Here is a 206095-nt window from a genome sequence, read left to right as displayed (position 1 = left end):
TAATTTCCGTCTGTTAGACGTTACTTCCATAAAGACCCCCTGGGCTGGGTGTCCAAATCAAATCGGGGTCAGGAACATGACTTTATCGCTGGTAATTACGCCACGATAGGGAGGTTTTATGAGTCAGAGCGAGAGCAATCTAGATACTGAGGGGCAAGAGACGGTTTTAGAGACATATGCGGATGAAGACGAAAATCCGATTGTAGGTTCAGAGAAAGGTACAGCGCAATCAGCTGAAGAACAAACACCAAGCCACTCAAAAAAGAAGAAAAAGTTTGGTCCTCTTGATGAGGTCCGAATCTATATGCAACTTGACCAGGTTAAATTCGAAAATGGAATGATAAAGTGTCGAGGGTCATTCATATCATTAGATGACTTGGTTCGAGAATATTACTTGGTCCTTAAAAAGAAATACCACAACGTCAATAAGGGAGACATCCATGATGTTATTATTCATGCACAGTACGAACTCAAAGCTAAACGTCTAAAGGACTTCCGTGAAGATCTGAAGTTCAGAGGGAATAATCAGATTTTGGAAAAGTGGCTTCGAGCAGTTGTTGGTGAAAGTCAGCGTTCATCCATCTATTTGGCGGTCATGGGACATTTTCTTTGGCAAGTTAAACGGAAGGTGTTTGAGCTTCCGGTGGAGCATCATCTGATGCCTGTCATTACTGGCAAGCAAGGTTCCGGAAAGTCTACAGCCATAATGAAGCTGCTTGGACCAATCTCTGATTATAGTGTCACACTTGACGTATCATCGGCCAATGACAACAGAGAATACTTCAACTTTCATAAAAACTATGTCTGTTTCTTTGATGAGCTAGCTAAAGCTGATAAGGCGGATGTTAACTCACTAAAGAAGCTTATCACGGCACCCAAAATTACCTATCGAATCTTGGGAAGACACGAGAATGGAGAGGCGCCAAATATCTGTACATTCATCGGAGCGACCAATAGTCGGATAGAAGATATGATTTATGACCCAACTGGAATGCGTCGATTTTTTGAGATCCCAGGAAAAGAAAAGTTGGACTGGTCAATCATTAACACAACGAAGTATTTAGATCTTTGGCAAGGAATTGACGAAGAAAGTGAATCTCCAATTTTATCATATCTTGAGCAGATTCGAGATCTACAAGAGGAAATTCGAGCGCTTGATTCAGTCGAAGAGTGGTTAAGTGAAAAAGGAATTGAGTTTGTAAGTGGTGATGCGCTTTCGATTGGCGAAGCCCGAAAGACCCCCATGGATCTTTACAAGAGTTATGTCGAGTGGCTTGAAATGCAAAAGCGTAAACCTGTATCACAGAAGAAGTTTAGTCTTCGTATTCAGGAGCAGGGAGCAGTTCAATCACGGTCACCAAATGGTCAGCGTATCTACCGGTATACTGAGAGGACTTGCAAGTTTGAACAAGAATTGGATAACGAGAAGTTTTTGGCCAGCATAGGGGCAGTATAATCAGCGATATCAATCCCGCCAGGAGAATAAGAAGCTCCTGGCTTTACGAATTATCCGACCGATCTGACAGTCTCAAATCCGGACAAAAATACTTCATTGATCTCAAGTGGCGTCCAAGTTCTTCGGACGCCAGACCTCCAGAATGGAATCAAGCGAGGCAGCTATGCCAAGCGAAACCAGGGAGGCTCAGATGGATACCAAACAAGTGAAAATCGAATCAGTTCAAGAATTTTTGGCTCGTGGTGGTCAGGTAAAGGTGTTGACTCCTTCACGCCGCCGCAATCGCACTTGGCGGTAATTTTTTGAGCATTTTTGGTCGAAGCTGGTGATTATTCACTGAGGCCTCGGTGGACGAGGCCTTTACAGGTAAGGAGCATGTCATGCGATGGGAGAAACGGAAGGATAGATACGGGAAATCGTACTATAGCTTTCTCCAGTGGAACCCCGTAGTACGAAAGAACGTGCGTCTGAAGCGCTCTGAGGTCCCTGCTAACATCGTAACGGATTCGCAAGCCGACGAGTTTTGTCGTTTGCGCGAGGCTGAGCACGAGGCAGCCAAGTTTCGCATTGAACGTAAACTTGCATGGAAAAAGAAGTTCTACGATTTCGAAAAGTTGCTCGAAATTTTTGAGATCGAGGCGAAGATCCGGGCGCCCAATTCGTGGACATCTCCATCCTACTATCTTCGCCAGTATGTATTCGATTTCTTCCTAAACCATAAGCAGTGCAACAACCTAAACAACTGGCCTCTGTTCTTTGATGATTTTCGTGATTGGCTGATGACCGCGAATACCGGGAAGCGCACCAAGAATGGCGGTTTGGCGTACAATACCCGTAATAATATAATCGGAGCGCTGAATTTGTTTTTAGAAGTGATGTCCAGGAAGGGGAAGTGTGAGCAGGCCCCTAGGTGTCGTAAGTTTCCTCAGCACTTGGCTAATCATCGCACCGCTGAGGATGTGATTTCAGATGACGAGGCTAAGATCATTCAGCAGCGCCTCAAAGACTTGGACTCCACAGGGCTTGCCGCAGATTTCTTCACGGTCTTGTTGCACAGCGGACTCCGTCTTGGGGAAGGTCTCGGGCTTTCCTTGGCGGATTTTTCTCCAGGGGAGCCGGAGATAGTCCTTGTCAAGGGTGCCATCCAAAGACATGGCCTCAGCTGCTTTGGTTATATTTCTCTTGAGTCACAGCTGTCGGACGCGACTCGTCCTAGGAGCGGTGATGGCACAGTTGGTAGGAAGCCTTTGAAGGGGCGCAAGCTCATCGACGCTAAGGGAGGAAGAACCATACCGATTTTTGACAAGCAGGCTTTCAATGCGCTTGCTCGTCGATTCAACGAGCAGGTCAATATGTTGGAGCAAAAAAGGTTTGGGTCTTCAAAAAACGATTATCTGCTTTTTGATGGTATAGAGAAGAATCTCTTTTCGCGGTTGCTTCGGGAGGCCTACGAGGGGACCAGCTTCAAGCATAAGTCGCCTCATTGTGCACGACACACTTTTGCGACCAATCTGGCGGGTATCACGCAGGCGGACACGGGGTTCTGTCGCTTGGTTCTGGGGCATAGGGACGAGGAGACTACTTTGGGCTATGTCCATCTTTTCGAGCAGATCAATCGCCAGGCTCGCTCAAAGGTATTAGTGAAGTCGAAGATTGAGTTGGTCGAGTAGGTATGGCGAGGATATCTTTTGATGTTTTGATTTTTGAAGTATTTTGTAATGTCAGACCTTGCTACTTCCGCGAAAGAGTCGGGTAGTTGGATTGGTCTACTGTCTAAACCATCCATAGGGGACTTTTTCTCGTAATGCTTTTTCTCTCAATGGGCCTCTAACATTGAATGTGACTCTTTTTCCGCCTATTTTACCTGAAATTGATTTTAACTTGAACGCGTCGTCAAGGTATCCATTTTCAAAGCCGTCTTGATCAGAACGATATGTAGCCATTAGGAAAGCAACTTCTAGTCCTTGTTCCCAAGTTGCCATATGGAATGTTTCTTCGTGTTCAAAAACCAGGTCATTGGTGAGAAGATAGTTACTTGGATCTCCTTTTGTCTTGAATGCTTCCACAATGTCATTCCAGGGCCAGCGGTATGGAGTTTGAACTTGTGGAAGAGTTTCTGAAACACTTGCGACCAAGAACTTAACTTCAACATCTGTCAGTATATAAGAGCTATCATTTCTTAAGTTCATAAACAGGAAGCCTACGTCATTCAGCATTGCGCCGACTCCGAATCTTTCTTGATCGTAGTTGCGTTCTATACTGGGGCGTTCAATATCGCCACTTTGGTCAACATAGTTGTCCTCGATCCAATTATCGATCGCAACGAGATCTGCCGGTTTTGCAAGGAAGTCTAGCCTGCGCCCTTCATCTCGCTTGCCACAATACTTTTGCCAGAGCCAGCGATTGGCTGTAATGAATTTACGTTTATGAGTGATCACGCAATATGAAGCCCAAAAGTTCCATTCTACTGCGTCTCTTCCCCTCGGCATCGCAATATATACGTGATAAGAATCCCGTTCGATAACTGCAGGATCATATTGAAGTAGTTCCATCATTCTGGGAACTGACGGACCAAATAAACGCCAGTATTCAATATTCATCTCATTCGAGGAGTGGCCGTTCATTTTACGTATTCCAAGTGTAGCGCTCTTTTTTAACGTCACCCAGAAAGTTGCTATAATTGCGGTTAATGCGGCAAGTGCACTAAGTATTTGTTCGTGGTTCTTTAAAAGATCATAAATTTTCGAAAGCAAAGATGTACCTCGTAGAGTCAGACGTAGAGTCATATCTTTGGTTTTTTGGATCGTCACGCACCAACGCACCTGGAGTGCATCGATTTGAAATTTTACTTTTGTATTTTATTTGTGATTTCAGCGGCTTGCTGAAATTTTCTAGGTTCAAAATTGGTCGGGGAGATAGGATTCGAACCTACGACCCTCTGGTCCCAAACCAGATGCGCTACCAGACTGCGCTACTCCCCGACAGAGTCAGAAAACTACATAATCCCTAGGCCAGTTGTCAAACTACTAGATTCTAACGCGTAATATTAGTACCCTTTTTTTCATGGAAAACTTTCTGAACTCTTTGCCGAAGCCTGTTCTTGCCATTTTGGTCCTGGTGGTTGCCATCATCGCCTTCATGATCATGAGCCCGCCTCATTCGGTCTGCGACACTCAAGCCGACGCGTTCAAGGAGTTGCAAAAAGGCAACATCTTCCCAACAGACTACAAGAAATCCAAAATTCCGCCGACCGTCGTGCGCGCCAAAGAGGCTTGTCAGCTGGGGAACAGTGCGGGGTCCTGCTATGAGTACTTCACCATTCTGCGCGAGGTGGCTGAAGGTGTCGGCAAAGCCTCTGCCGAATGTACCTCCCAGTTGTATGGGATTAACGAAGTTCGTTCCAACTTGAATGATGGGATTGAATTGATGGCGCGTTTGGCCTGGGGAACCAAGCCTCCGGAAATGGGGCTTGAGCGTTTTGGATGGATGCAAGATGCCGAGATCGCGATCTTCTGTCGTTTGAAGAACATCTATACTCGGGCTAACGGGGAAGAGGCGTGGACGAACTTCCGTAAAAAAGTTTATGAAAAATTCCCGGGCGAAGAACTGCCGCCGTCCGCGGATCCGGCTCTTGTTGCTGTCGAGCCTCGTAAGGCCACGCAGGTTCTTTCAGAGCAGGATATCTGGAATCGCAGTTTGTTCTCGGTCCGTTGCGAGGTCTATTAAAGCGACACCACCTCCAGGGACTTCCAGCGAGGTTTTTTGTCGCGGTATTCAAGTTGTCCATACATAGCGAACTGTTCGTCCTGGGTGTTCTGAAGCAGGTAACCCAGGGCCTGGATCTTTTGCAGGCTCCATTCGGCCGGATTCAGGCCAAAAGATTTCAGTTCAGTTTGCAGTTTCAAAAGTTTCAATTCGTTGGTTTCCATTTAAGCCCCCTTAAAAGGTTTCGTTGTTCGGATAACCCCTATTGCAAGGCAGTTGCCGGACAGTTCGGCCTTCAAATCAAAATAAACGGGTACTGGGCATGCTTCCCCCTTGAGTTGTCTGCGGGGGTGGACTAGCTTCTTGGATATGAGACGAAATGCTTTTCTAGGATATTTGATAGCAGAAGTGATTGTGATCCTGGCAGTAATGGCCTTGTTCAGGGGGATCCCGGATCGTCAGATTGCGGCGACCCTGGCGGGGATTCTTTTTGTGATGCTGCCAGTCATTTTAATGGTGATGGAGTACCGTCGGGGGGAGCTGGGTCAGTTTGTTTGGTTCGTGGTCGTTATGCAGTTCTGGACCCTGTTTGCGTTACCTATATTAGGTATCAGGTTGATGAACTGGGGCGTGCCGTTTGAGCAGCTGTCATTTATAGGTATTCCGGGGCCGGTGCTGCATCAGTGGTCGAGTAAAAGTTACATGCTGATGATGGCGGCGACGGTCTGGAGCTGGTGGAAAGTCAGCCGGGAGAAGGCTTAAAACGCAAAAAAGCCGGTTTTCACACCGGCTTTTTTGTCTTCCCAATCAGGAAATCAGTACTCTTATTCGTTTCGGATTAGATCTCGAAAGGAACTGGAGAGATTGCTTCTGCTCTATGGAATGTATCGAAAGAGTCAGAACCAGATGGCAATAGAGCCAAGTTACGAGATTTCTTAACTGCTGCTGCTACTCTTTTTTGTTGAGCAACGGACAATTTAGAGATTCTGGATGGAGTGATTTTACCACCGTCACCAATGAAACGAGTCAAAGATGCTGGATCTTTGTAATCGAATACGTGGTCACCAGAGAATTCCTGACGGTATTTGCTACGTGTTGTCTTTTTCATTACTATCCTACTTTCGATTTCCTGTTGGTTAGCGAGTTCTTGTGTATACGAGAAAAAACAGTTGCCATCAAGTGTCTTTTTACTTTATATGGTTGTTTCTTGTTTTTCGCGCCAATAGGCGCCAACCCAGACTTGTAGCTAGTTTTAAGGCATCCGAAGGGGTGCCCTATGTAAGAGAGCCAGAGGAGCTTAGAATGAGCAAATGTGAAGTAACCGGAAAAGGTCCAGTTGTTAAAAACTTGGTATCCCACTCCAACATTAAAACAAAATCAACTGCTCTACCAAATGTTCAGAAAAAACGCATCTTTAGCCGCGTTTTGAACCAAATGGTAAGACTTTCAATCGCAGCTAGTGCTATCCGTGATATGGAGCACGTAGGTGGTTTTGATAATTTCATCCTTAATCAAGACGATTCCAAGCTTTCTAAAAGAGCTTTGACCGTTAAGATGAGAATCAAAAAGAAAATTTCTTCTAAGAACTAATTAAGGTTGGCCACAATGAAATTGAAAATCAAAAAAGGCGCGACAGTACAAGTTATCACAGGCTCTGACAAAGGTAAGAAGGGCACTGTTATCGCTGTAGACGCTACTGCAATGAAAATCCAAGTTCAAGGTGTGAAAGTACAAACACACTACGATAAAAAAGACGGTCTTTTGAAAAAAGAAGGCTTCATCGACTACTCCAACGTGAAGTTGGTAGAAGCTGCTTCTAAAGAGAAGAAGACTTCCAAAAAGGCTACTAAGTCTAAGTCCGCTTAGTCTTAAAGTCCGGTCCGTCGCATAGATTGACCGGGCAAAGTTTGCCTAAGACAAAGTCTAAATTTGGTCCTTAAGGCGATCTCTTCGTTTTAGTCTCTTACATAGCTGCGTAAAATCTAAGTTGGGTTTAGAAACATTAATTTCGCCCCACTTGTTAAAAGAGGAGAGCAGCTTGAAACAGGACCAAATCTCTAAAGCAAAAAACATAAAAGCACTGTTGTCGGCGACGATCACGGTGCTTTTTTTTTCGTCTTTCAGTCACGCGGCTGAGCTAGGGGAGTCTCTTGTTCTTTGCAAAAGCAACAAGACGGTTCGCACTCTGCGTGTTGAAATTGGCACTGATCAGATCTGCCGCGCGATCTACACAAAACAAGGTGTAGATGAAACCATCGGCTCTGGACAAAATCATCAGTCCTGCCATGACTTCGTAACAAATGTCCGAAAAAATCTGGAAGAAGCCAAATGGAACTGCCGCGAAGTCAAAGAGGCGCGCACTTCCAATGTTTTGTTAAACGCTGAAGAGTAAGAGGTCCTTGATGAGTTCAGAGTTGGTTGTCGCAGCAGTGCAAATGACTTCGGTCGATGATGTAACAACCAACGTGGCTCAGATGGAAGAGCTCTTAAAAGAAGCCTTCAAAACCGCGCAACCGCGCTTTGTTTCCTTCCCTGAAAACTGCCTGTATTTGCGTCTGAAAGAAGGCGAAAAGATCGAGGGGCTTACTCTCAGTCATCCGGCCTTTGCGCGTCTTTCCGAGCTGGCAAAACACTACAATACTTATCTGCACCTGGGTTCGATTCCTCTGTATCTTGAGGGGCATCTTTACAATTCCTCGACGCTGATCACTCCGGAAGGGGAGGTTCAGCCCACGTATCAGAAAATGCACTTGTTCGACATCCAGCTGGAAGGTCAGGAACCCATCCGTGAATCCGACGTGTTTCGCCATGGTCAGACTCCGCATGTGATCGAAATCGACGGCTGGAAGGTTGGCGAGGCGATCTGTTATGACGTGCGTTTTGCTGAGCTGTTTTCCCAGTACGCCCGTCGTGAAGTGGATGTGATTTTGCTGCCGGCGGCGTTCCTGGTAAAAACCGGCGAAGCGCACTGGGAAATTCTGCTGCGCGCCCGTGCGATTGAGAATCAATCTTATGTGATTGCTGCTGCTCAAGGGGGTACCCACACGGGGCTTCGTGGTGGCACCCGGGAAACCTATGGTCACAGCCTGATTATCGATCCTTGGGGGGCTGTTGTGGGCCAGGTTGAAAAGCGCCAGCCCGGGGTGACGATCTCTAAATTCACACGTGAGCGGATCGATTCTGTTCGACGCCAAATACCGATGAAGTTCCATCGCCGCCTTCCCGTAGGTTAGGTGTTTACCCCCTCGAAAAACATGGGCTGGGCCGCGCCAGAGTTCTGGACTGAAAACCAGAATTCCTGCACTATTTCTAATGACAACTTTCTCAGTTAGCTTTTAATATGCGCGCGAAGCGCGGAAGACAGGAGCGGGTTATGATCCGAGTTTTCTTATGTTTGTTTCTGCTATCCTCAGTAGGTGTTCAATTTGCGCATGCGCAAGACGCCACGGGAATTCAGACGGAGCCTCAGTACGATGAGGCTCGTGAAGCAGAGATTGCGATGAAGGCCAAGAAGCGCCTTTATCCCGGGGGACGGGATGAAGAAGAGCTGAAGGTTCAGTCCCAGCTGGCCACTCCGGCGCGCAAGCTGGCTCCGCAGGCGGAAGTCAAAGACGAGCCGATGGAAGAATAGGGCAAGCCAGCCCCGGGTTTCGAGTTTTTGTATTGAATTGAATGGAGAGAATATGTCTGTATACGATCAACTGCCAGAAGGTGTAACACGCGAAACGATGGACGTGGATGTCCTGATCGTCGGTGGTGGTTCCGCGGGTATGTCCTGCGCATTGCACCTGCAAAATCAAATTCAAAAACACAACGAAGACGTTGCTGCCGGTAAAAAGCAGGGCGAGCAAATCCCGGAACAGATGATCGTTGTTCTGGAAAAAGCTTCGGAAGTGGGCGCGCACAGTTTCTCGGGTGCGGTTTTGAATCCGAAGGCTTTGACTGAGCTTATTCCAAACTTCAAAGAAGAAGGCTGCCCGATTGATTCCGAAGTCAAAAAAGACGCGGTTTATTATCTGGGTTCTGACTTCTCTTTCAAACTGCCAATCACTCCGCCGCCGTTCCATAACGAAGGCAATTACATTATCTCTCTTTCCAAGTTCAACCGCTGGTTGGGCACAAAGTGTGAAGAAAAAGGCATCAACATCTTTCCGGGCTTTGCGGCGGTGGAAGCATTGTATGAAGGCGACAAGATCGTCGGCATTCGCACCGGCGACAAGGGTCGCGACAAACACGGCAATCCAAAGGCGAACTTTGAGCCGGGTCTGATTCTGAAATCCAAAGTTGTGATCTTCGCTGAAGGCACGCGTGGTTCCCTGTTCCAGAAGGTTGAAAAGAAGTTGAATCTGCGCGCAGGTAAAAACAAAGAAGTCTTCGAAGAAGGCGTGAAAGAAATCATCCAGATGCCAGCGGGCACGGTGGAAGCAGGCCAGGTTATCCATACCATGGGCTTCCCGCTGTCCAAATCCATCGGCGGTACTTTCATCTACACCCTTCCAGGGGACAAGATCATCGTGGGCCTGGTTGCTTACCTTGATACCCAGGATCCGTTGCTGGATCCACATCGTGAACTGCAAAAACTGAAAACCCATCCGTTCCTGCAAAGCATGCTTAAGGGCGGTAAAGTCATCGCTTACGGCGGTAAGACCCTGCCTGCGGGCGGCTGGTATTCCATGCCGAAACTGTACGGCAACGGCTTTATGGTCTGCGGTGACTCTGCCAGCATGGTGGACGTGCAGAAGCTTAAGGGTCTCCACTTGGCGATGAAATCCGGCATGCAGGCGGCGGAAGCCGTTATTGACGGGTTGATCAAGGGTGGCGATTTCTCTGAGGAAGTGACCAAGGGTTATTCCGACCGTATTGAAGCCGGCTTCGTAAAAGAAGAGCTTTACCGCGTTCGTAACTTCCACCAGGCGCTAAGCAAGGGGATCGTGGAAAGCATGCCTCTGTTGGCCCTGCAAGAGCTGACTGGCGGCCGTGGTCTGCAGGATCCAATGCCGATTGACCATATCGACGCTGAAACCACTGAAAAAGTCCTGGATATCTGGGGCCCTTACGGCTTGGATCACGAGGATAACAAGCTTCCAAAACCGGACGGCGAGCTGTTCTTTGATAAGCTGTCCAGTGTTTACCTGACCGGGACCATGCACGACGAAGATTCCCCAAACCACCTTATTTTGAAGGACGGGGATATCTGCCGTACCGTATGTGAGCCTCAGTACAAATCACCATGTAATCATTTCTGCCCGGCGGCGGTTTATGAGATGGTGCCGTCTACAAAAGAGGCAGGTAAGAAGGACTTACAAATCAATTATACCAACTGTATTCACTGCAAAACTTGTGATATTAAGTGCCCATTCGAAAATATCGAGTGGACCGTTCCTGAAGGGGGCGGTGGACCACAATACCGCGAAACATAGGAAGCCTGGCGTTCGGACTGGGCTTTCTTAACAAAGGAAAGGCTCAGTCCCATGCCTCAGTTTTTTGCCTCCACAGCCCGTGGACTTGTTGAACCCCTGGAACTTGAATTGAAAGAGCTTGGCCTGAAGGTCACAGACCGTTACATCGGTGGTGTGTTCTTCGAAAGCAACTGGGAAGGCTGCTATAAAGCGAACCTTCATTCCCGTTTGGCCAGCCGTATTCTGAAGCCTGTACTGGATTTCACGGCGTATCAGCCGGAAGAACTGTACAGCCAGATTCTTCGTCACGATTTCACCAAATACATCAAACCGAATCAGACGATCTCCATCGACGCCAGCGTCAATGAATCCAAAATGCGTGACCAGCGTTTTGTGGCGATGAAAGTCAAAGACGCTATCGTCGATCAGTTCCGCGAAAAATTCGGCGTGCGCCCGGATGTTGATAACACCAACCCGGATCTGCGCATTCACGTGCGCGCGATCAAAAATCAGTTCAACATCGCGATCGACACTTCCGGTGACAGCTTGTTCAAGCGTGGTTACCGCAAAGAAGTCGGCGAAGCTCCATTGAAAGAAAACCTGGCAGCGGGTCTGCTGCGTTTGTCCGAGTGGGACCGTCAAAGCCCGCTGGTGGATTTCATGTGCGGTTCCGGGACATTCCTGATTGAAGCTGCGATGATGTCCATGAATATTGCTCCTGGTATCAACCGCAAAGGTTTTGGTTTCCAGAACTGGTTGAACTATGAAGAAGAAACCTGGGAAAAAGTGATCCAGGAGGCTATGGACGCTGAAAAAGAAGAACTTGATTTCAAGTTCTATGGCTTTGATATCGACAAGCGCGTTTTGATGAATGCGAAAGACAACGCCAAGCGTGCCGGTGTTGATGAAGTTATCGAATTCAAAAAAGAATCCGTGGCGACTGTGGAGCCACCGGTTGAAAAAGGTCTGATCATCGTGAATCCGCCGTATGGCGCGCGTATCGGTGATGAAGACAACCTGCGTGACGTGTACCGTGATCTGAGTTTCACCATGAAGCACAGATTCAAGGGCTGGGACGCATGGATCCTTTCCGGCAACAAAGAGCTGATCGCGGATTTGAAACTGAAATCCACGCGCAAGCACTTCGTGTTCAACGGCAATATCGAATGCCGTTTCCTTAAATACTCCATGTTCTAAGGAATAAAGGGGGGGATATGAAACTGCTTTTGGCTTTGTTGCTGCTTGTGCCGGTTTCGGCGATGGCGGGACTGACTTCCAAGGATGTGTATCAGAAAATCGACTGCCGTCTGTTGAATGACGGCGTGTTGCTGAAAATACATTCGGAATACATGATGAATGTTAAAACCGATATTGGTTATGCGAAATTTTCGCAGATCCAATTCGGCGATGAAGCGCTGAAGATTCAGTATCAGCTGTTCATCGAGGATGACATTAATGGGGCGATCCCGGAATCGTTGATCTTTTTGCAGAACCTGATGATCGGCGAAACAGAGTCTTCTGTTGAGATTTCCGGTCAGAAGGTCAGTTGGGTCAAGTCGACATTGAAGGGTTTCACCGTTCAGTGTGAGTTGGCTGAACCGATCCAGTAATTGATTTATTTTTTTTGCAGTACGTTTATTTGGAGTAAAAGATGAAAAAGTTGATGTTGGCGTTGGCAGCACCCTTGTTGTTCTCTGTACCTTCCTTGGCGGCTAAGAAGTTTTCCTGTCAGGGCCTGACGGAAGAACAGGTTCCGGTGTCTATCACGGTTTCTGTTGATGTGAATGACTATGCTGAAGTGAATTTTTCCAGTGCAGACTTTGAAAACAGCTGGGTGGGTGAGCACACACGCCTGTACCGCACTATCGGTGGCATGACCAAGCTGACAACAGCTTTGGGTGATCGCACAGAGTACTTTGTGAAACTGGAAGTGGCTGACAACGGTCAGGGCACTTTGGAGTATGAAGAGAACGATTCCGGCTGGGAATATTTCGCTTCAGCCCGCGTTCAGTGCACCCGTCAATAGACAATAAAAAAAACCGAGGCTTGTAACCTCGGTTTTTTGTTTTTTAAGTCGTGTGATTTAATTAGAACGGTTTGTTGATCGCAAAGATCGCTGCCGTGGTTCCCAGAACCAAAAGCAGGATGGCAATCGGCCATCCGATATAGCCTTTTCTTTTCACCAAAGAAACCGCCAGACCCAAAAGCATCCAGATGATCAGCTTGCCGTACAACCAGCCCGGCATTGCGCCCATGATGCCGAGTTTCGCCATCATTCCGAAGCCGCCGATCAAAAGCAGCATCAAGCCCAGGCCATGAGTCACAAATGTCATGATGCGAGCTTGTTTGGTCAAAGTCACTTTGGCATAGTTCGCCACCAGCAGGCCGCCCAATCCGAAGAACAGGGTCATCAAACCCAGGAAGTGCATGATTTTATAAAACTGATATGTCATTGAGGGGTCTCCTTGTTATTCGTCTTTCAGGCCCAGGTGTTTGATCACGCGGGATACGTCTTTGCGCATTCGCGTGAGGTGGGTTTTGTTAGTCAGGGTTTTCAGGGCGTCACGCAGTGGCTCCAGCGGGTAGCCGCCGTATTGACCAGGCTCGGTCAGGTTGTAAGTCACTGCGCCGCGGCCTGCGATAACAATGCGGTCGCCGACAGTGATGTGGTCTGAAACGGCCACTTCGCCACCGAACATGCAGTTGTTACCGATTTTGCTGGATCCTGCGATGCTGAACTTGGCAGCCATCACGTTGTTTTCGCCGATAATCACATTGTGGGCAATGTGACAGAAGTTATCCATCTTGGTGCCGTTACCGATGCGGGTTTCAGTCAAAGCAGCGCGGTCAATGGCGCAGTTCGCACCCAGCTCCACGTTGTTGCCGATAACCACGCGGCCGATCTGCGGGATCTTTTTCTGGGTGCCGTCTTTTTGCATGGCAAAGGCGAATCCGTCCGAACCAATGGTGGTGTGCGGATGGATTTCACAATGAGATCCCAAAACGCAGTGGGAGCCGACAAAGACATGGGGATGCAACAGGGTGTGATCGCCGATTTCCGCGTGAGATTCCACCACGGTGTGAGCACCGATGGTTGCGCCGTCGCCGATCTTGGCATGTTCGCCGATGACCACATAAGGACCCAGGCCGACATTTTTACCCAAGTGGGCCGTTTCGTGAACGATCGCCGTCGGGTGGATTTTCGTCGCCTGATTGAAACGGTTCATCTTGCCGTCAAACAGCGGAAGAATCGCGGCCATGCCCAGCTGAACAGAACCCGCCGTGAAGAAGGCGGCCGTGCTGTCCGTCGGAACGGTCAGGGATTTGTGAGCCACGATAATCGGGGCCTGGGCTTTCAGTGCCAGAGCCAGTTGATCCGGCTTGGACACAAAAACCAGGCTTTCAGAATCGCACTGTTCAGGGGGAAGAACCTTCGATGCTACGGCGGAAAGTGGGCCGGAGACGAAGTTCAAATCGGAAGAATTTAACTCTTTAATGACTTCTGCTGTGATCATAGTGATGCCTCGCGCTAACACTTTACTATTATTTTTTTGATGTCAAGACACTGGGTGATAGTATAAAGCTGCTTATATAGACACTTTTTGATTCTTTCTCACCTTTAATTTTGGAGAGGAAACGCGATGGCGAAAAAGGCAGCAAAAAAGGAAGCACCTGCGGCAAAGAAAACGGCGAAGCCTGTGGCGAAAAAAGCCCCGGCGAAGGCAGCCCCTGTGAAGGCGGCAAAACCTGCCAAGCCGGCTGCGAAACCTGCTGCTAAGCCTGTGGCAAAAGCTGCTCCGAAGCCAGTTGCAAAACCGGTAAAAGAAGTTAAAGCGGCCAAAGCTCCGGTAAAAAAAGAAGCTGCGGCTCCGGTAAAGCCAGTCAAAGCTGAAAAAGCTCCGAAGGCAGAAAAGCCAGAGAGAAAATTGAAGCTGGTTGAAGATGCTCCGGCGGTTGTTGCTGAAGCTCCGAAAAAAGAAAAAAAGGTCAAAATCGACAAAACCGGAATGTCTGATGATCAGGTGAAATGGCACGAACTTCACGAGAAGTACAAAGTCATGAAAGCCCCGAACTATAGCATTTCTGGCCAATTCGAGGCGAAAACTCCACTGCAGCACAAAATCTTCGGCTGGGGTTTCATCCTTTCCAATGAATACGATCGCTTGGAAGTCCTTTTTGAGGACGGAAAACGCATGCTGATCAGCAATAGAAAGCTGTCTTAAGTAAGTCCAAAACTCATGTTTCGGGGTGCGATGGGCAGAAAACTATTGCAAGGCCCCGGAAACTGACCTAGAAATTTATCTGCATGGCAAAAGACGATTTGGTACAAATTGACGGAAAAGTGATCGACGCCCTAGCGGGTGGTCTATACAAAATTGAACTTGATAATAAAGTTATCATTAACGCAAAACTTTGCGGAAAAATGAGACGCTTTAATATCCGCGTGGTTGTTGGTGACCGTGTGAGCGTAGGGGTTTCTCCTTACGACCCATCTCACGGCTTGATCCAATTCCGTCATAAATAATACCGATTTAATTCCTTCTAACATTTCCAATTAAATCTAGAGGTTCTATGGATCAGGCTCTTCAGAGTTATTTGGCTCGTATTGCTCCAACCGTTACCGCAAAGTCAGCACAGGCTGTGATCGAACTTGCGGCAGAAGGGGCAACCGTTCCGTTCATCGCACGTTACCGTAAAGAGAAAACCGGCAATTTGGACGAGGTTCAAATTCGCGCGGTTATCGAAGGTCACGAAACTTTCAACGAAATCGTCAAGCGTAAGGCGTTCCTGATTAAAGAAATCGGCGAACAAAACAACCTGACGGCAGAAATCCAGAAGCGTATCGAGCTTTCCTGGGATCTGGGCGAGTTGGAAGAAATCTACAAACCATTCAAAAAGAAAAAGAAAACCAAAGCGACCATCGCACGCGAAGCGGGCCTGGAACCTTTGGCAAACTGGATCTGGGATATGGGTCATGGCACGATCAAAGACGATCAGACCATGGAGATGAAGGCGAAAAACTTCCTCAATCCAACTGCAAAAATCGCGACTTACGAAGAAGCGCTTAAAGGCGCTCAGGACATCATCGTTGAGAGAATCGCCAATGATGCCGAGCTTCGTGCCATGGTGGCGAAAAACTACAACGACAGCGGTCGTGTGGTTGCCAAAGCGGCCAAAGGCTACAAAGCAAACTCCAAGTACGAAATGTACAAGGAATTTGAAGAGCCGGTTAAGAACCTTCTGGATGCAAAAAACAATCACCGCTATCTGGCGATGAGACGTGGCTGGCAGGAAGAAGAGCTGACCGTTGACGTTAAAGGCGACGACGAAGCTATCTTGAAATCCTATGAAAACTTCGCGACATCCACTCCGGACAATGCGATCGGCGATTACCTGAAGCAGTGTGCTCGTCTGGCATTGAACGTTTACGTTCTTCCTTCTGTTGTGAACGAAGTTCACCGTCAGTTGAAAGAAAAAGCGGACCAGGATGCGATCACAGTATTTGCTGAAAACGTGCGTAAGCTTTTGCTGGCTTCCCCGTACGGACCAAAATGTGTATTGGGCGTGGATCCTGGTTTAAGAACGGGCTGTAAAGTGGCTCTGATCGACAAATCCGGTGCATTCATTTCTCACACGGTTCTTTACACTTTGGGTGATGATGCTGACAGAAAAGCAAAAGTTCTGTTCGGCGACGTGATGAAGCAGATTCAGATCGAAGCTATCGCCGTGGGTAACGGAACTGCCGGTCGTGAGACTGAAGCCTTCCTGAAGAAAGTCCTGAAAGACCTGGGTAAAAACATTCCGGTTGTGATGGTTTCTGAGTCGGGCGCGTCCGTGTATTCGGCTTCTGAAGTGGCTCGTGAAGAGTTCCCGGATCTGGATGTGACTGTAAAAGGTGCGATCTCTATCGCGCGTCGTTTGCAGGATCCGTTGGCAGAGCTGGTTAAAGTTGATCCTAAATCCATCGGCGTTGGTCAGTACCAGCACGACGTGAATCAGTCCCAGTTGAAAAAATCCCTGGAAGCAGTGGTTGAGTCCTGCGTGAATAACGTGGGTGTTGACGTGAACACGGCTTCCGCAGCGCTTCTTTCCCACGTGGCGGGTATCGGCCCGGCATTGGCGAAAGGCATCGTTGAGGCTCGTAAGAAGACCCTGTTCAACGACCGTACTGAGCTTTTGAAAGTTCCAAAATTCTCTGCAAAAGTTTTCGAACAAGCTGCAGGTTTCTTGAGAATCCCACAAAGCAAACAGGTTCTGGATTCCACCGGTATTCACCCTGAGCGTTACCAGGCGGTGACGGACATGGCGAAAGACCTGGGTGTGTCTTTGTCTGATGTTATCGGTGAAGGTGCAAAAAAACTTGTTTCCCAAAGAACCAAATGGGCTCAATTGGTGGGTGAATTCACCTTTGATGACATCGTAAAAGAGCTTGAAAAACCAGGCCGTGATCCGCGTGATCCGTTCAAGGTGTTCCAGTTCCGTGATGACATCATGGAAGTGAAGGATCTGACTGAAGGCATGATCTGCCCGGGTATCGTGACTAACGTGACTAACTTTGGTGCGTTTGTGGATATCGGTGTTCACCAGGATGGTCTGGTGCATATCTCTGCATTGTCTCACAAGTTCGTGGATGATCCTCGTAAAGTGGTGAACCCTGGTGACCATGTGACAGTAAAGGTTCTGAAAGTGGATGTGGTTAAAAACCAGATCTCTTTGACGATGAAGATGGACGATGCTCCGGAAGCTTCCGCACCTCGTGGTGAAAGACGTCCGGAAAACCGTGGTGCTTCCCGCCCAATGGGTCAGGGTCAGCGTCCACCGGCTGGTAAGCCAGCTCAGGCTCCAATGAAACCTGCAAACCCGTTTAACAACCCGTTTGCAGCTTTGATGAATGTTCCGACTAATAAGAAATAACAAGGAGAACTAAAATGGCAGCTAAAGGTAAATCCAAAAAAGGTATCCGCCACAGAAAAAAACGCATCTTGACCAAGAAGCGTATGTACAAAGCGAAAATCCGCAAGTAATTCGCTTTCAAGTTTGAAAATAAAAAACCCACAACTTTAACCGGTTGTGGGTTTTGTTTTTTTAGGAAAGAGTGAAACTCAAACCTTTAAGGCTTTGTGGTCTGAGCCGCTTCCTGAAGCAGCAGCAGATCCCTGTATGTGAAGATGCGGTCTTCACGGGTTGTTTTCAAGTCATGGTCCGTGACGTTCGCGTAAGACGCGGCAAAGATGCTGGCACCCAGATCCTTGCCCTTCATTTCAATCGTGCGCGAAGCAAAGCGGATGCTGCCTTCACGAAGCGCAGTCAGGCTGGTAAAGCGAGCCGCTGCCACCGTCGGCAGATTCGAAAGGGTCGCGACCAGACTGGTTTCAATCGCCAGCAACGTGTTGCCCACGCTCTGTCCGGCAAAGAACAACGCCAAAGTCGAATACATCACGCGGGCCTCGGACGTCTTCAAAGCCGTGTGGCTTTGTGCTCCGGTCAACCAAAGGGCAAAGTTGTCGCGCATGCGGTGATAGTCATCATACAGCTGTTTGCCAGTGATGGCGGCGGCCGTGCCTCCGCAAGCCAAAGATACCGGCCATGCCTGAAGGACTGCTGCCACCAATGAACAGGTGGAAAGAGCGGCCAGTTTGATGCTTGGCGAGTTTCTTTCAATCCACGCTTTCAGGCCCACAGCGTGTTTTTGCTGGCGCAGCAGGTTTTCGATGATGGCTTTGTTCTGCGGACTTTCTTCCACAATACTTTTTACGATCGGCTCATACACCAGGAAGCTTTCCAGAGGGTTTTTCTGGGTGTCGTAAAGCTCGCCCAGGGCCTTGTTCACGCGCTCGATGTATTTACCCAGGGCCACGGCGATTTCCTGGTCCGGAGCCTTGTCCGTTTTCATGTAAATCACGAAGGGCACCTGATGAATGATCAGCAGGGCTTGCATGTTATAAAACTGCCTCGCGGTGGAAAGTTCGTTTTGGATGATATAGCCTTCCATGTTCACGTAAGGACTTTTTGGTTTGTCCTTGAACATCTCAGCGGCTTTATCGGCCATCGCGCGGTAGTCCTCCTGATACAGACGACGGATCAGTTTCATTTCCGTCTGATCCTTGTCGAATCTTGTTTCATACTGCACAAATGGCAGGGTCATTCCGATGCGGGCCGCGGAACCTGAATTCATCAGGCTTTGCGCGTTCGCAAGGCCCACCAGCAGGCGGTATTCCTCGGATTTTTGTTTGATGGCGTTGCGGATCAGCGGCAGTTTTTCTTTCACGTCCGGATCACACAAGGTGATGAAGGCAAAGCAGCGGCGCAGTTTTTCTGCTTCCAGCTTTTGTCTTTCAACCAGTTCGATGGTTTTGGTTTTAATGTCGATCAGGACGGCTTCTTCCGCCGCCGTGAAGGACGGGGAGGTGGCGGCATGGGCCGAGGACGAAGTGACCAGTAGCAGGCTTAGCAGTACAGCAGAAACGTTCATGACTTAAATTTCCTCAAAGAAAGGAAGCGGAAGGCTGTCTTTGCCCTCTGTGGTTCCCATCAGTTTTAGTTTTGGTATATTAATTTTATTGCGATCCTTAATTGTGACCTTCAGGAAGGTCCATTCGCCACCCGTCCAGTGGTAACCACCACGGAATAAGCTGGTGTTCACACCCGGAATCTGGCGCAACCACTGGCGAAGCGGCATTTGCGTTCCATCTTTGCGCATGACCATGCTGTCAGAACCAAAGCCGCCGTATTCTTTGCCGGTGTACAGATAGATCTCGCCCTTGTTGGACAGGGACTGCAGATAACGGCCAAGCACGATGTCTGGAGCAAACGACGACATAAAGTCCCCGTGATAGTCGGTGATCAGCTTCACGTCGCGCACGTCTTTCAGCAGGGCTGAATCGGACACGGGGGTGTAGTTGATTTTGTCGGTGTTGATGCGTGAAGCTCTCCAGCGGATGAACTTTTGTGAAAGACCCACGAACACCGACGTGTCGCTGTAGTCATAGTCTTTCGACTTCATCCCTGCGAACACTTGGGCACCGACTTCGGATGAATTCACCCAGCGGTCTTCGCGTTTCAGGCCTTTGATGCTGGCAATCAGCGGGTGGCGCAGTTCACCGCCGCGGAAGGCATCCAGGAATTCGGTGGCGGTGATGTTTTTGCTTCTTTCGCGGAAGGTGGCGCGGGCCTTTTCCTGCAGCGAAGCGTGGTTGGTGAGGCCCTGATTGGCGATCTCTTTAAAGGACATCACTGGTGGGGCGCCTTCTTTGAAATGAATCATTTCAACTGCAGGCACCTGTGCATTTTCATCGGTCTTGGTGATTTTGATGGACCACATTTCATATCGGGTGCCGTCGTCCTCTTTCGGGGTTTTCACCAGTTCAGCGCGAATGCCGGGAATGGTTTCCAGCCACTGACCCAGATTTAAAACTTCGCCCTTGGCGGTGATCACTTTGTTGAATTCGCCGTAAAGCTCGTGGCGAGCGCCCAGGAAGATGAAGATTTCTCCGTCGGTTTTCAGGTTGTTCAGGTACTTTTGCATCACCTGATGGGGTTGGCCGGAATAGGCCAGGGGGCCGAAGACATCGGTGATCAGATCGCTTTTGGCGATTTCTTTGTCGCCAATGGTTTCAAGGAAACGGCCGGAAATCACATTCAGGCGTTCGGCAGATTTGGCCGAGGTTTCATAGGCCACAACCGTGGACTTCAGGTTTTGACCTTGGGGGGATTGCAGGGCTTGGCGTACCGCAAAGGCGTGGCCGGCGCCGGAATCAAACCAGTGGCCGTCTTGTTTTTGCAGGACGCGGGAAAGCGACTGGGCAAAGTCATTACCAAGCACAACCTTGTAAGTTTCAAGACCACGACCTTTGGTAAAAAGCTGCTCGTATTTCGTCAGGTTTTCAAAGGCACGGGGATCGCTTTTTTCGACCTTGGCAAAAGTGAATATGCCTTCACAACGGGCCGCAATGGACGCCTGTGCCGCAAAAGGCAGCGCCGTTGTCAAAATGCTCGACAAGCTCAAGACGGCTAGCGTTGTTTTAATGCCCATAATCACTCCTGCGTCAGGGGTATTTCAAGCATCGTTCCATTTGGCCCCATAATATCGAAGGGATCATAAGATGATACCGGATCAGTACTTCTGGGCCCTGACGCGACCTCCGGGGATTTCCCCTTGGGAGGGGGCAAGACTTGAGCTATCCTTTGAAGACCTTAAGGAGGCCCTATGATTATTCAACCTCACATTCTGTCCAAGGCTCTGGATGCGGCTCTGAGCACGGGTGCTGATTTTGCGGATATCTTTGTTGAAGACACTTATTCTTCCCAACTGACAGTTCTAAATTCCAAAGCGGACCAGGCCATTGTGGGCCAGCTGTACGGCGCAGGGATTCGTTTGTTCTTCGGCCATGAGATTGTTTATGTGACGACGAATGATCTTTCTGAAGCAGGCCTGGTGAAGGCAGCGTTGAACGCGGCTCAAAGCCGTGGCACCGGGGCGGCTTCCAAATCCATGCCCTTGATGCAGGTGCCTTTTGATTCTGTTCACACCTTTGGTGAAAAGCCTTGGGAGATGAACCGCGACCGCAAGTTCAAATGGTTGAACGGCATTGATCAGCACGCTCGTGCCCGCAACTCTGCGGTGACGCAAGTGGAAGCGGGTTTGAATGAAAAGTTCCAGCGTGTGCAAATCGCCAACTCTCGCGGTTTGATGGCGTACGATGAACGTGCTTATTCCCGTATCCGCATGCAGACTTTCGTTGAAAGCAACGGCGTGAAAGAAAGCTCTGCGGATGACGAAGGCCATATGGGGACTTCGGAAGTTTATGATCAGATTGATCTGAAATCTTTGGCAGAAGGTGCGGTGGACCGCGCGATGCTGTTGACCAAAGCGGCTTATGCGCCAGCAGGTGACATGCCGGTATTGATCGACAATGCCTTCGGAGGTGTCTTGTTCCACGAAGCCTGCGGTCACGGTCTGGAAACAACAGGTGTTGCCAAGGATTCTTCCGTGTTCTGCGGCAAGATGAATCAGAAGATTGCGCACGAATGTGTGACGGCCATTGATGATGGCACCATCGAAAACGGATGGGGCTCTTTGAACATGGATGATGAAGGCAACAAAACCAAGAAGACAACGTTGATTGAAAACGGTGTTTTAAAATCTTATATCGTCGATGAAATGGGTTCCCGCCAGACCGGTTATGAAATCACTGGCAGCGGTCGTCGTCAGTCTTACAAATATGCTCCGGCTTCGCGCATGAGAAACACTTTCATCGCGGCTGGTAAAGACAAGTTTGAAGACATGGTTCGCGATGTGGACTATGGCCTTTATGCAAAACGCATGGGTGGTGGTTCTGTGAATCCGGGCACCGGGGATTATAACTTCCAGGTGGCTGAAGGTTACATCATCCGCAATGGTCGCATCGAAGAAGCGGTGAAGGGGGCCTGCCTGATCGGTCGTGGTATCGATACGCTGGGTAAGATCACCCGAGTTTCTGATGATCTGAAACTGGCGCGCGGTATGTGCGGATCTGTCAGCGGGACGATTCCAGCAGCTGTGGGTCAGCCTCAAGTTCTGGTTTCCAGCCTGATGGTTGGTGGGAGAGCAAAATAATGGACACTATTAAAACGAACTTCCAAAAGTTGACTGAACAGGCCCGTAAAGACGGTGCCAAAATTGAAATGCTGGTGACCGGGGGCGAAGCCCTGAGCATCGGTTATTCCAAACGCAAGCTGGAATCGTTTGAGTCCACACAGACTCAGATGGCAGGCTTGCGTGTGATCCTGGGTGCGAATCAGGGTTATGCTTACACCGAAAATCTTTCTGAAGAATCCCTGCTGCGCACTTACGGGGAAGCATTGAACAACGCCAAGACCGTGCAGACGGGTGAAACAAAACCAGTTGAACTGGTGAAGCCTCAGGCCGTGAAAGCGATGCCGGAACTATTTAAGCCAGAGGAAATCGCCATGGAAAAAAAGCTGGAAGTGGCAAGACTTCTGGAAGAGCTTTGTCTGGCAAAAGATTCCCGTGTGACGAATGTGCCTTATTCCGGATTCAATGAATCCGTGGTGTTCAAGCGCATTTTGAATTCAGAAGGCCTGGATCAGGAGTTCAAACAGAACTACTACAGTGGTTACACTTATCCTCTGGCCAAAGACGGTGAAAATTCAAAAATGGACGGCGAAGGTTTCTTTGCCCGCAAGTTTGATGACATCAACACCGAAGAAGTGACGGGCGAAGGTGTACGTAAAGCCTTGGCTCGTTTGGGAGCGACTCAGCTTCCGACGGGTAATTATGCAGTGGTGATCGACCGCGAGCAGTTCCCGACGGTTTTGCAGATGATTCATGATTATTTCTCTGCGAAAGAAGTCCACGAAGGTAAATCCCTGTTCAAAGGCAAGCTGGGTCAGAAGATCGCCAGCGACAAATTTGAGCTGTTGGACGATCCGTTTGAAACTCGGGGGACGTCAGTACGTCCGTTTGATGATGAAGGTGCGCCTTCTCAGAAGACCGTGCTGTTTGATAAGGGTGTATTGAAAAACTATCTGTCCAATCTTGAGTATGCCAACAAGATGAATCTGCCGCACACAGCTCATGCCAGCCGCGGTCCTGCTTCCCAGCAGGCGATTGCGCCGACAAATTTGGTTGTGGCAAACGGAGAGAAGTCTTTGCAGGATCTGCTGACATCTTATGACAAGGTCATCCATCTGGCAGGATTCGAGGGTGGTTTGCACGCGGGCTTTAAACAGTCCACGGGTGATTTCTCGATGCCGGCGTCTGGTTTCTTGTATGAAAAAGGCCAGAACATGGGTCCGATTGAACAGTTTGTGATGTCTGGAAACGTGCTTGAACTGCTTCGTGATATCGAGGCGGTGGGCCGTGACTACAACAAACCAGGCAATTCCTTTATCTGTCCTGATGTTCTGATCAAGTCTTTGAGTTTCGCAGGAGCATAATCATGAAGAAGTTCGCACTTGTTACATTGTTGTTGTTTCAGATGGTGGTAAGTGCGGGCTGCTCCAGCTTGTTTGGTTATGCCGAGGAACCGAAGGTTCAGTTGAATCAGGTGTATGTGCGTGATGCGGACTTCACCGGGGCGACCTTGATCTTTGTGGTGAATGTGCAAAACCCGAACAAGAGCGATATCAAAGTCAAAGAGATCGCCTACAAGGTCTTTATTTCTGGGAAAGAGCTGACCGAGGCCAAGACGGAAAAGCCCATTCTGGTTCCGGCCAACGCTGCCACTGACATCGAAGTTCCACTGCCGGTCAAATACACGGCGATCCTTGGTAATCTCGGGGACATCCTGACGGCTCGTGAGGTTGCCTATCGTATTGATGGCAGCGCCAAGACGGGCTTCTTTAGCATTCCGTTTTCCAAAGAAGGAAAAGTCGAACTTCGCTAAATTCCTGATGGCTAGTTTTTCTGTGGTGAATTGAAGTCCACTTGCCGCAACTTCTTCAGAGTCCTATGCTTTTTCACAAAGTAAGAGGGCTTATGAAGTTCATTTCTGTTTTGATTTTCCTGTTCACATCCATTTCATTCGCACAAACAGTGTCTCGTATTCAAGGGACCGAGGCGACCATCAATCTGGAAGGTCACGAAGGACTGATTGTGGGCGATCGTGTGCATTTCCTGAATTCACAGCTAAGCACGGCGGGCGAGGGCGAAGTTTCGCGCGTTTCTGCTGGTGGCAAAAAGGCCTTGGTGAAAATCCTTTCCGGTAAAGTGAAGACGGGAATGACGCTAGAGAAAATTTCATCCTCTGTGAATGCACCTAAAGAAACTGCGGCGCAAAGTTCTGCCGGAACGGCTATGCGTGCCGATGGTATTTCTTATGCTTCTTTGAGTGAAAGCGACCGTGCGATTCTGGAGCGTGGTGAGATTTCTCAGACTCGTTATGTGGTGGGTGGTATCTTGGCGACGTATCCATTGGGTCTTGGAATCGGTCATGCCGTTCAAGGACGCTATATGGAAAAGGGCTGGATCTTTACAGTCGGTGAGCTGGCATCCCTGATGGTGTTCATGGCGGGAGTGGGTGATTGCGTGGACGATGCCTGGAGTTCCAATAGCAACTGCAGTAATAGAGGTGGGCTGTTGTTCGCCGGGGCGTTTGGTTTTGTCGGCTTCCGCATCTGGGAAGCGGTGGATGCGTGGGCGACTCCGCCCGAACAAAACCGCCGTTATCGTGAATTGAAATCCCGTTTGCCGGCCAGCGAAGACACGATCACCTTTGAACCAGGGTTCATGCCTTTGGCTGGCGGAGGCGCATTAGGCCTTCGTGTGACTTTTTAAGATCGCCGCTGCAATTTCAGTGAAACCCAACCCACCTCGGTCTTTAGAGACATAGGTGGGTTTGTTTTTTATCTGATCGATAAAGTTCTGAATGTTCGCCACCGCAAAGCTGTGCGGGAAGTAAGCAAACATCGGTTCGTCATTCGGGGAATCCCCACTGAAGGCACAGACTTTTTTCGCCTCTTCCGCGCTGACACCGAATTCCTTTTCCAAAAATCTTAGTGACATGGTCAGTTTGTCATAGCTTCCGAACCAGCCGTTGACGTGGATCGAGCTGACTTTGGCCTGCGCCCCTACGGCGTGGAACAGGTCCACGATCTTTTGCACGTCGGATTTAGGCAGGGCAGGAACATCTTCGCAGAAGTCGATGGCCAGGTCCATCAGGCGACAGAACTGGTCGCTGGCCAATGCCGAGCCCGGGACTTTTTGCAGAATCTCTTTTTCAAGTTGCTGAAGTTTTGTGCGATTTTCTTTCTGAATCTTTTCATCAAAGAAGAAATGACGGTGCATGGTTTTATTGTGATAGCGGAAATAGAAGCCACCGTTTTCACCCACGATGCCGCTGACGGGCCAGACGCGGGCGATCATTTCGCACCAGCCAGCAGGGCGGCCTGTGACCGGAATCACATGGATTCCGGCATTGTGCAGATTCCACAAAGCTTGATAAGCCTCCGGACCCAAATGTCCTTCGTCAGTCAAAGTGTCGTCGATATCAGTCAGAAGAAAGCGCAAGGGACTTGAGAATTCAGAGGCATTTTTCATTTCTGCAGTATATCTGCTGATCTTGCGAAGGTCTAAGTTGATATGGCTCGTCAAAATTTAGACTTGCACGGGCGGGCATTCGCCTTCATGTTTTGTCTATTATATAGGGGTCGCTACAGATATCCTCTGGAAGGTGACACCTAGACGAAGGACTTAGCATGGCCAAAAAAAGTGACGCAACAGATGGTATCAAGCTTGTCATCGTGGAGTCTCCCACGAAGGCAAAGACCATTCGCAAGTTCCTGGGAAGAGATTATGTGGTGGAGTCCTGCATGGGCCACATCCGTGACCTTCCTCAGTCCGCAAAAGACATCCCGGAAAAGGTGAAAAAAGAAAAGTGGGCGCAACTCGGCGTGAACGTCGATAAAAACTTCGAGCCCCTTTACTGCGTTCCCAAGGATAAAACCAAGGTCGTCAAAAACCTGAAAGACAAACTTGAAGAAGCCTCAGAGCTGTACCTCGCGACGGATGAAGACCGCGAAGGGGAATCTATCAGCTGGCACTTGCTGGAAGTTTTGAAGCCGAAAGTTCCAACCAAGCGCATGGTATTCCATGAGATCACCAAAGACGCGATTCAAAAAGCTTTGAAAGACACCCGTGAAATCGACTTCAACCTGGTGCGTGCCCAAGAAGCCCGCCGTGTTCTGGATCGTTTGGTGGGTTACACGATTTCTCCGCTGCTTTGGAAAAAAGTAGCTTACGGTCTTTCTGCGGGCCGTGTTCAGTCCGTGGCGGTTCGCCTGATTGTGGAAAGAGAACTTGAGCGCGTGCGCTTTAAAAAGTCCTCTTACTGGGGCGTGCTTGCGGAGCTGAGCAAAGACGGTGTGGCTTTTGAATCCCGTCTGCAACAATACAAAAATCAACGGGTAGCAACCGGTAAGGACTTTGATGGTCTGACGGGTCAGCTGACGGCAGGTAAAGACGTTCTGGTTCTGGATGAAACGACCGCGGGCAAACTGTCCATGGATTTGAAATCCGGCAACTGGCAGGTGACGGATGTCGAGGAAAAACCGACCTTCCGTAAGCCAGCGCCTCCGTTTATCACGTCCACTTTACAGCAGGAATCCAATAGAAAATTGGGTCTCAGCTCGCGTGAAACCATGCAAGTGGCGCAGAAGCTGTACGAACAAGGTTTCATCACCTATATGCGTACGGATTCCACATTCCTTTCCAATGAAGCTATCACTGCTTCCCGTGATTGCATCGAAAGCAAGTACGGAAAAGACTATCTGACACCTCAGCCGCGCAATTACGCTGCTAAGAAAGTCAAAGGCGCTCAAGAGGCCCACGAAGCGATCCGTCCTGCCGGGAACCAGTTTATGGATCCGGATGAAACGGGTCTGACGGGGACTCAGTTCCGTCTTTATGATCTGATCTGGAAACGTACGATTGCGTCCCAGATGGTGGATGCCCGTCAGAAACAAGTCAGCGCAAAAATCACCGTGGGTGATGCGTTGTTTGGTGCTTCCGGCATGACCATTGAATTCCCGGGCTTCTTGCGAGCTTACGTGGAAGGCAGTGATGATCCAGAAGCGGATCTGGCTGAACGTGAAGTGCGTCTGCCGGCTTTGAAAGTCAAAGACGGTGTGAAGTGCGCGAAACTGGATCCAACGTCCCACGAAACCAAACCACCAGCTCGTTATACAGAGGCAAGCCTTGTTCAAACGATGGAAAAAGAGGGCATCGGCCGTCCTTCCACGTACGCTTCTGTTATCGGAACCATCATTGACCGTGGCTACGTTCGTAAGAACGGAACGGCGTTGGTGCCGACCTTCACGGCGATGATTGTTTCAAAACTTCTAAGTCAGCATTTGTCCCAGTATGTGGATTTGGGCTTCACTTCCGAAATGGAACAAAGCCTGGATAATATCGCTGACGGGGAACTGGATTGGGAAAGCTACCTTGCGTCCGTGTACAAAGGCCCTAAGGGCTTGCGTGCGATGGTCGACAATCAAGGTGACAAGATTGATCCAAACGAAGCCCGTACAATGACCTTGGAAGGCATGGACAAATACAAATTCCATGTCGGCCGTTACGGTGCTTATGTGACCACTCAGCGTGATGGTGAAGATGTCAGTGCCTCTTTGCCTGACAATGAATCTCCGGCGGATATCACTCCGGAAATCGCTGAAAAACTGATTGATCAGAAAATCAACGGTGCTGATTCTTTGGGTAATGACCCGGAAACAGATCTGCCGGTTTATGTTCTGAACGGCCGTTATGGTCCGTATGTTCAATTGGGTGATGTGACTCCGGAAGACGACAAGCCGAAACGTGCGTCGCTTCCTCCGGGCACGCAGCCTGAACAGGTGGATCTGGCGATGGCGCTCAGCCTGCTGCAATTGCCAAAAACCTTGGGCACTCACCCGGGCACCGGCAAGGATATCAAAGCGGGCTTGGGTCGTTTTGGTCCGTTCGTGGTTCATGACGGCGACTATCGTTCGATTCCAAAAGGTGAAAGCATTTTTAATATCACCTTTGAAAAAGCCATGGAAATGCTGGCTCAGCCTAAAAAGGGACGCGGTCGTGCGGCTCCGTTGAAAGAGCTGGGCGCGCATCCGGATTCAGGTGATGCGATTCAGGTCTTCAATGGTCCTTACGGTCCGTACATCAAGTGCGGCAAGGTCAATGCGTCTTTGCCCGAGGGTGCGACTCCGGACACTGTGACCCTGGAACAGGCTGTTGCTTTGATCAATGAAAAGGGCCCGGCAAAAGGCAAAGGTAAAGCTAAAGGAAAGGCGAAAGCTGCTCCGAAAGCCAAAGCCGCGAAAGCTGATGGCGAAAAGGCCGCTGCTAAAAAGCCCGCTGTGAAGAAAGCCGCCAACGCCAAAGAAAAGGCCGAGGCTTTGGGTGTCAAAAAAGTAGTCACTCGCAAGGCCAAGAAGTAATTTGTTCACCCCCCTTTTCCGAGGGGGGAATCTCTGATAAATTCGTTCCGCATAGTTACAGATCCCACCATTGGGCATCGAAAGGTGTGTTATGAGCGAAAGTCCCCCGAAGGGACAATTGGAGTTAGGAATCAACCGTTCCAAGGAGAAGGATAGAAACTTCCACCTTGGCGGTCGCAGTTTCTATTTCTTCGATTTCGACGACAACATCGCCTTTTTGACGACGCCGCTGATTCTTTTTAACAAGAACGACAAATCTGAAATTCAGATCTCCAGCGGGGACTTTGCCCAGCACCACCAAACCATCGGCAGCAGTGGTCCGTTTGCGGACTATAACATCGACTATTGCGATATGACCGGCACCTTCCGTAATTTCCGTGACCACCATGTGGACGAACTGGAAAAACTGGAAGGCAAAAAGCAGATTTTCGTGCAGGACGTGGCTGCCGCTTTGGGGTACCCGGACTTCCAGTGGAAGGGTCCTTCCTGGGAATGTTTCTATCATGCGGCCTTCAATCAGCGTCCATTGTCTGTGATCACGGCCCGTGGTCATCATCCAGAGACTTTGAAAGACGGAATCCGTGTCTTCGTTCAGAAAAAAGTTCTGCCATTGGAACCCAACTATCTCAGTGTGTATCCGGTGAGTCATAAAGAGACGCGTCAGCTTCTGGGTGATTCGGACTTCAAAGAAGGCACTGCAGAATTAAAACAAAGAGCCATCCGCGCCAGCGTGGAGCAGGCAATTGATCTTTATGGTTACAATCCGCATCACCGCTTCGGGATGTCGGATGATGATCCTAAGAATATCCAGCTGATCGTGGAGGAAATGACTCGACTAAAGGCGAGATTCCCCGAAATGTCGTTCTTTATGATCGAGACTCAGCATGGCAGTTTCATCAAGCATGAGGTCAAATTGAGCGGCCTTCGTGGCGACAAAGTGGAGAACCTCTCCCAGCTATCCTTCTTCGAAGAAGATCGACGAAAGTCTTAAGAATCCTTTCTACGTCCTAATTTATGACGTGCTTCATAAATTGAATGCTCTCAGCTAATTATTTGATAATCTAATGCAATTAGGACTGCTCCCGTTCGGGGAGCCATGGAAGGATCAGCATGAGTTCATTCTCAAAAGGCGTTAGAGGTTTCATCATTGCCGGATCATTGGCAGTTTCATCTTTGGCATCGGCCCAACTGAAAGAAGGCCTTGAGTGCCGTTACCTGACAGTGATTGAACAGGGCTTCCTTGCCAACCACGTGAAGTATTCCAACCGCGACACTGACTTGCAAAATCGTGTGATCGAGCAGTATCTGAAAAGACTGGATCCTTCCAAAATCTATCTGACTCAAGGTGATGTTGATTCCATCCGCAAGGCTGCAGGCAACGTTTTTGATAAAACCAAAAACCGTGACTGTTCATTCCTGGATGCAGCTCAGAAGATCGTTCTGGAGCGCGTGAAAGACCGCTCTGAATTTGCAAAAAAATATCTGGGCAAAGACTTCAAATTTGAATCCGCAACTGAATTCACGTTCGATCCAGAAAAGAAAACCTGGCCGAAAGATTCCGCTGAAGCGAATGAATACCTGAAAAAATACATTCAGTTCCAGATCGGGAACTACATGGCGACAGACATGAAGATGGATGAAGCCAAAAAGAACGTGATCAAAAACTATGAGCGTGCAGTGAAAAGAACCGCTGACACAACTCAGGATGATCTGTTCTCCGGTTACCTGGATTCCTTTGCTCGTGCGTTGGATCCGCATTCCAGCTTCTTCTCTCGTGATGTGCTTGAAGATTTCGAAATCCAGATGCGTTTGTCCCTGGAAGGTATCGGCGCGACACTTTCTTCCCAGGACGGTTTCACAGTTGTTGAACAACTGGTTCCGGGTGGGGCAGCGGCTAAATCCGGTCTGATCGAACCACAGGATAAAATCGTGGCTGTCGGTCAGGAAAAAGGCCAGATGGAAAACGTGATCGACATGGATTTGAAGGACGTTGTCAAAAAAATCCGTGGTAACAAGGGCACGAAAGTGCGCCTGACGATCTTAAGAAAATCCGGTGAAGGCAAAAAACGTTTTGATGTCACTTTGACCCGTGAAAAGGTGAATCTGGAGGACGAAGCAGCGTCCATCATCTATCAGGATCGTGAAATCAACGGTCAGAAAAAGAAAATCGGCGTTATCAATTTCCCATCCTTCTATGCGGATTCCCGTCGTGGCGGCAGATCTTCTGCGGCTGACATGAAAAAGCTGATCAAGGAAGCCAACGAAAAGAAAGTCGACGGCCTGGTGCTGGATCTTTCCAACAACGGTGGTGGTTCCCTTGAAGACGCGGTGAAAATCGCGGGTCTGTTCTTCCAGACCGGGAACGTGGTGAAGCAGTCCTCTAAAAATGAAGGCCGTGCAGAATCCGCACTTCGTGACACAGATCCAATGGTGGACTGGGCAGGTCCGCTGGTTGTATTGACCAGCCGTATTTCTGCTTCCGCTTCCGAGATCGTGTCCGGCACTTTGCAGGACTATAAACGTGCTGTCGTAATCGGTGGTGATCACACTTACGGTAAAGGCTCTGTTCAGTCTGTTCTTCCAATCCCGAACAATCTGGGAGCTATCAAGGTGACTGTGGGCATGTTCTTCGTGCCAGGTGGTAAATCCACTCAGCACCGTGGTGTGGATGCGGATATCGTGTTGCCAGGTCCATTCAGCACTGATGACATCGGTGAGAAATACATGGATTACTCTTTGCCGCCAAAAACGATTGAATCCTTCCTGTCCCCGGATGCCTACGTGAAAGAAGGCCCGGGCGCCTGGAAAGAAATCAAACCAGAGTGGTTGAAGTCCCTGCGTGAAAGATCCGGCGAACGAGTTGGCAAAAACGATGAATTCAAGAAAATCGTGGAAGAGCTGAACAAAGCCAAAGCCCGCGGTAAAGTGATCCGCGTGAGCGAAGTTCTTAAAGACAAGAACGAAAAAGAAAAGAAAGACAAAGCTAAAAAGACCGCTACCAAGGCCAAGAAAAACGAAGAGTATCTGAAGCGTCCTGATGTTCAGGAAGCTGAAAATGTTCTTCTGGATCTGATTCAGCTTGAGGACGGGAAATCCCTGGTGCCTCAGCAGAAGCAGGCTAACGCCAAGTAGTGTTCCAATAGAAAAACGTGTTGTTGTTAAAGCCCGGAGGCCGCCAGCCCCCGGGCTTTTTTTATGGGGCGGTGAAAAAGGCGCATCTGACTGCGTTGTCGGCCGACCTTCTCGCTCCGACGTGCATTGAGCACGCCTGCGCTGCGAGGGCCGCCCTCCGCCTTGCATCTGCACCTTTTTGACCGCCCCTGTTGTGCGGGGGAGCTTAAAAATTAAGCAATATTGGGGCGGTTTTACAGGGTTTGGGGGTTTTTTAGGGGTTTAATGGCAGGTGGTTTGCGGGGGATTGAATGGACGTGACAAAGGGTTGTGTTTTCGCTTAGATAGACGCGAATATGGAGGCCCTGAACATGTCTAAAAAGACCACTGTGAAAGCAGGGGGTAAGGCGGCTGCTGGTAAGACTACCAAGAAGGCTGCAAAACCTGCTGCAAAGTCCACTGTGAAAGCTTCTAAAAAAGTTGCTGCGCCTGTTAAAAAAGAACAGACCAAGAAGAAGCAGAACTTTGGTGGATTGTCTGAAGAAATTTTGCTTCGCATGCATAACCTGATGGTTAAATCCCGCGTGCTTGAAGAACGTCTGATCAAAATTTATAAAGCCGGCGAGGCTTACTTCTGGATTGGTGGCCCGGGCGAGGAAGCCTGGGGTGTTGCTTTGGGTATGCTTGCGCGCAAGGGCGCAGGTCCTGAGAACGACTGGTTGCACCTGCACTATCGCTGTACTCCGACGATGGTGGCTTTGGGCATGGACATGATTGATTCCATCCGCTTGATGATGAATCGTGCGACGGATCCGTCCACTGGTGGTCGTAACTTCTCCAGCCACTATTGCTTCCCGCAATGGAACGTGGCTCCGGTGACTTCTCCTTTGGAAGTTCAGTATCCGATCGCGTGCGGCACTGCTCACGTGCAAAAGCGTGTGGGTAAAGGTGCGATTTCCATCGTGACTGGTGGTGACGCTGGTACGGCAGAAGGTGACTTCGCGTCCTGCTTGATTCTTGCGTCCCGTAAGGGCCAGGAACTTCCAATGCTGATCACTGTTCAGAACAATGGTTACGGTATTTCGACTCCGTATGAAGGTCAGCACGGTGAAACAAACATCGCAGACCGCGCTGCTGCGTTCAACATCCGTTCCCGCGTGATCAACGGCAATGACCCGATTGAAACTTATCTGGCTCTGAAAGAAGAGATGGAATACATCCGTAAAACCGGCAAACCATCCTTCATCGAAGCAAAGGTGACTCGTTTGTACGGTCACTCTTCCGCGGACGGCGCCAATAAAAAACCACACTTGTTGGACCCGGTTCATACTTTCGAGAAAAATCTGATCGACGCTGGCATTCTTGATGCGAAAGCGGCGAAGAAGATCTGGGAAAATTATGAGGCCGAAGGCGTCAGCGCCCAGGAACAAGCCCGTCAGGAACCGGTACCGACTCCGGAATCTGTTTGGGATCATGTTTACGTTAACAGCGAAAATGCAGATTGGAGAAAATTCTAATGGCAAGTATTGCTCAGGCCATCAGAATGGCCCTTCACTATGGTGAAGCCAACATGGGAGTTAAAGACATCTTTGGTCAGGACGTGGGCGCACCACTGGGTGGCGTGTTCACAGCGACTCAAGGCTTGGAAACTGCTTGGAACTCCACACTGGATGAACGTGGTATCATCAGCATGGCGATGGGTATTGCTATGGGTGGTGACCGCTGCGTGGCTGAAATCCAGTTTGCGGATTATATCTTCAACACCATCGATCTTTTGAAAATCGCCGGCAACACCTTGTGGTGCACGAACGGTCAGATTCAATTGCCAATGGTTGTGATGACTCCGGTGGGTGCGGGGATCTTTGGTTCCGTTTACCACTCTCACTCCTTCGATGCATGGGCATCCCGTCTGCAAGGCTGGAAGATCGTTATGCCGTCCAATCCGTTGGATGCTTACGGTTTGATGCTTTCTGCGATCGATGATCCCAATCCGGTTCTTTATTTGAAATCCAAGGCGTTGATGCGCCATAAAGGCGATGAGCTGATCCCGGGTGAGCCTGCGGATGAAAAAGAGCTTAAAGCCATGATCGACAAACCAGTTCAGAATTCTGAAGGCTGGAAACCTCGCTGGCCGGAACTTGAAAAATACATGGTTCCAATCGGCAAGGGCAAGATCACTCACGCGGGTGAACATATCACGGTTGTTACTTACAGCCGCATGGTGCACCTGTGTGACGAAGTGGCGGTGAAATTGGCAGAAGAAGGTATCTCTGTTGAGGTGATCGATCTTCGTTCCATCTATCCGTATGACTGGCCAATGATCAAAGAATCCATCGAGAAGACCGGCCGCGTGCTGTTCGTGAACGAGGACACAGAAGTGACCAACTTCGGCGAACACCTGGCGTACCGTGCAACTCAAGAGTGCTTCTATCACCTGATGGCGCGTCCGCGCGTTCTGGCTGGTAAAAACCTGCCAGGCATCGGTCTGCACCCGAATCTTGAAAAGAACTCTGTGCCACAGATCCATGACATTGAACTTGCGATTCGTGAAGTCGTAGCGGAAGTGCCGTAAATGAAAAAAGAAATGTCCCACAGAAAAAAAGTCCGCCGTCGTGTGAATAAAAAAAGCACGGCTTTGGTATTCGATAAATACGAACTGTATCGCAAAGCGGTTCAGTCGGCGGAAAACGATGTGGTCTTTATCTGGAACACGTTCCGCGAGCTGAAAGGCAAGCAGCCCCGTGTATTCCGTGAAGACTTCTGCGGGACGTTTGCTCTTTCTACCGAATGGATCAAACTGCACCCTCGTCATGAAGCGGTGGGTGTGGATCTGGATCCGGAACCGATGGCGTACGGCAAGGCCAACTATCTGACCAAGCTGAAGCCGGAACAGCAAAAACGCATGAAGCTGGTTGAAGGCAACGTGCTGGATCCGAATCTGGCCAAAGCCGACATCGTGGCGGCGATGAATTTTTCTTATTTCTGCTTTAAAAAACGTGAGGTTTTGAAGAAGTACTTCGCCAATGTGCTGAAGACTTTGAACAAAGACGGCATGTTCCTGGTGGACATCTTCGGCGGCAGTCAGTGCTACGAAGCCATCGAGGACGCGATTAAACACGAAGGCTTCACTTATTACTGGGATCAGACAAACTTCGATCCTGTGACCAATGAGGCCCTTTTCCACATCCACTTTAAAGTGGGCGGGAAGAAGATCGAGCAGGTCTTCACATATGACTGGCGTATGTGGTCTATCTCTGAGATCCGCGACATCATGGAAGAAGTGGGCTTTAAAAAGACCCACGTGTACTGGGAAGGGACAGCTCCGGATGGTTCTGGAGACGGTAACTTCACCCGTGTGGATCACGGTGAAGCCTGTCAGTCCTGGATCGCCTACGTGGTCGGCGAAAAATAGGCGGTCGGTGAAAAGGCCCATCTGACTGCGTTGTCGGGCCTTTTGCTTCTCTTCGACGTGCTTGAAGCACGCCTGCGTTTCGCAAAAAGCCCTCCGCCTCGGATCTGAACCTTTTTGACCAACCTTGGTTGGGTGGGTCGCCGGGGGATGCTCAGATTTTCTTTAAAGGTTTTCGCTGATGCGGTTTAGGATTTCTTCCAAACCCAGTTGTTCTTGGTCTTTGCGGAGCACTTTCCAGAGATCTTCGATTTCTTTGTACATTTTGTGGGCTTGTTTGGTTTTGTCCTGCTTTTCCAGACGCAGGTGCGTGACGATCAGGTCTTCGATTTCGCCGTAGCGGCTGACCAGTTCTTCCACGGTCGTCAGGTCTTCTTCGGTCCCGGAATAGATTTCTGGCGTTGTGCGGATGATGCGCGCGATAGAGCGCAGACGTTTTCTGAGATCATGGAATTCGATTTCGACTTCCGGGGTTTTTGCCGGATTTTTGATGGAACGAACAGTGTCCCAGTTAGAAAGAGCGGATTGCAGCAAGTCCTGGGATAATGCCGCCAGGTTTTCAAATCCTCCTTGATTCAGGTCTGGAACCAGATCGGAAGTGCCCCAGTAGAAACGGGACAGATCCTTCTTTTTTCTTTCGTGGATGTTCTTATTGTCGGGATTTAGCATGTAGCGAACATACAGCTCGCTGGTGGCGTCCCATTTTTGTTTCCATTTCAGGACTTCCTTGCGCACTTGGCGCACTTCTTTAGCGTCATAGCGGGCGTCTTCCGGGGTTTCCACGTGTTGAGTGTCGTACAGGTCCTTGAAGCTGCCGATGGTCTCATAGCCTTCGTCCAGCAGGTCGCGGATTTCGAACCACAGGTCTTCTTTTTTTGAATGCGGGTAAGCATAGACGAACAGATCCAGCTGTTCTCTCACGGCCACGATCAGTTTGCGCAGATTCTTGGTTTCATGCGGAGCCACGTCTTCGTCCAAGACGGTGATTTCCGAATACATGGTTTTCAAAGTGCTTTTGACTTTAACTTTGGCTAAAGCGCCATAAGAAAGATCCTGAGCCAGGGCTGGGTTTGCAGCGACAAATGCAGAGAATAGAAGGGCGATCAGACGCATGAGGACCTCACAGTGAATGGCGTCTTTTAAGGGACACCCTATGTGAGGTCAAATCAGGGTTTTCTAAATGAAAAAAGTCGCTGTTAGAAACCCAGCAGGGGGTTCAGGGCTTTCAGTAGATTCAAACTGATCAGCTGTACTTTCTGACGGTCCGGGGTCAGCTCTTCTGGAGTGATGCCTTGTTTGCGCATAAAGGCGCAGATGAAGTCGCCGAAGCCCTGCTTGTTGGCGGCGTCTTCCGTCTGGAACTCGATTTCGAATTTGCGCTGAATCTTAGTGGATCCCACATAATCCGTGGCATCGGTGATGGACACTTCGATGTCGCCAGTGGGGGATGGCAGGACAACCTTGTATTTGATCTTCTTGGTAAGGTGGCTTGCCAGGAAATACCAAGGCTGGTTCTGATTGGGAACTGCGAGTAGCTGGTCTAACAGCGGCACATTCAGGGTCGTCAGGAAGGCATGCAGATCTTGGATGCTCTTCACTGCCTGATCGGGATGAGTTCCTTGAATGGCGTCCAACTGATGCACAATGGATTTCGCGATATAGTCGCGATCTTTACCCTTCAGCTTTAGTTCGCCCACGGCCTTGTCTTTGACGTTAAAGCTCCAGCCCTCGGTGCAAGTCATGCGCTCCATGTATTCTTTGGTGTTGGCCTGAATAACGGCTTTGTCGGTGACCTTCATGCGGAACTTGTATTTGTCCACGTGAGGGATCAGCAAAAAGGCGCTGCCGTCATAGATGTCGGCATAATAGTCGGTGCGGTCTTCCGAAGTGAAAGGATACTGAGCCAGGATTCTTTGGGCGGCGGCATCGGTCAGGTTGAAGCCGGCTTCGGTTTGGTTCTGGATGCGGGTGTCCCAAGCGTGAGCTTGAGTGAAGGAAAGGCCCAGAACTAAAACTGCCAATAGCGTCGTGAAACTATTTCTTTTCATCTTTTGCACCCATCACAAAAAGATAGCTTGGAGTGGATTTGTTGTCATGCACTCCGAAATCATTATCGTTCACTACGAAAACTTGTGTTCCGTGAACAGCAAGGCCTTCTAGTTTTTCGAAATCGCCCAAACCAGCTTCGGTGAGGTTCAGTACTTCGGTTTTCGCGAAGGCCTTCGGATTTTTAGGCAGGGTGAAGGTGGCAGCATGTGCAGACTTCAGCAGGTTTTCTGCTTTGGCAGAATCCAGGGCGAAAATACGCTGCCAGGCTTTTTTACCGGTCTTGCCACTTTGTTCAAGCACCCAGATTTTGCCATCGGTCGCAAGTGTGGCGGCTCCGATTTTTCCACCTTCTTTGCTAAGCGGGTACAGGAAAAGACCTGTGACCGTGTCTGTGACCGGATCCACTTCAATCACCGGGGCAAAGTCTTTGCTGATGGATTCAACACCACTTTGCAGGAAGAACCAGATGCGGTTGTTGGCAGTCACGGTGGCTGCTTCAAAGCCGCGGTTCAAACGACGCTGGGTCAGGAACTCGGGCAGTGCGGGCTCGCCCCCACGCAAAGGGGTGCTGCCTTTGGGAACAAAGCGTTTTAGGATCTCGCCGTTTTTAGCGACCTTCAGGATGGATGGGCCGTATTCTTCTGCAATCCAGAAGTTGCCTTGGCTGTCGAAGGCCAAAGCTTCGGGATCAATACCCCACGCATCCAGCGCCAGCTCTTTACCGGCATTGTCGTAAGGGACTTCGTCAAAGAAGGTTTTGGATTTACGTGGGTCCACGTTCGGCAGGCCGGAAGCGGATTTCTTGTCGGACTTGGACAGCGGGAAAGTCTGTGTGACCTTCGCACCGTCCTTACTCAGTTCGATTTTTAGAATCTGCGGAACAAACTGTGGTTGCAGAAAGCTTCGCTCGGGTGTTTCTTTGCTTCCGCGAGATTTGCCGTTGGGACCACGGTCGGTGATGGAATAAAAGATTTTTGTGTTGGAGGTGGAATCCTTGGCGGAATAAACCAGGTCTGACAATCCACCCAGCTCTACGCGCCCACTCGTGCCTTCAAACAAGGGTTTGAGCGCTTTGACTTCATGTTTTTCTGCCGGGGCAGATACAGCCATTGAACAAGTGAAGGACAGGGCCATCAGGATCACGTTTTTAATCATGTCTTTGATATATGTTGAAGGCCTTGGGTTCTCAATCAAATCCGCTCTTGGGTCTTAAGCTTAACGCAATCCTGACAATGCTTTGGCCCGGAAATTCTTTATAAAAGGGCATGGCCCTTAAGTTGGTTTTTCTATTCATGCTGTTCCCCATAAGGCTGATGGCGGAGGCTTCTGTCGTTAATGTGACTGAAGGGAAAGCGTCAGATTCCGGCAAGTCACCTTTCAGTGTGAAAGTGGAGGCCGAGCTTCGTTCTGTGCACGAAGATGAAGAACCTCAAACCATCAACGGGATGACTTCGGACTTTGACCTGCAATTGCGCTATCGCCTGAATCATACTTTTGCTTTGACCGTGGGTGGGGAGGTCCGTCATCTGTCCGTTCAGGGTGAAAGCGAAACCGAAGTGGATTCTGCAGATGCCGGTGTGATCACCCACTGGCAGATGGGCGATCAAAAGTGGTCCTTGAAAACAACCTACAGTCATTCTTTGAAACGTGAATTCGATACCGATCCATTGGGCAGTGTGAATCTGGATTTGAAATCCCATCTGCCGCTAGCGAAGGATTTCATGCAAAGCCGGATGCGCTTTCGTTTGCGGCACAAGGAGTTTGTTCATCAGTCAATGGCGGATGGCTCGGAGCTGCGCCAAAGTCGGCTGGAGCTTTCACCAACGCTGTATCACGGGCAGGTCGCATTTGGTGTGAAGACCCAGTGGGGGTATTTGACCCGGACTGATGCTGCTTTTCACAGTCTGGAAACTTCGCCCTTTGTGAAGTACCAGGGGGAACATTTTGAGCCGATGCTGAAGGTGATCTATCGCCCGATTCACAAGTCAGAAACCGCCACCGAAACTCCGCAATGGCAGTCCCATCCGGTTTATGCTCTAGAGATGGAAATCACGTACTAGTTCTGGTCCGCCTCTTGCTCCTTAAGGGGTTGATGACATTTAAAACCAATTTAACCCTATTCAAGCTCAGCAAGGGACACTGGGTGTCGCTTGCTGTCTATTTCCTGGTCACTTTGGTGGCCGGGCAGGGTTTTTGGGAAATATTAAACAGGAGACGTCCATGAGAAAATACATCGCTTTACTTGCCGGATTGATGTTGTCAGCCTTTGCCGAAGCCAAGGTGCTTGTGGTGTCTGATATTGATGACACGCTGAAAGTATCCCATGTGCTGTCCAAAAAAGGGGCTGCGACTTCCTTTGCCGATGATGACAGCCGTTTCGTGGGCATGTCGGAAATCTTCCAGATGCTGAATTTGCAGCATGAAGATATTGAATTCCATTATGTGTCCCTGGCGCCGAAGCTTTTGATGAACGAGCAGCACACTGACTTCCTGGAGGAAAACGGTTTCCCGATCACAAAACTGCACATGAATTCCGGCATCAAGCAGGACCCTGAGCTGAAGCAAAAGGTCATTCGCAAGGTGCTGGCTGAAACCAACCCGGAAGTGGTGATCTATTTCGGCGACAACGGTCAGTTCGATGCCGTTGTTTACGATCAGATGGTGAAAGAGTTCCCGCAGATCCCGGCGGTCAGCTATATCCGCGAGGCGTATTCAAGACTTGATCGTTCCAAGTTCCCAACAATGGAAGGTCAGATTGGCTTTGTGACCAGTGTGGAAGTGGCGATTGATCTGATTTCCAAAGGTCTTTTGATGAAGAAGGCTTATGGCCCGATCGAGCAGATCGTTTACAAGCGTATGAAGAAAGACGACAAAGACGAAAAGTTCGGCCCAATGGTCTTCCCATGGTGGCAGGACTGCCGCGACTTCAAATGGCAGTGGAACGTCGTGAATCCATCCGAGAAGCTGCAAAAGATCCAGTCGACGATTGCTGAAAGATGTGGATAAGACCATGAAAAAGTCTTCTTTGTTCATTCTTGCTTTGAGTGCCTCCACAATGTTGGGGGCGTGCTCGTTTCAGAAGGAGCCTAACAAGCCTGCGAAGGTGATTGAGACTCCAAAAGAAGTAAAAGTGGGGATGACTAGGGAGGAAGTTAGGGAGCATCTTTCCAAAGCAGAGGCAGGAACTCTCCCTGATAGGATTCAATTTGCACTGAAAAATGAAGATATGGGATTAGCCTTAAAGATTGTTACGGAAGCCGACAGCTCAAGTCTGGAAGAGTATGGATCCGATGGAATTACTGCCTTGGATTTTGCGCTAAAGTCGAATGCGGAAGAGCTTGTGCTGCTGCTGCTTGAAAAAGGTGCTTCGCCCTATCGGTTCAGAAAGGGATCAACAACACGAATCATTGAAGCAAACGCAAGAAAGATTCAGGAACATGTCAACATCCGAGCGTTGGTAGATCAGGCTGGCAAGAGTTTGTATGAAGAAGGACTTCAATTTGCTGCTGCCTCCGTTGGTGGGCTCTTGGATTTTTCTTTGAGAACAGGGTATCCATTGACATCCAGAGAGTTCGGTCCAGTTTCAATATTGGAAACTTTTGGTAGAGAAATTGGAAAAGAGACTTTCTTTAAATTTAGAAGTGAGAAGGCCCGGAACGGGGACTGTAGTTCAGCGATCGAAGAAATTTTGGAGTATGTCAGTAAAACTGAGGCCTCAGAAAATATACCTTGGAATACTTTTTTTGATGCTTCAATTAGCATGAATAGTTTGCTTCTTGCTGACTATACGGGTCCTAAATCTGAGAAAAAGCCAACAGATTATATAGCCTTTCTTAGAAATGTAGAGAAAGAGGGCTATAAAAGACTAAGGGACGTCCAAAAGTTCTTTGGAGCTGAATTGATTTCAAATGCAATGTTGGAGGATAGTCTTATTCGATATATTCAAACAGCTGGAGAGACTGAGTTAGTTGCCCTTATTTATGATGAGACTTTTAGGAAAGAGATCTATGATCGTTTTCCAAATGCGTACCGAGAGCTTTACGAAAAGGTAGGACATATTCAGGTTGACGAAGAAGCAGAGGAAGTATTTGGCGAGGGAGAATTGCCTGGTGGAAAGATAGGTGCCGCCAGAGACATATTCGATCTTCAAATGAAAGGCGAAGATGTTGAGCTTCGCTGCGAATAAAAAAGGGGCTTCAAAGCCCCTTTTTTTATTTCTGTCCGCTGCCGGATCTGGATGGCATTGGAGGAGGTGGAGGTTGCGGTCTGTAGCCGCCGCCACCATCGCCGCTGAATACCGGCGGCTGACTGATTGGGGAGGATGCTGGTTTCAGCGCCATTCCTTTTAAAATACAAAAGTCTTTTTGAGAGTCCAAGTTCACTCGAGCGATATCGCAGGAGTTTGCCATAACGCCACAGAAGGCATGGGTCTCTTTATCGCCCATCGGCTTCTTCATAAACTTGTTGTTTAAGTCAGCCAGACAACGAGTCAGGCCTTGGTCTTTGTCACCTTTGGCAATGAACTCTTTGGACTTTTCCTTCTTTTCACCTGAAACGGTATAGTCTGACTCAAGTGCCTCTCTTAGCTTCTCTTTAAAGATCGCACGTTTTTCGTCTAGGCTGCGATTTTCAAACATCCCTTCAAACAAGTAGTTCATGTTTTCAAGTGCTGGTGTACTGGAAGTCCAACCAGTTTTGAAGCCCAGCTTTTCAGCTGCGTCGGCCATTTGCTTTTCCGATGGTCTTGCATCGCGATTTAGTAATTGGTTGAAGTAAGTCCAGTCAGCGTGGCTCATATCTTTGTACTCTCTCGAACGACCCACTTTTTTAGTATCTTTGCCCAGATACTCTGCGCAAAAACCATAGGTTTGAATGCGGCGGATGACCTCTTTTTGGAAGTTTTCTTTATCAACGTCGGAACGAACCGTATTGTAGCCGTATTCCTTTTGGACATTTAGTGCAATCATCGCCAACCATTTATCAGAAACATCTACAGGAGTATCCTTGTCGGCATAGTACTTTTGAATTCCGCAAGTGATGCACTCAAGGCCAGCATTTTTCATCTGGTTGTTTGTGCGGCAATCAAACTCATCATAGCCCGCAAGTGCGGGTAGGGCGGAAAAAGCAATGGCTGTAGCCAGTAACGCTTTAGAGAACTGTTTCATCCTGTCTTCCTCTCGATAAGATAAACCAGTTCTCTTTATCGGTTAGAAATCGGATTTCTTGAACAATGGACGAAGGTCCAGTCCGATCTCGGTCAGCTTGGGTTCCGGGAAGTGGGGCCCGCGGTGGATCACACACAGAACTGTGGAAATCTCAGCTCCGATAGAGCGTAAATCGGCGGAGGAAAGTACCACCTGGCCACCAGTGGTGACGACGTCTTCGATCACGCAGACCTTCTTGCCTTTGATTTCAAGGCCTTCTGCGAACTTGCAGGTACCGTATTCTTTGGCCTCTTTACGAACGAACACGCAAGGGATCCCGGTTTCCAGGGACAAGGCGGTGGCGATCGGGATGCCGCCCATTTCAAGGCCGGCCAGAACTTCGGTGCCCGCGGGAATCAATGGAACCATTTGTTTGGCGATTTCACGCAGCAAAGCGGGCTGTGCCTCAAAACGATACTTGTCGAAGTATTCGTTCGAGATCTGGCCTGAGCGCAATTTGAATTCACCCGTCAGGTGAGCGATGTCGTAAATGTTCTTGGCAAGTTCTTGTCTGGTCATGGCGATAGCTCCTTCGCTTTTCAAAGCTAGGGCTATCTTTGACTTTCTTCAAGCCAGTTCTTGAAAGCGGGATTGATTCCCAGGACGGGGAGAGTCATGACGCAAGGAACGTCATAGGGATGAAGCTCTTCCACCTTTTTTGTGATTCTGCTCTGTGCATCAGGGGTGTTCAAAGCCTTCAGGATCAGGATATGCTCGGAGCTTGTTTCTAATTTTCCCTCCCACCAGTACATCGATTCCATGCCTGGAATGATGTTGGCGCAACCGACAAGTTTTTCCTGCAACAGAGTTCTTGCGATACTCTGTGCGGAAGTTTTGTCAGGGCAGGGGATATAGAAAATGATCACAGCTTAGCTCCGGCGCAGTTTCTGTTTGCGCATCTGCCACTGTTCAAGAGCGAACTTGCGCATGTCTTCAACGCTGTCCAGTTCGTCGACGATCTCAACGCCCAGAAGGGTTTCAACCGCGTCTTCCAAGCTGACCAGACCAGCCACGATACCGTATTCGTCAACGGCCAAAGCCACGTGCTCTTTTTCCTTGATAAAGAAATCCAGAACCTGGGACACAGTCATGCGTTCCGGGATGCTGGAAATCGGAGTCACGATTTCGCCGACGGTTTTGTCGTGCAAGTCGTTGGACAGCGTTTCGTGAATTTTATAGCGATAGGTCATGCCGATGATGTTATCAAGGCTGCCATCGTAAACCGGGATGCGCGAGAAGCGCAGTGGACGGTATTTGTTGAAGACCTCTTCCACAGTCAGGTCTTTGTCCAAAGCAAAGAACACGGATCTTGGGGTCATGATGTCGGAAACATAGATCTTGTCCAGCATCAGCAGGTTTTTGATGATGTTGGATTCTTTGCCTTTCAAAGTTCCTTCTTCCACGCCGATTTCGGCAGTCATCAGGATCTCTTCGCGGGTCACTTCCGGATCTTCAGAGTTTTTTGCAAACAAACGGCCCAGCCACTCGGACATGATCACCAGTGGATACAGCAGAAGAATCATCAGCTGGATGGTGTAAGCCGAAAAAGGAATCAGGGCTTTCCAGTGAGCAGCGCCGATGGATTTTGGAATGATCTCGGACAGGATCAGAATCAGGAAGGTCAGGGCGAAAGAGGCCGCGGTGACAGCTTCATGTCCGTAGTGAATCTGGATCTGGTAGGCGATGGCGGCAGAGCCAAGGGTGTGGGAAACGGTGTTCAGGGTCAGGATGGCAGAGATAGGGCGGTCGATGTTTTCTTTCAGATGTTCAAGAAGCTTGCCGCTTCTTTTATTCTCTTTGACCAGCACCCCGATGTACGCGGAGGTCGAGGTCAAAAGAACAGCTTCCAGCATGGAGCATAAGAAAGAGATACCGATGGTACTGAAGAACAGAACAATAATAATCGTCATAGAGTGATGCTTAAATCTGAGAAGTTAAATGTGACGGGCAGACGCCTGTGATATTCCATAGAGACTAGAGTGTATCACATCCGGGAAGGGACCTGTCTATAACGCGACTTGCAAGAAGTCCTGATATAATAGAGATAAAACAGGAATTTGTGACTCGTCAGGACTGGGAACAGGGTTTTTTGACCTTTTGCCGGGTCCTTCTTAGACTTTGGTAAAGCTTAAAAGGAGTACTTAAGATGGTGAAGAAATTGGCAGCAGCCGTGTTGGCGTTCGGAGCATTCATGCAAGCTCATGCTGAAGTAAAGACTGAAATGGTTGAGTACAAAGACGGCAAGACCGTTTTGGAAGGCTTCCTGGCCCAGGATGATTCTGCCAAAGGACCGCGTCCGGCGATCATCATTGTTCATCAGTGGATGGGATTGGGTGACCATGAAAAAGCCAGCGCCCAGCGTTTGGCAGAAAAAGGTTATGTGGTTCTGGCGGCTGATATCTATGGAAAGGGTGTGCGTCCCGGATCTCCGGCAGAGGCCGGTAAACTTGCGGGTTCGTTCAAAGAGGACGTGAAGCTTTTGCGCGCACGTGAAAAAGCCGCCTTTGATTATCTGAAGAAGAATAAAAATGTGGATGCCAAGCAGATCGTCATCATGGGCTACTGCTTCGGCGGGACTGGCGCTTTGGAGGCGGCTCGTGCAGGCTTGCCGGTTGTTGGTGCGGTCAGCATTCATGGCGGCCTTGCCAGTAAGAATCCCAAAGATGTTAAAAACATCAAAACCAAGGTTCTGGTTTTGCACGGAGCGATTGACCCTTATGTGCCACCAGCAGAAGTCGATGGTTTCCTGAAAGAGATGAACGAAGCCAAAGTTGACTATCAGTTCGTGGCGTACTCTGGAGCAGTTCATGCTTTCACGCAAAAAGATGCGGGCAGTGATCCTTCCAAGGGACATGCTTACAACGCGACCGCCGAAAAGCGCTCTTGGGAAGCTTTGACTTCCTTCTTGAATGAAGTCGCACCCATGAAGTAGCAGACCACTGTTCGGTGACACCGGACCCGGGTCAGTTTGCTCAAAAGTAACTATCACTGCTTTCCGCATCCATGCTGCGATGAAGACACTCTCAACAAAGGAAGTCTTCATGAAAGCAGTGATAGCAGCTTTAATTTCCACCGTCTTCCTGGCAGCTTGTGCCTCGAAGGAAAAGCACCCACCACAACAGACTCAGGCACCTCCGCAGGCGGAAGCTTCCGTTGCACAATCCGGCCCGTTCATGAGCAAAGAGCCCGCAACTCCACAGGATGAACTTGATGCCCTGGTGGAAGGCAACCGACGTTTTGTTCAGAACGAAATGCGCGGCCATGATTTTGAATATCAGATCAACAAAACCAAAGATGGGCAGAAACCCTACGCGGTGATCTTAAGCTGCCTGGATTCACGGGTCCCGGTTGAGGTCGTGTTTGATCAGGGGATCGGCGAACTCTTTGTCGCCCGTGTTGCCGGGAACATTGAAAACGATGACATCCTTGGCAGTATGGAATTTGGAACTGCCGCGATGGGGGCAAAACTGATTGTGGTCTTAGGGCACACCAAGTGCGGGGCGGTCAAAGGGGCCTGCAACAACGTGAAGCTGGGGCATTTGACCGGAACACTGAAGAAAATCGAACCGGCAGTGAAGCAGGCCCGACGTGATATTCCAAACTTTGACCCGGAAAATTATGACCATGTTGACCATGCTTCCGAGCTGAATGTGAAGCTCACGGTCGATCGTATTCGTCAGAAAAGTCAGATCGTCCGCGATCTGGAGGCTCAGGGCAAAGTGCGCCTCATAGGGGCGATGTATGATATTTCCACGGGCAAGGTGGGCTTCCTTCCAGACAAGGTCTTGGATACCCAGAAGCTGTCTAAATACTGAACAATCGTGAAATTATGGCAAGGGTGGTGACGGGGAATGGCCCTTTCACCACCCTTTGTGTTAAAGACTTCGCTTTGAATACAAAAGGAGTCTTCATATGAAAACAATCTTGCTGGCGGCCCTGCTTTCTCTTTCTTTCGCGGCGCCAACCTTTGCCAATATCTCTGACAATTCCCAGGACGTGGTTTCTGCTAAAAAGGGAAAAGGCAAATCCGAGCCGGCTCCGAAAGAAGACGACGGTGGTCGTGGTGAAGAAAAAGACCCTCGTGAAGAAACCTATGAAGGCAATGACCGTAACAGCGGTGGTTCCTTTGATGGTGGCGGTTATGGCAACGGCGGATTCGATGGCGGCGGCTATGGCGGTGGTGACGGTGGCGGCATGATCGGTGAGATCTTCTCTGTTCCGGGTAAAGGCAAAACCTATCCCGTGACTTCCAACACCACAGTTGAAGATCGTGGCGATGTTCTGGTTTACACAACACGCACTCAGGAAGACATCAGTTATGATGAAACCTGCACAACGATTTCTGTTTTGGTTGTGGCGAAATCCACAGGCAAAGTGATTTCTTCTGACAGCAACGAATATTGCAATCGCTGGCCTCAATAGTCTTCAGATCTGAAATCTGAAAACGAAAAGAGCTGACCCCAAAAGGTCAGCTCTTTTTTTATTCCCAGGGCCTGTCCGCCGAAGCCTTGGCGAAAGAGGAAATTATTTTTTGTCCGTAGCCTCATCGACTTTGTCTTTCACATAGTCGGCGCCTTCTTCAGCGCGGTTCTGGCCTTTTTTCGCCAGACACTTCACATCGCCTTCCATGCACACGGCTTCTTCAGCACGGTTCATGGCTTTTTTTGCACCACGTTTCACGTCATTGGCAGTTGATTTTGCTTTTTCAGAGACAGTCTCTTCCGCGTGAGCGACAGACATAAAACCAAACAAAGCCAATACCACGATAATGTGTTTCATTTCAGATTCCTTTCGTGAATCAAGTGTTGCACCTAAACAAAGCAACCTGGATGCCACGATGAGATCCCGTTAAATTGAATTTGAAGGGGGAGAAAAAGGCAGATGGGACAAAAATCCCCGCAGGTGCGGGGATTCGTGGGACGGCTCTAGCTGGCTTCAGAAGTTTTTGCGCGTTTGCTTTGGCGTTCTTCCACGTAGTCCATCACCAGCAAGGCCACGGCATTTTCCAGGGCGCCGGATTGTTTGGCAGCCGCAGGTTTTTCAACGAAACCCAAAGCTTTCAGCCACGTCTTTTTGTTCAGACTGTAAATCAATACACCGGCAGAAACCACGGTCATTACAAGGTACACAATCATGCCGCCAGTGATCTGAAACTCTTCCCCCTTGTCCAGCTGGCCGGCAAGGCTTGCGATGAACAGCGAGATCCCCACGCAGCTTAAAGCGAGTGATCCGATGGTGGATACCAGAACGAACGTCAGCGCGCGCAGATGCAACACCAGTTGCTGGGTGAAGGCGATGCCGGGTTCTTTGAACAGGCTTTTGGCGTTACCGATAAAGAAAGAAATGATGGGCAGAAGGAAGTTCATTTAGTCATCCTTTCTTTTGTACAGCATGCGCGCGATCACAAAGCCTGCAAGCGCCGCGATGCCGACAGAGGCCCATGGGTTTTCTTTCATGGTTTGAGTCAGGCCGTCTTTCAGGTCTTTGATTTGTTCACGTTGCTCGCCGGGAATTTTGTTTTTGATGGTGTCAGTCTGAGCTTTCAGTTCTTCCTGAAGCTGCTTTTTAATTTCGGCAATAAGCTGATCGCGATCCATGGCTGTCGTCCTTGGCTGATAAGATGATTTTACGAATCTCTTTTCGGCACAAACAGCAGGGATGTTAAGTTTTTCCGGATGAAGGTCGGGGCGGGGAAATAAAAAAAGCCCGGTGTTTCCACCGGGCTTTGAAGTTTGAAGATCAAACTTTGAAGACTACTTTTGCTCAGCTGCGCGCTTAGCTTGGTATTTCTTCGCAAGCTCTTCCTGGATGTTACGAGGTACTGGAGCGTACTTCGCGAATTCCATGGAGAACTCACCTTTACCTTTGGTCGCAGAACGAAGGTCTGTAGAGTAACCGAACATTTCTGTCAGTGGTACTTCAGCTTCGATCACGCAGTTACCTTCGAATGCAGTAGTTGCAACGATGGAACCACGGCGTTGGTTGATTTGACCAACAGCGGAACCTTGGTATTCGTCTGGAACTGTCGTCTCAAGCTTCATGATCGGCTCAAGAACAGTTGGTTTAGCGGAAGCGTAAACTTCACGAAGAGCCGCCATACCAGCGATTTTGAACGCCATGTATGAGGAGTCGACATCGTGGTACGCGCCGTCTTCCAGAACAACTTCAACGCCAACGATCGGGAAGCCAATCAGAGGACCTTTAACAGTCTGCTCTTTGAAGCCTTCTTCAACCGCAGGGATGAATTCCTTAGGAATACGACCACCGACAACTTTGTTTTCAAATTTGAATACAGCGCCGTCTTCTTGTGGAGGAAGAGGTTGGATTTTACCAACGATCTTCGCGTATTGACCGGAACCACCAGTTTGTTTTTTGTGAGTGTAGTCGTACGGAGCTTCAACGGAGATAGTCTCACGGTAAGCAACCTGAGGTTGACCCACGATAACTTCACAGTTGAATTCACGTTTCATACGCTCAACGTAGATTTCCAAGTGCAACTCACCCATACCAGAGATGATAGTCTCGTTGGATTCCTCGTCACGGTGTACGCGGAATGTAGGGTCTTCCTTACGGAATTTCTGAAGAGCTTTGGAGAAATTGTTCGCCGCAGTTTTATCTTTAGGCGCAATTGCCAAGCTGATAACGGAATCAGGTACGTGCATGGATTGCATGGACGCCTGGATGTTCTCGTCACAGAAAGTGTCACCGGAAGCACAGTCGATACCGAACAATGCTACGATGTCACCAGCGTAGGATACGTCGATATCTTCCATTTTGTCAGAGTGCATACGAACCAAGCGAGGAATCTTAACAGATTTCTTGTTCACTTGATTGACGATGAAATCGCCTTTGCCCATTTTACCTTGGTAAACGCGCATGTAAGTTAGCTGACCGAATGGAGTCTCTTGAAGTTTGAACGCAAGAGCAACCAATGGCTTCGTGGAGTCTGGGAACAGGTCGAACTTCTCTTCGTTCTTGGTGATATCAAGAGCTTGCTCTTTTTTCTCAGCAGGAGACGGAAGATAGTAAGTAACCGCGTCCATCAGACGCTGAACACCTTTATTTTTGAAAGCAGAACCGCAAAGAACCGGAACAATTTTCAAGCTGATGGTGCCCTTACGGATAGCCGCACGGATCTCTTCAGTTGTTGGCTCTTCTTCCATCAAGAATTTCTCTTCGATAGCAGAGTCAACGTCAGCCAATTTACCGATCATGATCTGACGGTATTTTTGTGCAGTTTCAACCAGATCAGCCGGGATTTCTTCAACTAGAACGTTTTCGCCGGAGTCACCTTGGTTGATGTAAGCTTTCATGTCAGTCAGGTCAACGTGACCTCTGTGCTGATCTTCCAAACCGATTGGGATCTGGATCATAACTGCGTTCAAACGCAATTTTTCGATCAAAGCATCAGTAACACGGTATGGGTTGGCACCTTGACGGTCCAATTTGTTCACGAATGCCAAACGAGGAACGTTGTAACGTTTCATCTGACGGTCAACAGTGATGGACTGAGATTGAACGCCGGCAACACCGCAAAGCAACAGGATCGCACCGTCAAGAACGCGAAGAGAACGTTCAACTTCAACTGTGAAGTCCACGTGCCCCGGTGTATCGATCAAATTGATTGTGTAATCCTTCCACTGAACCTGAGTTGCAGCAGACTGGATGGTGATCCCTTTTTCTCTCTCTAGATCCATGGAGTCCATTGTTGCACCAACGCCGTCTTTTCCACGAACTTCGTGGATGGCGTGGATTCTTCCTCCATAGAACAGAATACGTTCAGAAGTTGTGGTTTTCCCGGAGTCGATGTGCGCCGAGATACCAATGTTTCTGACCATATCAATATTCCACTTTTTGGACATATCTTTACCCTTCGTTTATATGGTTTTAATCGCTGTTATTATTAGCAAAAATTAAACAAATTTTATGAAAGTACTCGAATTATCATCAAATACTACTAAGTGCAAAAAAAGATTCTAGGCCAGAATCCCAACGCACCGCATCCTCGAGGCGGTTGGCTAGTCGGGCCCCTCTCAGTAGCGTAGACTGATCGGCACTATGACCGATCTTCTTCAGCTTTTAAAAGCGAACTTTCCTTTTACTTCTTTCCGGGGCGAGCAAGAGCAAATCCTGCATAAAGTTTGGGCAAACCAGAACCTGCTGGCTTTAATGCCCACGGGAATGGGAAAAAGCCTCTGCTTTCAGTTTCCGGCAAAGACCCGCGAGGGCCTGGTTGTCGTCATTTCCCCCTTGATCGCCCTGATGCAGGATCAGGTTTTCAAGGCCCAGGAACTGGGGATCAGCGCCACGTTTTTAAGTTCCACTTTGAGCCGGGACGAACGGGAGTCCCGGCAGAACCGCCTGGCCAAGGGCGACTTCAAACTGATCTATGTGACTCCGGAGCGGTTCCGTAAACCTGAGTTTCTTCAAGCTATTGAAAAACGGGCGATCCAGCTTTTGGCCGTGGATGAGGCCCATTGTATTTCCCAGTGGGGGCATGACTTCCGCCCGGACTATTCCCGGGTCGGAGAGTTTCGCGCCCTTTTGGGCAATCCGCCGACTTTGGCGCTGACGGCAACGGCGACGCCCGAGGTTCAAAAAGACATCCTGAAAAAACTGAACATGGAAGATGCCCTGATCATTTCTGCCGGGATTGAGCGTCCGAACCTGGCTTTGAATGTTCACGACATCTATGGAATCGATGAAAAGATCCGCGCCATCGTGGGTCTTCGTCATCTGACGCCAGGAACGGCGATCATCTATTGTTCGCTGATTCAAACTCTGAAGAAAGTGTCTTCCGCCCTGAACCGCCTGGGGATGGCGCATCTGGTGTATCACGGCGATTTGCCGCCACAGGATCGCAAGCGCAATCAGAAAGCTTTCCAGACCGAAGAAGCTCCGCTGATGATTGCGACACCTGCTTTCGGTTTGGGTATTGATAAAAGCAACGTGCGTCTGTTGATTCATGCCGAAACTCCGAATTCATTGGAATCGTATTTTCAGGAAGTCGGTCGTGCCGGTCGTGACGGGGCCGAGTCGTCTTGTCATCTGCTGTATGACCAGGACGATGTCAGCATTCAGATGGAGTTTTTGAAATGGTCTCACCCCGAGCCTGATTTCATCCGCAAAATCTACCAACTGATAGAAGACAAAAGAATGCAGGTGGATCAGGGCGGGTTTGACTTCCTTCGCGAACAAATGAATTTTAGAAATCGCCGGGACTTCAGATCTGAAGCCGCGGTCAGTATTCTGGAGCGCTGGGGCTGTCTGCAGAAATCTGACGATCCGTTTCCGTATGCTTGTGTGCATGAACCCACGGACGAACAGTTTCTGGCGGAAAACGGCGAAGCTATTTTGCGCGCTCAGAACACCAAGCTTTTGCAGATGGTTCAGTGGGCGAATCAGGACAGCGAGTGCCGCATGAATCGAATCTATGCGTATTTTGGGCATGAGCACGCGGAACCGTGCGGGAAATGCGATATTTGCAAACGATAGAACTTAAGGAGGTTGTGATGAGAGCTGGATGGATTGTTTCTTTTGTGCTTTTGATTTCGCTTTCTGCGGTGGCGAAGCAACTTCCTTTGGAAAAACTGAAAATGCCTGCGGGGTTTCAGATTTCGGTGTGGGCCCAGGTGCCGGGGGCTCGGTCTTTGGCGCAGGCTCCGGATGGCCGGATTTTTGTGGGTTCTCGTTCGGGCGACAAGGTTTATGTGGTGAAGGATGGCAAGACCAGCATCTTCGCGCAGGGCCTGGATACTCCAAATGGGGTCGCCTATAAAGATGGAAAACTTTATGTGGCCGAGATCGCGCGCATTCACGAATTTGATGCCAGCCCCAATGTGAAGCTGCCGGCAAAACCACTGCGTGCTTTGCCGCAGAGCTTTCCTTCGGACACTCACCATGGCTGGAAGTTCATCCGCTTTGGCCCGGATGGGAAGCTGTATGTGCCGGTGGGCGCTAACTGCAACATCTGTGATCCGGGGACGGATTATGCACGTATCTATCGCATCGACGTGAACGGCACCAGCAAAGAGGAAGTCGCTTCCGGCGTGCGCAACACTGTCGGTTTTGATTTTCATCCGCAATCAAAAGAACTGTGGTTCACCGATAACGGTCGCGACTGGATGGGGGATGATCGTCCCCCATGTGAAGTGAACCGTTTGACCAAAACAGGTCAGAACTTCGGATTCCCGTTTTGTCATGGTAAGGACACGCTGGATCCTGACTTCGGCAAAGGCAAAAAGTGTTCAGACTATGTGGCTCCGGTCGTGGAGCTTCGTGCGCACGTGGCGCCTCTGGGTATGCGCTTTTACACCGGTTCTCAGTTCCCGGCACCATACAAAGACAGCATCATTCTGGCTGAACACGGTTCCTGGAATCGTTCCACCCCGCAAGGGTATCGCCTGACGTTTGTGAAACTGAATGGTTCCAATGTTGAAAAAACCGAATCTTTCATCGAGGGCTGGTTGCAGGGTGATTCGTCCTGGGGGCGTCCGGTTGACGTGGAAGTTTTGCCCGACGGGTCCATGTTGATTTCTGATGACAAAGCGGGCGTGATTTATCGTCTGATTTACAAGGTAAAATAATGCAGGGGAAGTTGCGATCTTCAGTGGACTTTCCCGATCCGCGCGAAACTTTGGCCGAAGGAATTCTGGCCATCGGCGGATCTTTGGATGTGGGCACGCTTTACTCGGCCTACAGCAAAGGGATTTTTCCGTGGCCTCAGCCAGGTCTGCCGATGCTGTGGTTTTCTCCGGAAGAACGGGGCGTGCTGGAGTTTCGTGATTTCCACGTGCCTGAAAGTCTGCGCCGTTTTCGCAAGCGTCATCCCGAAATTCACTTTTCAGTGAATCAGGATTTTCACCACGTGCTGGAGGAATGTTCCAAACAGCCTCGTCCTGGTCAGGATGGTACCTGGATCACGGGGCAGATGAAACGCGCCTACCTGGAATTCTTCAAGGCCGGTTATTGCATGTCGGTGGAGGTTCGTGAAAACAACGTTTTGATCGGCGGCATATACGGTGTGCTGGTCGAAGGCGTGTTCAGCGGTGAAAGCATGTTCTATCGAAAGCCCAATGCTTCAAAATTGGCACTGTGGAGACTGGTGGAAGTTCTGTCAGAGCAGGGGCACGAATGGATCGATGTGCAGATGGTGACGCCCGTGGTGGCCAGTATGGGCGGGAAGCTGATCGATCGCGAACAATATCTGGAAATGTTGGAACAAAGACACTTCCAGTTCGAAACAACATAAAAGGTTTCTGGTTCTTTTTTTATTCCAGAGTTACTTTGTTGGCTTTACCGTCTTTGATTTCGTAAACGGTTGCCGGGCCGAGATATCTTTCCACCTGAATGCCGACTTTTTTACCCAGCTTCTTGGCGTGTTCGTCCTCCGCGGGCAGAACATACAGTGGGATGCCGGTTTCTTTGGTTTTATCCTCTTTTTTCAAGACGGTTTTTTTGATGTCTTTTATATTCCAGGACTGGATTTCGACAGCTTTCCACTGACCTTCTTTTTTGGTCAATGCCACCGCGTACTGGCGGTGCAGATCACTTCCCAAAAGCACGATGTCTTTGTCGCCGTTGTTATCGAGGTCGGCGATAAAAGCCATGGGGACACCGTTGGGTTCGACTTCTTTGATCAGGCTTAAAATCGATTCTGGATAATCTTTCAGATCGAAAGTCAGAAACTCTGGATTCCAGTCGATCAGGGCTTTTTTGGCTTCAGCGGGCAAGGTGACCTTCACGGCCCCGTCCTGCACGGTGATTTCCGCTGTATCGGACGCCGATGTGGCGACCGGGGCGGCTGTGCTGCAAACACTGTAAAGAAGAGTTGCGATCAATGCTTTCATCATTTTGCACCTGTGCTTTTCTTGGTTTGGCTGCTGCTGCCAGAAGAGGAGTATTTGCCGATCACGCCCAGTTTTTTTGGACAGGATTCACCGCGCGGAACCAGGAAGGTGTGATTGCCGACCTTTCCACAGTGGGTCATGCGGCGAGCCCAGTAGGGACGGGCAATGCTGGGATTATAGTAATAGATGACGTCATTGGGGCCTTCCTTTACGGAAAGATTCACGGCCTTTTTACACATATCCAATGCTTCTTTGTCTTCATCTTTGGTGGCGTTGATATTGTTGCCGATGCGATCCTGAGTCCAGCTGAACTGGGCATCGTCATAAACGACGCCGCAGATGGAGCTTGGGTAAGCGTCATCTTCAGAGCGGGACAGAACCACTTTATTCACGGCCACCATGCCTTCGAAGGATTCTCCGCGGGTTTCATGGTAGCAGTTGCAAATCATGCAGTTGGTGGCGGATTGTCTTTTATTGCAGGTCATGGAAGCTGCAAATGCAGACGAGTTTATAAGGGACACACAGGCAATTATGAAAAGGGCAACGATCTGTATTTTCATTATTCTCATTTTATATGGGAAGTATTGAATTTGAAGAATTCTTTGTTTTTCTCCTCGACCTTCAGTGAATATGTGTTCCGAATCTTGGCCCAAAGTCCTGCTCATGACGTGTCTTATACTGAGACACTGATCGCCGTTAATTGTTCCTCGTTCAATCTTTGGACACCTTTTAGGGCCCAAACCCCGTGATTTCACGGGCATAGCCGTTGCAATCACCCTTATTGAATATTAAAAACAATACGGAGGATTCCATGTCCAAAAGAAAACTGATCGCAAAGGGCCTTGTGACTTTGTCTTTGTTCACTCAGCATTTTGCCTGGGCGCAAACAACCACCACAGTTAAAAGACCACCACAATTTGTGATGTTCGCTTTTGATGGATCCTATAATAATGAAGTCTGGCAGTATTCGCGTGACTACACGAAACTTAGAAAAGATGCGGGCGTGGACACACGTTTCACATTCTTTATCAATCCGGTTTATTTCCTAAGCCCTGACAATAAAACCTTCTATCAACCACCGGGTCAGCGTTTGATCCTGGATGGCGCTGGTAACGAAATGGCCACCAAAAACCGTGGTTCCGCTATCGGTTGGGGTGATGACAAACGTGATATCTCGGATCGTATTGACCAGATGAATGCGGCTTACCGTGAAGGCCATGAAATCGGTTCCCACGCCGTGGGTCACTTTGATGGTGGCTTCCGCAATAAAAAATGGGACCTGCGCTGGAGCGAGGCTGACTGGAAGTCCGAATTCACGCAATTCTATGCGATCCTGGATCGCGTGTTTGACCTGAATGGTATCACTAAAAAAGAATCCAAAGGTTTGTTGTTCAGAAACGAAATTACGGGTTTCCGTGCCCCGGTTCTGGGTGTCAGCCCGGGCTTGTGGCCGAACCTGCCTAAGTTTGGTATTCAATACGACACTTCCAAATTGAACTTCGTAAACTACTGGCCACAGAAAAACGAATTTGGCACATGGAACTTCCCGCTGGCTGAAGTGCCAGAACCAGGTGGCGCGCGCAAATGGATCTCTATGGATTACAACTTCTGCGTTCGTGACTCTGCCCGGGTGTTGAAGGAAGAACCTCAATCCATGCAGATCATGAAACGTGATAAAAGCGGCAACACGGTTAAAGCCAACAAGGCCCGTGACTGCTTGAACGAAGTTTCCACTGCGCAAAAAGCACAGGTGAAAGCCAACATGCTTTCAATCTATCGCAGCTACTTCAACAACAACTACTATGGCAACCGTGCTCCGGTTCACATTGGTCACCACTTCTCCAAATGGATGAGCGGTGCATACATGGAAGCTTTCTTCGAATTTGCGAACGAAGTGTGCTCCAAGCCAGAAGTGAAATGCGGTACTTACAATGAGCTTCAGGCCTTCATGGAGAAATCTTCTGCCTCTGAAGTTGAAGCATACAAAAAAGGCACTTTCGCGAAACTGCCGCGTCCTAAGTCCGCAAGCGTGGCTCGCCACCTGGATCTGAAGATCGACATGACCTCTGACCGTGACTTCATGAACATCTCCCTTGCGGGTCGTGATGCTCAGATGGCGGGTCTTAAGAAGTTCGTGACTGTGGGCGATGTGACTAAAGAAATCGACGGCATTATCGACCTGAAAGACATCCGTGAAGTGAGCGAGGCGGGTCAAGACGCTTTGGTTCGTATCTCGGTTGAAAACCGCATGAACAAAGAGATCGCCACCGCGACTTACACTGTGAAAGCGGTAGGCACTCAGAACGAAGTTGTGGACTCTGAGAACGTGGAAGGTCGCTGGGAACAAGGCCACATGGCTGAAGCTCACCGCGATGACGTGGACTTCACTAAAGGACACTAATGAATGTGTGGAAGGCCGCCCTTGCCGGGGCCCTTATCATGAATCTTGTCGGGTGCGGAGGAGGCTCTGCACCTTCGGCATTTGTAAACACTGATGGGACACTGACCCAGGGTGTGATTTATGGCGAGGATTCCATTCAGGAGGTTTCCACTCACACCCGCAACACCCGGGCCAACGTGGCTCTGGTTCATTCTGACAAATGGAACGAGATTATGAAGGGTGATGCTGCGTGGACCGTGGATGAAATCTACGGAACCGGTCAGCAGCTTCCCTGGAGTGATCAGGAATCCAAGGCCTTTTGTTCCGGAACTTTGGTGGCGCCGAAGATGGTCCTGACTGCAGGACATTGCTTCACTGAAGATCATACCTGTGAAAACACCGTATTTGTATTTAATGACGAGCAAAAGATGGAAGGGGCCACCGCCCGCAAGGGCTGGCAGTGCAAGCAGATCGTAGCGCAGAAAAATGACTTCCAGAGCGGCTTGGACTATGCCCTGGTTGAAGTGTCCATGCCCAAGGACGAAGTTGAACCCGTCGTCATGTCGACTATTGCGTCGGTCGTCGGCGATTCTGTTTACTCTATCGGTTATCCACTGGGCAGCCTTAAAAAAACCGCGCAGGGCAAAGTGCGCAGCGTGAATGAAATGGGATCTTTAGAGACCAATCTGGATGTTTTCGTCGGAAACTCGGGTTCTCCGGTGTTTGACAGCAAAACTCATGATTTGATCGGAATCCTGCACGGTGGTGAAGATGACTTCCAGCCGGAGAGCGAAGATGGCTCTGTTCAGATCATGAAATGCGCAGAGGACGGCTGTAAGGGCGAATTCGTCATTCCTATTCAGAAAATTGTGGCCGATATTGAGAAACAGAAGTAAGTTGGGGCCATGCTTCTCATCAATACACATAAGCTCGAAAAATCCTTTGCGGGGAAAACCCTGTTTAAAAACGTCTCTTTGGGCATTGAAGAGGGCGAACGCGTGGGCCTGGTCGGTCCTAATGGGGCCGGCAAATCCACTTTGCTGAAAATTCTGGCGGGCACCATGACTCCGGATTCCGGGGACGTGACTGCGAAAAAGGGTTTGCGTCTGGGGTATCTGGAACAAACGCCCACTTTCAAAAAAGATGAAACCATTCTGGATGCGGTGTTAAGCAAGGCGGAGGATCCTCACGAAGCCATTGGTTCGGCTTACGAGTGGATCGCTCGTCTGGAGCTGACTCAGTTCGGAGAAAACTTTCTGGTCAGCGAACTTTCCGGGGGCTGGAAAAAACGCGTGGCTTTGGCGCGTGAACTGGTGCGCGATCCTGAATTGTTGTTGCTGGATGAGCCGACGAATCACCTGGACGTGTCCAGTATCATGTGGCTGGAGGATTTCCTTAGCCGTGCGCCGTTTGCGACTTTGATCATCACGCACGACCGTTTGTTCCTGCAAAGAACTGTGAACAAGATTTTTGACCTTGATCCGAAAAATCCCAACTATCTGATTTCCACCACGGGTGGCTATCTGGAATATCTTGAGGAAAAGGCGATCTTGCTGGCCGGGCAGGAGCAGAAAGAGCTTGCGATGAAGAACACTCTTCGTCGTGAAACGGAATGGCTGCGTCGGGGAGCGAAAGCCCGTCTGACCAAACAGAAGGCCCGTATTGATCGTGCCGGCACTTTGAAAGAAGACGTCGAAGAGCTTTCTGCGAAGAATGCCGCCCGCAAAGTAAAAATTGAATTCAAAGAAACCGATCGCAATCCGCAGAAGCTGATTGAAGTCGATCATGTCACGAAAGCTTATGATGGCCGTGTGTTGTTCACTGATTTCAGTTATCTGGTGACGCCGAAAACACGTTTGGCATTGCTGGGGGACAACGGTTCGGGCAAGTCCACGCTGATCCGCATGCTGCTTCAGCAGGAAGCGCCGACCTCGGGTCGTGTGGTTCAGGCAGACAAGCTGAAGATTGCCTATTTTGAGCAAAACCGTGAAACGCTGAAGCCGAAAGAATCCGTTCTGAAAAACATCTGTCCTGACGGGGATTACGTCCACTATCAGGGCCAGTATGTATTTGCGCGCAGTTATCTGGAAAGATTCCTGTTCAACCGCCAGCAAATGGATCTGCCGGTGGAAAAACTGTCAGGTGGCGAGCAAAGCCGTCTGCGTTTGGCGCAGCTGATGCTGAACGAAGCCCAAGTGCTGATTCTGGATGAACCGACCAATGACCTGGACGTGGCAACCCTGACCGTGTTGGAGGATTCTTTAAAAGAATTCACCGGCGCTGTGATTCTGGTCACGCACGATCGTTTCTTTATGGATCAGGTGGCTTCCGACATTCTGGCATTGCACAAGAATCTGGATGGTTCCACTTCGATGGAACGTTTTGCCGGTTATCTGCAATGGGAAGAATGGTTCGAGGAACAAAAAGAACTGCAGGCTCAGGAACTAAAAAAAGAAAAGAAAGCTGAAAAGTCGGCGGGCAAACCCGTGAAGCTTTCCTTCAAGGAAAAGTTCGAGCTGGAAAACATGGAAGCCAACATTTTTGAAATGGAAGAAAAGTTGTCAAATCTGCAGATCGAAGCGGGCAAGCCCGAAGTGGTCAGCCAGGCTTCCAAGGTGCAGGAACTTTTCGCCGAGATTTCATCTTTGCAAAGCAAAGTCGAAGCCGCTTATGCCCGCTGGGCTGAGCTGGAAAAAAAGTCCAAAGGCCAAGCTTAACAGTCTAGCCTGGTGCATTCTTACATATTGCTGATCTTCAGAGCGCCTTCAATCATAAGTTGTTGAGCAAGGAGGCTCTCATGAAGATCCAATTCGTCAATCTGGCCGTTGCTCTGACGGCCGGGATGCTGGTGGCATCCTGCAGTTCGTCCGAGAAAAAAAGCACAGCATCGGTCAAGACCACGGCCAGCCCCGCTGAAATTCAAAAACTGGCGGAAGAAGTTTATATTTACGGTTATCCCATGGTTCTAGTGGAAACCAGCCGCGAGATTCTGACCAATGTTTCCCGCGTGACTGCGGATGCGGCCCCTGTGAATCAATTCCTGCATAAAGACCGCTTCCCGGATGCCAGCTTCACTCAAGTGGTCAGCCCCAATGCTGACACATTATATAGCTCCGCATTTTTGGATCTGTCGCGAGAACCCGTCATCCTCAGCGTTCCGGAGATGGGGAAGCGCTATTATCTGATGCAGATGATGAGTGCCTGGACGGATGTGTTTGCCTCGCCGGGAACCAGAACTACAGGTTCACATAAGGGGGACTTTGCGATCACGGGCCCTGGCTGGACCGGGGATCTTCCTACCGGGGTCACCGAGATCAAATCACCGACTAACACCGTGTGGATCATCGGACGCACGCAAACCAACGGACCGAAGGACTTTGCCGCCGTTCGTGAAATTCAGAAAAAATATCGTCTGACCACGCTCAGTTCCTGGCAGCAGTCTGACACCGAAGTTATTGCCACTCCCGCTCGTCAGGTCAGTTCCACGGTGGATATGAAAACTCCGCCGGTGGCGCAGGTGGAATCCATGGATGGGGTTGAGTTCATGGAAAAGTTCGCAGGATACCTGAAGCAGAATCCGCCGAAGGTCGAAGATTCGGCCATGGTTGAAAAGATGGCTCGTTTGGGAATTTCTGAAACCGGGCAGTTTGATGGGCGTGCATTGAGTGATGCTCAGCGGGTGGCGTTCAATCGCGGGGCGAAAATGGCCCTGGAAAAAATCGTAGCCATGAACCAGGCACCTCCTGGTGTGGAGGTCAGTGCGGGCTGGGTGTATTCCTATCACATGGGGGCTTATGGGGCTGACTATGAAAACAGATCCTATGTCGCCAAGTACTTCCTTGGGGCCAACCTTCCTCAGGATGCGGTTTATCCGCGCGCTTCGGTTGATGCCAATGGCATGCCGCTAAAAGGGGATAACAAGTACACCCTGCGCTTTAGCAAGGGGCAGTTGCCTCCGGTTCGGGCGTTCTGGTCCCTGACGATGTATAACTCCAAGCAGGGCTTCGTGAAAAACCCGCTAAACCGATATACGCTTGGGGATCGCGATAAATTGAAATACGGCAAAGACGGATCGCTGGAGCTGTACCTTCAAAGCGAGCGTCCTGAGGCCAGCAAAGTGGCTAACTGGCTGCCGGCTCCGGCAGGGGATGATTTCAACTTGCTGATGCGTTTGTACTGGCCCAAGGATGAAGTTCTTGGTCATCAGTGGCGTATGCCGGGTGTGCAGCAGGTGCAGCCAGCCACGGGCCTGAGTCTGCGTTAGGGAAATAAAAAAGGGGCTTTCAAGGCCCCTTTTTTTATCTTGGTTGTACGCTGTAGTTTGTGACTTCTTCTTTGGCTGTTTCATTCGGATATCGAACGGTCTTGATGTTCAGGATCAGGTCCAAAACACCCTGGTCACCTTCACACACATAGTACTTTTTGTACTTGCAGATATAGTTGAAGCAAAATTCGTTTTTCGAGAAATGAGAAAAAGAACACTGCACGTTGTAAGTGTATTCCACGGAATCAACGACCGACGGCACATTCAGTGCCAAAGCCGGCTGGGCCAGGAATCCAATTGCAATCACCAGTAGTTTCTTCATCTCAAATCTCCTTGCTTCGTCCTTTGCGGGACTATTGTTTTTTCAGGATCAATTTGCCTGACATGGAGTAATTAGATGTCAGAGCGCCTTCCAAAACACCATTTACAAGTTTGCCATAAATAGCTGCTTCAAATTTGGAGTTCAGATCGCGAGCCGGTTTACCAGTCAAAGTCAGGCGTGGCTCTGCAAGATCGGCTTCGTAAACACCGTTCAAAGTCAGGTCTGCCGTGTGGCCTGGATCGTCCGCGCGGTTCAATTCACCCATCAGACGAGGGATGGTCACAGTAGAGCCTTCCTTCACAGTTTCCTGAACATAAAGGCGCAATGTGATGCCCACAACGCCTTTTACCGGGCCGGAGTTGCCCTGATCCATCTGGCCCACGTAAGTTCCAGAGATCGCTGTCAGCTGCGCACGCAGTCTTTCATAGTAGGCAAACTCTTCCTTGCCGCCGCCCGTGGACTCACTTTCGCGGGCTTTCAAAGAAAGTCTCACGATGCCTTTCGGGCCCGAGATGGCTTTAGCTTCACCCAGGATGTTGTTGCCGCTGATTTTAGCGTCAACAGTCTGGATTTCGTCACGGCCCAGGGATTTGATGTCTTTTACGTTCACCAAAGTCAGGTCGCCGGTTTCTGGAGCAAAGCCAACCACGAAGTCATAGCTTTCACCAGCCGGGTTGATGCGCTTGTAAGTCGCGTAAAGAGTGGAATGCAAACGAGTGGAACCGTCAGAGTTCTTCGCGCCGTTATCGACTTTCAGTTCGAAGAATTTGACTTCCAGATCCTGAGTGCCGTCAGCTGTTGTGATTTGGCCCACGTAAGTGCCGATCACAGGTTTGTAAGTTTGTTGCAACTTTCCATTAAGTTCGATCTCGCGCTGTTTGCCGGCGTTTTTGTCCTGATCAAACGCACAGGCTGCAAGACTTAGAACTGTCGCTGCAAGAATTAGTTTTTTCAACATGGTAACCCCTCTTATTATTTATTTTCAGTGTAATCAGCTGACGAAGCATCGTCAGGAATCAATTCGTCACGGGAAGCCGCCCATTCATTCAGCGCAATGGCGTAATCACCCATGGCACGCATGTATTGAACTTCCGAGTCGAAATAGTTGTTCATCGCCGTGATCAGGATCGAGATATCCGTACGACCCTGATTGTAGGAACGGTTCAGTTCCTGAGAGGCTTTTTCACGATAGCCTTTTTGTTTTTCCGCGCTCAGCACCACCGCATAAGTGGACTGCACTTTGCGCTGGGCCTGGATTTCAAGGTCTTCAGCTTCCAGCAACTGGCGGCTAAGGCGGGTGGATTCCAGATCTTTGGAAAGCTTCTTGTTGATGATTTGCTCGTTCTGGATGTCAGAACCGAAGTTGTACTGGAATCTCAGACCCATGTAGTACTTCGGACGGGTGCCGGACACGACGTCAGAATAAGCATCGTTCGCGTTTTCATCCACACCCGTGGTGTACACACGGCCGACGAAATTCAAAGTCGGATAGCTCAGGGATTCTGCCGCCGTCAGCGATTCCTGGGCCGCTTCGACCTTCAGTTTTTGGGAACGGATGGTGCGCAGCTCTTCCACTTTTTTAAGTGGCAGCTTTGGCACGGTTGGAATGTTGCCCGGGATCTGGAAGCGGACTTCAGTGCCGGGTTCCAAAGAAAGCAACGTCACCAGATTTTCCAGATTGTCCAGATACTCGGTTGAGGACGTTTTTACTTTTTGTTCGCGGGTTTCAAATTCCGCCTGCACCTGCGGCAGATCCCCTGGATTGGAATAACCCAAAGAGGTTTTGCGTTTCACTGCATCGACCAGCTTTTTGTAGCGGTCACGGGAAGCCACGGATTCTTTGAAGTTTTCCTGTGCAACATAAGTGTTCCAGAACTGACGGATCGACTCTAGCACGACCTCTTCCAGTTCGTTGGCGCGGTTGATGCTTTCCGCCTGATAAGTCAGCTCGGCTGAATTCACGGTGCCACGGTCAGCAACCCCGAAGAAGTTCCCCAAAAGGGCTTGTTCCAATAGCAATCCGGCACTGTCCAAAGTCTGCTCGCCCGGAGGAGGATTCGTCACAACACTGTCAAACTCAACTTGCTGGGAAAGACGGCTTAGCTCAATGCCCAGAGTGGTCCCGGTGGTGAAAGGTTTTTTCAAACCCACCGTTGTGCGATAGCGTTCGTATTTTGCTTCCACCGGAGTGGAGTTGGAAAGCAGGCCCGCGGATTTGTCGTACTCAAAACCAGTTTCAGCATTTAAAACCCAGTCATAAGCAGAAAGCGCCAATGCAGGAGTCAAACGGAACTGCTGGTACTTCAAATTGACTTCCTTGGTTTTAAGGCCTTGCTTTAAAACCAGTTCGGCCACGTCTTTTTGAGTCAGCGTGATCTCTTTCTTTGCAGGAGCCTGCTGGGCATACGCTGCCTGGATTGTTGTCGTGCCAAGTAGTGCAAGAAGGATTTTTACCATGTTACTTTTGTTCCTAGCTCAAAGTTGTCTTTTTGAAGTGCGATCTCATTGTTGTCTTTAACAGTTCTTTGGGACCATTCAGTGAATACAGACCACTTTTTATTCAGCATCACATCAACTCCATAGTTCATGGATTCGTAAGCGCTGGATTTGCTGAAAGTCGCAAAGTCGTTGGAGCTGCTTTGGGTGTAGCTGATGTTTCCAAATTGCGGGGACACGTTCAAAGAAAGCCATGGCAGGCGTTCCCAGCCCATGCTGATCACGGGACCGGCGCTGAACATGATGGTGTTCAAACGGGCATCGTCGATTTCGTAACCGGAATCCAGTTTCACGGAAGCACTTTGAGAAGCAAAGCCGCCCTTGGCGCGAAGACCCAGCGTCCACAAAACTGCTTTGGTTTGCAGGGAAGGGCTCATCACACCCAGTTCAAGACCCGGCATCACAGTTGTGCCATTTTTGCTCAAGTCAAAAGAACCGGAGCCATCTTTGGTGGCGATGCCTTCCGGTTGGAAGCTTTGCACAGAGAAGCCGGCGAAATATTTCCAGCTGCGTGTGATGATTTCCGGGCGGGGATCTTTCAGCGTCAGCATGCCGGACACTTGAGCGTCGGTGGCGCTTTGTTTTGCAAGGCCGTCGTACTTTGCTTCAGCAACTGCCATGTCTCGCAAGCTTTGAGCGCTGCAGATAGCAGAAGAGAAAATAACGGCTAACAGAAATCCCCATTTCATAGTGCACTCCCCGAATAAATGTGCGTCAGGAATAGTCCGAGGGGTGGGGGCTGTCAACCTCTGCCAGTGGTCCTTTGGGGGCCTTTATAAATCCTTTAATATCAAGGCCTTATGAGCCGCTGTGTTGATAGGAATCCTAATGACTAATGGGGGTGGATTGCCTAGAGTGTTTCGGTCTTTAGAGGGGTATTTATGAGACTGTCGGATATTTCTATTAAGAATCCTGTATTTGCGTGGATGCTGATGTTCGGTCTGATGATTTTCGGACTGATTTCGTTTTCTCGCATGGGCGTCAGCCAGATGCCGGATGTTGATTTCCCAACCGTGACGGTGAGCGTTAGTCTGGATGGGGCAGCTCCCGAAGTTATGGAAACTCAGGTGGTGGATCCGATTGAATCCTCACTGATGACGGTGGAGGGGATCGAATCCATCAAATCCAGCAGTAAAACCGGCAGCGCCAGCATCACGGTGGAATTTGACCTGGATCGTAATATCGATCTGGCGGTTCAGGACGTGCAGGCGAAAATCTCGGGCATTCAAAGAATGCTTCCGGACGACGTGGATCCTCCGTCCATTTCCAAAACCAATCCCGATGATCAGCCCATTCTGTGGTTGGCCCTGACTTACGATAAAGAAGACCCGGAATTCCTGATGCGCTATGCGCGTGACTATCTGAAGGACCGCTTCACGACGGTGGAAGGTGTCGGTGACATCTTCCTGGGTGGTTACACCGATCCGGTGATGCGAGTGCATGTGCGCCCGAAAGATCTGCTTCGTTATAATATCTCTGTGAATGACGTGGTTGATGCCATCCGCAATGAGCATTCCGAGCTTCCGGGTGGTTATATCCAGACCGACAAAAAAACCTTCAACGTGCGCACGATGGGTGAGGCAAAAACGGAAGAGGAATTCCGCAACATCGTGATCAGCCGCCGTGCGGGTGTGACTGTGGCCGATCCGACCAACATGGTAAAAATCCGCCAGGTGGCCGATGCCAGCATGGGGCTGGACAAAATTGAACGTATGTCCCGCTTTAACGGGAAGACGGCGCTGGGTCTGGGGATCCGCAAACAGCGTGGCACCAATGCCGTGTCGGTGGCGCGCGCGGTGAAAGAACAAATCACTGTCATTCAAAAAACTCTGCCTCCGGGCATGAATCTTCAGGTGAACTTTGACAGCACCAAGTTCATCGAGCAGTCCGTGGGCGAGTTGAACAAGCACTTGGTTCTGGCGGTGATCTTCACGTCCCTGGTGTGCTGGATGTTCCTGGGCAGCTGGTCGGCGACCTTCAACGTGCTGTTGTCGATTCCGACGTCGTTGTTGGGGGCCTTCATCGGTCTTTATTTCCTGGGTTACACGCTCAACACGTTCACGCTGTTGGGCCTGACCCTGGCAATCGGTATCGTCGTGGATGATGCCATCATGGTTCTGGAAAATATCTTCCGGTACAATGAAAACGGGCGGGGGCGTATCGAGTCCGCGATCCTTGGAGCGCGCGAGATTTCGTTTGCGGCGATGGCAGCCACCGCGGCCGTGATTGCGATCTTCCTGCCGGTGGCCTTCATGAAGGGTATCATCGGGAAGTTCTTCATGCAGTTCGGGGTGACAATCTCTATCGCCGTGTTCCTGTCGCTGGTGGAGTCTTTGACGATCACACCGATGCGTTGTGCGGGCTTCGTTCACCATGGTGAACGAAAAACCAAACTGGGCAAGGGCTTTGAGGCCCTGATGGAAAACACGCGCATTGGTTACGACCGCTGGCTGCGTGTCAGTTTGCAGCACCCATGGAAGGTGTTGATCGGTTCTTTGGTGTTTGTGGCGGTGTCCTTTATTTCCATCAAGTTCCTGAACAAAGAAATGAGCCCGGCCCAGGATCAGAGCATCTTTATGGCCCGTTTGATCATGCCGGTGGGAACGTCCTTGGCGTACACGGACCAGCAAACCAAAAAAGCCGAGCAGTGGCTGTTGTCCCGTCCTGAAATCAAGCAGGTGTATGCGGCCTTGGGTGGCTTCGGCGGCGGGGTTTCTGATTCCAATGTCACGATGATGTTTATCACCATGAAAGAAAAGAACGAACGCGGCAAGGACCCTGAGACCGGGAAAGTTCTGTCCCAGCAGGAGTTCATGCAAGTGGCTCGTAAGAATCTTTCCAAGATCGAAGACATGCGTCCGGTCCTGATGGATCTGTCTCAGCAGGGTTTCTCGGGTGGTCGCGGGTATCCGATCGAATTTACGATCCTGGGTTCAGACTGGGATAAGCTGGCGAAGTACACCGAAGACATGATGAAGGCCATGACTGACAGCGGTCTGATGGTCGATGTGGATTCCAACTATCTGCTGGGTATGCCAGAGATTCAAGTTCAGCCGGATCGCCTGGCGGCGGCTCAGCACGGGGTCAGCATTTCTTCCATCGGCTCCACAGTCAGTGCGCTGATCGGTGGTGTGAAAGCCGGAGAGTACCCACAAGGCGGACACCGTTACGATATCAAACTGAAGCTTCTGGATCAGGGTGATCCAATGGGCGAGATCAAAACTCTGTTTGTCGGCAACAGTCGAGGCAACCTGATCCCGTTGCCGAAAGTGACCAAAGAAGTGCAAACCTCCAGCTTGCAGTCGATTTCGCGATCCAACCGTCAGCGTGCGATCACAGTCACGGCGAATATGAAGCCGGGGGTGTCCCAGCAGGCGGCCATGGCTTATATTGAAGACGCGGCGAAAAAGATGCTGGAGCCCGGTTACATGATCGATCAGGGCGGAAGCTCCAAGACCTTTAAGGAGTCCTTCCAAAGCTTGATCTTTGCTTTGGTGATGGGTCTGGTGATCGCCTACATGGTTCTGGCCAGCCAGTTCAATTCCTTTATCGATCCAGTGACGATCCTGATGGCATTGCCATTCAGCTTCAGCGGGGCGTTCTTTGCACTTTTGATCACGGGGCAGTCTTTGAACATGTTCTCGATGATTGGTTTGTTGTTGTTGATGGGTATCGTGAAAAAGAATTCCATCTTGCTGATTGAATTCACCAACACCGTCCGTGACCGTGGGACCAGTGCGGCGCTGGATGCGCTGATTGAAGCGTGTCCGACACGTCTTCGACCGATCCTGATGACATCCGTCGCGACGGTGGCTGCGGCGATTCCGTCGGCGACGGCGCGTGGCGCGGGGTCCGAAACCATGCGCCCGATGGCGATTTGTCTTATCGGGGGTGTTGTGGTGTCCACCGCGCTGACCTTGTTCGTAGTTCCGGCGGTGTATCTGCTGATGGATAAGTTCAAGAAGCGTGACGAGGTTCGCGCGAAAACCAAACAAGCTTTCGCCGCTGTTGGCGAAGAGGGCCTGGAGGCCTAAAAGCAAAAAGCCCGGTGGCAGGTTGGCCACGGGGCTTTTTTTATTTCTGACATTGTTCTCTTAAGCGTTGTGCGCCGGTCCCTTTTTTGCCGTAGCGATCCTCCGGGTTTCTTAACGGACATTCCTTAAGGGACATGCACCCACACCCGATGCAGCTGGCTAGTTGCGATTGTAAGAGCTGCAGCAATTTGATGCGCTCTTCTAGATCGTCATTCCATTTCTTGGTCAGTCGTTTCCATTCCGTCGCCGTCGGGGCATGATCCTGCGGCAGCGATGACAGGTGATCTTTGATTTGCTCCAGACTCATACCCAGATGCTGGGAGATCTTAATTATTGAAATCAGACGTAAAACCGAGCGGTCAAAGCGGCGCTGATTGCCGTTGTTGCGATGACTTTTAATCAGTCCTTTGGATTCATAGAAATGCAACGTCGGAACCGAGATGCCACTGCGAGTGGCGACTTCGCCGACTGAAAGTTCGGTTGAAAGAGCAGGGGTTTTGGTTTTGGCAGGCATTTTATTCTTTGACCTCAAGTTAACTTGAGGTTGTAGCATCAGCTAAAAATCACGCAAGCAATTTAATCGCTTGGCTTGTGCCTAAAGGAGAATTCGTGAATTATTTTACTTATAAGATGATCCATCTGATCAGTCTGACCCTGATGTTTGTAAGTTTTGGTTTCATGCTGGTGGCCGTGGCGATCGGGGAGCCGGCGCAGAAATTCAGAAAATTCAGCTATGCTCTGCATGGAGTTTCCTGGCTGGCGCTTTTTGCCAGCGCCTATGGGCTGGTGGAGACTCTGGGGATGGGGGCGAATTTTCCCAACTGGGGCCGGGCTAAAACCGCGATCTGGGTGATGTTGGGGATCTGGGCGTTTATCGTGCGTAAGAAGCCACAATGGACTTTCACCAATATGGCCGTGCTTTCAGTGTTGGGAAGTGCCGCGATCTGGCTGGCGGTTGCGAAGCCTATGTTCTAACGGCTCCACATCACCGCACGCATCGACAGGGAGCCCATTTCAAACCCTTCGTAAGGATAAGAAATGCGGTCTTCCTCGGTGCTGGCGCCAAACGCATACAGCAAGGGCAGATAGTGCTCTGGCGTGGGAACGCTCAGTGCGGCACTTTCACCCAGGGCTTCATAGTCGGTCAGGGTTTTGGTGTCGCGTGCTTCCAGGGCGGCTTTGATTTGGCCGTCGAACTCTTCGGCCCACGGGAAGCTGCCGTCTTTGTTTTTCCATTGAATCAAACTTAAGTTGTGAACGATGTTGCCGCTGGCAACGATCAGAACACCTTTGTCACGCAACGGGCGCAGCAGTTTTCCCAGCTCCAGATGTTGTTGGTTTGTTTTGGTCACGTCCAGGCTGACTTGATAAGTGGGAATATCTGCGTGTGGGTACATGTGCGCCAGAACGGACCACGTGCCGTGATCCAAACCCCATTTGTCATAAAGCTCAGACTTTGGCAGCAGGCGTTGGGTTTCGTGGGCGATGCTCAGTGGGCCTCGCGCCGGGTACTGCATATCAAACAGGGCTTTAGGGAATCCGTAGAAATCGTGAATCGTGGGAGGGTCGGGATTATAAAGAACCTTCGTTCCTTCTGTCTCCCAGTGCGCAGAGACAGAAAGAACGGCCTGTGGTTTTGGCAGGGACTTACCCAGTTTATTCAAGGTCTCTGTGAAGGCGTTCTTGTCCAGAGCATTCATCGGAGAACCGTGACCAATAAAAAGCACAGGCATCACTGACATATTAACCTTTCTTCGGAGCTGGTTTGCCAGCCTGGATTTTGAGGATCAAAGTCACCTCATCACCCACAACCGGACCTGCTTCCACAACACTGCTCCAGTTCAGACCGAAATCCTTGAGGTTGATCTTGCCAGTCGCAGTGAATGCCACTTTGTTGTTGCCGTAGGCGTCGTTCACATCACCCAGGTATTTGGCATCCAAAGTCACTTCTTTAGTTTTACCCTTCAAGGTCAAATCGCCAACAATTTTCAGATTGTCCGGTGTGCCAGTGATCTTTTTTGTGACAAAGGTCATTTTAGGATTTTTGGCCACATCAAAGAAGTCCGGGCTTTTCAAGTGATCGTCACGGTCTTTGTTTTCGGTGCTGATGCTGGCCACTTCGATGTTCAATTTGGCTTTAGACTTTTCAAGTTTTGCGTCCACGTCCAAAGTTCCATCAAATTGAGCAAAACGACCTTCCACCGTGGAAATGACCAGGTGAGGAATTTCAAAACCAATTTTTGAGTGGGCCGGGTCGATGTTGTAAGAACCCGCCGGGATGGATTTTGCAAATGCGGACATACCAGCCAAGGTAACCAGGGAACCAAGAATAAGTGCTTTCATGTGAATTTCTCCTTTTATGTTGTTTCAACGGAATTAGTATCGTGCGTTTTTGATTATTGCGAAAGGTGACATATTCGGAATATACTGTTGCACATATGGAACAGTTAGATCTCAATCAGATACGCACATTCGTTAAACTTGTTCAAAGCGGCAGCTTCACCAAGGCGGCCGAGGTTTTGAAACAACCGAAGTCCCGCGTCAGCCGCAGGCTGTCAGCCTTGGAAAAAGATCTGGGCGTGCAGCTGATATATCGCACCACGCGCCAGTTCCAGCTGACCGAGATGGGGCGCATTTATTATGAACGCGCTCGCGGCCTGATTGAAGGACTTGAAACCCTCACCGGAGAGGTCAGTGAATCGACCGCTGAAATCTCGGGTGTGATTCGTGTCACGGCGTCGGATGATATGGGTGTGAAACACCTTCCTCTGATTGTGGATGAATTCACGCGCCAGTATCCGCGAGTGCGATTTGATCTGTATCTGACTCAAGCCTATGTGGATCTGGTGAAAGAATCAGTCGATGTGGGGATCCGCATCGGGAACCTGAAAGACAGCTCTTTGCGGGCGCGTAAGATCGGCACCGTGCGAAACTTGCTGGTGGCGTCCCCGGGCTTTTTGGAGCGCTACCGTGTGGGGGAAGATCTGACAAAGCTTGCGGCGGCACCATTCTTGGGACTGACCCAGCAGCCAAAGCTTGAGGTTGTTAGGTCTTCTGACGGAAAACGTCTGACGTTGAAAACCAATCCGATCGTCACCGCGAACAATCCGGAAATGCTTCTGAATCTGGCTCGTCTGGGAAAAGGGTATGCTTTTGTGCCCGAGTTTTTGTGCAAGGATGAATTGCGTGACGGCCGCATGGTTCAGATTCATAAAAATCTGCGCGGAGATGAAGTCTCTGTCAGTCTGGTTTCACCCGACACGAAAGAAACGTCCCAGAAGGTGAAGCGCTTCATGGACTTTGCCTACAAACGTTTGAAGGAAGTTTATTTCGCCTAAGAGAAAAGGCTTAAAAGCATCTTATAAAGACCGGAATACTCAAAGCGCAAAAGTGCCCAGACCGTCGCGCACCACAACGTCGCCAAAAGGCCCATCAACACCAGTTGTGGCAAGTTGGCAAAGCTGACCGAGCTGCGCGGGCGGTTCAGCATATCATCGATCTGACCGCGTTCCTGGCTTTCTTTGAATTTGCGCGCCAGACCCTGGGCAAGTACGATTCTTTGCTGCATTTCAAGTTTATAGAAGTGAATGCCCACCAGCATGCGTGAGTCCGAGATGTTCTCAAGTCGTGTGACAATTCCATAGCACGCCATCTGGCGTGAACCCGGTGGGGTGAACTGGATTTTCACGACTTCGCCCAGAAGTGGGCACAAATCATCCGGCGCAGTGAAAGCCAAACCCGTCAAAGAGACGTTTTTGATCTCAGTGCCTTCTTCCCAAGGGACTTGCTTGGGGCCCGCCACGCGAACCAGGCTCTCGTCCTCAGTGTTGAGAATGTAGCGTGGTGATCGGCCGTGATAGCGAGCAAGACTTGTCATGCTGTACTTTTCGGCCCGTTGCCGGTCTTTCTGAAGCCAAAGGGCTGTCTCGATTTGAGAAATTTCAGCCTGGGAAGTGTTTCCAGCCTTTGAACTCTTTAATCTCCTCATGGTGATCCGGGTGACTCACAAAGACGCGAGGATCTTCTGTGAATTGTCCAATCATCTTCCATTCCGGGAAATATTCATAGTCCTCGGGGTGGACCGCCATGAGAAGTTCGTAATCCTCGCCACCCCAAAGAACAAAGTCCTGTGGATTCAAGTGCAGATCCACGGCAAGGCTTTCACTGTCTGGGTGCAAGGGGAGATTCTCAGCAAAAAGATGAAAACCGCCATTCGGTGGTCGCAACTGCAAGGCATCATTCACCAGGCCATCACTGCAGTCCATCAGGGCATGAATGCGGGTGTGCTGTTTTTGCAGACTGGCCACAAGATCCAGGCGGGGCTTCGGACGCAGATGCCGTTCTTTGGCGTCATCAAAGCCGGAAAGTTTTTTCTGCAAAGCGGTCATGCCAGTGAAAGACAACCCCAAAGGTCCACTACACAATAGCAGGTCGCCGGGCTTTGCGCCTTTGCGGGTCAGCGGGTTTTCGCAAGACCCGTGCACACTGACATCCACCACCAGGCGGTCCGGAGACGCCGCCAGATCACCACCGACCACTTGCATGTGATGGTCATCAGCCAAACTGGTCATGCCTTTGTAGAAGTCGTCAAGCCAAGATTCATTTAGTTTTTTAGGCAGGGCCAGGGACACTTGCGCAAAATGGGGAAGGGCCCCCATGGCGGCGATGTCACTCAGATTCACCGCCAACGACTTGTAACCCAGATCAAAGGCGCTGAAATAGTCGAGTTCAAAGTGAACTCCCTCGACCATCATGTCCTGGCAAATCACCGAGTAGCCAGGATAATTCCTGAAAACAAAGGCATCGTCACCTAGCGGTACTTTGGTGTGATCATTTTGACGCTGGACCCGATAACGGATGCGCTCAATGAGCGACCATTCTTTTGGAGTATTTTGCATGTCGTTGTTCCTGGTAAGACATTGCTAAAGAAGTCGCTTTATTGTGAAATAAGAGAGTTAGGAGTCAAGGAGGATTCTTTTGAACACGCCCAAAGCGGCTTCGCCGAAACGCACATCGAAAAAGAAATCTACACGCAAGCCGAAGGTTGTCGAACATCCTCTGTCATCTGAAAGTCTTTTCTCCAGCCGGGAGATCGGCTGGCTGAATTTCAACAGACGGGTGTTGGCTGAAGCCGAGGACGCACGCAATCCTTTGTTGGAGCGTGTGAAATTCTTAAGCATCTCCGGATCCAATCTGGATGAGTTCTTTATGAAACGTGTGGGCGGTTTGAAACGTCACATGGCCTATGGTGTTTCCGCCAAATCGTCTGACGGAAAAACACCGATGCATCAGTTGCAGGAAATCCGTCAGTTTGTGATTCCGATGATTCAGGATCAGGCTCATGCCTACAACAAGGTGCTTAAGCCTGCTCTGGAAAAAGAAGGCATCCATCTGCTTTCTTGGAAGGACCTTTCTGACAAAGAAAAAGAAAGTGTCAAAAAGTACTATAACCGCAATGTCTTCCCGGTACTGACGCCGCTGTCGGTGGATCCAGGACATCCATTCCCGTTCATCTCGAATCTGTCGATTTCTTTAGGAGTGACCCTGAAACATCCCGGAAGTGAAGAAAAGCTCTTTGCCCGGGTGAAAATCCCCAAAGTTTTGCCGCAGTGGATTCGTACTGATGCTGAAAGCAAGGATTATCGCTTCATCAGTCTTTTGGATGTGATCAAGGAAAATCTGGCGGATCTGTTCCCGGCCATGCAGGTGCTGGGAGTGATGCCGTTCCGACTGACTCGTAATGCCGATTCGGACCAGGATCAGGAAGATGCGGAAGACTTGCTGGAAGCCATTGAGGAAGAACTGCGCCAGCGCCGTTTTGCCGAAGTGGTGCGCCTGGAGCACGGGCCGCACCCGGATCCGTGGATGCTGAAGTTCCTGATGGAGGAACTGGAGCTGATTGAAGAGGACATTTATGAGACCTCCAGTCTTTTGGATTTCACAGACTTGGGTGTGATCTCGGATGTAAATCTGCCGAAATTGAAATTTGATCCTTACACTCCGGTGGTGGCGCCCGCATTTGCCGAAGATGGACACGGGATGTTTAACGCCATTAAGATGGCGGACCAGCTGGTGCATCATCCCTATGAAAGCTTCGCGGCTTCGGTGGAAAAGTTCATTCGTGTGGCCAGTGAAGATCCCAAGGTGCTGGCGATCAAGATGACTTTGTACCGAACCGGTGATAACAGCCCCTTTATTCGCTCACTGATTCGTGCGGCCGAACAGGGCAAGCAGGTCGTGTGTCTGGTGGAGCTGAAGGCGCGCTTCGATGAAGAGCGCAATATCTATTGGGCCACTGAACTTGAAAATGCCGGCGTGCATGTGGTTTATGGCGTTGTTGGTTTGAAGACTCACGCCAAGACCGCGCTGGTGGTTCGTCAGGAGCAAGAGGGCTTGCGCTGTTACTGCCATATCGGGACGGGAAATTACAACGTGGCGACTTCGCGATTCTATACGGATCTGGGGCTTTTGACGGCGCGTGAAGAAATCACCAATGATGTGGTGGAGTTTTTCCATTATCTGACGGGCAGATCTTTAAAGAGCAACTATCAGAATCTGCTGATTGCGCCCGTGAATATGTTCTCGCGCTTTAAGTCCATGATCGAACGCGAGGCCGAACACGCCAAAGCGGGTCGTCCGGCGCAGATCATTGCCAAATTCAATAACTTCGAAGAAAACGACATTGCTGTGGCCCTGTACGCGGCTTCGCAAAAAGGGGTTGATATCGAGATGATCGTGCGGGGCTTCTGCTGTCTTCGTCCCGGGGTCCCGGGCATGAGTGAGCGCATCCGCGTGACCTCGATCATCGGTCGTTTCCTGGAGCATTCACGCATTTTCTATTTCCGCAACGGGGAAAAGGACCCGGTGGACGGAGAGTTCTATCTGGGATCTGCCGATTGGATGTATCGCAATCTGCATGCCCGGGTGGAGGCCATTGTGCCGATTCTGGATCGCAGTTTGAAAGAAAAGTGCTGGGAAATCCTGAGTTTGTGTGTGAAAGAGCAACGCCAGTCCTGGGAAATGAAGTCCGATGGGACTTATGTACGTCAGAACTCGCAGGATGTCGGTTTGCATCAAACCCTGATGCAAATTGCGAAAGCCCGGGTTACATTTGTGGATGAAAATACCAGTTCATCCACCAGTTCAAATTCGGAGTAGTGCCTAAGTGGAATTGATCATTATCCGTCACGCAGTGGCTGAAGACAAAGAAGAGTTCGCCAAAAAGGGCCAAGAGGACTACCTGCGCCCGCTGACCCTGAAGGGTCGCAAGCGCATGCAGAAGGTCTGCGTAAACCTGCGTGATTATGTGAAGGAAATCGACCTGATTGTCTCAAGTCCGCTGACCCGTGCGCGCCAGACGGCTGAGATCATTTCGCAAATCTATTTCGAAACCAAAGTGGTCGAAGCACCCGAGCTGGTGCCGCACAGTCCTCCGCAGGCGTTCTTAAAATGGCTGCGGGTGCAAGGGCGCAACTACAAGCGCATCGCCATTGTCGGTCACGAGCCGCATTTGAGCGTGTTTGCCAGTTATATGTTGTCGATGAAGGCTGAAAGTTTTATTGATTTGAAGAAAAGCGGCATTATCGGTCTGGAGCTGGAATCTTTTTCGTCAGCCGAAGCGGGCCGAGCACAGCTTTTGTACTCGATCCCGCCCAAATTCCTGGCTGATTAAGGTGTGAACTTCAGGGACTTGAAGAACGCCTCGGAAGAATCTTCCGCGTCGTTGGAATCGTGCTGGATCGTGATTGCCACGATTTCAAAGTCACTGACGTTTCTTTCCGGGAAGGCTTTTTTCAGGTCTTCCATCAGATTGCGCTTATAGTTCTGAGCTTTGCCCAACATGTCCTGGTTGTTCAGCAGAAGCTGTTTCGCTTCTGGCAAAGTCGCCACCACGATGTTTTTGTTCGAGTACCAGTTTTCGAACACGGAACCGGCCTGACGAACTTCACCGTTCACTTCGTCACCCCAGTAGTAACCGAACAAGATCACCTTGTCATTCTTAGGGTCCACCAAAGTGCGGTCGCCGTTGGATTTGCCATCACGGATCGTGAACCAAACCTGGAAGGCCGAGTCATCTTTGCCGGTTTTTCCTTTCACTGGGTCCGCGCCTTTAACGCCTTTGGTAACTGCCAGTTTCAGATCCATCGTCGAGAATTCCGCCGGAGAGAATCTGTACGCCATCGTCGTCAGACGGATGGAGTTGTTTTTACTTCTCATCGCAGCCCAGTCTTTTTCACCGTTGAATTCAGCAGTGATGTAACCGGAATCCTTGTTGTCATCCATGCCACCCGGAGTGCGGGATTCATAGTTGAACTGGTGATCCATGCGGAAGTGCACCATGTTCTGGTGGTGGTACTCGATGTTGATACCTTCAGGCATGTTGGACTTGGTCGCAGGGGACACCTTCACGCCAGCCATGACATCCGGAAGTTTTGCCACATCCAGAACCGCATACGGATCATAACGCAGCTGGGACTGTGGAAGTTTCGTTTTCACTTCATAGCTGTCTGCCGGATCCACGATCGCTGGCAAAGCCTGACGGTTCAGTTCGTAAGAATTTCCGTATGGCAGGAAGTCCACCAGATTTTCGTGACCCAGGTGCATAACCTTGGCAACGCCTGGCTTACCCAAAGAATAGTAAGCGCGGTTCTTGATCGGGGAGGCATTCGCCGCAGACAGGATCACGCGGGAGTTCCATTCCAAGTTGGCGTTGTCATCCGTGATGTTGGCTTCAGCCAGCGCCGTCACCAGACCTTTCATGAAGGCTTTTTGGTTGAAGCGGGAAGACAGGATACCCGCCAGGTGATCGGCTTTGATGGTGCCCATGTCCACAGCCTTCAGGCGCGCCGGGAACTTGGAGGAAGACACTGTCACAACACCGTCGTTGTTTTCTTCGAATTGACCGATGATTTTTGTGGCTTTCATGAAGATGTGAGAATCTTCAGGGTCACTTTCAAAGGTCACAGAGAAGTAACGAGTCAGACCGATCAAAGATCTTTCGTTTTTTCTCCAGAAAGAATCCATCGCCGTCGGGGAAATGGACTTGGAAGCGGTTTTTTCAGTCTGGCAGATCTCCGGACCTTGGTTTTCAGACAATGCTGATACCAGGGCAAACGGAACGTCTGTCGTGTTCAGGATGCTGGAACCATGCAGTGGAGCCGCTACAGACACGAAACCTTTTACGTATGTGGATACGAAACTTGGGTTTTTAACAAAGGCGTGAAGTGTATCCACCGCACCTTTGGAATAGCCCAGGAACACATAGCGAGGAGCCTTGTGGCCACGCTGCGTGCGCATTTTATAGTCATCACGGATGTAGTTCATGATGATGTCAGCGTTCAGGTCGCTCGCACACGTGGATTCCACTGGCGGCTGGATCACACGCAGACCCAGATCATCCTGCAAAGCATTCAGACCCAAAGAGAAGATCTCTTTGTCGAAGATGCTGTTATAGATGCCTGGAACGTAAACCAGGGTGACGTCTTCCAGTTTGGAGTTATAGATCTTCGTCAGCGGGGTTGGATAGATGCGGTCTTCAAGGTCTGCTTCCTTGATAGCTTCTTTCAACAGTTGTTCCGCTGCACTTGCTTTAGTCGCTTGTTTCACGTCAGTTAATTTTGCGAAGGAGGAACGCAGGGATTCTTTTGTGGAAACCCAGTTTTTCGCAAACACCATGTCACGTGTTTCAGGCAGGAATGGTTTTTCCTGAACCACGATGGATTTTTCCAGCAGGTATGGCAGCTGGTACATTTTCATGACCGCGCGTTTTGCTGGCAGAACGAATTTCGCGATGTCGCTCATGATGCCGCCACCGGAAGTCAGGTCTGTGGTTTTCAGATCCAGGTTCGCGGTTTTGGTATCCTGAAGGATGCCGACTTTCGCTTTTACTTTTTCAATGCGTGGGTCGTTCATCAGGTTTTCAACAGAACCTGCAGTCAGGACAGCGTCAGTGACCGCACCGATGTCTTCCGGATTGATCATAGTGTTGACGTCGAACTTGGAGATATCAAAGTTCATCGGGCTCATAGAGCTGGATCCTGGTTTTTGGAACGGATCAAACTTGAAGGCATCCATGAAGCTCTTGATTTCAGATACCAGGAAGTAAGGACGCGTGTCAGACACGAATCTGGTCAGGTGCTGGAAGATACGTTTTTGGGACAGATCTTTGGCTTGAGTTTCAACACCACGGCGGGAGTTGATGTTGACCTCTTGCAGAGCTTCGCGGCCGGATTTTTCATGGCGTTGAGCTGTTGCGCCGAACAGGTCTTTGGCTTCCACACCGAAGAATGGAAGGATGTCTTTAGAGCGGATTTGGCCTGGGATCTGACGTTTGTTGGAAGCCACCAGACCGAAGCTGGAAGCCGCCGTCAAAGAACCGTGGGTGCGGTACATTTTAGTGAAACCACCCAAAGCAGACTTGATATAGTTGCCATCTTTCAAAGTCAGGATGAAATCCGGGAAATCGAAATTGCGCTCAGAAGCCGACTCAATCAGACGGAAGACAGAGTCAGGATATTTAGTCAAAGCCGTGATCTTCAAAACCTGATCCGCTTTCATGGCCTTAGGGGCTGCTTTGGTTGAATGGTACTCTTTAGGAATATCCAGCGGATTCCCTTTTTCCGGATAGTAATAATACAACCCATTCTTCTTGTCATATTGGACCTTCGCCCCACCAGTGGAGGTTTCAACTGTCATCAATGTGTCAGAAGAGTTGTTGCGGTTGATGTAAACGGCCATGTCGAACCAAGCTTCTTTTTTGAACTCTTGGATCAGGTTAGGCATTTGTTTGCGGTCTTTAAGATAAATGGGACCCCAGGTGCCCAATGCCATCAAAGGCACAGCCACGTCTTTGGATTCTTTCAGTTGTTGAACGTTATTCAGGCCCGCACGTTTGATAACTTCAGCGATATCAACGCCATTCAGTTCCTGTTCTGGTGCGCCTTCCTGGAAGCGACCGATGTTTCCGTGATCGGAAACCAGTACGATTTCAACTTCGACACCCTTGTCTTTATAGTTTTTGATCAGGCGTTTGATTTCAGCATCAAGGATGCGCATGACGGGGAAAAGGCGATCTTTTTGCGTGTGCGCGGTGGAATCGATAGCGCCCACATAGCCGGTCATAACCGGTTTTGCTTTGGCGGAGGAAAGCTCATCGATAACGGTTTTGATTTCAAGTTTAGGAACTTCTTCAGTTGGGAAGTACATCAGGGCTTCAACGTAAGGGTTGAAGAAGGATTCAAATGCACCCATATAGTATTTAGGTGCCGCCAAACGACGGTAATAGTCGCGTGGATCACCCTGGATGGATTGGGAGGATTCATCAAAATACGTGGCTTCAACAGATTTGATACGGCCCGCAGCTCCGAAGATGTCGGAAGTGTGGGTCACTGTTGCCCAGGACAGATCGGTCATGGATGGGAATGGAGCGACGTGCGCGCCGAAGTTGCCGAAGTCTTTAAACAGACCCTGTTTTTGTGCGGTTACGAAGGCTGCATAACTTAAACCGTCAACACCTAGGATGATGGTTTGGGAGTTCTTTTGAACCGCGTCTTTTTTCAGGTATGCCGTTACTGGCTTTCTAGGCTCAAGCGGAATATCAAAGGCATGGGCAGTGAACGCTCCCATGGTCAGGGAAGTAGCGATAAAGCTCATTGCCAGAACATTCTTATAAGACTTTGCGGACTTCATAGGAACCCCTTTAAAAAGTTGTCTCACTATGAATAAAGGCAAGAGCGATGCCAAAGGTCCTTCGCCATCTTAACCAGAACAGACTTAAAACCGAATCTGTATAAATCACTGTCTCACTCCGGGACCAGTGACATTTCACTCACCACACTGTCAGCTTTCTACCTCCTCTTCCCATGCTTTGGGGACCCTCGCCCCGGTCTATCCCCAGGACCAAATCACCGAATCAAATCCCGCCCGCCGCCAAAGGGGATCTTTCTTCATAATGGATTCCACCACCATCAGTCCCTGCTCAACGTTTCTTTCTATATACTTCCGCACAATTCCGAACCCTCGCCCCATAGAGGTCACGCGAGTGAAGGGGCGAAGGTCCCACATGCCTGCGGATTTGAAGATCATTTTGGAGATGGTTCCTGTCAGGGCGCTGATAAAGCTGACATAGGCTTTGCGATCAGGAGCGCGGATTAATATATGGATGTGATTGCCGACGTTGGCAAAGCTGTAAAGTCTCACCTTGAAACGAAACACAAATCTTCGCGTGTATTTCAGAAGCATCTTTCTGTTCGCCGGATGTAAAAGGGACCTTCGCCCGAAGGCTTTATTGCTCTTAAGTACCAAGTGAATAGGTTCAAAGTTTGAAAGCGGACGCTGACTGCGTCTTTTGCCTTTGGAAAGTTCCCCTCCATAAGAGGTTCCATTGAAGTCATGTCTTAGATCGCCGCCGAAAGAAAAGTGTTTTGCCATGTGCAACTCCTTGATGGAGCGCCTTAGCTGCAAAGCGGGCGAGGGTCCCCAAATGGCTGTGGGAGGTGATGGAGGACCGAGTGGGGCGAGGGTCGGAAAGGAGGGAGGGCGGGGGCGGGGGCGGAAGCGGAAGAAAGTGCTAAAGCATGGACCAGATCAGGCCGTCGCGCAGGCCGACGTTGGGGATCAGGATCTTTTCAGCTTCGGCTTGGCGCATGATGGTTTGGACCAGCATGGCTGCCGGGACAATGACGTCGGCGCGGTCGGGGCGAAGGTGCAACTTTTCAATACGGTCTTTGACCTTCAGGGTGCGCAGGCGGTCGATGATTTCGGTAAGTTCAGCCAGAGTCAGGAAGGACTGTGGGGATTTTTTCAGCAGTTCGCCTTTGAGTTGGCCCAGGCATTCCAGATTGCCGCCGGTGCCGATGGCGAAATCCACCGGGTCGTGATCACAGTTCTTATAGATATGCTCACCCAGGGCGCCGATGAATTCTCCCATGATGATATTCAGGTGATTTTCATTCAGATTTCTTTTGGCCAGATTTTCCAGCACACGCACCGTGCCCATCGGGAACGACTTGGTTGCCAGCATCTTCGGCCCTTGTGAAAAGGTGACCTCGATGCTGCCTCCGCCGATATCAATCAGCATCGTTTTTTTGTTGTCCAGATCCAGCTCTTTGCGCACGGCCAGGTGAATCAGGCGGCCTTCTTCAGTGCCATCAATGACCTCGATTTTGATGCCCGAGGTTTTATAAATCAGATCCACGAATTCTTTCTGATTTTTGGCTTCACGACTGGCCGAGGTGGCCACGGCCCGGCACTTTGTCACACCCAAATCTCGATTGGTCAGGGCATAGCGCTGAAAGGTGGCTTTGGCGATTTCCAATGAAGCCGGCGTGATCAGCCCTTGCGTGAAAACATCGTGCCCCAGTCGAACAGCGGCGCGATACTTTTTCACGATATGCAGGTGCGGAGCTTGCTCTTGAACGTCAGCAATCATCATGCGAATGGCATTGGACCCGATATCGATGGCGGATATACGACGTGACACGTAAAGCTCCCTTTCCTTTGGCAACAGTATATAAAGATGGCAGCATGAGAGACATGAAAAAAATCGTTCTTGGCTCTTTATTTTCACTTTTTGCGTCCACGCAGGTTTTGGCTCTTTCTGAGATCGAACTGACCGGCGAGTTGGACGCTACAGCCTCTGTCTGGAATCTGCCAACGGGCGAGCGCGGAAATTCGGCCTTTCAGGTTCCGTCCCTGTTTTTGGGTGTTCATATCCCCTTGAAAGAGGACAATCTTTTGGTCGTGACGATGGAAGGTTCTGAACAAAAGGACATCAGTCCGAACCGTTTTGATGTCGGTGTTCGCGAGGCCTACTTGGATCTGGTCAGTATCTTTGAAGGTATGCATGCTTTGCGCGCCGGCTTGATCCCGCAAACCTGGCAAGAGGCTCAATACGAGAACTATCAGTACCGCTTCCTGGGTCAGACTGCCTGGTCCATGACGGAAAAGTGGAAGTACCTTTCTTATTCCGATCTGGGAGTGTCCTTCATGTCCCAGCTGCCACATGATTATGGCGAGTGGGCTTTGAATCTGACCAACGGGGAAGGGGCCCAGGAAAAAGAGGAAGGCCCGCACAAGGAAGCCACCGTTTTTGTCCGTTTCTTTAAATGGTCCCCTTGGTCCTTGAGCTTGAGCTATGTCCGTGGAAGTTACGATCTTTATGGCGCCGACGTCGGTCTGAAAGAGCGCATCCAGGGTCTGTTGGCCTATGAAAAAGAGGACGAGTGGATGGTGGCTTTGGAATACCTTGGTACCAAGGATCCGGCCGATGCCCTTCGCGATTATGGGATGGCGGAAGGGGTGGACGTGACGGCGCTCAGCGGTCAGTCCGTCCGGGGCGAGGGTGCCAGTCTTTACGCCGTGGTGCATACAGGGCCCCAGGCAGAGATTTTGGTGCGTTATGATTATCTGAACCCTGTCGTTGGTGAGGACGGCAAGGATTTGCAGACCGCGATTCTTGCTTTGGGCTATCAAGTGACGGATGATATTAAGGCGGCCTTGGCGGTTGATCACACCAAATACGGTGAAGAATTCGCCCCCGGGGTTCGCGAGCGTTCCAAGCTGGAATTGGCCGCTCAAGTCCTGTTCTAGAGTGTGTTAAGTTTCTGTTAGAATCACTAGAGATGCCGTGTTAATCGGTGTCTTTATTTCTTAAATCATTATAAATCAAGCCAAGCGCTAAAGGTGGATACCATGGAAAGAGCGATAGATATTCAACTGGAAGACCTGAAAAAAATGATTCTTCTGATGGGTGGCCATGTTGAAAAATCTCTGGCTCAGGTAACCGCGGCTTTGCTGTCCCGTGATGTGGATATGTTCAACGGTGTTCATGACATCGAAAAACTGATCAATGAAGACCACATCCGCGTGGACAACGCCTGCATGCACGTACTGGCAAAGCAGGGCCCGGTGGCCAAAGACCTGCGTTTGATCATCTCCGTTCTTAAGATCAACAACGATCTGGAGCGTATGGGCGATCAGACCGTGAATATCTCCTACTCCGGAAAGGATTATCTGGGGCGCAAACCCATCCAGCAGCAGCTGAACGACATTCAGAAAATGTCTGAAATCGCCGGCCGCATGGTGAAGGGCTCTTTGGACAGCTTCGTCCGTGGTGACGTTGAACAGGCCAAAAAGATCCTGTTGATGGATGACGAAATCGACGCTCTGAAAGGCAAGGTTTTTCAGGACGCGATGGCGCACATGAAAGCCCACTCGGATGACGTTGAAGCGGGCATGGATTTGATTTTAATTGCGAGAAACTTGGAGCGCCTGGGTGACCATGCGACCAACATCGCAGAGGACGTGATCTTTGCTGTAACCGGCAAGGATGTTCGACACGGAGGAAAGTTTGGCTGACAATTCAGTTCATGTGCTAGTGGTGGAAGATGAGCAGGAAATCCGGGAGCTGATGGCTCTGCACCTGCTTCGTCAAGGGTACCGAGTGACCGAATGTGCTTCCGCCGAAGAAGCCCTGAACGAATTGAATCGCCAGAACTATACTTTGTTCGTCCTTGATTGGATGCTGCCGGGTTTAAGCGGCGTTGATATCGTCGAAAAGATCAAAGCCAAGAACACCGGTGCCTCAGTTCTGATGGTCACCGCGAAAACAGAACCTCAGGACATCGTTGCCGGCCTTGAAAAAGGGGCCGACGACTACATGACCAAACCTTTCAATCCTTCAGTCTTTATTGCCCGTATCAAGGCGCTTTTGCGCCGGTCCCAGGTGCAGACGGCGGCTCCGGCAGCGGCTGACGACGGTGAAGTTTCCCTGATGGGTTTGAAAATCAATTTCAAGTCTTACGAGATTTCCTATAACGGCGAACCTCTGCATTTGACTCCATCCGAGTTCAAGCTGCTGGGGGCCCTGGTGCAGAACCATGGCTGCGTTTTGACCCGCGAACAACTGATTGAAAACATTCAGGGCGAGGGTATTAACGTGGTTGGCCGCACTATCGACACCCACGTCTTTGGATTACGCAAGAAGTTAGGGGAGTGGGGAGACCGTATTGAGACTATCCGTGGCGTTGGATATCGGGTTAAAGTAGACATCGCATGAAGCGATTTATCCGATTCCCATGGCGAGTTTACTGGCGCTACTTCTCTTGGCAGGTAGTGGCCTTCAATGGTCTTTATCTGGCCATTATTTCTATGATCGATGTTCGCCACGGGGTTCGTCCGTTTGTCTATAACGAAGCCCTGCTGAATTTCTTTGTTTTCAGTATTCTGGTTTCGGCCATCACTTCCTATCGTTTTGCGAAACCCATTCACCGTGTGATTCTGAAAGCTTTGCGCATTTCCAGCAAACGCACCTTCGGCAGTCTGGTGAAAGAACAAGAGGACGATTTGGCGGATGATGAAACCGCTGATATTTCTGAACTGGAACTGGCGTTGGATCGCATTCATCGCAAGATGAAAAACCGCAAGGCCCGCTATCTGCAGTCGCAGGAAGAATCCCAAGCTTTCATGAGCGCCGTGGCCGAGGGCCTGGTGTCGGTCAGCCTTGATGAAAAGATTCTTTATTTTAACTCTCAATTTGCTGCGCAATTCCTGTCTTCAGACCTGCTGAATGGTCAGATTCTTCGTTTGAAGGACGCGATTCGTTCTTCCGATGTTTTGGAAGGCTTTGGCAAAACCATCAAGATTGGCAAGGTTCAGCGTTTTACCGTGAAGCTTCCGACCCTGATCGACAATCAACCTCGTTTCTTTGCAGTGTCGGTGAATCCGATCCGCAATGAAAAGACGCAAGAGATTTACGGCGTTGTGGGGATCTTCCATGACATCACCGAGATGAAACGTGCCGAACAGATCCGTATGGAATTTGTTGGCAACGCGTCTCACGAGCTGCGCACACCACTGACATCCATCAAGGGCTATGTTGACACCCTGAAAGAGGACGTGAAAACCGGTCAGATCCAGCAAGCTGGCAAGTTCCTGGACATCGTGTCTCGTAATATTGACCGTCTGATGGATCTGGTGAATGACATGCTTAGCATCAACACTCTGGAGGCTTCAAACTCCGAGCTGAAGCTTGAGATGATTCATCCCTTGGCCATTTCCGAGCATGTGGTTTCTGAGCTGGCCGTGATGGCGGCGGAAAAAAACATCACTATCCGTGTGAATGGCGATGTGCCACCGTTTTTGGCAGACGCCCGTAAAGTGGAGCAAGTTCTGCGCAATCTGGTGTCCAATGCCGTGAAATACATCCCGGCGGGTAAAACCATCCAGATCCGTTGGGAACGCGACATCAAAGAATACATTATTCTGCGTGTGATCGACGACGGGCAGGGTATTCCTGAGCAACACTTGGATCGTCTGTTTGAACGCTTCTATCGCATCGACAAGGGGCGCACCCGCGATGCCGGGGGCACGGGGCTGGGGCTGGCTATTGTGAAGCATATTATGCAAAGTCACGGTGGCACGGTCGCGGTGAAAAGTATTGTCGACCAGGGATCTGAATTTATTTGCTCTTTCCCGATCCGAAAGTAAAATTCGGGGGATGAACACCGATCATCCCTTTTATCGTCATTTTGAAAAAGTCTATGGCTCCCGCTGGGCAGGCCTCTTCGCCGCCCTGCAAACCCGCGAGCAACAAGTCGCCCGGGTGAACGCATGGAGTCCTTCCGATAAAAGCACCAAATCCTGGTCTCAGTTCCCTGAAAAGCCCGAGCTTCCTGGTTGTCATTGGTTGACGCCGGCTCACGGCAGCCAGCCCGAGCGCAATTCTGATGAGCTGCTGGATATCTATATCATGGATCCAGCCAGCGTTATGGTGGCGAGGGCTTTGGATGTGCAGCCGGGTGATCGCCTTTTGGATATGTGTGCAGCTCCGGGTGGGAAAAGCCTGGTGATGATCGAGTCTTTCGGGGACGAGGGCGAGATCTTCTGCAATGATCTTTCGCCGGAACGTCGCGAACGTTTGAAAAAGGTGATTCAGCAGTATGTGCCGCGCGAAGTGCGTAACCGCGTGTGGGTGACCGGTAAAGACGGCGTGCAGTTTGGTTTGAAAGAACCGGGCAGCTTTGACCGGGTTCTGCTGGATGCCCCTTGTTCTGGTGAACGCCATATTCTTGAAAATCAGGCAGCCCAGGATGAATGGAGCCCGCGTCGCACCGAGCATCTGGCGGCAAGGCAGTATTCATTGTTGGCGGCAGCCTTCCTGGCAGTGAAGGCCGGGGGGCGCATCGTTTATTCCACATGCTCTATCAGTCCGGCGGAAAATGACGACGTGGTTCGCAAACTTTTGAAAAAGAAGAAATCAGCGGTGAAATTACTGGAAGCACCATTGGGTGTGGGCGGGGAACGAACCGAAATGGGCGTGGCTTACATGCCGGATCAGTGCGGTTTTGGCCCTTTGTATTTTGCCGTGATCGAAAAGGTCGAAGAATAAAAAAAAGCGAACTTTTCAGTTCGCTTTGTGGATGACTAGTTGTCGTCTTTTTGACGGAATTTATGCTTGCGGTATTCTTCCAAAGTCAAAAAGCCGTAGGTTTTCTTGCGATAGATTTCAATCGCCTCCGCTTCAATGTCTGTCAGCACGTCTTCCATGAATTCCAGTGGAATGGTGCCGGTTTTCATCAATTGCAGCGTGTACAGATGCACGACCTTGCGGATAAAGTCCGGCGTCTTTTCGCGCATGTTTTGGGTTTCTTGAAGCTGTGTTTCTACGATTTTTAGCAGCATATCTGTGTTCATACCCTTCAAATATCGGTTTTCCTTCTTCGAACCTGAGCATCACCCATAGAAATTTGGTCCAAAGGATGAGAGACTTGGACCAATGAAGGCCCTGACTCAGCAAGAACTCCAGCATTTTGTCTCTTACTTTGCTCCAATTTTGGACGGCGCCCAGTTGCAGGACGTGCTTGCCAATGACCGAGGTCTGGCTTTGGGTTTTCACCTGCGCGGGACCATGTATTGGATGATACTGGACCTTGTGCCAAACACGCCGATGCTGCTGCTTTTCGAGGATCAGTGTCCGTTTAAAAAAGGCCCGAAAACCAAGCCGGTCAGTCTTTTCCTGAATTCGCATGGGCGCAATTTGTATGTGACTTCCCTGGCCGTGCAAGAGGCTTTCGGCCGCGTGGTCAGCCTGCAACTGAAGAACGCCACGATGGACTGCGAACTTGAAATTCGCCTGATCCCGAAACAGTGCAATCTGATCGTTAAAGCGCACGGCAAACAAGTGGCCTGGGATCGCCCGTTGGATTTGTCACAGGCACCGGTCGTGGAAAATCCGCCCGAGCCCCGTGATCTGACCGCCATCCACGAAGAATGGCTGGCAGAACAATCCGGTGGCAAAAAGCCAACGAATCTGGATCCCGTTGCCCAATGGGAAAAGCAGAAACAAAAGGATCTGGAAAAAAAGCGCAAAGCTTTAAGTGAAATCCAAAAGCAGATCGAAAGTGATCGCGAGCTTTTGTGGTACGAAGCCGGTCAGTATTTGAAAACCCACGGGACACTGGATGTGCCCGAGGATCTGCAATCTTGTGTGGATCGCAAGCAGTCTTTAAGCTGGAACATCGAGCACTGTTTTTCCAAGGCCAAACAAATGGTCGGGAAAAAAGAAGGTGCTCGCGAACGTTTGGATGAGCTTGTGATTGAAATCCAGAAGCTCGAGGCCACGCGCTATTCAGAAAAACAAAGCAAGCCCGCTTTGGTGGATCTGATGAAAAAAGCCGATGCCCGGGGACGCAAACTGCATCTGGATTCAGGTGCTTTGGCCTATTGCGGGAAGTCGGGTGCAGACAATCTGGCACTGCTTCGTCAGGCCAAAGCGTGGGATTACTGGCTGCATCTGAAGGACTATCCGGGGGCGCATGCTATCATCCATCGCCAGCGCGATCAGGAAATCACTCCAGCCGAAGTGCAGGAGGTTGCCGCCTGGGTGGCCCGCGAATCCCTGTCGTCCAAATCCCTGATGGTCGGTCAAAAAGTGGCGGTGGTGATCGTCGAATGCCGCTTCGTTCGTCCGATCAAGGGCGATAAATTGGGACGCGTCACCTATCATTCGGAAAAATCGTTCCATCTGACCCTGAATTAAACTCTTACGCCGCGACGCTTCGGAAAAAGTAAGCAGGTACCTTTTGGGGTGTTTTCGGTCTAACATTTTCCTCTAGATTACAGAGGAGATTGCATCGTGATTGAAGTCAAAGATCTCACCAAAGATTATGGTCCCCGACGGGCCATCGACAAACTGAACTTCTCCATTTCCAAGGGTGATGTTGTGGGCTTTTTGGGTCCCAACGGAGCTGGTAAATCCACGACAATGAAAATCATCACAGGCTTCATGGCTCCAAGTCATGGCAATGCCTCTGTCGCGGGATTTGATGTTTTTGAAAATCCTTTGGAAGTCAAAAAACGCATCGGTTATCTGCCCGAGATTCCGCCGGTCTATGCTGACATGTTCGTGCGCGATTATCTGCGCTATGTGGCGGCCCTGAAGCAAGTGCCTAAAGAAAAGATCGAAACGTGTGTCAACAACGCCATTGAAAAAACCAATCTGGGCGATGTGCAAAAACGTCTGATCCATCATCTGTCCAAGGGCTTCAAGCAGCGCGTGGGCATTGCGCAGGCGATTGTGTCTGATCCGGAAGTTCTGATTCTGGATGAACCGACCGTGGGTCTGGATCCCAAACAAGTGGCCGAGATCCGTGAATTGATCAAAGCCCTGAAAGGCCAGCACACCATCATCCTTTCGACCCACATCCTGCCGGAAGTGGAAGCGACTTGCGAAAAAGTGATCATCATCAATAAAGGCAAGATCGTGGCGGAAGACAGCATTCAAAACCTGGCGGCCTTGGATAAAGGCCAGGTGCGCCTGCACGTGCGCCTGCGCAAGGACGTGGAAGACATGAAGAAGGTTCTTTCCTGCGTCGGTGCCGTAACCGGCGTTCAATTGGGTGCTTCCCGCAAGGAATGGAACATTGATCTTAAGGGCGGCGAAGAGGCCGTTGAAAACGTATCGTCCCAACTGGTGACCGGCGGTTACGGTTTGCTGGAACTGAGCCCGGCCAAACGTGATCTGGAAGATGTCTTCCTGAAACTCACATATGGTCAGCAGGATCGTGGAGGTGAAGCATGAATCCAACAATGGTGATCTTTAAGAAAGAACTTAAAGGCTTTTATTTTAACTCGACGTTCTGGGTGATCTGCTTCCTGATGAGCCTGGTGTTCAGCTGGGTGTATCCAATTCAATTGAATTTGTTTTCGCAGCTTTTGATGAACTACGTGATGCAACAAGGGGTTCCCCAGAACCAGTTGAACATTCATTACGGGGTTTTCCTGCGTCAGCTGTCGTACCTGAATCTGCTTTTGATTTTTGTGGTTCCGGCTTTGACGATGAAACTGTTTGCGGAAGAAAAGAAGCTGCGCACATTTGATCTGCTTCTGACTTCACCAGTGACATCCCTGCAGATCGTGATGGGTAAGTACCTGGCGGCCTTGGGTGCCGTGGGTGGTCTGGTGATGCTGGCATTGTTGTACCCGGTGGCGACCTCCACTTTGGCGACCGTGAACTGGGGCCCGCTGATTGTGGCCTTCCTGGGGATCTTCCTGGTGGGAGCGGTGTATGCAGCGATGAATCTGTTTGCGTCTTCACTGACTGAAAACAGCATCGTGGCCTATGTGGCGTCGGTGATTTTCAACGTGTCCATCTGGTTTGTCGGTATCGGCACGGAAGTGATGGACAGCGAAGCGGCTCGCAAGGTCTTTGAGCATGTTTCCCTGAGCAGTCATCTTTCCAGTCTGGTGGAAGGCACTGTGCGCTCGAATGCGCTGGTGTTTTTCTTCAGTATTATTGTCCTGTTCTGTTTCCTGGCAGAGCGTGTTGTTGAATCCTCACGTTGGAGATAAGTCATGAGTAAATTGAGCAAAATTTCTTTCCTGTTCGCTGGGTTTTCTTTGGTCGCCATGTCCATCACTCGTTACCTTTTGGGTGACTGGGTTCCGTTCTGCTGGCTGGCTTTGGGCCTGGCGGTGGTGTTTGTTCTGGTCGGGCTTATCAAGGACCGTGCATTCTTTAAAGAGTTCTTCACCATGAAGACGACCAAAGAAGGCATGAGCATGGGGATGCTGATCCTTTTGTTGCTGGCAGTGCTGGGGGCGGTGAACTATATCGGCGCCCGTCATACCAAGACCTGGGATTTTTCTTCCGCACGAGTGAACACTTTGTCTGAACAGTCTATCCAGCTGGTGAAAAATCTGGATTCAGATCTGAAAGTTTATTTCTTCTATAAAAAAGGCGTGGAAGGCAACGAAGAAAACCGTCGTCTGTTCCGCGAGCTGATCAAAAAGTACCAGGATCACAGCAGCAAAGTGCAGCTGGATTTCGTGGAAGTGAATGAACGTCCGGATCTGGCGCAAGAGTACGGCATCGACAAGGGCAGTGGGGTGGTGTTCCTGGATTACAAAGGCCGCCGCAACCGTATCGAAAAAATCGACGAGCAGGATTTCACTAGTGCTTTGGTGAAAGTGACGCGTGAAAAGAACAAGACAGTTTACTTCACCGTAGGGCACGGTGAAAAAGCCCTGAGCGAAAACAAAGAAGGTCTGGGACTGGGTTCTTTGAAGTCGTTGCTTGAAAACAACCGTTACACCGTAAAAGAACTTTCCCTGATCCAAAATGCCAAGATTCCTGACGATGCGGATGTGATCGTGGTGGCGGGCCCGGTTCAGGGCTTCCAGGCTTTTGAGATTGAGGCTTTGGAAGGTTACCTGAAAAACGGCGGCAGTCTGTTCCTAGCGATAGAGTCCCAGAATACGGCGGGTCTTGAAAAGCTGGTTGCCAAGATGGGTGTGCAGTTTGAAAACAACTACATCCTGAATCAGGTTGAAACCGTCATGGGTAAAGGCATCAATCAGGGGCCGACCATGGGTGTGATCTTCTCGATGAACAACAAGATCACAAAACCTTTCGGCCGTTCAGAAGTGACTTTGTTCCGTTATCCGCAGTCTTTGAAAAAAGTGGACATCGTCAAAGGCGTGGTCGTGGATGAGCTGGTTTCCACCGCTCCGAACGCGATGGCGTTTCCGTCCATGCAGATCCGCGGCGAAGGGCCTGAGAACACTTACGCGCTAGTGGATGAAGTCAGCGGTAAATGGGCTGGTGATGAAAATGCCAAGGACTTTGCCGCGATCATCGCCGGGGATGTGGATTTCCTGACGAACCAAATGCTGTATCAGAACCTGAACCGTGATCTAGTGCTGAATTCCATTGCCGCCCTGGCCAAAGAGGAAAACCTGATCAGCATCACGCCGAAAGAGCCTTTGGCGACACAAATGATCATGACAGAAACCAAGTTTGGTCTTTTCTTGTTTGCTTTCATCATCCCACTTCCTATTCTTTTGTTGGGCACCAGCATCGGTCTGTGGCTTAGAAGGAGAAATGCGTAATGAAACTTAAAGGGCGTTCAATTCTTGTCATCTGTCTGCTGGTTTTTGGTGGTTATGCGGTTTACGACTTCTTCCACGAAAAAAAGATGGAAGAAAAGCGTTCCATGGACGCGCGCCTGATGACCGTGAACTTTGAACAAGTGGACTGGGTTCAGGTCGAAAAAGGGGATCAGAAGATCACCCTGAAACGCACCGTGGATGGCTGGAATATGGAAGAGCCCTTGAAGGATCTGGCCGACAACACCGCAGTGGATGACTTTGTCAAAGGTGCATTCCCAGAGCGTGTCATTGAAACAGCCGCTGAAGGTGACAGCATCAACTGGGCGGTCTATGGGTTGGATAAACCCGCGGGCAAAGTGACTTTCAAGACGACAGCCGGTGCTCAAAACGTTTTTGAGATTTCTGAAAAGCGCAATTTTGAAGACAACGTGTTTGCCCGCCGTGATGGTGAAAACAAGGTTCTGGTCGTGAACTCGATCTGGCAAAGTCGTGTCAGCAAAGGTGTTATGGATTTCCGCGAACGCCGTTTCCTGCGCCATAAAATTGCCAGTGTGGATGAAATTCGTCTGAAAAACCAGATGGGATCTTTGGAGATCCGCCGCGTGGAAGGCCAGTGGGTGGCCCCAGCCCAGAAGGATCTGAAACTGGATCAGAACAAGGTGCGTGAATTCCTGACGGCCATGGCGGATGCAAAAGCCTCTGCAATCGTGGAAGGCAAGTTGCCAGCTCTTAAGAATTTGTTTGTGATGGATTTGAAGATCGCCGACAAAAAATGGAAGGCTGAAGTGGGGCAGGCTCAGGATTTGGGTATTTTTGCCAAAGTTTCAGAACCTGCTCAATCCATGAAGATGGAGCCGGGTGCCCTGGATCGTTTTATCAAAGTCACTTTGGCTGACTTGCGTGAAGTGTCCGAGCAGAAGCAACCTAAAAAAAGTGAAGCAGAAGAATCGCAGGCCATGATGGCCGAGCAGAAAGAAAAGTAATGCAGAAGATTGTAGTTAAATCTCCGACACGTGTGGATTTGGCTGGGGGCACATTGGATTTGTGGCCCCTTTATTTGTTTATCAATGGAGCTTCCACCGTCAATGTGGCTATTGATATCTACACTGTTGCGGAACTGACTCCGCATGATGATTCCACCATTGTACTGGAATCCGCAGATTTGAAATTGCGCAAGGCCTACAGCAACCTGCAAGAGGCCTTGGCGGATGCGGATCCTCAGATGATTCTGCTGCAAACCCAGCTGCGTTACTGGATGCCGCAAAAAGGTTTCACTTTAAAGACGTCTTCGCAAAGCCCGGTGGGCGGGGGATTGGGCGGAAGCTCCAGTCTGACAATCAGCCTTATGAAAGCTTTTGCGCAGTTCTGTGGAAAGCCATTCAAAGATGTGCACAACATGGTTCATGTAGCCCACAATATCGAGGCTGAGATTTTGAACACTCCAACAGGGACCCAGGATTATTATCCGGCGGCTTCCGGTGGGATCAATGTCCTGCACTATAGCTATGACGGCATCGAACAAAAGGTTCTGCCAGTGTCACACACGCCGCTGGCTGAAAAGTTCATGCTGGTCTATACCGGTAAGGCCCATCATTCCGGTCTTAACAACTTTGAGGTGATGAAGGATTCCGTTATCAAGGATGCGCGAACATTACAGGCCCTGCGTGATCTCAAAGGTATTGCTATTGAGACCGAGCATGCCATCCGCGCCGGCAACTGGAAAGACCTGGGAGGGTTGTTTAAACGCGAATTTGAAGCCCGTGTCCGCTTGGCCCCGGAATTTTCAAGTCCTGAGATCTACAAGCTTGCGGAAGTCTCTTTGCAGAATGGGGCAGAGGCTGTTAAAATTTGTGGAGCTGGGGGCGGTGGCTGTGTGCTGGTTTGGTGTCCTCCGGATAAACGTGAGGGAGTAGCCAACGCATGCCAAAAAGCCGGCTTCCAGGTGATGGACGCAAAACCCGTCGATCCCCTGTAAAGAAAAAGACGACGAAGAAGACCGCAGTTAAAAAAACTGCGGCTTCGGCGACGCATGCCGGAGATGTTCATCGTTTCATCGGTCTGTCCCTGGGGGGCGGTAAAACCGACAAGGCCTGTCTGGCCGTTCTGGAATACTATCCCAAACATAAAAAAATCTTTCTGTCGCGCTTGGTGGAAAAAATCAAGAGCGACGAAGTTCATTCCGCTGATTTCAAAATTCAGGAAGTCATCCGTCAGTATCACAACGAAATTGATCTGATTGCGTTTGATGTGCCATTCAATTTGCCGGTGTGTCTGCAATCGGATGATTGCTGCACCAGTATCGAGGATTGTAAAAAGCCCCACGTTAAATGGATGTGGGATTACACCCGCAAATTGCACAAGAAGAAAAAACCGCGCAAGCTTTTCACTCCGTATACTCAGCGCTGTGTGGAGATGTATGTGTCTTCCGAACTGGAAGAACCTTTCATTCTTCAGCACGCGATGGGGGCGAACACCGCACCCTTGTTGGCGCGGGCGATGTACTTGAAGCGCGGGTTGAAAGCCAAATGCATCGAGGTCTTTCCGAAGCTTTCTGTATGGCGACTGGGGCGGTCCTTGAATGTGATGAAAAGTCATCTGCGCTTTCATAAGCACGCCATCGGAGGGGATGAAAGTCGGCGCGAAATCCTGCACGCCTTAAGCGCTCATAATGTCGCGTTCGTCTATGATCAGGACGTAAAACTGATGATTGAAAACAATCACGCCTTCGAAGCCTTTATATGTGCTTTGACGGCCTTCCTAAGTTTCAAGGGCGGCACCGAGCCTCGCCCAGATGGGTTTCCTTCCAACGAAGACTGGATTGAATTCCCACGTCTGAATGCGCGTTGGGACGGATTCTAATCGGCCCTGCCTAGGTGTGGGGCTACCCTCAGTCAGTAATTTCGCGACACGCCATCCGGGCTCTGCCGTGGCCCGCGCTTTCGCGCGGGTGCGCGCCGTCGTGGCGCCCACGGAGGTCGCTGCATTTCTGCCTGTGTGTAGCCCCGCACCTAGGCAGGGCCTCAGTTTGCGTTAGTGAACTAAGATTAGGGTTCTTAAGTTTGTTGCGTGGCAACTTTTGCTTTGTGCTAGCGCAGAGTGAGAGGGCTTGAGCAAATGGGGGGGCAGCTATTAAATAGAGTTTCCACCTTTAAGGGGGCTTTCGATGGCTGATTTTCCTTATTTGCATGGGTTCACCAAAGAAGAACAAGATCGTTTGCGCAAACAGGCGCGCTTCGGTGAACACACGGTTTATCAAAATATCAATCTATCCAACGTGAAAGATCTGCTGGAAGTCGGCTGCGGGGTTGGCGCGCAAAGTGAAATTATTTTGCGGCGTTTTCCAGACTTGAAGCTGACGGGCATTGATCGCAGCACGAAACAGCTTTCTGCCGCTAAACACCGTTTAAGTCATCTGCCCTTTGCCGAGCAGCGCTTTGATCTGAAGGAAATGGACGCCACGGCGATGGATTTTTCCTCGAATTCTTTCGACGGCGCTTTCTTGTGCTGGATCCTGGAACATGTGCCGGATCCGATCCGGGTATTGTCAGAAGTGCGCCGGGTGCTTCGTCCGGGCTCTGTGGTCTATGCCACTGAAGTGATGAACGCTTCGTTCTTCCTGGATCCGTATTCACCGAATGTCTGGAAGTACTGGATGGCGTTCAATGAATATCAGCTGAAGCAAAAGGGTGATCCGTTTGTCGGGGCGAAGCTTGGGAATTTCTTTATGCAGCTGGGATATCATGACATTCACACCGAAATCAAAACCTGGTTCCTGGACAATCGTTATCCGCAAGCGCGCAAAGACTGCATTGAATACTGGAGTGAGCTGTTACTAAGCGCCAGCGATCAGCTGGTGGAAGCTAAATGCATTTCCCAGGAAGTGGTTGACGGGGTGAAGGAAGAAATGGCCCGGGTTGCAAGTGATCCGAATGCCGTGTTCTTTTATTCCTTCGTTCAGGCACGAGCTCGGACCTAGTTGTCATTCGAAGCAGGCCCGGGGGGCCTGCTTTTACAGTTCTTCTTTTTTCAGCCAGCCTTTTTTATAGATCCACCAGGTGATGCCGACAACGACCATCACCATAAACGTTAAGGTGGCGTAGTAGCCGTTCGGCTCTTTCAGTTCGGGCATATTTTCAAAGTTCATCCCGTAAACTCCGGCGATGAAATTCAAAGGCAAGAAGAACAAGGAAAGCACGGTCAAAACCCGCATCACTTCATTGGTGCGGAAAGACGCTTCATTGGTTTTTTGTGACATCAAGGACAGATGCAGATTCAAAAGACCAGTGATTTCTTCATAGATATCATCGGCATAAAAGGCCACTTTATCCAAAGGTTCACGCACCTGCTGCACGTCTTTCAGGGGAATGTTTTCGTGATGATGAATTTTGTTAAAGACATCTGCGGTGAATTTGAAAATCTTGCGATAAGACGCGGCTTTTCGTTTGATGTGATAACCTTCACGCAGGATCGTGCGGCGTTTAAGTGCAAACACGCGCTCTTCAATCACATCGGTTTTGGAATCCAGCACATCCAGGGGCGCATCAAAACTTTTCACCGTCTGCACACACAGGGATTTCACCAGGGTATACAGCGGAATCTGTTCAAAAGCGACTTTGTCTTTTTTGATGGAAATGCATTCCAGCGGTGCGCGGTGAATTGTCAGCAAAAAGTCCTGACCGACAAAGAAGATGACCTTGGTGGTCAGTTCCTGCATGGTGCCGGCTTTGGGTTTTGCCTGCGCATCATGGTGGCGCAGAATGAAAAAGCATACTTTTTCAAAGAACGTGCACATCGGCAAATGTTCGGGATCAAGACACGTTGTCAAGGCCTGCAGGGGAATGGGAAATTCCTCGGCCAGCTGACGCAGATCCTCCTGCGAAGGAGCTTCACAATCGACCCACTTATAGTCTTGCCATTGATGTTCGAATCGTTTCATGATTCCAGTATGACAAAGTTTTCGGGGCTTCGCCGTTTCTTTTTCGGATGCATCGCGACGATGCTGCTGACGGGGTGTCAGTCATTTTTCTATTATCCGATGAAAGAAAAGCTCTTTGATCCGGCACGCATTAAATTAAACCCAGAAGATGTGTATTTGACCACGTCCACGGGTGAAAAAGTGCACGGTTGGTACTTTGCCTCTGCACAAGCCGACAACAAAGGCACGATGCTGTTTTTTCATGGCAACGCCGAAAATCTGACATCGCATTTTCTGATGTTTCAATGGCTGCCTTCGCAAGGGTACAATTATTTTATCTTTGATTATCCTGGCTATGGTCAGTCGGGGGGCTATCCGACCCCGGAAAACACGGTGGCGGCGGGGGTTGCGGCTGCCGAGTGGCTGCATCAGAAAAAGGATTCTCGTCCCTTGATAATTTATGGTCACAGTCTGGGCGGGATCATTGCGCTTAAAACCGCTGAAGAAATCAAAGGACGTATTCCGTTGCGAAATGTGGTGATTGAAGCCAGCTTTGATTCTTATCAGGGTATGGCCAAAGGGGTGATGAACCGTCATTGGTTCACGTGGGTGTTGCAACCGCTGTCTTCTCTGGTGGTCAGTGACGAATACGCTCCGCAGTCGCTGGCGTCGCTGTCACCCATTCCATTGCTGTTCATCACCGGGACGGCGGATAAAGCGGTCGAGCCGCGATTTACCGAAAACATGTATCAGAATGCCGCCGAACCCAAAGAGCTTTGGCTGATCCCGGACGGACGTCACGGAAATCTGTATGAAATCCGCAATGGCGAGCTGCGGGACCGCTTCTTGTCATACCTATCTAAAACTTTGACAGTCCGACAGTAGGAAGTCCGCTTTAATTGCAGCTCCCGAAAGCACGGTTCCTGCAATGTTCCGGGCAGGATGAAGACTTTGTTGCGCGCCCTCATCATTTTTAGCTCCATAACACTGCTGGCTGCCTGTGCTCCGGACACCCGTGATCAGGGTTCTGAGGTTGTGACGACCTATGAACCAGCTCAGCCGAATGTGATGGATGAAGACGGTTACAAAGTCGTGCGTGGTTCCACCCGCGTGCAGGACATGAGTGTTAACTTTGACCAAGCCACCAAGGGCATGACCCTGAAGGGTAAAATCGAATTCCTTCCCGTGCGCGCAAAATCCGTTCAGACAGTAGATCTGGATCTTGCCGGGATTCTGGATCCTTACGGATTCATCGCGCTTAAAACCTATAAAGCCAAAACCCAGGACAATCAGGATCTGAAAGTGGCGGCCAAAGCCACGTGTTTGAGTGTCGACGGCGGATGCCGTTCGTCTTTCATTGATATCTACGTTTATTATCAGGGCATCGTTTATCATCACCAGGTGGAGTCCCTTCAGGATGACGTCAGTCCAACGACAGAAGAACCAATTCCGGGTGAAGAAGAGCTGCCAGCAGACGAAGAATCTGAAATCGAGGGCGGCCACGATGAAGTCGAGGGCGAGCCAGGTCGTTACGTCGGTGATATCGCCGATGACATCGAAAAAATTCTGGAAGTAAAAAAGCCGGAAGCTCCGAAGTCCGAAGAGGCTCCAAAAACGGAAGAGCCTAAAAAAGAAGAACCGAAAAAAGAAGAACCGAAAAAAGAGGAACCAAAACAGGACGCTCCGAAAAAGGAGGAGCCAAAGAAGGATCCTCCAAAGGCTGATCCACCCAAGAAGGAAGATCCAAAAAAAGATCCTCCCAAAAAGGACGAGCCCAAGAAAGAAGAACCACCTAAGCGTGAAGAGCCTAAAAAGGATCCGCCTAAAACCGGTCAACCACGCGTGCCTGAGTCGGCTCCGGCGGTGAACAAGGTCAGTCAGGCTATCGGGCCGGTGAATGCGGGCCGTTTGCAGAATGCGGCGAACATGCTGACTTACGAGCAGGCGCATGCTCCGACGGGTTATGAGATCATTCGTCCGAAAAGAAAAACTCATTTTGCGACCAATGAACTGGCTTATATCATTGTGAAAATGGGTCTTTTGACCAAAAAAGAAATTCCGGGTTATGAACTGTCCGTGGGCGATCTGTCCCGCGAGGCGGGTGGTAAGCTGGGCTCCCACAAGTCCCATCAAAATGGTTTGGATGCGGACGTGGCCTTCTTCTTTAGCAATAAGTCCTTCCAAGGGTACTTCGCGTCCGCAGTGGCGGTGAACAAACCCCACGCCAACTGGATGCTGGAGCCTCAATGGAAACTGTTTAAAGAGGTCGTGGGCACCCAGCTTATTGACCGTATCTTTATTCACGGTACTTTGAAGCAAGCTCTGTGCAGCCACGCCATTGCCAATGGCGAGTTGACGAAGGGTGACAACTCAAGCCTTGCCGCTCAGACGCTGCGCCGCCTGATTCCGGAAAAGGACCACCACAATCACTTCCACCTGCGTGTGAAGTGTTCCAAAGCTCAGGTTCGTTGTCGTCAGATGGCAGAGCCAGTCAATACCACCGGCTGTTTCTAATCTCAATTGCGGCAGCCGTGGGGCTGTGTCAGAATAAGCCCATGGCTGATTGGCGTGATCGTAGTGAGATGAATGGTGATGTGGTTTTTTTCCGTTACGTGTCCGAGGGCATGGAGAAAAGTCACGAGGAAGTTTTTCTGTGGGATCTGGATAAGACTTATCTGGACACCACGATTGATTCCCTGTCTGGTCTGATGACCACGATCCTTGAGCGCGCCCTGAACAAGAAAAACATTCCGGGCACCAACACGCTTTTGCAATCCCTGTCTGAATACCGCAAGCAGCAAAAAGGTTACATGTACTTTCCGATCTATTTCATCACGGCTTCACCGCCGCAGATGGAAGAACGTATCTCGGAAAAGTTTTCTTTGGACAACATCCGTCCCTTTGGTTGTTTCTATAAAGACAATCTGGCGAACTTGCGTCCAGGCCGTTTCTGGCGTCTGACGAAACAGGTCGGTTACAAGCTGCAGGCGCTGATGCAGCTGCGCACGCGTCTGGGCGAAAATGTGCGCCAGATCTGCTGGGGCGATGACAGTGAAACTGATGCCATCATCTATAATCTTTATTCTGATATTTGTTCACGCCGACTGGGCACCAATGACATTCGCACGACGCTGGAAAAGCTGAATGTCACCGGTGAACAGGTGAATACAATTTTGGAACTGCAGGCGCAAATTCCTGAAAATGATCCGGTGGCAAAGATCTATATCAATCTGGCCACCGACACCGATCCGGACTATTACCTGAAATTCGGCCGGCGCACTTTGGCCACTTACAATACTTTCCAGGTCGCGCTGGACATGTATCAGGATGGCCGTTTGAATCAGGATGGCATCTATGCCGTGATTCAGGACATGGTTTACAACTATGGTTTTACTCCGGAAGAGCTGATGAAGAGCTTTGATGAATTCATTCGCCGCGGGGTTTTGGGTGAACGCGCTTACAATGAAGTCCGTCCGTTCTTCATCGAAAAAGGTCTGCTGCACTCTTCGTATCAGCCAAGTGTGGCACCACTAAAAGAAAAACTGGTGGATGAAGGGCGCGTGTACGAGATGGAAGGGGTGCATGAACCCTGGATCCCGGACCGCATTGATTACCTGCACGATTATCGTTAGGCCTTCAGAACGAAGGCCCTTTCATTATTCAAAACGCAGTGGGAAGACGGTGGTGATCGGATCACCGCCAAAGACTTTGAATTCCACGCGGCGGACAGCTTCCAGAAGACATTTTTTGAATTGAGCATCGCTCAGACTGCTGCTGGCAATGTCGGCCTGGCTGACTTTGCCGGTGCGTTCAATGGTGAAGCTGATTGACGCTTGCCCCACCACGCCCGGAGTTCTTTGCAGCAGTTGTGTGTAACACTTAAAAAATGAACTGCGGTGAGTTTTCAGAGTGTCCTGAATAAATTCCGACGTCAGGCCTTCCACGGGTTTTTGATTGGTTACCGGGGTTTCAGCAGGCGCAAGATCCGGCAGGGTTTCCGTCGGAGCTTGTTTCTTATAGTTCATTTCGTAATCAGTCGCTGTCCAGCGCACGCCGTCCTTTGAGATATAAACGCTGCCTTCGCGGCCATAGTTTTCAACCTGCAGATCGCCGCGCTTGATGATCAGAACAATGCGCTCGTTTTCTTCATCCAGGGTGATCAGTGAATTTTCCGGCACACGAATGCGGTAAGAGGAATCAAATTCCATGGTGGCATCGCCATCAACACTGGTTTCAACGGAATCCAGCGCAAACAAAGTTGCCTTGCGGGTCAGGGTTTCTTTGTTGGTCATGTTGTTGCGAAGAACAAAGACTTTACCCAGATTCAATTCCAGTCGCGCCAAAGGGCGGGCACCGGGTTTGGTTTTTTCAGTCTGAGTTGAGATGAAGAGAGAAAGGGCGACGCTTAATACGCCTACGATAATCAGAGATGGAATCAGCCAGTTGTTCTTCGCCATAGGAAAACTATAGCGAAGAACCTGTCAGGAAGGCACTAAAATTACTTCTGTGCAGGAGCTGCAGTCGCAGCCGGGGCGGCAGGAGAAGCAGTTGGAGTTGCTGCCGGAGCAGTCTCTGCAGCAGGAACAGCCGCAGCCGCGCCAGCATCTGTCGTACCTTCAGTCGGGAAGTGCTCTTGTGCCGGAGCTGTTGGCAACGGAAGGCTGTCTACGACGGATTTGGTTTTGGAAGAAGTCAAAGTCGCCAAAGCCAGGCAAGTCACCGCGAAGATGATTGCTGCCCATACTGTCATTTTACCAGCCAAAGATTGAGCGCCAGTTGCACCCAACAAAGAGTTGGAACCGGAAGATCCACCCATGCCCAGAGCGCCATCAGATTTGGAATCTTGGATCAAAACCAAGATGATCAAAACAAGGGCTACGATGATATGCAATACGCCGATAAATGTACTCATTTTATGTAATCTCCCAAAGACCCCCAAATATATGGATAATGGCGGTTTTCGTCCACCCCAAAGTGACCCGTTTTGGGCAACATATTGCATCATGTCATGAGTCTGTTGAGTCTTCAGCCCATATTGATCACCATAGAGGTTATGAAAAACACCCTTCGTCTTTCGCTCTGCCTATTTTTTGTGCTTCTGTCAGCCTGTACTTCTCAGGAAGGAAAGATCAAAAAGCTCGCATTGGAGCTGGGGGAAAAGAAATTCCAGGAACAGCTGAAGATCGAAGCCGATGATTCCATCAAGCAATCCGAATGGCTGAATAAGTCCTATCAGGAATTCATGCTGAAGAAATCCGAAGTCGAAGTGGTGGAGGTCAAGCTCCTGACCGAAACAAAAGCCACTGCCGTGGTGGTGGTAAATACCTATCCGCCTTCGCTTAGAATGACCCTCGCCCGCATTGCCGGAGGCATGGATCCCGGTCGCAGCCGCAGTTTCAATTTTGCCGAAGCCGTGAACGGAATCGGAAAGCAGATCGGCAAATCCCCGGAACCCATCGAACTGCCGTTGATTATGTACAAGTTCAATAAAACCTCCGCAGGAACATGGGTGGTTGAGTTTTAAGGGGTCCCACGTCTCAGCTCGAACTGGTGGCGGGCTAGGGCCTGCCGTCTAAGCCTTAGACAGCGGAAAATCGAGAAATCATATAGTTAGCATTGCTAAAAGCCCGGTCCTTGGATTGCATTTTTCACCGCTTAATATGAAAAACGTAGTTCGCTCCCTTACCTTTGCGGCATTGCTTGTCTCAACTTGGGTCCCAGCCTGGGCCGAGGATCTTTCGTCGGTTGAGACCGAGATCGTGGAAAGCACGCTTGAAAAAGCGCAGGTCGCCCAACAGGACAAGCTGCTGATCAAAGTCGGCAAGGGCGAACAAATCTATGAATTTGAAACGACTCCGGATCGCGAAAGCATGAAGGAATCATTGGGTCTGAAGATCCCGGATAAAGTGCGTGAACAGATCATCGCCCGTGGTGGCTCTGTCGCTGAAACTGATCCTTTGGAGCCGTTTGAAAGCCTGCCGGAAGATCGCCGCAAGAAATTCCATGAAATGCGTCTGATGTTTTTGACGAATGCCGCGCGCATTCTGAATTCCACCAAGTTCGTTTACGGGGCGGGCAGCCTGGTGGGCGATGGTCTGAGTTTTGTGAAAATCAAAGTGAAAAAGGCCTTCGGGAAAGAAACTGTTATCGAGACCCAGGCGCAAAGAACCTTCCAAGTGCGCAGCCAGCAGGCTGTACAAAGCATCTTGCGTGGTCTGGATTACAAACTGTGGTCTCAGGCCCCGCTTGTGATTGATTCCAATGAATTTGGTTTAAGTGTTTCTGCCGGGATTCTGGCTGAAGCCGGCGTTCTAAGAAAAGGCGGCGGGGGAGCTGACGAAGTCGGTTTCAGCATTGCCTTTAATAAAACCAAAAAAGCTTTCGTGTTTGAGATCTTCCATAACTCTGAGAAATTCGACAACACCAAGGCGGCCATCACTGTGATCGGTGTGGTCGGTAAAGCCGGTATTACCATGGGCCGCCGTGATGGTGCAGAGACCCTGAAGGGGTCTTCGTTCTATCCACCAGCGATCCCGGGTTACAGCACCTCTTCGCCTGAGTTTTTCTCTTCCGGATTGAGCTCCAGTCTTGGATTCCCGCCACCACCGCTGGCGGACCTTTTGACGTTCACCAACCGCTTTGAACGCCAGGCTTTGATCCGCATAACCGTGTCACCGCTGGTCAAAGGATTCGTCAGAGTCCAAATAGGCGATGTGAAGGGTTCTGTGCGCCTTGTCGCGATGCGATTTGTTGACGTCTACACCGCAATATCTGACAAAGTCCACTTAGGTGGGCGTCGTGCTTGCGGCCCTGTATTCAACTAATCTATCTTGCGGTGCAAAATGAAATTTATCGTATTTGAGGGGCTGGACGGCTCCGGCAAAAGTTCTTTGATGGCAGCGCTTGAGCGCGAACTGCAAAACAGAGCCATCAACTTTTTGCGCACCCGTGAGCCCGGCGGAACCCCGCTGGGTGATGAAATCCGCAACATGATTCTTCGTAAGGAAGGCCCGGCTCCAACCCCGCGCACAGAATTGCTGCTATATGAAGCCAGCCGTTCCCAGCACGTGGATCAGGTGATTCGTCCGGCTTTGGCTGCGGGCACCTGGGTTCTGTGTGATCGTTTTGCGGCAAGCTCTGTCGCGTTTCAAAGCGGCGGCCGTGCGATCTCGGAAGCCGATGTGGTCATGCTGAACACTTTTGCTACCGGCGGTTTGAAAGCTGACATCACCGTTCTATTGGATTTGTCGGTGGAAGAAAGCCGTCGCCGCCGTCAGGGGCGTGGTGCTGTCACCGGTGAAACCGAAGACCGTATTGAATCTGAAGCCGACACTTTCCATGAAAACGTTCGTCAGTCTTTCCTGAAGCAGTCTCGTGAAGACGCCGCTGCGTGGATCGTGCTGGATGCGCGTGAAACCCAGGAAGTTTTGTTTAAACAGCTGTTGCAGTCTTTGACTGAACGAAAAGTTCTGTAAGGACGCAACTATGGCCCGCATGCTGGATTTCGTTTTAGGACATCAGGAAACAATCAAAAAGATGGTCGAGTCTTTCGAAAACGGAAAGCCCGGTCAGACCTTTTTGTTTGTCGGTCCGGGCGGCATCGGCAAGAAGCTGACAGCGATGGGTCTGGCACAGGCTCTGCTTTGTCCTTCCAGCCCGCGGGGCTGTGGTAAATGTCCCTCTTGCTTCCGAATTTCTCAAGGGTCTCATGAAGGCCTGAAGGTGATTGCACCCAATGGTGCAAACATCAAAATGGAACAGGCCAAAGAAGTTCTTGAATTTCTCAGTCTGCGCAGTCTGACCGGCAATCGTGTGATCGTTATTGATCAGGCGCAAACCCTGAATCCGCAGGCGGCCAATGCCTTGCTAAAAACTTTGGAAGAACCGCCAGAAGGCACGTTCTTCTTTTTGATTGCTCCAAGTGTGGCGGGGATTCTGCCCACCATTCGTTCGCGATCCCGCATTGTGCAGTTCCGTCCACTGACGCAGGAAGATCTGGGGAAGCGCGCGAAAGCGTCGGCCTGGGCTTTGAAGGCCGCGGGGGGCAGCTTTGAAAAACTGGCTCAGTTGCAGGAAGGTCCAGAACAGGAAGTGCGCGAAAAGGCGGTCGAGCTTCTGACTTTGTTTATTCAGGATGCCGACTTCCTTCTAAATGAACTGTGGAGAACCGAGTTCAAAGACCGCGCTCAAGGGCAGCGCATGATTTCTTATTGGATTGGCTTCTTAAAAGATGCCATTTGCCTGCAAGAGGGTGCCAAAACTCAGATTGTGAATCTGGATCAGGCCCCGCTGATCAAGGTCCTGGCAGAGCTTGAGCGTTCACGAATTCTGAATTTGATTCAGAAAGCGCTCCAGGTGGAGCTGGCCTTTGCCGCCAATCGTGATCCGCAGCTGATCATCGAAGAATTCTACGTAACTTCCAAGGCGTAAACCGCATTGTCACAATCCGGGGCGGCTGTTATACTTGCCCTATGGAATGGATCGATATTCACGCACATTTGAATATGCTCGAAGAGGGTGTTGAAGCCGCTATCAACAATGCGAAAGCCGTCGGCGTGAAGAAGATCATCACCATCGGCACTCAGCCGGAAGATCATCCGATCGTGCTGGACATCGCCCGTAAATATTATCCGGAAGTGTACTGCACGTTGGGTGTGCATCCTCATGACGGTGGCGTTTACACGGAAGCTGCCGGTAAATTTATCGAAGACCACGTCAGTGAACCTTGTGTGGTGGCTGTCGGTGAAATCGGTCTGGATTATTATTATGACAATTCCCCGCGTGAACTTCAGAAGGAAGCCTTCCGCGCGCAGCTTGAAATCGCCCGCAGAACAAAAATGCCGGTCGAGATTCACACCCGCGATGCGGAAGAAGACACGATCGAGATTTTAAAAGAATTCAAAGGCGAGCTGACGGGGCTGATCCATTGCTTCACGGGAACAGAATGGCTGGCCCGCCAGGCGTTGGACGTGGGATTCAATATCTCTATCAGTGGTGTGGTGACTTTCAAAAGTGCCGATTCTTTGCGTGAAACAGTGAAGATGCTGCCACTGGATCGTATCCATGTGGAAACCGATTCACCCTTTCTGGCGCCGATCCCGATGCGCGGGCGCAAGAACACTCCGGCTTACGTTGTTCACACGGCGAAGTTCGTGGCTGACCTGAAAGGGATCAGCCTTGAACAACTGTGTGAACAGACGCGTATCAATGCTCTGAAAATGTTCCCGAAAATTCAGTGGTAGTTTGCAGCAACTGGGCCCGCGTGGTTTTGATCCATGGCGCGAACGGGGCCACCTTTGTGGCCTGGGCAATGCCAGCACAGCTGACTTGTCCGTTTGGCAGGCGTTTGCCATAGACCGCGGAATTGACTCCGATCACTTTCAGCACACCATTTTCATGTGAAAACTGCGGTCCACCGGAATCCCCCTGACAGATGAATACCGGCACTTTTGAGTTCAGCCAGTAACGGTCGTTGTAGCGGTTGAATTGGGAATCGATCCGCATAACTCCACGATGCAGCTGCCCCAGATACGCAAAGAGGTCTTCGTTCGGTTTGCCGGTGTAATCCTTAGAGCGTCCAAAGCCATACACATAAACACTTCGGCCGGAATAATTTCCATTGGATTCGGTGTCGATACTGACCGTGGAATAACCTTCCGGAATGCCGCCATCGAAGGTCGCAATGGCGATGTCATGATCATAAAGTTTGGTGGAATTAAATTTTGGGTGGTGTTTATACGCCAGTCCCCGGCGGGTGGTTTCACGCACCAGCATCTTACGGCCGAAGATCTCATAGTTGTTCGTGAACACAATATTGAATCCAGTCATGCCTTTGATGCTGTCGTCGAAACAATGCCCGGCGGAAAGCACCGTCTGTGGTGCGATCAGGGTGCCGGTGCAAAATGCCAGAACCTGATTGTGTCTGTTGATCATTTCAATCAAGACCACGCTGCGGGCGGCTTGGGTGCCGCGTTCCCGAATCGGGTCTCCGTTAATAATACCTGTTTGGGACGTGTCGGAAGGCTCTTCCGCAGCGGGCCCGAATGAACGGGGGCTGCAGGCGGTCAGGGCAAGGGTCGCTGTCAGGGCTGCGACCAGGGTTTTTAAGGCCGGGGAGGGGCTTTTAAATGCATTCATGGGATGACTCCTTGATGTGATCATCAATTGCTATCGCACGCTTTGCGGGGTCACCCGTTTTCTTTCTGAAACCTGCAAAAACACAGTTACCGTGAGGACTTGGGAACGCGCCGAAAAAGGACCTGCTGTCTAATTCTGAGTCAGTAAAAAATGCCCAGCTCAAAATTAGAGCTTATTTAGGAACCATTGTGGAGGCACGAACTTTGGAATAATCGCACTGTCTATTAAAAACAGGAGCGTCTTTATGAAGAACACACAATGGGTGGCGGGTTTGCTTGCCGCCGTGACTTTGATTCAGGCCTCAGCCCACGCTGAGATTATTTCGGACCTGCCGGGCTTTGACGATGGTGGCTCTCAAGGCCAGACGTTCCGTCCGCCTCCTCCGCCGATGCCTGATCAGGGCGTGACCCGTCAATATACGGATGTGGCGAACCTGGATCAGATCAGCCGCAAATCCGGTGGTGAAGCCTATCGTTTTAATCTGGTTCAACCCACTGTTTTGAAATATCTGGAGCTGAAAGTTCAGTCCAGCCGCCTGAAGATCCATGAAGCCACGGTGATGACCGTCAGCGGTCAGCGCTATATGATTCGTGAATTCCATAACAGCAACGTGCTTGAATCCGGCACCGTGTTGACCTCTGAAAACCTGAATCTGAATGAAGACATCCGCACGATTGAGCTGCGTATGGAGTCCTATTCCAATGCGGCGACGATTTCCCTGAAAGCCGTGGGGGACAGAGCGGTTCCTCGCCTGTCTGTGCAAAGACCTGTGATTGTGGCGCCGCCGACAACACCTTCCCAGCCGAATCGTCCGACGCAGCCGTCGCAACCAAGCCGTCCGGTCGACACGCGTTTGAGTTCCGGTGATGTTGTGGTATCGGTTTCTTCTCAGGGTAAATACTATGATGGCCGTGTGGTTGAGGTTTATCAGAACGGCAAGGTTCTGGTTCGCGACAATGACGATGGCAAAACATACGTTCGCGATATTTCCACTGTAGGAAAACGTATTTCCTGTGCATCCAATGGCTTGTGCGAAGGTGAAAACGTCATGGCGTACCCTGTGGGGGCTCAGTCTAAAAACTACATGGGTAAAGTCATGGCCATATATTCCAATAATATGGTGAAAATGCGTGATGAAGATGACGGCAAGGAATACTTCCGCGATATCAAGGTCATCCACCGCAAATTGAACTGCCTCGAGTCTCTTTGTGTGAAAGACCGTGTTCTTTCCCGCTCGAATGACGGTTCCAAGTACTACGGCGGTAAAATTGAAGAGATCTATTCCAATGGTATGTTCGCTGTTCGTGATGACGATGATAGCAAGGTTTACCTCCGCGTAAGCCAGAACCTCTTTAAATCCGTACAGTGTCACAGTTCAGGTCTTTGTATTAAAGACCGTGTGATGTCCAAATCCACTGACAAGTACTACTTCGGCACAGTGACAGGGGTTTACTCCAATGGCCTTATTTATGTGCGCGATGACGACGACGGTAAATCCTATGCTCGTCAGCAGAACGTAGTGTTTAAAGAAGTCAAATGTGCCAACGGCTTCTGCCGTGGCGACCGTGTTCTGTCCACTCTGAGCAATGGCCGTTATTATGCAGGCCGTGTGGAAGGGGCCTATTCCGGCGGCATGATCTCGGTTCGTGATGACGATGACGGCAAGGTGTACGTGCGCCCTCATACGGTTTTGTCCCGCGCCAGATAGTCCAAGGTGCCCTTGGGCGCCCGCTGTCCAGGAATGAGACAGTTGACCAGCTTTAAAACAAATTTATCTGTGTTTGAGTCCCTCCGCAGGCGGCACGAACCTTGGATTACTGCCTGCGGAACCAAAACAGTATGGAGTCTTTATGAAACGTCGGTTGATTGCCACTGTGCTTGCGACACTTGCTATGATGCAAAATGCCCAGGCGGATATTATTTCAGACCTGCCAGGCTTTGATGATGCCGGCACAGGCACGGCGTTCCCGCCACCTCCACCAGAGGCAGGGTCTGATACTCAAACAGTGCAGCGCCAGTACACGGGCGAAGTTCAGGTGCGCGAGGTGTCCCGCAAAACGGACGGTGAGATCCGTAAGATCACTTTGGCTGAGGCTTTGACTTTGCAAAATATGGAAATCAAAGCCCGCAACGCCCGCGTGAAAATTCACGAAGTGACTTTGATTCTGGCCAATGGTCAGCGTTCCGACGTTCGTGAGCTTAGAAACGCGGCTGTTTTGGATATCGGTGGGACGGCGTCTTCCGGCAACTTGAATTTGAATCAGAAAGTGGCGGCGATTGAAATCCGCGCTGAATCCTATGGTGGTATCAGCGAATTGTCCGTGAAAGCGGTTTCTGATCTGGGTGTGCCGCGCATGACGGCGCAGGCTCCGGCAGTCGCTACACCGGTTACTCCAACAGCTCCTCCAGCTCCGGGCCGTGCTGAAGAATCCGCGACTGTTCGTGTGGCTGACAAGGTTCTGTTCAACAACGGCAATAACTATGTCGGCACGGTGAAAGAGATCTTCATGAACGGTAAAGCCCGTGTCAGCTTCCCGGGTTACAGCCAGGATTCAATTCTGGATGTGAAGGATCTGGCTCGTTCCGTGAACTGCCAGGGCACTCACTGTGTGGGCGACCGCGTTTTGTTTGATAACGGCAACCAGTATGTGGGCGTAATCAGTCTGGTCTTTAGCAATGGTGTCAGACAGGTCAAGTTCCCGGGTTACAGTGAGCCTTCTTATCTGAAAGGTCAAGACCTGCAAAAGGCTGTTCAATGTGTGGGTGCTGTGTGTGCGGGTGAAAGAATCATCTACAACAACGGCAGCAACTATTATGCAGGCACTATCCGTGAGGCCTTCGTGAATGGCACAGTTTCCATCAAGTTTGACGGTTACAGCGAGTTGAGCTTCATCGATCAGAAGAAGCTGATGAAAAATCAGGCTTGCGGTAAAAATATCTGTGTCGATGACCGTGTGATGTACAACAACGGCAGTGGCGTTTTTGGTGGCCAGGTGAAAGAAATCTACACAGATGGTTCCGCCAAGGTCCGCTTTGATGGATACAGCGAGGTCAGCTATATCCACACATCTCGTCTGGTGAAGGCGACGTCTTCTGTGCAAGGTTTCAGCAATGGCACACGTGTTCTTTTCTATAATGGTTCTGGTCACTTTATCGGAACAGTTCGTGAGACTTTTGCTGATGGCACAGCTTCTGTCCGCTTTGATGGTTACTCTGATCTTAGCTTCATCGATGTGAAACGTCTGGGGCTTCAGACTGATTGTAAGAAAAATATCTGCACAGGCAACCGCGTGATCCTGAATGGTCAGCATCCAGGAACTGTGCGTGCGGTCTATACCAATGGTTATGCGTTGGTGAAGTACGATGGATACAGTGAGATGAGCTATACAGACGTATCCAGGCTTTCAAGATAAGCCGAATGAAATTTAAAATTAGAAATTAAGAAAATAAACACTGGTAAATCTGGAGAATGTTATGAAAAAGAAACTGGTTCTTGGAATGTTGGCTGCGGCAGCAGTGATGCAGGCGACAAGCCCTGCGATGGCACAATACAATGACAACCGCCCGGGTCGTTACCCTGAAGCTCCGATGCCACCACCACCTCCGGGTCAGTATCTTCAGGAAGGCACTCTGGAAATCCAGGGTATCAGTCGAAAATCAGGCGGAGAGTACTATCGCATCAGTCTGCGCCGTGCGGTTTCTTTGGAGCGTGTGGAAGTGGCAGCTTTGGCAATGCGTTTGAAAATTCACGATGCCAGCGTGATCACTGAAGACGGCCAGCGTGTTTCCATCCGTGAATTCCGCAATACAGCGGTGTTTGGTGTGGGTTCCCGCGCGGTTTCTGAAAACCTGAACCTGCGTTCCCGTATTGTGGCTATCGATATCCTGGCTGAATCCTATGGTGGTTATGCGGATGTTCGCGTGACGGCACTGTCTACAGACGAGCGTCCTCAGCTGGTTCTGGGCAATCTGCAGCCGGAAAGACCTCAGCGCCCGGATCGTCCAAACCGTCCTGAGCGCCCTGATCGTCCAGGCAATGGTGGCGGCCACGGTGGTGGTAACAATGTCTGCGCTCGTCGTGCTGACGTGACTCAATTGCTGGCACAGCTTGATGCAGACATGGAAACTTACAGCCGCACGAAAAACTCTGCAAGCTACGGCAGTCCGGTTTACAACATGGCTGACCGTGAACTGCAAGCCACCGCGGCGAAGATGATCGAAGTTGCCAACAGCCGCGAAGGTAAAGAGACCGCTCTTGAAAAGCTGGAGATTTTGGGTGCTTTGTACTTCAAGAAGATGAATCAGTCTTCTTATGGTTCCACTCAGTACAATGCGTATTCTGCAGTGGGCACGGCAATGTTTAATGCGATGGAAAAAGGTCTTGAGGTGACAATGGCCTGTGACCTTCGTTCCACTCAAGAGCTGCTGGCGAAAGCTGACGAGATGTCCAGAAAGATGAATCAGCAGTCTTATGGATCTGTTGCTTACAACGCCTACATGGGTCTTTCAAAAAAGCTGTACTCTGAAGCGCCGGGTTTCTTTGAGAAAGAAGCTTATCAGAACAGAAGAACGTATGTTGATATGAATACGGATCTGGAAGCCTTCTTTGCGAAGGGTGTGTCGTATTCTTACGGTTCTGTGGCTTATAATTCTTACCAGGAGCTGGTGCAAAAAGCCTCTTTGGTTGCACAAGCCAGCTTGAGAGCCTCTTTGCCTGGTATGCGTCCTTTGGAGCGCATTGAACTGGTGAAGCAGTTCGATTCACGTAAGAACCGCTTCTCTTACGGCAGTGTTATTTACAACCACTACGAAGCTATGCGGGACATCAGCTCAAAATAAAGGTGTGTTAAGGGAATTTCGGTTCCCTTTTGACACTGGTTTTCTTGGCACAAAGTTTGGATATAGGGTCAACGGATTCACTAATCAGTCTTTTAAGGAGACTTTATGAAAAAGAACCTCGTTCTAGGATCAGTAATTGTCGCTTCCCTTGTACAATATACAAGCCCTGCGTTTGCGAACAAAGAAGTTATCGGCGGTATCATTGGTGGTATCATCGGTGGCGGTATCGGTACGCAAATTGGTAAAGGGAACGGCAACAAAGCAGCTATCATCATCGGAGCTGTGGCTGGAACATTGATTGGCTCTAAAGTCGGCAAGGACTTGGATGAAGCTGATCGTCAGGCTCTGGCAGAAGCGCAAAGACGTTCTTTGCAGGACAATATCGGCAGCCGCCGCGACTGGGATGGCCGTTCTTATGGTTCCCGCACCGGTGCTCGCGGAAGCTTCACTTCCACTCGTGAAGGTTACAACAACCGCACGGGCGAATACTGCCGTGAATACACTTCCATCATCTACATGCGTGACCGCACCGAAGAAACCCGTGGATATGCGTGCTCTCGCCGTGATGGTTCCTGGTATGAAGTAAAAGAGACTGAAGTTCGCTTCAACGGCCGTGGCAACGGTGGTGGCGGTGGTCGTCACAATAACGAACCAATCCGTCCTACTCCGGCTCCGACTCGCCCAACTCCTCCTCCAGCGCCGGGCGGTCAGTATGGTCATGGTTATGAAGGCACAGCTCAGATCAGCCAGATCACCCGCCGCACTGGTGGTGAGTGGTTCCGTGTGACCCTGCGCTATCCAATCGCTTTGGATCGCATCGAGATCCGTGGCTTGGCTGCGGGTGTTAAAATCCACGATACGACTGTGTATACTGAATCCAACCGTCGCATCCAGGTTCGTGAGCTGACCAACACGGGTACAGTTTACGCGGGTGATACAGCGATTTCCGAGAACCTGAACCTGCGTGAGCGTGTTCAAGTTATCGACATCCGTGCTGAGTCCATGGGTGGCGTTGCCGACGTACTTGTGAAGGCGATTTCCAGCGAAGACCGTCCTTCCCTGACAGTCAGCCGTTACTAAAAAACATCAGTGCCGCCAAAAGCGGTACAGATGCGGAAATTTTAAGTAATTTTCACTAAAAGCCAGTCTATGACTAACAGTGTCTAGACTGGCTTTTTAGTCTCCAAAAGTCGATATTGAGTGGGTTTAAAACAAGGAGCTCACTCATGTCTAAGTTGCGTGTTGGTATCAACGGTTTTGGTCGTATTGGTCGTGTTCTTTTCCGCGCGGGTTTTGAAAAATTCGATATCGTCGGAATCAATTCTCTGGACAGCATCGAAGGTGATGCTCACTTGCTGAAATACGACTCTGCCCACGGCGTGTTCAACGCTGATGTTTCCACCGAAGGTCACAACCTGATCGTAAACGGTAAAAAAATCGCAGTTTCCAAAACTCGCAATCCAGCCGAAGTTCCTTGGAAGGACCTGGGCGTGGACATCGTTCTTGAGTGCACAGGCGCATTCAAAAAACGCGAAGATTTCATGCAGCACATCTCTGCTGGTGCAAAACGCGTTCTGGTTTCCGGCCCTGCTGAAAAAGGCGCTGACATCACTATGGTGTACGGTATCAACCACGAATCCTACGATCCATCCAAGCACGTTGTTGTTTCCAACGCGTCCTGCACGACAAACTGTCTGGCGCCTTTGGCGAAGGTTCTGAACGACACATTCGGTATTGAACACGGTACCATGATGACAGTTCACTCTTACACGAATGACCAGAAGATCCTGGACGCTCCTCACAGCGATTTGCGCCGTGCCCGTGCAGCGGCTGTCAGCATGATCCCGACAACAACGGGTGCTGCGAAAAACGTGGGCCTGGTGCTGCCAGAGTTGAAAGGTCTGATCGACGGTATCTCCGTGCGTGTTCCGACTCCGAACGTTTCTTTGGTGGATTTTACATTCACTGCGAAAAAAGACGTGACCCGTGAATCCGTGAACGAAGCTTTGATCAAAGCTTCTGAAGGCGCGATGAAAGGTGTTCTGGCGGTAGAGCACAAAGAACTGGTCAGCGTTGACTTCAACGGCAACAAACACTCTTCCATCGTCGATCTGGCTACAACCATGGTTGTGGGCCCGCGCATGGTGAAAGTTCTTTCCTGGTACGACAATGAAACTGGCTTCTCCAACCGCATGGTTGACGTTGCTTTGCACATGCAGAAGAAAGGTCTTTAATTCATGGCTAACGGTCTTAAAGGCATCAAGACAGTTCGTGACTTCGAGTTGGCAGGGAAAGTTGTTTTCCTGCGCTTGGATTTGAACGTTCCAATGGAGAACGGCAAGATCACGGATGAAAACCGCATCACGGCTTCTTTGCCGACAATCAAGTATTGCATGGAACAAGGCGCGAAGCTGGTTATGGCTTCCCATCTGGGTCGTCCAAAAACCAAAGACGACACAGAGTTTTCTTTGGAGCCTGTGGCAAAACGCCTGCAGGATCTTTTGAATGCCGAAGTGATTCTGGTGGAAGAACCGGACTCTGACGCTCCAAAACACCTGTTGCCTTCCCTGAAACCGAATCAGTTGATCCTTCTTGAAAACGTGCGTTTTGAAGAAGGGGAGACGAAGGATTCCATCGAGTTCGCGCAAAAGATTGCCAACTACAGCGACATTTATATCAATGACGCTTTCGGGGCTTCTCACCGCGCTCACGCGACCATTCATGCTTTGCCGTCAGTGATGAAGGACAAAGGCATTGGCTTCCTGATTGAAAAAGAAATCACGATGCTGGATTCCTTGCTGCAAAATCCAAAACGCCCGTACATTGCGGTGATGGGTGGAGCAAAGGTTTCTGACAAGATCGCGGTTATCGAACGCTTGATGGACGTTGTTGACGGTTTCATCGTGGGTGGCGCGATGGCGTACACTTTCCTGAAAGCTCAAGGTCTGCCAGTTGGTAAATCTTTGGTTGAAAATGACAAATTGAAATACGCGAAAGAAATGATCGAGCGTATTGAAGCCCGCAACAAAACCATTTTGTTGCCGGTGGATCATGTGGCAACCAAAGGCATCACGGACACAGCGCACGCGCATGTGACCAATGATGTGGCGATCGCGGAAGACGAGCTGGGTGTGGATATTGGTCCTAAATCCATCAAGAATTTCTCTGCAGCTTTGCGTGAAGCCGGCACTATTTTCTGGAACGGCCCTATGGGCATCTTTGAAAATCCGGCCTTCGCTAAAGGCACTTTCGGCGTAGCTGCGGCTATTGCTGAAAGCGATGCAGTTAAAATCGTGGGTGGTGGTGATTCTGCAGCCGCGGCGGAAGCTTCCGGCTTTGCAGGTAAAATGACCCACATTTCCACCGGTGGTGGCGCGTCCCTGGAATATCTTCAGGGCGATAAGCTTCCAGGTTTGGAAATTCTTAGAACCCGCATCCGCGCATAAGGATGGACGTTATGAAAAAGATTTTTGCTGCTAACTGGAAGCTTTTTAAATCCCCTAAGGAAACTCGAGAGTTTTTTGGTCAGTTCAAAGAGCTGGTGGGGAAGGCAACCGGCGAAGTGGTCTTTTTCCCTTCGGCGATTTCTTTGGAAGCTGCCAGTGAATCTGTGAAAGGTTCTGCCATCAAGTTTGGTGCGCAGAACTGTTATTTCCAGGCACAAGGTGCTTTCACAGGGGAAAACTCTGCTCAGGTCGTTAAAGAACTGGGCGGCAGCTATGTGTTGATTGGTCACAGTGAACGCCGCGCGATCTTTGGTGAAGGCGACGCCTTGGTGGCAGACAAAGTCGCTTTCGTTCAAGGGCTGGAGCTGACGCCGATGTTGTGCATCGGTGAAACCCTGCAAGAGCGTGAATCCGCAAAAACCTTCCGAGTTCTGGAAACGCAACTGAATCTGGGGCTGGCGAAAGCCGACAAGTCCAAGCCAGTTGTTGTGGCCTATGAGCCGGTTTGGGCGATCGGGACGGGGAAAGTGGCAACACCGGAACAAGTGGCTGAAACGCACACTGATGTTTTCAATATTCTGAAAGCTCTGGGTTTTGAAACTGCGCCGATCCTTTATGGTGGCAGCGTGAAACCGGACAATGCCGCTGGGTTGATCAAACAACCTCACGTGAATGGTTTCCTGGTGGGTGGGGCTTCTTTGGAAGCAAAATCCTTCAGCGAGATTGCTTCCGTTTAGGGTTTAGCCGTTGCCGTAGCGCTTTTGGCGCGCGGCTGCTTTGACAGCGTCTTCGACCAGTTTGGCGTCAGACGGGGAAAGCTTCTTCAGTGATTCGAGGAAGCTTTTTTTATTTTTCTCATACAGTGGCAGGACGATTTCGCCTGCGAACTGAGTCGGATCTTTTTTCAGCATTTCCACAGTCACACGCAGAATCTCGGCATCCAGTTCCGGCGTGGATTTTTTGACAGCGGATTGCACCGCACCTTCCAGGGCTTCAAACACTTCATCCTGAGCTTTCATATCGGCTTCAGTCAGCTTGGTGTCTTCATCCGCTGTTTTGACGGTTTCAAGTTTCAAAGCCTGCAGTTTTGACACATCAGCAGACACCGCATCAGCCGCCAAAGCAGGGGCTGCGCAGAAGGAACAAACGATGGCAATAAGTGCTAATTTTCTCATTGTGCTCTCCTTCTTACGGTTTGATCATCACGCCGATCATTCTGTACGGTTTTCCCTGTTTCGCGTAACGACGCGCTTTCGGGGAACTTAAGAATGAATTGTTTGAATAGAAATCGCTGACAAAACCACCGTTGTCACCCCAGTCCGTTTTGATCTGAACGTCACCGGATTCCTTCGTACCATTATGATAGACGATCACAGCGCCTTTTGGAACATCCGCAGGACTTTTGATCATGTCGCGGTACTTCGGATTGTCCATCAGATTGATCATGCCCTGGGCTTTCAGATCACGAACCGCATCGCGGGCATGTCCCCCTGGAGGATAGCGATCAATCATGTCACCACCCATCAGGGCGCGTTTGACATAGCGGTAACAGTAGCTTGTCGAGCGGGAGCGTTTGTTTCTCAAGCCATAGCGGATAGTGTCTTTGACTTCTTTGCCTTCAGAATAGCCCATGATCATCGGATCATTGGACCACTTCCCGGCAGCCGCATTCTTGGGAATTGATGCACTTGAAGAGCGGCTGACTTCTTTACTGACGTTCTCCAGGTTCTGCAGATTGCGCTGAACAGTTTCGCTGGGCTTGGTTGTCGAGCAGTCTTTACAAGTCGTGATAAAGCCACCCTCGGTTTGACGAGGATCCTTGTTCTTCGCCAGATTTGGATCGACGTCCGGCATTTGATTGGCTTTGACGCTTTCTTTGGTCGGAAGTGTGGGGCGGGCCTCGGTTCCTTCCACAGGCAGGCCTTCACCGTCACGGATCGCTCGGGAAGTCAGTGCCACTTCAGGATCCTGTACCTCAGAACCGTCTTTGTCTTTAAAGGCCAGCCAAGGATCTTTCTGAGAGAAATAAACCCAGACTTCATCACCGGCTTTGGCTTTGGTTTTACCTTCGCCCACTTTCGTGATGCGGACTTTCACACCGTAGGAACCGGTGCGTTTCAATTTGCGGGTTTCAAGGACAGTTCCTTCAGAGTCTTTGGGAACCACAGACACCACGTTTTTGGCTTTGCCGCGGAAATCAACCGATGAACGAGCATTCAGGTCTCCAGAGAAGACCACGTCCTGCAGTTCTTGGGGAATGTCAGCCAGCGCTGTGCTTCCCACAAGAACAAGAGCCATTGTGATGCGAATTGCTCGACTCAATAAATTCAAATTGATACTCCTTAGTGGCTCTTCGGTCTTCTGTCCAAAAGGTGAAGCCTGAACCCGGGAAACAAGTCGAAGGTCTGGTCTAAATCACAGATTGTTAATGAAAGTACGTTCTGGGGATGAATTCATGGTGTCTTACTCTGAGATACCTTTCTGATGGTGTATGAAGATATTCAGAGCAAAGCTTCAATATTTGTACCGCGTATAAAGTGGGTGTGATGAAGCTGACAGGGGATCCACTGTCAGGGTGGATGAAATCGTACAGAAGATTTTCAGGGGTGGTTTCCCGATACGAAACGCGAATAAAAAAAAGGGGGATCAAGTGATCCCCTTTTTGAAGGTGCTAGAACAAAGCGTTCTTCGGTGTGCGCGGGAATGGAATCACGTCGCGGATATTTCCCATTCCAGTCACGTACATCAACATACGTTCGAAGCCCAGGCCGTATCCCGCGTGCGGGAACGTGCCGTAGCGGCGCAGATCCGTATAGAAGGAATATTCTTCCGGATGCAAGCCGACTTGTTTCATGCGGGATTCCAGCTTTTCGATATTGTCTTCACGCTGGGATCCGCCGATGATTTCGCCGATGCCCGGTGCCAGCAAGTCCATTGCACGAACAGTTTTGCCGTCTTCGTTCATCTTCATATAGAAAGCTTTGATGTCTTTTGGATAGTCGGTCACAAACACCGGCTTTTTGAAGTGCTCTTCCGCCAGGTAACGTTCGTGTTCAGACTGCATGTCGATGCCCCACTGAACCGGGTACTCGAATTTCTTGCCGCATTTTAGCAGAATGTCGATGGATTCAGTGTAAGTCACACGTCCGAAGTCGTTATTCAGAACGTTGTTCAGTTTGTCGAACAGACCTTTTTCGACGAACTGGTTGAAGAATTCCATTTCTTCCGGACATTGTTCCATCACGTAGCGGATGATGTATTTGATCATGTCTTCAGCCAGTTCCATGTTCGCCGTCAGATCGGCAAAAGCGATCTCGGGCTCGATCATCCAGAACTCTGCCGCGTGGCGGGAGGTGTTGGAGTTTTCCGCACGGAAAGTCGGTCCGAACGTGTAGATGTTACGGAAAGCCGCACAGAAGGTTTCGCCGTTCAGCTGACCTGATACAGTCAGGTTGGTTTCTTTGCCGAAGAAGTCCTGGCTGGCATCAATGCTGCCGTCTTCTTTGCGCGGTGGTTTGTCCAGTTTCAGTGTTGTTACGCGGAACATTTCACCCGCACCCTCAGCGTCAGATCCCGTGATGATCGGAGTGTTCACATAGACAAAGTTTTGTTCGTTGAAGAACTTGTGGATCGCATAAGCCAATACAGAGCGCACGCGGAAGACCGCGCTGAATGTGTTGGTGCGTGGGCGAAGATGCGCGATCTCACGCAGGAATTCCATGCTGTGACGTTTGTTTTGCAGCGGGTATTCAAGATCCGCTTTTTGCACGATCTCGATTTTGGAAGCCATCACTTCAAAGCTTTGGCCTGCACCCTGGGATTTTACAACTTTGCCTATGACCAGTACGGAACTGGAAATGGAAAGAGCGGCAACGTCAGCAAAGTTTGAAAGATTATTATCAAAAACCACCTGCACACCTTTGAAGAAGGTGCCGTCATTCAGTTCGATGAAGCCGAAATTCTTTTGGTCGCGGATTTTGCGAACCCATCCGGAAAGATAGATTTCTTTGTCCAGATGCTTTTCTGTTTCTCTGAATAGCGATTTTACGAGCGTGGTTTTCATAGGGACCCTTTCAACAGTCCGATTAAAATATCGTTCTTTCGCATGCTTGTCCAAGATTGATGCGACTACGTGATGTCCGCTCGGGATGCCTGGAACAGGCCTCAAATTGCGCATAACGCGAAAAGTCATTAGTCATTTTGTGACGTCATTTCAATAGCTTAAATTGAGACCGCCCCTTGCTGGGGTCTGTGGACGGGCCTAAGATGAATGGAACTTCCAAAGGAGCACGTATGTCGGACTCTACACACTTTCGTCGCTGCCACCGCTGTGACACTGTCAACTCGGCTGACGGGGAACTGGTGACGACCTGTGAATGCTGTGGAAAGCACCTTGCACCCTTCTATTTTTTCGACGAGAGTAGGGCCATGGGCATGACCGATTCGAACTTTTACTCCAGCCTTGGAGTGCGGGTTTCGTCCGGACTTTTGCCTCATAAAGAGTATCCTCCGGTGTGGGGATTAACTGTGTATTGGGAGCCCTGATCCAAAATGAAAGTCAGCTTTGCAGACATCCAAAAAGCCCGTGAACTTCTGAAAGACATCATCTGTCCAACCGAGATGAGTCATTCCATCAGCGCCAGCAACCTGCTTAAAAGCGAAGTGTACCTGAAGTTCGAAAACACTCAGCGCACCGGCAGTTTTAAATTCCGCGGGGCCTATAACAAAATTTCCAACCTGACAGCCGACGAAAAAGCCCGCGGTGTGGTGGCAAGCTCTGCCGGGAATCATGCTCAAGGGGTGGCGCTTTCAGCAAAACTGGCCGGGGTGAAATCCACCATCGTGATGCCGGAAACAGCCTCTATCAGCAAAGCTTCCGCGACCCGTGATTACGGCGCGAACGTGGTGCTGAAAGGCGAGATTTACGATGAGGCTTTCGAACACGCTCAGAAACTTGAAAAAGAACACGGCTACACCTTCGTGCATCCTTATCAGGATCCACACGTCATTGCAGGTCAGGGGACCATCGGCATCGAGATCCTGGAAAAGGTTCCGGATTTGGACACGGTGATTGTGCCCATCGGTGGTGGTGGTCTGATCAGTGGTGTCGCGTTGGCGGTGAAAGCCATCAATCCAAAGATCCGCGTGATCGGGGTGCAAAGTGACCGTTCTCCGGGGATGGCGCATCTTTATAACAAGCAGCCTTTGTCCCAGATCAAACGTGCCGCTACTATTGCTGACGGCATTGCGATCAAAAATCCGTCTCAGGTGATGCTGGACAGTTTCATTTCCAAGTATGTCGATCAAGTGGTGACCGTCAGTGATGACGAGATCGCTGAAGCCGTGGTGTTCCTGATGGAAAGAGCCAAAACCGTGGCCGAAGGTTCTGGTGCCGCGGCGATGGCCGCGGCCATGTCCCGCGGACTGGATCTGGGTAAAAAGACGTGTGTGATCATCAGTGGTGGTAATATTGATCTGAATATCGTTTCAAAAATCATCGACCGTGGTCAGATTCTGCGCGGACGTCTGTGTGAGCTGTCGGTGATCGTGGATGACCTGCCGGGGAATTTGAGTCGTTTGACTCAGGCGATTGCTTCGCAAAAAGCCAATATCCTGGAAGTGCGTCACGACCGAGTGTCGAAGGGGCTTTCACTGCGTGAAACCCGCATCGACTTCGTTCTAGAGACTACGAGCATTGAACATGTTGAACGGATTAAGCGGGCTCTTGAGGAAACTGGAGCCAAGGTTGTCCAAAGCACCTAAAGAAATGCCGGAGGACTGTTCCCAGTCTTTCAGGTTGTACTTCTGAAGAATCCGCTGCAGCTCTCCGCTGCGGCGAAGTTCCTCCACCCCACGAGTCAGAATTTCTGCGTATTCCTGAGACTTCGGATTGTTCGGCGAAAAAGAGATGTAAAGCGCCGGATCGTGATTTTCAACCCAGCCACCCACTTTCATATTTTCCATCGTGATCTTTGCTGACACGGACGTGTACTGCAGCACCACCGGATTTTCGATAAACCCATCCAGGCGTCCGGCCTGCATCATGCGAATAACCTGCTCCAGCGGGCGGTCCCCGGAAAACGGAATGAACGAACGATGGCGGGAACGGATCAGATTGTCGACGCTGTCACCATAGGTGTAGCCATTGATCACGCCGATCTTCATGCCCTGCAAAGACGGGCGGCCCTTGTAAGTCCATGTTGAATTTTTAGGAACGAAGTAGGCATTTTTCATGATGCCCAGGGATTTCTTGGGATAGATAAAGTCCGGCGCATCCACCACACTGCAACCCATCAGGCCCTGCACGCGGTTGCTGCGGGTGTCTTTGATGGCGCGCACCCAGTTGGAAAGTTTCACCTGCACTTTGTGGCCGTGTTTTTCAAAGACCGTGCGGGCGATTTCGACCATATAACCGGGAGTTTCAGAATCAGGATTGCATACGTAAGGGCACCAGAAGTCAGAACGGAAGGAAATCACGTCAGCACGGGCGTGCGCGGACGCGAAGACAGTTACTGACAGAATCAATGCGACAAGTGCTTGTTGAATTCTCAGGTTCATAAGGCCCCTCTCCTTACTTACTCTTATGCAATACTGTGCGGCTTCACAAGTTGCACGGAGAAAAGAAGGACCTTTCTGATATGTAACCTTTACTGTTTGAATTCGATTTTACGTTCGAAGTGGCAGGTGTATCCGCCAGGATTCTTTTGTAAATAATCCTGATGATATTCTTCGGCAGACCAAAAATCGGCAGCTTTGACGATTTGGGTGACCACGGGGCTTTTCCAAGCTCCTGATTTGTCCACGCGAGCTCTTACAATTTCTGCCTCATCTTTTTGTTTGTCAGAGGTATAGAAAATGGCACTGCGGTACTGGGTCCCGATGTCATTGCCTTGACGGTTGGTCGTCGTCGGATCGTGAATCTTATAGAAATAAAGCAGCAGATCCTGATAGGTGATCTTTTCAGGATTGAAGGTGATCTTCACAGTTTCGGCGTGATTGGTGGTGCCGGTTTTTACAAGATTGTAGTTGGCGTTTTTGGTGTCGCCGCCCATGTAACCGACTTCAGTTTGAGTGACACCGGGAAGTTTGCGCAGCAAATCTTCCATGCCCCAAAAACAGCCGCCGGCCAGATAAGCCACTTCAGACGTGCTCACGGTGGTTCCTTTCTTGGCAGACTTGGTCGCTTTGGCCTCAGAGTTGAGGCCCACTAATAATCCCAATGCTGCGAAAAACATAAAAAGGTGTTTCATGCCTGATATGTTAACACCGACAAAGGACTCTCGCTAGAGTCCTTTGTTATTCCGCACGACCGTAGCCGCCACCTGAACCAGAACACAGGGTCAGGACGTCTTTGACAGCAAACTTTTGCTGTCCCAGAACGGGAAGAGTCTTTGCAACTTCACCTTGTTCCAGGGTGACTTCGGCTGGATCGCCATGGCTGCAGGTTTTCAGCAGACGGGGACGGTGCAAAGTCAGGTCGGTCATCCAGGTGGCGGAAAGATCCCCGCACACCTCGATCTTCATGACAACACCACGGCCACCGCTGAATTTGCCTTTGCCACCGTTAGAGTGACGCTGATCCACGCGCAGAACCTTGATCGGGAAATCACGTTCAAGTTGTTCCAAAGAAAGTGTGTCCATCTGAGCACTGACGCCATCACGGGACGCTTTCGCGCCTTCACCGCCGGGCAAAGTCAAAAGCGCATGTTTGCTGCCAGCTTGCAGATCAAACTGCAAGGCACAGTGACTGCCCACAGAGGATTCCTGTTTGTGGTGAATCTGCGCCAGCGCCAGTTCAATAGCTGTTTGCAAAGCCGCGACCCCACAGGTCATGCCTTTGAAGGTTGGAGCCGGATATTTACCCACCAGCCAGCAGCCGGAAGGTTTGGTGATTTGCAAAATAGAGAACGATCCCGAGTTAGCCAGATCCGTGAAGCCGTAATGACGGCTCAAAGCATGGAAGCAGGCGCCATAGGTTGCAGATTCAGTCATGGAAACTGTTTTTGCCGCCGTCGTGCCGCTGAAATCCAAAGAGATTTTACCATCCTGGATTTCCATATTCAGACGCAGCAGTTCGCCGCTGTCCAAAACCACATCGACGCGCGCTTCGCCCGAAGCGCTTTCAGAAATCTTTTTCGTCGCGGCTTTTTTAGAAATGCGCAGGTAATCTTCGATCAGTTCGCCGGTCACCGTGAAACCAGTCAGCTCGATGGCGTCGACCAGTTTTTTTGCTCCTGCAGTCAGGTCCGCCACTTGGGCTTTCAGCCAAGGCACAAAATCAGCAGGGCAGGCCGGGTGTGCCTGCATGGCAGCCAGAATCATTTCATTCAGCTGGTTTTTCTGACGAAGTGGTGTCGGCGGAATGCGCAGGCCTTCTTCTTCGATGGATTTAACGATTTTTACCTGCGTGTCCAAGGGACGGCGCGAAACCCACAAAAGGTCTTCTGAAACCGCCATCACAAAAGTCATTTCGGACAACAGGCTGCCGCCACTGTAAGGGTCATTCAAAAGGGCGATGTCGCCTTCCTGCAGTTTCAGATATTTCGCGGCAGTGGTGGCCGCCGTTGTCAGCGTGCCATAGGTCACCGGCTGCTGACCGCGCACACCCAGGACGTCTCCATCCAAAGTCATCAGTGCGGATTCACCCACCAGAAATTGATTCAGCAAGGAATGCAAAAGTTCGATTTGATAGTTCATTTGGACTCCTTCAGGGCTTTCATGCCCCACAGGGCCGTGGCGGCGGATTCACAGAATTCATCAGCTGCCACTGTCGTGTGCGGATCTTTTTTGAAGATATTGGCAAACAGCGCCGCCAAAGGCCCCGTTACCAGTAATTTTTGCTGATCGCGCTGCAGGAAAGATTCCACCGCCAGTCTTTGTACGGACAGGCTTTGCAGTTCTTTGGTCAGATGATTGAAGTCGTTGTCTTTGAAGGTGCTGATTTTGGAAAGGGTCAAAAGCGCTGTTTTAAAGCGCTGAATCCCTTGAGCAGAAACGCGGTCCTCAAGACCTTCCAGTTTGGAAAGTTTTGGATTTTCAGACCACAGATCCAAAAGACTCATTTTTTGCCCGCGACCCAGGAACATCGGTCCTGGCTCCCAGCCTTCTTCCTGAGTCAGGAAGTCAAAGCGTTCAAAGGTGTTCAAGCCGATTCCCAGCGTGGGCTGGACGCCCAGATTTTTTACTTTCAAGTGGCGCACTTCCACCGGACCCCAGCAGCTGTTCCACTGTTCCGCCCAGCGGGTGGGGGAAATCAAAGTGAAATACTCAAGGCCCAGATATAAAACATCTTTGCCCGAAGCTTTGTTCCAAAGCCCCAGAGCCGTGGACGCGGCAAACTGACTGCTGATTTCTTTTCCGGTTTCATCCTGGAAAAGTTCACCGCTGGCATCAAGGAAGTGAATGTCATTTTTATCAAGCGCGGCCTCAAGGCCCGCATAGACGTCTTTTTTCAGGTCAGCGAAAACACCGGAAAGGGTGGCGTTCAAAGCATTCTGAGTCCAGCGCGTGACTTCGTGAGGATTGTCGGTGCTTGCCGGAGCAAACACTTCAATGCCTTTTTCGCTGAAGAATTTGGTCGCCGCATTCAAGTGCGCCGGATTGGTCGCAGAGTGCAGCAGGTTCAGGCAGACTTTCTTGCAGCTCATCAGCTCAAGTTTTGCGGCAATCGCTTCCAGTTCTTCGGTTTGCAGGGGGGTTTCAACGGTGCCATCGGCGCGCACGCGTTCACGCAGGGCAAATTGCAGATCCTTGCTGGTCAGCGCTGCAGGAGTTCCGCAAAGATCCAGCCAGTGTTCCAGACCCTCGGTGCTGACATGGGCCACAGCGCCACTCATTTTGTAGTCCAAAAGTTTTTTGGGAACGCGCAGACTGACAAAGGCCTTGTGGATTTTTCCATGGGGCGCGATGAACTGGATCAGTGAGGATTTAAGGCTTTCACGAGAGTGAAACACTCTCTTTTGCGCAAGGGGACTGGAGTCTGACAGGAGTGAGAATTCGGCGAAGGATTCACCGACGCTCACACCGAGCACGAGGCTGTTTTGCATTTTCGAACGCTCTCTATTGAATTTGCACTGGAATGTTGTTAAGTCTTAGTCGGACAGGTATAGCAAAGTATTCTCTCTAAGAAAAGGATTCTAAAGTGAAGATTTCTCCCGAAATTTTGAATCTGGTGCCCTACAAACCTGGAAAGCCGATTTCTGAGACCCAACGTGAGTACGGGCTCACAACGGTCTACAAACTCGCAAGTAACGAGAATCCTTTGGGTCCCAGCCCGAAAGCCATGGCGGCGGTGAAGCAGGCCTTGGATCATCAGCACCTGTATCCGGATCCATCCCACTATGAGCTTTTGCAGACTTTGTCGAAAGAATGGGGCTTCCCGACAAAACAACTTGCTATTGGTAATGGCAGCGACGAACTGATTGATCTGTTGTGCCGTATCTATTGTGAGCACCATGATGGCGTTTTGACATCTGCGGCAGCGTTTAATGCCTATGAAGTCAGCGCTCCGGCAAACCGTGCGGTGATCCACAAAGTTCCGATGGCGGAAGGCTATCGTTTTGATCTGCCTGCCGTTGCAGACTACTTCCTGAAACACCCGGAAAAAAACATCCGTTTGATTTTTGTCTCTAATCCCAACAATCCAACCGGCACTTACGCCACCAAAGCGGAAGTGGAGGCTTTCCTTCAGAAAGTCGGTAACCGTGACGATGTGATGATTATTTTTGACGAAGCTTATAACGAATTTGTGCGCGCCAAGGATTATGCATCCGCACAAGGTTATATGGGACAGTATAAAAACCTGATTGTTCTTCGCACTTTCTCCAAAATCTATGGGCTGGCGGGTTTCCGCCTGGGTGCGATGATCGCGCCGCCAGAGGTTGTGGAAGTCTTTAACCGTGTGCGCAAACCATTTAATGTCAACGATTTAGCGCAAGTGGCTGCAAATGCGGCTCTGCAAGATAAAGAATTTATTGAGCGATCGCAGCAGATTTGCTGGAAAGGGCTTGATTACTTCTACAAGAAGTTAGAAGAATTAGGCCTGCCGTACATTCCATCTCAGGGAAATTTTGTCATGTTTGACACTCTCCGCGACGCCGCCAAGGTGAACGAAGCCTTGTTACGTCGTGGGATCATCATGAGACCGCTGTTGAACTATGGGTTCAAGACGCATCTGCGTTTGAGTGTAGGGCGCGATCATGAAAATGAAGCTGCTATGTCAGCTTTGGCGGACGTTTTAAAAGAAATTGCACCGCTGTAGTTTTGGAGAATTATGGGAATGGTAATTACGATTGATGGCCCTGCGGCCTCCGGAAAATCTTCAGTAAGTCGTGAGTTGGCTCGTCGTTTGGGCTGGCAGTGGGTTTCTACGGGTGCATTCTATCGTGGTTTGGCATTTGCGGCTCTTCAACTGCAAATTGATCTGGATGACGTTTCCACTTTGGCCAATCTGACTCACGATCCGGTATGGAGCGTGAGAATGGATGACGAACGCACTCGTGTGTTCTTCAAAGACCAGGACGTGACTGATCAGATCGCTCACGAAGACGTGGGTAATTTCGCCAGCAAAGTCAGTCATTATCCAGAAGTGCGTAAAGCCCTTTTGGATGCGCAACGCAACTGTTCTTCCGGTCCTCAAGGCTTGGTGGCAGAAGGCCGCGATTGCGGTACCGTGGTGTTCCCAACTGCGGATGCCAAGGTTTATTTGACTGCTAACAGTGAACACCGCGCGGCTCGCCGTGCAGCAGAGTTGGGTCTAGACCATGAGGACATGGTGAAAGCCCAGCAGCAGCGTGACCATCAAGATTCCACTCGTAAAGTAGCTCCGATGGCCGTGCCAGAAGATGCTTTGGTTGTGGACACCACTGCACTGAACTTGAACCAAGTCGTAGACGCAGTTGTTGAATACGTTAAAAATAAGATCTAAGGGTGGTCGCCTTGGCGACCTTGGTCCTTTAGCTTAATTGTCTCTTGTCAGCCTTTTGAAATTCTCACGGTAATGGCTTAATTCTTACTGCTAATCTTTAGGTACTTTATGAAAAGTGCCTGGGGTTTTCTTTTATTCTTTTTTCCATGGTTATTGTGGGCGATTGAACCGCCGCCGCAGAAGCCGGCTGTGCAGTGGATTGTGAATGATTTTCCGCCGTTTTTGGTGCTTTCGGGCGAGGGCATGACGGTGGATATTTCTCAGGCTCAGGGGCCCTTTGCCAATATTTATCAGGAAATTGAGCGGGCGTTGCCGGGGTATTCGCATCGTTTTGTGCGGGTGTCTTTCACCCGGGCTGAAAAGCTTTTCAGTGGGCAGGGCGGCTATTGCACGGTGCTTTTGCAAAAAACCAAAGAGCGGGAAAAGTTTCTGATCTTTGGTGATGAACTGGCGCGGGCTTTTCCGGTGGGACTGGTGGTGCATGCCAAGGGCACGCCGGGTATTGCTGATGATCAGAAAGATGTGGATTTAAAAGAACTGCTGGCCTCGGGCAAGTTTCGTCTGGGGGTTATTCAAAGCCGCGCCTACACCCGGCAAATTGATGACATTCTATCTTTAAGCGGGCATGCCACAAAGATTGTCGGCGACAGTGCCATGGGCAATTTATTTCTGATGCTGGAAAAAAAGCGGGTCAACGGGGTTTTGGCATACGCCCTGGAAAAAACCGATTATGAACGACACAATATCGCCGTTCCCGCTCTGAAATTTCTGAAAGTTAAAAACATGCCCGACTATATTTCGGTGTGGGCATCCTGTGAAAAGTCCCTGCGTGGCGAACAGATTTTAAAGGACCTGACCCGCGCTGTTCGCGAAAAAAATGTGAAGGGCAAAATCTATAAGTACTTCATGCAGGAACTTCCTCCGGACATGAAAAAAAGTTACCGCGACCTTTACGAAAGCCCGCCTTAATTCCAGCGTAAATCGGCCACCGTCAGGGCTTTCACGGCCAGCGCAGTGGTGTAGCCAGTTGATCTCCACACCACTGGGAATCTTGCCACAAACGTGGCGGCAAAGAACACCTGCCCGCTCCAGAACAGGCGGCCCGCCGAATCTTTCCGAGACTGCGACATCAGAAAATTCAAACCCCGGCGCACGCGTTCGCGATGCGTTTCGTTCTGGGGGTCGCCTAAAATTAACAATGTATTCAAGGCCCACGCGGTCGAGTGCGCGTAATCCGGTCTTGCCATAAAGCTGTTACGCCAGGATCCATCCCTGTGCTGTAAAGCCAGAATATAATTCAGCAGTTTTTGCCGTGAAGGTTCCAGACACGAGGCCCCGGCATTGATGGTGGCGGCCATTGCATATGGCAGGGCATAGCGGCTGGGATAATACATTCCGCAGAAATAGAACTGTCTTTTTTCAACGACCCGATTCAGATGGCGGCAGCTGGCTTGATAGCCCGGGCCTTCGGTTTTTTTCGCATAGGTCAGAAGCTTCAGCACATTGGCGTTCACCACGCAGTCGACGTCATTCATATTAAAAGGGATTCGCGTGCCGCGATGAGGGGCCGCAAAAATATTCCGTGGCATGTCGGGGTCTTTTTCATCCCACAGCCACGTCATGAAAGCGCCGGTGTTCACGTGCAACTGGGCGGCGTTGTAGGTGTGCGGCAGGCGCGACAGATCCCGGGCGGAAGACAAGGCATCAATCACCGCCTCAGGCAGTTGCGCGGGTGTTTTGCGCGGGGACTGGCCCGCATCAAGGCTTTTTAAAAAATGCAGATAGGTGTGGGTGACCGACGTGGTGTCAGCATCTGGCGGGATGTTGGCGAAACCTTTCCACTGCGGGGCCAGATACATGTTGCGCGGTCCGCGTGTGCACACGCCCTTGAAGCTTGAAGGCGGATAGAAGTTAAACAGATCCCCCCAGCGATAGGGCGCTAGGCCCTGGGCGGTTTTGCGCACCATCGGCGGAATCTTGCTGAAGCGGGGATTGTAGAAATACGTCTCGGCCAGAACGTTGGCGATGGCCGAGGCTGAAAAGGCACTGGGTTCATCATAGGCGACACCGAACTTGCCCACGCCGATCCCGCTGGGGACATAGGACGTCACCCGTGAACGCCATTGTCCCGGCTCGTAGCCTTCGCGGCCAGTCGTCTGATAGTGCGCCAGAAAATCCAGGGCCGAGTCGATGTGTTTTTCGTAACGGGCCTGTGCGGTTGCACTGATCAGCCCCAGTAAAAACAGCAGGTACTTCATGGTTATGCCTCCGAATCAGAACATGAAATCAGGACAGGACCCGGGCTGTCAGCGGGCCTTGTAAAAGTACAAGCTGGTTTTTTTCTGCTGCGGGGTATTCTTAAAAGCGCGAGGTGAATCATGAAAAAGGTGTGGCTGGCGGGACTGGTGATCGCAGGGCTGGTGGGGTGTTCGTCCAAAGACAAACTGGATACCGAACTTGAAGACGCGCAGTTGATGGGCCGGGAAACTGTCGGCAAGCGCGATGACAACTATGTGGTGCAGGAAAAAAAGAATCTGATTCACCACCTGCAGGAAGTGCAGACGGATGTCTATACGATGGAAGAAAACATCTATGGCAACCGCGATTTGGGTAACAAAGGAAAGTACGGGGTTCTGCGCGACTGCAAAATTGAAGCAGCTCCGCAAGCCGGTGGCAAAGTCGACATAGTTCCGAAAAACATCCTGACGGAAGAGGAAAACAAGCTGTCCCGCCAGACCGGGGTGGATGAATCCGGCACCCTGGTCACCCTGCGTGAAGAGGATCTAAGTCAGCGTCTGAAGCGCTTTGAAGGTTACAAAACTGCTTATGAGAAGCAGGAGGAGTGGTTTGACAGTGAAATCCAAGCCTGCAGGCAGTCTCAGCGGGAATAGCTGTATTGGATTATATGCGATTTGAGGCTCTTTCGGGGGCCTTTTTTCTGTCCCAAGTTTACCTCAGATAACACAGGACCACGAAAACCTCGCTGGTATGCGTAAAACCTTTGACTTCCGACCCCTTAGGTCGCTAAACCAGTGATTCGCCTTAAGAGCGAAGAAAGGTTACGGGTAGGATCCATGAGGTCTTACTACGTGGGAGGTTTACAAAAAACGATATGACAAAACAATTGAACAAAGCCGCATTGGAGAAACAGAAAGTTCTTGCTTTCTTGGATGCTGAAGACGCAAAGGTTCCAGCAAATCCTGGCATTTTGAATGCGAAAGCTGACAAAGCTGGTGACTTCGACTCTCTATTCGAAGCTTCCATGAAAGAACAAGACTTCAAAGTCGGCGACGTTGTAACAGGTTCTGTAGTTGAAGTTCAGTCTGACTACGTACTTGTTGATATCAACTACAAGTCTGAAGGTTTGATCGCGATCAACGAATTCCGTATTGTTGACGGCGTTCGCGATGTGAAAGCTGGAGACAAAGTAGAAGTTTTGATCGACCGTATCGAAAACGAAAACGGCATGATCGTTCTTTCCAAAGACAAAGCAGATATGCTTCGTGCTTGGACAGACATCTCTAAAGCAGCAGAAAACGAAGAAGTTATCGAAGGTACTGTTGTTGCTAAAGTTAAAGGCGGCTTGAGCGTTGATATCGGCGTTAAAGCATTCCTTCCAGGTTCTCAAATCGACCTGCGTCCGGTTCGCAACATGGACGTATACCTGGGCAAGAAGTTCAAATTCAAAGTTATCAAGTTCAACAAGAAACGTGGCAACATCGTTCTTTCCCGCCGCGCGCTTCTTGAAGAAGAACGTGACAGCTTGCGCTCTCAAACTCTTGACACTATGGCAGAAGGTTCTGTTGTTACTGGTATCGTTAAGAATATCACTGACTACGGCGCGTTCATCGACCTTGGTGGCATGGACGGTTTGTTGCACATCACTGATATGTCTTGGGGCCGTGTAAAACATCCATCTGAGATGTTGAACGTTGGTGACGAAATCCAAGTTAAAGTTCTTAAGTATGACAAAGAAAAAGAACGCGTATCTTTGGGCATGAAACAGCTTCACGCAGATCCTTGGGAATCCGTAAAAGCTTCTTACCCTCCAGGCACTAAACTGAAAGGCAAAGTTGTATCTTTGGCTGAGTACGGTGCATTCGTTGAGCTTGGTGAAGGCATTGAAGGTCTGATCCACGTTTCTGAAATGTCCTGGACTAAACGTGTAAAACACCCTTCTCAGATCGTGACTGTTGATCAAGAAGTTGAAGTAGTGGTTCTTGAAGTAGACACTGAAAACCGCCGCATCAGCTTGGGTATGAAACAACTTCAGGCCAACCCATGGGTTGAAATGAAAGAATCATACGCTCCAGGTACAATCATCGAAGGCGAAGTGAAATCCGTAACTGACTTCGGTATCTTCATCGGCATCGAAGAAGGCATCGACGGTTTGGTTCACATCTCTGACTTCTCTTGGACTAAACGTGTAAATCATCCAAATGAACTTTACGCTAAAGGCCAGAAAGTTCGCGCGGTTGTATTGGGCGTGGACATCGAGAACGAAAGATTCTCTTTGGGTATCAAACAACTTGAGTCTGACCCTTGGTCAAACATCGAGAACAAATACGCTATCGGCACTCAACACGATGTTAAAGTCACTAAAACAGCTGACTTCGGTGCATTCGTTGAACTTGAATCCGATATCGAAGGTTTGATCCACATTTCTGAACTGACTACTGAAAAAATCAACTCTGTTGAGGAATTCATCAAGCCAGGTCAGTCTGTAAAAGCTGAAGTTATCTCTATCGACAAAGACGCTCGTAAGATCGGCTTGTCTGCAAAACTTGTTAAACTTCGCGAATCAAAAGCGGATGTTGACGATTACGTTAAAAAAGCGACTGCAACTTCCAAGTCCACTTTCGGTGACTTGTTTGCTGACCAGTTGAAAAACGTAAAAACTGACAAGCAATAGTTGTGAATAGGAGAAAGGTCGAGTCGTTGTAAAACGACGCGACTGGACCCTGACCCGGCATTGACTGACAAGTTTTAAAGAGGGACCCTAGTAGGGTCCCTTTTTTTATTTGAAAAGGGACCTATTTCAACCGTTCGGGAGCGTTGGTATGAAGGGTAGCTTTTTCAAAAAACTGGTTATTATCTTTTTGGTGTTCGTAGGCCTGGGTGCCTTGTTGAAAATGAGCGGGGACTTCTTCGGAAGCGAAGACAAGCGTGTCACTGCCAAAAACACCATCCTGCATCTGGAAATGAACGGCGTTATTCTTAACGGCAAGAAGTTCATCAAGAATCTTAAAAAATACCGTGAAGACGACAAGGTCAAAGCGATCCTGATCAGCATCAATTCTCCGGGCGGTTCTGTGGGGCCTTCCCAGGAAATGTTCGCAGAGATCAAACGCGTTCGCGACGAAATCAAAAAGCCGGTTGTCTGTGTCAGCACAGGTGTGATGGCCAGCGGTGCTTATTATGCGGCAGTGGCTTGCGACAAGATCGTTGTGGCACCGGGGGCGCTGGTGGGTTCCATCGGTGTGATCATGGAATTTGCGAATCTGGAAAAGCTGTATGACTGGGCTAAGATTTCCCGCTATTCCATCACGTCCGGCAAGTTCAAAGATTCGGGCGCGGAATACCGTCCGATGCGTGAAGATGAAAGATCCCTGTTCCAAAGCATGATTGACGAAGTCTATGCACAATTCAAAGGAACTGTGGCAGCAGAACGCAAGCTGAAAGAAGAAGTGGTTGCCGAGTACGCTGACGGCCGCGTGTTCACCGGGGCGACCGCGGTGAAAGTGGGCTTTGCCGATCAGGAAGGTTACTATGACGATGCGGTGAAGCTGGCGGCTGAAATCGCAAAGCTGGGTGACAATTACGAAGTCTTTGAAGTTCCAAAAAAGAAAGTCAGCATCTTTGACCTGGGTGGCGGCGATTCTGAAGACGACCTGAACAGCATGTCTGAATTTGCGGACGTATTGAAAGGCAAGTCCTTCGGTCCGGATATGGAAGGCGCGATGAAATACATCCTGCGCGCGAAATATCTGAATCAGCCATTGATGTTGATGCCGGGTTACTGGGAGTAATCCGTGAAGAAGATGGCCCTGTTTTTACTGACCGTGCTTGGCGCTGCGATAGCCGGGGCCAATCCTCAGGATCCGCGTCAGCCGCAAGCCTGGTTTGATGTCCGCTGGAGTGGTATTTATTATCTGACCGCGGATCTGGAGCCGGCACCGGGTGTGGTGTTTAAAACCGGGCAGAAGTTTGAGTTTGTAGGCATTACCGGTGGCGGTGGTTTTGTTCCTGTCACTGTATTTGAGCTGAAACCTTTGGTATGCGAGACGCCGCAGCTTGAAACGGAGTTGGTTTTGTTGAATCCTGCGGGTGGAAACAAAACCGAAATCGGCTTTGAGATGCGCAAGAACTGTGTGATGGCTTTCTTTGTTGAAAACCGTCTGGTGGGCACCTCCAGCTATTTCACTGACAGCACGGAGTAAGCATGGCAGCAGCCAAAAAGGCGCGCAAAAAAACATCCGCGAAAAAGACCCCTGTGAAAAGAAAAGCGCCCATCAAGGCTCCGGTGGTCGCTCATGGCAAAATCCAGATCGGCAAGGATGTCTGGCCGATGGAGCGTGATGTTTTGTTCCGTCCGGATCGCATGAAATACGTGCGCAAACTGATCAAACCCGACGGCTGTGTTTTTTGCCGGGCTTCGGAGGAAAAAGTCAGCTTTGATACCTTGTGCGTGTTTAAATCCAAACACTCGATGGTGGTTCTGAACAAGTTCCCTTATAACAGCGGGCATCTTTTGGTTTTGCCAAAACGCCACTGTGGGGACCTGTTGAAACTTTCTGATGAAGAATACCATGACCTGCAAAATGTCATTCGTCTGACGATGAAGGCATTGAATGACCTTTACCAGCCAGGCGGCATCAACGTGGGTTTAAACCACGGGGCTGTGGCCGGGGCGGGAATTCCTGAGCACTTGCACTATCACGTGATTCCTCGATGGACAGGGGACCTTAATTTCTTCCCGTTGATCGCTGAGACAAAGGTCTTGGTTGAAAGTCTTGAGCAGACCTACGAGAAGGTATGGAGTATTTTAAGAAAATATGAATAGAGGCGTGACTTTCCAAACAGCTCCCATGACCCCTGTGGTGAAGTGGTTGCTGATCATCAATGTGGCTATCTGGTTCGTGTTCCAAGTGATCATGGAAGGCTTCCTGCGTGTTCCTTTCACGTCCATCTTTGGCCTGTTCCCGGGCAAGGTGCTTTTCGATTTCCATATCTGGCAGCCTTTCACGTACATGTTCCTGCACTCCATGCAGGTGACCCATATCCTGTTTAACATGCTGATGCTGTGGTTCTTCGGCGCCGAGCTTGAGCAGCGCTGGGGTTCGAAGTTCTTCCTGATCTACTATTTGGTAGCAGGTGTGGGCGCGGCGATCCTTTACTGTCTGGGTGTGTGGGTTTATGCCCTGATCACGGGTTCTCAAACCGGTCTGATTGTGCCGGTGGTGGGGGCGTCCGGGGCGGTCTTCGGTCTTTTGCTGGCGCAAGGGATGATCTTCGGCGAGCGCATTGTTTACTTCTTTATGCTGTTCCCGATGAAGACCAAGTACTTCGTGGCTTTGATGGGTCTGGTGCAATTGGCCTCCCTTATGACTTCCAGCGTCGCTGGCGGGGAAGTGGCTTATTTGGCCCATCTGGGCGGGATTGTGGCTGGCTTCATCTGCCTTAAAATGAAGGGCTGGTTTGACCGTAATGAATGGAAGAAGAAGGCCAAGAGCAAGGGCCGAAACCTGAGATTAGTTGTTAATAACGAAAAGAACGAAAAACCTCCGAAATACTGGAACTAACAAACGGCCCCCTTTACGGGGCCTTTTTTTTGGGCTATAAATGGGGGCTCGATTGCGAAAAGGGGATTTATGTCTTTGGCTCAAGCTAACAAAAATTTGAAGTATGACAAGCGTATGACTGAGAACAAGATCAACGCGGGTGAAATGACTAAAGAAGAATGGCAAAAGCACCTTGAGCAACTTCCTGATCTTGCCCACAACGTAGAGACGTTCACTATGGACGGCAAAAACACAAAAGACGACGACAACCACTAGGTTTTATCGTTTCAAGTGAAACTCTAAAAAGCACAGCCCTGGGGTTGTGCTTTTTGCGTTTTACGAGGCTCGTGGAACGTTATCAGTTCCCGGGCGGGTCTTTTGCTTGCGTCAGTCTGTTTAACGGCTGGTAATGGACTTATGAAATTGTTCGCTGCTTTGTTTGTACTGTTATTGGCTCCAGGGGCACGGGCCGCAGAAAAGAATTTTCAGTGCCGGGGTGATTTTAAAAACTCCAGTCAGATCTTTCGTTACTCTTTGGCCGTGGATGGAAAAAACACGCGCAGTCGTTTGACCCTGCACAAGGATGATCGCCAGACAAAAGACTTTGGCTGGAAAAAGTATGTGTCGACATCAGGAAAGATCATTGTTGATTCCCCGTGGTCGCAGTATCGCGCGTATCTCGTTCCTGACAGCACTGTCTATGTGCTGGTGCTGGTGAATCCATCCAGCGAAGTACAGATCGATGACGTGCCTTTCAGCCGTTTTTACTGTGTGAAATTTTTGCCTTAAAAAGTGCCATTTTCCCTTGGGTTCCCGGGTAGTTAGCCGCCGTAGTTCTGTAAACGAAAACGCATTGAAAGTGTACTGAGATTCTCGCGGAATTTCCCCGAAAAATTTGACGAAGCAGGTTGCATCCTTTACTAGTGTTCCAAATTTTTAAAGGAGCAACTGATGAGAATTTTGAGCGCAATCGTGACTCTGTTGGCGGCAATGACCGTTCAGGCGAAAACTGACAAGTTGGTGGTTTATTCCTCTTATGATGGCGAAAGACTTGCGCCAATCCTGCAACCATTCACTCAAGCCACTGGCATTGAAGTGGAAGTGGTTTTTGCTTCCTCTACTGATCTTTTGAAACAACTTGAAACTGAAGGTTTGAATTCCCGTGCGGATCTTTATCTGGATAAAGACATCGTTTACATGGGTGAAGCAAACCGCAAAGGCTTCTTGCAGTCTTTCACCACCAATGGTGTGACTCAAAAAGTTCCTTCTCACTTGATCTCTAACGACAAGAACTGGTTCTTGTTGTTCTACCGTGCACGCACTGTGATGTACAACACGCAGAAAGTGAATCCGGAAGATTTGAAAACTTATGCGGACCTGGGCGATCCTAAATGGAAAGGTCAGTTGTGCGTAAGAACTTCCAAAAACAGCTACAACGAAGCAATGGCTGCTTACTTTATCAAGCACTTTGGTGAAATCCAGGCGACAGCGTTGCTTGAATCATGGGTGAAAAACTTTGCAGTAGAGCCTTTGAAAGGTGACCGTGACGTGATCGCAGCTATCGCCAACGGCACTTGCGCGATCGGTGTTGCCAACACTTACTATCTGGCGCCTATCGTTCGTGACGATGCAACCTTCCCCGTGGGCGTTCGTTTCCTTGAGCAGGACAAAGTCGGCGCGCACATCAACGGTGTGGGTATCGGTATCACCAAGTCCTCTAAAAACACAGCGGCAGCCAACGCCTTCCTTGAATTCATGGTTTCCAAACCAGTTCAAGAAGCCGTTGCTGGTGGTTTCAGCCAGTACCCTGCAAGCAAAGAAGCAGACATGGCGCCAATCTTGAAAGAATTCGGTGGTTTTGCTGAAGACACGACCAACGTAAATGCAGTTTCTGATCTTGTGCCAGCAGGTATCGAGTTGATGAAAAAAGCGGGTTACAAATAGTTCCTGTTTTTAAAAACAAAAAAGCCACCTGATGAAGGTGGCTTTTTTTATTTGTGCTTATGGAATCACCGGCGGAGAATACGTCAGTGTTTCCCCCAGCGCCCACAGCATGAAAATCACCAGCGGTGCATGCACCACCAGTTGGGTCACCGTGTAGCCGACAATATCGCGGGCCTTCAGACCCAGGACTCCCAACAGAGCCATCATAAAGAACGGATTGATCAGATTCGGCAAAGCTTCGGCTGCGTTGTAAACCATCACAGTCCAGCCCAGATGCACATGCAGTTCGTTTGCCGCCTGCATCAGGTACGGAGCCTCGATGATCCATTTGCCACCACCTGATGGCACAAAGAATCCCAGCACCGCTGAATAAATTCCCATCAATGCCGAGAACGTGTCGCGCGTGGAAATCGACACGAAGAAGTCCGATATATGATGGGACAAAGTCACACCATCCGCGCCCGGAGCTTTCGTCAGAATGTAGGCGATACTTCCGTAAAGCGGGAACTGAATCAGAATCCCTGCCGTGGACGGCACGGCCTTGCTGATCGAGCGCAGGAAGCGTTTCGGTCTCCAGGTTAAAAGCATACCCAGAATCAGGAACAGGAAGTTGTAGGTATTTAAGTTTGAAATCGCCAGAATCACATCTTTGTTCTGGAATTCCAGCAACAGCCACCACAGCCCCAGGATCACCACAAAAATAGTCAGGATCGGAGAATACTCCAGCCAGTCACCGGGCTGCTTGGGTTTATCCACGTTGTCTTCGACGTCGTGGGACACATCAATTTGCAGATCCTGGGCGGTCACCGCGCGATCACGGGTCGGAGCGGACCAGTAGGCAATTGCCACAGAAACCACGGTCAGTACTGCCAGCATGATCAGGGACTGGGGCAGGAAGATGGTTTCGCTAAAGGGAATGACACCCGTAATAGGCAACAGTGATTTCGGAATGCTGTCGATGTTGGCTTGCAACTGCGCCGCGGAAGAACTCAGTCCCAGGGCCCAGGTTGCGCCCAGCCCCAGATACCCGGCGGCACCAGCCGCGCGATAGTCCATGCGCAGATCCATTCGGCGGGCCAGGGCTCGCACATACAGGCCACCAAACACCAAACTGAAGGCCCAGTTTAACAGAGATGCCAGAATCGTGAAGAAGGCCACATAGGCAACAGCTCCGCGTTCAGTCTTAGGCAGGCGCGCCAGCCAGTTGATGACCTTGCCCGCAGGCGGCGAGGAGGCCACGACATAACCCGAGATTGTGACGATCGCCATTTGCATGGTGAAAGGGATCAGACTCCAGTAACCGTCCCCAAAGGATGTGGCGATAGCTTTGGGGGACACGCCCGCAAGCAGGGCGCCGAGTCCGACCACCACGATGGCCAGGACAGCAAAGATATAAGAATCCGGGAACCAGCGTTCAGCCCAATTGGTGACCGAGGAAGCCAGGCGTTCCAGACTGCCGGTTTTTTTCTGAGTATCGCTCGATGTATTCATGCAAAAGACCTCTGTTTAAGAAATTAGATAGTCCCAGTGTGATACTTAGGAGGCTAATTTCCCAGCATTAAAATGCAATTAATGCTCATCTTAAACAGACCAGGTCTTTTAAATAAGAGTATTTTTGATGTTACTGAGTTTTTTGCGAAGAAGCGGTCATGGAGTTTTCGCGAGCGATCGCGGCCGCCACTTCCTGCTGACTGAACGGAGCCCATTCTTCGCGGATGATTTTATAAGTGTCACCGGATTTAAGGGCATAGATCGTCTTCACACCATAATCGACGTGTTTGTCGGATTCATAGCGCTGCAAAGTTTTCACCAGTAACTGATCGTTGTGTTGAACGATGTAGGGTTGGGACAGGTGAACTTTGATGTATTCGTATTTGGATTTCAGATTCTTTTTGTGGCTCATCCAGGATTTGAAATTGAAACCCGGAGCCTTGAACCCTTCGTCATAGAAGGTTTGGTATTTTTCGATGTCCTGGTTTTCCCAGGCTTGTCTCCAGCTTTCCACGAAGCGGCCCAGATCCAGGCGGCGCTTGTCGTGTTCAGATTTGGAAACATAGTTCACATGATCAAAAATCAGAATCGGGGTTTCACCCAGTTTGACATAGTCAGCAAGTTTTTTGATCACGTCATTGCGAACCACCACGCAGCCACGAGAGCCGCGGGTTAAAGGCACCGAGTCGGGAATCGCATGCAGCCAGATGCCGGAACCGGTTTTGTTTTCGCGTTTGTCGAAAAGATTTGGGTAGTTCGTTGTGAACGCCAGTCCGCCATAAAGGCTGAACGGAATTTTTGGCTGGCTCAAACGCTCTTGCAGGAAGTAAATGCCTTCCGGAGTTTTGTGATCATCACGTTTGGTTTTGTTGCCACCCATTTTACCGATGTCGGCAGGGTATTCGGTGATTTTTTGAATCAGTTCACCATTGCGCTCAAACACGGAAAGTTTGCGCTGTTCTTTATCCACCAGGAACACATAGCGGGAAAAGGCTTCGGTTTCAGAAATCTGAAGCAGGGAAGCAGGCAGCAGGTCTGTTTCAATTTGAGATGACGGCGCGACAGCAGGGCCCGCCAGAACTGGCAGACTCAACGCAAATAAAGCACAGCCCGTGAGCAATAGTCTCATGAATACTATTATGCACGAATAGGGCTTAATCTTGTCAAGTGCCTGTCCTCGGGTGTCCAGAGGTTAAACGTTTTCCGTGTAATTAAAATGTAAATAAAGTGGCCTTTGATATTAAGACCTAAGCCTGTTTCACCGATAGTTTCAATGAACAGAGGGTTACAAATGGCTGAAGCAAAAGAGACGTCTGCAAAACCAAAGAACACCGCCATGCTATTTCAGATCATGTTCGCAGTCCTGAATTTGGCTGTGATGGGTGCTGGTGGTTATATGGTTTATGCCTCGACGATGGGATGGGAAAGTCCCAAAATCACTGAAGAAGATGTTGATCGCGAACTGGCCTCTGTTTCTGATGAAGCCGACCTTGCGCCGTTGGTTTATACCATGGACAAGTTCACGGTGAATCTGGGGGGCGAACCCAAGCGCACCATCCGTCTTGAGATCAATCTGCAGATGCTGGGTAAAGAAGGTTTTGAAGAGGTGATGGAGCCGGAAAACCGCGCCAAAGCCCGTGACCGCATTGTCCGCCTGCTGAATGAAAAACCGTTTTCGGACCTCGACAGCATTCAAGGCAAGCTGTTCCTGAAAGACAAGATTGCCGGTGAAGTGAATGGCATTCTTCGTCGTGGCGTCGTGAAGGACGTTTTCTTCTCTGACTTCGTTGTTCAATAGTCAGGCTCAATAGTCAGGCTCAATAATTCCTCCGGCAGTATCTGCCAAAAGTCTTAAAGTCCTCAAGTTCGTTGTATTCATAGCCCCTCAGTTTCAAACTAGGGGCTATTGCATAACCAACGAAAGAAGCATCTATGAAACGGATTTCAACTTTGCTCTTGGGGCTGAGCCTGTCCCTGTCTGCTTACGCCGTGGACCCAACACCTGTACCGAAAGCTCCAGAAAAAGATGTCATCGGAACCATTCAAGGATGGGCGCCGAAAAACGACATGAAGATTTCCCTGCCAGTGACAAAGTTCACCCTGGACAACGGCTTGACCGTGCTTCTTTTGGAAGACCATGCAGTTCCAATGGTCAGCTATCACACCTGGTACCGTGTGGGTTCCCGTGATGAATCCCCGGGCGTGACGGGGGCTGCGCACATGCTTGAGCACATGATGTTTAAGGGTGCTAAGAAGTATGACGGTAAGTCGTTTGACCGTATCTTCCATGAAAACGGCATTACCAACAATGCTTTCACCACCAATGATTACACCGGCTTCTATGAAAACCTGCCAAGTTCCAAACTTGAGCTGGTCATGGACATGGAAGTGGACCGCATGAGTTCCCTTCTGATCAGCCCGGAAGATCTGAAAAGCGAAAAAGAAGTCGTAAAAGAAGAGCGCCGCTGGAGAGTCGACAACAACCCAATGGGTCTGTTGCGCGAACTGATGATGGGCACGATCTTCAAAGTGCATCCTTACAAATGGCCGGTGATTGGTTATATGAAGGACATCGAGGCTTATGATTCTGAAAAGCTTCGTTACTTCTATAATACTTTCTATGTGCCGAATAATGCGGTGCTGGTTGTTGTCGGGGACTTCAACACTTCCAAAGTGAAAAGCCTGATTGAAAAGTACTATGGCAAATTGCCATCCCGTCCTTTGCCGGAAAGAAAATACCCTTCCGAGCCGGCGCAAAAAGTTCAGCAAAACGCAACTTTGCGCAAAGACGTTCAAAACACTTCTTTCGTAGTTGCCTACAAGAGCCCGAAGCAGGGCCAGCCTGATATGTATGCTCTGGATCTGGCTGCGAATATTCTGGGTTATGGCACTTCCAGCCGTTTGCATAAACGTCTGGTGTATCAAAAACAATCGGCGACTTCGGCTTATTCCTACAACTATGCCATGCAGGATGAAGGTATGTTCGCCGTGGGTGTGAACCTGAAGCCGGGTCAAACACCGCAAGAGTCTTTGGATATCGTGTATAACGAAATCTGGAAGCTGCGTAATCAGAAAGTTTCTGAAGCAGAGTTGGAAAAAGCCAAAACCCAGGTGATGAAGGATCTTGTGGATTCTTTGAAAACCATGGATGGCAAAGCGCGCGCCCTGGCCGTGAACGAGATTGTGACTGGCAGCTATGAAAGCCTGTTCACAGATCTGGAAAAATACCAGGCCGTGACTGCGGATGACATCAAACGTGTTGCTGACAAATACACCCAACAAACACAGCGCTCGATCATCACCCTTGAACCCAAAGTGAAAAAGGAACAGTAGATATGAGAAATTTAGCCTTAGCTTTGACTTTGCCTTTGGTGTGCACCGCGGTTGTTTCCTGCTCCAGCTCCGGGAAAAAACCGGTCAGCAAACCACCTTCTGAAGGTTACGTGACCAAGGGGAATGGTTCTTTCAAACTTCAGCCGTACAAGGAAATCACCCTTTCCAACGGACTGAAGGTGTTCTTTATTCATGACAGTTCTTTGCCACGAGTCAGTCTGACCTTGATGATGAAAACCGGCAGCATGCAGGAAGGTTCGGACAAGCCGGGTCTGAATGCCTTGACCGCCTATTTGCTGGAGCAGGGGACACAAAGCCGTGATGCTCTGAAGCTGGCGGATGAATTCGGTCAGTTGGGTTCTTCCGTGGATGTATCCCCGGGGGCGGATGTGACGACGGTTTATTCCGACTCATTGTCTTCTTCTGCGGACACCTTGCTAAGCCTGTTTGCCGATGTGTCCATGAATCCGGCATTCAAGGATGCTGAAATCGGTCGCATGCGTTCTCAAATGCTGGCAGCCCTGCAAAAGAAGATCGACAGCCCTTCATCTTTTGCGGATGAAAAAATGGATCAATTTGTCTTTGGCAGTCATCCCTATGGCCGCGACATCAATGGGACGGCAGAAGGTCTGCGCTCCATTAACAAGCAGGACATCATTAAGCACTATTTGACGTTCTATCGTCCGAACAATGCCTCTTTGGCCGTGGTGGGGAACTTTGACCTGTCCTTTGAAAACAGAATTCAAGAGGTCTTTGGCAAATGGACGAAACGCACGATCCCGGAAGTGGCGGTGGCAGCGCCTCCGGTGAATGATTCCCTGCAGGTGAAGTTGATCGTTAAAAAAGGTTTGCAGCAAACTCAGATCCGCATGGGTCAGTTGGGTATTGCTCGCAACAATGACGACTTCCTGCGCTTGCGTCTGGCCAATGAAACAGTGGGTGGCAGCTTCGCCAGCCGCTTGAATCAAAAGGTGCGTGATGACCAGGGTCTGACTTATTCGATCAATTCTTACTTCGATGTGCGTAAAGAGCGCGGCAGTTACGATGTGACGACATTCACAAAGAACGAAACAGCCGCAAAGACCATGGAAGAGGCTTTGAAAGTGGTTACTGATTTTGCCGCCAACGGGGCGACAGAACAGGAAGTGTCGGCCGGCCGCAATCAGCTGATCGGGCAGTTCCCACGCGCGATTGAAACCGCAGACCGACTGGCTTACAACCTGCTGGCGCTGGATTTCTATGGTATTTCGGTGGATTACCTGACGAACTACAACAAGACCGTCGGGAACATTAAACCGAAGGACGCCAACGCCGCCTTCAAAAAAGCGGTGGAGCCGGCGAAGTTCAAGGTTCTGGTGTACGGGGATGAAAAGATCATCCCTCAGTTTGAAAAGTACAAGCCGACCATTGAACGAATCAAGTAAGGCAGATTAAACAGCACAAATAAAAAACCCGCTCTGAAGACAGAGCGGGTTTTTTGTTTTTAAGTCTTTAAGTTGTCTCTTAGCGTTTTCTTTTGCGGGCTTTCAGGAAGATGTAAGCTCCCAGGGCCGCCAGCAGAACCGCACCGCCCAGAAGCAGGGCTTTGTTGTTGCCTTTGCCGCCTTCTTCTTCACCCTGAAGCATGTCCGCGGGCATCGCAGAACTGATCGGAGCGCCCAGTGTTTCAGACCCTGGACGGATCGGACCCAGTTCCGGTTTCGCCAGAAGGTTCTTGGAAGCGATCACACGCAAGCTCATCACGGCCTTGAAGAAGTCCTGGCTGTATTTGGTATAGTATTGTTTGTGCGCACTGAAGGTGATCAGGATGGCGATTTTATCCTTGATCGTTGCCAGATAGCGGGTGAAGTAGTTCGGAACTTCGGAGCCCAAGTGAAGGGAGTCAATCCAGGTCTGGTCATTGATCTGAACGGATTTGGATTTGTAGACGATTTTGGATTCGGCCGCGCCGCCGCCTTTAAGGGCCACAGAAATCGGAGCGTTCAGGTGCGACTCATACAGCGCAAAGGTGTCTGTAGGGCCCACTTCCTTGGCGGTCAGGATGATGATCGCCTCTTTGGCTTCTTTGTTTTGTTCGCTTCGGCAGACCCACTCGGTTTGCTCCAGGTTGCACTTCCAGGTCTCGGGCATTTCGAAAGCTATATAAGCATTACGAAAGACTTTTGCATGGGCGCTAAAACTGAGTAGAATAACGGCGAGTGATGCGAACAAACGTAACTTCATGCAGACCTCGGCTGGTTGACCATTAGTATTCCGGCTGTTCCGGAATAGGCGTTTGAAGTTCAAGTATAATAACAATTTCCTCTCGGATCAAAGAGCAAAAGGGAGATTTTCTTGTGAAGAACCTTTATCAGCTGACCACCTTTGTGACTGTCATCAGCGAAGGGAGCATGACTGCTGCGGCAGATAAGCTCTATCTGACTCAACCTGCGGTGTCTCAGCAGATTCGCAATCTGGAGGAAGATCTAGGCGTGGAGCTCCTGGTAAGGGGCGTACGCTCAATCAAAGCCACTCCTCAAGGGGAGGTGCTTTATGAGTACGCCAAGAAGATCATTCATCTGACCCAACAGGCTGAAATCGCCATTAAATCCATCGGTAATCAAATGAAGGGGCAGTTGCGAATTGGGACACTGAACTCTTTGGGTTTGCACGTGATGAGTCCCATTGTGGGACGCCTGATGCGCCACAATCCCGAGCTGACCCTGAAGATTGAATACGATCGCGGGGATGAGCTGATCAAGGGATACAAAAAAGGCCAGTACGATGTGCTGATCCTTCCGGATGTGCAGACGGAGTTTGCTTCCGAGCTTGATAGCAGCGAACAGAAATTCCTTTTGAAGGAAGAAATGTGGCTGGTGGGTTCAAGTAAAGATGAAAAAATGCCCCAACAGATCATGGTTAAGGACATGGGATCTTTCCCCCTGGTGGATTTTACCGAAGAATTCCCGGCCTTCTATAGCGAACTGCATGGCAAAATCCAGACTCAAGGGGCGAAGGTCAATTCGATCTTTGAATCCTCTAATGTCGGTACTTTGAAGCGCGTGATCGAAGCGGGCCTGGGCTGGGGCTTCCTGCCAGCGCACTCGATCAAGAAACAAGTCCGTTCGGGCCGTTTGAATCGTGTGTACGTCAAAGACATGCACTACGAAATTGATCTGATGTTCTATTATAAAAAGAACTCTGACAGCCGTGCTTTGGTCGAGGTGTTCTATCAGACCTTGGCTCAGCAGGAAAAAGGCTGATCTTAGGTCTCATTAATATTGACTCCCTTTCTGCCGAAAAGATTCTCGGATCTTTTTCGTCGGAAGGGACGTCTATGAAGAAAAGCTATTCTATTCAGGTGAAACTGGCAGTGCCGATCATTCTCATCGCATTGTTGGTATTGGGAACAATGACTTTCCTTATGGCTAATAACAGCCATGAAAATGCAGAAAAAGCAGCGACTGATAAAACCGTGGCCATGGGGCAGGCTTACGCCACCGAAATGCGCCTGGAGGTTGAACGCGGACTGGACATTTCCCGCAACGTCGCGCACATTCTTGAATCCTTCAAAAAACACGGTAACACAAGCCGTTCGCAGGTAGCGGATGCTTTGCGTGAACTTCTGGAAAAGAACAAGTTCGTTATCGGTACATGGACGGGCTGGGAGCCGAATGCCTGGGATGGCAAGGACTCTGAATTTGTGTCCGTGCAAGGTCATGATGAAACCGGTCGTTTCGTGCCTTATTTGAACTGGGAAAAAGGCAAGTCATCTTTGACTCCGTTGGTGGGTTACGCCAAGCAGGGTGACGGTGACTATTATCTGGTTCCAAAACAGCGTTTGAAAGAAACCATGGTTGAACCTTACCTGTACCCAATTGATGGTGTGCAGGTGCTGATGACTTCCGCGGTGGTGCCTATTGTGATTGATGGCAAGTTTGTGGGCGTGGCAGGTGTCGATCTGCCGTTGAAAGATCTTCAGAAAAAAGCGGGGGGTATCAAGCCGTTTGAAACGTCTCAGGCTTTCCTGGTGACGGCCCATGGTAACTGGGTGTCCCACCCGGATGAAGGCATGATTACCAAAGCCGCAGAGTACCCGTTCGAAGCGGAAAAATTCAAATCAGCTATCGGCAAAGGCGAGCCACTGGTGATCACCGGTGTGGATCCGAAAGACAGTCTTGAGTATTTGTATGTTGTATCCCCGATGAACGTGGGCGCAACGGAAGAACCATGGGCTTTGATTGTCAGAACACCGACGAAAACGGTTTTGGCTGAAGCCAATGCCGCAGTGTGGACTCAAGTGATCATCTCTTTGACTGGCATCTTTGTGTTGCTGGTGGCGGTAATGATGATTGCTCGTTATATTTCCAAATCTGTCAGCGGTCTTTCTGAAAAACTTCAGAACTCTGGTGACCTGGTGTCTTCAGCGATTCATCAGTTGTCCATTGCGGGTCAGTCCCTGTCTGAATCCAGCAGTGCTTCCGCAGCTTCTTTGGAAGAAACCGTGGCGGCCCTGGAGGAAATGACATCCATGGTGAAAATGAACTCGGACAACGCGAAGCAGGCGGCGGCACTTTCGGCACAGTCATCTGATACGGCAGTTCAGGGTGAAAAAGAGATGGGCGAATTGCTGTCTTCTATGAACGAGATTTCAGCGTCTTCCAAACAGATCGAAGAGATCATCAACGTGATTGATGATATCGCCTTCCAGACGAACTTGCTGGCGTTGAATGCCTCTGTCGAAGCGGCGCGTGCCGGAGAACACGGTAAAGGTTTTGCTGTGGTAGCGGAAGCGGTTCGCACTTTGGCGCAAAGATCTGCCTCTGCGGCGAAAGACATCACGGGTCTGATCAAGGAATCCGTTGAAAAAATCGAACGTGGCACGCACAAGTCGGCGAAATCCGGCGAGATGCTGAAGCACATCGTGACCTCGGTGAAGAAGGTTTCAGATCTGAACAACGAAATTTCCATGGCCAGCGAAGAGCAGTCCACGGGTATTTCTCAGATTTCAAAAGCCATGAACCAACTGGATCAATCCGTGCAGTCGAATGCCGCGTCCTCTGAGGAAATCGCGGGCACCGCCCAAGAGATCAATACTCAGGCGGCGATCATGAAGAATGTGGTCGATGAGCTTAATAACGTCGTTTACGGGAGCGGGCGCCAAGCGCCAGCTCTGACTAATGATGGGGCTCCTGCCAGAGCGACTCGTGCAGATATGGATGCAGAAGAGGGTTGGAAAGCTGCTTCTTAAACCAGCAAGCCTTATGAAGTAGGGTCGCTTCTTCCCAGGTCTTGGCCGAACGAAGCGCACCCTTCAAGTACCAGTAAACGCGGGCGCGTTCGACTGTGTTTAATTCGCAAAATCCCGTATCCACATAACAACTGACGTGACTGTGCATGGCTACATCATAGATGTCGTTGCAGCTGGTCTGTCTGTCCAGTTCCAGGGTTCTTTCCTGCAGACATAAACGCACATCCTGCAACCAGGTTTGTGCTCTGGGCGCGAATTTCTTTTCGTCTTTCAGAAAGCTTTCACAATAGGGTTTGCCGAAGTTCATCCAATAACCGCGACTGCCGCAGCTTAATTCCTGTTCTTTGCATTGATAGTAATCACAGGAATTATCGCTGGGAACGCAGGTGGCCTGAGCGATGATGGGTGTAAACAAAAACAATAAAATCAAGTATCTAAGCATGGGCCGACCATAAAGAAGCCGGGGGCGGGTGTAAAGCAAATGGGGCCGGGATCGGCAAAATTACCACAACTGTCAGGATTGTGACGGGGCATTTTGTGGTGTCTGACGGGTTTTTATGTGGTTCAGTGGGTTTTCTCGCATTTCTTAAGGGGGATCATTAAGGTCACCTCAACGAAAGGACTCTGTATGAAGGCATTGATGGCTTTGATTATGATCGTATTGGCAGCGGCCGGCGCTCAGGCGGCAGCCGATTCTGTGGCGGTGTTTCACCGTGCCGAGAAAGTCGGCGTTTTGCTGAATGAGCGAGGCGCTTACGGACGTATCCAGCAGTTCATGGATGCCGTGGGTGCTGAAGGCCGCTATCGCTGGTTGAGTGCCGATGAAAGCGTAAAGATCGAGTGCGCCCGCGAAGACGTCAGAGCCACCTGCACCATTCGCTTTCTTCCGTCGGACATCGTGAAAATCCAGGGCCGCAGCGTGAAGGCGGTGGTGGCGACGAATGAGTTCCCGCAGTCTTTTGAAATGGTCTTTGAAAGCTCTATGGAAGATCGCTTCAAACTGGTTCTGACCCCTGAAGGAATTGAACTGTGGGCCGGAAAGCGTGGCCAGCAGCCCTAGCCGTAGTACCAAGGTCTGATTCTGTTTAGGGTCTGCCAACAAGCTTGGGAAAAATGACGATGCCATTGGATAATAAAACCAATGGCATTTTTTTTGGTCTTCTTATTTTCTTGGAGCGTCTTTGCAGGGGAGCCTGACAATTTTTCCGCCCGTCGTGACAAGAATGCGGTGGTGGCCAATGCCGAAATCAATCGCGTGGTGAATTCCATTTTGGCGATGGCGCTTGATAACTATAATTACAGCAGCAAATCCTGTGATCGAAAAAGATTTTTAAAATACCTGGAAGACGATCTGGATCGCAATCTTCCGCAAATCACCAAAGCTCTGTATTTCAATGTGCCGCAGGCCGGTCCCAAACATCACTCCGAAGTTCCTTATGCGGCGGGAAGACCATACACGCAGCTTTATTTCTCGCAAAGTGCGAAAGTGCAGGTGAAAGGGCAAACCTTCTTTGTGGGGTTTGATAAGATCGACCATTTCTTTTCTCACGGTTCCATGTACTGGGACATGGTCGGTCAGGATGCAAAGCTTCCGGCCGATAAAGTAAAAAAGGCCCTTGAAGTTGGCGTCATGCAGGAAAATGCGACGTGGGGGTTGCAGCGCCCGGGCGTGAAATCTTATGCCGATCTGATGGCAAACTATAAAGGTCTTTATTTCTGGCGCGATCTGTTTGACGGGGCCCCGCCGTTCATCGTCTGTAAAAACGGAAAGTTTGAAAAGAACCGCGAATTTGATCTGGCCAATTATTTTGAACCCGTGATGGATGAAACGATCAATTGCAGCAGTTTTGCAGATCAGGAAATTCATGATCGTATCACAGCGGTCACCAAAAAATGGAACCTGAACTGTCCGGTGGATGCGAACGCCTGTGCTACGGCCAAAAAAAACCACGGGGATAAATCCGCATTCTTGTTGCATCCGCTGTGTCTGGGGACGGGAAGTTCCCAGATTGAAAAAGCCTCGCCGATGACCACCAAAGACGTGATCGACACCGCTCAGGCCGCGATGTCCGGTGGCGGAGATTATCTGCTGTTTAAGCTTTTCGGTGAAAAGAAAAAGAAAGGGGCGCAGTAATGGTTTATCTGTTGATGCTGTCCCTGGCCTGGTCGGCAGGGGAAAAGGTCAGTGTGACGGAAGCCCGTAAAACCTGGAAGGCCTTCCGTGCTTGCGAAAACCAAAAGGCTAAAGAGGCGGATCTTTTACGCTGTGCCAATGCCGAACTGTCAGAAAAGCTTATTCCGGCGGTGAAGGCTCAGATGATTCAGTTTCTGGATCAGGGTATTTCTTTTTCAGATGTGCGAGAGTGCGAAGAAAATGCGCCGATCCAGCCCATGAAACCTGTCGCGGGTGAAACGGCTTTCTGCATGCAGCTGACCGGACTAAAAAAACAATCCCACGGCTATGTCGTTTTTGTAAAAGAAAACGGAGCCGCCAAAATTCAAACTATTAAGTTCAAATTTTAAAGGCTCCGCAAAGGTTCTAGAAGATAACGCTGTCAGGAAGACCCAGGCGAGCGGCGATGATACGCACGATTTCGCTGGCGGTTTCTTCCAGGGCGCGTTCGGTGACGTTAAACACGGGCCAGCGGCGGTTCACTTTAAAGATCTTTTCAGCGTATTCGATTTCTTTGGCGATGTGAGACATCGAGGCATAGGATCCGCCCGGATCCTGGCCGAATTTTTCCAAACGGCTTTTGCGGATACGCTGCAGGGAATCCATATCGATGATCAAACCCACAATGCGACGCTGATCGATCTTGAACAATTCTTCTGGCAGGGGAGTGTCCAGTACCAGCGGCACGTTGGCAACCTTCCAGCCCTTATGGGACAGGAAGATGGAAAGCGGAGTTTTACTGGTGCGGGAAATCCCGACCAGGACGATGTCGGCTTTGTCCAGTTCGGCAAAGGTTTTGCCGTCGTCGTGTTTTACGGTGTATTCGATGGCTTCAATGCGTTTGAAGTATCTTTCATCCACGGCACGCAATGCGCCCACGGTGTCTTCGGAATGCTGACCAAAGAAAGTGTCCAAAGTTGAAAGCAGCGGACCCAGAAGGTCAAAATAGGGAATGCCTTTGCCTGAAGCCATTTCGCGGATCTTGGCGCGCAGACCCTGGCTGGCAACGGTGTAGGCCAGCATCCCACGGCGTTCGAAGCATTCTTCGATAACGGCTTCAGCCTGGGTGTCGGTGCGCACGTTTTTACAGCGGATGATATTAACGTCTTTGGTGGTGTATTGAACCAAAGCCGCGCGAATCATGGTTGCCGCGGTTTCACCGGTACTGTCGGAAAGAATATAGATGGTGTAGGTTTTGTTATCGCCGTCCATCAGTCAGCAAGTCCGTTGATCAGGGCGCGACGCACGTTTTCAACATGTTCTTTCAGCCACAGGTCTGCCATGCCCGAGAACAGAATAAAGGCGAAGTCAGGGCTTGCTTTGATCAAAAGGCAGGACGTTTTGTTTTCCGGATCCAGATGTTGCAGCTGCAGTTTTTCCAGCATCGGCTGGGATGCGGTGGACAGCACAGACAAAAGATTCATCGGCGGGATTTTAACAAAGGATTTGGAATTGTTTTTCAAAAGGTGAGTCGCACCTTTTTGGAAGTAAGCTTGCGCTTTCCACTGACCATCGTGATTTTCCAGCATAACGCCGGCATCAAACAACAATGCCAGACGCGAGAACACCACAATCGCACGATCAATGTGATCTTCCGGCAGACCCAAAGAAAGGCCGCGCACCAAAGACAGATCGCGGGATGGCTCGAAGTGAGCGTGACGTTCAGAGGCTTCCACCTTGGCTTCAAAATCATTGTCCAGAACAGACTCTAGTCGTTTCTGAAGGTTTGTGATTGTTGACACCAAAGACTGCGAAAATTTCTCCATGAACGCTCCCACTAAGATGCTCCGCCAAATGATGATGTTGGTGATGGCGGTTTATTTAATTGTGGGGAGAAACGTTTGTTTAATCAAGGACGACTGTGAATTCCTGAACCGGGTGGTGGGACTGCCACGCAATCTGCAGGTTCCCGGTACTTTGTCCAGGTGGCATGAAGATGCGCAAAGTGGGCTCGTTCAGATTCTTCCAGATGCGGAAAATCTCGGCGGTCCACTGGGTAAGGTCTTCGTTCCAGGGAAGGATCACGACCCATTTGTTTGGCAAAAGTTTGTCAGAGGCGATCATCAGCGGCTGAACAGACATCGCAGGCACGGCGGGCTTGTTCAGTTCGGTCTGTTCCAGAACAAGACCTAAAAATTCGGGCAGAGCCGGAGTTTGATGGCGCGAAGACTTGCACACCTGAAAATTCAGGTACCAATCCAGCTTCGCGGTCCACGGCGACTTTTCCAGATCAGGCACAATCCACAGGTCGGAACCCGGGTTCAGAGCGCTGGCCTGGGAAAGTACGCTAAGAGCCATTAGTGAGCCTTGCCGACTTGATCAAGAAGTCCGTTAACGAAGCCGCCAGAATCGGAAGTTCCGTATTTTTTGGCGATTTCCACCGCTTCATTGATGGCGATGTTTTCTTTGATCGGGTCTGCGGCAAAACGCATTTCGTAAACGGCAATGCGCAGGATGTTGCGGTCGATGGTCGCCATGCGTTCCACTTTCCAGTGGGCGCTGGAGGCTTGAATCTTGGAATCAATCGCTTCTTTGTTGGATTTCACACCGGTCACGAGAAGATCAGCATAAGTGATCACTTCGGGGTCAAGACTTTGCTCAAACACTTCCAGGAAGGTTTGGTAGCTGATCTGCGGAGCAAACTCAGTTTGAAAGAGGACCTGGAGGGCGAGTTCGCGGGCTTGGCGTCTTGCTGTCAGTTTCATGGTTCGTACTTTTCTCGCTTTCAACAAATGTCATAGCGGTGAGGCTTAATTGTGGATTACTTGCGTCGACAAAATCAAGAAGTTCAGCGTCTTCCAGCGTCTCCACAAATTCCTGAACGTCTTTGAAGGTTCTGTATACACTTGCAAAGCGAATATAGGCAACGTCATCCAGTTGTTTTAGTTCTGCCATGACCTTTTTCCCGATCAGACGGGAAGAGATCTCGGATTCGCCACGGTTGATCACCCAGGCAGAGATCTTTTCAACCACCGCATCGATCTGCGCCAGACTGACCGGACGCTTCTGACAGGAGGCTTGAAGACCCTTAAGGATTTTTTCTTTGCTGAACGGTTCGCGGCGGCCGTCTTTTTTGATGATGAACGGGAACGCGAGCATGATCGTTTCTACAGTCGAGAAACGGGCTTTGCACTCGAGGCACTCACGACGGCGGCGGATGCTTCCGTCCTTCTGCACTCGGGTATCCAAAACTCTGTCATCAGCATGTCCGCAAAAAGGGCATTTCATAGTCTTTAGTCCCGTCCAAAAAGCTAGCCGGAGATTAGGGAGGCGCCTGCTTTCAGTCAATGGGTCTAGTGTTGATGGCTTGGCGTGTCAACGACTTCCTCGCCAGAGGGAAAACTGAATAGAATAGAAGCCAGAATTGAGGTGCGTGTGAAGACTTTTCTATCGTTGATTTTGCCCTTGTTTTTGAGCTCCATTGCCACAGCCCAAGACTCCCAGCCTGTTGTGGGCCGTGATGCTGCCGCCAAGTACTTCCAGCCGCGTGATACGGCGTCATCGTCTTCGTTCAATACCGGCGGCGGTCCGTCGGATCATTACCTGGCTTTGCACTTTGGCCGTTACATGGCGTCGCAATCCTATGACTGGGGCAAGAACGGTCAGGAAGACGATGTGGGTAAAAACCAGTTCGGCGTCACTTACCGGGTGGGCGAGTGGTACAACTCCATGGACATGCTGCTAAGAATTGATTATTCCGAGTACGACCTGGGGGGCGAAACTCCGAATAAACTGGCGTTTGTTCCGATGATCATGTTCCCGGATGCGACCTCGCGTTTCCCGCTGTATTTCGGTGCGGGTGCCGGTTTGGGAGTGTTCTTTAAACAGGCCTCTGGAAAATCTGCACTGTCCCTGGATTATCAGGTTGTTGCGGGGGCACGATTCTTCAATATCTTTGAAAACACTGGATTCTTCATTGAAGCTGGTTTAAAAAACCACCTTCTTATTCTGTCCTCCGGGCAGTTCAACGGAACCTTTTTGGCCACTGGCCTGGTGTTTACATTTTGAAAATTCACAAGCATCTCGTATCTGAAATCGTCACCGCTCTGGATGAAATCTTTGAACAGGGTTTCTATGCCGACAAAGTCATCCAGCGCCACCTGAAGGCCAACACCCGCTGGGGTTCCCGCGACCGCCGTTTCTTTGCTGAATCTGTTTACGAAATCGTGCGCTGGGAGCGTCTGCTTTCCCACCTGGCTGACGACAACGATCTTTGGAAAGTCTGGGGCGCGTACTGGGTGCGCGGTGGAAACGAGCTTCCTGACTGGGAAGAACTTGACGGTCTTGATCCGAAAGAAGTCATCGCCCGTGACAAGAACGTATCTTCATTCGCCATCGCTCAGTCAATTCCAGACTGGATGCACGAACGGGGCACCCTGGAACTGGGCGAAGAGTGGAAGGATGCGATGCGCGCGCTGAACAAGCCCGCGGAAGTGTTCCTGCGCACCAACACTTTGAAAACCACTCCGGATGAGCTGATCAAAACTTTGGAAAAAGACGGCATCAATGCCACAAAAGTTTCCCCGGATCTGCCGAACGCTCTTCGTTTGGTGGAACGTAAAAACGTCTTCATCACCGAATCCTTCAAGCTGGGTCTGTTCGAAGTTCAGGATGCCGCTTCCCAAATGGTGGCGCCTTTGTTGGGCATCGAACCGGGTCACCGCGTGATCGACGCTTGTGCTGGTGCTGGCGGCAAGAGCTTGCACATGGCTTCCATGATGAAAAACAAGGGCAAGATCATTTCTTTGGACATTCACGAGTGGAAATTGAAAGAGCTGAAAGTTCGTGCCCGCCGTGATGGTGTGGACGTGATCGAAACCCGTTTGATTGATTCCAACAAAGTGATCAAACGCTTGTACGACACTGCGGACCGCGTGCTTTTGGATGTGCCTTGTTCGGGAATGGGCGTTTTGCGCCGCAATCCTGACACCAAATGGAAATTGAGCAACGAAGAGATCGACCGTCTGCATGGTCTGCAGTACGAGATCTTGAGCACCTATTGCAACATGACCAAAAAAGGCGGGCAGATGGTCTATGCGACCTGCAGCCTTTTGCCGAGTGAAAACGAAAAGCAGATTGAAAAGTTCATGGCCGAACACGGGAAGGACTGGACTTTGCTCAAGCAAATTCATGTTCGTCCGGATAAAGAAGGCTATGACGGCTTCTATGCGGCTCTGTTGAAACGAAATTAAGACTTTGCAACTGGACCTCGGCTGGCCTCGGGGTCCTAAGTAAACCCACCGATAAAGATTCTGTGAAGAAACTATTGGTGGTCCTCTTAGTGTTGTTTTCTGTGAATGCCCACGCCGGCTTTTTGCTGGAGCTGGGTGGCACCTATATGTCAGACAATCTGACCACCGACGAAACCCGAACCTCCGCTAAATACTTCTACAATATCGGCCTGCTGTTCAGTCTGAAAAAGCACATCTGGGGCGGGTGGAATTATTCTGGAATCTCACACACTGACAAAGACGAAGTGACGATCGACTTTGCCTCGACCGACACGGGGCCTTACGTGAAGTGGCAGTTCGGGCGCAATGAACTTTACAGTGTCAGCATGGCTTACAATATTCTAAGCACCGGGACTTTCACCAACGACGGTGAAAGCGAAAAATGGACGGGGACCAGCATGTGGTTTCAGTTCGGGGTCATGCCCGAGTTCAAAGAGGGCTTCCATATCGGGGCGTCTTTGAACTATTACCTGGCAAATTATACAAAGAAGACCGTCGACGGCACCGAAACCAGCTCCTCAGACTCGAAATCCTGGATTTTCCCGATGCTTACGCTCACCAAAGAGTGGTAACGCCTTGCGAAAGGTTAAATAGTCAGCATCGGGGCTTTTTCATTTGAAAGCTCGTATTTGCCTTGATATGACCCCTGCCAACGAAACAAGGGGGTCCAAATGATTCGTTCTATTATCGCAGCTGCGTTGACACTGGGTATGGCGTCATCCGCATTCGCTACAGACAAAGCTTACTTCGAAATCAAGAGAGTTATCGTTCGTGACGTAACTGCTCAATATCCACAGATGGAAACGTATGCCAAAGGTGCAAACGGTCTTTCTCAGGATTGCAACTCTCAGCGCCCATTGCGCGTGAAATTCACTGGCGAGTCCGCTATCGCTAACGACGTGAATCCTTTGAACGCGATCGAATTGATCGTGGATCAAATCATCAACATCGGTAAAAAAATCTTCGCAGTTATCAACGCAGGTAAATCTGTTGTTAACGTGAAATTGGACACTGCAAATGCTCTTCCTGCTGGTTTGACTTGCTGGTCTGACCTTGCTGGCTGGAACATTCCTCAGTCCAAAGTTTACAACGTAACTTATGAAAACGGCTTCGGTATGTCTGTTGTCGATTTCTCTTACCGCGTAACTTACACTGCAGGTGGTTCTGCTGATGGCGTTGGTAAATACATCACTAACGCGACCTTCATGCCAGCGAACCTGTCTGTTGCATGGGGCTTCAACTTCGACGCTAACGCGATCATCCCGTCTGTATTCAACACAGGCTCCAAGCGTGATCCTGTAGCTGGTATGCAAATGAACATGGAGTGGAAAGTGACTTCTCCAATGGCTCACGAGCAAGCGACAGAGAGCTACTTCGTAAGCGGCGAAAACAAGCTTATCGAGTTGGAATAGTTTAAGTTTTAAAAAAAAAGGCCCGGCAAAACCGGGCCTTTTGTCTTCTTTAGAAGAAGATCTTAAGTCCTGACCTGATCCCTGTGCGATCGGTGACTGTGTCATCGGTAGCAGCAGGGATTTTTGTTTTCTGGCTCTCCTTGTACCAGTTTCCGAAGATCCGCACGGCTTTAAAGTCTATAAAAAGCCCGGCTTCGGTGCGATTGCCTTCGACATCTCCCAATTCATCCGTGGAGGTGGGAAGGAAATAGCGATATTTCCCGTCAATTCCAAAGTACTTGGTCAAATAAACCTGCAGCGACACCTGGCCGAACTGCTGCGAAAGCCTTTGATCGGCCTCGCGCGTGCGCATCCCGTAGTGCAGGGTTAGCGAGGTGTTCTGGATCGAATTTCCCAGAACGCGGATGTTCAGCATACCGGTCAGGTCGTTGAACTCCTCATCGCTGTTGTTTTCATATTCTGCGGTCACACCCACGAACTGGGCATAGGCCGACAGCTCGCCCATGAAAGACACATGAGAATCGCTCACGGCCGTGTTGTCGGGGTCCTCGGTTTTGAATGAATTGTACGAAGCCCCAAGTGAAAACTCGTATGGTGACGGCGAATTCACCGACAGCCACATATCCATCATGCGGTTGCGGTTCTTCATTTCGAGCCATTCCGACAAGGACCAGCGGCTGCCTTCGCGGGCCGTCGCTCGTTTGGTGAAATCAATACCGCTGCCCCAGCGACTGCCGGATTGAGCCTGAGACAGACTCGCGGTCAAAATAATGCACAGTAGAAGTAGAGACGAAAATCTGGACATACCCCCATTTTCTCGCTTTATTACCATAAGGTCCAAAAATTCTCTTATCGAGACCCTTGTATGTCTCAAAGAAGGATACGTCTGTGGTTCATGATTTCGATCCATTTGCTTTAAGAATTTCCGGTGATTTCGGAGTCCGTTGGTACGGCCTCTCTTACATGATGGGCTTTATCTGCGCCTACATCCTGATCACTTGGCTGGCAAAAAGACAACGTGCGGGTTTGTCTGTCCAAATGGTCGGCGATTTTATCACATATGCGGCGATCGGTACTTTGGTGGGCGGTCGTTTGGGCTACGTGCTTTTCTACGGCCCGGATCTGTTCATGAAGTTCAAGTCTGAATTCCCGTTCTGGGGTGTCCTTGCGGTCAACGAAGGCGGCATGGCCAGCCACGGTGGGATCATCGGGATCGTGATTGCGTGCTTGCTGTATGCGCGCAAGTATTCTGTGAACTCTTTGTACCTGCTGGATCTGGTTGCGGTGACGGGCCCGATCGGGGTGTTCTTTGGTCGTATTGCGAACTTCATCAACGGTGAACTTGTCGGCCGTCCCTGTGATCCGACTTATCCATTGGCCGTGAAATTCCCGCAAGACATCGTTTCCTGGCCAGGTCAGGAAGCTGCGAAGCTTTCTGAGCTTGTTCCTGTGGTTGAAAAAATTGGTGTCAGCCGTGAACAGTGGCTGGAACTTGTGGATAAGTTCCGCTTCGACATGCCAGCGCGTGAGCAGTTGTATGCAACTTTGAATAAAGTGGTCGAATCCATCCAGGACGGCAATATCGCAGCAAAAGAGGCGATTGCGCCTTTGTTGACTCCGCGCTATCCGTCCCAGTTGTTCGCCGCTTTCGGTGAAGGTCTGCTGATCTTTATGTTCTTGTTCTTTCTATGGAGAAAACCACGCAAACCGGGCTTTATCGCGGCTTGCTTCGTCCTGATCTATGCGGTGGTTCGTGTTGTTGATGAACACTTCCGTATGCCAGATGCACACATCGGTTTCCAGGCTTTGGGTCTGACTCGCGGTCAGTGGCTGAGTCTTGCTATGTTTGTTGTCGGCCTGATTTTGATGGTCGTATGGACTCGTGCTGCCTCCTTGAAAATTCCGGGTTGGCAGAGAGGGCACTCCATTAAGTTGAACCGTAAATAGATCGCGCCAGTACGGCGGGGTTTAGAGGTGGGGGCTTGGGTGCCCCAAACGCTCAGACAGTCCTCGCGCTATGTTTGCTTTGTGAAGGCCACCTTATGGGTGGCTTTTTTGTTTTCTGATTGCTGCTGCCGATCTTTCTTGGCGCTGCGGAACTCGGTTTGGGGCACCCAAGCCCCCACCTCTAAACCCCACGTGACGCCTTACCTAAAAGGTACCTGCTTACTTTTGCAGAAGCTCTGCGTTAGCGGAAAAGGTACCTGCTTACTTTTTCCGAAGCGGTGCGTTTATTTGCAGTGGTGCAGGAAGGTTTGCATGTTCAGGCTGGGGACGGCGGTTTGGCGTTGGACTAGTTTCAAGTCGAATTGCAGGTTTTCTGCTGGAAGCAGGTCGGTCAGGATGCCGGATTTTAGGTCTTGTTCGATGAGGAAATCTGGCAAGACGGCGCAGCCCAGGCCTTTGAGGACCATGGTTCGGTGGGCGGTCAGGTTGTTGCTTGAGATTTTGATGCTGGCTTTGGGGTGAAGCTTTTTTAGTTTCTCCAGTGTCGGGAAAGCTCTGGTTGTGGTGTCATCGATTTCCCGGGAGCCTATGAAGGACTCTAGGATCGCTGCCTTTTTTCTCAGGTCTTTTCTGATGACAAGGTGGAAGCGGATCTTTTTTAGGACTTTCATTTTCAATGTTGGGGGCAGGCTTGGGATGTGAAAGAACAGGCCGAACTCCAGTTCGCCGCTGCTGATTTTTTCAAATAGCATTGATGCCGAACCTGAATACACGACCGGATAAAGCTGTGGGGCTTCGGCCAGCAAGGTTCCCAGGACATCAGGCACGAAGTGGCTGGCGATGGGTTCAGAGGCTCCAAAGTTTAATGGCCCTTGGGCGGTGGCTGACAGATGTCCTACGGCGGATTGCAGGCTGTCGACCTCTTCGAAGATGCGTTGGCTGCGTTCGAAAACTTCTTTGCCTTGGGCGGTCAATTGAACTCTACGGCCGACTCGTTCAAACAATGCAAACCCCAGGGAATCTTCCAGTTGTTTCACCATGCGGCTGATGGCGGGTTGCTGGATTCTTAAGGCCTTGGAGGCATTGGTAAAGCCGCCTTCCTTGGCGACCACATAAAAGTATTGCAAGTGCAGTAAGTTCATCTATGCCTTTTTAGCATGAATTTAATTGAAATTATATATTTTTGTATGTCCTTGGGTTTTGCTAGTTTGCGGGCATCCATAAGGAGGATGTATGAAAAAGTTCGTTCTTGTTATTCTGATGGGTCTTGCTTCTATGATGCCAAATCTGGCGGCCGCTTCTGGCTGCGGAGGGCCTGAGTACTATCGCGAAAGTACGAAGGTGCTTTCAACATCTCTGTTTAAGGATGCTGTTGAAAATCACACTATTTATCTGACAACCACAATTGCGGGGCCGCTCGAGCTTCAGGTGTCGGTTTACGCTGAGCTGATGCCTCAGCCGGATTATCCATCTTTTTACTGGCATAAACTTTATGCTCAATCCATCCCCCAAGGCTTCGATATTCATCAGCTGGAGGCTTTGCTGAATGCCGCTGACACGCGCATTGAAATGGTTGAAGACTTCTACAGCATCAACTGTGGCAATCCTTCTGAAGGAACCAGTAAGAATCTGCGTATGATCGTGAATTATAATGGCGAACTTGTGGAATTCCGTTCAGACTATCTTCCGGATTCTTACTAGCAGCTTAAAGGACTTTTAAACCCCCGGGTTTCGCGGTAGCCTTTTTTCAACAGGAGAAATCACCATGATCATCAGACTTGTTCTGTCCGTGTTGTTGTTGGGTTGTCTTTCGTTGGGATCGGCTACGGCGTGGGCTTTGGATTTTGACAAAGATACCGGGATGTCCCGAGAGGTTCTGGTCGAGTCTTTGAAAAAGAACACGCGCCTGAATCAAGAACAGATCGATCAGTTGGTTGTGACTTTGCAAAACCAGTTCAATGTGCAGCCCGGGGATAAGATTCCGATCAAAGGTTATCTGTATGCTCATGGCATGAACGTCGGTCTGTTCGTCGATCACGATGTGTGGGCCTTTGATGCTGCTTTCCTGGTGCCGGGCACGGATGAAGTCGTGCGCATTCCGGGAATGTATCTTTGTGATTTCAAAAATGGCGGTTTGAAGTTTGAGGTCGCCTACAAGTGGATGTTCAGCTTTATCCCAAGCGGAGTTTCCTTGAGCGAGCTGAATGGCGCGGTCTATGGCCGTGGCGTTGGGGTGGTGGCCGAAGCTTTCCTGGGGCTTGAAGGTTCTTGGTTGCCGGCGCAGAACCGCGTGAATGATCTGTTTCACGTTGCGGTGAAGCTGGGCTTTGGCGGCGGAATTGTCTTCCCGAAAATGGAATTCAAACTGCGCAATATCCAATAGACATTGTGACGGCAAGGCCCCTCTGAAAATAAAAAACCCGCTTCAAAGAGCGGGTTTTTTATTTTTAAGTTTATCCTGAAATCTAGATCGAAAACGGGTAGGTTTGAAGTTCGGCGCGGGTGATTTCTTTTTGCTCGCCCGTTGTGAAGTTCTTCACTGTGACCGTTTTGTTGGTCACTTCATTGCCGCCCAAAATCAAGGCATAGTGAGCGCCCAGCTTGTTGGCTTTTTGCATTTTCTTGCCCATTTTGCCGGACAGGAAGTTTTCAGTCTTAAAGCCGCGCACGCGCATTTCATGAGCGACCTTCACGCTTTCATCCTCGCCCTGTTCGTCAGCCCCAACAACGGCAATGATGACCTCTTGTTTGGTCGCAAGTTCCTTCGGAGTCAGGTCAGCCAAGCGGTCAATGCCGGCAGCCCAGCCCACGCCCGGAGTTTTTGGTCCACCCATGGTTTCAATCAAACCGTCATAGCGACCGCCCGCAAGCACGGTTCCCTGCGCGCCCAGTTTGGTCGTCGTGAATTCAAAGACAGTGTGGCAATAATAATCAAGTCCACGAACTAGATGATCATTAATCTTGTAAGGGATGCCCAGTTTTTCGATGCCCGCGATGACCTTTTTGAAGAAATCCTGGGATGTTTGATTCAAGGATTGTTCAAGTTTGGGTGCATTGGCATTTAGTTTCTTGTCGCCTTCGTCTTTGGAATCCAGAATGCGCAGTGGGTTTTTCTCAAGACGCATTTTGCTGTCTTCAGAAAGCTGATCCTTATGGGCTGTAAAGTAATTCACCAAAGTATCGCGGTAAGCCGCACGGCTTTCAGCATCGCCCAGTGTGTTGATTTCCAAAGTGCAGTCAGCAGAAATGCCGATTTTTTTCAGCAGATCCCACGCCAAAGAGATCGTTTCCACGTCGGCCAAAGGGGACTCATAACCTAAACACTCTGCGCCCAATTGGTAAAATTGGCGATATCGTCCTTTTTGTGGTCGCTCATAACGGAACATCGGGCCGGAATAATAGAACTTCAATGGAAGACTCTGCATCATGCCTTCTGAAATAAAAGCACGCGCCACACCTGCAGTACCCTCGGGTCTAAGCGTCAGACTTTCGCCGCCACGATCTGTAAAATCGTAAGTCTCTTTATTCACAACGTCGGAAGTTTCGCCCAAAGTGCGGTGAAAAACGTCAGAAAACTCGAAAATAGGGGTTTCGATCTCTCCGTATCCGTACAAAAGTGCCTTTTCATAGGCTGATTCTTCGACAAAACGGAAAAGAATGCTGTCTTCTGGAAGCAGGTCTCGAGTGCCGCGGACGCGTTGAATTTTGTTGCTCATGGAATTGGCCCTTTTTTGACTACAAAACATCGTTATATCAGAGGCACGGGCGGTGCGCAAAGCTATTGCTTTTAAAGGGGGGAGCGTCTTTAATGGAATTATGAAGAAGTGGGTATTAGCAGGAGCGTTCATACTGGTGGCTGTTTTGGCTGCCGTCATTTATCAGTTTGCCGGATCCGGTGGCGCCGCATTGAATGGTGTCGAGGTCGACTGGCGTCTGCTGGGTGAGATGGACTATGTCACTGGCAATTCCTCTTCCGAGCTGAAGGCGCTGGACGGGAAGACTGTCAAGATCCCGGGCTTCATGGTGCCTCTTGAAGACAATCAGCGCGAAGTGGTGGAGTTCCTTTTGGTGCCAAGCCCTCAGGCTTGCATCCACGTTCCGCCACCACCGCCGAATCAAATGGTGTACGTTAAAATGAAACGCGGATCCGAAGCGGCTGTTGGGCCGATCTGGGTCCACGGAACTTTGAATCTAGTGACTAAGAAGTCTATGTACGGGGACGCCTCGTTCGAACTCATCGGTGAGGCGATCGAACCCTACAAATAACTTTCAAGGAGGTCTTTATGTTGAAAGTTCTTCTGTTTTCCCTGATGGCCATGGCGCATTCCGATCACGCGGCCCACACACAGGCGGCACACGTTCACGGCGCGGGCAAAGTCAGTCTGGCCTTTGATGGCAAAAAAGGAAAATTGGAGTTCCATGCTCCGGCGGAATCCATCTATGGATTCGAACACGCTGCCAAATCCAAAAAGGACAAGCAGAAAAAAGACGAGGCCCTGGCAAAGCTGGGTGAAAAGATGGCCGAGATGGTTGTTTTGGATCCGTCTTTGAAGTGTGAAATCAAGCTGGAGATGTACGAGGTCATTGAAAAGAAAAACCATTCCGACGTGGAAGGGGAGTTCAATATCTCCTGTGAAGCGCCGGTGGCAGGCAGTACCATCACGTTCAATTTCCAGAAAGTCTTCTCGCGCCTGAAAAAGGTGCAGGTCGAAGTGCTGGCCGATCAGGTGCAAAAATCCCTGGAGGTTGGCAAGAACGGAGAAACTCTTGAGCTCAAATGATCTGATCACCATCAGGGATTTGTCTTACACCTATGAAGGTCAGAAAAATCCCACGCTGCACGTTCCTGAATTTACGGTGAAAAAGGGCGAAGAGCTGTTTCTTTACGGTCCCAGTGGCACAGGTAAAACAACGTTGTTAGAGATTCTGGCGGGCGTGCTTCGTCCGACCAGCGGTACTGTGCAGATTCTGGGACGTGATTTTCTTAAGATGTCCGATTCCGAGCGCGACTCTTTCCGCGCCGAACACATGGGCTATGTCTTTCAAAGCTTCAATCTGATTCCTTATCTTTCCGTGCGTGAAAACATCGAACTTCCGTTGCATCTCAGTCCGGCCCGCAAAGCGCGCCTGGGCAGTGTGGACACCGAAATGGTGATCCGCGCTTTGTGCGGCAACCTGGGAATTTCTGATCTGCTGGAAAAAGGTGTCACTGAACTGAGCGTCGGGCAGCAGCAGCGTGTGGCCGTGGCCCGTGCGTTGTTGGGAAAACCGGATCTGCTGTTGGCCGACGAGCCGACCTCCGCTCTGGATGCGGATCATCGCGAAAAGTTCCTGAAGCTTCTGTTTGAGCTTTCTGAGCTTTACGGCACGACGGTCGTGTTTGTGTCTCATGACCGCAGCATTGAAAAACTCTTTACTCGTTCAATCTCCTTAGAATCCATTAACAAGGTTGTGTGATGGTCTTTTTGAAGTTGGCAATCAAATCCCTGAAGAACCGCGCGTTTGCAACAACGCTGACGGTGATCTCCATCGCGTTGAGTGTGGCTTTGCTTCTGACTGTGGAACGCGCCAAACGTGCCGCCGAAGAAGGCTTCACGCAAACCATCAGCAAGACCGACCTGATCGTCGGTGCGCGCAGTGGTCCGCTGCAATTGATTCTGTACACGGTGTTCAATATGGGAAATGCGACTCATAATATTTCCTATGAAACCTATGAAAAAGTAAAAGCGCATCCGGCGATTGAATGGACTATTCCTTATTCATTGGGCGATGGCCATCGTGGCTTCCGTGTGGTGGGGACGACGCAAGACTTCTTTAAACACTATCACTATCGTGGTGATCAGCAGGTGAAGTTTGCCCATGGCAAAGAATTCGCTGACATCTGGGATGTGGTGGTGGGTGCTGATGTGGCCCGCAAACTGAAATACACTTTGGGTGATCGTATTGTTGTCGCGCACGGTGTGACCAAGGGCGAAGGCATTTTGCAGCACGATGACCGTCCGTTTGTGATTTCCGGTATTCTTGAACCAACCGGAACTCCGCTGGACCGTGCGGTTTACATGTCCCTTCAGGGGATGGAAGCTTTGCACGTGGACTGGCAAGATGGCGCCGCTCCGGCGATGGACAAAGTTATTCCGCGTGAACAGCTGACGAACGAATTGAAAGTTCACACCATCACGGCGTTCTTTGTGGGTGCCAAGTCCCGCATCGAAACTTTGAAACTTCAGCGCGAGATCAACACTTATGAAGGCGAGCCCTTGCTGGCGATCATCCCCGGGGCGACTTTGAGCGAACTTTGGAATGGATTGTCTTATGTTGAAGGCGTGCTTCGCATGATTTCCTGGATGGTTGTAGCCGTGGGCTTTATGGCCATGTTGATTGCCCTGACAACAACACTGAACGAGCGCCGTCGCGAAATGGCGATCTTGCGTGCGGTGGGTGCGAAGTCCAATCAGATTCTGGGTCTGTTGGTGTTCGAATCCGCTCTTTTGACGGCGGTGGGTGTGGCGTTGGGGCTTGTGACGTCCTGGGGTTTGATCGCGGTGTTGAAACCGTGGATTGAAACCGAGTTCGGTCTGTATCTTGTCGGGCCATGGGTCACCCGTTATGAATTGATGTATCTGATCATCACACTGGTTGGCGGGACGCTGATTGGTTTGATTCCGGCTTTGCGTGCGCAGAAGCTGGCCTTGAAAGACGGACTGAGCGTTCGTATCTAAATAAAAAAACCGCAGGTGTTGCGACCTGCGGTTTCATGTCTCTTAGGTTTCGGAATTATCTACTGAACAATTTGTGCAAGCTGGGCACCTCCTACAGCCGGAAGGCCCGTCGTATCAACATTTTCCAGGATCACACCTGGTTTAGCTTTAAAGAATATATCCACCATCAGACGGAATTCCACATCCTGACCGTCTTTGTCTTTACCGGTTGCCAGGCGGGTCAGCAGTTCTTCTTCTGCCAGTTCGGTTTCACCCTGTTTGAACATCAGGAACGGAGAGCGCAATTCAGTGCTGTTGCCGTACTTGTCTTTTTCATTGGCATAAACCACGTGGCAGGCATTGATCGCAGCCACTTTCGCCTCAGCCAGGCCGATCACTTCACCGGCATCTGCCACCGCGTTGCGGTTTTTGTCCACCCAGACTTTGATTTTCTGGCTGTACAGTTCACCGTCCCAGGGACCCAGGTAATGTTTCTTTGGATCTTCGGACTGACAGTCTTTCGCCGCCAGCGCCGCCAAAGTTTCAAAACCGTTGGCAAAAGTTTTTTCTTCACCGTTCACAGACACCTTCATCTGGGAACCAAACAGGTTCTGAGAACTTGTGATGCTGCCATCCGCATTCGGGACCACTAGAAAGCCGTCATCAATTTCACGACTGAAGTGGGTTTTATTCACGCTGTTTGTAGACTCGCGCACCACCAGATTGCCCCCCAGCCAAGCCGTCATATGAGTCACCGGTGCCTGGATGTTCGCAAGGTTGAAAAAGCTTCCGCCTTCAAGGCTGGACGTGCGCACGTTTTTTACACCCAAATCCAGAACCAGAGGAGTGTACTTCGTGCTCATCGCTGTACCTTCGACACCGGAATGAACCAGCCACTGGATCAGTTGCGGCACACCTTCGTAGGCAGACAGGGTGCCGGCCTTGGAAGTGCGCTGGGAGGAAAGCACGTTGGTCACGAATTCACGTTCGGTCCAAAGGGTTCTCAAAGAGAAGATTTCTTTGAAGGTCAAACGCACTTCATCACCGCGGGTCAGGCCTTTGCTCAGCTTGATGAATTCCGGTGTCAGAATGCTGACAGTCTTGCCGGATTTATCGACAACGTTTTCACGCAAGTCGGCGACATAAAGAGCCACGATGTTTGGAGTTCCATCGCCCAGTTTTTTGAACAGACGGGGACTGCCGGAATCAACCGTGCTTTCATAGGATTCACCATAGTACAGATTGCGCAAAGAATGGTTTTGTAATGCCAGCACATCCGCTGGAGCCGCTGCACCTTCTTCAAATACAGTCACTGCACCGGCGTCATCAACACTGGCAATGGCGCGCACGGTGCTGAAAAAACATTTTTCACCCGCGATGAATTCACGACGGGCTTGGTGGTGGTCGGCGATATAGTGGAAGTGATTGGTTTTCACCGCTGCTTTATTGCAGTTCGTGGACCATTTGCAGGCATCCGCCGCACTGTCTTTTTTAGCCGCGCCCACATAGAAAGGTGTCACACCATTGGATTCTTTACGCAGAATGGATCTTTCGTGAGACCACTGTGCAATCGCGTCTTCAGCACTGCCGGCCGAAACAGAAAAGCGCACAGGAATCAAAGAAGTGTCTGCTTTCGCAGCCGCCAGGGCTGCCTGGCGTTCTTCTTCATAACGGTCACTGCCGTCAGCACGTTGACGCTCGCAGTTTGAAACGGCTTTGCCGTTCAAGCCTTCGTCCGCGGCAATATTGGGTGTCATGGAATCGTCACCCTGACTGATGTCCGACATGTGTTTATATGGATTGAACGGATCGACTTTCGGTTCTTCAACTTCCGGGATCACCGGCGTCTGACCGAAAACGTTGTCCGTCAAAGAGCTTTGTTCAAGGACTGAGGGGGCAAAACGTACAGGTTGGCTGCAACCTACGACAGCCTCAACAAGCGCTCCACACAGAACAATTTTTGAAAGTTTAGTTACTTTATTCACGAAAATCCCCCCGGATTTAAAACTGAATACCTGCGAACTAGTGATTCTGGTCGCGCAGTGATTTCACTTCGACTTCGTCCTCCAGCAGGAACGGATTGTATTTCACCGGATTGCGTGTGCTTTGCACGACGGTGATCACTTCACCTTTAAAGGTGTTTTCTGAACTGACATTGCGTGTGATGGTGTTGTTCAGATTCTTGGCAGCAGCGTTGTTTTCTTCAATCATCTGATTAAAGTCACCGGTGCCGATACCATCTTTTGCAAAACTATTTACTGGTGCGAACAGTGTGAATAGTAAAAGTCCACCCATTACCTTCTTCATAGCATCCCCCCGTGGGAATGTTCCTAAAGCAACGGTCAGGCCAGCACTTAAGTGATTGAAATCGTGTGCGCGCCGCTGTTTACGTTTTGGTGGCGTTACCATTCCTTAATTTCTGTGAATGCTTGATTTGTCTGGGATAAACCTGAAAAGCGCCCACTGTTTAAACATGGGAATTGGATGTACAGTCCGCTAACAGGGGGTGGGGAACGTCAACCAGCTTTTAGACAGTGACCAGGGTATCAACGGCAATAAGCAATAGGTTGCTTTAAAGGCGGCAAGGGAAATGCAAGGGTAGTGGATTCCGGGGGGAATCATGCGTATCAATCTTAAGCTAGTGCTTTTGTGTCTGCTGCTTATTAATGTTGTTTCCTGCGCCAGCGTGGGAACGAAAGATCCCACCAGACAGGTGCATGTGACCGAAGCCTTTATATATCCAGAGTATAGACAGACTGTTGCGGTGGCTGAAGAATTCAGTCGCAAGCAGGTGGCGGCGGCAGGCACTTCACGCGCTCCCGCCAGCGTACCCTAAGCTGCGTCTTTGATTTTGACCTTGTCAGCGGCTTCCGCTTCATAGTCAGAATAGGCTGTGCGCACTTCGACCATCGAGCCATCTTCCGCTCGATAGCCACGCACCTTGAACATTTTCAAAGCCTCCGAGCGTCCTTTGACCTCGGCGGCACCGGCAAGTTCGGTCTTGAAGTCTTCACCGATTTTTTCGATGACGGTGTCTGAAATCAACAGATCCGCACCGAAAGCCTTGGTGGAGGCTTCAATTCGCGAAGCCGTATTCACCGTGTTTCCGATCACCGTGTACTCCATACGCTCGTCAGAACCAATGGTACCGGAAATTGCTTTCCCTGCGTGCAGGCCCATACCGATGTTGATCGGCGGCTGTTCGCGGGCGATACGGCGTTCATTCAGGCCTTCCAAAGCGCGGCGCATTTCAAGACACGCACGCACGGCCTGGTGGGAATCGCGGTCCGAACTTTTCGGCGCACCCCAAACTGCCATGATCGCATCGCCGATGAATTTATCCACAACCCCGCCGTGGGAGTTGATGATTTTAACCATCACACCAAAGTATTCATTCAGCATTTCAACGACCTCTTCCGGAGATCGTTTTTCCGAGAACGCCGTGAAACCGCGAATATCCGAGAAGAAGACGACAACGTCCTTGGTCTGACCGCCGACGCCGATGTCCTTGTTGATCAAGTCCTCGGCAACGGAAGATCCGTGGAACTTCGAGAACAGGCTTTTCACCTTGTCGCGTTCCTTCAAGCCCTCGGTCATGTGATCGAAGGCTTCGGCCAGATCGCCCACTTCATCATGGGATTTTACCTGGGCACGGGCTTTGACGTTGAAGTTCCCTTTGGACACGAGGTTGATCATCTCCGCCAGTTTTTCAATCGGGGAGGTCAGGGTCATAGAGAACAGGAAGATAAAGAAAATTGCCATCGAGATCGCGGAACCCGCGACGAAGATCGCCCGGCGTTTCACCTCGCGGGACACTTCCAGGATGGTTTCTTCCGAGGTCTGGGAAATCACCGTGGCACCGTAAGATGTTTTTACGGAAGCCCCGAAATAATCCTTGTCGTTGTCAGGATTCAGGAACTTCGTCTGGAACTGCGGGGACTTTTGTGTCAGGGCTTTTTGCACGATCGGGTATTTCGCCATGTTCAGGCGTGCCATGGCTTTTTGCTCGTCCTTGTGGGCTAAAAGTTCCCCATGGCGGTCAATCAGGTACTGCGTGCGCTCAGAAGGGTCAGTGAAGGGCTTTTCAAATGGAGCCAGAGTCACATCGGCCAAAGCCACATGAGTGATCTTACCCTGTTCATCGCGGATCAGCGGAATGCCAATCGTGATCATTGCCGGAGCTTTGGGATAAGTGGCATTTTTGATTTCAATGCTTCCCTGAGCCACAGAGCGGATCGGGAACTTCTGCCACGAGCGAACGTGAATCATGTAAGTGGAATTAAGGCCGTACGGTTTCAGCACGTCATCTTTCACACGACGAGCCACGGTTTCCACACTGGTGCCGTCCAGTTTCAGGACTTCCAGGGCAATGAAGTTTTTGTCTTTGGTAAAGTTGAAGTCAAAGTTATCGCCGGTGTCAGCCTGTTCGTTGGTTCTTTTGGTCAGCAGGGAAGCGGTGACACGGGTTTTGTCCACCAGATTGGCGATGATGTTTTCGATCTCTTTGGCTTTGGCTGCGGCAGATTCAAGGTTCGCGATATCGACCTGCTCTGCGGCTTTCTTCTCAAAGTAAGAGGATGAAATCCAGGTGATGGTCCCGGTGGCGGCAACCAGGATCAGGATTGTGACTGTAATGAGTTTTGTCGAAATAGGTATTCTCATAGTTCTCTCCTGATCAGAAGCTCCACTCGGCAAAGACGTTTAGATAGTTACCAATAATGGTGGACTCGTTGACGTCACCGTCCGAGGCAAAGCTGTCCGTTCCGGTTTTAGCCTTGTACGACATTTTGTCTTCGCGCATGGCATAACCAATCAATCCTGTAAATCGTGGGGTGAAACGATAACTTCCCAGGAAGCCGAATTGGGTCGACATCTTGGGTTCCATCGGCTCACCATTCGGCGTGCTGATTTTCATCAGGGACATGTAAAGATGCGCATTCACCTGAATACCCAGTTTCGGCGTCAGGGAATACCAGTACTCGGCACCAAAGTGCGGACCGGCAGAGCTGATTTTTAGATCTTCTGAAGATCCCGAGAATGGATCACCCACAGTTTCAGGCAGTTCCTTATAATAAGGACCGGCCTGGAAGCGCACTTCGCCGCGGTCACCCATGGCACGACGGTAAACGGCGTTGGCTTCGGCAGAAGCGAATGTCTGGGTTTTGCCGTTGAAGGTGAAACCGCTCATGTCGATGATTCCCAGGAAACCCCATGGAGTGTTTGGATTGAACCAACCCACGCCCATACGGCCGGTGCCGCCCAGGGCTTTGTATGCCACGGACGAGTTTTTTTCCGGGTTCACACCCTGATAGGACATTTCAGTGATCAGATAACTTGCAACCGCATACCAGCCCGTGACGCGATCGATGGATTTACGAACCAGGGCCGTGTATTCAGCCGCCGGAGAACGATCCCCACTGCGCACCGAGAACGATTGTTTCGCCAGTGGGGCCGACGGGCGCAGGTCCGACTTGGCACGAACCACAACCTGATACTTTCCGCCCGGCAGATTGTCATCAAATGGCAATGTGTCTTGCTGATAGTTTTCATACACTTTCAGCTTTTCCCATTTTTTATCGGCCATGTTGTATTTCAAAAGATAAACGTCGTAACTGGATACGTGATCAGGGCGATTCCATTTCAGCTCGCGCACGAAATCACTTTCCGGCTTTTCGATGCGTGGATTTTCAACGGGTTTACCCAGCAGGGTGAACTGACCCACGGCGGTCGCATCACTGGTGATGCCCTCGTTGTTGGATGAAGAAACTTTCCACGTATAGTGCGACGCCACTGGAACTTTCACTTTAAAGGACGGATCCTTCAAAGTTTCAGTGATCTGGGTTTTGCCGTCATCCGAAGTCAGCACGAAATGATACTGATCAGCGCCGCCCACGGGCGCCCATTTGAACTCAAGGGAAGTGGTGTCGGTTTCTTTCGTCGCCATTTTTACACGGGCACCTGGGAATTTCAGTACAGCGGTTTCAAGGCCGACGTTGAATTCACTTGGCTCACTCCAGTCACCGGGAACGCCCCGATAGTCACGCGAACGCAGCTTCATCATGTACTTGCCCGGAGTCAGTCGACCATTCCAGGCGGCTTCTGAAACTTTGAAAGTGAAGGTTTTAGCTTCTTCTTCCTTGCTGGATTTAACTTGTTTCAGTTCGATTTCATAGGACTTGGCGTTCTCAATGGCTTCCCACTCGAAGTTCACCAGACGACGATAAGGCGCCGCCAGAACCATCGAGGTCCAGAAAGAGATCATTAATAAAATGAACGCACTGCCTAACTTCATCAATTAACCTTGATCTTCTTTAAGGTAGGGGCTCGCACATTGGACTTGTCCGGAACCAGCAGTTTTCTGACCGGACCGGCCTGGCTGTTTCTTCCATAGGTGTCAACAGCTGTCAGTTCGACTTCATATTCACCCGGCAAAAGATTTCTTAACGCCGTGGAGTTTTGCATGTACTTGCTGCGTTTCAGTTCCTTGCCGTCTTTACGAATGGTCAGCCAGTATTCTTTCGCACCTTCAACTGCATTCCAGGTCAGCTGTGTGCGACCGTCCATTGAAGCCTGCAAAGTGCCTTCGGCTGGCGTGAAGCTTGGCGCTTCCAGCAACGGCAGGGGACTGACGGTCAGGATCTGAGAACTTGTCGTGCCCAGAACTTTTCCGTCTTTATTTAATGCCTCGATCGAAGCGATGTAGCGGCCCGGGCGGGCCACGGGTGCCTGCACTTGCGTGTTTTGAACTTCTTTGACGTCAAAGCTTTGTGCCAGGGCGGGGTCTTCTTCTTCGGTGTGATATTTCACGCGCCATGCAGAGACATTTTCAGTCTTGTCCACCTTCCAGGATAGGCCCAGGCGTGGTTTTTCAACATAGTACTGAACCATGTCTTTTTCAGGCATGGTGAAGTTGATCTGAACGGGGACGAATTCGACTTTGGCGTTCACCTGGCTTGCAGGTTTGATTGTGAACTTCTGCACTTTGCCCAAAGACGGCTTGTCCGTATCCAGGAAGTACGTGGTCATGCGCCAGTAATAAGAGCCGGATTTCAGGCCCGGGGCGGTGAAAGAATCTTCCTTGGTGAACGTATTGGTGGAGATTTTGTTTTTCAACTGTTCATCCCCCCACAGTTCCAAAGTCATCTGGCGGGTGTCTTCACCCATCTGCCATTTAAAGGACATGTTATAAGGAGTCTGTACCGCTGGCACTTCAGCATCTGCGGTCGGGAAGACCATGGTCGGCGCATAGCGAGCCAGAACTTCTGTTTTATAGATAGGGCTTTCGGCAGCCACCGACCCTTGCGGATTTGTCGCTACAAGTTTCCAGTAGTGACGGCCGAAGGGCAGTGAAGCCATAAGTTGATTTGCATTGGGAGCAGCCTTCATCAGCGGTTTCAGCTGTTTTCGGCTGGGGCCCACCCACAACGTGATGTTGGAGTTGGCCGGGAAGCCCTGCCATTGGAACGGCACTGCTTCTGGATTTTCCGCATCCATCGCCACGGGTTTTTGTGGCAGTGGAGTCAGGATTTTGACTTCTTCACGTGTGGTCAGTTCTTTGCTTTGACCGTCAGAGCCTTTGATGGATGCTTTACCTTCAAGGACTTGAACGTCGACAGAATCGCCGCGGCCTTTGGAAAGACTTGCGGAAGCCTGGGACAGATCGACTTTACCGTTGGCGGAATTGAGCACCAGCCCCGGGGCATCACTGTCAGTGGCTCCGGTTTTGGCATTAACGAACAAGCTACCTTCCATCAAATCCAGGGCGATTTCACCTTCGGATTTTTTGATCACGATCAGGGATTCCGGTTCCAGATCCAGATAACGATCGGAATCCACGAACTGAATGCGCACTTCACCGCGTTCACTGGTACGAATGGCTTCGCCGTTGTACAGAGGCTCACCCGAATTGACGAGCTGCCACAACAGACGTGAAGCCGGACGGCGCTGAATGTCTTCAACAACTTTTCCGACATACGCCAGCGGTTTTTCATTGGAATTGGAGGAACGTGTGTCAGCCGTGGACTGATACCAGAACCACGTCGCAGCAAAAACGGATGACGAGCTTAGTGCAGCGATAAGCAGACGTTTCCACTGTTTTTTCATCGATTCCTCCTCATCCTTTTTTCGGAGTAACTGTCTCAGTATTAAAGGGAGCTAAAGTCTAGGTCCGAGGATGTGATCAAGAAATTGTGGAAAGTTTGCTGGAAGGCTTCTGGAAGATGGTCTAGAGTCTTGCCATATGGATAACAACAAGAACTACATCACCCCCGAAGGTCTGGCTAAATTGAAGGCGGAATATCACGCGCTGATGCACGTGGAGCGCCCTAAATTGGTGGAAGTTGTGGCGTGGGCTGCCAGTAACGGGGACCGCTCAGAAAACGCGGATTATCAGTATGGCAAACGTCGTTTGCGCGAAATCGACCGTCGTGTGCACTTCCTGACCAAACGAATCGAAGATGCCGAGCTGGTGGACCCAAAACAGATGAAGGGCACAACGGTGCTTTTCAGTGCCACAGTCACATTGGTCAATGAAGACGGTGATGAAGTCGTGTATCAGATCGTCGGTGAAGACGAGTTTGATCCGAAAGCGGGCAAGATTTCCTGGAAGTCTCCTGTGGCGCGTGCGCTTCTGGGAAAAAAATTGGGAGATGAGGTGCGAATCATCAAGCCTGCCGGCGAAGAGTTCGTAACTATCGAGAACGTGGAGTTTAAGTAAATTTTACAGATTGTTTCAGATCAGTCTTTAATGGTTTCAGAGAGGGATGTTTCAATGGCATCCCTTTTTTATTGGTTGTCTTTGTCCGCACATTTTAGCAAACTCCCGCGCATAGCAGGGGGAGCTATGAAATTCATCACTAAAGTCAGCATTTATCTTTTCGCCTTCGTCGTTGTTTTCGCTCACGTTGAAACTGTTGAAGCAAAGCGCCGCAACAATCGTGAGGAATCCTGGGAAAACAATCGCCAGAGCGAAGACTCTAGTTACGAGCCGTCCGCATCTTTGGACGAAACTGCCAGTGATTCCGATCTGGTACGCGCGGTGAACGACCGTCGTCGTGAGGACTTCGTTGAAGGTGGCAGCCTGACAGTTGTAAAGGTTCTGCCTGATGACAACAGTGGTCTGGAGCATCAAAAGTGGGTTGTTCGTCTTTCCAATGGCGAGCTGATGCAAGCTGTGTATAATTTAGATATGTGCCCGCGTGTGCCTTTGAAAGTTGGCGACGTTATCGCCATGGGCGGGCAGTTTATCTGGACGAACAAAGGTGGCCTGCTGCACTGGCTTCACCACGATCCCCGCGGCAGACGCCCGGATGGATATGTGTACGTGAACGGGCAGTACTACTGTAAGGAGTAGACTTGCAACGACTGAACCTGATTTCATGTGCAGCGCCTTTTTGGGCCGACAGCGGTCACGGTCAGACATTGTGGGCTCACTTTTTAAAGTCAGCAGAGCTGTCACATTTCGGTAAAAAATTTGAAGTCGATCTTCCTGACGGGGATCGACTTTTTTGTTCCTGGATCAAGGGTCACACCAATCTGGTGGTCAGTCTTTTCCACGGTCTTTCCGGGGATGTCACCTCGGACTATATGCAAAGAACCGCGCTGATCTGTCAGCAGCTGGGGCATTCGGTTGTGCTGGTCAATCACCGTGGTGCCGGTGAAGGTGCGCCTTTTGCCAAACGCCCGTATCATTCCGGCAGTGCCGAGGATGTGTCCGTGGTGCTTGGGGAGCTTCGTCAGATGTTCCCGAATAAAAAACACATCTCGGTGGGATATTCTTTAAGCGGCAACATCATGCTGTGCCTGCTGGGCGGATATGGTGGCAAGAACAAGCCTGATGGGGCGATCACCGTCAATGCGCCTTTGAATCTGCAATCAGGTTCTTTGCTTTTGAAGTCCGGCTTTAATCGCGTTTATGACATGCGTTTTGTTTTGCGTCTGCGCAAGCTGGTGGAAGAAAAACATCGCATGGGTTTGATTTCAGAAAAATACGAAATTCCCAAGTGGGCCACGATTTGGGACATGGATCAGATTTATACGGCTCCGGCTTCGGGCTTTGCCAGTCGCGAGGATTACTATCAGCGCTGTTCATCCATCCAGTATGTTTCGGGTATTGATGTGCCAACGTACACCCTGACGTCTGCGGATGATCCGTTTGTGGATGTCGGTGATTACCTGCGCGCACCGTTTTCCAAACACGTACAGCTGCATATTGAAAAGCGCGGTGGCCACATGGGCTATCTGCACCGTCAGTCTTTGCCTGTCGGCGGCACGCGCTGGCTGGATTACTATCTGCACGAGGCTTTAAGAGGTCTTGAAAGCACACTCAACGAAAAGGTTCCAGCGCTGTCTCCAAAGTGAGAAGCCTGGCAATGTCTGTCCTGATTCAAACACCGGAATTTCCAAAACACGAAGCTGCTGACGGCGAAGGCCTCCCAGCAGTTGCGGTCCCAGATACCAGCCTGTGTACTTACGGGGTTCGGCGGCCAGCTTTTCAATGGCGGCTTTTTTAAACAGCAGAATCTCGCTTAAAGGGTCGTGGGGGCATTGCGGGAACTTGTCGCGCAAAATGCGGTTGAAGCTGTCTTCCATTTGCTGACGGGGGTGAGGCCCTTTCAGGAAGGGACTGTCTTTTTTCTTGTAGCGATCGCCCCAGCAAATGTCATAACCTTCTTCGGTCATCAGGTTTTGCAGCAATTTGAAGTAGTCCGCCAAGGGCGTGTTCATGTCCACGGATGTGATTGCTGAAAACGGGGCCTGGCTGTTTTTCAGGCCCTGCCACAAACTGGCCGCACGGCCCAGCTTCTTGGAATTTTGCAGAACGCGCACAGGGCCCTCGGTCGGGGGCACCACACAGCCTTTTTCGGCGACGACAATGACTTCATAGTTCAGTGGGAACTTGGCAAAAAAACCGCGCAGGTCGCGCAGGTATGCCGGAAGCATTTCAGGATGTTCCAAATATACAATCAGTGAGCAGTGTGGGGTTGACACGGAAGATTCCATCTTTACGATAGTTAACAATGAAATCTTTCAAGGTCACGAACTTCTCTCATGCGGCTTTCTGGGCGGGGCTTTTCCTGCTGGCTTTGATCAGTCGTTTTGCTCTTTTGACCAATAAGCCCATTCATTTTGACGAAAGCATCAATGGCTGGTTCGTGATGCAGATGTCAAAGCTTGGCTACTATAAGTACGATCCCAACAACTATCACGGTCCGATGTATTTCTATGTGCTGCAGGGGTTTGAAGCTTTGTGGGGTCGCAGTTTGGAAACCCTGCGCGCGGTGCCTTCTGTGTTCAGCGTGCTTAGTGTGATGGTGCTGGCCTGGGGCGCCCTTCGCCCCAAAGCGGTCAACATGGTGATGGCGGTGCTGGTGCTGCTTAGCCCGGCCTTTGTCTTTTTTGGCCGTTCGGGAATTCATGAAATGCCTTTTGTGTTTTTTCAGCTAATGGCCGGCATGGGTATACTGCGCTGGATCGGTCGTCAGGATGAAAAAGCGTTGGGGCTTTTCCTGATCGGACTTTGGGGGATGATGGCGCTGAAGGAAACATTCGTGATCACGATGTTTGCCTGGGTGGTGGCCTTTTTGACTCTGGGCTTAGGCCATCTGCGCACGATGTTTTCACCGGAAACCATCCGTCTGGCGTGGAGCGGGCGCCTGACCGTGTTGACGGTCCTGCTGACTTTGGTCTTCCTGCAGTTGTTCACGGGCTTTTACCAGAATCTTTCGGGCATTGTTGATTTCTTCAAAGCCGTTCTGCCGTGGTTGAAAACCGGGGTGCATGGTCACGGTCATGAAAAAAGCGCGTGGTACTGGCTGCAGGTTCTGTATACGGCAGAACCTTTGGTTCTGTTCGGGGGTTTGCTGGCGGTTGTGGGTGTTTTTTCCAAACGCAAAGAATTGCGTGCGGCGAGCGTGTTTTCACTGGTGCAGCTGCTGGTGTATTCGTTGATTCCGTACAAGACTGTGTGGTGTGTGCTGTCGCTGGTCTGGGGATTTTACTTTGTTTTGGCCATGAGTCTGGTGAATGCTTTTGAAACCCGTTTCGTCGGCCGTCATGTGTTGGCCGGAGTGGCGGTGATATTGGCGGCGCTGGGCCTGCGCAGTGCCTGGATTTCAGTGTACCAAAGACCCATTGATTTGACGCACCCTTATGTCTACGTCAATTCCAGCTATGAGCTGGTGCAGGTCTCTGACCTTATCACCGGTAATATCCTGAAAAAACCTTCGTTGGCCCAACTAAGAATGCAAGTCGGCATGAAAGAACAGTGGCCATGGCCGTGGCTTTTGCGTTATTCAAATAATCTTTCTTACGAGCTTTGCAGCAAGCGCATCGTGGAAGAAGCATCTGCTTATTTCTGTGATTATAATGTGGGCGAATATGTTGAACGTCTGCTGAACGAACCGTACTGGAAGCTGGAAGTGGTCTTCCGCCAATCGCGGGAACCATCTTTGATTTATCTGCGCAAAGCTGATTTTGATATGACTGATTACAAAGGACCCATGCAAAGCGTGGGACCTGAGCTGGAGGAGTCTCCGTGAAAAAAATGATCATGGCCGGTGGCCTTCTTATTGGAAGTGTTTCATTGGCCCAAGTTCAAAAAGTGGATGTAAAAAAAGAACTGCCGAAAGCACCGGTGGTGGATCTGTATAAAATTGCAGACGCAAAGAAAGCCGTAAAACTTTCGCCGCTGTCGCAGTTGAAAGATTACGAAATTCATCTGAAATGGGCGGAATGCGCGCGTCTGGCGCCGCAGGTCTTTACGGCGAACAAGGATCTGCGTGGATGGGTCGGTGTCTCGTGGCTGCACTGTCTGGATGAAGCACAGAAGAAAGTCAAAGACCGCGCGGGCGTGGATCGCGCACTGACCACGATGGAATCTCACAAGGATCTTTTCCGCAATGGCCCGTGGTCGTCAAATCTTGAAAAATACTATCTGGATTTCAAGATGGTGCAGCTGGAAGATCAGGTGACCCGCAAAAATAAAAAAGCGGCTGTCAGCATTGATGCTTTGTTATCCAGTAGCACCTCCATGAACCGTGAACAGAAGTCCAAGGCCTATCAGCTGCTGGGTGATCTGGCGATGCTGGACAATAACTACAACGAAGCGCAGTTCTTCTTTGAACAGGCGCAGGATCAGAAAGATTCCAAATATCTTCAGGAAAAACTGGATTTCATCGCGAAGACTAAAACAACGGTGATGCCTCCGGCAAAGACTGCCACCACGGCACCTGAAATTGCGGGTGATGAAGCCCGAATTGAAGAACGTATCAAACTTGCACAAAAGCAGAATGATCCTATCGCGGCTTTGAAAGACAGTGTGCAGATTCTGAATGAATACCCGGGCAGCCGCGCGGCTCGTCGTCAGAAAGACAAGCCGCTGGAAATTTACAATTCCCTGAGCGAAAAACTGGTCAAGGTCAAAGCTTTGAACGAAATGGAAGAAGCCGACACCGCCCGTTTGATGGAATGGGCGCACAGCATGCATCGTCGTGCGGACTATTCCGGTTCATTGTCTTTGGCGACAAAAGCATTGGATAAGAACCCGCAGGCACCTTCGACCACATCGGCTTTGTGGATCGCCAGCCGTTCGGCGCATTTCCTGGGTCAGTACGACAAGGCACTGGAACTTTATAAAAAACTGTACACTTATCATCTGGGCTCGGATGAAGCGGCAGAAGCATTGTTCCGCGCAAGTCTGATTTATTTCCGCAAGCAGGACTATACAAGCTCTTCGGCTTTGCTGGAGCGTCTGCTGCAACAGGGACGTGATCGCTATGATCTGAACGGGCAGTACTGGCTTGTGCGCTCTTTGCAGGAAAGCAAGTCTGACCGGGCCGCTCAGGCCGCGGCTGATTTGATCGAGCGTTATCCGTTTTCTTACTATGGACTTCGTCTGCGCGCAGAATCGCAAAAAGGCAAACTGTCCTGGCCGGACAATAAAGACAAAGCGCCAGCGCTGGGGAATGAATTCTATGTGGTGGGCGCACAAAAAAGTGCGTGGCACCGATTCAAAGCTTTGTCTGAAGCCGGTTGGGTGAGCGAAGCGCAGGAAGAGTTGTCCTCTGTGCCGTTCCTGAAAGATGCCACGCTGAAAGTTCAATTGGCAGAAAAACTGGTGGAGCGTCATCAGTATGTGACCGCGATTCGCTGGATCAACGAGGCCATGGAAGCCGATCCACGTTTGCGTCGCGAGCAGTTCGTGAAGATCGGATACCCGGAAGCCTTTGCCAGCCTGTATCAGGCTGAGGCGGATCGTTATGGTGTCGACGCAGTTTTGTTTAAAAGTCTGACTCGTCAGGAAAGTGCCTTCAATTTGAAGGCAGTGTCGACCTCGAATGCACTGGGCCTGATGCAGATGATTCCGCCGACAGCTCAGGAAGTGTCCAAGAAACTGGGCATGAAGGTGGAGCTTCCCGACGATATGTTCCGTCCTGAAGTGAACATTCCGATGGGGTCTTTCTATGTCTCCCAGATGTTAGACCAGTTCCAGGGAAGCGTTCCTTTCGCTCTGGCTGCTTATAACGCAGGACCCTATCGCATGAAGCTGTGGATCGATGCAAGAGCTGAGGTCAGCGAACTACTTGCCAAGCCCAGCTCGGCCCCGGTGGATGAGTTGTGGTTTGATGAGCTGCCATGGACGGAAACAAGCTTTTACGTGAAGGCGATTCTGCGCAACGTCCTGCTGTATAGACTGTCAGAGAAGGGCAATTACGAGGTAAATCCCGTCTTATGGCAGGATTTGCTCAACAAAAAGGCAAAATAAGGGCGATGTTTTATTGAAAAAACCTCTCGAGTTTTGTAGCCTGAAAACTCAGTCGGAGGACTCATGAGGAGACTTTTAACATTGAGTTTGGTCCTGGCCTTTGTGTCAGGTTGTGCTCATAAGGATTTGGGCGCGAAAGCTGGCAGACCAGCTACCAACAGTGAAGGGGATTTGAAGGACATTGGCTCGTTCCGTTTGTCTGACCCCGAAGGCCCCAAGGTGGTGGATCAGGAATTGGAATCCATCCCTACTGAAGTTAACCCCCTAGTTGAAAAATGGATTGCCTACTTCCAGGGTCGCGGTCGCCCGCACATGGAACGTTACCTGGCTCGTTCCACTCGCTACGAAAAACTGATGAAGAAGGTTTTGCGTGACAATGGACTTCCTGAAGATCTGTTTTACATCGCTTTGATCGAATCCGGATTCAGCTCGCGCGCGACCTCTCACGCTTCGGCGGTGGGGTACTGGCAGTTCATTCGTGGTACCGGCAAACGTTATGGTCTGGACATCAATGCCTTCGTGGATGAGCGTCGTGACCCGGTCTTTGCCACTCAGGCTGCGGCCGAGTACTTCAAAGGTCTTTATAGCGTGTTCGGTTCCTGGTATCTGGCGATGGCTTCCTACAACGTGGGTGAAAATCGCGTAAAGCGTGAAGTGATGAATCACTACACCCGTGACTTCTGGGAGCTGGCTCGTAAAAAACGTCTGCCAGCTGAAACCATCAACTATGTGCCAAAATTCATCGCGGCTAAAATGATCGGTAAAGATCCGGCGAAGTACGGATTTGATGACATCGATTATCTTCCACCGATCGAGTTCGATCACATCACCGTTTCCCAGCCCGTGAACTTGCGTCAGATGGCCGAGAAAATGAATCTGAACTATGAGGATTTCAAAGCATTGAATCCGAAGTTCAAGGGTGAAGTGGCGATCCTGAAAGGCAGCGACCTGATTTTGCGTATTCCTCCGGGAACGACAGAACAGTCCAAAGTGGCTGCGACAGAAAGCTATGTTTCCCGTGTTCAGTTCGTGGCTGACACCGGCGACACGCAGACTTACCGCATTCGTCATGGCGACACACTGAGCACGGTGGCTCGTCGTTACCGCACGACAGTGGCGTTCCTGCGTGACCTGAATGATATTCCTCGTCGCAAACCATTGAAAGTGGGCATGCGCATTCAGGTTCCGGATCGCACACCGTTGAAGGATCGTTCTCAGACACGTTCAATGGTGGCTAAAAAATCCACTTTGGAAGCTCCAAGAAACACCGTGACCGTAAGCCCTGATGGCCGCTATTACATCGTCCAGTCCGGGGACTCTTTGTTCACGATTGCTCGCAAGTATTCCACCAGCGTGTCCGAGCTTCAGCGTATGAACAACATCCGCCGCGGCCGCACCTTGAAAGTGGGAATGAAACTGAAAGTTCCGACTCCGGGCAGTTCTTCTGCTCGTGAAGTGGCAACTGAAGTGGCTCAAAGCAAAAAATTGAAATCCAAAGTCCATGTCGTTCGCAGGGGTGAAAACCTTTCTGTGATCGCGGCGAAATACAATGTGGCGGTTTCTGATCTTACGGAACGCAACAAAATCCGCAACCCGGCTTCGCTGGTTGTCGGTGCCCGCATTGTCATCCCGACTGTGAATCAGTAATTTCAAGACGCGGTAAAAACTTAAAAGGGACTCTGAAAAGAGTCCCTTTTTTTATTTAATCAATCCGTCCTGTGCCAGCAGGCGTGCGAACAGGCGGGCGGGCTTGGCCAGCTGATGTTCTCCCAGATGAATCAGATAGATCTTGTAGCGAATCTTTCCGGCCCAGGAGCTTTGTTCTTCAACGGCTTTCAAGCCGCTTTGGTTTTCAGCGATAAAGTCCGGAACAAATCCCACGCCCATTCCCAGCAGGCTCATCTGGCCGATAACCTCCCAGCTTTCCACGGTCAGGGCTGCCCGGGCCTCTTCGCCGCTGTGACGGCGCCAGGCTTTTTGCAGATCAAACCAACCGGGGCTTTCTGCTGTTGCCAGAAAGCGCGGGGACGGAGGCCAGTGTGATCCTGTGCGAATCACGCAAGTGAATCCACCTTCACCCAGCAGACGATGTTCAAAACCCGGCAGCCGGTTTTCTTCAATGACGATTCCGATATCGGCCTTTCCACTGCGCACCAGTTCGGCAATCTCGGTGACAGAACCGAAATGCAACTGCGGCTGAACTTCACCATGGGATTTCATAAATTCCTTCAAACGGGCAGGCAGCAGATAGTGCGCCACCGCGGTGGAGGTCGCAATACTTAAAGAGCCTGTAACAATTTCAGAACGACCTTTCAGTTCCGCTTTAAGATCTTCCAGCTGGCTTAAAAGAACCCGGGACTTTTCCAGCAGCAAGCGTCCTTCTTCGGTCATCTTGAAGCGGTTTTTGGTGTGCAGCAACAGCTCGACGCCCAAAGTTTCTTCCAGCTTGCGTATAGCTTGACTGATGGCCGGCTGACTGACGTTCAGGGCTTTGGCGGCGGCGGCCAGGCTTTGCAGTTCAGCGGCTTTTGAAAAGTACTTCAAATGATAAATGTTCGGTTCTGACATAATAATAAAATCTTATTATTATATTCATAATTATTCAATTTTGATTGTGGTGCTTGTGCATTATAAGGACCTTCAAAGAGGTTCTTATGACTAAAGCTATTCTGTCCCTGGTTGTGATCTTGTCTTCTTCTGTGTCTTTTGCGGCTCCAAGCTGCCTGCTTGAAACCACAAACACTCTGCGCGCTGAAGAACTGGTTTTGGAAGTAAAGGAAAACACGGATCTGGCGGCTTATGTCCTGCGCACTCAGGAAAGCGGCTTCAATGTGTCCGTGGTTTTGGTGGATGGCCGCTATATCGGTACAATCTCCAAGGGTGACAGCTCTGCAAACTCGATTGTAGAGGGTGACCTGGATCTTTCTATGAAAAAGGGCAGTGATCGCCTGACCGTGTCCTGCCCGGCGAATTAATTATTTTGAATCGACATCAACAGAACGGCCTTTTTGATCTTTTTGATCGAGGCGTTCTGGTCTGGTGTGGCGGTGGCGTCGCGGATTTCCCAGCGGCGTCCCTGATACAGGTAATACAGATAATCCTGTATGTTTTCCTCCACGATGGCAGGATGCTGCCAAGCCAGGTTGCGCAGGTCCTTTAAAAGATCCGCACTGAAGGCCAAGGTGGCAATGGCTGCCGATTTGGGGTCTTTCAAATCACTTTTTTCCATTTTGTACTTGTCAATAATGACCTGCGGGATGCGTTTGATCTGCGTCGGGCCACGGCTGTTGTCGTCCGTATCCAGACCGTTTCCTTTAAGCAGGGCAATGGCCACAGGGGCCAGTTCCTTCAAACGGTACTTCCAGTTTTTTCCAAAATTGGTTTCTGGCGACATCACTCCAAAGGCGAATTCAGCCAGCATGTTGTATTCATCATCTTCGATATTTAGCAGGCTCATCAGGGTGGTTTTCTCGTCTTGCAGTGCCTGGGCATAGCTTTGAGCAAAGCTGTCTTTCAGGTCCACTTTGATTTGAACTGTTTTAAACGCGCGGTTCATCGGGCTGTAGTTATAGGCCATACGATTGCGGAAGACCTTGGCTGCTCCAAATGTCAGACGGTGATTGCGAATGCGGAAGTGATGGTCTGCAGTTTCTGGCAGCACATACACCACCATATCGCGGGAAAGAGAGGCATTGGTTTTAAAGGCCGCACGAATCTGCAAGTCGCGTTCAGCCTGCAGGAAGACAAAACCATTTTGTTGAGTTGTAAAGTGATAGATGCCGGCACCGCCAGAATTTAATTCATCACCCGGATAGGTTTCAATGGCATTGCGGGACAGTTCCTGGCCGTCAGCGCGGAAGAACTGAATCAGCTTTTCTTTTTTATTTACGATGGCAAACGGGGCTTCGCCGTAATTGCTGTGGAAGAAGCGAATGACATCCTGATTGTCCCTGCGGTTGATGTCGTGCCTTTTTCCAATATAGATGCGGAAGTCTTCGTTGGCGTAGGCTTTCAACGTAACGGCGCGGGCTTCACCCAGGCGCAGTGTTTGTTCGGGCAGGTGCAGGTCGGGGATTTCAGCCAGGGCTTCCTGATTCAGGAATACTTTGCTGCCAGCCACACGAACTGCTTGTTTGTTTCTTAGTGTCAGCCAGAAGTCTTCGCGCAGCTTTTTTTGCAGGGTTGTTTCATTGATATTAGCGCAGTCTTTGCCCAGCGCGCGCAGGCTGATCGTGTATTCAGCCACGGTCAGGTGACGGCGTTTATCCAAGGCTCCGGACACTTTCGCCAGCTGACGGGTCAAAGAAAGACTGTCCAGGGATGGCCAGTTCTGGCTTAGCCACAAAGCTTCGACTTCGGCGGTGTTCAGACGGATTTCACCCATGTGACGGGCTAACGAAGCCACCAAGGCCACATAGGAATTTGGCAGGCGCAGGGATGATTTAAAGTAATCTGCTTTTTTGATGATTTGCAGGAAAGAATCATAGGATTCAATTTGAGCAAAGCGGGCGTATTCGGCTTTGAAGCTTTCAGTTTGCTCTTTGGTCAGTCGCAGGGAAAGGGTGTGGGCATAGGATTCGACAGTGTTTAAGTTCTCAAGGCTTAGGCGCTGGGCCAGTTTTAGGAAGGCTTTTTGGTACAGCGTTCCGGTCAGCTGGGGATGCAGGATCTCTTCGTTTTCAATGTCTCGAATTGAGACAAGCGGCTTTGCGCAAACATCGGCCGCAGCCCAGGAATAAGCAGGGGAAAGCACTAGCAGACTGAATAGGAGGCCAAAATAGCGACGCATGGGCTTTTACAGAGCAAAACCAAAGCCAAAGGCGTTTCTGGCATTCTGCCTTTGCTTTGCCTTGTAGGCTCAATTATCTGCCGCTGGGGCAAATTTAGAATCTTGGGGATATTCGTCTGCTGTCGATATCCTAAACAGCAGACTTTTGATGGCACTGAGAGGGGATAGGGGATTGGCACATACCGCCATCGTAGCGAGGGCGGACGGCGTTATTTGTGGCAGACCTTGGCTTTCGGATTCAGTTCGCAGACGGCGTCTTTCAAGGCCTGATTCTGCTGTTCCAAGGACTGAACCTTGTGAACCAGAACGGCGTTATTTTCCTTGAGTGAGGCAATCTCACGATCCTGTTTTTTGTTTTCGGAAATCACGATCTGGTAAAGCTCTTTGATGGAATTGATCAGTGGTGCCACCAGCTTTTGATAGGCCACGGATTTGGAACCATCTTTGTCAGTGCGAACGGCTTCAGGGAAGACTTTTTCCACTTCCTGCGCGATCAGACCAATTTGTTTTTCTTTGTTGGTCGGATTCTTCCAGTAGTAGGTGTAGCCGGTCAGGCCCAGTACCTTGTTCAAACTGTCTGGCAGGATCTGGATGTCAGTTTTCAGACGGGCATCAGATGCCTCTGTCAAAGTTCCGGCAATCCACATGTTCCCGGCATAGTCGACATAAAGTTTCTGCGTACAGGTGCCACCCGGACAGTGATAGAACTGCGCGATGTGAGAGGCACTGTTGGTATGATGTATAGTCAATCCACGTTTGGTTGCGTGGTTGTTATTCACGTTTAGCGCTGAATCTGAGCGGGACAGCAGTTCAACATAGGAAGACCCATCATGGATATATCCTGTACCACTGACATGCAAAGGATAGCCCGGATTGTTTGTGCCGATACCGACGTTACCGGAGTTCGAGATGCGCATGCGTTCCGTCACAGTGACAGAACTTCCAGCGGTCACGGTCTGTCCGTCAGAACTGTAGAATCGAATGCCATCAGTTCCACCCATGTTGATTGCGGCACGGGCCAAAGAGGCAGAACTTGAAGAAGACAGGAATGTGCCGGCAGTTGCACCCGGAGTCACCCCATAACCGATTGCCGGGGCACCACTGGAATATTCTGTTCCGAAAGTGGTCAGGTTGCCGTTGGAATAGTTGTCGACCATCAGCAGACTTCCAGACACGGACGAAGCGGTCCCTGCGCGAATGGCACCACCGGAGATATCCAGTCTTTGCGCTGGATTTGTCACACCCATACCAATATTACCAACGTTGTTGATGCGCATGCGCTCCGTGCGCGTGCTTCCGGTGGCAAAGATGATAGTGCTGTTTCCAACGGACATACCCATGCCGTTGGCAGGGATACCGTTCACAGTAGCTCCGGAGAAGTTCACACCGAGCCACAGACCACCAAAGCTGGAGTTCAAAAGATCCAGGGATGTTACAGAAGAACCACTGACCGCTATTCCGTTTGTGGTGTCTGAGTTTGACCCGACATGCAGTTTATAGCTTGGGCTGGATTGGCCGACCCCCACGTTGCCGTTGCTGTGAACGCGCATGCGTTCAGAACGGGAAGCACTGCCATTGGCGGTGGTTTCAAAGATCATGTAAGAGCCGCGCGCCGAAGTCGTGTGATTTTCACCCGCACTGACTTCAATCGCCGAATTCGTGGTCCCTGTACTGGTTCCGTCATGGGCGCGGAAATAGAATCCACCCAGGGTGTCGCCGGATGTAACGGCGGCATTGGAAGCCAGAGTGCCGCGCGTGCGGGTCATCATCAAAGCCGCCCCGTCGTACTGGCCGTTGGAAGAATGCCACAGGCGCGCCTGGAAGGCGTCAGCACTTTGGATGTCCAGATTAAAGCTAGGTGAAGTGGTTCCGATACCGACAGCACCACCATTGGAAATGGTCATACGCGGGGAACCGTTGGTTTCGAAATTCAAACCATAGTTGTCGTTGGTACCCAAAGTCGCTGCAGCACCAAAGCTGTTGCCGCCGTTGGCGAACAGGGATGTTGCGGAATAGCTGGTACAACCCATCACGCCCGAGGCATTAAAGGTGATAGTCTGCCCCACAGCACAGGTGAACGGAATCACTGCGGAACCCGTGCCGTTGGACACCAGCAGGCGATCCCCGGTCAAGGACGTCGCGCCAGTACCACCTTTGGCCACCGGAACTGCTGAAGGGAAGTTCGCCGGATCCGCGCTGATAGTGCCGGAAGAAACTGCGATACCGGAACCTACTTGCACGACACCTTTTGTTGTTGTCGTGGCATTATCCACAGAAATCACCGGCGTTGTTGTGCCGGTCGCCACCTGAACTGGAGCCGTGCCAGAAACACTGGTCACGGTGCCTGTTGTCGGGGTGGCCCATTTCACACCGGCCGTCACAGCACTATCCGCCGTCAAGACCTGACCGTTGGTGCCCGCTGGCAAGCGGATGTTGTTCGTTGCATCCCGAACCAGGATGTCACCTTTAGTGGTTAATGGAGAAAGTGCATTGATGGCGGCAAGGGCCGTCGTAGCACCCGTACCACCGTTTGCAATCGGCAAAGTGCCAGTCACATCAGACGTCAGATTGATCGCCGCACCACTGGAAGCTGCCGTCAAGCGACCCTGAGCATCCACAGTGATCGAAGCACGAGTGTAAGATCCTGCCGTCACCGCCGTGTTAGCCAAAGAAATAGTACCCGTGGCCGTGATCGGACCACCAGATAAACCAGTGCCCGTTGCGATGTTGGTCACGGTACCACCGGAAGAAGTGTCCGTATCAGTGCCGCACTCCCAACGGTTGTTCGCGGTCACCCATTTCAAAACCTGACCATCGGTACAAGCCGTGTTGTTCGGGCGATAAATAAAGTATTTGCCAGTACCGTTGCCTACATCACCCACGTCCAAAGTCACCGCGCCAGTTCTGCCAGCCACCGTGGTGACAGGGAAGGCGATCGCCGCATTCGACGCCGCCGTCAGTCGGCCTTGAGCATCAACAGTGAATGTCGCAACCGAAGTGGTGGAGCCATACACCGCCGGAGTGACCGCCGTGTTCGCCAAAGAAATTGTACCTGTGGAAGTGATTGGACCACCGGAAAGGCCTGTGCCTGTCGCGATGTTGGTGATCGTGCCACCGGAAGAAGTGTCAGTATCCGTGTCGTTCGCACATTCCCAGCGATTGTTTGCCGTAACCCATTTCAAAACCTGACCGTCCGTACAGGCCGTGTTGTTTGGGCGATAAGTCAGGTATTTACCAGCACCACTTGTGATGTCAGCAGCATCCAAAACCACGGCACCAGTTCTGCCCGCAACCGTAGTTACTGGGAAGGCAATCGCCGCATTCGAAGCCGCGGTCAAACGCCCTTGAGCATCGACAGTGAAAGTTCCAACTTGTGTGGTGGAGCCATAAGAAGCGGCCGTCACCGCCGTGTTAGCCAGAGAAATAGTTCCAGTGGAAGTGATTGGACCACCAGACAAACCAGTGCCCGTTGCGATATTCGTAACCGTACCGCCCGAGTTGTCATTGTTATCGGCAGCAGGGGCCCACTTGGTGCCGTCGTACTTCAAGATCTGACCCGTAGTCAGACCTGTTGTATCGACAGTCACACCTTTGATTTTATTTACAGAGGAAGCACCAATCGTACCGCCAACGTCGCCCGCTAAAGACACATTGATCGGCTGACAGTTAAAACCACCCACGGCATTCCAGTACATGGTTTCGTGAGCCGCACAGCCGGCATTCGCGACGGCCGCGCTGAATTCCGCATCTGTCATGTAAGAACTTAAAGTTGCTGCCAGGCCTGTGACATCACTTTGTGCAATTGCTGATGGCGTCCAGGCAGTGCCATTGTATCTCAGGAAGTTCCCGCTAGCCGGAGCTGCATTGGAAACCGCCGTGCCCTGCAGTTTTGCTACAGTTGGATTTGGATAAGTGCCATCCAGATCCCCAGCCGCCGCACCGCTTGGAACCCGCGCGTCCGAGAAGCGAGCATCATTACCGGCAGCCACTGTTCCCGCAGTTGTGCCCACATTCAGGGTCAACGCCGGAGTCGAAGTGCCGTTGGCAATCGTAATATAGGTATTGGAAGAAGTGACATCCGTCACTGTGCCGCCGTTGGCACCACTGATTCCACCGCACGTCAATGCCGTGCCATTCCAAGTCAGGAACGTACCGCCCGCACACGTCGGCAAGCCGGCTTTCAGAAGGAAGTCATCGGCAATCTTATCGCCCAGGGATTCAGCCGAAAGAGCATAGGCAGAAAAAGGAACCGAACGAATTTCATTGGACGGGGAAATGACCTTCCAGCCATTGCCGTCATGGAATTGAACTTTCAAAAGTCTTGTATCGCCGGAAGCCGCTGTGTAGGTGGATCCACCCGAACAGTTGTGCGCCAAAGAGTTCTTGAAAGAATCCAACATTTTAAATGTCGGAGAAGTGGGGAACAGTTTCGTGCCCGAACCAATCGGCACATCAAACACACCCTTGGAGTTCAGCATGTTCACATCGTCGACTTGTTCGCGATAGATGACACAAGTTCCAGTTGGGTTTGTGATTTCAAACAGGAAGCTGACATGAGCGTACTCCAGCGCGGTCCCGTCGGATTTGATAATCCTTCCCTGATAGGTCAAAGAATTCGGAGCGGCATGGCTGAAAGCAGCCATAAAAAGGAGTGCTAAGAAAGATGCCAGCGACGTTCCGTGTTTCATGCTGTTCTTATCGGCTTTTTGACTGAAAAGCCCAATTTTTTACAATGACGATTCGTTAATATGCGAGAAGTTCTAACAAGAGGTTCCGCGAGTGTTTCAGAGTGAAACAAGTCGGCCAAAGTTTGCAGGGCGTTAGTCTAGGGAAGGTGAGTTTTCTGTTAAAAAGTAAAAAAGAACAATGGATGTTTGACCATTCCCATCATGTTCGATAGGTCCTTTCTATGACCACAATTACGAAGAATCTGACCAGCACTCCGAAAGCCCTTCCGCCCTCTGATCAACTTGGATTCGGGCAGCACTTTTCTGACCACATGTTTGTGGCTAAATACACCGAAGGCAAGGGTTGGTCTGAGGCCAGCGTGGTTCCTTACGGGCCGCTTGCCTTGGATCCTGGAGCTTCTGTGTTCCATTATGGTCAGGCTTTGTTCGAAGGCATGAAGGCCTTCCGCAAGGAAGACGGCGAGGTTGTGTTCTTCCGTCCTGAATTCAACTATCACCGTTTGGCTGAAGGCGCGGCTCGTTTGTGTCTGGAAGCTCCGCCAATGGAGCTGTTCATGGAAGGTCTGCACCAGGTTGTGGCTGCGGATGAACGCTGGATCCCGAAAGGTCCGAACACTTCTTTGTATATCCGTCCGACCTTGATTGGGTCTGAGCCGTTTCTGGGGGTTCGTCCTTCGCGCGAAACGATCTTCTTTATTCTGCTTTCACCGGTGGGTTCTTATTATTCTGAAGGCACCAAGCCGATTAAGATTTGGACCGAGGAAAAGTATCTGCGCGCTGCCCCTGGGGGCTTGGGTGCAGTAAAGGCCGGGGCGAACTATGCCTCCAGTCTGAAGGCCGCCTTGGAAGCCAAGAAGAAAGGCTATGCCCAAGTTCTGTGGCTGGATGTCGAACACCAGGGCATTGAAGAAGTCGGCACCATGAATGTGTTCTTCGTCTTCGATAATGAAATTGTCACTCCGGCACTGAATGGCAGCATTCTGTCTGGCGGGACCCGCGATGCGATTCTGCAGTTGTTGCGCTCTAAAAATCTGCCCGTGGTTGAAAGACGTATTACCATTACAGAAGTGGTGGACCGTCTGGCTAAAGGCGAATTGAAAGAAGCTTTCGGCACGGGTACGGCCGCAGTTATTTCCCCAGTGGGTGTTTTGCACTATCAGGGTAAAGACTGGACAATCAATAACAACGAAAACGGGCCTCTGAGCACGCAGTTGTACACCGAGATCACAGCGATCCAGCGGGGCGCTCAAAAGGATGCCTTGAACTGGCTTGTTCCTTTGAAGAAATAGTTTTTTAGGGATTTTGTTTTAAGAAATTCGTTCGCCAAAAAAAGTGCTAGCGAGGAATCGTCAGTGATAACTCGCTAGCTAAGGGGAATGAAACCAATCCTTGTATGTATTTGTTCCTTCCATATGCACACCTCTGATTCCTCAGGTGACTCATGACCTTTGGCAGCTGGCTGACGTGGCTTGCGCCGACACCCCTTTAGCTTTGCGTCCCGCCGTTTCCGACGGTTTGCCTTGAGGCAAAGGAAGGATCTATATCCTAACGAGTATAACCCTAGGAACCTCCTTATGAGTTATTCATCAGATCCAACCAGTCCATTCTTCTTTACAGAGGCATGAACCCAACCTCTTTGTAGTAATCCTGGTGACGCGTCTTCACTTCAGTTCGTCATCGTGATGGTCATGTGCTCTCATCCGTGTCCTCCTTCGCTTGGCCCTACTAGCGTTCACTTACCCGAGGTAAGTCTCCCGAGCCTGTGGTTTCAACAAAATCAGGATAGCTCGACCAAAGTTTGATTTTCAAGAGCACCACGTTCGATTCTCAATTTACGTCAGATTTGCGTATCACGGTGGGAAAACAGACGGGGATTTGTTCAGACTTGAAACAAAAAAAAGATCCTCCACTGGAGGATCTTTTCGATGAATTCAGAAATTTTAAATTCAAAAAGACGGATAAAAAAGAAATCGCTGCTTAAACCGGCAGCAGTTCGCGGATTTCATCCGCAATTTTCATGAAGGCTTGTGCTTCGGCGCCGTTGCTGTTGGCTTCAACGATTGGAATTCCGGCTTCGCACGCCAGACCCACAGACGGGTTGAAGGGAACTTCACCCAGTTTGTTGATGCCTTTGGATTGTGCGTAGGAATCGATTTCGCCCTTCGGGAACAGCTGCATTTTTTCGCCGTTCGCCGGGTTGATCATGTAAGCCATGTTTTCAACCATGCCCAGCAATGGCACGTTCACACGCGCAAACATGTCGACTGCTTTTTTCACATCCACCAACGCCACGTTTTGCGGCGTGGAAACCATCACGGCACCTGATACCGGAACTTTTTGTGCCAGAGTCAGCTGGATGTCACCCGTGCCCGGAGGCAGGTCGACAACCAAGTAATCCAACTCGCCCCAATTTACGTCGCGCAGGAATTGATCCATCGCTTTGAACAACATAGGTCCACGCCAAACAACTGCCGCACCTTCCTCGACCAGGAAGCCGATGCTCATTAGTTTGATGCCGTAGCGTACAACCGGTTCCAGTTGATTGGTGTCCGGGTTGATCTGAGGTTTTTGCGCCAAAGTTCCCAACATACGAGGAATGCTTGGGCCATAGATATCCGCATCCAGCAGGCCGACTTTGCCGCCTTTTCTGCCCAAAGCCATGGCAAGGTTTGTTGCCACCGTACTTTTACCCACGCCACCCTTACCGGAACTTACGGCGATAATATGTTTCACTCCGGGAATCGCGGTCTGCTTTTCGAAAGGATTTGGGGCTGCCATGAATGGGACTCCTTGCTAATTTTGTCCACACAACCAATAATAGAACTTGGATGAATAGCCAAGACTTTTTGACATTGAACCTAGTGGGAGCGGGGGCTTTCATTTTCTGGTATCTCGTATCTCGAGGTGGCGGTCGTCGTCCGACGAAGCTTAATTTGAATGCGAAAGACAGTGCCCCCCCTCTGATGGAAGCAGCTTCCCCTGAAAAAGCGGGTCTTGAGCCTTTGCGTCGTCAGTCTACGGCCCCTCAGGTGCATCCTGATCTATCTGGAGCAAAAACCAAGTGCCTGAATGTGATGTTTAATTACAACGGCCACAGCTGGGATGCGTACGAGGTTTTGGGCGTTCCGGCCGGAGCGTCGCTGAAGCTGGTCACTGAAGCCTATCAGACTGCAATTCGCCGCAGCGACAAAGAATCCCTGGAATTTCTGGAAACGGCTTACAAAGCTATTCTGAACAAGTCCGCCTAAGCGAACTGAACCTGATCTTCGGCGACTTTTTCGCCGTTCACCCACACTGAATAAAAAATCGGGCAGGCTTTCGAAAGCATCGCCGCCGTCCCGCTGTACTGGTGGGTGGAACGCTTGGCCGCCTCCGCCACCTGGGTCGCATCCACAGCAGAACCCTTCACCTGATAGCTCAGATCAATGCGCGAAAATATCTTCGGATGTTTGTCTGTCAGGGGAGCTTTGGCTTCCAACTCGAAAGAATCATACTGCACCTGAAACTTGGCCATCAGATCAATCACGTCAGTGCCCGTGCAGCAGCACAAAGCAGCCAGCAGCATTTCTTTCGGAGTCGGTCCCTGAGGAGTTTGATCAGGACCTGTGACGTCGATGTCACCTTCCATGCCACGAACATTGAATTTAAAATGGTGACCATCAATTCGTTTTACCTGTGCGCGCATGAACCCATCCTTTGTGAGGTAAAGAAGATGGGTCTGATTTTAGATCAGAGATTTACAATGACAAGATTATTTTGAATACAGACAGCTGAAGCCGCGACCGTTGCGGCTGTGCTCCCAAAGGAACTTGCTGGGGCCGTCCTGAATGACGGTGTCTTCCTGCATCAGGCTTAAAGAATTGTCCTTGTCGATATAGATCGTGGTTTCAGTCTTTCGTGTGTAATTGTCGCGATGAACGGTTTCACTTAAAACTTTGCGGCCAGGATTCTGCTGAACCTTAAAGCCCTTGTTGATCTGACAAAAGCGCACAGAATCGTGAGCCACGCCGTGGGAAGAGGGCTCCAGTGCAAAGCCGTCGCAATCGGCCGTCAGTTCGATTTCAAACGGACAGTTGTCGGTGCCGTTGACCAGATGAAAAAGTCCCTCGGACGAGGCCAGACCCGAAGCAGACGGCTGGCTTTGCGCCAGAGTCAGCTCAGCAATGAACAATCCCAAAATGAGAATCAGTCGAGGCCAGTGCATCCACACTCCTTCATTCTTTTAGAAGGGAGCAAGCTTTGTGCGCGGGTCAGAACAAACTCAAGGGCAGTTCAGAAAGATATTCTCACTCTGGAATGTCGATGTGCCGTTTCACGGCAATCAGGGGCAGAAGTTGAATACTGATCTGAAAGACACCCTTGGGCTGGCCCTTCTTCATGCTTTCAGCAAAGTCGCGTTTGAAATCACGAATCATTTTTTTTGCCTTGGCGATGTGCTTGGGGTCCATTGTCAGGGTCAGCGAGCTGATGTCGCGTTCGAAGATGGAAAGCCCCTGACTGGTTTTCTGTATCAGCTGCAGATCGCTGATGTGACCGTGCGGGTTCGTTTTGTTCGGGTTGTCGTAAGAGCTAAGGGCAGAATCCGCAGTGAGCGTCCAGCGCTGCTGAGTCCATTCGATGACCCGCAGAGTGTTCAAAAGTTTTAATAGACTGGTCAGTTCGGGGGCTGGGATCTGCATCAGTTGAGAAATCTGTGTAAGCTGTGTGTCGTGACTGGGAAATGCCTTTGCGGTTTCGGCGTAAATATTCGTCTGAAAAAAGCAAAGTAGAGCAAATGGTTTAGAATCAGTGATTTGCGCCAGAACCTCATCAGGCAGGGTGGGGCCGGTGGGGTACGCCGTATCGAGGGCTTTTTTGATCTGCCGGGTTTCCTCGTCAGTCAGTTTTAAAGCCATGCAGATTTTGTCGGCATAGTATTCGGTTAACGGCCTCTTCGCATTGAGGATTTCAGACAGCCTTCCAGAGGAAATTCCGACTTTGGCTGCAATCCAGCGCAGCGAAAGACGCGTGTTAGTAGATTGCTTTTTTTGGATAATCTGCCGTAAAACTAGATGCGCTGTCATTGTTTAAATACTACGAGAGCTGAAGCGAGGGAGTCATGGCCTGGTACCCGTCATGGTCTTCTAACTGTTCCCAAATCAGGGAAAAGTGCAAAAAAAAATGGGAACTGTGGGGAAATGTCTATGGCGATCCAAATGGAACGAACGGGAAAAGGGCTGTCTTTGGCCTTGTTTCTTCATGAGGCTTTGGATTTGCGAAAAAAGCGCAATGCCCGCTATTCACTAAGAGCGTTTGCCCGGGATTTGGGGATTTCGCCCGGAAGGCTTTCCGACTTTTTGGCCGGACGGCGATTGCCGGGAAAGCAAATTTGTCAGCGCATGATCGAAGCGCTGAAAATGACCGATGCAGAAAAGGCCAAGTTCCTGCATTTGATTTCCCGAAACAAGGAAAATTCCGGAAGTCACCGGGGCACCTATATTCTTCGCGAGGACGAGTTTTCTTTGATCGCAGACTGGGAGCATTTTGCCCTGCTGATGCTCCTGGGAACTGTCGGATACAAATGTGACTTGAAGTGGATGGCCGAAAAGCTTCAGACATCCGAGATGAAGATTCAAAATGCGCTGGAACGCATGGAGCGTCTGCATCTGATTAAAATAAAAAATGGCAAGATTGAACGCTTGAAGCGCAAAGTGGCCACAACCCACGACATTCCCTCGACAGTGTTGCGCGAATCCCATCGCCAGATTCTGGAGCATGCTATGTCATCTTTACAAAATGATGATATCGACCTCCGGGACATTACATCCATTACGATTCCCGCAGACCCTGCCAAGATCGCCCTGGCAAAAGAGCACATAAGAAAATTCCGCCGGAAAATGGCACGCCTGATGGCGGGCGATAAAAAGACGGAAGTTTACAACTTGAATATTCAACTGGTTCCTGTAACAAGAGTGAAGAGATGAATAAATTGGCGTTATTCCTTAGCTTGGTTCTTCTGCATTTTGCTAACATGGCTTCTGCCAGTACTGATTGGGCAGATCGTGGCAATGGAGGTGACGTTATTGTCTGCAGTCAGTTGCATCTGATGTATGATTCGTACGAGGCGGAAAAGCGCTATGCGCTGCCACCCAAGTATCCGTCAGCTTCGGCCCTGCCACGACAGGACCTTACGGTTGAACAGAAGAACTCCGTGCAAACCATCGATATCGCCCAGCAGATGATCAATCGTCTGAAGAAAATTGATGAGCCTCGTTGGAGACAGTATTCCGAGTGGTTGGCCTCATTTTACGATGAAGCCAGATTCGTTGATGGAGCCGTGCTTATTGATATTCCCGACACTGGTATTGGTTTTATTCCGCAGGGTTGTGAGCTGAAGCAGTTGGTGATTCAGCGTGCACCGAAGTTCCCGCATGATCGTCGCTATATCATTGCGATGGACCATTGGTTTTGGATGGAGCCCAGCGAAGCCGCCGCTGCAATATTGCACGAGCTGATGTATCGTGATGCAACTTTGCATAACCCCCAACTTCAGACTTCCGAAGCAGTTCGTTATTTTAATGCTGTGGTTCTTTCAGATGAAGTCCGCAGAATGACACCTGCTCAGTATGCCCACCTTGTCAGTATTGTGTTTCCGCGAATGACACCAGTGCAACATCCGGCACCCATGCGATAATTTGCAGTGCTAAACAAGCCATAAATCGCCCAATAGGACGATGTGGATCGTGAAACCGCTCCCAGCTTTTCCCCTCGGGAGCGTTATTCAGGTCAAGTTTTCACCCCAAGGTCTCTTATTTTCATCAATAAAAGCCGATACCTAATGAATGAAAAGGAATCTGGTTCATATTATTTTGCTGGCGACAGGGGCTTTGCTTTTGTCGTCATGTTCTTTGGAAGCGAATATCAGTAGCATCGTTTCCGAGACTCCTACCGTCATTCCACAGCGAATGAGCGGATCAGATTTTACTCACGGACAAATTGTAACAACCGGTTCTGGAACTGTCGTCATCGGCACCTTCGGAGAGATTTCTCAGAAAAGAACTCTTTCCAATGGTGTTGTTATTGAGGGAACTATTCATGAATAACTTGCACGTTCTTTCTTTGCTGGGCCTGGTGCTGAGCTTGGTCTCTGTCGGATTTTCTTCGAAAACTTTTGCGCAAAGCAAGGGCATCAGCTTTCAAGGTGTGATCAAACTGCCCAGTGGTGAATATCCCACGCGTCCAGGGATTACAGTGAATGCCCGTATTCTTTCCGTAAACGATTGTATCTTAAGGGAAGAACAATTCACCGGGATCAATATTTCCAATGGTTATGTCAATCTTGCCATCGGCACAGGAACAGTGGGCGGGTACGATCCGGGCTTTACGATGAAAGAGGTCATGGACAATTCCAAGGCCATCACTCATGGTCCCACGAAACCGGCGGGATTGGTTTGTTTGAACAGTGACGGCAGCGTCAGCAACTCAGTCACCAGCTATAATCCGGATCCATCCAACAACGGCCGAAAGTTTCGTCTGAGTCTATGGGTGGACTCCATCCCGGTTGTTGCTGATTTTAATATGCGTTCGATGGCTTATGCCATCAATTCGGAATCTTTGGATGGTAAGACCAAAGATGATTTTATCCAAACTTCCGCAACACTCACGCAAAGCCGTCTTGAAGACTTTATCACGAAAATCACTTCGGTCAGTGGTGGTTCCGTCAAGTGGAACGGAAGCAGCTTTGTGCCTTTTGATCCCACGGACGGCACCGGCCTGACAGCGATTCCGGAAACTGCGATCACCAGTTTGCCTTATTCCAAACTGACCTCTGTGCCGGCAAACCTGTCGCAGTTGGCGGCGCTGGTCTGTGGTGATGGAAAGATCATTAAAAAGACTTCCGGTACCTGGGCTTGTGCTGACGAAGCGACCTCTGGCGGAGCTAGTGCATTGTCCGGTGACGTCAGTGGAACCACGGCTGCAAATACTGTTGATAAGATCAAGGGCGTACCGGTGTCGGCGACTCCGACCGCCAACGGTCAGGTCTTTCGGTACCAGGGCGGAAGCCTTGTTCCAAGCTATATTACCATGCAGGACTTGCGTTCGCAGGTGACCGGAACGCAGATGCTGCCGGCGAATTGTTCAGCTAAGCAGACTTTGACGTTCAATTCTGCGACAGACAGTTTGACCTGCGTGGATATTGTGATCACCAAAAGTCAGATCACGGATCTGGACAGTTTCTGGGCCGCCGTGACTGGTGGAATCAACTATGCCGGTGGCAATGTTGGTGTAGGACAGGCTGTTCCAGAGGGGACGCTGCATGTGAACGGCAGCGGTGTTTTCGGGGGCAGTATTCCTCCTGATGTTCCGGCGCAGTCTTTGTACACTGGAAAAATCTTTGTCGGCATGGAAAATGGATCGACGGGGATTCATATGCGTCGCCATGAAAACGTGGCATCAGGTCCTTATCTTGAGTTTGCGAAGAGCATGGGGACATACAACAGTCCGGTGCCTGTTGTTTCTGGAACCCGCCTTGGAGATGTGCGGTTTGGTGGCTGGATGACGGCTGGAACAGCCGAAAGCAACATTCAAAAAAGTTCTGCAACAATGCTGTCTTATTCGACAGAAAATTGGAGCGCGACAGGGACGGGCAGTGAACTGAGATTTTCAACAACCAAAAACGGAACCACTGCGGCGGTGAATCGTCTTGCGATCGCCCACGATGGCAAAATCGGGATGGGGACCAATCTGCCACAGGGTAATTTGCATGTGGCATCCATTGACCAGGCAACCGTTCCTTTGGCGTTTGGGAACGAGGCTTCGATCATCATCGAATCTAATGGAGTAGGGCCGGGGTCTGAAGGCTTCATCGGCTCGCTGTGGTTTGGAAGTCGTGAAAATACCACCGAAGGCTCCACTAAAGCTGCCGGGATTGTCGGCTTTATGGATGAAGATGTAACGACAACTTCCGCACCGGCAAGTTTGTCTTTCTATACCACACCCACGGGATCGACGGCCGCTTTGCCACGCATGATTGTGGATAAAACGGGTAACGTGGGAATAGGCACAAGTGTTCCCACCGCAAAATTGGATGTTGCCAATTCAAATCCTGGCGGAGAAACCCTTGTCCTTCGGGACAGCAAGGCTCTGGTTACGGAAGTGGCCTTTTCTTCTTATATCCGCGCCAAAGATTCGGCAGGAACCAATGCCTGGTACCTGGGCGATGGATCCAGTACAGCGAAATCAGTGGCCCTTTTGGCATATCAGCCAGACTATGACATCTTTTTCGGAACCAGTGTCGGCACCGTGATGACGCTGAAAAACAATGGCGATGTGGGTATTGGTAAAACTTCTCCCACGGCGAAACTGGATGTGGATGGCACTATTAAAGCGACGATGTTTGAAGGTCCTTTCACAGCAACCACCAGTTCGATGGGAGCAGGGACCAATGCGGCCCCTTCAGTCACATTCAGTGGTGACCCGGATACTGGATTTTACAACACTTCTTCCAACAACCTGATCAGTGTCGCCACAGGTGGCGTAAAGATTTTTGATTTCAGTTCTGCAGGCTTGGTTTCACCAACTACAGGCGGCGCTTCTATTTCCACCAGCAACGGAACGGCGGGATCACCTACGTACGGTTTTACGGGGGACACCGATACCGGATGGTATCGTCCTGCGGAAAATAATATGGCAGCTTCAACGGGGGGCGCAGAGCGCATTCGAATCGACAATCAGGGGAAAGTTGGTATTGGCACAAACAGCCCGAACTACATGTTGGATATTCTGGATACATCAAGCAATGGATCGAAGTTCCATATATCTGCTGCGGGCGATACAGGTCTTTACATGTCTGCGACCAACTCTGGGGGAGCCACTTTATCTCAAGGTGCTGCCAGCACGGGCACAGCATGGGTTGCTAAATCTCCAGCATCATCAATTATTAGTATGGGACAAACCGGAGTACTGTCGTTCCTGACCACGGGGGGCTTGACCGCCGGAAGTGCGTTCACACCTTTGGAAAGAATGCGCATTGAACCTGATGGTAAAGTCGGCATCGGAACAAACACCCCAACTTCACAACTGGAAGTTTCTTCGACTGGAGCAACCCAGTTGACGGTGGAAGGCGATGGCAGCAACTTAATTAATGCCGCCTTGGTATTGAAAGCCAAGAACACTAGCAACGCCCGAGGGCTGGGCGTCTTCATGCATGATTCGGGCGGGCAGAACGAATGGTTCGCCGGTCGGCCTTATATGGGGGGCATGGGAGGATCAGACGCCTTCGTGATCCAGCGTCTGGCAACCACCAATCACAGTAACAATGCCGCCGCGATTCTGGATGGAAGCAATCAGGCTACTGGTACGACTAATTTCCTCACTATTAAAAATGACGGGAAAGTCGGTTTCGGAACGGTTGCGCCTGTCGCGAAGTTCCACATATCTGATGGGAATACTGTCAACGCGTCCCTGCTTAATTCCAGTGATCACCACCTGATGTCCTTTGAAGGGGTTGCCGCCGGCAGCGCGATCACAGTTGCGGGCAGCAGTGCCACCGTGCGCCCGGTCTTTAAGGGTGTGCGCGTGCGCGGAACTTTGGCGACGCCATTGGTGCCTGAGGTGAATGATCAGGTACTGAGCGTTCTGGGAGCCATTTTTGACGGAGCTACTCAACAAGGGACAGCTTCTATTGATTTCATCACTGACGGTGCCGTTTCCACGGGGGTGGCTCCGCAAAGAATTGGATTTGTGACGTCTGCGACCAATGGTGCTGCTCGTGCAGAACGCATGACCATCAAATCAAATGGCAATGTCGGGATTGGCACCACAAACCCCACTCATCGTTTGGCTGTTCATAGTATAGATAATTCAGTGAATGTTGAAATGAACTTCTACGGGCGTAACAGTTCCAGCGTCGGACGACAGGCAACCATCGGCATTAATCCCGACGGTGAATATATCGGTATGGCCTGGAATTCTAACATTAGTACACCTGCATTGGCGGTCTATAAAAATGGATACGTGGGGATCGGAACAACAGCTCCGACGCAGCTTCTGACGGTGAATGGTTCTGCCATTGCCACGGCTTGGAACACCAGTTCGGATCGACGTTTGAAAGAAAATATTAAAAATATCGAAAATCCGCTGGATAAGATTCGGCAACTTCGCGGGGTGGAGTTTGACTGGCGCAAAGATGTCAGACAGCCAACCAGTCACGATCAGATTCACGACATCGGGGTGATCGCGCAAGAGGTGGAACAGGTCTTCCCCGAGGCGGTGACGACATCGGGTGATGGCTTTAAGTCCGTGGCGTATTCCAAGTTGATTGGTCCCGTGATCGAGGCGGTAAGACAGCTTTACGCCCGCACGATCGCAGTGGAAAGCCAGCAACAAAGTCAGGATCGTAAGCTCGCGGCACTGACGGAAAGACTTTTGGCATTGGAAGAGCGAGCCGCGAAAGTCGAAAAAGAAAATGAAAGATTGAAAGGGGACATCCGTCTTTTGCAGGGGCAAGATACCACAGAAAGACGGTAATGGGATCAGGCCTTACGAGGTCTGCTCATAATGTGGAAGATGAGAGCAACGGTTTGCACTCATTTTCAGCATGCGGGAGCAAATAGCTAAAATCTTTAGTTTCTTGAGTCATCTATGAAGAGGAAATTTCCGATAATACTTATATGACAAAACATCTATTGAATCGCCTTCGAAGACTTGCCAGTGACAATGCCGGATCCAGCCTGGTCAGCACTCTTATGGTGGGGGCGATTTCAAGCATCATGACCCTTGCTGTGACAACAATGATTCTGAAACAGCAGAACACCCAGGAAGAAATTCTGTTTAAAAATAATGTCATCGAAATCCGCGATTCATTGATTTCAGCAATTGCCTCTGACACGGCCTGGAGCCAGACACGCACTAATAATGGCGTGATGAATTGTATCAGCGACACGCAGAACTTTTGCAAACCGGGTTCATCCGATCGCAGTCCGATTGTTCTGTATGACGGGGGCGGGCAGGTTATTTATGATTCGGCAAATCCCACGTCGGGATATCGTTTAAACGGAACACCATGCAATGCCTTCAGCGCGGCGGGGAATGATCAGTGCCCCCTGCGCGCTGTGGTCGGATGGCGGGCGGTTTGCCACAGTGGCAATTGCAGTTCACGCAGTGAATATGTCAGTGTTTCATTCGAGTACAAGCCTTTAAGCAAGGAAAAGAAGTTTCCATTCAATCCCGCAAACTACGAAGTCAGCGAACAAAGCCGTGGCAGCTTTGGCGGGGCCATTTCCCCCATTCTTGCTTGTGCGAACTTAGGAATGATTTTTATCGGAAAGAACAACACCTTTAATGGGCACACCGCGGATCCTGATGGATGTGTTCCTTATGTGGCCTTCCAAGGGCCTGCGGGAGTGGACGGCCCTGCAGGGGTTGCCGGTACAAACGCCAGTTGTCCGAAATAGGGGGCAGGATGAAAAACGAACAAGGCTTTAGCGTTGTTGAAGTTTTGGTTGCTGTGGGTATCCTGGCGACCATTGCCAGTTCGGCTCTGGTCATGCACACCACTTTGCAAACTCAAATGTCGTCCATTTCGAAAAAGACAGCGTTTCGGTCTTTGCGAAATCAGCTGATTCAGACCATCAGTGATCAGAACGCGTGGGATATCACCAAGACGATGAATCCCGCCATGTCTTGTCTTGAATCTTATCCGGCCACATGTGCTAACGGAACCACGGCCGATGTGGCTCTGTACAATCTTGACGGTTCCAAGTTGACCGATCCCGCCAACGACAAAATGGGTTTTACGGTGGATGGAAAAGTCTGCAACGACTATGCAGGGGCTGCCGGTAACTGTGTATTCCAGGCCCGGATTCGATGGTCGGTGCACTGCTCGGTGCCGGCAAGTTGTGTTACGCCGGATGAGCGCTTTGCCATTGAATTTAAATACGCCGGTCCTGAAAAATTTAATATGGCGGCCTATAATATCCTGCCGCGGTCGCGTGCTGCAGGTTCTGCCAGTCAGTCGCCAGTTCTGAACTGTGCGAAGAAGAACAAATATTTTATCGGCCTCGGAAAGACGGTGGCCAACGGCGATGGTGCCAACACCACGGCAGACAGCAACGGATGTGTGAATATTGTCGCCTTCCAGGGTAAAACAGGGCAGCCAGGCCCTGCTGGGGTCCCGGGAACTGTTGAATGGACGGCGCCTACCATCCCGCCGGTTCTTGCTGTGACAATCCCATGGTGTCGCAGTGGATATGCGACCGTAAATAACTGTGATCAGACTGATACCGGAACAACTAAAATCTATTTCCATTTTAACAGTCCCACCACGGGACGGGTTTCTTTCATGAAATCAAAGATGCGCGACGGTCCTACGGATTATGAGATCCAAAATGCCCTTTGCACCACCGGGGAAGCGGGATTCTTTTTTGAAACCCCCAAAGGGGGATACGGAACATATGACGCATCCCAAGCAGGCCTGAGTCTGGAGGTGTTTCAGACAATCAAAAGGTTGGTACTGACTTGTAACCAGACGGGTGGCGACTAGTTTAGTTCAGGGAAAATACGGAAGCTCCACGATCGCGCGGAAGCCTCGAGTTGCCGCTGCAGCCGTGACGATGTTACGAATGCTTTGAATGGTGCGCCCTTTGCTGCCTAAAATTTGCCCGATATTTCGCTGCAAACACAGCACTTTATAGACGGTGGTTTTATCCCCACGGGCAAAGGCCACGGCAATATCACTTGGTTCCGAGACCACACTTTTAACAATGTCTTCAAGGGTTGTGCGGAGTTTTTCTTCTTCCAGGAAACGCTGATCCTGGGTTTCTACTTTGCGCTTGATAATCACATTCATGGAACCCAGTTTTACCCTCAGCAGAACTATTGAGAAGCGGGGAGTGAGGTTCCCGTACCTCAATGTGTTCCCAATTTTGCGTACAAAAATGAGACCACATTGGGGTACAAAGAAAACTACTGGCAAAGCACCTGGCCGATGACGTGGCAGTCGCCTCCGTTTTTATCGTATTCGCGGCAGGAATAGTTCAGATAAGTCGATCCGACAGAGGCCTTTACCGAGGCGCTGCCAGAGCTTAGAACCACGTTGTCGATCTGACAGCGGCCATCAGAAACTTTGTCCGAGGCTCTTTGGACAGCGACGGCGTTAAGCCCCACACCATTGATGTAAGAAGCTGGCACACGACCCGCTTCAAGATTGCAGGCGGCACGAACACCGATGATTCTTTGCCCTGAATCACAGCGCACGGTTCCTCCGCAGCCGGAATTATTGCCAGAAACCTGACAGTCAAACGGCTTGGTTTTGACGCTGACCCCTTGGCATGTGGCCTTGGAGGTGGAAAGCACACCGTCGGTACAGGTGTATTTCGTTTCTTTGCAGACCACGGCCCCACTGACCATGAATTGCTGTGTGGACTGTCCGTGTTGCAGAAGCGCTGACGGGAACGCGGCATTCAGATAGCACCCGGAGGCCCGTTTGATGTCGGCGGAAACAGTTTCATTGGCCAGCAGATAGTTCGGGGAATCGTTCAGACGCACGATTTTCTCTGGCTGGAATTTATAGAATTGATTCTGGGCAATCACGTTTTTGCGGGCCAGGTCGTTATTGTCGGCGCTGCTTCCGAAGTTATAGCCGTTATCCGCGTTGCAATAGTTGCGATTGCCATTGCGGGACGCGACCCACACGGCCGGGTCTTTACCATCATATTTCTTATAATAGAAAATATTATTGATAATGTGATTGCCGCTCGGGGTTTGGTGGCGAACGGTGCCGCCTTCACCGCAGTTGCGGTAAAGGTAAATGCCTCCGTTATCCAAAGCTGACAGCCTGTTGCCAATGATGCGGTTGTTGGCAGATCCATCCACCGCAATAAGTTCGCGCTTTGCTGTGTCGGTGTGAATGGAGTTGTTCTGAATCAGGTTGTGCGCGCTTTCCGCATCCAGATAGATCGCCACGCTGTTTGAAGAACCACCAATGTTTGAATTGGTCAGGCGAGTGTAAGTTACACCCGGAGAAATATATAATGGAATGCGCGTACTTCCCTGAATTTTCACTCGATCCAACACGATACGAGTCGGGGCGGCAGCCTGGGCGCGCTCGGTGTGGCCTTCAGAAATAGAAGAAGCGCGCAAGTCAGCGCCTTCACCATTGGTGGCCATTCCATAGATGCGAACTGATCCCAGGACAGAACAGTTTTTAATGGTCACATTCGAAGGACGTTCCCACGCGCTAGCACCATTTTTCTGAATTTTACGCGAGAAAACCGCAATCATGTCTTTGCCGGCATTCACACCGGCCTCATTCAAAGTGCTGCCATTACAGTCAAAGGTGACCCCTGAAGCTTGAGTCCCGCGGAACTGAAGTCTTTTGGAAATGATTTGTCCCTTGGGCAGTTTGGCAGAGCAGTCCACAAGCACAGCGCTGGAGGCCGCTGTGGCGGGCGTCAGAATCTCATTTATTTTAGCCTGACTGCAGACCCCTGAATTCAAATTGCTGGGAGTAAAGTTCTGATAAGCAAACAACAGAATTGAGCCAACGCATATCGCTGCCAGTTTGTACAAGTGCGTAAGTTTAAGCATTCAAATTCCCCCTGAATAAAACTCTTCGGCGGGTTTTCAGTGGAGGAACAGGGGGTTAGCTGTAATCTTGAGAAAAAATTAAGAGGCTTTTTCGACTGTCAACGAGTTGTCCAGGTGGCTGCTTTGCACAATGAGGATTCGGGTTTTTCGCCTGTAAAACTTATGAACGCGTACTCATCTGAGACCGTTCGGCTTTTTGTGAGAAGGCCTTGTCCAGATGAAGACCAGCACGCAGGAACACACAACAGCCGCGGACATTTTTGCGTAAATGGGAACATTACCAAAGAACAACGACAGAGAAACCAGCGGAACCATCAGCCCCGTGGCCATCAGTTTTGCGCGCGTGCGAATCACTCCATGCTTTTGCCAGTCCAAGATTAACGGCCCCATGTGGGGTTGCGCCAAGAGCCATTTGTGCCAGCGGATAGAGCTTCGCGCGAAACAGTAAGCGGTCAACAGCAGAAACGGGGTTGTCGGAAGCAGCGGCAAAAAGATGCCGATAAATCCCAACCCCAGAAAGATCCAGCCTGCCACAAAGTAGGCGGTTCTTCTTGTCTGCTTGATCAGCTTCACAGTTCGACCTCTTTCTTTTTGCTTTCAAGCGGGGAAAGCATCAAATACAAAGCCGGTACCACAAACAAGGTCAGCAGTGTTGAAACGATCGTACCACCAATGATCGACAGACCCATTGGCACACGGGTTTCAGAACCGATGCCATGGCCGATCACCAGCGGCAAGGCTGCCGCGACAGTGGCGACAGAAGTCATCAGGATCGGGCGCAAGCGAATCGGGCAGGCTTCAAGCAGGGCTTTTGCAATATCCTTTTCGCCGTGATAGCGAACCTGATTGGTAAATTCAACCAGCAGGATCGAGTTCTTTTTGGCAATACCCATTAACACAATCAAACCGATGAAACTGAACAGATTCAAGGACACGTCAAACGCCCAAAGCGCCACGAGGGCTCCGGTCACGCTGAATGGCAGCGCGACCAGGACTGACACCGGATGGATGAATGAATTGAACTGCACCGCCAGAATCAAATACGCCACCAGGATGCCCACCAGCATCGCAGAATAAAGACTCTTAAACGAGTCAGCGAATCCGGCAGATGCCCCTTCCAGAGCAAAGGAATAACCCGTCGGCAGAATTTCCTTGGCGATGGCGCTGGCGCGCTCCAGAACGGCCGCCTGCGATTGCCCTGGGGCCAGATTTCCGAAGACGGAAATAGCACGCTGACGGTTTACACGGCTGATGCCCTGAATGGCCGCTTGTTCTTCGATTTTGACCAGCTGAGAAAGCGGGATCAGGTTTCCGAAGTTATTGCGCACGTAAAGTTTTTTGAAATCATCCGGCTGCTGGATTTGATCTTCCAGGAATTTGAAACGGATGTCATAGCGGCGACCATCGGCCGTGTAGCGGCCTTCGCGCAAACCACCGACACCGGCCGACAGAATGCGGCCGACATCCTGGACAGAGACCCCGCGCGCGGCCATGGCTTTGCGGTCCGGGGTCAGAACCAGTTCCGGGATTCCTTTGCGGAAATCTGAATCCAGATCCACCGCCAGATTTTCTTTTTCCAGACGCTCCATCAGCTCCTGAGATTTTTCAAACAGCACATTCAGATCCGGTCCCCGCAGATTGATCGCCACAGGATTCTGACGGCCTGAAGACAGGTTGCGCGCGGAAATGTCACGCATCGAAACGCGCATGTCTTTCAGCTTGCGGAATTCAGCACGCCATTTGTTCATGATTTCAAGGTGTCCCTGCTGACGGTCAGCGCGGGCTTTTAAGGCTACGGGCAGGAAGACCTGATTGACGTTGGATCCGCCGCCGCCACCGCCGACAGAAACGACAAAGCCTTCCACCGAGGCATCCTGTTTCAGGATGGCTTCGATTTTTTCGGCTTCACGACTGGTTTTTTCCAACGAGGTGCCCGGAGGCATCTGCGCGTTGATGATAATAAAGTCCTGGTCCTGGGCCGGAACAAATTCCTGACGGACTTTGGCCACCAGGAACAGGGACACGACAAAGAACACCAGCGATCCGATCACCACCACGTACTTGTAGCGCAAAGTTCCGTGCAGCACCTTTTGATAGGAATGCGCGAACTTTTCAAACAGTTCATCCAGCCAGTGTTCCAGTTTGGAAACCTTCGGTTCGCTGGACAACAGGGCCGCAGCACGCATCGGCGTGATGGTGACAGCCTCAAGCAGGGACAAAGACACCGCAGCACTCATGGTCACACCAAATTGGAAGAAGAACTTCCCGATGATGCCATCCATGAACACAACAGGCAGGAACACGGCAATGACCGCCAGGGTGGCCGCGACCGCAGCCGGAAGAACTTCTTTGGATCCGTCCGAAGCCGCTTTGGCTGACGGTTTTCCCATACGATAGTGGCGCACGATATTTTCCAGCAGCATGATCGCATCATCCACCACGATGGAAATGGAAAGCGTCAACGCCAGCAGGGTGAACAAATTCAGGGTGAACCCCGAGAAGTACAGGATGACGAAGGTCCCCACAATGGACGTCGGAATCGAGAAAAGAATATTGACCGCGGCCGAGATGCTTCCCAGGAACAGGAAGCAGATCAGGATGGTGATCAATGCTGCCACCCACAATTTTTCGATGGTCAATTTCACAGTGGCATCAGTCGGGCGGGTAAAGTCGACGTTCACACGGAAATCGAAACCTTTAGGGAAAGTGTCTTTGATGCTGTCCAGTTTTTCACGGACGGTGTCGGCAACGGTCACTTCGTTGGTGCCGCGCTGCTTGCGCACGATGATG

The 206095-nt window shown here is 50.3% G+C and carries 195 protein-coding genes, 1 tRNA gene and 1 riboswitch (1 of these 197 running past the window's edge); of the genes, 120 read left to right on the top strand and 76 right to left on the bottom strand.

Features of this window, described 5'->3' with window-relative positions; all coding sequences use genetic code 11:
- Positions 1 to 118 precede the first annotated feature (118 nt).
- On the top strand, positions 119 to 1456 hold the full coding sequence (locus AC04MQ_RS13870; protein WP_475392359.1) for a VapE domain-containing protein: 1338 nt from the start codon (positions 119 to 121) through the stop codon (positions 1454 to 1456).
- Between the two features lie 380 nt (positions 1457 to 1836).
- Positions 1837 to 3126 carry a hypothetical protein gene (locus AC04MQ_RS13865; protein WP_475392358.1) on the top strand — a complete coding sequence of 430 codons (1290 nt, stop codon included), beginning with the start codon at positions 1837 to 1839 and terminating at the stop codon, positions 3124 to 3126.
- A gap of 96 nt (positions 3127 to 3222) precedes the next feature.
- Here AC04MQ_RS13865 and AC04MQ_RS13860 read toward each other — a convergent pair whose 3' ends face one another.
- Both AC04MQ_RS13860 and AC04MQ_RS13855 read right to left on the bottom strand, forming a co-directional pair.
- A complete protein-coding gene (locus tag AC04MQ_RS13860; RefSeq protein ID WP_475392357.1) occupies positions 3223 to 4266 on the bottom strand; it encodes a hypothetical protein in 1044 nt (347 codons plus the stop codon).
- A gap of 94 nt (positions 4267 to 4360) precedes the next feature.
- Positions 4361 to 4437: transfer RNA gene (locus AC04MQ_RS13855), tRNA-Pro, on the bottom strand.
- A gap of 82 nt (positions 4438 to 4519) precedes the next feature.
- Between AC04MQ_RS13855 and AC04MQ_RS13850 the strand changes: the two genes are divergently transcribed.
- The gene (locus AC04MQ_RS13850) at positions 4520 to 5182 is read left to right on the top strand and encodes a hypothetical protein (protein WP_015090061.1); all 663 of its coding nucleotides are present in this window, start codon (positions 4520 to 4522) and stop codon (positions 5180 to 5182) included.
- Here AC04MQ_RS13850 and AC04MQ_RS13845 read toward each other — a convergent pair.
- Positions 5179 to 5385: a hypothetical protein gene (locus tag AC04MQ_RS13845; protein ID WP_015090062.1), complete on the bottom strand. Its 207-nt coding sequence runs from the start codon at positions 5383 to 5385 to the stop codon at positions 5179 to 5181. The two genes, AC04MQ_RS13850 and AC04MQ_RS13845, sit on opposite strands and share 4 nt — an antisense overlap.
- Before the next feature lie 145 nt (positions 5386 to 5530).
- Between AC04MQ_RS13845 and AC04MQ_RS13840 the strand changes: the two genes are divergently transcribed.
- Positions 5531 to 5923 (top strand): hypothetical protein, encoded by a 393-nt coding sequence (locus AC04MQ_RS13840; RefSeq protein WP_475392356.1) that lies wholly within the window; start codon positions 5531 to 5533, stop codon positions 5921 to 5923.
- Between the two features lie 76 nt (positions 5924 to 5999).
- Here the strand turns inward: AC04MQ_RS13840 and rpsR are convergent, their stop codons facing one another.
- The gene (gene rpsR / locus AC04MQ_RS13835; RefSeq protein WP_051026266.1) at positions 6000 to 6269 is read right to left on the bottom strand and encodes a 30S ribosomal protein S18; all 270 of its coding nucleotides are present in this window, start codon (positions 6267 to 6269) and stop codon (positions 6000 to 6002) included.
- Between the two features lie 194 nt (positions 6270 to 6463).
- Here rpsR and rpmB point away from each other — a divergent pair, with 194 nt between their 5' ends.
- From rpmB to AC04MQ_RS13790, 9 genes are all read left to right on the top strand, one after another.
- Positions 6464 to 6751, top strand: coding sequence for a 50S ribosomal protein L28 (gene rpmB / locus AC04MQ_RS13830; RefSeq protein ID WP_041577024.1), 288 nt, complete (start codon positions 6464 to 6466; stop codon positions 6749 to 6751).
- 15 nt (positions 6752 to 6766) lie between these two features.
- Complete coding sequence (locus AC04MQ_RS13825) at positions 6767 to 7027, top strand: KOW motif-containing protein (protein ID WP_015090065.1); 261 nt, start codon at positions 6767 to 6769, stop codon at positions 7025 to 7027.
- 172 nt (positions 7028 to 7199) lie between these two features.
- Positions 7200 to 7553 carry a hypothetical protein gene (locus tag AC04MQ_RS13820; protein WP_475392355.1) on the top strand — a complete coding sequence of 118 codons (354 nt, stop codon included), beginning with the start codon at positions 7200 to 7202 and terminating at the stop codon, positions 7551 to 7553.
- 10 nt (positions 7554 to 7563) lie between these two features.
- A complete protein-coding gene (locus tag AC04MQ_RS13815; RefSeq protein ID WP_015090067.1) occupies positions 7564 to 8394 on the top strand; it encodes a carbon-nitrogen hydrolase family protein in 831 nt (276 codons plus the stop codon).
- 140 nt (positions 8395 to 8534) lie between these two features.
- On the top strand, positions 8535 to 8792 hold the full coding sequence (locus AC04MQ_RS13810) for a hypothetical protein (RefSeq protein ID WP_475392354.1): 258 nt from the start codon (positions 8535 to 8537) through the stop codon (positions 8790 to 8792).
- A 52-nt stretch (positions 8793 to 8844) separates the two neighbouring features.
- Positions 8845 to 10581, top strand: a complete 1737-nt coding sequence (locus tag AC04MQ_RS13805; RefSeq protein WP_475392353.1) for an electron transfer flavoprotein-ubiquinone oxidoreductase — start codon at positions 8845 to 8847, stop codon at positions 10579 to 10581.
- A gap of 51 nt (positions 10582 to 10632) precedes the next feature.
- Positions 10633 to 11757 carry a THUMP domain-containing class I SAM-dependent RNA methyltransferase gene (locus AC04MQ_RS13800; protein WP_015090070.1) on the top strand — a complete coding sequence of 375 codons (1125 nt, stop codon included), beginning with the start codon at positions 10633 to 10635 and terminating at the stop codon, positions 11755 to 11757.
- 17 nt (positions 11758 to 11774) lie between these two features.
- On the top strand, positions 11775 to 12170 hold the full coding sequence (locus AC04MQ_RS13795; RefSeq protein WP_475392352.1) for a branched-chain amino acid aminotransferase: 396 nt from the start codon (positions 11775 to 11777) through the stop codon (positions 12168 to 12170).
- A 41-nt stretch (positions 12171 to 12211) separates the two neighbouring features.
- Complete coding sequence (locus AC04MQ_RS13790; protein WP_475392351.1) at positions 12212 to 12586, top strand: polyketide synthase; 375 nt, start codon at positions 12212 to 12214, stop codon at positions 12584 to 12586.
- A gap of 61 nt (positions 12587 to 12647) precedes the next feature.
- On the opposite strand, the gene AC04MQ_RS13785 is transcribed toward AC04MQ_RS13790, so the two are convergent.
- Both AC04MQ_RS13785 and lpxD read right to left on the bottom strand, forming a co-directional pair.
- Positions 12648 to 13013 carry a hypothetical protein gene (locus AC04MQ_RS13785; protein WP_015090073.1) on the bottom strand — a complete coding sequence of 122 codons (366 nt, stop codon included), beginning with the start codon at positions 13011 to 13013 and terminating at the stop codon, positions 12648 to 12650.
- Positions 13014 to 13028: 15 nt separating this feature from the next.
- The gene (gene lpxD, locus AC04MQ_RS13780) at positions 13029 to 14075 is read right to left on the bottom strand and encodes a UDP-3-O-(3-hydroxymyristoyl)glucosamine N-acyltransferase (RefSeq protein ID WP_475392350.1); all 1047 of its coding nucleotides are present in this window, start codon (positions 14073 to 14075) and stop codon (positions 13029 to 13031) included.
- Positions 14076 to 14201: 126 nt separating this feature from the next.
- Between lpxD and AC04MQ_RS13775 the strand changes: the two genes are divergently transcribed.
- The 3 genes from AC04MQ_RS13775 (at position 14202) to AC04MQ_RS13765 (ending at position 17475) form a co-directional block, all read left to right on the top strand.
- Positions 14202 to 14783, top strand: a complete 582-nt coding sequence (locus tag AC04MQ_RS13775) for a hypothetical protein (RefSeq protein ID WP_475392349.1) — start codon at positions 14202 to 14204, stop codon at positions 14781 to 14783.
- 83 nt (positions 14784 to 14866) lie between these two features.
- Positions 14867 to 15085: a translation initiation factor IF-1 gene (infA, locus tag AC04MQ_RS13770; RefSeq protein ID WP_011163494.1), complete on the top strand. Its 219-nt coding sequence runs from the start codon at positions 14867 to 14869 to the stop codon at positions 15083 to 15085.
- Positions 15086 to 15132: 47 nt separating this feature from the next.
- On the top strand, positions 15133 to 17475 hold the full coding sequence (locus AC04MQ_RS13765; RefSeq protein ID WP_475392348.1) for a helix-hairpin-helix domain-containing protein: 2343 nt from the start codon (positions 15133 to 15135) through the stop codon (positions 17473 to 17475).
- A 196-nt stretch (positions 17476 to 17671) separates the two neighbouring features.
- Here AC04MQ_RS13765 and AC04MQ_RS13760 read toward each other — a convergent pair whose 3' ends face one another.
- Complete coding sequence (locus AC04MQ_RS13760) at positions 17672 to 19033, bottom strand: hypothetical protein (RefSeq protein ID WP_475392347.1); 1362 nt, start codon at positions 19031 to 19033, stop codon at positions 17672 to 17674.
- A 3-nt stretch (positions 19034 to 19036) separates the two neighbouring features.
- Complete coding sequence (locus AC04MQ_RS13755; protein ID WP_475392346.1) at positions 19037 to 20593, bottom strand: hypothetical protein; 1557 nt, start codon at positions 20591 to 20593, stop codon at positions 19037 to 19039.
- A 174-nt stretch (positions 20594 to 20767) separates the two neighbouring features.
- Here AC04MQ_RS13755 and AC04MQ_RS13750 point away from each other — a divergent pair, with 174 nt between their 5' ends.
- The 4 genes from AC04MQ_RS13750 (at position 20768) to AC04MQ_RS13735 (ending at position 24838) form a co-directional block, all read left to right on the top strand.
- Entirely contained in the window at positions 20768 to 22156 is a 1389-nt protein-coding gene (locus AC04MQ_RS13750; protein ID WP_475392345.1) for a TldD/PmbA family protein, read from the top strand.
- The gene (locus tag AC04MQ_RS13745; protein ID WP_475392344.1) at positions 22156 to 23499 is read left to right on the top strand and encodes a TldD/PmbA family protein; all 1344 of its coding nucleotides are present in this window, start codon (positions 22156 to 22158) and stop codon (positions 23497 to 23499) included. Before AC04MQ_RS13750 ends, AC04MQ_RS13745 begins: the two co-directional genes overlap by 1 nt.
- A gap of 2 nt (positions 23500 to 23501) precedes the next feature.
- Positions 23502 to 23948, top strand: a complete 447-nt coding sequence (locus tag AC04MQ_RS13740; RefSeq protein ID WP_015090082.1) for an LEA/WHy family protein — start codon at positions 23502 to 23504, stop codon at positions 23946 to 23948.
- 92 nt (positions 23949 to 24040) lie between these two features.
- Positions 24041 to 24838 carry a hypothetical protein gene (locus tag AC04MQ_RS13735; RefSeq protein ID WP_475392343.1) on the top strand — a complete coding sequence of 266 codons (798 nt, stop codon included), beginning with the start codon at positions 24041 to 24043 and terminating at the stop codon, positions 24836 to 24838.
- On the opposite strand, the gene AC04MQ_RS13730 is transcribed toward AC04MQ_RS13735, so the two are convergent.
- Complete coding sequence (locus AC04MQ_RS13730; RefSeq protein WP_475392342.1) at positions 24815 to 25600, bottom strand: HAD family hydrolase; 786 nt, start codon at positions 25598 to 25600, stop codon at positions 24815 to 24817. The genes AC04MQ_RS13735 and AC04MQ_RS13730 overlap by 24 nt on opposite strands.
- A gap of 158 nt (positions 25601 to 25758) precedes the next feature.
- On the opposite strand from AC04MQ_RS13730, the gene topA reads away from it, so the two are divergent.
- The 6 genes from topA (at position 25759) to AC04MQ_RS13700 (ending at position 35011) form a co-directional block, all read left to right on the top strand.
- Complete coding sequence (topA, locus tag AC04MQ_RS13725) at positions 25759 to 28488, top strand: type I DNA topoisomerase (RefSeq protein WP_475392341.1); 2730 nt, start codon at positions 25759 to 25761, stop codon at positions 28486 to 28488.
- A gap of 91 nt (positions 28489 to 28579) precedes the next feature.
- Entirely contained in the window at positions 28580 to 29479 is a 900-nt protein-coding gene (locus AC04MQ_RS13720; protein WP_475392340.1) for a hypothetical protein, read from the top strand.
- A gap of 119 nt (positions 29480 to 29598) precedes the next feature.
- A complete protein-coding gene (locus AC04MQ_RS13715) occupies positions 29599 to 31620 on the top strand; it encodes a S41 family peptidase (RefSeq protein ID WP_015090088.1) in 2022 nt (673 codons plus the stop codon).
- Between the two features lie 350 nt (positions 31621 to 31970).
- On the top strand, positions 31971 to 33116 hold the full coding sequence (locus tag AC04MQ_RS13710; protein WP_475392339.1) for a thiamine pyrophosphate-dependent dehydrogenase E1 component subunit alpha: 1146 nt from the start codon (positions 31971 to 31973) through the stop codon (positions 33114 to 33116).
- The gene (locus AC04MQ_RS13705; RefSeq protein WP_475392338.1) at positions 33116 to 34171 is read left to right on the top strand and encodes an alpha-ketoacid dehydrogenase subunit beta; all 1056 of its coding nucleotides are present in this window, start codon (positions 33116 to 33118) and stop codon (positions 34169 to 34171) included. Before AC04MQ_RS13710 ends, AC04MQ_RS13705 begins: the two co-directional genes overlap by 1 nt.
- Positions 34172 to 35011 (top strand): class I SAM-dependent methyltransferase, encoded by an 840-nt coding sequence (locus tag AC04MQ_RS13700; protein WP_464127645.1) that lies wholly within the window; start codon positions 34172 to 34174, stop codon positions 35009 to 35011.
- Positions 35012 to 35173: 162 nt separating this feature from the next.
- On the opposite strand, the gene AC04MQ_RS13695 is transcribed toward AC04MQ_RS13700, so the two are convergent.
- From AC04MQ_RS13695 to AC04MQ_RS13685, 3 genes are all read right to left on the bottom strand, one after another.
- The gene (locus AC04MQ_RS13695) at positions 35174 to 36121 is read right to left on the bottom strand and encodes a hypothetical protein (protein WP_475392337.1); all 948 of its coding nucleotides are present in this window, start codon (positions 36119 to 36121) and stop codon (positions 35174 to 35176) included.
- Between the two features lie 83 nt (positions 36122 to 36204).
- Complete coding sequence (locus AC04MQ_RS13690; RefSeq protein ID WP_475392336.1) at positions 36205 to 37056, bottom strand: hypothetical protein; 852 nt, start codon at positions 37054 to 37056, stop codon at positions 36205 to 36207.
- Positions 37043 to 38212, bottom strand: coding sequence for an esterase-like activity of phytase family protein (locus tag AC04MQ_RS13685; RefSeq protein WP_475392335.1), 1170 nt, complete (start codon positions 38210 to 38212; stop codon positions 37043 to 37045). Before AC04MQ_RS13685 ends, AC04MQ_RS13690 begins: the two co-directional genes overlap by 14 nt.
- 110 nt (positions 38213 to 38322) lie before the next feature.
- Between AC04MQ_RS13685 and AC04MQ_RS13680 the strand changes: the two genes are divergently transcribed.
- From AC04MQ_RS13680 to AC04MQ_RS13670, 3 genes are all read left to right on the top strand, one after another.
- Positions 38323 to 39117: a hypothetical protein gene (locus AC04MQ_RS13680; RefSeq protein WP_475392334.1), complete on the top strand. Its 795-nt coding sequence runs from the start codon at positions 38323 to 38325 to the stop codon at positions 39115 to 39117.
- A 160-nt stretch (positions 39118 to 39277) separates the two neighbouring features.
- Positions 39278 to 40063, top strand: a complete 786-nt coding sequence (locus tag AC04MQ_RS13675) for a phosphatidate phosphatase App1 family protein (RefSeq protein ID WP_475392333.1) — start codon at positions 39278 to 39280, stop codon at positions 40061 to 40063.
- A 4-nt stretch (positions 40064 to 40067) separates the two neighbouring features.
- Complete coding sequence (locus AC04MQ_RS13670; protein ID WP_475392332.1) at positions 40068 to 41243, top strand: hypothetical protein; 1176 nt, start codon at positions 40068 to 40070, stop codon at positions 41241 to 41243.
- A 25-nt stretch (positions 41244 to 41268) separates the two neighbouring features.
- On the opposite strand, the gene AC04MQ_RS13665 is transcribed toward AC04MQ_RS13670, so the two are convergent.
- Genes AC04MQ_RS13665 through AC04MQ_RS13650 form a run of 4 tightly spaced genes read right to left on the bottom strand, consistent with a single transcriptional unit; the run spans position 41269 to position 44171 of the window.
- A complete protein-coding gene (locus AC04MQ_RS13665; protein ID WP_475392331.1) occupies positions 41269 to 42222 on the bottom strand; it encodes a hypothetical protein in 954 nt (317 codons plus the stop codon).
- Between the two features lie 42 nt (positions 42223 to 42264).
- Positions 42265 to 42780, bottom strand: coding sequence for an orotate phosphoribosyltransferase (gene pyrE / locus AC04MQ_RS13660; protein ID WP_475392330.1), 516 nt, complete (start codon positions 42778 to 42780; stop codon positions 42265 to 42267).
- A 32-nt stretch (positions 42781 to 42812) separates the two neighbouring features.
- Entirely contained in the window at positions 42813 to 43127 is a 315-nt protein-coding gene (cutA, locus tag AC04MQ_RS13655) for a divalent-cation tolerance protein CutA (RefSeq protein WP_475392329.1), read from the bottom strand.
- Between the two features lie 3 nt (positions 43128 to 43130).
- On the bottom strand, positions 43131 to 44171 hold the full coding sequence (locus AC04MQ_RS13650) for a CNNM domain-containing protein (RefSeq protein WP_475392328.1): 1041 nt from the start codon (positions 44169 to 44171) through the stop codon (positions 43131 to 43133).
- 236 nt (positions 44172 to 44407) lie between these two features.
- Between AC04MQ_RS13650 and AC04MQ_RS13645 the strand changes: the two genes are divergently transcribed.
- The 3 genes from AC04MQ_RS13645 (at position 44408) to AC04MQ_RS13635 (ending at position 46683) form a co-directional block, all read left to right on the top strand.
- Positions 44408 to 45193: a dienelactone hydrolase family protein gene (locus AC04MQ_RS13645; RefSeq protein ID WP_475392327.1), complete on the top strand. Its 786-nt coding sequence runs from the start codon at positions 44408 to 44410 to the stop codon at positions 45191 to 45193.
- A gap of 109 nt (positions 45194 to 45302) precedes the next feature.
- On the top strand, positions 45303 to 46076 hold the full coding sequence (locus AC04MQ_RS13640) for a carbonic anhydrase family protein (protein WP_475392326.1): 774 nt from the start codon (positions 45303 to 45305) through the stop codon (positions 46074 to 46076).
- 97 nt (positions 46077 to 46173) lie between these two features.
- Complete coding sequence (locus tag AC04MQ_RS13635) at positions 46174 to 46683, top strand: hypothetical protein (protein ID WP_475392325.1); 510 nt, start codon at positions 46174 to 46176, stop codon at positions 46681 to 46683.
- A gap of 102 nt (positions 46684 to 46785) precedes the next feature.
- Here the strand turns inward: AC04MQ_RS13635 and AC04MQ_RS13630 are convergent, their stop codons facing one another.
- The 4 genes from AC04MQ_RS13630 to fusA form a co-directional block, all read right to left on the bottom strand.
- The gene (locus tag AC04MQ_RS13630; protein WP_475392324.1) at positions 46786 to 47040 is read right to left on the bottom strand and encodes a hypothetical protein; all 255 of its coding nucleotides are present in this window, start codon (positions 47038 to 47040) and stop codon (positions 46786 to 46788) included.
- A 146-nt stretch (positions 47041 to 47186) separates the two neighbouring features.
- The gene (locus tag AC04MQ_RS13625; protein WP_015090098.1) at positions 47187 to 47627 is read right to left on the bottom strand and encodes a hypothetical protein; all 441 of its coding nucleotides are present in this window, start codon (positions 47625 to 47627) and stop codon (positions 47187 to 47189) included.
- On the bottom strand, positions 47628 to 47858 hold the full coding sequence (locus AC04MQ_RS13620; RefSeq protein WP_015090099.1) for a hypothetical protein: 231 nt from the start codon (positions 47856 to 47858) through the stop codon (positions 47628 to 47630).
- A 156-nt stretch (positions 47859 to 48014) separates the two neighbouring features.
- Positions 48015 to 50123 (bottom strand): elongation factor G, encoded by a 2109-nt coding sequence (fusA, locus tag AC04MQ_RS13615; protein WP_015090101.1) that lies wholly within the window; start codon positions 50121 to 50123, stop codon positions 48015 to 48017.
- A 196-nt stretch (positions 50124 to 50319) separates the two neighbouring features.
- Here fusA and AC04MQ_RS13610 point away from each other — a divergent pair, with 196 nt between their 5' ends.
- The 3 genes from AC04MQ_RS13610 to aat are packed head-to-tail and all read left to right on the top strand — an operon-like array spanning position 50320 to position 53512.
- Complete coding sequence (locus tag AC04MQ_RS13610) at positions 50320 to 51756, top strand: RecQ family ATP-dependent DNA helicase (protein WP_015090102.1); 1437 nt, start codon at positions 50320 to 50322, stop codon at positions 51754 to 51756.
- Between the two features lie 17 nt (positions 51757 to 51773).
- Positions 51774 to 52847: a PQQ-dependent sugar dehydrogenase gene (locus tag AC04MQ_RS13605; RefSeq protein WP_041577028.1), complete on the top strand. Its 1074-nt coding sequence runs from the start codon at positions 51774 to 51776 to the stop codon at positions 52845 to 52847.
- A gap of 23 nt (positions 52848 to 52870) precedes the next feature.
- Positions 52871 to 53512, top strand: a complete 642-nt coding sequence (gene aat, locus AC04MQ_RS13600; protein WP_475392323.1) for a leucyl/phenylalanyl-tRNA--protein transferase — start codon at positions 52871 to 52873, stop codon at positions 53510 to 53512.
- A 19-nt stretch (positions 53513 to 53531) separates the two neighbouring features.
- Here the strand turns inward: aat and AC04MQ_RS13595 are convergent, their stop codons facing one another.
- A complete protein-coding gene (locus AC04MQ_RS13595) occupies positions 53532 to 54113 on the bottom strand; it encodes a hypothetical protein (RefSeq protein ID WP_015090105.1) in 582 nt (193 codons plus the stop codon).
- Positions 54110 to 54670 carry a cell wall hydrolase gene (locus AC04MQ_RS13590; protein ID WP_158320223.1) on the bottom strand — a complete coding sequence of 187 codons (561 nt, stop codon included), beginning with the start codon at positions 54668 to 54670 and terminating at the stop codon, positions 54110 to 54112. Before AC04MQ_RS13590 ends, AC04MQ_RS13595 begins: the two co-directional genes overlap by 4 nt.
- A 251-nt stretch (positions 54671 to 54921) precedes the next feature.
- On the opposite strand from AC04MQ_RS13590, the gene AC04MQ_RS13585 reads away from it, so the two are divergent.
- The 4 genes from AC04MQ_RS13585 to AC04MQ_RS13570 all read left to right on the top strand — a co-directional run bounded on the left by AC04MQ_RS13585 (position 54922) and on the right by AC04MQ_RS13570 (position 60754).
- Positions 54922 to 56511: a polysaccharide deacetylase family protein gene (locus tag AC04MQ_RS13585; RefSeq protein ID WP_015090108.1), complete on the top strand. Its 1590-nt coding sequence runs from the start codon at positions 54922 to 54924 to the stop codon at positions 56509 to 56511.
- Positions 56511 to 57386: a trypsin-like serine peptidase gene (locus AC04MQ_RS13580; protein ID WP_015090109.1), complete on the top strand. Its 876-nt coding sequence runs from the start codon at positions 56511 to 56513 to the stop codon at positions 57384 to 57386. Before AC04MQ_RS13585 ends, AC04MQ_RS13580 begins: the two co-directional genes overlap by 1 nt.
- A gap of 9 nt (positions 57387 to 57395) precedes the next feature.
- Positions 57396 to 59207 (top strand): ribosomal protection-like ABC-F family protein, encoded by a 1812-nt coding sequence (gene abc-f / locus AC04MQ_RS13575; RefSeq protein WP_015090110.1) that lies wholly within the window; start codon positions 57396 to 57398, stop codon positions 59205 to 59207.
- 80 nt (positions 59208 to 59287) lie between these two features.
- Positions 59288 to 60754 carry a DUF1254 domain-containing protein gene (locus AC04MQ_RS13570; RefSeq protein WP_015090111.1) on the top strand — a complete coding sequence of 489 codons (1467 nt, stop codon included), beginning with the start codon at positions 59288 to 59290 and terminating at the stop codon, positions 60752 to 60754.
- A 34-nt stretch (positions 60755 to 60788) separates the two neighbouring features.
- On the opposite strand, the gene AC04MQ_RS13565 is transcribed toward AC04MQ_RS13570, so the two are convergent.
- The 4 genes from AC04MQ_RS13565 to AC04MQ_RS13550 are packed head-to-tail and all read right to left on the bottom strand — an operon-like array spanning position 60789 to position 64261.
- Positions 60789 to 61076, bottom strand: coding sequence for a hypothetical protein (locus AC04MQ_RS13565; protein WP_015090112.1), 288 nt, complete (start codon positions 61074 to 61076; stop codon positions 60789 to 60791).
- A 31-nt stretch (positions 61077 to 61107) separates the two neighbouring features.
- Positions 61108 to 62034: a hypothetical protein gene (locus AC04MQ_RS13560; RefSeq protein WP_015090113.1), complete on the bottom strand. Its 927-nt coding sequence runs from the start codon at positions 62032 to 62034 to the stop codon at positions 61108 to 61110.
- A gap of 14 nt (positions 62035 to 62048) precedes the next feature.
- Entirely contained in the window at positions 62049 to 63533 is a 1485-nt protein-coding gene (locus AC04MQ_RS13555) for a TolC family protein (RefSeq protein WP_475392322.1), read from the bottom strand.
- On the bottom strand, positions 63527 to 64261 hold the full coding sequence (locus AC04MQ_RS13550; protein WP_475392321.1) for a hypothetical protein: 735 nt from the start codon (positions 64259 to 64261) through the stop codon (positions 63527 to 63529). The genes AC04MQ_RS13555 and AC04MQ_RS13550 overlap by 7 nt, the downstream gene beginning before the upstream one ends.
- A 192-nt stretch (positions 64262 to 64453) precedes the next feature.
- Between AC04MQ_RS13550 and AC04MQ_RS13545 the strand changes: the two genes are divergently transcribed.
- A complete protein-coding gene (locus AC04MQ_RS13545) occupies positions 64454 to 67606 on the top strand; it encodes an efflux RND transporter permease subunit (RefSeq protein WP_011163537.1) in 3153 nt (1050 codons plus the stop codon).
- A gap of 40 nt (positions 67607 to 67646) precedes the next feature.
- Here the strand turns inward: AC04MQ_RS13545 and soxR are convergent, their stop codons facing one another.
- On the bottom strand, positions 67647 to 68120 hold the full coding sequence (soxR, locus tag AC04MQ_RS13540; RefSeq protein WP_475392320.1) for a redox-sensitive transcriptional activator SoxR: 474 nt from the start codon (positions 68118 to 68120) through the stop codon (positions 67647 to 67649).
- Positions 68121 to 68215: 95 nt separating this feature from the next.
- On the opposite strand from soxR, the gene AC04MQ_RS13535 reads away from it, so the two are divergent.
- Entirely contained in the window at positions 68216 to 68581 is a 366-nt protein-coding gene (locus AC04MQ_RS13535; protein ID WP_038450983.1) for a hypothetical protein, read from the top strand.
- Here AC04MQ_RS13535 and ygiD read toward each other — a convergent pair.
- Positions 68578 to 69348, bottom strand: a complete 771-nt coding sequence (ygiD, locus tag AC04MQ_RS13530; RefSeq protein WP_475392319.1) for a 4,5-DOPA-extradiol-dioxygenase — start codon at positions 69346 to 69348, stop codon at positions 68578 to 68580. The two genes, AC04MQ_RS13535 and ygiD, sit on opposite strands and share 4 nt — an antisense overlap.
- 1 nt (position 69349) lies before the next feature.
- Complete coding sequence (locus AC04MQ_RS13525) at positions 69350 to 69949, bottom strand: YceI family protein (RefSeq protein ID WP_475392318.1); 600 nt, start codon at positions 69947 to 69949, stop codon at positions 69350 to 69352.
- Positions 69950 to 70044: 95 nt separating this feature from the next.
- On the opposite strand from AC04MQ_RS13525, the gene AC04MQ_RS13520 reads away from it, so the two are divergent.
- On the top strand, positions 70045 to 70944 hold the full coding sequence (locus tag AC04MQ_RS13520; protein ID WP_048349707.1) for a LysR family transcriptional regulator: 900 nt from the start codon (positions 70045 to 70047) through the stop codon (positions 70942 to 70944).
- Here AC04MQ_RS13520 and AC04MQ_RS13515 read toward each other — a convergent pair.
- Together AC04MQ_RS13515 and thiL are read right to left on the bottom strand one after the other, a co-directional pair.
- Positions 70941 to 71483, bottom strand: a complete 543-nt coding sequence (locus tag AC04MQ_RS13515; protein WP_011163543.1) for a PilZ domain-containing protein — start codon at positions 71481 to 71483, stop codon at positions 70941 to 70943. The genes AC04MQ_RS13520 and AC04MQ_RS13515 overlap by 4 nt on opposite strands.
- Positions 71484 to 71547: 64 nt before the next feature.
- Entirely contained in the window at positions 71548 to 72504 is a 957-nt protein-coding gene (thiL, locus tag AC04MQ_RS13510) for a thiamine-phosphate kinase (protein WP_011163544.1), read from the bottom strand.
- Positions 72505 to 72583: 79 nt separating this feature from the next.
- On the opposite strand from thiL, the gene ppk1 reads away from it, so the two are divergent.
- Both ppk1 and AC04MQ_RS13500 read left to right on the top strand, forming a co-directional pair.
- Positions 72584 to 74764 (top strand): polyphosphate kinase 1, encoded by a 2181-nt coding sequence (ppk1, locus tag AC04MQ_RS13505; protein WP_011163545.1) that lies wholly within the window; start codon positions 72584 to 72586, stop codon positions 74762 to 74764.
- A gap of 7 nt (positions 74765 to 74771) precedes the next feature.
- Positions 74772 to 75278, top strand: coding sequence for a SixA phosphatase family protein (locus AC04MQ_RS13500; protein WP_475392317.1), 507 nt, complete (start codon positions 74772 to 74774; stop codon positions 75276 to 75278).
- Here the strand turns inward: AC04MQ_RS13500 and AC04MQ_RS13495 are convergent.
- The 3 genes from AC04MQ_RS13495 to AC04MQ_RS13485 all read right to left on the bottom strand — a co-directional run bounded on the left by AC04MQ_RS13495 (position 75275) and on the right by AC04MQ_RS13485 (position 81086).
- Positions 75275 to 79294, bottom strand: a complete 4020-nt coding sequence (locus AC04MQ_RS13495) for a hypothetical protein (RefSeq protein ID WP_475392316.1) — start codon at positions 79292 to 79294, stop codon at positions 75275 to 75277. The two genes, AC04MQ_RS13500 and AC04MQ_RS13495, sit on opposite strands and share 4 nt — an antisense overlap.
- A 198-nt stretch (positions 79295 to 79492) precedes the next feature.
- Positions 79493 to 80035, bottom strand: coding sequence for a transposase (locus AC04MQ_RS13490; RefSeq protein ID WP_475392315.1), 543 nt, complete (start codon positions 80033 to 80035; stop codon positions 79493 to 79495).
- Positions 80036 to 80174: 139 nt separating this feature from the next.
- Complete coding sequence (locus AC04MQ_RS13485) at positions 80175 to 81086, bottom strand: Ppx/GppA phosphatase family protein (RefSeq protein ID WP_015090129.1); 912 nt, start codon at positions 81084 to 81086, stop codon at positions 80175 to 80177.
- Positions 81087 to 81139: 53 nt separating this feature from the next.
- Between AC04MQ_RS13485 and AC04MQ_RS13480 the strand changes: the two genes are divergently transcribed.
- From AC04MQ_RS13480 to AC04MQ_RS13460, 5 genes are all read left to right on the top strand, one after another.
- Positions 81140 to 82195, top strand: coding sequence for a hypothetical protein (locus AC04MQ_RS13480; protein ID WP_475392314.1), 1056 nt, complete (start codon positions 81140 to 81142; stop codon positions 82193 to 82195).
- Between the two features lie 102 nt (positions 82196 to 82297).
- A complete protein-coding gene (gene phoU / locus AC04MQ_RS13475; RefSeq protein WP_015090131.1) occupies positions 82298 to 82963 on the top strand; it encodes a phosphate signaling complex protein PhoU in 666 nt (221 codons plus the stop codon).
- Positions 82956 to 83663 (top strand): response regulator transcription factor, encoded by a 708-nt coding sequence (locus tag AC04MQ_RS13470; RefSeq protein WP_475392313.1) that lies wholly within the window; start codon positions 82956 to 82958, stop codon positions 83661 to 83663. Before phoU ends, AC04MQ_RS13470 begins: the two co-directional genes overlap by 8 nt.
- Positions 83660 to 85093, top strand: a complete 1434-nt coding sequence (locus AC04MQ_RS13465; RefSeq protein WP_051026267.1) for a sensor histidine kinase — start codon at positions 83660 to 83662, stop codon at positions 85091 to 85093. Before AC04MQ_RS13470 ends, AC04MQ_RS13465 begins: the two co-directional genes overlap by 4 nt.
- Before the next feature lie 10 nt (positions 85094 to 85103).
- Positions 85104 to 85994, top strand: coding sequence for an RsmB/NOP family class I SAM-dependent RNA methyltransferase (locus AC04MQ_RS13460; protein WP_015090134.1), 891 nt, complete (start codon positions 85104 to 85106; stop codon positions 85992 to 85994).
- Between the two features lie 35 nt (positions 85995 to 86029).
- Here AC04MQ_RS13460 and AC04MQ_RS13455 read toward each other — a convergent pair whose 3' ends face one another.
- Complete coding sequence (locus tag AC04MQ_RS13455) at positions 86030 to 86299, bottom strand: DNA-dependent DNA polymerase (RefSeq protein ID WP_235046266.1); 270 nt, start codon at positions 86297 to 86299, stop codon at positions 86030 to 86032.
- An 82-nt stretch (positions 86300 to 86381) separates the two neighbouring features.
- On the opposite strand from AC04MQ_RS13455, the gene AC04MQ_RS13450 reads away from it, so the two are divergent.
- The 8 genes from AC04MQ_RS13450 (at position 86382) to AC04MQ_RS13415 (ending at position 94970) form a co-directional block, all read left to right on the top strand.
- Positions 86382 to 87644 carry a DUF814 domain-containing protein gene (locus AC04MQ_RS13450; protein ID WP_475392312.1) on the top strand — a complete coding sequence of 421 codons (1263 nt, stop codon included), beginning with the start codon at positions 86382 to 86384 and terminating at the stop codon, positions 87642 to 87644.
- Positions 87645 to 87740: 96 nt separating this feature from the next.
- Positions 87741 to 88685, top strand: coding sequence for an ABC transporter ATP-binding protein (locus tag AC04MQ_RS13445; protein ID WP_015090137.1), 945 nt, complete (start codon positions 87741 to 87743; stop codon positions 88683 to 88685).
- Complete coding sequence (locus AC04MQ_RS13440; RefSeq protein ID WP_041577044.1) at positions 88682 to 89455, top strand: ABC transporter permease; 774 nt, start codon at positions 88682 to 88684, stop codon at positions 89453 to 89455. Before AC04MQ_RS13445 ends, AC04MQ_RS13440 begins: the two co-directional genes overlap by 4 nt.
- A gap of 3 nt (positions 89456 to 89458) precedes the next feature.
- Positions 89459 to 90994 carry a GldG family protein gene (locus tag AC04MQ_RS13435; protein ID WP_015090139.1) on the top strand — a complete coding sequence of 512 codons (1536 nt, stop codon included), beginning with the start codon at positions 89459 to 89461 and terminating at the stop codon, positions 90992 to 90994.
- A complete protein-coding gene (locus AC04MQ_RS13430) occupies positions 90994 to 91977 on the top strand; it encodes a DUF4340 domain-containing protein (RefSeq protein ID WP_015090140.1) in 984 nt (327 codons plus the stop codon). The genes AC04MQ_RS13435 and AC04MQ_RS13430 overlap by 1 nt, the downstream gene beginning before the upstream one ends.
- On the top strand, positions 91977 to 92969 hold the full coding sequence (locus tag AC04MQ_RS13425; RefSeq protein ID WP_015090141.1) for a GHMP family kinase ATP-binding protein: 993 nt from the start codon (positions 91977 to 91979) through the stop codon (positions 92967 to 92969). The genes AC04MQ_RS13430 and AC04MQ_RS13425 overlap by 1 nt, the downstream gene beginning before the upstream one ends.
- Positions 92915 to 93853 carry a DUF429 domain-containing protein gene (locus AC04MQ_RS13420; protein WP_041577046.1) on the top strand — a complete coding sequence of 313 codons (939 nt, stop codon included), beginning with the start codon at positions 92915 to 92917 and terminating at the stop codon, positions 93851 to 93853. The genes AC04MQ_RS13425 and AC04MQ_RS13420 overlap by 55 nt, the downstream gene beginning before the upstream one ends.
- Before the next feature lie 304 nt (positions 93854 to 94157).
- Positions 94158 to 94970: a class I SAM-dependent methyltransferase gene (locus tag AC04MQ_RS13415; RefSeq protein WP_015090143.1), complete on the top strand. Its 813-nt coding sequence runs from the start codon at positions 94158 to 94160 to the stop codon at positions 94968 to 94970.
- A 33-nt stretch (positions 94971 to 95003) separates the two neighbouring features.
- On the opposite strand, the gene AC04MQ_RS13410 is transcribed toward AC04MQ_RS13415, so the two are convergent.
- Positions 95004 to 95930 (bottom strand): magnesium transporter CorA family protein, encoded by a 927-nt coding sequence (locus tag AC04MQ_RS13410; RefSeq protein WP_015090144.1) that lies wholly within the window; start codon positions 95928 to 95930, stop codon positions 95004 to 95006.
- A gap of 9 nt (positions 95931 to 95939) precedes the next feature.
- Here AC04MQ_RS13410 and AC04MQ_RS13405 point away from each other — a divergent pair, with 9 nt between their 5' ends.
- The 3 genes from AC04MQ_RS13405 to AC04MQ_RS13395 are packed head-to-tail and all read left to right on the top strand — an operon-like array spanning position 95940 to position 99541.
- The gene (locus tag AC04MQ_RS13405) at positions 95940 to 96794 is read left to right on the top strand and encodes an alpha/beta hydrolase (protein WP_041578251.1); all 855 of its coding nucleotides are present in this window, start codon (positions 95940 to 95942) and stop codon (positions 96792 to 96794) included.
- Positions 96795 to 96851: 57 nt separating this feature from the next.
- A complete protein-coding gene (locus AC04MQ_RS13400; protein ID WP_475392311.1) occupies positions 96852 to 98423 on the top strand; it encodes a penicillin-insensitive murein endopeptidase in 1572 nt (523 codons plus the stop codon).
- Positions 98424 to 98464: 41 nt separating this feature from the next.
- Positions 98465 to 99541, top strand: a complete 1077-nt coding sequence (locus AC04MQ_RS13395; RefSeq protein WP_041577048.1) for a phosphatase domain-containing protein — start codon at positions 98465 to 98467, stop codon at positions 99539 to 99541.
- Between the two features lie 24 nt (positions 99542 to 99565).
- Here the strand turns inward: AC04MQ_RS13395 and AC04MQ_RS13390 are convergent, their stop codons facing one another.
- Positions 99566 to 100366: an AgmX/PglI C-terminal domain-containing protein gene (locus AC04MQ_RS13390; protein ID WP_475392310.1), complete on the bottom strand. Its 801-nt coding sequence runs from the start codon at positions 100364 to 100366 to the stop codon at positions 99566 to 99568.
- Between the two features lie 41 nt (positions 100367 to 100407).
- Positions 100408 to 100821 (bottom strand): preprotein translocase subunit SecG, encoded by a 414-nt coding sequence (gene secG / locus AC04MQ_RS13385; RefSeq protein ID WP_475392309.1) that lies wholly within the window; start codon positions 100819 to 100821, stop codon positions 100408 to 100410.
- A 141-nt stretch (positions 100822 to 100962) separates the two neighbouring features.
- Here secG and AC04MQ_RS13380 point away from each other — a divergent pair, with 141 nt between their 5' ends.
- The 5 genes from AC04MQ_RS13380 (at position 100963) to AC04MQ_RS13360 (ending at position 105151) form a co-directional block, all read left to right on the top strand.
- Positions 100963 to 101433 (top strand): hypothetical protein, encoded by a 471-nt coding sequence (locus tag AC04MQ_RS13380; RefSeq protein WP_015090150.1) that lies wholly within the window; start codon positions 100963 to 100965, stop codon positions 101431 to 101433.
- Between the two features lie 136 nt (positions 101434 to 101569).
- The gene (locus tag AC04MQ_RS13375; RefSeq protein WP_475392308.1) at positions 101570 to 102733 is read left to right on the top strand and encodes a hypothetical protein; all 1164 of its coding nucleotides are present in this window, start codon (positions 101570 to 101572) and stop codon (positions 102731 to 102733) included.
- A gap of 18 nt (positions 102734 to 102751) precedes the next feature.
- Positions 102752 to 103384 carry a dTMP kinase gene (tmk, locus tag AC04MQ_RS13370; RefSeq protein WP_015090152.1) on the top strand — a complete coding sequence of 211 codons (633 nt, stop codon included), beginning with the start codon at positions 102752 to 102754 and terminating at the stop codon, positions 103382 to 103384.
- 10 nt (positions 103385 to 103394) lie between these two features.
- Complete coding sequence (locus AC04MQ_RS13365; RefSeq protein ID WP_475392307.1) at positions 103395 to 104339, top strand: DNA polymerase III subunit delta' C-terminal domain-containing protein; 945 nt, start codon at positions 103395 to 103397, stop codon at positions 104337 to 104339.
- A gap of 41 nt (positions 104340 to 104380) precedes the next feature.
- Positions 104381 to 105151: a TatD family hydrolase gene (locus tag AC04MQ_RS13360; RefSeq protein WP_015090154.1), complete on the top strand. Its 771-nt coding sequence runs from the start codon at positions 104381 to 104383 to the stop codon at positions 105149 to 105151.
- Here the strand turns inward: AC04MQ_RS13360 and AC04MQ_RS13355 are convergent.
- The gene (locus tag AC04MQ_RS13355) at positions 105114 to 106046 is read right to left on the bottom strand and encodes a S1 family peptidase (protein WP_475392306.1); all 933 of its coding nucleotides are present in this window, start codon (positions 106044 to 106046) and stop codon (positions 105114 to 105116) included. The genes AC04MQ_RS13360 and AC04MQ_RS13355 overlap by 38 nt on opposite strands.
- A 244-nt stretch (positions 106047 to 106290) precedes the next feature.
- Here AC04MQ_RS13355 and AC04MQ_RS13350 point away from each other — a divergent pair, with 244 nt between their 5' ends.
- The 7 genes from AC04MQ_RS13350 to tpiA all read left to right on the top strand — a co-directional run bounded on the left by AC04MQ_RS13350 (position 106291) and on the right by tpiA (position 115068).
- Positions 106291 to 107754, top strand: a complete 1464-nt coding sequence (locus AC04MQ_RS13350) for a beta-sandwich domain-containing protein (protein ID WP_475392305.1) — start codon at positions 106291 to 106293, stop codon at positions 107752 to 107754.
- Positions 107755 to 107896: 142 nt separating this feature from the next.
- A complete protein-coding gene (locus tag AC04MQ_RS13345; protein WP_475392304.1) occupies positions 107897 to 109459 on the top strand; it encodes a beta-sandwich domain-containing protein in 1563 nt (520 codons plus the stop codon).
- Between the two features lie 61 nt (positions 109460 to 109520).
- A complete protein-coding gene (locus tag AC04MQ_RS13340; protein ID WP_475392303.1) occupies positions 109521 to 110885 on the top strand; it encodes a beta-sandwich domain-containing protein in 1365 nt (454 codons plus the stop codon).
- A gap of 105 nt (positions 110886 to 110990) precedes the next feature.
- Entirely contained in the window at positions 110991 to 111965 is a 975-nt protein-coding gene (locus AC04MQ_RS13335) for a beta-sandwich domain-containing protein (protein ID WP_015090159.1), read from the top strand.
- A 146-nt stretch (positions 111966 to 112111) separates the two neighbouring features.
- Complete coding sequence (gap, locus tag AC04MQ_RS13330; RefSeq protein WP_015090160.1) at positions 112112 to 113119, top strand: type I glyceraldehyde-3-phosphate dehydrogenase; 1008 nt, start codon at positions 112112 to 112114, stop codon at positions 113117 to 113119.
- A 3-nt stretch (positions 113120 to 113122) separates the two neighbouring features.
- Positions 113123 to 114331 (top strand): phosphoglycerate kinase, encoded by a 1209-nt coding sequence (locus AC04MQ_RS13325; protein ID WP_475392302.1) that lies wholly within the window; start codon positions 113123 to 113125, stop codon positions 114329 to 114331.
- A gap of 11 nt (positions 114332 to 114342) precedes the next feature.
- On the top strand, positions 114343 to 115068 hold the full coding sequence (gene tpiA, locus AC04MQ_RS13320) for a triose-phosphate isomerase (RefSeq protein WP_475392301.1): 726 nt from the start codon (positions 114343 to 114345) through the stop codon (positions 115066 to 115068).
- Between the two features lie 3 nt (positions 115069 to 115071).
- Here the strand turns inward: tpiA and AC04MQ_RS13315 are convergent, their stop codons facing one another.
- The 3 genes from AC04MQ_RS13315 to asnS all read right to left on the bottom strand — a co-directional run bounded on the left by AC04MQ_RS13315 (position 115072) and on the right by asnS (position 118394).
- Complete coding sequence (locus AC04MQ_RS13315; RefSeq protein WP_015090163.1) at positions 115072 to 115506, bottom strand: hypothetical protein; 435 nt, start codon at positions 115504 to 115506, stop codon at positions 115072 to 115074.
- 13 nt (positions 115507 to 115519) lie between these two features.
- Complete coding sequence (locus tag AC04MQ_RS13310) at positions 115520 to 116662, bottom strand: hypothetical protein (RefSeq protein WP_148278718.1); 1143 nt, start codon at positions 116660 to 116662, stop codon at positions 115520 to 115522.
- Positions 116663 to 117002: 340 nt separating this feature from the next.
- Complete coding sequence (asnS, locus tag AC04MQ_RS13305) at positions 117003 to 118394, bottom strand: asparagine--tRNA ligase (RefSeq protein WP_475392300.1); 1392 nt, start codon at positions 118392 to 118394, stop codon at positions 117003 to 117005.
- 488 nt (positions 118395 to 118882) lie between these two features.
- Between asnS and ilvA the strand changes: the two genes are divergently transcribed.
- A complete protein-coding gene (gene ilvA, locus AC04MQ_RS13300) occupies positions 118883 to 120094 on the top strand; it encodes a threonine ammonia-lyase (RefSeq protein WP_015090166.1) in 1212 nt (403 codons plus the stop codon).
- Here the strand turns inward: ilvA and AC04MQ_RS13295 are convergent.
- From AC04MQ_RS13295 to AC04MQ_RS13280, 4 genes are all read right to left on the bottom strand, one after another.
- Positions 120011 to 120889 carry a substrate-binding periplasmic protein gene (locus AC04MQ_RS13295; RefSeq protein WP_475392299.1) on the bottom strand — a complete coding sequence of 293 codons (879 nt, stop codon included), beginning with the start codon at positions 120887 to 120889 and terminating at the stop codon, positions 120011 to 120013. The two genes, ilvA and AC04MQ_RS13295, sit on opposite strands and share 84 nt — an antisense overlap.
- An 89-nt stretch (positions 120890 to 120978) precedes the next feature.
- Positions 120979 to 121581, bottom strand: a complete 603-nt coding sequence (msrA, locus tag AC04MQ_RS13290; RefSeq protein ID WP_080602335.1) for a peptide-methionine (S)-S-oxide reductase MsrA — start codon at positions 121579 to 121581, stop codon at positions 120979 to 120981.
- A 46-nt stretch (positions 121582 to 121627) separates the two neighbouring features.
- Complete coding sequence (locus tag AC04MQ_RS13285) at positions 121628 to 123028, bottom strand: hydantoinase B/oxoprolinase family protein (RefSeq protein ID WP_015090168.1); 1401 nt, start codon at positions 123026 to 123028, stop codon at positions 121628 to 121630.
- The gene (locus AC04MQ_RS13280) at positions 123025 to 124284 is read right to left on the bottom strand and encodes a hydantoin utilization protein (RefSeq protein ID WP_475392298.1); all 1260 of its coding nucleotides are present in this window, start codon (positions 124282 to 124284) and stop codon (positions 123025 to 123027) included. Before AC04MQ_RS13280 ends, AC04MQ_RS13285 begins: the two co-directional genes overlap by 4 nt.
- A 188-nt stretch (positions 124285 to 124472) precedes the next feature.
- On the opposite strand from AC04MQ_RS13280, the gene hisC reads away from it, so the two are divergent.
- The 3 genes from hisC to AC04MQ_RS13265 all read left to right on the top strand — a co-directional run bounded on the left by hisC (position 124473) and on the right by AC04MQ_RS13265 (position 127226).
- The gene (gene hisC, locus AC04MQ_RS13275) at positions 124473 to 125591 is read left to right on the top strand and encodes a histidinol-phosphate transaminase (RefSeq protein ID WP_041577064.1); all 1119 of its coding nucleotides are present in this window, start codon (positions 124473 to 124475) and stop codon (positions 125589 to 125591) included.
- An 18-nt stretch (positions 125592 to 125609) separates the two neighbouring features.
- On the top strand, positions 125610 to 126257 hold the full coding sequence (cmk, locus tag AC04MQ_RS13270) for a (d)CMP kinase (RefSeq protein ID WP_015090172.1): 648 nt from the start codon (positions 125610 to 125612) through the stop codon (positions 126255 to 126257).
- Between the two features lie 108 nt (positions 126258 to 126365).
- Positions 126366 to 127226 carry a TIGR02285 family protein gene (locus tag AC04MQ_RS13265; protein ID WP_475392297.1) on the top strand — a complete coding sequence of 287 codons (861 nt, stop codon included), beginning with the start codon at positions 126366 to 126368 and terminating at the stop codon, positions 127224 to 127226.
- On the opposite strand, the gene AC04MQ_RS13260 is transcribed toward AC04MQ_RS13265, so the two are convergent.
- Positions 127223 to 128515 (bottom strand): hypothetical protein, encoded by a 1293-nt coding sequence (locus AC04MQ_RS13260; RefSeq protein ID WP_475392296.1) that lies wholly within the window; start codon positions 128513 to 128515, stop codon positions 127223 to 127225. The genes AC04MQ_RS13265 and AC04MQ_RS13260 overlap by 4 nt on opposite strands.
- Positions 128516 to 128635: 120 nt before the next feature.
- On the opposite strand from AC04MQ_RS13260, the gene AC04MQ_RS13255 reads away from it, so the two are divergent.
- From AC04MQ_RS13255 to AC04MQ_RS13215, 9 genes are all read left to right on the top strand, one after another.
- Complete coding sequence (locus AC04MQ_RS13255; RefSeq protein ID WP_015090175.1) at positions 128636 to 129148, top strand: hypothetical protein; 513 nt, start codon at positions 128636 to 128638, stop codon at positions 129146 to 129148.
- A gap of 221 nt (positions 129149 to 129369) precedes the next feature.
- Positions 129370 to 131169 (top strand): 30S ribosomal protein S1, encoded by a 1800-nt coding sequence (locus tag AC04MQ_RS13250; protein WP_015090176.1) that lies wholly within the window; start codon positions 129370 to 129372, stop codon positions 131167 to 131169.
- A gap of 148 nt (positions 131170 to 131317) precedes the next feature.
- The gene (gene sppA / locus AC04MQ_RS13245) at positions 131318 to 132286 is read left to right on the top strand and encodes a signal peptide peptidase SppA (RefSeq protein WP_015090177.1); all 969 of its coding nucleotides are present in this window, start codon (positions 131318 to 131320) and stop codon (positions 132284 to 132286) included.
- A gap of 12 nt (positions 132287 to 132298) precedes the next feature.
- The gene (locus tag AC04MQ_RS13240; protein ID WP_235046333.1) at positions 132299 to 132697 is read left to right on the top strand and encodes a hypothetical protein; all 399 of its coding nucleotides are present in this window, start codon (positions 132299 to 132301) and stop codon (positions 132695 to 132697) included.
- A 2-nt stretch (positions 132698 to 132699) separates the two neighbouring features.
- Positions 132700 to 133320: an HIT family protein gene (locus tag AC04MQ_RS13235; protein ID WP_015090179.1), complete on the top strand. Its 621-nt coding sequence runs from the start codon at positions 132700 to 132702 to the stop codon at positions 133318 to 133320.
- Entirely contained in the window at positions 133313 to 134059 is a 747-nt protein-coding gene (locus AC04MQ_RS13230) for a rhomboid family intramembrane serine protease (protein WP_226987931.1), read from the top strand. Before AC04MQ_RS13235 ends, AC04MQ_RS13230 begins: the two co-directional genes overlap by 8 nt.
- A 69-nt stretch (positions 134060 to 134128) precedes the next feature.
- Positions 134129 to 134314 carry a hypothetical protein gene (locus AC04MQ_RS13225; RefSeq protein WP_011163601.1) on the top strand — a complete coding sequence of 62 codons (186 nt, stop codon included), beginning with the start codon at positions 134129 to 134131 and terminating at the stop codon, positions 134312 to 134314.
- A gap of 141 nt (positions 134315 to 134455) precedes the next feature.
- Positions 134456 to 134827 (top strand): hypothetical protein, encoded by a 372-nt coding sequence (locus AC04MQ_RS13220; protein WP_015090180.1) that lies wholly within the window; start codon positions 134456 to 134458, stop codon positions 134825 to 134827.
- A 162-nt stretch (positions 134828 to 134989) separates the two neighbouring features.
- Positions 134990 to 135982, top strand: a complete 993-nt coding sequence (locus AC04MQ_RS13215) for a Fe(3+) ABC transporter substrate-binding protein (protein WP_041577070.1) — start codon at positions 134990 to 134992, stop codon at positions 135980 to 135982.
- 57 nt (positions 135983 to 136039) lie between these two features.
- On the opposite strand, the gene AC04MQ_RS13210 is transcribed toward AC04MQ_RS13215, so the two are convergent.
- Both AC04MQ_RS13210 and AC04MQ_RS13205 read right to left on the bottom strand, forming a co-directional pair.
- Positions 136040 to 137473: a short-chain fatty acid transporter gene (locus AC04MQ_RS13210; RefSeq protein ID WP_015090182.1), complete on the bottom strand. Its 1434-nt coding sequence runs from the start codon at positions 137471 to 137473 to the stop codon at positions 136040 to 136042.
- Positions 137474 to 137603: 130 nt separating this feature from the next.
- Positions 137604 to 138602: a L,D-transpeptidase family protein gene (locus AC04MQ_RS13205; protein ID WP_015090183.1), complete on the bottom strand. Its 999-nt coding sequence runs from the start codon at positions 138600 to 138602 to the stop codon at positions 137604 to 137606.
- A 162-nt stretch (positions 138603 to 138764) separates the two neighbouring features.
- Between AC04MQ_RS13205 and AC04MQ_RS13200 the strand changes: the two genes are divergently transcribed.
- From AC04MQ_RS13200 to AC04MQ_RS13190, 3 genes are all read left to right on the top strand, one after another.
- Positions 138765 to 139271 carry a flagellar basal body-associated FliL family protein gene (locus AC04MQ_RS13200; RefSeq protein WP_015090184.1) on the top strand — a complete coding sequence of 169 codons (507 nt, stop codon included), beginning with the start codon at positions 138765 to 138767 and terminating at the stop codon, positions 139269 to 139271.
- A 134-nt stretch (positions 139272 to 139405) separates the two neighbouring features.
- Complete coding sequence (locus tag AC04MQ_RS13195) at positions 139406 to 140806, top strand: M16 family metallopeptidase (protein WP_015090185.1); 1401 nt, start codon at positions 139406 to 139408, stop codon at positions 140804 to 140806.
- 2 nt (positions 140807 to 140808) lie between these two features.
- The gene (locus AC04MQ_RS13190) at positions 140809 to 142230 is read left to right on the top strand and encodes a M16 family metallopeptidase (protein ID WP_475392295.1); all 1422 of its coding nucleotides are present in this window, start codon (positions 140809 to 140811) and stop codon (positions 142228 to 142230) included.
- 79 nt (positions 142231 to 142309) lie between these two features.
- Here AC04MQ_RS13190 and AC04MQ_RS13185 read toward each other — a convergent pair whose 3' ends face one another.
- Positions 142310 to 143029, bottom strand: a complete 720-nt coding sequence (locus tag AC04MQ_RS13185) for a hypothetical protein (RefSeq protein WP_041577074.1) — start codon at positions 143027 to 143029, stop codon at positions 142310 to 142312.
- 113 nt (positions 143030 to 143142) lie between these two features.
- On the opposite strand from AC04MQ_RS13185, the gene AC04MQ_RS13180 reads away from it, so the two are divergent.
- Together AC04MQ_RS13180 and AC04MQ_RS13175 are read left to right on the top strand one after the other, a co-directional pair.
- On the top strand, positions 143143 to 144048 hold the full coding sequence (locus tag AC04MQ_RS13180) for a LysR family transcriptional regulator (protein ID WP_015090188.1): 906 nt from the start codon (positions 143143 to 143145) through the stop codon (positions 144046 to 144048).
- A 74-nt stretch (positions 144049 to 144122) separates the two neighbouring features.
- Entirely contained in the window at positions 144123 to 146036 is a 1914-nt protein-coding gene (locus tag AC04MQ_RS13175; RefSeq protein ID WP_015090189.1) for a methyl-accepting chemotaxis protein, read from the top strand.
- Here the strand turns inward: AC04MQ_RS13175 and AC04MQ_RS13170 are convergent.
- Positions 145963 to 146478 carry a hypothetical protein gene (locus AC04MQ_RS13170; RefSeq protein ID WP_148278719.1) on the bottom strand — a complete coding sequence of 172 codons (516 nt, stop codon included), beginning with the start codon at positions 146476 to 146478 and terminating at the stop codon, positions 145963 to 145965. The genes AC04MQ_RS13175 and AC04MQ_RS13170 overlap by 74 nt on opposite strands.
- Before the next feature lie 186 nt (positions 146479 to 146664).
- Between AC04MQ_RS13170 and AC04MQ_RS13165 the strand changes: the two genes are divergently transcribed.
- The 3 genes from AC04MQ_RS13165 to AC04MQ_RS13155 all read left to right on the top strand — a co-directional run bounded on the left by AC04MQ_RS13165 (position 146665) and on the right by AC04MQ_RS13155 (position 148559).
- On the top strand, positions 146665 to 147096 hold the full coding sequence (locus tag AC04MQ_RS13165; protein ID WP_475392294.1) for a hypothetical protein: 432 nt from the start codon (positions 146665 to 146667) through the stop codon (positions 147094 to 147096).
- An 81-nt stretch (positions 147097 to 147177) separates the two neighbouring features.
- Positions 147178 to 148170 (top strand): hypothetical protein, encoded by a 993-nt coding sequence (locus AC04MQ_RS13160; protein ID WP_015090191.1) that lies wholly within the window; start codon positions 147178 to 147180, stop codon positions 148168 to 148170.
- Entirely contained in the window at positions 148170 to 148559 is a 390-nt protein-coding gene (locus AC04MQ_RS13155; RefSeq protein ID WP_015090192.1) for a hypothetical protein, read from the top strand. The genes AC04MQ_RS13160 and AC04MQ_RS13155 overlap by 1 nt, the downstream gene beginning before the upstream one ends.
- A 16-nt stretch (positions 148560 to 148575) precedes the next feature.
- Here AC04MQ_RS13155 and AC04MQ_RS13150 read toward each other — a convergent pair whose 3' ends face one another.
- From AC04MQ_RS13150 to nrdR, 5 genes are all read right to left on the bottom strand, one after another.
- Complete coding sequence (locus AC04MQ_RS13150; RefSeq protein ID WP_011163619.1) at positions 148576 to 149421, bottom strand: pyruvate, water dikinase regulatory protein; 846 nt, start codon at positions 149419 to 149421, stop codon at positions 148576 to 148578.
- The gene (locus AC04MQ_RS13145) at positions 149421 to 149975 is read right to left on the bottom strand and encodes a GTP cyclohydrolase (RefSeq protein WP_235046268.1); all 555 of its coding nucleotides are present in this window, start codon (positions 149973 to 149975) and stop codon (positions 149421 to 149423) included. Before AC04MQ_RS13145 ends, AC04MQ_RS13150 begins: the two co-directional genes overlap by 1 nt.
- 79 nt (positions 149976 to 150054) lie before the next feature.
- A complete protein-coding gene (locus AC04MQ_RS13140; RefSeq protein WP_015090195.1) occupies positions 150055 to 150507 on the bottom strand; it encodes a hypothetical protein in 453 nt (150 codons plus the stop codon).
- A complete protein-coding gene (gene nusB, locus AC04MQ_RS13135) occupies positions 150507 to 150914 on the bottom strand; it encodes a transcription antitermination factor NusB (RefSeq protein WP_041577077.1) in 408 nt (135 codons plus the stop codon). Before nusB ends, AC04MQ_RS13140 begins: the two co-directional genes overlap by 1 nt.
- Complete coding sequence (nrdR, locus tag AC04MQ_RS13130) at positions 150853 to 151437, bottom strand: transcriptional regulator NrdR (RefSeq protein WP_011163623.1); 585 nt, start codon at positions 151435 to 151437, stop codon at positions 150853 to 150855. The genes nusB and nrdR overlap by 62 nt, the downstream gene beginning before the upstream one ends.
- Positions 151438 to 151584: 147 nt before the next feature.
- Between nrdR and AC04MQ_RS13125 the strand changes: the two genes are divergently transcribed.
- From AC04MQ_RS13125 to AC04MQ_RS13110, 4 genes are all read left to right on the top strand, one after another.
- Positions 151585 to 152217 (top strand): hypothetical protein, encoded by a 633-nt coding sequence (locus AC04MQ_RS13125; protein WP_235046269.1) that lies wholly within the window; start codon positions 151585 to 151587, stop codon positions 152215 to 152217.
- Positions 152214 to 153401, top strand: coding sequence for an RsmB/NOP family class I SAM-dependent RNA methyltransferase (locus AC04MQ_RS13120; RefSeq protein WP_015090199.1), 1188 nt, complete (start codon positions 152214 to 152216; stop codon positions 153399 to 153401). Before AC04MQ_RS13125 ends, AC04MQ_RS13120 begins: the two co-directional genes overlap by 4 nt.
- 62 nt (positions 153402 to 153463) lie before the next feature.
- Positions 153464 to 154012, top strand: coding sequence for a hypothetical protein (locus AC04MQ_RS13115; RefSeq protein ID WP_148278720.1), 549 nt, complete (start codon positions 153464 to 153466; stop codon positions 154010 to 154012).
- Positions 154013 to 154111: 99 nt separating this feature from the next.
- On the top strand, positions 154112 to 154852 hold the full coding sequence (locus AC04MQ_RS13110) for a hypothetical protein (protein WP_011163627.1): 741 nt from the start codon (positions 154112 to 154114) through the stop codon (positions 154850 to 154852).
- Positions 154853 to 154901: 49 nt separating this feature from the next.
- Here the strand turns inward: AC04MQ_RS13110 and AC04MQ_RS13105 are convergent, their stop codons facing one another.
- On the bottom strand, positions 154902 to 155657 hold the full coding sequence (locus tag AC04MQ_RS13105) for a hypothetical protein (protein ID WP_475392293.1): 756 nt from the start codon (positions 155655 to 155657) through the stop codon (positions 154902 to 154904).
- An 83-nt stretch (positions 155658 to 155740) separates the two neighbouring features.
- On the opposite strand from AC04MQ_RS13105, the gene lgt reads away from it, so the two are divergent.
- Positions 155741 to 156799, top strand: coding sequence for a prolipoprotein diacylglyceryl transferase (gene lgt, locus AC04MQ_RS13100; protein WP_475392292.1), 1059 nt, complete (start codon positions 155741 to 155743; stop codon positions 156797 to 156799).
- Between the two features lie 284 nt (positions 156800 to 157083).
- Here lgt and AC04MQ_RS13095 read toward each other — a convergent pair whose 3' ends face one another.
- Complete coding sequence (locus tag AC04MQ_RS13095) at positions 157084 to 157941, bottom strand: LysR family transcriptional regulator (protein ID WP_475392291.1); 858 nt, start codon at positions 157939 to 157941, stop codon at positions 157084 to 157086.
- A gap of 91 nt (positions 157942 to 158032) precedes the next feature.
- Here AC04MQ_RS13095 and AC04MQ_RS13090 point away from each other — a divergent pair, with 91 nt between their 5' ends.
- Positions 158033 to 158500 carry a hypothetical protein gene (locus AC04MQ_RS13090; protein ID WP_475392290.1) on the top strand — a complete coding sequence of 156 codons (468 nt, stop codon included), beginning with the start codon at positions 158033 to 158035 and terminating at the stop codon, positions 158498 to 158500.
- Positions 158501 to 158564: 64 nt separating this feature from the next.
- Positions 158565 to 159182 carry a hypothetical protein gene (locus tag AC04MQ_RS13085; protein WP_475392289.1) on the top strand — a complete coding sequence of 206 codons (618 nt, stop codon included), beginning with the start codon at positions 158565 to 158567 and terminating at the stop codon, positions 159180 to 159182.
- Positions 159183 to 159264: 82 nt separating this feature from the next.
- Here AC04MQ_RS13085 and hisS read toward each other — a convergent pair whose 3' ends face one another.
- Positions 159265 to 160515, bottom strand: a complete 1251-nt coding sequence (hisS, locus tag AC04MQ_RS13080; protein ID WP_015090207.1) for a histidine--tRNA ligase — start codon at positions 160513 to 160515, stop codon at positions 159265 to 159267.
- A 100-nt stretch (positions 160516 to 160615) separates the two neighbouring features.
- Between hisS and AC04MQ_RS13075 the strand changes: the two genes are divergently transcribed.
- From AC04MQ_RS13075 to AC04MQ_RS13060, 4 genes are read left to right on the top strand one after another with little or no spacing between them, the layout of a single operon-like run.
- Positions 160616 to 161065 carry a DUF3299 domain-containing protein gene (locus AC04MQ_RS13075; RefSeq protein WP_235046271.1) on the top strand — a complete coding sequence of 150 codons (450 nt, stop codon included), beginning with the start codon at positions 160616 to 160618 and terminating at the stop codon, positions 161063 to 161065.
- Positions 161066 to 161082: 17 nt separating this feature from the next.
- Positions 161083 to 161580 (top strand): ZrgA family zinc uptake protein, encoded by a 498-nt coding sequence (locus tag AC04MQ_RS13070; RefSeq protein ID WP_015090209.1) that lies wholly within the window; start codon positions 161083 to 161085, stop codon positions 161578 to 161580.
- Positions 161567 to 162256 (top strand): ABC transporter ATP-binding protein, encoded by a 690-nt coding sequence (locus AC04MQ_RS13065; protein ID WP_475392288.1) that lies wholly within the window; start codon positions 161567 to 161569, stop codon positions 162254 to 162256. The genes AC04MQ_RS13070 and AC04MQ_RS13065 overlap by 14 nt, the downstream gene beginning before the upstream one ends.
- Complete coding sequence (locus AC04MQ_RS13060) at positions 162256 to 163518, top strand: ABC transporter permease (protein WP_475392362.1); 1263 nt, start codon at positions 162256 to 162258, stop codon at positions 163516 to 163518. Before AC04MQ_RS13065 ends, AC04MQ_RS13060 begins: the two co-directional genes overlap by 1 nt.
- Positions 163519 to 163577: 59 nt before the next feature.
- Here AC04MQ_RS13060 and AC04MQ_RS13055 read toward each other — a convergent pair whose 3' ends face one another.
- Both AC04MQ_RS13055 and AC04MQ_RS13050 read right to left on the bottom strand, forming a co-directional pair.
- Entirely contained in the window at positions 163578 to 165482 is a 1905-nt protein-coding gene (locus AC04MQ_RS13055) for an iron-regulated protein frpA (RefSeq protein ID WP_475392287.1), read from the bottom strand.
- A gap of 37 nt (positions 165483 to 165519) precedes the next feature.
- A complete protein-coding gene (locus AC04MQ_RS13050) occupies positions 165520 to 165804 on the bottom strand; it encodes a hypothetical protein (RefSeq protein ID WP_475392286.1) in 285 nt (94 codons plus the stop codon).
- A gap of 313 nt (positions 165805 to 166117) precedes the next feature.
- Here AC04MQ_RS13050 and AC04MQ_RS13045 point away from each other — a divergent pair, with 313 nt between their 5' ends.
- Complete coding sequence (locus tag AC04MQ_RS13045; protein WP_475392285.1) at positions 166118 to 166333, top strand: hypothetical protein; 216 nt, start codon at positions 166118 to 166120, stop codon at positions 166331 to 166333.
- Here AC04MQ_RS13045 and AC04MQ_RS13040 read toward each other — a convergent pair.
- The 3 genes from AC04MQ_RS13040 to AC04MQ_RS13030 are packed head-to-tail and all read right to left on the bottom strand — an operon-like array spanning position 166330 to position 171600.
- Positions 166330 to 168159 (bottom strand): adenylate/guanylate cyclase domain-containing protein, encoded by a 1830-nt coding sequence (locus tag AC04MQ_RS13040; RefSeq protein WP_475392284.1) that lies wholly within the window; start codon positions 168157 to 168159, stop codon positions 166330 to 166332. The two genes, AC04MQ_RS13045 and AC04MQ_RS13040, sit on opposite strands and share 4 nt — an antisense overlap.
- A gap of 13 nt (positions 168160 to 168172) precedes the next feature.
- On the bottom strand, positions 168173 to 169759 hold the full coding sequence (locus AC04MQ_RS13035) for a fibronectin type III domain-containing protein (RefSeq protein ID WP_475392283.1): 1587 nt from the start codon (positions 169757 to 169759) through the stop codon (positions 168173 to 168175).
- Positions 169760 to 169788: 29 nt separating this feature from the next.
- Positions 169789 to 171600: a FecR family protein gene (locus AC04MQ_RS13030; protein WP_475392282.1), complete on the bottom strand. Its 1812-nt coding sequence runs from the start codon at positions 171598 to 171600 to the stop codon at positions 169789 to 169791.
- Positions 171601 to 171736: 136 nt separating this feature from the next.
- Here AC04MQ_RS13030 and greB point away from each other — a divergent pair, with 136 nt between their 5' ends.
- The 3 genes from greB (at position 171737) to AC04MQ_RS13015 (ending at position 173856) form a co-directional block, all read left to right on the top strand.
- A complete protein-coding gene (greB, locus tag AC04MQ_RS13025) occupies positions 171737 to 172213 on the top strand; it encodes a transcription elongation factor GreB (protein ID WP_038452139.1) in 477 nt (158 codons plus the stop codon).
- A gap of 126 nt (positions 172214 to 172339) precedes the next feature.
- A complete protein-coding gene (locus AC04MQ_RS13020) occupies positions 172340 to 172849 on the top strand; it encodes a DUF3465 domain-containing protein (protein ID WP_475392281.1) in 510 nt (169 codons plus the stop codon).
- A gap of 2 nt (positions 172850 to 172851) precedes the next feature.
- Positions 172852 to 173856: a YheT family hydrolase gene (locus AC04MQ_RS13015; protein WP_475392280.1), complete on the top strand. Its 1005-nt coding sequence runs from the start codon at positions 172852 to 172854 to the stop codon at positions 173854 to 173856.
- On the opposite strand, the gene AC04MQ_RS13010 is transcribed toward AC04MQ_RS13015, so the two are convergent.
- Positions 173800 to 174438, bottom strand: coding sequence for a glycosyltransferase (locus tag AC04MQ_RS13010; RefSeq protein ID WP_475392279.1), 639 nt, complete (start codon positions 174436 to 174438; stop codon positions 173800 to 173802). The two genes, AC04MQ_RS13015 and AC04MQ_RS13010, sit on opposite strands and share 57 nt — an antisense overlap.
- 77 nt (positions 174439 to 174515) lie before the next feature.
- Here AC04MQ_RS13010 and AC04MQ_RS13005 point away from each other — a divergent pair, with 77 nt between their 5' ends.
- The 3 genes from AC04MQ_RS13005 to AC04MQ_RS12995 all read left to right on the top strand — a co-directional run bounded on the left by AC04MQ_RS13005 (position 174516) and on the right by AC04MQ_RS12995 (position 179908).
- Complete coding sequence (locus AC04MQ_RS13005) at positions 174516 to 176036, top strand: flippase activity-associated protein Agl23 (protein ID WP_475392278.1); 1521 nt, start codon at positions 174516 to 174518, stop codon at positions 176034 to 176036.
- A gap of 5 nt (positions 176037 to 176041) precedes the next feature.
- Positions 176042 to 178261 (top strand): transglycosylase SLT domain-containing protein, encoded by a 2220-nt coding sequence (locus AC04MQ_RS13000; protein ID WP_475392361.1) that lies wholly within the window; start codon positions 176042 to 176044, stop codon positions 178259 to 178261.
- 81 nt (positions 178262 to 178342) lie between these two features.
- Positions 178343 to 179908 (top strand): LysM peptidoglycan-binding domain-containing protein, encoded by a 1566-nt coding sequence (locus tag AC04MQ_RS12995; RefSeq protein WP_475392277.1) that lies wholly within the window; start codon positions 178343 to 178345, stop codon positions 179906 to 179908.
- A 51-nt stretch (positions 179909 to 179959) separates the two neighbouring features.
- On the opposite strand, the gene AC04MQ_RS12990 is transcribed toward AC04MQ_RS12995, so the two are convergent.
- Entirely contained in the window at positions 179960 to 180805 is an 846-nt protein-coding gene (locus AC04MQ_RS12990) for a LysR family transcriptional regulator (protein ID WP_475392276.1), read from the bottom strand.
- 110 nt (positions 180806 to 180915) lie between these two features.
- On the opposite strand from AC04MQ_RS12990, the gene AC04MQ_RS12985 reads away from it, so the two are divergent.
- Positions 180916 to 181236, top strand: a complete 321-nt coding sequence (locus AC04MQ_RS12985; RefSeq protein WP_475392275.1) for a hypothetical protein — start codon at positions 180916 to 180918, stop codon at positions 181234 to 181236.
- Here AC04MQ_RS12985 and AC04MQ_RS12980 read toward each other — a convergent pair.
- Positions 181233 to 183050, bottom strand: coding sequence for a hypothetical protein (locus tag AC04MQ_RS12980; protein WP_475392274.1), 1818 nt, complete (start codon positions 183048 to 183050; stop codon positions 181233 to 181235). The two genes, AC04MQ_RS12985 and AC04MQ_RS12980, sit on opposite strands and share 4 nt — an antisense overlap.
- A gap of 209 nt (positions 183051 to 183259) precedes the next feature.
- Positions 183260 to 187693, bottom strand: a complete 4434-nt coding sequence (locus tag AC04MQ_RS12975; RefSeq protein ID WP_475392273.1) for a tail fiber domain-containing protein — start codon at positions 187691 to 187693, stop codon at positions 183260 to 183262.
- A gap of 266 nt (positions 187694 to 187959) precedes the next feature.
- On the opposite strand from AC04MQ_RS12975, the gene AC04MQ_RS12970 reads away from it, so the two are divergent.
- Positions 187960 to 189027, top strand: coding sequence for a branched-chain amino acid aminotransferase (locus AC04MQ_RS12970; RefSeq protein WP_475392272.1), 1068 nt, complete (start codon positions 187960 to 187962; stop codon positions 189025 to 189027).
- A gap of 158 nt (positions 189028 to 189185) precedes the next feature.
- Positions 189186 to 189268, bottom strand: a riboswitch (cyclic di-GMP riboswitch).
- A 447-nt stretch (positions 189269 to 189715) separates the two neighbouring features.
- Here AC04MQ_RS12970 and AC04MQ_RS12965 read toward each other — a convergent pair.
- Entirely contained in the window at positions 189716 to 190516 is an 801-nt protein-coding gene (locus AC04MQ_RS12965) for an Mrp/NBP35 family ATP-binding protein (protein WP_475392271.1), read from the bottom strand.
- Between the two features lie 68 nt (positions 190517 to 190584).
- Between AC04MQ_RS12965 and AC04MQ_RS12960 the strand changes: the two genes are divergently transcribed.
- Complete coding sequence (locus AC04MQ_RS12960) at positions 190585 to 190986, top strand: hypothetical protein (RefSeq protein WP_475392270.1); 402 nt, start codon at positions 190585 to 190587, stop codon at positions 190984 to 190986.
- Here the strand turns inward: AC04MQ_RS12960 and AC04MQ_RS12955 are convergent.
- From AC04MQ_RS12955 to AC04MQ_RS12945, 3 genes are all read right to left on the bottom strand, one after another.
- The gene (locus tag AC04MQ_RS12955) at positions 190983 to 191423 is read right to left on the bottom strand and encodes an OsmC family protein (RefSeq protein ID WP_475392269.1); all 441 of its coding nucleotides are present in this window, start codon (positions 191421 to 191423) and stop codon (positions 190983 to 190985) included. The two genes, AC04MQ_RS12960 and AC04MQ_RS12955, sit on opposite strands and share 4 nt — an antisense overlap.
- A 66-nt stretch (positions 191424 to 191489) precedes the next feature.
- Positions 191490 to 191942 (bottom strand): hypothetical protein, encoded by a 453-nt coding sequence (locus AC04MQ_RS12950; protein ID WP_475392268.1) that lies wholly within the window; start codon positions 191940 to 191942, stop codon positions 191490 to 191492.
- Between the two features lie 82 nt (positions 191943 to 192024).
- The gene (locus AC04MQ_RS12945; protein ID WP_475392267.1) at positions 192025 to 192633 is read right to left on the bottom strand and encodes a DUF4423 domain-containing protein; all 609 of its coding nucleotides are present in this window, start codon (positions 192631 to 192633) and stop codon (positions 192025 to 192027) included.
- A 288-nt stretch (positions 192634 to 192921) separates the two neighbouring features.
- Between AC04MQ_RS12945 and AC04MQ_RS12940 the strand changes: the two genes are divergently transcribed.
- The 6 genes from AC04MQ_RS12940 to AC04MQ_RS12915 all read left to right on the top strand — a co-directional run bounded on the left by AC04MQ_RS12940 (position 192922) and on the right by AC04MQ_RS12915 (position 201260).
- Positions 192922 to 193701, top strand: coding sequence for a TIGR02147 family protein (locus tag AC04MQ_RS12940; protein WP_475392266.1), 780 nt, complete (start codon positions 192922 to 192924; stop codon positions 193699 to 193701).
- On the top strand, positions 193698 to 194411 hold the full coding sequence (locus AC04MQ_RS12935) for a hypothetical protein (protein WP_475392265.1): 714 nt from the start codon (positions 193698 to 193700) through the stop codon (positions 194409 to 194411). Before AC04MQ_RS12940 ends, AC04MQ_RS12935 begins: the two co-directional genes overlap by 4 nt.
- A gap of 148 nt (positions 194412 to 194559) precedes the next feature.
- A complete protein-coding gene (locus AC04MQ_RS12930) occupies positions 194560 to 194820 on the top strand; it encodes a hypothetical protein (protein WP_475392264.1) in 261 nt (86 codons plus the stop codon).
- Positions 194813 to 199246, top strand: a complete 4434-nt coding sequence (locus tag AC04MQ_RS12925; RefSeq protein ID WP_475392263.1) for a tail fiber domain-containing protein — start codon at positions 194813 to 194815, stop codon at positions 199244 to 199246. The genes AC04MQ_RS12930 and AC04MQ_RS12925 overlap by 8 nt, the downstream gene beginning before the upstream one ends.
- 143 nt (positions 199247 to 199389) lie before the next feature.
- Entirely contained in the window at positions 199390 to 200172 is a 783-nt protein-coding gene (locus tag AC04MQ_RS12920) for a hypothetical protein (protein ID WP_475392262.1), read from the top strand.
- Between the two features lie 8 nt (positions 200173 to 200180).
- The gene (locus AC04MQ_RS12915) at positions 200181 to 201260 is read left to right on the top strand and encodes a type II secretion system protein (protein ID WP_475392261.1); all 1080 of its coding nucleotides are present in this window, start codon (positions 200181 to 200183) and stop codon (positions 201258 to 201260) included.
- Positions 201261 to 201266: 6 nt separating this feature from the next.
- On the opposite strand, the gene AC04MQ_RS12910 is transcribed toward AC04MQ_RS12915, so the two are convergent.
- The 4 genes from AC04MQ_RS12910 to AC04MQ_RS12895 all read right to left on the bottom strand — a co-directional run.
- Entirely contained in the window at positions 201267 to 201566 is a 300-nt protein-coding gene (locus AC04MQ_RS12910; protein WP_475392260.1) for a KH domain-containing protein, read from the bottom strand.
- 116 nt (positions 201567 to 201682) lie between these two features.
- Positions 201683 to 203305, bottom strand: a complete 1623-nt coding sequence (locus tag AC04MQ_RS12905) for a right-handed parallel beta-helix repeat-containing protein (protein ID WP_475392259.1) — start codon at positions 203303 to 203305, stop codon at positions 201683 to 201685.
- Between the two features lie 174 nt (positions 203306 to 203479).
- The gene (locus tag AC04MQ_RS12900; protein WP_475392258.1) at positions 203480 to 203878 is read right to left on the bottom strand and encodes a YbaN family protein; all 399 of its coding nucleotides are present in this window, start codon (positions 203876 to 203878) and stop codon (positions 203480 to 203482) included.
- A protein-coding gene (locus tag AC04MQ_RS12895; RefSeq protein WP_475392257.1) for an efflux RND transporter permease subunit crosses the window boundary here: on the bottom strand, positions 203875 to 206095 show its 3' portion. It continues 848 nt past the right edge of the window; the window shows 2221 of its 3069 coding nt (coding positions 849-3069); its start codon lies off the right edge, out of view — the gene reads right to left on this strand; it ends in the stop codon at positions 203875 to 203877. The genes AC04MQ_RS12900 and AC04MQ_RS12895 overlap by 4 nt, the downstream gene beginning before the upstream one ends.

This window comes from Bdellovibrio sp. MYbb2 (assembly GCF_056175685.1).
The sequence above is the reverse complement of the archived record's forward strand: the minus strand, read 5'-3'. Positions and strand labels throughout refer to the sequence as shown.

Bases quoted from the DNA above. Each gene is read 5' to 3' on its own strand.
- AC04MQ_RS13870 (WP_475392359.1), top strand. From the start codon at position 119: ATGAGTCAGAGCGAGAGCAATCTAGATACTGAGGGGCAAGAGACGGTT.
- AC04MQ_RS13865 (WP_475392358.1), top strand. From the start codon at position 1,837: ATGCGATGGGAGAAACGGAAGGATAGATACGGGAAATCGTACTATAGC.
- AC04MQ_RS13850 (WP_015090061.1), top strand. From the start codon at position 4,520: ATGGAAAACTTTCTGAACTCTTTGCCGAAGCCTGTTCTTGCCATTTTG.
- AC04MQ_RS13845 (WP_015090062.1), bottom strand. From the start codon at position 5,385: ATGGAAACCAACGAATTGAAACTTTTGAAACTGCAAACTGAACTGAAA.
- AC04MQ_RS13840 (WP_475392356.1), top strand. From the start codon at position 5,531: ATGAGACGAAATGCTTTTCTAGGATATTTGATAGCAGAAGTGATTGTG.
- rpsR (WP_051026266.1), bottom strand. From the start codon at position 6,269: ATGAAAAAGACAACACGTAGCAAATACCGTCAGGAATTCTCTGGTGAC.
- rpmB (WP_041577024.1), top strand. From the start codon at position 6,464: ATGAGCAAATGTGAAGTAACCGGAAAAGGTCCAGTTGTTAAAAACTTG.
- AC04MQ_RS13825 (WP_015090065.1), top strand. From the start codon at position 6,767: ATGAAATTGAAAATCAAAAAAGGCGCGACAGTACAAGTTATCACAGGC.
- AC04MQ_RS13815 (WP_015090067.1), top strand. From the start codon at position 7,564: ATGAGTTCAGAGTTGGTTGTCGCAGCAGTGCAAATGACTTCGGTCGAT.
- AC04MQ_RS13810 (WP_475392354.1), top strand. From the start codon at position 8,535: ATGATCCGAGTTTTCTTATGTTTGTTTCTGCTATCCTCAGTAGGTGTT.
- AC04MQ_RS13805 (WP_475392353.1), top strand. From the start codon at position 8,845: ATGTCTGTATACGATCAACTGCCAGAAGGTGTAACACGCGAAACGATG.
- AC04MQ_RS13800 (WP_015090070.1), top strand. From the start codon at position 10,633: ATGCCTCAGTTTTTTGCCTCCACAGCCCGTGGACTTGTTGAACCCCTG.
- AC04MQ_RS13795 (WP_475392352.1), top strand. From the start codon at position 11,775: ATGAAACTGCTTTTGGCTTTGTTGCTGCTTGTGCCGGTTTCGGCGATG.
- AC04MQ_RS13790 (WP_475392351.1), top strand. From the start codon at position 12,212: ATGAAAAAGTTGATGTTGGCGTTGGCAGCACCCTTGTTGTTCTCTGTA.
- AC04MQ_RS13785 (WP_015090073.1), bottom strand. From the start codon at position 13,013: ATGACATATCAGTTTTATAAAATCATGCACTTCCTGGGTTTGATGACC.
- lpxD (WP_475392350.1), bottom strand. From the start codon at position 14,075: ATGATCACAGCAGAAGTCATTAAAGAGTTAAATTCTTCCGATTTGAAC.
- AC04MQ_RS13775 (WP_475392349.1), top strand. From the start codon at position 14,202: ATGGCGAAAAAGGCAGCAAAAAAGGAAGCACCTGCGGCAAAGAAAACG.
- infA (WP_011163494.1), top strand. From the start codon at position 14,867: ATGGCAAAAGACGATTTGGTACAAATTGACGGAAAAGTGATCGACGCC.
- AC04MQ_RS13765 (WP_475392348.1), top strand. From the start codon at position 15,133: ATGGATCAGGCTCTTCAGAGTTATTTGGCTCGTATTGCTCCAACCGTT.
- AC04MQ_RS13760 (WP_475392347.1), bottom strand. From the start codon at position 19,033: ATGAACGTTTCTGCTGTACTGCTAAGCCTGCTACTGGTCACTTCGTCC.
- AC04MQ_RS13755 (WP_475392346.1), bottom strand. From the start codon at position 20,593: ATGGGCATTAAAACAACGCTAGCCGTCTTGAGCTTGTCGAGCATTTTG.
- AC04MQ_RS13750 (WP_475392345.1), top strand. From the start codon at position 20,768: ATGATTATTCAACCTCACATTCTGTCCAAGGCTCTGGATGCGGCTCTG.
- AC04MQ_RS13745 (WP_475392344.1), top strand. From the start codon at position 22,156: ATGGACACTATTAAAACGAACTTCCAAAAGTTGACTGAACAGGCCCGT.
- AC04MQ_RS13740 (WP_015090082.1), top strand. From the start codon at position 23,502: ATGAAGAAGTTCGCACTTGTTACATTGTTGTTGTTTCAGATGGTGGTA.
- AC04MQ_RS13735 (WP_475392343.1), top strand. From the start codon at position 24,041: ATGAAGTTCATTTCTGTTTTGATTTTCCTGTTCACATCCATTTCATTC.
- AC04MQ_RS13730 (WP_475392342.1), bottom strand. From the start codon at position 25,600: ATGAAAAATGCCTCTGAATTCTCAAGTCCCTTGCGCTTTCTTCTGACT.
- topA (WP_475392341.1), top strand. From the start codon at position 25,759: ATGGCCAAAAAAAGTGACGCAACAGATGGTATCAAGCTTGTCATCGTG.
- AC04MQ_RS13720 (WP_475392340.1), top strand. From the start codon at position 28,580: ATGAGCGAAAGTCCCCCGAAGGGACAATTGGAGTTAGGAATCAACCGT.
- AC04MQ_RS13715 (WP_015090088.1), top strand. From the start codon at position 29,599: ATGAGTTCATTCTCAAAAGGCGTTAGAGGTTTCATCATTGCCGGATCA.
- AC04MQ_RS13710 (WP_475392339.1), top strand. From the start codon at position 31,971: ATGTCTAAAAAGACCACTGTGAAAGCAGGGGGTAAGGCGGCTGCTGGT.
- AC04MQ_RS13705 (WP_475392338.1), top strand. From the start codon at position 33,116: ATGGCAAGTATTGCTCAGGCCATCAGAATGGCCCTTCACTATGGTGAA.
- AC04MQ_RS13700 (WP_464127645.1), top strand. From the start codon at position 34,172: ATGAAAAAAGAAATGTCCCACAGAAAAAAAGTCCGCCGTCGTGTGAAT.
- AC04MQ_RS13695 (WP_475392337.1), bottom strand. From the start codon at position 36,121: ATGCGTCTGATCGCCCTTCTATTCTCTGCATTTGTCGCTGCAAACCCA.
- AC04MQ_RS13690 (WP_475392336.1), bottom strand. From the start codon at position 37,056: ATGAAAAGAAATAGTTTCACGACGCTATTGGCAGTTTTAGTTCTGGGC.
- AC04MQ_RS13685 (WP_475392335.1), bottom strand. From the start codon at position 38,212: ATGATTAAAAACGTGATCCTGATGGCCCTGTCCTTCACTTGTTCAATG.
- AC04MQ_RS13680 (WP_475392334.1), top strand. From the start codon at position 38,323: ATGGCCCTTAAGTTGGTTTTTCTATTCATGCTGTTCCCCATAAGGCTG.
- AC04MQ_RS13675 (WP_475392333.1), top strand. From the start codon at position 39,278: ATGAGAAAATACATCGCTTTACTTGCCGGATTGATGTTGTCAGCCTTT.
- AC04MQ_RS13670 (WP_475392332.1), top strand. From the start codon at position 40,068: ATGAAAAAGTCTTCTTTGTTCATTCTTGCTTTGAGTGCCTCCACAATG.
- AC04MQ_RS13665 (WP_475392331.1), bottom strand. From the start codon at position 42,222: ATGAAACAGTTCTCTAAAGCGTTACTGGCTACAGCCATTGCTTTTTCC.
- pyrE (WP_475392330.1), bottom strand. From the start codon at position 42,780: ATGACCAGACAAGAACTTGCCAAGAACATTTACGACATCGCTCACCTG.
- AC04MQ_RS13650 (WP_475392328.1), bottom strand. From the start codon at position 44,171: ATGACGATTATTATTGTTCTGTTCTTCAGTACCATCGGTATCTCTTTC.
- AC04MQ_RS13645 (WP_475392327.1), top strand. From the start codon at position 44,408: ATGGTGAAGAAATTGGCAGCAGCCGTGTTGGCGTTCGGAGCATTCATG.
- AC04MQ_RS13640 (WP_475392326.1), top strand. From the start codon at position 45,303: ATGAAAGCAGTGATAGCAGCTTTAATTTCCACCGTCTTCCTGGCAGCT.
- AC04MQ_RS13635 (WP_475392325.1), top strand. From the start codon at position 46,174: ATGAAAACAATCTTGCTGGCGGCCCTGCTTTCTCTTTCTTTCGCGGCG.
- AC04MQ_RS13630 (WP_475392324.1), bottom strand. From the start codon at position 47,040: ATGAAACACATTATCGTGGTATTGGCTTTGTTTGGTTTTATGTCTGTC.
- AC04MQ_RS13625 (WP_015090098.1), bottom strand. From the start codon at position 47,627: ATGAACTTCCTTCTGCCCATCATTTCTTTCTTTATCGGTAACGCCAAA.
- AC04MQ_RS13620 (WP_015090099.1), bottom strand. From the start codon at position 47,858: ATGGATCGCGATCAGCTTATTGCCGAAATTAAAAAGCAGCTTCAGGAA.
- fusA (WP_015090101.1), bottom strand. From the start codon at position 50,123: ATGTCCAAAAAGTGGAATATTGATATGGTCAGAAACATTGGTATCTCG.
- AC04MQ_RS13610 (WP_015090102.1), top strand. From the start codon at position 50,320: ATGACCGATCTTCTTCAGCTTTTAAAAGCGAACTTTCCTTTTACTTCT.
- AC04MQ_RS13605 (WP_041577028.1), top strand. From the start codon at position 51,774: ATGAGAGCTGGATGGATTGTTTCTTTTGTGCTTTTGATTTCGCTTTCT.
- AC04MQ_RS13595 (WP_015090105.1), bottom strand. From the start codon at position 54,113: ATGATGAAAGCATTGATCGCAACTCTTCTTTACAGTGTTTGCAGCACA.
- AC04MQ_RS13590 (WP_158320223.1), bottom strand. From the start codon at position 54,670: ATGAAAATACAGATCGTTGCCCTTTTCATAATTGCCTGTGTGTCCCTT.
- AC04MQ_RS13585 (WP_015090108.1), top strand. From the start codon at position 54,922: ATGTCCAAAAGAAAACTGATCGCAAAGGGCCTTGTGACTTTGTCTTTG.
- AC04MQ_RS13580 (WP_015090109.1), top strand. From the start codon at position 56,511: ATGAATGTGTGGAAGGCCGCCCTTGCCGGGGCCCTTATCATGAATCTT.
- abc-f (WP_015090110.1), top strand. From the start codon at position 57,396: ATGCTTCTCATCAATACACATAAGCTCGAAAAATCCTTTGCGGGGAAA.
- AC04MQ_RS13570 (WP_015090111.1), top strand. From the start codon at position 59,288: ATGAAGATCCAATTCGTCAATCTGGCCGTTGCTCTGACGGCCGGGATG.
- AC04MQ_RS13565 (WP_015090112.1), bottom strand. From the start codon at position 61,076: ATGAAGAAACTACTGGTGATTGCAATTGGATTCCTGGCCCAGCCGGCT.
- AC04MQ_RS13560 (WP_015090113.1), bottom strand. From the start codon at position 62,034: ATGTTGAAAAAACTAATTCTTGCAGCGACAGTTCTAAGTCTTGCAGCC.
- AC04MQ_RS13555 (WP_475392322.1), bottom strand. From the start codon at position 63,533: ATGGTAAAAATCCTTCTTGCACTACTTGGCACGACAACAATCCAGGCA.
- AC04MQ_RS13550 (WP_475392321.1), bottom strand. From the start codon at position 64,261: ATGAAATGGGGATTTCTGTTAGCCGTTATTTTCTCTTCTGCTATCTGC.
- AC04MQ_RS13545 (WP_011163537.1), top strand. From the start codon at position 64,454: ATGAGACTGTCGGATATTTCTATTAAGAATCCTGTATTTGCGTGGATG.
- soxR (WP_475392320.1), bottom strand. From the start codon at position 68,120: ATGCCTGCCAAAACCAAAACCCCTGCTCTTTCAACCGAACTTTCAGTC.
- ygiD (WP_475392319.1), bottom strand. From the start codon at position 69,348: ATGTCAGTGATGCCTGTGCTTTTTATTGGTCACGGTTCTCCGATGAAT.
- AC04MQ_RS13525 (WP_475392318.1), bottom strand. From the start codon at position 69,949: ATGAAAGCACTTATTCTTGGTTCCCTGGTTACCTTGGCTGGTATGTCC.
- AC04MQ_RS13520 (WP_048349707.1), top strand. From the start codon at position 70,045: ATGGAACAGTTAGATCTCAATCAGATACGCACATTCGTTAAACTTGTT.
- AC04MQ_RS13515 (WP_011163543.1), bottom strand. From the start codon at position 71,483: ATGACAAGTCTTGCTCGCTATCACGGCCGATCACCACGCTACATTCTC.
- thiL (WP_011163544.1), bottom strand. From the start codon at position 72,504: ATGCAAAATACTCCAAAAGAATGGTCGCTCATTGAGCGCATCCGTTAT.
- AC04MQ_RS13495 (WP_475392316.1), bottom strand. From the start codon at position 79,294: ATGAAGTCCGCAAAGTCTTATAAGAATGTTCTGGCAATGAGCTTTATC.
- AC04MQ_RS13490 (WP_475392315.1), bottom strand. From the start codon at position 80,035: ATGGCAAAACACTTTTCTTTCGGCGGCGATCTAAGACATGACTTCAAT.
- AC04MQ_RS13480 (WP_475392314.1), top strand. From the start codon at position 81,140: ATGAAAAAAATCGTTCTTGGCTCTTTATTTTCACTTTTTGCGTCCACG.
- phoU (WP_015090131.1), top strand. From the start codon at position 82,298: ATGGAAAGAGCGATAGATATTCAACTGGAAGACCTGAAAAAAATGATT.
- AC04MQ_RS13465 (WP_051026267.1), top strand. From the start codon at position 83,660: ATGAAGCGATTTATCCGATTCCCATGGCGAGTTTACTGGCGCTACTTC.
- AC04MQ_RS13460 (WP_015090134.1), top strand. From the start codon at position 85,104: ATGAACACCGATCATCCCTTTTATCGTCATTTTGAAAAAGTCTATGGC.
- AC04MQ_RS13455 (WP_235046266.1), bottom strand. From the start codon at position 86,299: ATGAACACAGATATGCTGCTAAAAATCGTAGAAACACAGCTTCAAGAA.
- AC04MQ_RS13450 (WP_475392312.1), top strand. From the start codon at position 86,382: ATGAAGGCCCTGACTCAGCAAGAACTCCAGCATTTTGTCTCTTACTTT.
- AC04MQ_RS13440 (WP_041577044.1), top strand. From the start codon at position 88,682: ATGAATCCAACAATGGTGATCTTTAAGAAAGAACTTAAAGGCTTTTAT.
- AC04MQ_RS13435 (WP_015090139.1), top strand. From the start codon at position 89,459: ATGAGTAAATTGAGCAAAATTTCTTTCCTGTTCGCTGGGTTTTCTTTG.
- AC04MQ_RS13430 (WP_015090140.1), top strand. From the start codon at position 90,994: ATGAAACTTAAAGGGCGTTCAATTCTTGTCATCTGTCTGCTGGTTTTT.
- AC04MQ_RS13425 (WP_015090141.1), top strand. From the start codon at position 91,977: ATGCAGAAGATTGTAGTTAAATCTCCGACACGTGTGGATTTGGCTGGG.
- AC04MQ_RS13420 (WP_041577046.1), top strand. From the start codon at position 92,915: ATGCCAAAAAGCCGGCTTCCAGGTGATGGACGCAAAACCCGTCGATCC.
- AC04MQ_RS13415 (WP_015090143.1), top strand. From the start codon at position 94,158: ATGGCTGATTTTCCTTATTTGCATGGGTTCACCAAAGAAGAACAAGAT.
- AC04MQ_RS13410 (WP_015090144.1), bottom strand. From the start codon at position 95,930: ATGAAACGATTCGAACATCAATGGCAAGACTATAAGTGGGTCGATTGT.
- AC04MQ_RS13405 (WP_041578251.1), top strand. From the start codon at position 95,940: ATGACAAAGTTTTCGGGGCTTCGCCGTTTCTTTTTCGGATGCATCGCG.
- AC04MQ_RS13400 (WP_475392311.1), top strand. From the start codon at position 96,852: ATGAAGACTTTGTTGCGCGCCCTCATCATTTTTAGCTCCATAACACTG.
- AC04MQ_RS13395 (WP_041577048.1), top strand. From the start codon at position 98,465: ATGGCTGATTGGCGTGATCGTAGTGAGATGAATGGTGATGTGGTTTTT.
- AC04MQ_RS13390 (WP_475392310.1), bottom strand. From the start codon at position 100,366: ATGGCGAAGAACAACTGGCTGATTCCATCTCTGATTATCGTAGGCGTA.
- secG (WP_475392309.1), bottom strand. From the start codon at position 100,821: ATGAGTACATTTATCGGCGTATTGCATATCATCGTAGCCCTTGTTTTG.
- AC04MQ_RS13380 (WP_015090150.1), top strand. From the start codon at position 100,963: ATGAAAAACACCCTTCGTCTTTCGCTCTGCCTATTTTTTGTGCTTCTG.
- AC04MQ_RS13375 (WP_475392308.1), top strand. From the start codon at position 101,570: ATGAAAAACGTAGTTCGCTCCCTTACCTTTGCGGCATTGCTTGTCTCA.
- tmk (WP_015090152.1), top strand. From the start codon at position 102,752: ATGAAATTTATCGTATTTGAGGGGCTGGACGGCTCCGGCAAAAGTTCT.
- AC04MQ_RS13365 (WP_475392307.1), top strand. From the start codon at position 103,395: ATGGCCCGCATGCTGGATTTCGTTTTAGGACATCAGGAAACAATCAAA.
- AC04MQ_RS13360 (WP_015090154.1), top strand. From the start codon at position 104,381: ATGGAATGGATCGATATTCACGCACATTTGAATATGCTCGAAGAGGGT.
- AC04MQ_RS13355 (WP_475392306.1), bottom strand. From the start codon at position 106,046: ATGAATGCATTTAAAAGCCCCTCCCCGGCCTTAAAAACCCTGGTCGCA.
- AC04MQ_RS13350 (WP_475392305.1), top strand. From the start codon at position 106,291: ATGAAGAACACACAATGGGTGGCGGGTTTGCTTGCCGCCGTGACTTTG.
- AC04MQ_RS13345 (WP_475392304.1), top strand. From the start codon at position 107,897: ATGAAACGTCGGTTGATTGCCACTGTGCTTGCGACACTTGCTATGATG.
- AC04MQ_RS13340 (WP_475392303.1), top strand. From the start codon at position 109,521: ATGAAAAAGAAACTGGTTCTTGGAATGTTGGCTGCGGCAGCAGTGATG.
- AC04MQ_RS13335 (WP_015090159.1), top strand. From the start codon at position 110,991: ATGAAAAAGAACCTCGTTCTAGGATCAGTAATTGTCGCTTCCCTTGTA.
- gap (WP_015090160.1), top strand. From the start codon at position 112,112: ATGTCTAAGTTGCGTGTTGGTATCAACGGTTTTGGTCGTATTGGTCGT.
- AC04MQ_RS13325 (WP_475392302.1), top strand. From the start codon at position 113,123: ATGGCTAACGGTCTTAAAGGCATCAAGACAGTTCGTGACTTCGAGTTG.
- tpiA (WP_475392301.1), top strand. From the start codon at position 114,343: ATGAAAAAGATTTTTGCTGCTAACTGGAAGCTTTTTAAATCCCCTAAG.
- AC04MQ_RS13315 (WP_015090163.1), bottom strand. From the start codon at position 115,506: ATGAGAAAATTAGCACTTATTGCCATCGTTTGTTCCTTCTGCGCAGCC.
- asnS (WP_475392300.1), bottom strand. From the start codon at position 118,394: ATGAAAACCACGCTCGTAAAATCGCTATTCAGAGAAACAGAAAAGCAT.
- ilvA (WP_015090166.1), top strand. From the start codon at position 118,883: ATGAAAGTCAGCTTTGCAGACATCCAAAAAGCCCGTGAACTTCTGAAA.
- AC04MQ_RS13295 (WP_475392299.1), bottom strand. From the start codon at position 120,889: ATGAACCTGAGAATTCAACAAGCACTTGTCGCATTGATTCTGTCAGTA.
- msrA (WP_080602335.1), bottom strand. From the start codon at position 121,581: ATGAAACACCTTTTTATGTTTTTCGCAGCATTGGGATTATTAGTGGGC.
- AC04MQ_RS13285 (WP_015090168.1), bottom strand. From the start codon at position 123,028: ATGAACTATCAAATCGAACTTTTGCATTCCTTGCTGAATCAATTTCTG.
- cmk (WP_015090172.1), top strand. From the start codon at position 125,610: ATGGTAATTACGATTGATGGCCCTGCGGCCTCCGGAAAATCTTCAGTA.
- AC04MQ_RS13265 (WP_475392297.1), top strand. From the start codon at position 126,366: ATGAAAAGTGCCTGGGGTTTTCTTTTATTCTTTTTTCCATGGTTATTG.
- AC04MQ_RS13260 (WP_475392296.1), bottom strand. From the start codon at position 128,515: ATGAAGTACCTGCTGTTTTTACTGGGGCTGATCAGTGCAACCGCACAG.
- AC04MQ_RS13255 (WP_015090175.1), top strand. From the start codon at position 128,636: ATGAAAAAGGTGTGGCTGGCGGGACTGGTGATCGCAGGGCTGGTGGGG.
- AC04MQ_RS13250 (WP_015090176.1), top strand. From the start codon at position 129,370: ATGACAAAACAATTGAACAAAGCCGCATTGGAGAAACAGAAAGTTCTT.
- sppA (WP_015090177.1), top strand. From the start codon at position 131,318: ATGAAGGGTAGCTTTTTCAAAAAACTGGTTATTATCTTTTTGGTGTTC.
- AC04MQ_RS13240 (WP_235046333.1), top strand. From the start codon at position 132,299: ATGGCCCTGTTTTTACTGACCGTGCTTGGCGCTGCGATAGCCGGGGCC.
- AC04MQ_RS13235 (WP_015090179.1), top strand. From the start codon at position 132,700: ATGGCAGCAGCCAAAAAGGCGCGCAAAAAAACATCCGCGAAAAAGACC.
- AC04MQ_RS13230 (WP_226987931.1), top strand. From the start codon at position 133,313: ATGAATAGAGGCGTGACTTTCCAAACAGCTCCCATGACCCCTGTGGTG.
- AC04MQ_RS13225 (WP_011163601.1), top strand. From the start codon at position 134,129: ATGTCTTTGGCTCAAGCTAACAAAAATTTGAAGTATGACAAGCGTATG.
- AC04MQ_RS13220 (WP_015090180.1), top strand. From the start codon at position 134,456: ATGAAATTGTTCGCTGCTTTGTTTGTACTGTTATTGGCTCCAGGGGCA.
- AC04MQ_RS13215 (WP_041577070.1), top strand. From the start codon at position 134,990: ATGAGAATTTTGAGCGCAATCGTGACTCTGTTGGCGGCAATGACCGTT.
- AC04MQ_RS13210 (WP_015090182.1), bottom strand. From the start codon at position 137,473: ATGAATACATCGAGCGATACTCAGAAAAAAACCGGCAGTCTGGAACGC.
- AC04MQ_RS13205 (WP_015090183.1), bottom strand. From the start codon at position 138,602: ATGAGACTATTGCTCACGGGCTGTGCTTTATTTGCGTTGAGTCTGCCA.
- AC04MQ_RS13200 (WP_015090184.1), top strand. From the start codon at position 138,765: ATGGCTGAAGCAAAAGAGACGTCTGCAAAACCAAAGAACACCGCCATG.
- AC04MQ_RS13195 (WP_015090185.1), top strand. From the start codon at position 139,406: ATGAAACGGATTTCAACTTTGCTCTTGGGGCTGAGCCTGTCCCTGTCT.
- AC04MQ_RS13190 (WP_475392295.1), top strand. From the start codon at position 140,809: ATGAGAAATTTAGCCTTAGCTTTGACTTTGCCTTTGGTGTGCACCGCG.
- AC04MQ_RS13185 (WP_041577074.1), bottom strand. From the start codon at position 143,029: ATGAAGTTACGTTTGTTCGCATCACTCGCCGTTATTCTACTCAGTTTT.
- AC04MQ_RS13175 (WP_015090189.1), top strand. From the start codon at position 144,123: ATGAAGAAAAGCTATTCTATTCAGGTGAAACTGGCAGTGCCGATCATT.
- AC04MQ_RS13170 (WP_148278719.1), bottom strand. From the start codon at position 146,478: ATGCTTAGATACTTGATTTTATTGTTTTTGTTTACACCCATCATCGCT.
- AC04MQ_RS13165 (WP_475392294.1), top strand. From the start codon at position 146,665: ATGAAGGCATTGATGGCTTTGATTATGATCGTATTGGCAGCGGCCGGC.
- AC04MQ_RS13160 (WP_015090191.1), top strand. From the start codon at position 147,178: ATGGCATTTTTTTTGGTCTTCTTATTTTCTTGGAGCGTCTTTGCAGGG.
- AC04MQ_RS13155 (WP_015090192.1), top strand. From the start codon at position 148,170: ATGGTTTATCTGTTGATGCTGTCCCTGGCCTGGTCGGCAGGGGAAAAG.
- AC04MQ_RS13150 (WP_011163619.1), bottom strand. From the start codon at position 149,421: ATGGACGGCGATAACAAAACCTACACCATCTATATTCTTTCCGACAGT.
- AC04MQ_RS13145 (WP_235046268.1), bottom strand. From the start codon at position 149,975: ATGGAGAAATTTTCGCAGTCTTTGGTGTCAACAATCACAAACCTTCAG.
- AC04MQ_RS13140 (WP_015090195.1), bottom strand. From the start codon at position 150,507: ATGGCTCTTAGCGTACTTTCCCAGGCCAGCGCTCTGAACCCGGGTTCC.
- nusB (WP_041577077.1), bottom strand. From the start codon at position 150,914: ATGAAACTGACAGCAAGACGCCAAGCCCGCGAACTCGCCCTCCAGGTC.
- nrdR (WP_011163623.1), bottom strand. From the start codon at position 151,437: ATGAAATGCCCTTTTTGCGGACATGCTGATGACAGAGTTTTGGATACC.
- AC04MQ_RS13110 (WP_011163627.1), top strand. From the start codon at position 154,112: ATGATTCGTTCTATTATCGCAGCTGCGTTGACACTGGGTATGGCGTCA.
- AC04MQ_RS13105 (WP_475392293.1), bottom strand. From the start codon at position 155,657: ATGTCCAGATTTTCGTCTCTACTTCTACTGTGCATTATTTTGACCGCG.
- AC04MQ_RS13095 (WP_475392291.1), bottom strand. From the start codon at position 157,941: ATGAACTTACTGCACTTGCAATACTTTTATGTGGTCGCCAAGGAAGGC.
- AC04MQ_RS13090 (WP_475392290.1), top strand. From the start codon at position 158,033: ATGAAAAAGTTCGTTCTTGTTATTCTGATGGGTCTTGCTTCTATGATG.
- AC04MQ_RS13085 (WP_475392289.1), top strand. From the start codon at position 158,565: ATGATCATCAGACTTGTTCTGTCCGTGTTGTTGTTGGGTTGTCTTTCG.
- hisS (WP_015090207.1), bottom strand. From the start codon at position 160,515: ATGAGCAACAAAATTCAACGCGTCCGCGGCACTCGAGACCTGCTTCCA.
- AC04MQ_RS13075 (WP_235046271.1), top strand. From the start codon at position 160,616: ATGAAGAAGTGGGTATTAGCAGGAGCGTTCATACTGGTGGCTGTTTTG.
- AC04MQ_RS13070 (WP_015090209.1), top strand. From the start codon at position 161,083: ATGTTGAAAGTTCTTCTGTTTTCCCTGATGGCCATGGCGCATTCCGAT.
- AC04MQ_RS13060 (WP_475392362.1), top strand. From the start codon at position 162,256: ATGGTCTTTTTGAAGTTGGCAATCAAATCCCTGAAGAACCGCGCGTTT.
- AC04MQ_RS13050 (WP_475392286.1), bottom strand. From the start codon at position 165,804: ATGAAGAAGGTAATGGGTGGACTTTTACTATTCACACTGTTCGCACCA.
- AC04MQ_RS13045 (WP_475392285.1), top strand. From the start codon at position 166,118: ATGCGTATCAATCTTAAGCTAGTGCTTTTGTGTCTGCTGCTTATTAAT.
- AC04MQ_RS13040 (WP_475392284.1), bottom strand. From the start codon at position 168,159: ATGAGAATACCTATTTCGACAAAACTCATTACAGTCACAATCCTGATC.
- AC04MQ_RS13035 (WP_475392283.1), bottom strand. From the start codon at position 169,759: ATGATCTCTTTCTGGACCTCGATGGTTCTGGCGGCGCCTTATCGTCGT.
- AC04MQ_RS13030 (WP_475392282.1), bottom strand. From the start codon at position 171,600: ATGAAAAAACAGTGGAAACGTCTGCTTATCGCTGCACTAAGCTCGTCA.
- greB (WP_038452139.1), top strand. From the start codon at position 171,737: ATGGATAACAACAAGAACTACATCACCCCCGAAGGTCTGGCTAAATTG.
- AC04MQ_RS13020 (WP_475392281.1), top strand. From the start codon at position 172,340: ATGAAATTCATCACTAAAGTCAGCATTTATCTTTTCGCCTTCGTCGTT.
- AC04MQ_RS13010 (WP_475392279.1), bottom strand. From the start codon at position 174,438: ATGCTTCCGGCATACCTGCGCGACCTGCGCGGTTTTTTTGCCAAGTTC.
- AC04MQ_RS13005 (WP_475392278.1), top strand. From the start codon at position 174,516: ATGAAATCTTTCAAGGTCACGAACTTCTCTCATGCGGCTTTCTGGGCG.
- AC04MQ_RS13000 (WP_475392361.1), top strand. From the start codon at position 176,042: ATGATCATGGCCGGTGGCCTTCTTATTGGAAGTGTTTCATTGGCCCAA.
- AC04MQ_RS12985 (WP_475392275.1), top strand. From the start codon at position 180,916: ATGACTAAAGCTATTCTGTCCCTGGTTGTGATCTTGTCTTCTTCTGTG.
- AC04MQ_RS12980 (WP_475392274.1), bottom strand. From the start codon at position 183,050: ATGCGTCGCTATTTTGGCCTCCTATTCAGTCTGCTAGTGCTTTCCCCT.
- AC04MQ_RS12975 (WP_475392273.1), bottom strand. From the start codon at position 187,693: ATGGCTGCTTTCAGCCATGCCGCTCCGAATTCTTTGACCTATCAGGGA.
- AC04MQ_RS12970 (WP_475392272.1), top strand. From the start codon at position 187,960: ATGACCACAATTACGAAGAATCTGACCAGCACTCCGAAAGCCCTTCCG.
- AC04MQ_RS12965 (WP_475392271.1), bottom strand. From the start codon at position 190,516: ATGGCAGCCCCAAATCCTTTCGAAAAGCAGACCGCGATTCCCGGAGTG.
- AC04MQ_RS12955 (WP_475392269.1), bottom strand. From the start codon at position 191,423: ATGCGCGCACAGGTAAAACGAATTGATGGTCACCATTTTAAATTCAAT.
- AC04MQ_RS12950 (WP_475392268.1), bottom strand. From the start codon at position 191,942: ATGCACTGGCCTCGACTGATTCTCATTTTGGGATTGTTCATTGCTGAG.
- AC04MQ_RS12945 (WP_475392267.1), bottom strand. From the start codon at position 192,633: ATGGCTTTAAAACTGACTGACGAGGAAACCCGGCAGATCAAAAAAGCC.
- AC04MQ_RS12940 (WP_475392266.1), top strand. From the start codon at position 192,922: ATGGCGATCCAAATGGAACGAACGGGAAAAGGGCTGTCTTTGGCCTTG.
- AC04MQ_RS12935 (WP_475392265.1), top strand. From the start codon at position 193,698: ATGAATAAATTGGCGTTATTCCTTAGCTTGGTTCTTCTGCATTTTGCT.
- AC04MQ_RS12930 (WP_475392264.1), top strand. From the start codon at position 194,560: ATGAAAAGGAATCTGGTTCATATTATTTTGCTGGCGACAGGGGCTTTG.
- AC04MQ_RS12925 (WP_475392263.1), top strand. From the start codon at position 194,813: ATGAATAACTTGCACGTTCTTTCTTTGCTGGGCCTGGTGCTGAGCTTG.
- AC04MQ_RS12920 (WP_475392262.1), top strand. From the start codon at position 199,390: ATGACAAAACATCTATTGAATCGCCTTCGAAGACTTGCCAGTGACAAT.
- AC04MQ_RS12915 (WP_475392261.1), top strand. From the start codon at position 200,181: ATGAAAAACGAACAAGGCTTTAGCGTTGTTGAAGTTTTGGTTGCTGTG.
- AC04MQ_RS12910 (WP_475392260.1), bottom strand. From the start codon at position 201,566: ATGAATGTGATTATCAAGCGCAAAGTAGAAACCCAGGATCAGCGTTTC.
- AC04MQ_RS12905 (WP_475392259.1), bottom strand. From the start codon at position 203,305: ATGCTTAAACTTACGCACTTGTACAAACTGGCAGCGATATGCGTTGGC.